The sequence below is a fragment of the Phytopseudomonas daroniae genome (assembly GCF_004327285.1).
In the GTDB taxonomy this organism is placed as follows: Bacteria; Pseudomonadota; Gammaproteobacteria; order Pseudomonadales; family Pseudomonadaceae; genus Aquipseudomonas; species Aquipseudomonas daroniae.
Genome location: NZ_QJUI01000003.1, coordinates 1 through 227928, shown reverse-complemented (window position 1 = coordinate 227928; position 227928 = coordinate 1). Strand labels below are relative to the sequence as shown.

Sequence of the window (227928 nt, the reverse complement as noted above, 5' to 3'; positions counted from 1 at the left end):
GGAAGACGTGATGATGCAGCGTCAGTTCGTCTGTTCGGTGAACGATATCGACAACGCCCTCACCCTCGATCAGTTGGCGCTGCAACCGCAATCGCTGGCAGTGCCTGGCGAAAGCGAACACGGCAAGACCGACGAGCTGCTCGAGGAATCACTGGATCCCTGGGAACTGCTGCTCGGCCGCCTGACGCTGCAACAGCGCCTGGCAGGTTGATCGGTCAGCGACACATCCGGAACATGCCCATATCCAGATGAAAATGATCGCGGTGCGCCGCGTTGTAATCTGGCCCCAGCGTGGTGTTGAAGCTGTCACAGGCCGCCTGCTGCACCTGACGCAGGAACAGTGATTTTTCGTCGCTGCCCGGCCAGTCGCGCAGCACGCTGATACGGCGGCCATCGGCCAGACGAAAGCCGACGATATCCAGGGCATTGGCCGAAGCGTGCTGGCTGCGCCGCTGACTGCCGGCAATGCTGCGACAGGCGAAGCTGCCGACATGATCGATCTGCGTGACACGCTGCCCAAAGCGCTGCTGTGCGACCGGCTGCAGACCATGGTGCTCGAACAGCGCGAATGCCACTGCCACCGGGCAGGTGGCGATGAAGCTGCTGCTCAAGCGCACATCGCTGCCCTGCACCCGCACCGTGTTGGTCAGCGGGCAATCGGCCGAAGGCGTGCTGTCCGCCAGCGCCACGTAGCGCAGCGATGAGGTGTCCAGCACCCTGCGGCACAGTGCTGGATCGTTCTGCAGGCGGCCAAGCTTGTAGCTCGTCAGCCAGTTGGGCACATCGCGCAGATCCAGCGGCGCCCAGGGGTTCCAGCGCGGCGGTACGTAGATCCACTGCCGGTACAACGCCAGCGGGCCACCCACCACGACGAACAACAGCAGCGCGATCAGAAAACGGCGCATGCTCAGCCGCGAAACAGATCGTTGATGCGATCGAACGGCAGCGCCTCCTGCGCACCGCGCAGGTCACCGGAATCGGCGAGCACCGTGGCGGCTTGCAGAAAGGCGCCATAGGCCACCCGCGCCAGGTTGGAGCCCAGGCTGACGCGTTTGACGCCAAGCTCGGCCAACTCGTCCAGCGACAGCCTCAGACCTGGTGAGCCGACCAACACGTTGACCGGTCGTGGCGCCACCGCCTGCACCACCGCATGAATCTCGTCGCGCTGGGTCAGGCCCGGTGCATAGAGCACATCGGCTCCGGCCTCGGCGTAGGCCACCAGACGGCGGATGGTGTCGTCCAGATCCGCGCGGCCGTGCAGGTAGTTCTCTGCACGCGCGGTCAGGGTGAAGGGGAAATCCAGGCTACGCGCAGCGGCGACCGATGCCCGGATGCGCTCCACCGCCAACTCGAAATCATAGATGGGCGCGTCGATGCGACCCGTTGCATCCTCGATGGAGCCGCCGACCAGTCCGACCGCTGCGGCCAGCCGCAAGGTCTGAGCACATTCCTCGGGGCTGTCGCCGTAGCCGTTCTCCAGATCCGCGGCCACCGGCAGAACCGTAGCGGCGACGATGTCACGGGCATTGGCCAGCGCTTCATCACGCGATACCGCGCCCTCGGCATCACGCCGGCCCAGGGAGAACGCCAACCCTGCGCTGGTGGTCGCCAGCGCCTGGAAACCCAGATTGGCGAGCATCTTCGCCGAACCGGCGTCCCAGGGATTGGGCAGCACCAGCAGGCCATCCTGCCGATGCAACTGGCTGAAGCGTTCGCCGAGGCGCTGCTGTGTGGACATGCGGAGTCTCCCTGAAGTCTGGCCGATGTGCTCGGGTCAGCTCGCAGGGTATCGGAGTTTTCCAGCAGGGGAGAAATTCACTGTTTTGTCAGCGGGGTATGAGTGGGCGCTTTCAACCTTGCGGTCGCATGCCCTGAGACAGGCCCAACACCAACCAGAGTAGATTCTGACTGGCCTGCGCCTGAGCAGCCGAGATGCGCTTGAGATCAGGGTTGGCACAATAGCTGCGCCCATGGCTGCTCACCACGCCATGGCCAGGCTCGTACCAGGAAGCAGCCGCTGCCACCGATACACTGAGCGCCGCGACGAGGAACAAACCTCGCGCTATTTCTAATCTCATGATTGCAATCTCTTGATGGCGCTGCAAACGCCGTCTGCTAACACTAGATCACGATAAGCCGTTGCAACTTTTCTCAAGACGAACGGTATACCGCCACGGCAGTCGCCAGAAACTACAGATAAAAAAACCCCGCGACAAGCGCGGGGTTCCTTTTTGGAGCAGGTGCCGGGTGGCTTACATCATGCCGCCCATACCACCCATGCCGCCCATGTCCGGCATGGCCGGAGCGGCCTTGTCGTCAGCCACTTCGGCGATCATCGCTTCGGTGGTGATCATCAGGCTGGCGATGGAGGTGGCAGCTTGCAGTGCCGAACGGGTGACCTTGGCCGGATCGAGGATACCCATCTCGATCATGTCGCCGTAGACACCGGTGGCAGCGTTGTAGCCGTAGTTGCCGCTACCCTGCTTGACCTTGTCGACCACTACGCTCGGCTCGTCGCCAGCGTTGGCCACGATCTGACGCAGCGGCGCTTCGACAGCGCGGCGCAGCAGAGCGATACCGACGTTCTGGTCGTCGTTGTCGCCTTTCAGCTCGGAGATAGCCTGCAGAGCACGTACCAGGGCAACACCGCCGCCAGGTACCACGCCTTCTTCGACGGCTGCGCGGGTAGCGTGCAGGGCGTCTTCAACGCGGGCTTTCTTCTCTTTCATCTCGACTTCGGTACCGGCACCGACCTTGATCACGGCAACACCGCCAGCCAGTTTGGCCAGACGCTCTTGCAGCTTCTCTTTGTCGTAGTCGGAAGACGTGTCCTCGACCTGCTTGCGGATCTGCGCAACGCGGGCTTCGATGTCGACCTGCTGGCCAGCACCGTCGATGATGGTGGTGTTTTCCTTGTTCAGGACAACACGCTTGGCTTGACCCAGGTGCTCCAGGGTGGCGCTTTCCAGGCTCAGACCGACTTCTTCAGAGATGACGGTACCGCCAGTGAGGATGGCGATATCCTGCAGCATGGCCTTGCGACGATCACCGAAGCCCGGTGCCTTGACGGCAGCGACCTTGACGATACCGCGCATGTTGTTGACTACCAGGGTAGCCAGCGCTTCGCCTTCGACGTCTTCAGCCACGATCAGCAGCGGACGACCGGCCTTGGCGACAGCTTCCAGCACCGGCAGCATTTCGCGGATGTTGGAGATCTTCTTGTCGACCAGCAGGATCAGCGGGCTGTCCAGCTCGGCAACCATGGTGTCCGGCTTGTTGATGAAGTACGGGGACAGGTAGCCACGGTCGAACTGCATGCCTTCGACGACGGACAGTTCGTTTTCCAGGCCCGAGCCTTCTTCAACGGTGATAACGCCTTCTTTGCCGACTTTTTCCATGGCTTCGGCAATGATGTCGCCGATGGAGTTGTCGGAGTTGGCGGAAATGGTACCGACCTGAGCGATGGCCTTGGTGTCGGCGCACGGCTTGGACAGCTCTTTCAGCTCTTTGACGATGGCGATGGTGGCCTTGTCGATGCCGCGCTTCAGATCCATCGGGTTCATGCCGGCAGCGACGGCTTTCAGGCCTTCGTTGACGATGGCCTGAGCCAGAACGGTAGCGGTGGTGGTGCCGTCACCGGCAGCGTCGTTGGCCTTGGACGCAACGTCCTTGACCAGTTGTGCGCCCATGTTCTCGAAGCGATCTTTCAGCTCGATTTCTTTGGCGACGGAAACGCCGTCCTTGGTGATGGTCGGAGCGCCAAAGCTCTTTTCCAGCACCACGTTGCGGCCTTTCGGGCCCAGGGTCGCTTTAACGGCATCAGCCAGGACGTTCACACCGGCGAGCATTTTCTTACGGGCGGAGTCGCCGAATTTAACTTCTTTAGCAGCCATGGAAATTGATCCTCAATTCTTGACGGTTAAACGGAGATTCGCGGGAAATCAGGCTTCGACAACAGCGAGGATTTCGTTCTCGCTCATCACCAGCAGGTCTTCGCCGTCGACTTTGACGGTGTTGCTGCCCGAGTAAGGGCCGAAAACCACTTTGTCACCGACCTTGACGGCCAGCGCGCGGACTTCACCGCTATCCAGAACGCGGCCAGTGCCAACAGCAACGATTTCGCCCTGATTCGGCTTTTCAGCGGCCGAGCCCGGCAGCACGATACCGCCAGCGGTTTTGGTTTCTTCTTCGCTGCGACGGATCACGACGCGGTCATGCAAAGGACGAAGCTTCATTGTCGATCTCTCCCAATAGTTGTTGACTTCAACCGGTGCTCTCACCGGCAGGATCATGGCGTTGCGCATTACACGTAACGCCGAAATATGTTTCAGCGCAGATACGCTGAAAAACCTTGCGGTGACCGCTACATAAGGTCGAACAAGAGCAATTCAAGGGCACGAGGCGAATTTTTTTACCCCATGGTGCCTGCCGTTCGCCTGCGCAAAAACGCCGAGCCCCGGTCTGGCGTGGCCAGAACCGGGGCTCGCTTGTATCCGATGCACGCTATCAGTCGCGACGTTCGTACTCGCCCTCGAGCACGTTAGGCCGGCTCGACCCAGAGCCTGGCTGGCCGTTACGGGCAGCCAGGTCGTCAGCGAAGGCACGCTGGCGCGCCGCCTGCTCGGCAGCGCGGCGACGCACACGCTCGACCAACCTGCGGCGGGTAAACGGAAGCAGGCAGAGCACGCCGATAACATCACTGATGAAACCCGGAAGCAGCAGCAGGCCGCCACCTACGGCCATCATCAGCCCTTGCAGCACTTCCTGATCCGGCATTTCGCCACGGGCCAGCCTTTCGCGGGCACGCCAGGCGGTGGTGATACCGGCAATACGCAGCATCAGGCCACCAAAGATCGACGTGGCGATCACCAGCGCGATGGTCGGTAATACACCGATGGCGCTGCCCACCGAGATCAGCACAGCCAACTCGAGGATCGGGAACAGCAGGAACAACAACATGAAAATGCGCATCACGGTTTCCTTGACGGAAGAACGACTTCCAGTAGGAGAGAAATATGGGGTATTGCGCTTAATTCAAGCTGAAACCTCACCGCCGGTCGGCCAGGCATCAGCCCGTGCCAGGCGCACCAAGGCTTCGCGCACCTCCCCGGCAGTGTTACAGGATATTGGAAAAGCCAGCCAATACAGGCTTTGGCCGATACGCAGGTGAAAACCTTCGCTGTCGATGCCCACCATCTGCGCCGGCTCCGTGGCTGGCAACCCGCACAGCGCGACATAGTGCGCGATGGCGTCGGTGTGGTCGCTGTTCATGTGTTCGAGCATACGCCGCTCACTGTCACCCGCGAAGGTATTGCCCTGCGCCACCTGATCGAGCCAGTGAATCGCACCGAAGCCACCGATATACCGCCAGCGCACCGGCTCCAGGCGCCAGAAATCGAAGTCGTGGGCATTGTGATAACCGTGCGACTCGGGGAAGTAACGGTAATAACGCTCGGCGGCCGCTTCGATTTCAGACGCTTCAGTGAGCATCTTCGCCTCAGCCAGCAGAGTCAGGCGGCCAACCGCCTGCACGTCCTCGGCGCCGCGCTCACCAACCAGCAGCGAGCACTTGCCATCCGCCTTGAGGTTACGCGTGTGCTGGGCGATGCGGCTGATCAGGATCAGCGGCCAGCCCTGGGCATCCAGGCAATAAGGCACCACCGAGCCGAAGGGAAAGCCGGGCATCGCCCTGGAGTGGGTGGACAGCGCTGCGCGGTACTCCTTGAGCAACAACTCCCGGGCCTGTCGCTTGGCTTTTTCGCTCACGGGGTGACTTCCTCTGCATGGATGGGCCGAACATCGGATTAGAATAATCGCTAGCGACGGCATCCTGCTCGACTCAATTGAAGGGGATTGGCATGCAACTCGAAGACAAGGTCATCATCATCACCGGCGGCGGCCAGGGGCTCGGACGGGCCATGGCCGAATACCTCGCGGAAAAACGCGTACGCCTGGCACTGGTCGATCTCAATCAGGAAAAACTCGACGAAACCGCTGCCGCCTGCCGGGCGCTGGGCGTTCAGGCCCGCACCTATCTGTGCAACGTGGCCAGCGAGGAACAGGTGACTCAGACCATCGCCCAGATCGCCGAAGACTTCGGCTCGATCAATGGCCTGGTCAACAACGCCGGTATTCTGCGCGACGGCCTGACCATCAAGGTCAAGGATGGCGAAATGAGCAAGATGAGCCTGGCGCAGTGGCAGTCGGTGATCGATGTGAACCTGACCGGCGTATTCCTGTGTACCCGGGAAGTGGCGGCGAAGATGATCGAGCTGCAGAACGAAGGTGCGATCATCAATATTTCCTCGGTCTCACGGGCTGGCAATATCGGCCAGGCCAACTACTCGGCCGCCAAGGCCGGTGTCGCAGCCGACACCGTGGTGTGGGCCCGCGAACTGGCCCGCTATGGCATCCGCGTGGCCGGCGTGGCACCGGGCTTCATCGAAACCGACATGGTCGCCAGCATGAAACCCGAAGCCCTGGAACGCATGACCTCGGTGATTCCACTGAAGCGCCTGGGCAAACCTCGGGAAATCGCCCACTCGGTGGCGTACCTGCTGGAGAACGATTACTTCACCGGGCGTATTCTCGAACTCGACGGCGGCGTACGCCTGTAACGCCTGATCGCCCATAAGAGCCTGTTCACGATCTTTGTGCACTTGGCAAACAGGAACCCGTATCCCTATAGATCGGCGGCAATGTGGCGTAAGCCCGTAGGATGGGTGAAACCCATCGGAAATTGATGGGTTTCACCCATCCTACGGGCTGTAGAACGTAGCCTGGATTAGCCGCAGGCGTAATCCGGGGCCGAGGCCGTGATCCATGGTTCAACGCGGGTCACCGATCGGCTGCTCCCGCCTTTTTGCTGTCATTGCTCGAAAGATCGTGAACAGGTTCTAAGAAAGGCGGGGCTTTTTCGTAGAGCGTCTCGCAGGCTATGTTACCAGCCCACGCCGAAGCCGACGGTGTAACGGGTTTCGTCTTTGTCGCCGTCCGAACCGCTGACCTGATCCTTCGAGGCCTTCATGTTCAACGAGGCCCAGTCGGTGACCTTGTAACGCAGGCCCACTGCGGCATCCAAAGAGTAGTCCGCGGCGCCCGCCAACGGCTTGCCCACTTCACCGGTACTGAACAGCTCGAACGTCTTGCCGACCAGGTAACGGTTGTAATCCCATCTCATACTGATGGCGTAGAAGTTATCCTTCTCGCCATTGGCGTACTGATAGTCGGAGCGGTTGAACAGGCCGGCCACAGAGAAGGCACCCAGCTCGTTGTCCCAGAACTGGTAACCCGGACCGGTACCGACGGTACGCTGGCGGGACAAATCCTCGACCTTGTCGCGTTTGTACTCCAGGCGCCCCTGCCAGAACCACTGTTCGTCGAGGAAGCGGTCGAGAGCGTACTCGGTGCTCCAATTGTCGGTGCTGACCACATCGTTCCTGAGCTCGCGGTTGTAATCCACCGTGGCGTTGTGACGCCATTTGCCGTGACGCGCCTGGGTCTTGAAATCGATGTCGTAGTCATCGGTGTCGTTCTCGGCGCGCTTGTAGTCCATGGCCACGTCGACATTACCCTTCCACAGGAAGTCTTCGACGAAAGGCTTGGGCTTCATGATCTGCTTGATACTCGCCAATTCCACGGTCTTCGGCGCATCGCCGTTGGCCAGGGTAACCTTGCCGGCCTCAGAGGCCTGCAGGGATTTGGCACGCTCGCCAGTCACGTCGTTTTCCTTGACCAGCAACTCCTGCTCACTGTCGAGGGTCGCGATCTTGCTCCAGTCCAGAGGGATGGAACCGCCATAGTCGGTTTCCAACAGCAGCTTGCCGCCGTCGAGAAGCTTGATGGTTCCGGTCAGTCGATCGCCGTTCTTCATCCAGACGGTATCGGCCATCAGCGGCATCGCGGCAGCACTGAGGCTCAGGCACAACAGGGTTCGAGTAAACATAAGCGGATGCTACTGCTCCGGTTCGCGGTAAATCGGGCATTATCCGCATACCCGTTATATGAGCAAGAAATGACCGACGGAATTCGTGCGAGTTCAGGGTTGGCCGGCGAAAATACCGCTCCAGCCGACCTTTCATGCCGTCAGGAGCCTCTCATGACCACAAGACAAGCGGCTTACAGTGCCTCATTGGCCGATGCCGACCAGCAGGCCCGGCGTGATGCCTTGTACCTGGTACTCGCTCAGGTGCCGGCCGGCAAGGTCGTCACTTACGGCGAACTGGCCAGCATGGCAGGCCTCGGCCGCGCTGCACGCTGGGTAGGGCGCACCCTCGGCCAACTGCCTGATGGCACCGCCCTGCCCTGGCACCGAGTGGTCGCCGCTGGGGGCCGCTTGAGCCTGGGGGCCGATACGCCAAGCGGTGTTGAACAACGCGCCCGATTGCGCGTCGAAGGGGTGCTATCCCACAATGGCCGGGTGGATATCCGACGTCATGGCTGGCGCCCCCTGGAGCACGAGACCTGAAACTTCGGCGCGACCACGGCATAGCTGGCTTGCACTGACCCGACCCTAGCCCCTAGAGTGCCCATTTGTTCATGTTTCCTCCCTCCAGGCCGAACCCGTTCAATGCATCGTAAAAGCTGGCGCGACGCGATCGCCGCCTATTCCAGTCCTTCGACACTGGTTCTCCTGCTGCTCGGGTTCGCCGCTGGCCTGCCTTACATGTTGGTGTTCTCCACCCTTTCCGTGTGGCTGCGTGAAGCCGGCGTGGCGCGGGAAACCATTGGTTTTGCCAGCCTTATCGGCCTGGCCTATGCCTTCAAGTGGGTGTGGTCTCCACTACTCGACCAATGGCGCCTGCCGCTGCTCGGCAAGCTCGGCAGGCGGCGTTCCTGGCTGGTGCTGTCGCAGATACTGATCGCCATCGGTCTGGCCGGCATGGCGCTGTGCGATCCCCATACTCACCTGACCTGGCTGATCGCTCTTGCGGTGCTGGTGGCGTTCGCCTCGGCAACCCAGGACATCGCCGTCGATGCCTACCGCCTGGAGATCGTCGACGACACCCGCCAGGCCGCCCTGGCAGCCAGCTACATGGCCGGCTACCGGGTCGCCGCGCTGCTGGCCACCGCGGGCGCGCTGTATGTCGCCGAGGGGCTTGGCTCCACCACCCTGCTCTACCAGCACGCCGCCTGGGCCGGTACCTACTTGCTGTTCGCCCTGCTGATGCTGCCCGGCCTGCTGACCAGCCTGTGGATGAAAGAGCCCGACGTCTCCCTGAAAACCCAGCTGGCAGCCGCCAAGTACGGATTCAGCCACCAGATCGCCTCGGTGCTGGTGCTGATCGTGCTGCTGGTATCGGTACCGGCCATGTTCACCCAGCTGTACAACACCGATTTCCCCAGCCTGGTCACCGGCGAAGCCACCCTGCTGGATCTGCTGCTCGAAGATCGCGCCTTTCTGCGCGCCCTCCTCTACACCATCCTCACCTGCCTGTGCCTGTCCTCCTTTGGCCGTAGCGGTCTGGCACCGGTGCTGACACCGGTCAACGACTTCATCCTGCGCTACCGCTGGCAAGCCTTGCTGCTGCTCGGGCTGATCGCCACCTATCGTATGTCCGATACGGTCATGGGCGTAATGGCCAACGTGTTCTATATCGACCAGGGTTTCACCAAGGATCAGATCGCCAGCGTCAGCAAGCTCTTCGGGCTGATCATGACTCTGCTCGGCGCCGGTGCCGGCGGCCTGCTGATCGTGCGTTTCGGCATCATGCCGATCCTGTTCATCGGCGGTGTAGCGGCGGCGGCGACCAACCTGCTGTTCCTGATGCTGGCTGGCATGGGCGCGGATCTGCAGATGCTGATCTTCACCATTTCCGCCGACAACTTCAGCTCCGGAATGGCCACCGCGGCCTTTGTCGCGTACCTGTCGAGCCTCACCAACCTGAAGTTCTCGGCCACCCAGTACGCCCTGCTCAGCTCGATCATGTTGCTGCTGCCGCGACTGATCGGCGGTTATTCCGGGGTGCTGGTGGAAAAGTACGGCTATGCCGACTTCTTCCTGATCACCGCGCTGATGGGCATACCAACCCTGATCCTGATCGCCGTGCAGTGGCATCGCCAGGGCGACCAGCCGATGGCCCAGAGCAGCGAACCGGACAAGCCCAGGCCTGACCCCGGCGCATGAAAAAAGCCGACAGTCGTCGGCTTTTTTCATTTTTGGCAGGGCCGCTACGGTCAGTCAGCCTTACCCTGCTGCACCACCTGAACCATCCGCGGTGGCTGCGCCAGCTCGACGCCTTCGGCACGCAGCCGATCACGCACGCTTTCGTTGAGCATGAAGATCACCGGCCAGTAATCGCCCGCCGACGTCCACATGCGCAGCGACAGGTTGATCGATGTCTCGCCCAGATTGGAAACCACCACCACCGGTGCCGGATCCTGATGCACGCGGGCATCCTTGGACAACTCCAGCAGCACTTCACGGGCCTTCGACAGGTCAGCGCCGTAGTCGAGCTTCACGTCGTACAGCACCTGGCGGGTATTGTGCCGCGAGTGGTTGGTGATGATGCCGTTGGACAGAGTGCCGTTGGGCACGATCACCACCTTGTTGTCGCCAGTGCGCAGCACGGTGTGGAAGATCTGGATGTAGTCGACCGAACCGGAAACGCCTTGGGCCTCGATGAAGTCACCGGCCTTGAACGGGCGGAACAGCATGATCAGCACACCACCGGCGAAGTTCGCCAGGCTACCCTGCAGGGCCAGGCCGATGGCCAGGCCGGCCGCACCGATCATGGCGATGAAGGAAGTGGTTTCCACGCCGATCATCGAGGCCACGCTGATGATCAGCAATACCTTGAGCACGATGCTCGCCAGGCTGCCGATAAAGCTGCTCAGGGCACGGTCGACCTTGCGGCCATCCATCAGCGCGCTGATCTTGCTGGTCAATTTGCTGATCAGCCACCAGCCGATCAACAACGTGAAGATAGCCAGGGTCAGCTTGCCGCTGTACTGCAGCAAAAGCGGGATCCAGGCCTGCGACATGACGACCAACTGGTCGACGCTCATATCCATATGGCACTCCTTCTAAGGATTGAAACGAAAACGCCATGATCTGTCATGGCGTTTGCACGAGCGTTACAGAATGTGCGACGCCATTGCCGCGCCTGGGTTCCATAATCAGCGACGCGCCAACAGCTGTGTACGCTCTTAATCGCGGAAGTTGTTGTACTGCAGGGGCATCCCGAAATCCTTACCGCGCAGGGAGGCGATGCACTCCTGCAGGTCGTCACGCTTCTTGCCGGTGACCCGTACCTGCTCACCCTGAATGGCGGCTTGCACCTTGAGCTTGGCGTCCTTGATGTGCGCAACGATCTTCTTCGCCAGCTCCTTGTCGATGCCTTCGCGAAACTCGACCTCCTGCTTGACCACCTTGCCGGATGCATAGGCATCCTTGGTCTCCATGCACTGACTGTCGATCTTGCGCTTGATCAGGCAGGAGCGAATGATATCGAGCATCTGTTCAAGCATGAAATCGGCTTCGGCAGTCAGCGTGACGGCCTTGTCCTTGGCCTCGAAACTGCATTTGCCGCGCAGATCGAAACGCCGCTCCAGCTCCTTGGCCGCGTTGTCCAGGGCGTTGGTGAGTTCGTGTTTATCCAGCTCCGACACCACGTCGAACGAGGGCATGGAATTACTCCTGATAAAAGGCGCGATCCTGATGGATCTCTCATTCTCGATCTACTGCGCATAGGCTCGACGCTAACCTTACAGCCGTTATCCGGGCTGATAATTGCGTCTAGCTGGGCGCCAGTTCGCGAGATCGTGAATAAGTTCTCCGAAACCGCGCGGATGGCTTGACGATAAAATTGGCGCGATCATTATATCCGCTCTGATACAGACCGTTCGGCGTTGTATTGGTTACTCCCCTCCCTCGACCCGTTTTCTTGCCAGCGAGTACCATCATGCCCAACCCCCATCTCAGCATTCTGGTGGTGGACGATGCCAAGTTCTCCAGCGCCATGATCGGCCGTGCGCTGAGTCAGGCTGGTTATCAAGACATACGCTTCGCCAGCAGTGCAGCCGAAGCCATCAGCAACCTCGAACAACGCCCCGCCAGCGTGCTGCTGGCCGACTGGTTGATGCCGGAAATGGACGGTCTTGAGCTGACCGGACGAGTGCGTCAACTCGACGAATCGGCCGAGCACTACACCTACATCATCCTGCTCACCGGCAAGGAAGGCGAAAACGTGCTGAACGAAGCCTTCGACCGCGGCGTCGATGATTTCATCAGCAAATCGGCGATGAACGAACAACTGCTGCCGCGGGTGTTCGCCGCCGACCGTCTGTGCAACACCCTGCAGCGACTGCTTCAGGAAAACGCCCTGCTGGTGCAGAACATCACCAGCCTGGAAGAGCGCAATCTGGTCGACCCGCTGACCGGTCTGGGCAACAGCCGTTACCTCAAGCAGAAACTCGCTGACAGCCTGCGCCAGGTGGAGTCGCGTGGTGGTGCGCTGTGTTACCTGCTGATTGGTCTGCAGGGCGTCGACGAATTGCGCAGCCGTCATGGTGCGGCGTTCTACAACGAGCTGCTGCGCAGCGTCGCCCGGCGCCTGCAGCAGTTGGTGCGTCCGCTGGATGTACTGGTGAGCCTGGACGACCGTCACTTCGCACTGATCACCCTGCTCGAAGATCTCCACGAGTGCTCACCGAGCAGCTTCAAGCGTCTGCACGAAGGCCTCAACCTCAAGGCCTTCAAGACCAGCGAAGGCTTTATCTCCCTCAAGGCCGGTATCGCGGTGGTCGGGATGGACGCCAAGGCGCTGCCCCTGGAACCGCAACAGCTGCTCGACCTCGCTACCCGCCTGCTTCCCGAAGCCCACTCCAGCGGCCGGGTCACCGCCGTACGCCTGCCCCCCACATGAGCTGGCACGTGCTCGGTGCAGGCAGCCTGGGCAGCCTGTGGGCCGCGCGCCTGTTCCGGGCTGGCGTGCCGGTACAACTGATCCTGCGCGATGAAAAACGCCTGGCGTCCTATCGTCAGGCTGGCGCGCTGACCCTGGTCGAGCAGGGCCAAGCCAACCGCTACGTGCTCCCTGCACACAGCCTCGACGACGACACACCCATCCCGCGTCTGCTCCTTGCGTGTAAAGCCTATGACGCAGCGAGCGCGATCGAGCGCGTCGCTCATCGCCTCGCCCCTGCCGCCGACGTGATCCTGCTGCAGAACGGCCTGGGCAGTCAGGACGAGGTGGTCGACCTGCTACCAGGCCGTCGCTGCCTGTTCGCCTCCAGCACCGAAGGTGCCTTTCGTACCGATGACTGGCACGTGGTGTTCGCCGGCCAGGGCCATACCTGGATCGGCGATCCAGCGGACGCCACGCCGCCGGCCTGGTTGGCCGATTTGCAACACAGCCACATTCCTCATACCTGGAGCCCGGATATCCTCGCGCGGCTGTGGCGCAAACTGGCACTCAACTGCGCGATCAACCCGCTGACCGTACTGCACGGCTGCCGCAACGGCGAGCTCGCGGCGTACCGTGAAGACGTCGACAGCCTGTGTGCGGAACTGACAAGTCTGTTACGCGGCTGCGGCCAGGCCGCAGCGGCCGAAAACCTCCAGGACGATGTCTGGCGGGTGATCCACGCCACCGCCGCCAATTACTCATCCATGTACCAGGATGTCGCCCAGGGCCGTCGCACCGAGGTCAGTTACCTGCTCGGTTATGCCTGCGCGGCGGGCGCCCGAGCGGGGCTGCAACTGCCGCAATTAGAGGCCGTGCAGCAGCGCCTGCTCGCCCACCTGGACGCCCGCGGATTGCCGCGCCATTGAGTCACGCGCTAACCTGCCCCCTCACCTGCCACCACGACAAAGCCCCATGCGCCTGCGCCATCGCCTGAAGAATCTCCCCGTTGGCCGTAAACTGCTCGCCGCCCTGCTGGTGCTGCTGGCAGCGGTGCTGGTGGTGGCCAACCTGACCTTCATCAGTGCGGCCTACTGGATTTCCCAGGAAAGCGTCGCGCCCCAGGCCTTGCAGACCCTCAGTCGACTGATCGCCAGCCCGGCCCTGAGCCGCGAAGCCCTGAGCTCGCCCCAGGCCGCGGGCGACCTGCTCAAACGCCTGGATGGTTATGCGCCGCTACGTGCGGCGGTGATCTACGACGCCCACGGCGACAGCCTGGCGCAATTGCAGCGCGGCGAAAAGCTGCAGTTGCCATCACGGGTGGACGACCTGGAGAACTGGCGCCTCAGCGAATTTCGCGCCAATCAGCTGGTCGAGTTGCCACAGGTCGACGCACCGCCGGGCTACCTGCTGCTGGTCGCTTCCAGTGAGCTACCCGGCGCGTTCTACACCGGCACGGTCACCGCCAGTCTGGTGATCCTCGGTTTCAGCCTGGTGCTGTGGCTGCTGGTAGCGCGGCAGATCCGTCGCCTGATTACCAGCCCGATCAAGCGCCTGGAAGAACTGACCCGTCAGGTCACCCGCGAAGAGAACTACTCGCTACGCGCCCGGCGCGGCAACCAGGATGAAATCGGCAGCCTGGCCGAGGCCTTCAATACCATGCTGACGCGTATCGAAGCCCGCGAACAACAGCTCAAGCGGGCTCGTGACGACTCCGAAGAAGCCTACAACCAGGCCCAGGGCCTGGCCGAGGAAACCCGCCTGTCGAACCGCAAGCTGGAACTCGAAGTGCAGGTGCGCAGCAAGATCGAGAAGAAGCTCACCGGCTTCCAGAACTACCTCAACAGCATCATCGACTCCATGCCCTCGGCGCTGATCGCCCTTGACGAGCAGCTCTACGTGGCGCAGTGGAACCAGGAAGCCAGCGCCCTCTCCGGCACTTCCCTGGACGAAGCGGTTAACCAGCCGGTGTTTCTCGCCTTTCCGCTGCTCAAACCCTACCTGTCCAAACTCAAGCGCACGGCCGAGCAGCACCGGGTGGAGAAGATCGAACGGGTCACCTGGATTCGCGACGACGAGCCACACCACTATGCCCTGACCTTCTATCCGCTGATCGGCAGCATTGGCCGCGGCGTGGTGATCCGTATCGACGACATCACCCAGCGCCTGAACCTGGAAGAGGTGATGGTGCAGTCGGAGAAGATGCTCTCCGTGGGCGGCCTGGCTGCCGGCATGGCCCACGAGATCAACAACCCCCTCGGCGCCATTCTGCACAACGTGCAGAACATCCGCCGACGCCTGTCACCGGAGCTGCCGCGCAACCAGGAGCAAGCCGAACTGGCCGGCGTCAGTTTGCCTGCCATCGACGAATACCTGACGGCACGGGAAATCCCCATGCTGCTCGACGGCATTCAGCAAGCCGGCACCCGTGCTTCCAAGATCGTTACCCACATGCTCAGTTTCAGCCGTCTGAGCAACCGCCAACTGGCGCCCTGCCAGTTGCCCGCGTTGATCGACCAGGCCGTGGAGATCGCCAGCAACGACTTCGACCTGACCGAAAGTTTCGACTTCAAGAGCCTACTGATTCAGCGCGAGTTCAACCCGGCACTGGGGCCAATTCCCGGAATCGCCAACGAGCTGGAACAGGTGCTGCTCAACCTGCTGAAGAACGCCGCCCAGGCCATTCACCAGCGCGATGACGACAGCGTCCCGGGCAAGATCATCCTGCGTACGCGCCTGGCACCGCCATGGGCCGAAGTCCAGGTGGAAGACAACGGCGTGGGCATCCCGGAGGCCGTGCGCAAGCGCATCTTCGAGCCGTTCTTCACCACCAAGGAAGTCGGTCAGGGCACCGGCCTGGGCCTTTCCGTCTCGTACTTCATTGTCACCAACAACCACAAGGGACAGATGGAAGTGCAATCACGCACCGGCCAGGGCACCTGCTTCACCCTGCGCCTGCCCATCGGTGTCAGTAGCTGAACCACGGAGACCCTATGGGTTATCGACTCTCGAAAATCTACACACGCACCGGCGATACCGGTGAAACCGGGCTGGCCGACGGCCGCCGGGTCGGCAAGGATCACCCGCGCATCGAAGCCATAGGTGAGGTGGACACGCTGAACAGTCAGCTCGGCCTGTTGCTGGCCGAGCTGATAGAGCAGCAGAGCCACAGTCCGGCGCTTGCCGAACTGATCGATGTGCTGTCGCCCTGTCAGCACCGTCTGTTCGACCTGGGTGGCGAGTTGGCGATGCCGGACTACCAGGCGCTGCAAGCAGTCGAGATCGAGCGCCTGGAAGCGGCCATCGATCTCTGGAACGAGGAAGTCGGCCCGCTGACGAACTTCATCCTGCCCGGCGGCTCCCGTCTGATCGCCCAGGCCCACCTGTGCCGCAGTACTGCACGGGGTGCCGAACGGCGTTGCGGGCAGCTCAATGCGATCGAGCCCCTGCGCGGCGAGCTGCTGGCCTATATCAACCGATTGTCCGATCTGCTGTTCGTGGCGGCGCGGCTGATCGCCAGGCGCCAGGGGATCGACGAAGTGCTCTGGCAGGCGGCCGCTAAAGCCTGAGGCCGCTCTCGAAACGCCGAAGCTCGCCGCTCAACGGATCGGCAAACGACAAGCCGCGGGCCAATAGCTTCAGCGGCCGGCTGTAGTCGTCGGGATCGCCTTCGTTGCTGCTCACCTCGGGATAGAAGGGATCGTTGAGGATCGGCGCCCCCAGCGCCGCCATGTGTACCCGCAGTTGGTGCTTCTTGCCGGTAACCGGTTCGAGACCGTAAAGCCAGCAATCACCGCGTACCTCGATCACCTCGATTCGCGTCCGGGTATTGGCCGGGCCCGGCGCTTCGCGCATGCGAAAGAACGGCTCACCCGCCTCGAAACGGGTCTCGCGCAGCAACGGAAACTGCAGGTGTGGCAACGGTGCTGCCAGCGCCTCGTAACGCTTGTCGATGTTTCGCTCACGAAACAGCGCCTGGTAACGACCGCGGCTCTGCGGGTTGGTGGAGAACAGCACCAGCCCGGCAGTGTGTCGATCGATACGGTGCAGCGGCACCAGGTCGGCATTGCCGGTGCGCTTGACCAGTCGCGCCAGCAGGGTCTGCTCGACATAGGCGCCAGCCGGTATCACCGACAGGAAGTGCGGCTTGTCGGCGACCAGCAGGTGCTCGTCGACGTGCAGGATCGTCTCTTCGAAAGGAATCTGCGGCTCGGCCGGTACCTCGCGAAAGTAATGCACACGCAAGCCGACCCGGTAAGGGTGATCGATACCGATGGGCGCTCCATCCGCATCCAGCACCCGCCCCCGCATCACACGCTCCAGCCAGACTTCCCGTGAAATCGCCGGGAAGTGCGCGCACAGGCAGTCGAGCACAGTCGTCCACGGGCCTGCCGGCAGATGCAAGGTGCTGGGGCGCAGGGTGGTTGGCGGGTAATCGGATACGGACATGCGAGGGCTCCAGACGCGGTTTCAGGGCGCGATCAGGTACAGACAGATCGACAGCGTCACCAGCGACCCCAAGGTCGACAACAGGATGGTGCTCGACACCTGAGAGCCCTCACGACGGTAGAACTCGGCGAGCATGAATGGCCCGGTGCCGGTCGGCAACGCGCTGAGCAGCAGCGCGGCATGAGCCCATAAGGGCGGCAGGCGGAAAACGTAAACGGCCAGCACCCAGGTGATCATCGGGTGAGCGATCAGCTTGATCAGCACCAGGCTGGTACCGCGCTCTTTCGGCCCGTCATGCTTGTGCGCCAGGAACAGGCCCAGAGCGATCAACGCACAGGGGCCGGTAGCGGCGGCGAGCAGCTTGAGAAACTGATGCAACGGTTCTGGCAGCGGCTGCGCCGTCGCGGCCCACAATGCACCGAGCAGCGGGGCCATGACGATGGGGTTCTTCAGCAGGGCGATGAAAACCTTGCGCACGGCCAGCAGGACGCTCTTCTCATTCTGCAGGCCCACCTCGATGCACACCACCGAGAGGGCGAACAGCACGCAGATGACGATCAGACACGCGATCAGCGCCGGCTCCATACCGGCCTCGCCGAACACCAGCAGACATAGCGGGATGCCCATGTAACCGGTATTCGCGTAGGACGCACTGAGCCCCTGCACACTGGCATCTGCCAGGCTACCGGTACGGCGCAGACGCCATAGCAGCACCACGGCAAAGACCCCCAGGGTGGCGATGCCGTACGCGAGGATGAAGCCTGGTTGCCAGATCTCGTCCCAGACGACTGTCGCCATGGCCTCGAACAGCAGCGCCGGTAGACACAGCCAGACCACCATGCGGTTTATTTCGGATGCCGCACTGGAGCCAAGCAGACCCAGCCGTCGACAGGCGAAGCCCGCGAGGATCAGCGCAAAAATCGGCAGGATGACATTGAAAACCGAGGCCATGGGCCGGAGAACTCTTAGCGAAAACGGGACGACGCAGGGTAGGTGCTGCCGCCGTCCAGTACAAGCGGCGGCGCGGTCGTGCTGAAACGTCTAGCGCTCAGGCCAGAAAGCCCGAATCCCGGCTACACCCTGCGCGCCGGCCTGCCAGGCCTGCTCGCTGTGTTGCGGGCCGACTCCACCGAGCAGATAGCAGGGCTGGTTGAAGCGCTGCAGAAGCTCGCCGGCCTGCTCCCAACCCAAGGGTTGCGCATCGGGGTGGCTCTGGGTCGCCTGCAGTGGCGACAGGGTGACGAAATCAGCACCGATCTGCGTTGCCAGCTGCAATTCTTCAGCGCTATGGCAGGAAGCCGCCAGCCAACGGTCTGCCGCTAGCGGGCGGCCCCTGGCGGCATATTTGCGCAATTGTTCGGCCGTCAGGTGCCAACCCGCAGCGGGAAAATCCCCCAACCACTCCAACGGCCCCTTGAGCATCAATTGCGCCTTTCCGGCGCACAGGCCCTGGATATCGACGGCAAGATCCCGGTACTGGGCATCGAACATCGCCGGCGCACGCAACTGGATCAAACGCACGCCACGACCGATGGCTGCACGAATGCCAGCCAGCAGCTCGGGGCCGTCCAGGCCGTCCGGGGTAATCAGGTAGTGCTCGGGCAAACGCGCGGCTGCGACGATCGGCCGGTTGGCTGCCGGAAACACGTAGTCGCCCAGTTGCCGCGCACTCACCCAGGCCAGCGGCTGGCCTTCGGCGCCGTGTGGCTCGCCACTGAAACGGCTGACCTCCCAGACGTCGAGCAACACATGCTTGTCGGCATAGTCGTGGCGTACCTGGATCAGCGGCCGTGCGGTTTCCGGGCGGATACCCAATTCCTCTTCCAGCTCGCGGGACAAAGCCGCCAGCACGGCCTCGCCCTCCTCGACCTTGCCACCCGGGAACTCCCAGAGTCCGCCCTGATGCTTGTCATCGGGACGCTTGGCGATGAGGATGCGGCCATCATCACCGCGAATCACCGCTGCCGCTACATGCACGCGCTTCACATTCACTCCTTCAAGGCTGCCTGCAGCCAGCGCTGGAATGCCGGCCACTGAAAAATGGTGTCCACATAGGCCGCGGCGTCTTCCGGCAATTGCACGGCATAGCTGCGCAGCCGGCTGGCAACCGGAGCGAAGTAGGCATCGGCGATGCTGACCTGGCCGAACAGATACGGCCCGTTCTGGCCAAAACGCTGACGGCAATCTGCCCACAAGGCAACGATGCGCTGGATGTCGCTCTGCACGTCGTCAGCGATGCTGGCCAGCGGCGCATTACGCTGCATGTCCATCGGCATATGGCTGCGCAGCGCACCAAAACCGCTGTGCATTTCCGCACAGACGGAGCGTGCCATGGCACGAGCCGCTACGTCGCGCGGCCACAGGGCGGATTCGGGAAAACGCTCGGCAAGGTATTCGGCGATGGCCAGGGAATCCCAGATCACCCCAGCGTCGGTCTTGAGCACCGGCACCTTGGCCGTCGGCGACTGGCTCAGCAGACGGGCATGGCTATCGGCCGCATATAGCGGTACCAGGGTTTCCACATAAGCGGCGCCACTGAGTTCGATCGCCAGCCAGCCACGCAGCGACCAGGACGAGTAGTTCTTGTTGCCTATGACCAGTTCCAATGACATGAGCGCTCTCCATCTGCCATGAATACTCACGCAGCTTCCGCCGTGATCGGCCCGATAGCAAATTCCCCTCGTTCATGGGGCCATGCACGAGGGGAATACGGGCTCTGGATCAGGTGCGGTACTCGGCGTTGATCCTCACGTACTCGTGAGACAGATCGGTGGTCCAGATGGTTTCGCTACAGGTGCCGCGGCCCAGTTCGATGCGGATGGTGATCTCCTCTTCGGCCATCACCGCCGAGCCCTGCTCTTCGGTGTAGCTGGAAGCACGGCAGCCCTTGCTGGCGATGCATACGTCGCCAAGGAACACGTCGATCTTGCTGACGTCGAGCTGCGCCACACCGGCGCGGCCAACGGCGGCGAGAATACGCCCCCAGTTGGGGTCGGAAGCGAACAGTGCGGTCTTGATCAATGGCGAGTGAGCCACTGCGTAACCGACGTCCAGGCACTCCTGGTGGGTGGCCCCGCCATTGACCTGCACGGTGACGAACTTGGTCGCGCCTTCACCGTCACGCACGATGGCCTGGGCCACGTCCATGCACACCTCGAACACCGCCTGTTTGAGCGCCGCGAACAGCGCGCCGCTGGCCTGGGTGATTTCCGGCAGTGCCGCCTGACCGGTGGCGATCAGCATGCAGCAGTCGTTGGTCGAGGTGTCGCCGTCGATGGTGATGCGGTTGAACGACTTGTTCGCCGCGTCGCGCAGCAGATCCTGCAGCACGCCCTGGGCGACTTTGGCGTCGGTGGCGATATAGCCGAGCATGGTAGCCATGTTCGGTTTGATCATGCCCGCACCCTTGCTGATGCCGGTCACGGTGACCGTCACGCCTTCATGGTTGAACTGACGGCTGGCGCCTTTGGGCAGGGTATCGGTGGTCATGATGCCGGTAGCGGCATCGGCCCAGTTGTTCACGGAGAGGTTGTCCAGAGCCGCCTGCAGCGCGCCCTCGATCTTTTCCACCGGCAGCGGCTCACCGATCACGCCCGTGGAGAACGGCAGCACTTCGCTTTCATCCACGTCCGCCAGACTGGCCAGACTGGCGCAGGTACGAATGGCATTCTGCAACCCCGGCTCACCGGTGCCGGCATTGGCGTTGCCGGTGTTGGTGAGCAGGTAGCGCACACTGCCGGACACGCGCTTCTTGGCCAGAATCACCGGCGCCGCGCAGAACGCATTGAGGGTGAACACGCCCGCCACGCTGCTACCTTCGGCACAACGCATCACCACCACATCCTTGCGCCCCGGGCGCTTGATGCCGGCAGAGGCGATGCCCAGCTCGAAACCTGGAACCGGGTGCAGGGTAGACAGCGGGCCAAGACCAACAGCCATGGGAAAGCTCCTCGAATTAGGTGGAATTGCACAGCGTGTTCGATGCGAAAACGCCGCGAAGGGGTAGACCCTTCGCGGCGTTTGGACGTTACAGCCAGCTCAGGATCAGAACCAGTTCACGACCTTGCGAGCTAGAGCCATGCCAGGCGAAAACAGGCGAGGACGCGGAGTGTACTTTTGTACATGAGCAGTCCGAGCCTGTTTTCAACGCCGCAGGGCCGACGCGTAGCTAGTCGTGGGCAGGTTCTCAGTTGACCTGACCGTGGCAATGCTTGTACTTCTTGCCGGAACCGCACGGGCAGAGCTCGTTGCGACCGATCTTCTGCTCGGCACGCACCGGTGCAGTGGCAACGGCGACATCGCCACCATCCTGCGCTTCGGCTTCAGGCTCTTCGAGCGCAGAAACTTCGGCATGCTGGAACTGCATGCGCTGGGCCAACGCTTCGGCATCGCGACGCAGACGGGCTTCTTCCTCGGCCGGATCTTCGCGGCGAACCTGAACGTGCGAGAGCACGCGGATGGCATCGCGTTTGATCGAATCCAGCAATTCCTGGAACAGGGTGAAGGACTCGCGCTTGTATTCCTGCTTCGGGTTCTTCTGGGCGTAGCCACGCAGGTGGATACCGTGACGCAGGTGATCCATCGTCGACAGGTGATCCTTCCACAGGTCGTCGAGCACACGCAGCAGAATTTGCTTCTCGAAGGTACGCAGCGCCTCGGCGCTGGCCTGGGTTTCCTTCTCGTTGTAAGCCTCGACCAGCTCCTTGAGGATCCGCTCGCGCAGCGTGTCCTCGTACAGTTTGTCGTCTTCGTCGAGCCACTGCTGGATCGGCAGACGCAGGTTGAAGCCCGCGTACAGCGCCTCTTCCAGACCTGCGATGTCCCACTGCTCGGGCAGCGACTGCGGTGGCATGTGCGCGTTGATGGTGTTGTCCAGCACTTCCCTGCGAAAGTCCTCGATGGTCTCGCCAACATTGTCGGCGGTCAGCAAGGTGTTGCGCATGTGGTAGATCACCTTGCGCTGCTCGTTGGCCACGTCGTCGAACTCGAGCAGTTGCTTACGCATGTCGAAGTTACGGCCCTCGACCTTGCGCTGCGCCTTCTCGATGGCGTTGGTCACCATGCGGTGCTCGATGGCCTCGCCGGGCTGCATGCCCAATGCCTTCATGAAGTTCTTCACCCGATCGGAGGCGAAGATACGCATCAGGCTGTCTTCCAGCGACAGGTAGAAGCGGCTGGAACCGGCGTCACCCTGGCGACCGGCACGACCACGCAACTGGTTGTCGATACGGCGCGACTCGTGACGCTCGGACGCGATCACGTGCAGACCGCCGGATTCCAGAACCTGCTGGTGGCGTTTCTGCCAATCGGCCTTGATCTGCGCAACCTGCTCCTCGGTGGGCGGCTCCTGGCTGGAAAGCTCCAGCGCGGCGACTTCCACTTCCCAGTTGCCGCCCAACAGGATGTCGGTACCACGACCGGCCATGTTGGTAGCGATGGTCAGCGCGCCTGGGCGACCGGCCTGGGCAATGATCTCGGCTTCCTTTTCGTGGAACTTGGCGTTGAGCACCTTGTGCTCGATGCCTTCCTGTTCCAGCAACCGCGACATGTACTCGGACGTTTCGATGGTCGCGGTGCCGACCAGGATCGGCCGGCCCTGGGCCTGGCACTCCTTGATGTCGTTGATGATCGCCGCGTACTTCTCTTCCTGGGTCAGGTAGACCAGATCGTTGAAGTCCTTACGGGAAACCGGCTTGTTGGTCGGGATCACCATCACATCCAGACTGTAGATCTGGCGGAATTCGAAGGCTTCGGTGTCAGCGGTACCGGTCATCCCGGACAGTTTCTTGTACAGGCGGAAGTAGTTCTGGAAGGTGGTCGAAGCCAGGGTCTGGCTCTCGGCCTGGATATTCACGCCTTCCTTCGCCTCGATGGCCTGATGCAGACCTTCGGACAAACGACGGCCCTGCATGGTACGACCGGTGTGCTCGTCGATCAGGATGACCTGGCCGTTCTGCACGATATATTCGACGTTGCGCTGGAACAGGGTGTGAGCGCGCAGGCCTGCGTACACGTGGGTCAGCAAGCCCAGATTGTGCGCCGAATAAAGGCTCTCGCCCTCGGCCAGCAGACCGTTCTGGGCCAGCATGTCTTCGATGTACTGGTGGCCTTCCTCGTTGAGTTCGACCTGGCGGCTCTTCTCGTCGACCTTGTAGTGGCCCTGTTGAGTGACCACGCCTTCTTCTTCCTCGATGTGCAGCTTGAGGCAAGGAATCAGTTTGTTGATTTCGATGTACATCTTGGAGCTGTCTTCAGCCTGACCGGAGATGATCAGCGGCGTACGAGCTTCGTCGATGAGGATCGAATCGACTTCGTCGATCACGGCGAAATTCAGCTCGCGCTGGAATTTCTCTTCCACGCTGAACGCCATGTTGTCGCGCAGGTAGTCGAAACCGAATTCATTGTTGGTGCCGTAGGTGATGTCGGCGGCATAGGCAGCACGCTTTTCATCCGGCGGCATGAACGGGGTGACGATACCGACCGACAGGCCGAGGAACTCATACAGCGGACGCATCCAGTTGGCGTCGCGGCGGGCCAGGTAGTCGTTGACCGTGACCACGTGCACGCCTTTGCCTTCCAGTGCGTTGAGGTAAACGGCCAGAGTACCGACCAGGGTTTTACCTTCACCGGTACGCATCTCGGCGATCTTGCCTTCGTGCAGGGCCATACCACCGATCAACTGGACGTCGAAGTGACGCATGCCCATCACGCGTTTGCCGGCCTCGCGGGCGACGGCGAAGGCCTCGGGCAACAGTTGATCCAGGGTTTCGCCTTTGGCCAGGCGGGCCTTGAATTCTTCGGTCTTGGCGCGCAGTTGCTCATCGGAGAGCGCGAGCATCTGCTCCTCGAATGCATTGACGGTCTGAACCGCCTTGAGCAGGCGCTTGACCTCACGCTCGTTCTTGCTTCCAAAGAGTTTTTTCAACAAAGGCGCAAACATATCGACAGGATCTTCCACGCTATGGATGGAGGGCGGCCCCGTGAGGCGCCCATGCAGCCCTTATGGCTGCGTGCAAAGGGGCATTCTACCCGGAAAAGGACTTGAGGAAAGCTGCGTTATTGGCACAGGGCCATTGGTCGATGCATGAGGCCGACCGCTACGGTCTGCTCATTCCCCGTCGCTGACTCGCGCAATGTAACTGTGCGGATTGATCAGTTGCCCATTACGGCTGACTTCGAAATGAACATGATTGCCGGTCGAACGCCCGGTGCTGCCCACCGTCGCGATGGTCTGACCACGTTGCACCAGATCACCGACCTGCACGCGGTTGTCGCGATTGTGGGCGTACAAGGTCACATAACCATCGGCGTGACTGATTTCCACGGTGTTGCCATAACCGTTACGGCGGCCGGCGAAAGTCACCACGCCTGCGCCAACAGCGACCACGTCACTGCCCCCCTTGGCGGCAAAATCCACACCCTTGTGCACGCTGATACGACCGGTCAGCGGATCGACACGACGGCCGAACGGCGAAGATATATAACCCTGCAACACCGGATGCCCGGACAGCATCACGGCCTCGTCGATACGACGATCCGCCAGCAGTTGTTCCAGCACTTCAAGCTGCTGTTCTCGGCTGTCCATGCGCAGCGCCAGCTCATCCAGCGTGCTCATGAATGGCGGCGGTGCATAGGCGGCGCCACCGAGGAGTTCTTCGGGACCACCCTGGCCGACGCTTAGAGAGAAGTCGAATTCACTGGCATCCAGCTCCGCCAGTTCGGTAAGCCGCTCACCCAATGCATCGAGCCGGGTCAGTCGAGCCTGCAACTCGGCGACGTGTGCAGCGAAGGCATCCAGCTGACGCTGGGCATTGATACGTACCGCGCCGACTTCGTCACGCTGGGCATCCAGCGCCTGAGTGACCTCGATGCTTTCCGGTATGCCCGCTGCATTCGGTGCCAGCCAGGCGCCCACCGCAGCGCCACCGCCGACTGCGACAGCGATCAGCAGCGCCAGGGCAAGCACCAGCCAACGCAGATCGAGACTGAGCGAGCGCGCGGCGCCGTGGCGTCGACTGAGCAAAATGATGTGCATGACATCCCCATGTAAAAAAGAGGAACCAGAAGTGGTCAGCAAGGTTCTGCTAACATGACGGTTCCAAAAGTCGCAGGCTTCCCGCCATGAGTTTTCGTCCTTTGCCGGCCAAGGCTCCCGCCGCACTGCTGCGCGAGGCGAAGCCACTGAAAGCCCTGTTCAATCAGGCTCAGCGGATCGATCACCTGCAGCAGTTGCTGGAAAGCCAACTGCAACCAGCCGCACGGGAACATTGCCACGTGGCGTCCTGGCGAGAAGGCTGTCTACTTCTAATCGTCACCGACGGCCACTGGGCCACCCGGTTGCGCTATCAACAGCGACGCCTGCAGAGGCAGTTGCAAGCGCTCGAAACGTTCGCGACCTTAACGAAAATTCTCTTCAAGGTGCAACCTCCCAGTACCGAAAGGCGTGAACCCGGTCGCCCTTTCGAACTTTCCGACAGCGCCGCAGACAGCATTCAGGCAACCGCTGATGGCGTCAGCGATCCGCGCCTGCGTGAGGCCCTGGAGCGCCTGGCCAGCCATCGCCGACGTAGCGATTCGTAAAACGGGTCAAGCTGTTACCGGCCCAATCGGTGGCAGACGAAGAACGTCGACCCTCCTGCTCCAGTGCCTCTTGGCTGCGCTGAATGCTGCCCGGCAGCGCCCATGCGTGAGCAAAAACACGGGCACAAAAAATGGCCGGGAGCAATTTTTGACGTCGCTCCGCGACGGCCCGTAGGGTTGCTGCCAGGGATGGCAGGCAACAAAAAAAGGCCACCCGGAGGTGGCCTTGAAGATAAAGCAAGGAGAGTGTCTTACACCGCCGCAACCGGGCGCATGTAGGAAATCGGTGCAGCATCGGCGTCTTCGAAAGTGACCACTTCCCAAGCGTCCGGCTGTGCGATCAAGGCGCGCAGCAGGCGATTGTTCAGGCCGTGGCCGGATTTGTAGCCGCGGAATTCACCGATCAGGCTGTTGCCGAGCAGATAAAGGTCACCAATCGCATCGAGAATCTTGTGCCTGACGAATTCGTCCTCGTAACGCAGGCCGTCTTCGTTGAGTACACGGAATTCGTCCACCACGATGGCGTTGTCCACGCTGCCGCCAAGTGCCAGGTTCTGCGAACGCAGGAACTCGATGTCGCGCATGAAGCCGAAGGTGCGCGCACGGCTGACTTCCTTGACGAACGAAGTGCTGGAGAAATCCACACTCGCGGTCTTGGTACGGTCGTGAAACACCGGGTGGTCGAAGTCGATCTCGAAGCTCACCTTGAAGCCTTCGAACGGGACGAAGGTGGCGCGCTTGTCGCCGTCCGTCACGGTCACTTCACGGGTGATGCGGATGAACTTCTTGGGGGCGTCCTGCTCTTGCAGACCAGCCGACTGAATCAGGAAAACGAAGGGTCCAGCACTGCCATCCATGATCGGCACTTCACATGCAGAGAGCTCGACATAGGCGTTATCGATGCCCAGACCGGCCATGGCCGAAAGCAGGTGCTCTACCGTATCCACCTTGACATCACCATTGACCAACGTGGTCGACATGGTGGTTTCACCGACGTTCAGGGCGTAACCGACAACCTCTACTACGGGGTTGAGGTCGGTGCGACGGAACACGATGCCGGTATCCACCGGAGCCGGCTTCAGGGTCAGGTAAACCTTTTCCCCGGAGTGCAGGCCGATACCCGTGGCGCGGATGATGTTCTTCAGGGTGCGTTGTCTGATCATTGCTCTGGCCGCTATAGCGCTAGGTGCGAATTGTTTTCAACAAAGGCTGGCGATAATAGCAGAACCAACCTTTGCTGAACACCAATCGCCCTTATACTCCTGATAGATTTCATCAATCTGCCTGACGACGCAGAAACGCCGGAATGTCCAGATAATCCAGGTCATCCTGAGGATTCATCTTCGCCGCAGTGGCTGCGCCACCATGGCTCTGACGCTGTACGGTCGGGCGCTCGTAATCCTTGTAGTTGACGTTCTGCTCGCTGCGAACCGGGGCAGCTACGGGTGCGGTGGGCTGAGCGGCAGCGACCTGAACGGTGTTGTCGACGACCTTGACCGGCTTCTCGATGCGCGCCCCCAGACCGGTAGCGACAACGGTCACGTGCAGCTCGTCGCGCATGTCCGGATCGATGACGGTACCCACCTTGACGGTAGCGTGCTCGGAAGCGAACTGTTCGATGATGTTACCCACATCGGAGTATTCACCCAGGGACAGATCAGGGCCTGCGGTGATATTCACCAGGATGCCGCGAGCGCCTTGCAGGTTGACGTCTTCCAGCAACGGATTGCGGATGGCCGCCTCGGTGGCTTCGCGAGCACGGTTGGGACCGCTGGCGCAGCCGGTGCCCATCATTGCCATGCCCATTTCGCTCATCACGGTTTTCACGTCGGCGAAGTCGACGTTGATCATGCCAGGACGCTTGATGATGTCGGAGATGCCACGTACGGCGCCGGACAGCACGTCATCTGCCTTGGAAAAGGCGGACAGCAGGCTGGCGTCTTTGCCGAGGATGGTCAGCAGTTTTTCGTTGGGGATGGTGATCAGCGAATCGACGCTTTCCTGCAGCGCACGGATGCCTTCATCGGCGATCTGCATGCGCTTGCGGCCCTCGAACGGGAACGGACGGGTCACGACCGCAACGGTCAGGATGCCCATTTCCTTGGCCACTTCGGCGATCACCGGCGCAGCACCGGTACCGGTACCGCCACCCATGCCCGTGGTGATGAAGACCATGTCGCAGCCCTGCAGCACTTCGGCGATACGCTCACGATCTTCCAGAGCCGCCTGACGGCCGACTTCCGGGTTGGCGCCAGCGCCCAGCCCCTTGGTCACACCTGTGCCGAGTTGCAGCACGGTGCGTGCACCGATGTTCTTGAGTGCCTGGGCATCCGTGTTGGCGCAAATGAATTCGACGCCTTCGATGTTGCTCTTGGCCATGTGATTGACGGCGTTGCCACCACCACCACCGACACCGATTACCTTGATGACCGCGCTTTGCGGAAGGTTGTCTACGAGTTCAAACATGGTATCTCTCCTGTACTTTCTAGTTTTAACGCCTACTGCTGATGACGCCGCACACGCCCGTGCACGCGCCGCCCAACATTAGAAATTGCCCTGGATCCAGCGTTTGAGCCGCTCCAGCACCGGGGTTTTCGTTTCATCGCCGTAGCCACCGTTTCCGGGCATCGGGATGTCGTCGGACTGCTTGCGCAGCCCGTACATCAACAGGCCAACGCCCGTCGAATAAATGGGATTGCGCACCACATCACTGAGCCCCTTGACGCTATGGGGCACGCCGAGGCGCACCGGCATATGGAAGATTTCTTCGGCCAGTTCGATCGCGCCTTCCATCTTCGCCGTGCCACCGGTGAGCACGATGCCCGCCGGGATCAGGTCTTCGTAGCCGCTGCGACGCAGCTCGGCCTGGATCAGGGTGAACAGTTCGTCGTAACGCGGCTCGACCACTTCGGCCAGGGACTGGCGCGACAGGTCGCGCGGCGGACGGTCGCCCACGCTCGGTACCTTGATGGTTTCGCCAGCGCCAGCCAGCTTGGCCAGGGCGCAGGCGTAACGGATCTTGATCTCCTCGGCGTACTGGGTCGGGGTACGCAACGCCATGGCGATGTCGTTGGTGACCTGGTCGCCGGCGATCGGGATCACCGCGGTGTGGCGGATCGCACCTTCGGTAAAGATGCAGATGTCGGTGGTGCCACCACCGATGTCGACCAGGCACACACCCAGTTCCTTCTCGTCGTCGGTCAGCACCGCATACGCGGAAGCGAGCTGCTCGAGGATGATGTCGTCGACTTCCAGACCGCAGCGGCGTACGCACTTCTCGATGTTCTGCGCCGCGTTCACTGCACAGGTCACCACGTGCACCTTGGCTTCCAGGCGCACGCCGGACATGCCCAGGGGCTCACGGACACCTTCCTGGTTATCGATCACGTAATCCTGCGGCAAGGTATGCAGCACGCGCTGGTCGGCCGGAATGGCCACGGCCTGGGCGGCGTCGAGCACACGCTCCAGGTCGGCGCTGCTGACCTCACGGTCGCGGATGGCGACAATGCCGTGGCTGTTGAGGCTACGGATGTGATTGCCCGCCACGCCGACGAACGCCGAGTGGATACGGCAACCCGCCATCAGTTGGGCCTCTTCGACCGCACGCTGGATCGAGGCCACCGTGGACTCGATATTGACCACCACGCCCTTCTTCAGGCCGCGCGACGGATGGGTACCGATACCGACGATTTCCAGCTGACCATCAGCGGTCACTTCGCCCACCAGCGCCACCACCTTGGAGGTGCCAATGTCGAGACCAACGATCATCTTGCCGCTCTGCACGTTTGCCATGACTCTTGCCTTCTCTCCTGATTCATTGCGCCGCAGCGGTTTCGACCGCTACGGACGCTGGCGGCTCGTGCCACGCAACGGCAAGGCCATTGGCGTAGCGCAGATCGATCCGCGCGATATTGTCTTTCTGATCCTTCAGCGCCTTGCTGTAGATGGCGCCGAAACGACGTATTTTTTCCACCAGATGGTCGCGTCCCAGCAGCACTTCGATGCCCTGCCCGGTGGACAGGAACCAGCTGCCGCGCTCACGCAACTCCAGGCGTGCCACGGTGAATCCCATTGGTCGCAGCATCTGGCTCAACACCTGGTACTGCTGCATCACTTGCTGCTGCGCTCGCTTCGGCCCATACAGCTGCGGCAGATTCTCGTAGTGCGCCAACTCCTTCGGCGCGAATGCCTGGCCCTGGTTGTTGAGCAGCGCTTCGTCACCCCAGCGAGCGATCGGCAACTGCTCCTCCAGACGCACCATCACCTGATCCGGCCATACACGACGTACTTCGGCATGGGCGATCCAGGGCATCCGCTCCAGTTCGTGGCGCATTCCCACAAGGTCGACACTGAAGAAGCTCGCACTGACGAAAGGTTCAATGCGCCGTTGCACCGATTGCTGGCTGATGTAGCTCAGGTCGCCTTCGACGCTGATCTTGGCAATCGGCCGATCCGCGTAAGGCAGCAGGCGCAGCGACAACTCATAGGCAGCGAAACCCAGCACCAGCAACAAAACCGGCCAGGTGATGCGCTTGAGCAGGCTGAAATTGGGCCGCGGCAAGCGCAGGCTTATAGGATCCTTCGCCACCAGACGGCTGGCGCCGCGGGGCACAGCCTTGCTGCGCATGGGCGCGCGGGCTGAACCTGGCTGATGACGCAAGACGGTGCTCATGATTACCCCCGGGCCTCGACGCTATCGGCAAGAATCGCCAACACCAGTTGTTGGAAATCCAGGCCAGCGGCCTGCGCCGCCATCGGCACCAGACTGTGATCGGTCATGCCCGGCACGGTGTTCACTTCGAGCAGCCAGAACCGCCCTTCGGCATCCTGCATCACGTCGGCACGCGCCCAGCCCTGCGTGCCCACGGCCTCGCAGGCCTTGGCGGTCAGCGCCTTGAGTTCGGCTTCCTTGTCGACATCGAGGCCACAGGGAATGCGGTACTGGGTGTCATCGGCCAGGTACTTGGCGTCGTAGTCGTAGAAACTGTGCGGCGTGCCCAGAGCGATTGGCGGCAGTACTTCGCCGCGCAACATGGCGATGGTGAACTCGGGGCCGTGGATCCACTGTTCGACCAGTACCTGGCTGTCGTAGACGGCAGCATCCTGCCAGGCAGCGATCAGCGCCTCGACATCGGCGACCTTGGCCATGCCGATGCTGGAACCTTCATGGGCCGGCTTGACGATCAGCGGGAAGCCCAGTTCGGCAGCGGCACGACGGCAGTCGTCGGCGCTGGCCAGCATGGCATGACGCGGCGTGGACAGCCCCAGGCTCTGCCACACCTGTTTGGTGCGCAGTTTGTCCATGGCCAGGGCCGAGGCCAGAATGCCGCTACCGGTGTAGGGAACACCGGCGCATTCGAGCAGGCCCTGCATGCTGCCGTCTTCGCCACCACGACCATGCAATACGATGAAGGCACGATCGATCTTCTCGCTGAGCAGGCGCTCGAGGAAATCATCACCCACATCGATGCCGAAGGCATCCACGCCAGCGCTCTGCAGTGCAGACAGCACGGCATTGCCGGATTTCAGCGAGACCTCGCGCTCGGCACTCTTGCCACCGAACAGCACGGCGACGCGGCCGAACGCCGAGGCCGGCAGTTTGGATTTCAGGGTTTCGGCACTCATTTCCCTTGACCTTGCACGCTGAACAGCGGGCTTTGCAGCAGTTGTGGGGCAACCCCGCCGATGTCGCCGGCACCCTGGCAAAGCAGGATGTCGCCGGCACGCAGCAGCGGCTTGATCAGCGGCGCCAGTTCGGCACCACGTTCGACATAAATGGGATCCAGCTGACCGCGCTGGCGGATGCTGTGGCACAGCTGACGACTGTCGGCTCCGGGAATCGGCTCTTCGCCAGCCGGATAGACCTCCATCAGCAGCAGCACGTTTGCATCGGCCAGTACCTGGACGAAATCGTCGTACAAGTCACGGGTACGGCTGAAGCGGTGCGGCTGGTAGACCATCACCAGACGGCGCTCCGGCCAGCCGCCACGCACGGCCTTGATCACTGCCGCGACTTCACGCGGGTGGTGGCCGTAATCGTCGACCAGCATCACTTCGCCACCTTCGACCGGCAGCTCGCCGTAGACCTGGAAGCGGCGACCGACGCCCTGGAACTGCGACAGTCCCTGCACGATGGCCTCGTCGCTGATGCCTTCGTCGGTGGCGATGCAGATGGTCGCCAGGGCGTTGAGCACGTTGTGGTTGCCCGGCATGTTCACCGACACGTCGAGGGGCTCGCAGTCCGGGCGCAGAACCGTGAAGAACGTCTGCATGCCCTGCTGGCGAACGTTGATGGCACGCACGTCGGCGTCTTCGCTGAACCCGTAGGTCACCGTCGGGCGACCCACCTGAGAGAGGATCTCGCGCACCACCGGATCATCCACGCACACCACTGCCAGGCCATAGAACGGCAGGTTGTGGAGGAATTCGATGAAGGTCTTCTTCAGTTTGTTGAAGTCGCCCTCATAGGTGCTCATGTGATCCATGTCGATGTTGGTGACCACCGAAACCATGGGCTGCAGGTGCAGGAAGCTGGCGTCGCTCTCGTCAGCCTCGGCGATCAGGTAACGGCTGGTGCCGAGCTGTGCATTGGTGCCGGCAGCGTTCAGGCGGCCGCCGATCACGAAGGTCGGATCCAGGCCACCAGCGGCGAACACCGACGCCAGCAGGCTGGTGGTGGTGGTCTTGCCATGGGTACCGGCCACGGCGATGCCATGACGGTAGCGCATCAGCTCGGCGAGCATCTCGGCACGCGGCACCACCGGAATACGGCGCTCCAACGCTGTGGCAACTTCCGGGTTGGAGGTATTGATGGCGCTGGAAACCACCAGCACGTCGGCGTTTTCGGCGTTCTCGGCACGGTGGCCGATGAAGATGTGGGCACCGAAGTTTTCCAGACGCTCGGTGACGGGCGACGTCTTCAGGTCGGAACCGGAAACTTCGTAACCGAGGTTGAGCAGCACTTCAGCGATGCCGCACATTCCGGCGCCGCCGATGCCGACGAAATGAATACGGCGGATACGGCGCATGCGCCGCACTTCTGCCTTGACCGCTGCGGGAGACTTAGCCACGGGCCACCTCCAGACAAACATCGACAACGCTACGGGTGGCATCGGGCTTGGCCAGGCGACGTGCCGTGCTGGCCATTTCTTTGAGTCGTTCGGGGTGCATCAAGACCTCGGTCAGCTGCGCTGCCAGATCGGCAGCGTCAGTGGAGCGTTGTGGCAGAAGAACGGCAGCACCGTCCTTCGCGAGATAGCTGGCATTACGCGTCTGGTGGTCGTCGATCGCGTGGGGCAACGGCACCAGGAAAGCCGGCAGACCGGCGGCAGCCAGTTCGCTGACGGTCAGCGCGCCGGAGCGGCAGACCACCAGATCGGCCCAGGCATAGGCACGGGCCATATCGCTGATAAAAGGCGCGACTTGCGCTTCGACGCCCGCAGCGGTGTAACGTTCGCCGGTAACCGTGGCGTGTTGCTTGCCCGCCTGGTGGAAGACTTCCGGCCGCAGTTCGGCAGATACCTGCGCCAGCGCCTCGGGCAACAGTTTATTCAGCGGCTCGGCACCCAGGCTGCCGCCCAGAATCAGTAGACGCGGGCGACGACCGGTCAAGGAATCGCGGGGCGTTTCCAGGAACAGTTCCTCGCGCACCGGGTTGCCGGTGGTACGACGCTTGTCCGACGCGGCGAAGGTGTCCGGGAAAGCCTCGCAGACCCGGCTGGCGAATGCCACCAGGCTGCGATTGGCGGTACCGGCCACGGCATTCTGCTCATGAATGATCAGCGGCACGCCAGCCAGGCGGGCAGCCAGGCCGCCCGGGCCGGTCACGTAGCCACCCATACCGAGCACACAGACCGGCTGCAGCTCACGCACCACCTTGCGGGCCTGGAACAGCGCCTTGAGCAGTTGCAGCGGCGCCTTGAGCAGCGACAGCTTGCCTTTGCCGCGCAACCCACTGACGTTGATCAGATGCAGCGGCAGGCCGGCAGCCGGCACCAGCTCGTTCTCGATACCGCGCGGCGTGCCCAGCCAGTGCACGCGGTAGCCGCGGGCCTGGAATTCACGCGCGCAGGCCAGGGCCGGGAACACATGCCCCCCGGTGCCGCCCGCCATGATCAGCACGTTACCGGCCATGATGCGCCTCCCTGCCGATAGCGGGCTCGGGGAAGTCCGACTCGTCGAACTCGACGTCTTCGCTACCCAGTTGATTGCGCGACTCCCACTCGATGCGCAGCAGCAGTGCCAGGCTGACGCAGCAGATCACCAGGGAGCTGCCGCCGTAGCTGAGGAATGGCAGGGTCAGACCTTTGGTCGGCAACAGGCCGATGTTCACACCAATGTTGATCAGGAACTGACCAATCCACAGGAACGCCAGACCGAAGGCCACATAAGCGGAGAAGAACTGCTTGGCGCGCTCCGCCCACAGGCCGATGTACAAGGCTCGTACGCTGACGAAAACGAACAGCCCCACGGTCAGCAGCGCGCCGACCAGACCAAGCTCCTCGGCCAGCACGGAGAATACGAAGTCGGTATGCGCTTCCGGCAGGTAGAACTGCTTCTGGATACTGTTGCCCAGGCCCACGCCCAGCCACTCGCCGCGACCGAAGGCGATCAGCGCCTGGGTCAGCTGATAGCCGGAGCCATACTGGTCGGCCCACGGATCGGTGAAGGTGATCAGGCGCTGCAGGCGGTATTCCTGAGTCTGCACCAGCACGAATACCGCGCCCACGGCCAGAGCCACCATCAGGCCGAAGCGCAGCAGGCCGACGCCGCCGAGGAACAGCATGGCCATCGCCGCGCCCATCATCACGACCGTGGCACCGAAGTCCGGCTCCAGCAGCAGCAGGAAGGCCATCGGCAACAACACCACGAACGGTTTGAAAAAGCCGGCCCAGCTCTCGCGCACTTCTTCCTGGCGACGCACCAGATAGCCGGCGAGGTAGAGCACCACGAAGACCTTGGCGATCTCCGAGGGCTGAATGTTGAACGCGCCGAAACCGATCCAGCGCCGTGCGCCGTTCACTTCGCGGCCAATGCCCGGTACCAGCACCATCACCAGCAGCGCAATCGCGACCAGCAGCAGCAACCAGCTGTGGCGCTGCCAGGTGGCCAGCGGGATCATCAGCACCACGCCAGCGGCGCCCAGGCCGATCACCAGATACACCAAGTGGCGGATCATGTAGTACAGCGGGCTGCCGGTGTTGACCGCCGCCACTTCGGTGGATGCCGAGGAGATCATCACCAGCCCGAGGCCGAGCAGCGCCAGGCAGCCGGCGAGCATGGGGAAATCCATGTCCAGGCCACGACGGCTGAACAACGGAGACGGATACGGGCGCAGGAAGGACAGCATCAGACGAGCGCCTCCACGGCCTGGGCGAACAGGCGCCCGCGTTCTTCGAAGTTCTTGAACATATCGAGGCTGGCGCAGGCCGGCGACAACAGCACGGCGTCACCGTCTTGAGCGATGCGCGCGGCCTGCTCGACAGCGGCTTGCAGACTGTCGACACGAACGATCTCGACCGCGCCCTCCAGCACTGCCGTCAGCCTGTCGGCATCACGGCCAAGCAAAATCACGGCGCGGCAATGGGCGGCCACCGGTTTGCGCAGGCTGGAGAAATCGGCGCCTTTGCCATCGCCGCCAGCGATCAGCACCAGCTTGCCGGCGATGTCATCGCCCAGACCTTCGATGGCAGCCAGGGCTGCACCCACGTTGGTGGCTTTGGAGTCGTCGTAGTAGCTCACGCCCGCGCGCTCGCCGACCCACTGGCAACGGTGCGGCAGACCGGTGAAGCCCTTGAGGGTGTCGAGCATGGCCGCCATCGGCAGGCCCACGGCATGGCCGAGCGCCAGCGCCGCCAGCGCGTTGGACTGGTTGTGCGCGCCGCGGATTTTCAGCTCACGCACCGGCAGCAGTACCTCGAACTGGTAGGCCAGGTACTTCTCGCCGTTTTCCTCGAGCAAGCCGAAACGCTTGAAGTCCGGTTTACCGAGGCCGAAGCTCCAGCATGGAACCTGGTCGGCGATCATCGGCCGCGACAGCGGGTCGTCACGGTTCACTACTACCTGGCGGGCGCCGCGGAATACGCGATGCTTGGCCAAGTGATAGGCCGGCAGGTCGGCGTAGCGATCCATATGGTCTTCGCTGACGTTCAGGCAGGTCGCCACTTCAGCGTTGAGCAGCTCGGTGGTTTCCAGCTGGAAGCTGGACAGTTCGATCACGTACAGCTCGACGTCATCGGCGAGCAGATCCAGCGCCGGCGTGCCGAGGTTGCCGCCCACGGCAACCTTGCGACCAGCCGCTGCGGCCATCTCGCCGACCAGGGTGGTCACTGTGCTCTTGGCGTTGGAACCGGTGATGGCGATGATCGGCGCCTTCGCTGCGCGGGCGAACAGGTCGATGTCGCCGGACAGTTTGGCGCCACGTTTTGCTGCTTCCTGCAACGCCGGGGTCGCCACGGCCAGGCCGGGGCTGATCAGCAGCTCGCTGGCCCGCCCGAGGAATTCCACGTCCAGTTCGCCACAACGCACTTCGACCTGCGGGAACTGTTCACGCAAGGTGCTCAGCTCCGGCGGATTGGCACGGGTATCGACCACGGCAAAGCGCACACCCTGGCGCGCGAGGTAGCGCACCAGGGACATGCCGCTCTTGCCGAGGCCGACAACGATGCGGAATTGGTCGGAAGCGATCAGGCTCATTCGTTCCTCAACGCAGTTTCAAGGTGGCAAGACCGATCAACACCAGAATCACGGTGATGATCCAGAAGCGAACAATGACCCGTGGTTCGGGCCAGCCCTTCAATTCGAAATGGTGGTGAATCGGTGCCATGCGGAACACGCGCTTGCCGGTCAGCTTGAAGCTGGCGACCTGGATGATCACCGACAGGGTTTCCATGACGAACACGCCGCCCATGATGAACAGCACGATTTCCTGACGCACGATCACCGCGATGGTGCCCAGCGCAGCACCCAGTGCCAGTGCGCCGACATCACCCATGAAGACCTGAGCCGGATAGGTGTTGAACCACAGGAAGCCCAGGCCCGCACCGATCAGCGCACCGCAGAACACAATCAATTCACCGGCGCCCGGGACATAGGGAATCAGCAGGTATTCGGAAAAATTCACGTTGCCCGACAGGTAGCAGAAGATGCCCAGGGCACCGCCCACCATCACTGTTGGCAGAATGGCCAGGCCGTCGAGACCATCGGTCAGGTTCACCGCGTTGCTGGAGCCGACGATGACGAAATAGGTCAGTACCACGAAGCCGATACCCAACGGGATGCTGACATCCTTGAGCAACGGCACGATCAGGGTGGTTTCCACCGGCGTCTGCGCAGTCATATAAAGGAAGGCCGCTGCGCCCAGGCCGAACACCGACTGCCAGAAATATTTCCAGCGGCTCGGCAAACCGCGCGAGTTCTTTTCGATCACCTTGCGGTAATCGTCGACCCAGCCGATGGCGCCGAACAGCAGGGTGACGATCAGCACCACCCACACGTAGCGGTTGCTCAGGTCGGCCCACAGCAGGGTACTGACAGCGATCGCCGAGAGGATCAGCGCTCCGCCCATGGTCGGCGTGCCCTTTTTCGACAGGTGCGACTGCGGGCCGTCGTTGCGCACGGCCTGGCCGATCTGCCGAATCTGCAGAGTACGGATCATCCAGGGGCCGAGGAACAGCGCCAGCGCCAGCGCCGTCAGCACGCCGAGAATCCCGCGCAGCGTCAGGTACTGAAAGACCGCGAAGCCCTTGTGGAACTGTTGCAGATACTCTGCCAGCAGCAGCAGCATTTAGTGACTCTCCCCACTATTGCCACACAGCGCGGCGACGACGTTTTCCATCGTGGCGCTGCGTGAACCTTTAATTAGAATGGTGCTGTCGCCGGGCTCGGCGCGTACCGCATCGATCAGCGCAGCCTGGTCGGCGAAGTGCCGGCCTTCGGAACCGAAAGCCTGTACGGCATGTTTCATCTGTGGCCCGACCGCGTACAGAACGTCCGCCTTGCCGAGCGCGTACTCGCCGACTTCGCGGTGGCCCTGCTCCGACCACGCACCCAGCTCACCGATATCGCCCAACACCAGCACCTTGCGACCGGAGAAGCCGGCGAGAATGTCGATGGCAGCGCAGATCGAAGCCGGGTTGGCGTTGTAGGTATCGTCGATCACCCGTGCGCCGTTCTGCGCCAGTTGCGCAACGGCACGCCCCTTGACCGGCAGCAGGCTCTCGAGGCCCTCCTTGATGGCCACCAGCGGCACCGACAAGGCATGGGCGGCCGCGGCCGCGGCCAAGGCATTGGCGACGTTGTGCTCACCCAGCAGGTTCAGTTGCACGCGGGCCTGACCCTCGTGGCAATACAGGGTGAAGGCCGGGCAACCGCGCGGATCGCGGCTCAATTCGTTGGCATGGAAATCAGCGGACGTATCACGCAGGGCGAAACTCAGTACCCGTCGGCCAGCGGCACGCTTGACCCAGCGTTCGAAGGCCACATCATCGAGATTGAGCACGGCAACACCGCTTTCGCTCAGCCCTTCGAGAATTTCGCCTTTGGCCAACACGATATTCTCAGGGCCGCCGAACTCACCCACATGAGCGTTGCCGGCGTTGGTGATGATCGCCACCTGCGGCTGCGTCAGGCCGACCGTGTAAGCGATCTCACCAATGCCCGAAGCACCGAGTTCGATCACCGCGCCTTTGTGCTCGGGCGCCAGCTCCAGCAGGGTCAGTGGCACACCGAGCTGGTTATTAAGGTTGCCGCGGGTTGCCAGCACGGTACCGCCGAGCTCCATGAACGCGGCGCGCAAGATACTGGCGAGCATTTCCTTGACCGTGGTCTTGCCACTGGAACCGGTAACGGCCGCCAGAGGGCCACCGTAGGCCTGGCGATTCAGTGCTGCCAACTGCCCGAGGGCCAACGTCGTATCGGCGACCACCAGTTGCGGCAGGCCGGCATCCGCTACTTCACGCTCGACCAGTGCTGCCACCGCACCCTTGGCAGCGACCTGGGCCAGATAGTCATGACCGTCGAAGCGTGGGCCGCTCAGGGCGATGAACAGTTGCCCGGGCGTGATGCTGCGGCTATCGGTACTGACGGCATCGAAGGTACGATCCTCACCGACCAGGCGGCCATTCAGCGGCCCGGCCACTTCGCTCAAACGCAGTGCCTTAAGCATGTGCCGCCTCCCATGCCGCCAAGGCGCGAGCGGCTTCCTGCAGATCGGAGAACGGCTGGCGCACGCCGTCGATTTCCTGGTAGTCCTCGTGGCCCTTGCCAGCCAGCACCACCACGTCGCCAACCTCGGCTTCACCGATCAGTTGAGCGATCGCGCGGCCACGGCCATGAACGAAACGCACCTGATCCGCCGCACGGAAACCGCCGCGGATATCTTCGAAAATCTGCTCGGGTGACTCGCTACGTGGATTGTCGTCGGTAACCAGCGTGGCATCGGCCAGGCGCTCGACGACTTCGGCCATCAACGGACGCTTGCCACGATCACGATCACCACCGCAACCGAACAGGCACAGCAGGCGACCCGTAACATGCGGGCGCAGAGCGCCGAGCACTTTTTCCAGGGCATCCGGGGTGTGGGCGTAATCGACCACCACCAGCGGTGCCTGCCGGCCACCCAGACGCTGCATGCGCCCGACCGGGCCCTGCAAACGCGGCAAGGCCTTGAGAATTTCGTCGAGCGGGTAATCCATGGCCACCAGCGCGCCCACTACCGCGAGCAGGTTGCTGAGGTTGAAGCGCCCCAGCAGCGAGCTGCGCAGGCTGTCTTCGCCGCGCGGCGTGACCAACGTGGCGCGCACGCCTTGATCATCGAAGCGGATGTCACGGCAGAACAGGTAGGCGCTATCGTTTTCCAGGCTGTAACCGATCAGCCGCGACTCGCGCTCTTCCTCGGCCAGCTTGCGACCCACCGCGTCGTCCAGGTTGATCACCCGGCTGCGCAGGCTCGGCCAGGCGAACAGGGCCGCCTTGGCAGCCTTATAGGCCTCCATGGAGCCGTGATAGTCGAGGTGGTCGCGCGACAGGTTGGTGAACACCGCCACGTCGAAATCCAGTGCGGCCACGCGGCCCTGATGCAGGCCGTGGGACGACACTTCCATGGCGATCGCACGCGCGCCATTCTTCTTCAGCCCAGCCAGGGTCGCCTGCACGCCGATGGGATCGGGCGTGGTATGCAGGCCTTGAGCCAGGGAACCATAGAAACCATTGCCCAGGGTACCGACGATACCGCAAGGCTCGCCGAGCAGATCCAGCGCCTGAGCCAGCAACTGGCTGACACTGGTCTTGCCGTTGGTACCGGTGATACCAACCATGTGCAAGCCGCGGCTCGGCTCGCCGTAGAAACGCCCGGCAATCGCCGACAGTTGCCCTGCCAGCCCCTTGATGGCGACCAGCTCGGCACTTTCGGCGGTCATCGGCAGGGACCCGTCGATCTCGTAGGCAACAGCGGCAGCGCCGCGGGAAATCGCGTCAGCGATATGCACGCGGCCATCCTGACGAGTGCCCGGCACCGCCAGGAACAAATCGCCCGGACGCACCTGACGGCTATCCAGGGTCAGTTCGCGAATCAATACACCGCTCTGCGCTTGGGGCAGCAACTGGTTCAATGGCATGGGCATCAGCCGCGCCCTCCATTGTTGGCAGCCGTCGGAGCTTCGGCTTTCGCCGCTGCAGTCTCAGGCAGATTGTCCGGGGTGATGTTCATCAGGCGCAGGCCGCCGGCCATGACGCGACTGAACACCGGCGCCGAAACCAGGCCGCCGTAGTAGCCACTCTTGCTCGGCTCGTCGATGACCACGGCGATGGCGATGCGCGGGTTGCTTGCCGGGGCGAAACCGGCGAACAGCGAACGGTAGGCATTGGCCTGATAGCCCTTGGTGCCGGCAGCGGTCTTACGTGCCGTGCCGCTCTTGCCGGCTACGTGGTAGCCCGGCACCTGGGCGCGGAATACGCCGCCTGGCGCTTCGATCACTTGCTGCAGCATGCCTTGCACGGTGCGGGCAACGTCTTCCGGAATCACCTGAACGCTGTCGCGCACACGATCGGTGCGGGTCAAGGACATCGGTACACTGCGCCCGCCATTGCCGAGCACGGCATAGGCATGGGCCAGCTGAACAGCGGTTACCGACAGGCCGTAGCCATAGGAGAGCGTCGCGGTCTCGGCTTTGCGCCACTCGCGGTGGTTGGGCAGGTTGCCGACGCGCTCGCCCGGGAAACTCAGACCGGTATCCTGGCCGAGGCCGACCTGCTGCATGATGTCATAAATGGCTGCGCCGCCAATATCGAAGGCGACCTTGCTCATGCCGACGTTACTGGACTTGATCAGAATGCCGGTCAGGTCGAGTACACCGTCCGGCGCACGGGATACGTCCTTGATGGTGTAACGCCCGATCTGCAGCGTGCCACCCTGCACGTCGACCTTGTCGGTAGGCTTCCAGCGCCCGGTCTCCAACGCTGCGCTCATGGAGAATGGCTTCATGGTCGAACCCGGCTCGAACACGTCGATCATCGCCCGGTTACGCATCGCAGCCGGCTGCAGGTTGCGGCGGTTGTTCGGGTTGTAGGTCGGCTGGTTGACCATGGCGAGTATCTCGCCGGTTTTCACGTCGACCATCACCAGGCTGCCGGCCTTGGCACCGAATTCGGTCAGCGCGTTGCGCAGCTCGCGGTGAGCCAGGTATTGCAGACGCAGGTCGATGGACAGCGCCAGGGCTCTGCCGGCCTTGGCGTTCTGGGTAACCTGCACATCACGGATCAGACGACCACGGCGATCCTTGAGCACCTGGCGCTTGCCGGGAACCCCGGCCAGCCAATCCTCGAACGCCAGCTCGACACCTTCGCGACCGCGGTCGTCGATATCGGTGAAGCCGACCATGTGCGCAGTCACTTCACCGGCCGGGTAGAAGCGGCGGAATTCTTCGATCGGATAAACGCCCGGCACCTTGAGATCGAGCACACGCTGGCCCTGCTCCGGGGTCAGGCCGCGAACTAGGTACATGAACTCGCGCTCGGCATTGGCCTGCAGGCGAGTCGCGAAGGCGTTCGGCTCCTGGCCGAGCGCAGCAGCGAGAACCGGCCACTGAGCCTTGCCAGCCTGCAGTTCCTTGCCGTTGGCCCACAGCGTGGTAACCGGTGTACTGACGGCCAGCGGCTCGCCATTGCGGTCGGTGATCAGGCCACGGTGTGCGGGGATCGGAATGTGCCGAACGCTGCGCGCATCGCCATGGGCCTTGAGGAAGTCATGGTCGAACACGTGCAGCTCGACGATGCGCGCAGCAATCGCCGCGACCATCAACGCCAGCAGCAGCATGACCAGGCGGAAGCGCCATGGGTAGAGAGCCCCTTCCAGCCTCATCATGGCGCCACCATGCGCACTTCGGCGGCGTCGGGAATACGCATTTTCAGCTGTTCGCTGGCCAAGGCCTCGATACGGTTGTGAGCCGTCCAGGTACTTTGCTCGAGGATCAGTCGCCCCCACTCGGCCTGCGTTTTGTCGCGCACGCTGAGCTCGGCGTACAGACTGTTGAGCAATTGGCGATTCCAGTGCGCGCTGTAAGACACCGCCAGCGCCGAACCGAGCACAGCGATGAACAGCACCAGCATCAGCAGGCTGCCCTTGGGGAAACGCTTGGCGAGCACGCCGCTCATCGCAGCTTCTCCGCAATACGCATGACCGCACTGCGCGAACGTGGATTGGCCTTCAGCTCGGCTTCCGAAGCGAACTGCGGCTTGCCGATCAGTTTCAGGCGCGGCTCGAAAGCCTTGGGGATGATGGGCAGGTCGCGCGGCAGCTTGTCCATCTCGCCCTTGGCGTGCTTGCGCATGAACAGCTTGACGATGCGATCTTCCAGGGAGTGGAAGCTGATCACCACCAGGCGGCCACCGACCTCCAGGTTTTCCAGCGCGGCGTCGAGACCACGTTCCAGATCACCCAATTCATTGTTGACGTGGATGCGCAGCCCCTGAAAAGCACGGGTTGCCGGATTCTTGCCCTTCTCCCAGGCGGGGTTGGCGACGGTCAGCACTTGAGCCAGATCGGCGGTACGCTCGAACGGCTGCTCGGCGCGGCGGGCCACCACGGCGCGAGCCATGCGCTTGGCAAAGCGCTCTTCGCCGTATTCCTTGAATACCCGGGCGATTTCCTCTTCGGCGGCAGTGGCGATGAACTGCGCAGCACTGACGCCACGCGCCGGATCCATGCGCATGTCCAGCGGGCCGTCGTTGAGAAAACTGAAGCCGCGCTCGGCGTCGTCAAGCTGGGGAGACGACACCCCCAGATCCAGCAGCACGCCACCGACCTGGCCCGCGAGATCGCGGACAGCAAGCTCATCGGCAAGTTCCGCAAAACTACGCTGCACAACGACAAAGCGGCCGTCTTCGGCCGCCAGCGTATTTCCAGTCGCGATTGCGAGGGGATCCTTGTCGAATCCCAGCAAGCGACCGTCCGGCCCGATCCGCTCAAGGATCAGCCGGCTGTGCCCCCCCCGTCCGAAAGTACCATCCACATAACAGCCATCCGCGCGCAGCGAGAGGCCCTCGACAGCCTCCTCGAGCAGCACGGTAATATGGCGGAAGGTACTGGTCATATTCACAGAATCAGGTCACGCAGGTCATCGGAAAGAGCACCCGGTTGCTTGATGGCGGCCAGATCGGCGTCAGCCACGGCATTCCAGGAATCCTCATCCCACAGTTGAAATTTGTTTAGCTGCCCCACCAACATCGCGCGCTTATCCAGCTTGGCGTATTCGCGCAAACGCGGCGGAACCAGGAAACGACCACTGCCGTCCAGTTCGAGATCGACGGCATTACCAATCAGCAAACGCTGCAGGCGACGGTTTTCCTCACGGAAGGACGCCAGCTCACGCAGCTTGTTTTCGATGATTTCCCACTCCGGCAGCGGATAGACACAAAGGCAGGGATCGATGGCATCGATGGTGACGATGAGCTGGCCAGCCGAACGCGAAACGAGCTCGTCCCGATACCTGCTAGGCATCGCGAGCCGCCCCTTGGCGTCAAGACTTATGGCATTAGCCCCGCGAAACATCGCTGCGCTTCCCCTTAATTAACCATCTGCATCCAAAAAAACCCACTTCACGCCACTTTTCACCACCGAGAGACACTATAGGAACGCGCACACCCCACCGTCAAGGCGCGCCGCGAGGGAAAAGTCCTTATAGATCGGAGATTTAGCGAATAAAAGAGAGGGACGGAGAAGGGCTACAGAGCAACATGCGGGGTAAAAACAAGCACATACAAGCAACTGCCCCACAAACTTAAAGTAATTTGTGAAGAGTAAGATTTTTTCGGTCTTAGAAAGAAGAACGTAAAGCAGAAACGCGAAAGGAGGTGGAGAGTCGATCTATAAGCCGGGTTCTGTCGAGGACAGTCATTCCTCTACGACGGACATCACTGTACGTCTTTAGCAACCTACCCGGTTCCAGCGCGGGCCACGCCAATGGAACCCTATTTGGTCTTGCTCCGAGTGGGGTTTGCCTAGCCACGGACTGTTACCAGCCGTGCGGTGCGCTCTTACCGCACCTTTTCACCCTTACCGGCGCCGAAGCGCTTAGGCGGTTATTTTCTGTGGCACTTTCCGTAGGCTCACGCCCCCCAGGCATTACCTGGCACTCCGCCCTATGGAGCCCGGACTTTCCTCCCCCACACTTCGCGAACGAAGCACGGCAGCGACTGTCCGATCGACTCTCCGCCGACAAGGGTAACCGCTGGGGCACAGTGAGAACAAGTTCAAACGTCCTGCTGGCGCTCCAACGCAGCCTGATAGAGCAGGTTCTTGCGCACACCGGTAATCTGCGCAGCCAGGGCAGCCGCGCGCTTGAGTGGCAACTCGGCGAGCAGCAGATCGAGCACGCGCAGAGCATCGACGCTCACTGCCGCTTCGTTTTCAGGTGCCTGCCAGCCCGCTACCAGCACCACGCACTCGCCACGCTGCTGATTGGCATCCGCAGCCACCCACTCGCACAACTGATCGAGCGGCAACCCCTGCAGGGTCTCGAAGGTCTTGGTGAGTTCACGCGCCAACAAGGCCTGGCGATCGCCACCGAACACGTCGCGCATATCCTGCAGGCATTCGAGAATGCGATGCGGCGCCTCGTAAAAGATCAGCGTACGCGGCTCTTCACGCACCGACTCCAGGCGCGTACGCCGGCCAACGCTCTTGGCGGGCAGGAAACCCTCGAAGACGAAGCGATCGGACGGCAGCCCGGCCGCGGACAACGCCGCGATCAGCGCGCAGGCGCCCGGCACCGGAACCACCCGGACACCCGCAGCACGCGCCTGACGCACCAGGTGATAGCCAGGATCGGAGATCAGCGGCGTGCCAGCATCGGAAATCAGCGCGACATCCTCTCCTGCGCGCAAACGCTCGAGAAAGCGACTGCCCTCGTCACGCTCGTTGTGTTCATGGCAGGCCGCCAACTGCGTACCGATACCGAAATGCTGCATCAGCCGCGCCGAGTGCCGAGTATCTTCGGCGGCGATCAGCGCAACACTGCTCAGCACCTTCAGCGCACGCGCACTGAGGTCATCGAGATTGCCGATAGGCGTCGCCACCACGAACAAGGTGCCCGTGGCGGAACGGGGAGCTTCACTAGCAGTCACGGCGGCGCCTCATGTAATCGGAAAGCCGCCATTGTAACGCGTGCGGAACCCGAGAGGCTCCAGCACAGGCTCCCAGCAGACGATACCCACTGTCTGCGCACCGGTTAACACCTTCAACATCGCGCCGACGCCGTGCCTTGGGTACAATTGCGCGTTCATTTGCTCAAGAACCGGAATCGCTTACATGATCGCCTGCCTGCGTCCGCTCTCTGCACTCTGCCTAGCCGGCCTGCTCGTTGCCTGCAGCAGCTCGCCCACCTCCAACCTCGGCGAACTGCCCCGCACACCTCAAGCCAGCCTCGAGCAGATGCTCCAGCAGGCCGGCACCAGTCAGAGCGAGAACGCCCAGTTGCTGCGCCTTTCCGCTGCCGACCTGGCCTACAAGCAGGGCGATGTCGCACGTGCCGGCAGCATTCTCGAGCAAGTCGACCTGGCGACGCTCAAGCCGGCACAACAGATCTACGCCAGCACCCTCCAGGCCGAGCTCGCGCTGGCTCGCAATGATGCCAATGCAGCCCTGAGCGCCCTCGCCCACCCCAGCCTCGAGCGCCTTGGTGAACTGCCTATCGAACAGCAGACGCGCACGCAGCTCGCGCGCGCCAATGCCCTGGAGGAAGACGGCCAGACCCTGGCTGCAGCCCGCGAACGTGTATTCATCGCCCCCCTGCTGAGCGGCGACGAAGAGCAGCACAATCAGGACAAGATCTGGAGCCTGGTTTCCAGCCTGCCTGCCGAGCCGATCCCCAGCACCGACGATGCCGACCTGGCCGGCTGGCTGTCTCTGGCACAGGTCGCCAAAACCGTTGGCACCCTGCAACAACAGCAGGACGCCATCGATAACTGGCTGGCCCAACACCCGAACCACCCTGCCGCACAGCAACTGCCGAAAGCCCTGGCCGATCTGCAGGCTCTGTCGAGCCAGCCACTGGAAAAAATCGCCCTGCTGCTGCCCCAGGAAGGTCAGCTGGCTGCGGTGGCCCGTGCGCTGCGTGATGGCTTCCTCGCCGCTCATTACCAGGCGCAACAGGACGGCGAGAAGCCGCCGCAAATTCTGCTTTACGACAGCGCCCGCCTCACCTCCCTGAATGACTTCTACCGTCAGGCTCAGGCTGACGGCGTGCAACTGGTCGTCGGCCCGCTGGAGAAGAACCTGGCCACCCAACTGGGCAACCGCGAACAGCTGCCGATCACCACACTGGCCCTCAACTACAGTGAGTCCGCTGCGGAAACCCCGGATCAGCTGTTCCAGTTCGGCCTGGCCGCCGAAGACGAAGCCCGCGAAGTCGCCCGTCGCGCCTGGGCCGACGGCATGCGTAGCGCCGTCGCACTGGTGCCGAAAGGTGACTGGGGTGACCGTGTACTGGACGCTTTCCGCCAGAGCTGGCTGGCCGCTGGCGGTACCTTCCTGGGCGCCGAACATATCGACCAGCCAGTAGACATGGCTCGACAGATCGCCAACCTGTTCCAGCTCAGCGGCAATACCAGCTCGGCTTCCGGCGCTGCACCGACTCGCCGCCAGGATGTCGACTTCATCTTCCTCGCTGCCACGCCGCAGCAGGCCCAGCAGATCAAACCGACGCTGGCCTATCAGTACGCTGGCGAAGTACCGGTCTATGCCACATCGCACCTGTTCAGCGGCAGCATGAGTGCCGCCCAGTATCGTGATCTCGATGGCATTCGCTTCTGCGAAACGCCTTGGCTACTGGACGCCAACGACCCGCTGCGCCAGCAGGTCAACACGCAGTGGCCACAGGCTGGCGGCAGCCTGGGCCGCCTGTACGCCATGGGCGTCGATGCCTTCCGTCTGGCCCCGCGCCTGGGTCAACTCAAGGCGCTGCCGGATAGCCGCATCGACGGCCTTTCCGGCAGCCTCAGCCTGAACGCCGCACAGCGTGTCGAACGCCAGCTGCCCTGGGCAGAATTTCGTGGCGGGCAGATCCAGCGCCTGCCCGATACCCTGCGTTGAGCGACGACCCGCGACATGCCAGTGGGCGAGAGGCTGAGGCCCTTGCCCGCGAGCATCTCGAAACCCATGGTTTGCAGCCTATCGCCCAGAACTGGCGCGGCCAGCGCGGCGAACTCGATCTGGTCATGCTCGATGGCGATACAGTAGTATTCGCCGAAGTGCGCTACCGCAAGCACAGTGCCTGGGGCGGCGCGATCGAGAGCGTCGACAAGCGCAAGCGAGACAAGCTGATTGCCACCGCGATGCAGTTTCTGCAGCAAGAGAAGCGCTGGGCCAAACATCCCTGTCGTTTCGATGTCATAGCCATAGGCCATGGCAAATCCGCGTCACTGGAGTGGATCAGGAACGCCTTCGACAGCTGACCCTCGGCTTCCTGCAACATCCCTGCATCACCGCCATTTTCAACGACAGCGCTGCGCCCCATCCGGCTCGGCGTACCGTTACAGTCAAGGTCAAACATCCACATGGATATGCAAGCCCGTATTCGCCAGCTGTTTCAAGCCAGCATCGAAGCCAAGCACCACGCGATGGAAGTACTACCCCCGTTCATCGAGCATGCAAGCCAGGTGATGGTTCAGGCCCTGCTCAGCGAAGGCAAGATCCTCTCCTGCGGCAACGGCGGCTCCGCTGGCGACGCGCAGCACTTTTCCTCGGAACTGCTCAACCGTTTCGAGCGCGAGCGCCCGAGCCTTCCGGCCATCGCGCTGACCACCGACAGCTCGACGATCACCTCGATCGCCAACGATTACAGCTACAACGAAATATTCTCCAAACAGATTCGTGCCCTGGGCCAACCGGGCGACGTGTTGCTGGCCATTTCCACCAGCGGCAACTCGGCCAACGTGATCCAGGCCATTCAGGCCGCCCATGACCGGGAAATGACCGTAGTCGCCCTGACCGGCCGTGACGGCGGCGGCATGGCTTCGCTGCTGCTACCCGAAGATGTGGAAATCCGCGTGCCGTCGAAGGTCACGGCGCGCATTCAGGAAGTCCATTTGCTGGCCATCCACTGCTTGTGCGACCTTATCGACAGTCAACTGTTTGGGAGTGAAGAATGACCCGTTCACCACTGATCTTCGCCGTATTGGCAATGAGCCTGATCCTTGGCGGTTGCGGCAGCCGCAGCATCGGCAACAAGATCGACGACCAATTCGTCGGCCCTGATGTCGCCAACGCCATCAGCCGGGCTCATACAGACCTGGCCAGCCCCACCTCGCGTATCGTGGTAACCAGCTACAACGGCGTGATCCTGCTCGCCGGCCAGACCCCGCGCGAAGATCTCAAAGGTATCGCCGAACAGACGGCCCGCAAGGTGCAGGGCGTGCGCAAAGTGCACAACGAACTGCAGGTTCAGCAGCCCAACTCGCTGCTGGCCCGCAGCAACGATTCACTGCTGACCACCAAGATCAAGACCCAGATGCTCGCCGACAGCGGCGTGCCGGGTAGCCGCATCAAGGTAGTCACCGAAAACGGTATCGTCTACTTGCTCGGCGTGGTCAGCCGCCAGGAAGCCAATGCCGCCAGCAACGTGGTGCAGAGCGTCTCCGGCGTACAAAAGATCATCAAGCTGTTCCAGTACACCGACTGACAACAACGCCACGTCCATAAAAAAAGCCAGTCAGGTCACCCTGACTGGCTTTTTTGTAGCAGCGGCGTTAGCCCGGATCAGACACCCGAAGCCTTGGCAGCTGCAACGTCCTTGATCGACAGTTTGATGCGACCGCGGTTGTCGACGTCCAGTACCAGCACTTCGACTTCCTGACCTTCCTTGAGGATGTCGGTGACCTTCTCGACGCGCGCATCGCTGAGCATGGAGATGTGCACCAGACCGTCCTTGCCCGGCAGGATGTTGACGAAGGCACCGAAGTCTACGATGCGTTCGACCTTGCCGACGTAGATCTTGCCGATCTCGGCTTCCGCGGTGATGCTCAGCACGCGCTGACGCGCAGCTTCTGCAGCATCCTTGGTCTCGCCGAAGATCTTGATCGAGCCGTCGTCTTCGATATCGATCGAAGCCTTGGTCTCTTCGCAAATGGCACGGATGGTGGCGCCGCCTTTACCGATGACGTCACGAATCTTGTCCTGGTCGATCTTCATGGCGATCATGGTCGGTGCGTTGGCCGACAGCTCGCTACGGGATTGAGCAATGACCTGATTCATCTGGCCGAGGATATTCAGGCGCGCTTCCAGGGCCTGGCCCAGAGCGATTTCCATGATTTCTTCGGTGATGCCCTGGATCTTGATGTCCATCTGCAGCGCGGTGACGCCATTGGCGGTACCGGCTACTTTGAAGTCCATGTCGCCCAGGTGATCTTCGTCACCGAGGATATCGGTCAGAACGGCGAATTTCTCGCCTTCCTTGACCAGGCCCATGGCGATACCGGCTACCGGCGCCTTCATCGGTACACCAGCGTCCATCAGTGCCAGGGAAGCACCGCAAACGGAAGCCATGGAACTGGAACCGTTGGACTCGGTGATTTCCGAAACCACGCGGATGGTGTACGGGAACACGTCAGCGGCCGGCAGCATGGCCTGCACCGAACGACGAGCCAGACGACCGTGACCGATTTCGCGACGGCCAGTGGCGCCCATGCGACCACACTCGCCCACCGAGTACGGCGGGAAGTTGTAGTGCAGCATGAAGGGGTCTTTACGCTCGCCTTCGAGGGTGTCCAGCAGTTGCGCGTCACGGGCAGTACCGAGGGTGGCAACGACCAGCGCCTGGGTTTCGCCACGGGTGAACAGTGCCGAACCGTGAGTCTTGTCCAGTACACCGACTTCGATGTTCAGGCCACGCACGGTACGGGTGTCACGGCCATCGATACGCGGCTTGCCGTTGACGATGTTCTCGCGCACGGTGCGGTATTCGATTTCGCCGAAGGCGTCTTTGACTTCAGCAGCGGAAGGCTGACCTTCTTCGCCGGAAAACTTGGCGACGATCTGCTCACGCAGCTCACCCAGGCGCGCGTAGCGATCCTGCTTGATGATGATGGTGTAAGCCTGGGAAATAGCCTCACCGAATTCGCTGCGAATGGCAGACAGCAGTGCAGTGTTTTCCGCTTTCGGCTGCCAGTCCCAGGTCGGCTTGGCGGCTTCGGCAGCCAGCTCGGTAACGGCCTGGATAACAGCCTGGAATTCGTCATGGGCGAACAGCACGGCGCCCAGCATCTGGTCTTCGGTCAGCTCTTTGGCTTCCGATTCGACCATCAGCACGGCGTCCTTGGTACCGGCTACGACCATGTCCAGGCTGGAGGCCTTGAGTTGCTCGTAGTTCGGGTTCAGCAGATAGCCGGTTTCCGGGTGGAAGGCCACACGGGCGGCACCGATCGGGCCGTTGAACGGAATGCCGGAGATCGCCAGGGCAGCCGAGGTACCGATCATCGCAGCGATGTCCGGATCGGTTTTCTTGCTGGTGGAAACCACGGTGCAGATGACCTGCACTTCGTTCTGGAAGCCTTCCGGGAACAGCGGACGGATCGGACGATCGATCAAACGCGAAGTCAGGGTCTCTTTCTCGCTTGGGCGCGCTTCACGCTTGAAGAAACCGCCAGGGATCTTGCCCGCTGCGTAGGTCTTTTCCTGGTAGTGCACCGACAGGGGGAAGAAGCCCTTGCTCGGATCGGCGCTCTTGGCACCGGTGACAGCGACCAGCACGCTGACATCGTTGTCGACGGTGACCAGCACTGCGCCGGAGGCTTGACGGGCGATACGGCCAGTCTCGAGGGTGACGGTCGACTGACCGAACTGAAATTTCTTGATTACCGGGTTCACGGTGTTTTCCTTCTCTCTGTTGCCTTTGGGGGAAACGGTTTCTTGCGAATTCGTGGGCAGTGGCTTCGGGGATCGGCCCGGCGCTGTCCAAAATGGGTGAAGCATCCAACGGTTCAAGCATCAAAACGGGTGAAGCATAAACGCAAAAGCTGGAAGCGAGGCGAGCTCACTTCCAGCTTTTGCGGTCAACGGCGCATAAGCATTGCTTAGCGACGCAGACCCAGGCGACCGATCAGGGCGCTGTAACGGCTGGTGTCTTTACCCTTCAGGTAATCCAGCAGCTTACGACGCTGGTTGACCATGCGGATCAGGCCACGACGCGAGTGGTGGTCTTTGCCGTTGGCCTTGAAGTGGCCTTGCAGCTTGTTGATGTTGGCGGACAGCAGAGCAACCTGGACTTCCGGGCTACCGGTATCGCCTTCGGCTTGCTTGTAGTCGTTAACGATCTGAGCTTTTTCTTCAACGCTGAGTGCCATGTGGGCATCCTCTCATCTGGAGATCGTCGCGAACGACGGTCTCAATAGGCCGGGAATCGCTTCCCGTGTTTTAAAAGGAGGAATGACCGTGCCTATTGACAGCCACCCTCGATACGAGCCGCCGGAGCGGCTCGCCACGGTCATGCAGACCGAATCAGTCGACGCGGCGCAATGCGCCCGTCTTCGCTCACTTCACCGATACCGATGAAGCGACCATTGTGATCTTGCACCCGCACCATGCCGAACTTCGGCGCATCCGACGCACGGACGGGCTGCCCTTGCAGCCAATAGAACGAGCTGTGCTCCGAGAAGCTCAGCAGCGGCCAATGTTCCAGACCACTGTCCACGGGCTGCAGAAAACGATCTACCGCCTCGTTGCCGCCTTCGGCGTGCACGCGCTCGAGCTCTTCGAGGCTGACCGTCTGTACCAGCCCGAACGGCCCGGCCTTGACTCGACGCAGCTCGGCGACGTGAGCACCGCAACCCAGCAACTGGCCGATATCCTCGACCAGGGTACGAATATAGGTGCCTTTGCTGCAATCGACTGCCAGGCTCGCCTTGTCGGCGCTGCAGTCGAGCAACTCCAGACGCGCAATAGTAACAGAACGCGCCTCGCGCTCCACTACTTCTCCTGCCCGGGCCAGCTTGTACAGCGGCTGGCCGTCGCGCTTGAGTGCCGAGTACATCGGCGGGATCTGGCTGATGTCACCGCGAAAACGCGGTAACAGCGCTTCGATATCGGCAGCCGCAACCTTCACCTCACGACGCTCGAGCACCTCACCCTCGGCATCGGCCGTGGTGGTGGTGACACCAAGCTGCATGACCGTTTCGTAGCCCTTGTCGGCATCGAGCAGGTACTGGGAAAACTTGGTCGCCTCACCGAAGCACAACGGCAATACGCCAGTGGCCAACGGGTCGAGGCTGCCGGTGTGCCCGGCTTTCTCGGCATTGAGCAGCCAGCGCACCTTCTGCAGCGCAGCGTTGGAGCTGAAGCCCTTGGGCTTGTCGAGCAGGATGATGCCGTCGACCTTGCGACGAATACGCTTTACCTGAGCCACGTACTTACTCCTTGGCTTCGGTATCGGTGTCGCCGTGCTTGCTGTCCTCGCTCACCGCACGCTCGATGAGCGCCGACAGCTGAGCACCGCGAATCACGCTCTCATCATAGTGAAAACGCAGGTTCGGCACGCTGCGCAGCTTCATCGCCTTGCCCAACTGCATGCGCAGGAAGCCGCTGGCGTCATTGAGCACCCTGAGGCCTTGCACGACAGGGTCGACGCCCTCTTCCGGCTCGGCGCCCATGATGGTGACGAACACCTTGGCATGGCTGGCGTCGCGGCTGACATCGACCGCCGTGACGGTCACCAGGCCACCCAGGCGCGGGTCTTTGACTTCGGTGCGAATCAGCTGCGCCAATTCGCGTTGAATCTGGTCGCCGATACGCTGGGCACGGCTATAGTCTTTTGCCATCTCTGCTACCTTCCACTCGTCGCGATGCCTGAAAAAGCATCGGACTCAAAAGCGGCAAACGCCCGGCCGCGCGAATGCGGGGCCGGGCGCTGCGTGTTGCGACTCGCGATTACAGGCTGCGAGCCACCTGGACTTTCTCGAACACTTCGATCTTGTCGCCGACCTTGACGTCGTTGTAGCTCTTCACGCCGATACCGCACTCCATGCCGTTACGCACTTCGGCCATGTCGTCCTTGAAGCGACGCAGCGACTCCAGCTCGCCTTCGAAGATCACCACGTCGTCGCGCAGCACGCGGATCGGACGGTTACGGTGCACGGTACCTTCGACCACCATGCAACCGGCGACCGCGCCAAACTTCGGCGAACGGAACACGTCACGTACTTCGGCGATGCCGAGGATGTTCTCGCGAACGTCGCTGCCGAGCATACCGGTGAGCGCCTTCTTGACGTCCTCGATGATGTCGTAGATGACGTTGTAGTAACGCATGTCCAGACCTTCCTGCTCGACGATCTTGCGAGCGCCCGCATCGGCACGCACGTTGAAGCCGAACAGTACAGCGTTGGAAGCCAGTGCCAGGTTGGCATCGGATTCGGTGATACCACCCACCCCGCCACCGACGACGCGCACTTGCACTTCATCGTTACCCAGACTGCTGAGCGAGCCCTGCAGAGCCTCCAGAGAACCACGGACGTCGGATTTGAGGACGATGTTGAGCGTCTTCTTCTCTTCCTGCCCCATGTTCTCGAAGATGTTCTCCAGCTTACCTGCATGAGCACGCGCCAGTTTCACTTCGCGGAACTTGCCCTGACGGAACAGTGCAACTTCACGCGCCTTCTTCTCGTCGGCGACGACAGTCATGTCATCACCGGCTTCCGGCGTACCATCAAGACCGAGGATCTCGACCGGAATGGCCGGGCCTGCTTCCTTGATCGACTTGCCGTTCTCGTCGAGCATGGCGCGAATGCGGCCGTAGTTCGAACCGACCAGCACCATGTCGCCCTGACGCAACGTACCGTCCTGAACCAGTACGGTAGCAACCGGACCACGCCCCTTGTCCAGACGGGACTCGACCACCACACCACGGCCAGGGGCCGACGGGGTTGCCTTGAGTTCCAGAACTTCGGCTTGCAGCAGAACGGCTTCGAGCAGTTCGTCCACACCGGTACCGACCTTGGCCGAGACAGGCACGAACGGCGTGTCACCGCCCCACTCTTCCGACGTCACGCCGTGCACCGACAGTTCGCTACGGATGCGATCGAGGTCAGCACCTGGCTTGTCGATCTTGTTTACGGCAACCACCAGCGGCACGCCAGCAGCGACGGCATGCTGGACAGCTTCGATGGTCTGCGGCATCACGCCGTCGTCCGCCGCAACCACCAGAATCACGATGTCGGTAGCCTTGGCACCACGGGCGCGCATCGCGGTGAACGCGGCGTGACCCGGGGTATCGAGGAAGGTGACCATGCCGCGCTCGGTTTCCACGTGGTAGGCACCGATGTGCTGGGTGATACCACCCGCTTCACCGGAAGCCACCTTGGCACGACGGATATAGTCGAGCAGCGATGTCTTACCATGGTCGACGTGACCCATGACGGTCACCACTGGCGCACGGGAGAACGTCTCGCCTTCGAACTTCAGGGATTCGGCAAGAGAATCTTCCAGTGCCGTATCACTGACCAGGGTCACTTTGTGGCCCAGCTCTTCAGCAACCAGTTGGGCAGTTTCCTGATCCAATACCTGATTGATGGTCGCCGGCGTGCCCAGCTTGAACATGAACTTGATGATTTCAGCAGCCTTGACCGACATCTGCTGGGCGAGATCGCCCACGGTGATGGTCTCGCCGATCTTCACTTCGCGCACGATAGGGCCAGTCGGGCTCTGGAAACCGTGGACGTTGCGTTTCTTCAATTTGCCCTTGCCACGACCACCACGACGGAAGCTATCGCTTTCTTCGTCTGTGGTACGCGGGGCCACGCGCGGAGCAGGCGCCTTCTCTTTGACAGTCGGGCGGTGCTGAGTGGTCTTGCGATCACCACCACGGCGATCGGCGTCGTCGTTACGGGCCTTGTCCGGGCGACGCGGCTCGTCCTTCTTGCGCTCATCGACAGCAGGAGCTGCGACAGGGGCAATAGTCGGTGCCGGTGCAGCGGCTTCGACCACAGGAGCCTGCTCGGCGGCTGGCGAAGAAGTCTGACGCTTGGCCTCTTCTTCGGCCTTGCGCTTGGCTTCTTCCTCGGCCTTCAGGCGAACGGCTTCCGCGGCGGCGCGCTGCTCTTCGAGCGCACGCTGCTTCTCGGCTTCGATTTCTTCGTTGCTGCGCTCGACGAAGGTCTTCTTCTTGCGCACTTCAACGCTGATGGTCTTGCTGCCAGCGACCCGCAGGGTGCTGGTGGTCTTGCGCTGCAAGGTAATCTTGCGCGGCGCGTCGGCTTTCTTCTCGCCGTGGCTGCTCTTCAGATGAGCAAGCAGGGCCTGCTTCTCGTTATCGGTGACAACTTGCTCGGCACTGCTGTGCGGCAAACCCGCCTCTCGCATCTGCTGCAGCAGGCGCTCTACCGGTGTGTCGACCACTTGGGCCAGTTCTTTCACCGTGACTTGCGTCATGCACTTCTCTCCTCAGGCCGTAAAACTTACTCGAACCAGTGGGCTCGGGCGGCCATGATCAGCTTGCCGGCACGCTCTTCGTCGATGCCGTCGATGTCGAGCAGGTCGTCAATAGACTGCTCGGCCAGGTCTTCGCGGGTAACCACACCGCGCACTGCCAGTTCCTGCGCCAGGCCTTTGTCCATACCCTCGAGTTCGAGGAGGTCTTCGGCCGGCTGGGCGTCTGCCAGCTTTTCTTCTGTGGCGATGGCTTTGGTCAGCAAACGATCCTTCGCTCGCGAGCGCAGTTCGTTGACGATTTCTTCGTCGAAACCATCGATGCTGAGCATCTCTTCCATCGGCACGTAAGCGATTTCTTCCAGGCTGGTGAAGCCCTCTTCGACCAGCACCTGGGCCAGTTCTTCGTCGACTTCCAGCTCGTCGATGAAGCCCTGCAGGATGTCGCCGGTCTCTGCCTGCTGCTTGGCTTGGATGTCCGCTTCGGTCATCACGTTCAGCGTCCAGCCGGTCAGTTGGCTGGCCAGGCGAACGTTCTGGCCACCACGGCCAATCGCTTGAGCCAGGTTGTCCTCGCCAACGGCGATGTCCATGGCATGAGCGTCTTCGTCAACGATGATCGCCGCGACTTCAGCCGGCGACATGGCGTTGATGACGAACTGCGCCGGGTTGTCGTCCCACAGCACGATGTCCACACGCTCACCGACCAGCTCACCGGAAACCGCTTGCACGCGCGAACCGCGCATACCGATGCAGGCGCCCTGCGGGTCAATACGCTTGTCCTTGGAACGCACTGCAATCTTGGCCCGCGAGCCCGGATCACGAGAAGCGGCCTTGACCTCGATGAGGCCTTCGGCGATTTCCGGCACTTCGATGCGGAACAGCTCGATCAGCATTTCCGGCGCGGTACGCGACAGGATCAGCTGAGGGCCGCGGTTCTCGGTGCGGATTTCCTTGAGCAGCGCACGCAAGCGCACGCCAACCCGGAAGGTTTCACGCGGAATGATGTCTTCGCGAGCCAGCAACGCTTCAGCGTTGGCACCCAGATCGACGATGACATTGTCACGGGTCACCTTCTTCACGGTGCCGGCGATGATCTCGCCAAGGCGCTCGCGATAGGCTTCGACGACCTGAGCACGCTCGGCCTCGCGCACTTTCTGCACGATGACCTGCTTGGCGGTCTGGGCAGCAATGCGGCCAAACTCGATGGAATCGATTTTTTCTTCGAGTACATCACCGACCTTGGCATTCGCCTCGACAGCACGCGGCATGTCGGTGGTCACCTGATGTGCCGGATCTTCGAAGTGCTCTTCATCGACCACAGTCCAGCAACGGAAGGTCTCATAGCTACCGCTCTGGCGATTGATCGCCACGCGCAGCTCGACTTCGTCTTCAAAACGTTTCTTGGTCGCCGTGGCCAGGGCCAACTCGAGCGCCTCGAAAATCACAGCGGCCGGCACACCCTTTTCATTGGATACCGACTCAACAACCAGCAGTACTTCTTTGCTCATCGTACGCCTCGCCTTTCGCAATCCATTGGGATCCACGCATTCCGCGAATCCCGCGGGATCCGTGTCTCAATCAAACCGGGGGATAATGTTGGCCTTGTCGATCAGATCGATCGGCAAAAGGAACTCGTGGTCATCCACCTGCACCACCACGTCTTCCTCCTCCACACCGCGGAGCAGACCCTGAAAGTTGCGGCGCCCTTCGAACGGCGAGCGCAACTTGATTTTTACCTGCTCGCCGGCGTGACTGGCGAACTGCGCCAACGTGAACAGCGGTCGATCCATGCCCGGCGAGGACACCTCGAGGGTGTACTCCGCCGCAATTGGATCCTCGACATCGAGAACACCGCTGATCTGCCGACTGACCTTCTCGCAATCGTCGATGAGAACGCCATCGGCATGATCGATGTAGATACGTAGCAGCGAATGCCGCCCCTGAGACAGGAACTCGATACCCCAGCACTCGTAGCCAAGCGCCTCGACTACCGGGGCCACCAAGGCCTGCAACTGTTCTAGCTTGCTCGACACCCGAACCCCTCGCGCATGCTGTGCAAATGAAAAATGGGCGAAACGCCCATCCATAAAACCGTCCGTGCGACGGCAAATCTGTCCACCAGCTAGCAAAAAGCCCCTTGAAAGGGGCTCCGCTACTACTGGTTGCGGGGGCTGGATTTGAACCAACGACCTTCGGGTTATGAGCCCGACGAGCTACCGGACTGCTCCACCCCGCTTCAAAACTGGGAGCGGATTATACGACCGAACCACTCTGTGGGTCAACCAACCCCCAGAAACAGAAAAGCCCGCATGCAGCGGGCTCTCCTGTTCAATTGGTACCGAGAAGGGGACTCGAACCCCTACAGCCTATGGCCACTACCACCTCAAGGTAGCGTGTCTACCAATTCCACCACCTCGGCAAATTTAACGTTTACTGCTCTTCGGGAGTTTGAGGTACGTCTTGCTCACCCGAAGTTGGCGCCTGCTGCTGCTCAAGCACCGGTACATCTTCCGCTGCAGGTTTGCTTTCCCGCGGCACTTCCATCACTGCCGGATCAGGCAAACCAGCCTGGCCTAGCGTATCAGCCTTTTGATTAGCAAAGAACGCTAACCCCAAGCTGGTAATGAAAAAAGCGGTGGCGAGTATAGCAGTAACTCGGCTCAGAAAGGTAGTAGTTCCCTGACTACCGAAAACGGTATTCGAAGCACCAGCACCAAACGAAGCACCTGCATCGGCACCCTTACCCTGCTGCAGCAGAACCAGCACAACCACACCGATCGCGCCCAGCAGATGAAGAACCACAACGACTGTTTCCAGCATATTCTTAGCTTCCTGCAGCGCGACAGATCGCGCCGAACTCATCCGCATTCAGAGAGGCTCCACCCACAAGCCCCCCATCGATATCAGGCATGCCGAAAAGCTCGGCTGCATTGGCGGCCTTGACACTGCCGCCATAAAGAATTCTCAAAGCACCTGCTACATCTGCATCTTTGCGCGCGACACGAGCACGAATCGCCGCATGCACATCCTGAGCCTGCTCGGGTGATGCCGTCAGACCGGTACCAATGGCCCAGACTGGCTCGTACGCCACCACAGCGCGCGAAAGCGCCGCAACACCCAGCGCATCGATCACGCTATCAAGCTGACGCTCGACGACCGCAAGCGTCTCACCCGCCTCGCGCTGCTCGAGGGTCTCCCCCACACACAGCACCGGAACGAGCCCGCCGACCTGGGCCGCTGCGAACTTGCGCACGACCTGCTCCTCACTATCACCCAGAATCAGGCGACGCTCGGAATGACCAACCAACACGAGCCTGCAACCGGCATCGCGCAATTGCTCGCCCGACACCTCGCCAGTCAACGCCCCCTGCCCCGGCTCTACTGCACAGTTTTGCGCGCCTATCGACACAGCAATACCACTCAGCCCCTCGACAACCTGACCGAGATGAACACTGACAGGGAACACAGCGACCTCGACATCGACAGGCAACGCCTGTCGATTCAGACCTTCGATCAGCTCTGCGACACTGGCGCGGGTACCGTGCATTTTCCAGTTACCAGCAACCATTGGGCGGCGCATGCTTTACCTCGTTGGTCAAAGAGGGCGCAGATGTTACCCAACAGCTTGTGGACTGGCAAGCCGAATCAGACACAGACTCGAGAGACAACCTCAGCCAATTCATTGGCATAGGCCCGCACCTGGACTTCGTCCTCACCCTCGACCATGACTCGCACCAGCGGCTCGGTACCGGACTTGCGCAACAGCACTCGCCCACGCCCGGCCATACGTGCGGTCACGCTATCGCTGGCAGCCCGAACTTCTGGATGCTCGAGCGGATCGACACCACCGCCGAAACGCACATTGACCAGCACCTGCGGACACTTGTGCAAGCCCTGACGCGCTTCGGCCAGGCCCTGCTCGCGACGACGAATGGCGAGCAGAACCTGCAGCGCTGCGACAATGGCATCACCCGTGGTGACATGTTGAAAGCACACCAGATGCCCCGAATTCTCGCCACCCAACTGCCAACCGCGCCCCAGGAGCTCGGCAATCACATAACGATCACCAACGTTGGCGCGCACGAAGGGAATCTGCAGCTCGTCGAGGGCAAGCTCAAGACCAAGGTTGCTCATCAAGGTACCGACAACCCCGCCCTGCAGCTTGCCGCGGGCATGCAGATCACGGGCAATGATAAACAGCAGCTCGTCACCATCCACCACCGCACCAGTGTGATCGACCATCAACACCCGGTCGGCATCACCGTCGAAGGCGATCCCCAGATCCGCCTGGCGCGCCACCACTTCAGCCTGCAGGTTTTCGATGTGAGTCGAACCGCAACCCGCATTGATGTTCAGCCCGTCAGGCTGGGCCGAGAGCACCGAAACCTCGGCACCCAACTCCTGGAAAACAGCCGGAGCCACCTTGTAGGCCGCTCCATGGGCGCAATCGAGGACGATTTTCAGGCCGGCGAAATCGGTACTGCTCGGCACGCTGCTCTTGCAGAATTCGATGTAGCGACCCGCCGCATCGTTGATCCGCGAGACCTTGCCCAACTGCTCGGATTCGACCACGGTCATCGGCGTATCGAGCAACTCTTCGATCATCAACTCGACGTCGTCCGGCAGCTTGGTGCCCTGGCCGGAGAAGAACTTGATGCCATTGTCATGGTGAGGGTTGTGCGAAGCGCTGATGACGATGCCCGCCTCGGCATGAAAGGTACGCGTCAGATAGGCGATAGCCGGTGTCGGCATCGGCCCCAGCAGCATGACGTCCGCGCCCGCGGCCGACAGGCCCGCCTCCAGCGCCGATTCGAACATGTAGCCGGAAATACGCGTGTCCTTGCCGATCAGAATCCGGCACTTGCCCTGCTTGCGAAAGGCCATGCCGGCAGCCCAGCCGAGCTTGAGCATGAAATCCGGGGTAATGGGGTAGTGACCGACGCGCCCACGAATACCGTCGGTGCCAAAATACTTGCGACTCAAAACGACAACTCCCTTTTTCTGATTACTGCGCCGCTTCGACTGCGGCGACCATGCGCACCACGTCGACGGTTTCCGCCACATCGTGAACGCGCAGAATGCTTGCGCCCTTGGCAACGGCCAGGGCCGCCAGGGCCAGACTGCCATACAGACGCTGATCGACCTCACGCCCCAGCACCGCACCAATCATACTCTTGCGCGAAACACCGACCAGAAGCGGAAGACCGAAGGCATGCAGGGCCGGCATGCGCCGGAACAGGCTGAGATTATGTTCCAGGGTCTTGGCAAAGCCGAACCCCGGGTCGAGCACCACACGCTCCGCCGGGATACCTGCCTGCTCGCAGGCAGACAGACGTTCACGCAGGAAGTCCTCCACCGCGATCAATACATCATCGTATTGCGGGCTTTGCTGCATGGTTGTGGGCTCGCCGCGCATATGCATCAGGCAAATCGGCAAGCCTGCTTCGGCAGCCGCCTGTAGCGCGCCGTCGCGCTGCAACGAACGCACGTCGTTGATCAGCCCGGCGCCCAACCTTGCCGATTCACGCATGACTTCCGGGGTCGAGGTGTCCACGGAGATGATCACGTCCAGCTCTGCGGCTATGGCTTCCACCATGGGCGCTACGCGGGCAAGTTCATGTTCCACGGAAACCGCCTGGGCGCCAGGACGCGTGGACTCCCCGCCGATATCGATCAGGGTAGCCCCCGCCCGCACCATGCGTTCGGCATGGCGCAGCGCCGCATCACGCATGGCAAAGCGGCCCCCATCGGAAAAGGAGTCAGGCGTGACATTGAGAATCCCCATTACCTGGGGACGGGTCAAATCAAGAAACCGGCTGCCACAAGGCAGCCGGTTCCGGGGTATTGCAAGCGACATGAGTGACCTTACAACTCGGCGGCAGGCCCGCCGATAGGTTTCTCGGGACGATCGGCCTCGTCGGATTTGGCTGCCGGCTTGCCGGCATCGCTGCCGCCGCCAGTCCAATCACGCGGCTCACGCGGCGTGCGACCACTCATGATGTCGTCGATCTGATCGGCATCGATGGTCTCGTACTTCATCAGTGCTTCGGCCATGGCATCGAGCTTGTCGCGGTTCTCCTCGAGCAAACGCTTGGCTGTGTCGTAGCAGTGATCGATGATGCTACGCACTTCCAGGTCGATCAGTTTGGCAGTCTCGCCAGAGATATTGCTGCTCTGACCACCACCACCTCGACCCAGGAAGACCTCACCCTCTTCTTCTGCATACATCAGCGGGCCGAGCTTCTCGGAAAGGCCCCACTTGGTGACCATGTTCCGGGCGATCTGGCTGGCACGCATGATGTCGTTGGAAGCGCCCGTGGTGACACCGTCGAAGCCCAGGGTCATTTCCTCGGCGATACGGCCGCCGTACAGCGAGCAGATCTGGCTGATCAGCGCACGCTTGGACAGGCTGTAGCGATCTTCTTCCGGCAGGAACATGGTTACGCCCAGGGCACGGCCGCGGGGAATGATCGATACCTTGTAGACCGGGTCATGCTCAGGCACCAGGCGCCCGACGATGGCGTGGCCTGCCTCGTGGAATGCGGTATTGAGCTTTTCCTTGTCCGACATGACCATGGTCTTGCGCTCGGCGCCCATCATGATCTTGTCTTTGGCCAGTTCGAACTCCTTCATCTCCACCACACGCTTACCGGAGCGAGCGGCGAACAGCGACGCCTCGTTGACCAGGTTGGCCAGGTCGGCACCGGAGAAACCAGGCGTGCCGCGGGCGATGACCGCAGCCTTGACGTCTTCGCCCATCGGCACTTTGCGCATGTGCACGTTGAGGATCTGCTCACGACCACGAATATCCGGCAGACCGACCACGACCTGACGGTCGAAACGGCCCGGGCGCAGCAGCGCAGGATCGAGCACGTCCGGACGGTTGGTCGCCGCGATGACGATGATGCCATCGTTCACTTCGAAGCCGTCCATCTCGACCAGCAACTGGTTGAGGGTCTGCTCGCGCTCGTCGTGACCACCACCCATGCCGGCGCCACGGTGGCGACCGACGGCGTCGATCTCGTCGATGAAGATGATGCAAGGCGCATGTTTCTTGGCCTGCTCGAACATGTCACGCACGCGGGACGCGCCGACACCGACGAACATTTCCACGAAGTCGGAACCGGAAATGGTGAAGAAAGGTACTTTCGCCTCACCGGCAACGGCTTTGGCCAGCAGGGTCTTACCAGTACCCGGCGAGCCGACCATCAGCACACCGCGAGGGATACGGCCACCGAGGCGCTGGAACTTGCCCGGGTCGCGCAGGAATTCGACGAGCTCGCTGACTTCTTCCTTGGCCTCGTCACAACCGGCGACGTCAGCGAAAGTGGTCTTGACCTGGTCTTCCGAGAGCAGCCGCGCCTTGCTCTTGCCAAAGCTCATCGGCCCGCCCTTGCCGCCGGCACCGCCCTGCATCTGGCGCATGAAGAACATGAACACGGCGATGATCACCAGGATCGGGAAGCTGGCGACCAGCAGTTGAGTCCAGATGCTCTGCTGCTCAGGTTGCTTGCCGACGATCTCGACATTGTTGTCCATCAGATCCTTGATCAGGCCATTGTCCTGGATCGCCGGGCGCACGGTCTCGAACGACGAGCCGTCGGAACGCATGCCGCTGATGATGTAGCCATCGACGGTAACGCGCTTGACCCCACCATCCTGAACCTGCTGGATGAACTCCGAGTAGTTGAGCTTGTTGGTCTCGCTCGGACTGGAGAAATTGTTCATCACCGTAACCAGGACGGCGGCGATGATCAGCCACAGGATCAGATTCTTTGCCATGTCGTTCAATTAGCTACCCTCTGAAGCAGGCCTCTTGTCGAAGCGTGCTTCGCATGACGACCAGTTATATACCGATCTAACTTACTACAAACGCCCGCTCGTGGCTGACACCGTCTGTAACCCTTTATGAGACATCCGCCCGTAACGATGCGCGCATCGGCTTGGACTGACAACCAAGCCTTTGGTTTTACTCTTCGCGCTGGCCCTTGAATCCGCGCGCCAACATGTACTGCTCGCGGGAGCGACCGCGCGACGACAGCGGCTTGCGCATCTGCACCTTCTCGAACAGACCGCGCACCTGCTTGTGGTACTCATCGAAACCTTCGCCCTGGAAGATCTTGATCAAGAAATCACCACCAGGACGCAATACCCGAGTAGCCAGATCCAGCGCCAGCTCGCACAGATACATGGCACGAGGCTGATCCGACTCCCTTACTCCACTCATATTGGGGGCCATATCGGAAATCACAAGGTCTACCGGATGATTGTCGATGGCCTCGAGGATGCGCGCGAACACCGTATCTTCGGTGAAGTCACCCTGAATGAAGGTCACGTCGGGAATGCTGTCCATTTCCAGGATGTCCGAGGCGATCAATCGGCCCTTGTCACCGATGACCCGGCTGGTGACCTGAGACCAGCCACCTGGTGCGGCACCGAGATCGACCACGGTGATGCCGGGACGCAGGATGCGATCCTTCTCCTGAACCTCCAGCAGCTTGTAACTGGCACGTGAACGGTAGCCGTCCCTTTGCGCCATTTTGACGTACGGATCGTCGAAATGCTCTTTCAGCCAACGCAGGCTGGTCTTGGAACGGGCCACACAACACCTCGGAAGAACAAAATGAATAACTGGGCGGTCTTCAAGCGGCTCGGTTAAAATAGCCCGCTTTCCCCAGATTAAGACGCAGGGTTCAGATTATGCCGCTCACTCAAGAGCAGAAGAAACAGTTCAAATCTATCGGCCACCACCTGAAACCGGTATTGATCGTTGCCGATAACGGTGTTACCGAAGGCGTATTGGCAGAGCTGGAGCGCGCCCTGAACGATCACGAACTGATCAAGATTCAGTTGCGCATCACCGAACGTGAAGACCGCCTGGCGGTGATCGACGAGCTGTGCAAGGCCAGCAAGGCCGACCTGGCGCAGGTGATCGGTAAAATGGCGCTGCTGTATCGCAAGAACCCCAAGGCCAATCGCAACCTGTCCAACATCAGCCGCTTTCAGGGCTGAGCCGGTGGATCAGCCGACCGTCGGGTCGGCTGCCACGGATTTGCGAGGCACGGGCTGCAGCACCAACAGCAGACCGAAAAATGCCAGCAGCAGGTAACTGAAGAGTTGCCAGCGCACGGCATCTGGCCATAGCGCGAGCGAAACCAGCAAGCCAGAGGCAATCGCCAGCACCGCGAGCAGCAACTGCCCGCGGCGCTCGCCCCAGAGTGCCGACAAGCGGCGCTGCCTGACCAACAAGCCAGCCTGCATCAGCACGCAGACCAGGGTGATGAACACCATCTGCGGCATCAATACGCCAGCTATTTCTTCGATCAGCAGCGATGCCAGCCCTACGCTGTACAGTCCCGGCAGCACCATGAAGTGCAGTATCCAGATGCCGCCCACCCAGAGGGTTTGCAGCAGCATCCAGAAACCTGCGGCCATGTCGGGCGTTACCGCCGGATCAGATGTGGCGAACTTCGACAATCTCGTACTCGATCAGACCGCTTGGGGTGTTCACCGCGACCACGTCGCCCTCTTCCTTGCCGATCAGGGCACGGGCGATGGGCGAACCGACGGAAATCTTGCCCTGTTTGATATCGGCTTCGTCTTCGCCGACGATCCGATAGGACACGCTTTCATCGGTCTCGACGTTGGCGATTTCCACCGTGGTACCGAAGATCACCTTGCCGGTATGGGCGATGGTGGTGACATCGATCACCACCGCGTTCTGCAGGCGCCCTTCGATATCGCGCACACGCGCCTCGACCATGCCCTGCTGTTCACGGGCGGCGTGGTATTCGGCGTTCTCTTTCAGGTCACCCAGCTCGCGCGCTTCGCCGATATCCTGACTGAGCTTGGGCCGAACCACCTTGGTCAGGTGGGCCAGTTCTTCCTCGAGGGCGCGAGCGCCCTCGATGGTCATGGGGTATTTATTCATGCCTTGATTCCTGCGTGCAGATCCTGCAGACGGCGCACGGTCTTCTCTGGACCGAACTTCAGCGCCTCGCAGATCGCCTGACCAGCCGCGATGGTGGTGGTGCAGTAGATCTTGTGCTGCAGAGCGTTACGACGAATGGAGTAGGAGTCAGCGATGGACTGACGACCTTCGGTAGTGTTGATGATCAGGGTGACTTCGTCATTCTTGATCATGTCGACCACATGCGGACGCCCCTCGGTCACCTTGTTTACGCGACGCACCGGCAGACCGGCAGCCTCGATCACTTTGGCGGTTCCGGCGGTAGCAACCACATCGAAACCCAGGCTAACCAGATCACGCGCCACCTGAACGGCCTCTGGCTTGTCGTCCTCACGAACACTGATGAATGCGACACCAGCATTGGGCAGAATCTCGCTGGCACCCAACTGCGCCTTGGCGAACGCCTCACCGAAGCTGTCACCGACGCCCATCACTTCACCGGTGGACTTCATTTCCGGGCCAAGGATCGGGTCGACACCCGGGAACTTGTTGAACGGGAACACCGCTTCCTTGACGCTGAAGAACGGCGGGATGATTTCCTGGGTGAAGCCCACTTCGGCCAGGCTCTTGCCGGCCATCACGCGGGCCGCGATCTTGGCCAGCGACTCGCCGATGCACTTGGACACGAACGGTACGGTACGCGAGGCACGCGGGTTGACCTCGATCACGTAGATGTCCTCGCCCTGCACGGCCATCTGCACGTTCATCAGCCCGACCACACCGAGCTCCAGAGCCATTTTCTTGACCTGGTCGCGGATCTCGTCCTGGATGTGGGCCGGCAGCGAGTACGGCGGCAGCGAGCAGGCGGAGTCACCGGAGTGCACGCCAGCCTGTTCGATGTGCTGCATGATGGCGCCGATGACCACGGTCTCGCCGTCGCACACGGCATCCACGTCCACTTCGATGGCGCAGTTGAGGAAGCGATCGAGCAGCACCGGGCTGTCGTTGGACACCTTCACCGCTTCGCGCATGTAACGCTTGAGTTCTTCTTCCTGGTAGACGATTTCCATCGCCCGACCGCCCAGTACGTAGGACGGGCGCACCACCATCGGGTAACCAATGTTCTTGGACAGCGCCAGGGCTTCCTCTTCACTACGCGCGGTGGCGTTGGCCGGCTGACGCAGGCCGAGGCGCTGCACCATCTGCTGGAAGCGCTCGCGGTCTTCGGCACGGTCGATGGCGTCCGGGCTGGTGCCGATGATCGGTACACCGGCTTCTTCCAGAGCGCGGCACAGCTTCAGAGGGGTCTGCCCGCCGTACTGCACGATCACGCCCTTCGGCTGTTCTACGCGAACGATTTCCAGCACGTCTTCCAGGGTCACCGGTTCGAAATACAGGCGATCGGAGGTGTCGTAGTCGGTGGAAACGGTTTCCGGGTTGCAGTTGACCATGATGGTCTCGTAACCGTCTTCACGCATGGCCAGCGCCGCGTGCACGCAGCAGTAGTCGAACTCGATACCCTGGCCGATGCGGTTCGGGCCGCCCCCGAGGATCATGATCTTGTCGCGACCGCTCGGATTGGCCTCGCACTCTTCCTCGTAGGTCGAGTACATGTAGGCGGTATCGGTGGCGAACTCGGCGGCGCAGGTGTCCACGCGCTTGTACACCGGCAACACCTTGAGCTTGTGGCGATGGTTGCGCAGGTTCTTCTCGGTGACACCGAGCAGTTCGGCCAGGCGCGCATCGGAGAAACCCTTGCGCTTGAGTTTGTACATGACATCGCGGTCGATGCTGGACAGGCCGAGGGTCTTCACTCGCTCCTCGTCCTTGATCAGATCCTCGATCTGCACCAGGAACCACTCGTCGATGCGCGTCAGCTCGAACACTTCATCGACCGTCTTGCCGGCACGGAAGGCGTCGCCCACATACCAGATACGATCCGCGCCCGGCACGATCAGTTCGCGCTTGAGTGTGCTTTCAGCCTCGGGGTCAGTCGGATCCAGCTTCGGATCGAAGCCGGACACGCCAACTTCCAGACCACGCAGCGCTTTCTGCAGGGATTCCTGGAAAGTACGGCCGATGGCCATGACCTCACCGACGGACTTCATCTGGGTGGTCAGACGAGCGTCTGCCTTGGGGAATTTCTCGAAGGCGAAACGTGGGATCTTGGTGACCACGTAATCGATCGCCGGCTCGAACGATGCCGGAGTGCGGCCGCCGGTGATGTCGTTGGACAGCTCGTCGAGGGTGTAGCCGACAGCCAGCTTGGCGGCGATCTTGGCGATCGGGAAACCGGTAGCCTTGGAAGCCAGGGCCGAGGAACGCGACACGCGCGGGTTCATCTCGATGACCACCATACGGCCGGTGTTCGGACAGATGCCGAACTGCACGTTGGAGCCGCCGGTTTCCACGCCGATCTCACGCAGCACCGCCAGGGAGGCGTTACGCAGTATCTGGTATTCCTTGTCGGTCAGGGTCTGGGCCGGTGCGACGGTGATCGAGTCACCGGTGTGCACGCCCATCGGGTCGAAGTTCTCGATGGCGCAGACGATGATGCAGTTGTCCTTCTTGTCACGGACCACCTCCATCTCGTATTCCTTCCAGCCGATCAGCGATTCGTCGATCAGCAGTTCGTTGGTCGGCGACAGATCCAGACCACGGGTGCAGATTTCCTCGAACTCTTCGCGGTTGTAGGCGATGCCACCACCAGTGCCACCCATGGTGAAGGACGGACGGATGATGCACGGGAAACCGACCTTCTCCAGGACGCCGTAGGCTTCTTCCATGCTGTGGGCGATACCCGAAACCGGGCAGGCCAGGCCGATGTCCTTCATGGCCTTGTCGAAACGCGAACGGTCTTCGGCCTTGTCGATGGTGTCGGCGTTGGCGCCGATCATTTCGACGCCGAATTTTTCCAGCACGCCATGGCGCTCGAGATCCAGGGCACAGTTCAGTGCGGTCTGGCCACCCATGGTCGGCAGCAGGGCGTCAGGACGCTCCTTCTCGATGATCTTGGCCACGGTGGCCCATTTGATCGGTTCGATGTAGGTGGCGTCGGCCATGGCCGGGTCGGTCATGATGGTGGCCGGGTTGGAGTTCACCAGGATGACGCGGAAACCTTCCTCGCGTAGGGCCTTGCAGGCCTGGGCGCCGGAGTAGTCGAACTCGCAGGCCTGGCCGATGACGATGGGGCCGGCGCCGAGGATCAGGATACTTTTGATGTCTGTACGTTTTGGCATGTTGTTTACTCGAATCCTTGGGTCAGTCGGCGTGGCTTAGCGGCGTTTGGCCATGGCTTCGATGAAGCGGTCGAACAGCGGAGCGACATCGTTCGGGCCCGGGCTGGCCTCGGGGTGCCCCTGGAAGCTGAAGGCGTCCTTGTCGGTACGCTCGATGCCCTGCAGGGTGCCGTCGAACAGCGACTTGTGGATCGCGCGCAGATTGCTCGGCAGGGTCGCCTCGTCGACGGCGAATCCGTGGTTCTGGCTGGTAATCATCACCACGCCGGTATCCAGATCCTGAACCGGATGGTTGGCACCGTGGTGGCCAGTCCCCATCTTCACGGTCTTGGCGCCGGAGGCCAGAGCCAGCAACTGGTGGCCTAGGCAGATGCCGAATACCGGGATGTCGGTTTCCAGCACGTCCTTGATCGCCTGGATCGCGTAATCGCAAGGCTCGGGGTCGCCAGGGCCATTGGACAGGAATACGCCATCGGGGTTGAGCGCCAGCACATCCTTGGCCGGAGTCTGCGCCGGCACCACGGTCAGGCGGCAGCCACGCGCGACCAGCATGCGCAGGATGTTCAGCTTGACGCCATAATCGTAGGCGACCACGTGGTAAGGCAGCTCGCTGGCGGCGATCTCGGGATGGCTGTCATCCTTCAGATCCCACACGCTGGAACGCCACTCATAGCGCTCGGTGCAGCTGACTTCCTTGGCCAGATCCATGCCCTTGAGGCCCGGGAAGCCACGCGCCAGTTCGAGGGCTTTTTCCTCGGTGGCGTCAGCACCGACCAGGATGCAGCCGTTCTGCGAACCTTTCTCGCGCAGAATGCGAGTCAGGCGGCGGGTATCGATACCGGCGATGGCGACTGTGCCGTTTTCCTTGAGGTAATCCTGCAAGGACTGCTTGTTGCGCCAGTTGCTGGCGGTCAGCGGCAAGTCACGGATGATCAGGCCGGCAGCCCAGACGCGATTCGACTCGGCGTCCTCTGGGGTGGTGCCGGTATTACCGATATGCGGATACGTCAGGGTGACGATCTGCTGGGCATAGGAAGGATCGGTGAGAATTTCCTGATAGCCGGTCATGGCGGTGTTGAACACCACCTCTCCGATAGTCTGGCCATCGGCCCCGATGGCCTCGCCGCGAAAAATGCTGCCGTCAGCAAGGGCGAGTATGGCTGGCTTACTCAAGAAGACCTCCCGTAGATCGTGGAGCGAACGCAGATTGTAAAAAAGCGGGATGACGTGTGAAGGTCATCCCGCTTTTTTGATTGATTCATTCTGCGCAACTTTTAGTGGACACACTAAAGCGAAAAGCCTACAGGAAAACCCGGTTTTTCGAAAGCCATAACCAGGGAAAAACTTAACATCCGATCCAACGCGAATTGACACGCCATCCCCTGGCCGTAAAATTCGGTACTTCCTACAGGTTTCGGCAGGGAAACTCTAAATGAGTACCCACCTCGGTATTACAGCCACCGCGGCCGCACTGAAGATCAGCGTACAGCGCGTGAGAACCCTGTGCCGAAACGGCGAGCTGGCCGCCGAAAAGATCGGTAGCAGCTGGATCATCGACCCACTCAGCGTCACCCACTACGGTTTGAAAACGGCCCATATGCTTGCACACGATCACCCGGCGCGGCAGCGCCAGAGCGGCAACCCCATCGCCCTGAGCTTCTTTTCCGGCGCCATGGGCCTGGATCTGGGCCTGGAGAAAGCCGGCTTCGATATTCGCCTGGCCTGCGAGTCGGACAAGTACTGCCGCCAGACCATCGCCCTGAACCGTCCGGACACCGCACTGCTCGGCGATATCAACACCTGCTCAGCCGAGCAGGTACTGGAAGCCGCTGGCGCAGCGGCCAATGAGGTCGACGTGATAGTCGGAGGCCCGCCCTGCCAGGCCTTCAGCACCGCCGGCAAGCGCAAGGCCTTCAATGACCAGCGCGGCAACGCCTTTCTCAAGTACATCGACCTGGCGCTGGAGATTCGCCCGCCATTCATCGTTATCGAAAACGTCCGCGGCCTGCTCTCCTGCCCCATGGATCATCGCCCTCACGACCAACGCGGCGCGGATTTCCCAGATCTTTCGCTGGACGAGATGAAAGGCGGCGCACTGAACTTCGTGCTCAGCAAGCTGCGCAGTGCGGGCTACGCCTGCTCGTTCAACCTGTACAACTCGGCAAACTTCGGCACCCCGCAAGTGCGCGAGCGGGTCATCATCATCTGCTCGCGAGATGGACAAACCGCACCCTTCATGACGCCAACCCACAGCGAGAACGGCGCGCTGGGGTTACCCGCCTGGCGCACGGTACGGCAGGCGCTGGAGGGCCTGAGCAGCCACACCCACCTGAATTTCCCGGAAAAACGCCTGCGCTATTACCGCCAGCTCGAGGCTGGGCAGAACTGGCGCAACCTGCCAGAGGATCTGCAGCGCGAGGCGATGGGCAAGTCCTACTTCTCCGGCGGCGGCAAGACCGGCTTCCTGCGTCGATTGGCCTGGGACAAACCCTCGCCAACACTGGTCACTCACCCAGCGATGCCCGCCACGGATCTGGCACACCCACAGGAAGACCGTCCGCTGTCGATCCAGGAGTACAAGCGCATTCAGGAATTTCCGGACGATTGGCAACTGGCAGGGCCGCTGATCCAGCAGTACAAGCAGGTCGGCAACGCGGTACCGGTGAGCCTCGGCCACGCTGTCGGCGTCTTGTTGCGCGACTTGCTCGCTGGCAAGGCTCGCCCTGCGCCGAGTCCTTTCAAGTTCTCGCGCTACCAGGCGACCTGCCACGAGGAATGGCTGAAAGCCTTCGAACAGCAGCGGCGCAAGGCGCAATTGGAACTGGCAATCAGCTAGGAGACCCCAGGCGCTCAGGCTTCGGAGTTGAAACGCAGCAAGCGCGCCCAATCGATCGCACCTTGTTCGTCGCAGAACTCAAGGGTGAATTCCCGGGTGAACTTGTTGATCATCTGCCCGTAGCTCTCGGCGAACTCGTCGTTGCGCTCGCAGGCCTTGAAGCCCAGCGGCTCGATCAGCTCCAAATAAAGATTCTCATCACCCGAAATGAACGCCCAGAAGCGCTGACCGCAGTACTTGAAATAGCCGCCCTTGTCAGGATTGTTGTCGCGCCCGTAGCAACAACCATTGACCGCAACCACCTGCAGCCCCGAGTTGCCCGTACGCAGGGTGCGCTGGGCGGTGAGAAAATTGCTTTTCATCTGACCGATCTGCGAGCTATTGCCCCAGTTAGGCCCGGACTTGATCGCCACGATGTAACGCAAACCCTCGTTGTCGAACTCCAGGTCGACGCCGGTGATTCCGGACTTCCAGCCGCCATAGACCTGACCATTGATGAAGATCGCCAGCCCCTCGAGCCAGTCGCCGAACAGGGTCTCTTCATTGGAGGAAATATGCGCGTCGACGATCCCGCGAATGATCTGCTCTGCAGTGAGGACGTGCTTGGCGCGATACATGTAAGGGTTCTTGCGCTTGAGCACATCCTTGAGCCTGAGCCGCCCGAGGCTGGCGATACGCTTCTGGTGAAAGGCACCAATATTCAGCTCGACGTAACACGCCACATCATTGAGGTTCAATGGACTCATCGCCGACATCCTTGCTCACGAGACTTGCGCATGACAACGGATGGCGCCAGTGGCCCCATCCGCATCACGGTCATTTCAGGCCAAGCACATCCTGCATGTCGTACAGACCCGCGGAACGCTCGCGTAACCAGGAGGCCGCGCGTACGGCGCCCTTGGCGAAGGTCATGCGACTGGATGCCTTGTGGGTAATTTCCACGCGCTCGCCGTCGGCAGCGAACAGCACGGTGTGCTCACCGACCACATCGCCGGCACGCACGGTGGCGAAGCCGATGGTTTCTCGAGCGCGGACGCCAGTCTGCCCTTCACGACCATAGACCGCGACCTTCTCGAGATCACGCCCCAGGGCATTGGCGACGACTTCGCCCATGCGCAGTGCCGTACCGGACGGCGCATCGACCTTGTGGCGGTGATGGGCTTCGAGCACCTCGATATCCACGTCGTCCCCCAACACCCGGGCCGCGGTATCCAGCAGCTTCAGGCAAAGGTTGACGCCAACACTGAAGTTGGCGGCGAAGACGATTGGAATCTCCTTGCCCGCATCGACCAGCAGTTGCTTTTCGGCGGCACTGAAACCCGTGGTACCTATCACCATCGCCTTGCCTGCCTGACGGCAGATTTCAAGATTCTTCAGGGTTACCGAGGGATGGGTGAAGTCGATCAGTACGTCGAACTGATCGAGCACGCTTTCCAGGTTTCCGGACAGCGCCACACCCAGCTTGCCGACAGCCGCCAGCTCGCCAGCATCAGCCCCCAGCAGCGTGCTTTCAGGGCGCGCCAGCGCAGCACCAAGGCTGGCGCCTTCGGCTTGCTGCACGGCTTCGATCAGGTATTTGCCCATGCGCCCGGCGGCGCCTGTCACTGCAATACGCATAAAAACAGCTCCAAGCTGCAAGCCTCAAGCTACAAGCCAAGCGCACCACTTCTGGTTGCCCGGGTCTTGCAGCTTGCGGCTGGTTTCAGAGATCGCCGAAGAAGCGCTTGACGCCTTCGAACCAGCCGTTGGCCTTGGGCGAGTGAGAACTGTTGCCCGCCAGGGACTGACGGAACTCATCGAGCAGCTCGCGCTGACGACGATCCAGGTTGATCGGCGTTTCTACCGCCACCTTGCACATCAGGTCGCCTGCACCACCGCCACGCACCGGGGCCACGCCCTTGCCGCGCAGACGGAACAGCTTGCCGGTCTGAGTACCTTCCGGGATCTTCAGCTTGACCCGACCGTCAAGGGTCGGCACTTCCAGTTCGCCGCCCAGCGCCGCATCGGCAAAGCTGATCGGTACTTCGCAGTACAGGTGCTTGCCGTCACGCTGGAAGATCGCGTGCTCACGCACGTTGACCACCACGTACAGATCGCCCGCAGGACCACCCATGGTGCCCGCCTCGCCCTCGCCGGACAGACGAATACGGTCGCCGGTATCGACGCCAGCCGGCACCTTGACCGACAGTGTCTTGTGCTCTTCGACACGGCCATGACCGTGGCACGAGCCACAAGGGTCGGTGATCATCTTGCCGCTGCCGTGGCAGCGCGGGCAGGTCTGCTGCACCGAGAAGAAGCCCTGCTGCATGCGCACCTGGCCGATGCCGCCGCACGTGGTACAGGTAACCGGGCTAGTGCCCTTCTTCGCGCCAGAGCCTTCGCAGACCTTGCAGTTGACCAGGGTCGGCACGCGAATGGTCACCGTGGTACCACGCACCGCCTCCTCGAGATCCAGCTCCAGGGTGTAACGCAGGTCACTGCCGCGCTGCGCACCGCCGCGCTGCCCGCCACGCTGGCCACCGAAGAAATCGCTGAACACGTCGCCGAAGATATCGGAGAAGTTGGCACTTGCGCCGCCAAAGCCGCCACCGCCACCCATTTGCGGGTCGACACCGGCATGACCGTACTGATCGTAAGCGCTGCGCTTGCCCGCATCGGACAGCACTTCGTAGGCCTCGTTGGCCTCCTTGAAGGCGTCTTCGGCAGCCTTGTCGCCGGGGTTGCGATCGGGGTGATGCTTCATCGCCAGGCGACGGTAAGCCTTCTTCAGCTCCGCCTCGCTGGCACCGCGCTCGACCCCGAGCACTTCGTAGTAGTCACGTTTAGACATTGGTTTCTAACACTCTCAAAATTCGTACCGTCCAGACACGCCAACGCGGGAGCAAGCCCCCGCGCGGCGGATCGCCCTGTCGCACAGCAGTGCGGCAGGGCGCAAACACAGGCAAGCCGGGGCTTACTTGTTGTCCTTGACTTCCTCGAACTCGGCGTCGACCACGTCGTCCGCAGAGCCTTTGGTTTCGCCGGCATCCGTCGCGTCGGCAGCACCTGGCTGCGGCTGTTCGGCATACATTTTCTGCGCCAGCGGCGTGGTCGCCTCGGACAGAGCATTCATCTTCGCTTCGATGGCAGCCTTGTCGTCGCCTCTGACGGCAACTTCCAGCTCGCCCAACGCCGTTTCGATGGCCGCTTTCTCGTCCGCAGTGGCCTTGTCGCCCGCTTCGGTGAGCATCTTGCGCGTGGCGTGAACCAACTGATCACCCTGGTTACGGGCAGTGGCCAGTTCTTCGAACTTGCGGTCTTCCTCGGCATTGGCCTCGGCGTCGCGCACCATGCGCTCGATCTCGTCATCGGACAGACCGGAGTTGGCCTTGATCACGATCGACTGAGTCTTGCCAGTCGCCTTGTCCTTCGCACCGACGTGCAGGATGCCGTTGGCATCGATATCGAAGGTCACTTCGATCTGCGGTACGCCGCGTGGAGCCGGCGGAATCTCGGCCAGGTCGAACTTGCCCAGGGACTTGTTCTGACCCGCCTGCTTACGCTCACCCTGCAGCACGTGAATAGTCACGGCGCTCTGGTTGTCGTCGGCGGTGGAGAACACCTGCGACTTCTTGGTCGGGATGGTGGTGTTCTTCTCGATCAGCGCGGTCATCACCCCGCCCATGGTTTCGATACCCAGGGTCAGCGGGGAAACGTCGAGCAGCAGTACGTCCTTGACGTCGCCAGCCAGAACCGCGCCCTGAATGGCAGCGCCCATGGCCACGGCTTCGTCCGGGTTGACGTCCTTGCGTGCTTCCTTACCGAAGAACTCGGTGACCAGCTTCTGTACCAGCGGCATGCGGGTCTGACCGCCGACCAGGATCACGTCGTTGATCGAGGCAACGTCGATACCGGCATCTTTCAGCGCGATGCGGCAAGGCTCGATGGTGCGCTGCACCAGATCCTCGACCAGCGATTCCAGCTTGGCGCGGGAGATCTTCACGTTCAGGTGCTTGGGACCGGTGGCATCTGCAGTGATGTACGGCAGGTTGACGTCGGTCTGCTGGCTCGAGGACAGCTCGATCTTGGCCTTCTCGGCAGCTTCCTTGAGGCGCTGCATGGCCAGCGGGTCGCCCTTGAGGTTCATGCCGGTTTCTTTCTTGAACTCGTCGACCAGGTAGTCGATCAGACGGATGTCGAAGTCCTCGCCACCGAGGAAGGTGTCACCGTTGGTGGCCAGCACTTCGAACTGGTGCTCGCCATCGACTTCAGCGATCTCGATCACCGACACGTCGAAGGTACCGCCGCCCAGGTCATAGACGATCACGGTGTGGTCGCCCTTGGCTTTGTCCATGCCATAGGCCAGCGCAGCCGCAGTCGGCTCGTTGATGATGCGCTTGACGTCCAGACCGGCGATGCGACCGGCATCCTTGGTAGCCTGACGCTGGCTGTCGTTGAAGTAGGCCGGAACGGTGATCACCGCTTCGGTGACCGCTTCGCCGAGGTAGTCTTCGGCGGTCTTCTTCATCTTCTTGAGGATTTCAGCCGAGATTTGCGGCGGCGCCATCTTCTGGCCGTTGACTTCGACCCAGGCGTCGCCGTTGTCCGCCTTGGCGATCTTGTACGGAACCATCTGGATGTCTTTCTGTACGACTTCTTCGTCGAAGCGACGGCCGATCAGACGCTTCACCGCATACAGGGTGTTGTGCGGGTTGGTCACGGCCTGACGCTTGGCGGACTGGCCGACCAGAATCTCGCCATCGTTGGCGTAAGCGATGATCGACGGCGTGGTGCGCGCGCCTTCGGCGTTTTCGATGACTTTGACGTTACCGTTTTCAAGAATGGAGACGCAGGAGTTGGTGGTTCCCAGGTCGATACCGATGATTTTGCCCATTTCACTCTCCCGAAACTTTGATATATCCGCAGCGGTGTCGTGACTGCTGCGGTAGCACTAATACGCTTGACTTACTAAATGGGGGCTCGCTGGCCGATTTCAAGCCTGCTCGTCGATGGACGGCGGCGTTTCGGCCGGTGCCTTGCTGACCACGACCATGGCCGGGCGCAGCAGGCGACCGTTGAGCATATAGCCCTTCTGGAACACCTTGAGCACGCTGTTGGGCTCGACATTGGTGCTTTCCTGTAGGGCCATGGCCTGATGGTGCTCCGGATTGAACGGCGCACCATGCGGGTCGATGGCTTCCAGTTGGTGACGCTTGAGGGTGTCGAGCAGCAACTTGAGCGTCAGCTCCATACCTTCGCGTACCGCCTTGATCGACTCGTCGTCGGCACTGGACAGCTCGAGCCCGCGCTCCAGGCTATCCACCACGGGCAACAGGTCATTGGCGAATTTCTCGAGGGCGAACTTGTGCGCCTTCTCGACATCCTGCTCAGCGCGGCGGCGCACGTTCTGCAGATCGGCAGCCATGCGCAGCGACTGATCCTGCGCAGCCGCCAGTTGCTCTTCCAGCGCTTGCACGCGAGCAGCCAGGTCGTCACTCAGCGCAGCGTCATTCGCTTCAGCCTCGGGAGTCTGCGGATCCAGGTTCTGTTCGTCAGCCATGCATTTCTCCTCTAAATGATTCGACGAGCCTCAACTCGCGCGTCTGCCGCCTATATAAGGACGATTTGTAGGGTTTCAAGGGGCGCGACCACATCACAGCGCTACAGAAGACACAGGATTGCCACCCACGAACAAAACACTGTATAAATAACCAGACAAAATTCTGGGAGGCCCCGCCATGCTGGTGCACCTGTCCGTACACAATTACGCCATCGTCGAACACCTCGATCTGGAACTGGATCGCGGCATGAGCGTCATCAGCGGCGAAACCGGCGCCGGCAAATCGATCATGCTCGATGCCCTCGGCCTGACCCTGGGCGATCGCGCGGACAACGGCGTGGTACGCCCCGGCGCCGACAAGGCCGACATTCTCGCCAGCTTCGACCTGGGCGACATTCCCGAAGCCCACACCTGGCTTGCCGAACGCGACCTAGACAACGACGGCCCGTGCATTCTGCGCCGTGTGATCACCGCCGAAGGCCGCTCGCGTGGCTACATCAATGGCACGCCCTGCCCGCTCGGCGACCTCAAGGCGCTGGGCGAGCTGCTGATCGACATCCACAGCCAGCATGAACATCAGTCCCTGCTCAAGGCCGATACCCATCGCCGCCTGCTCGACGAGTATGCCAATGCCCAGGAGCTGGCCCGCCAGGTGCACCTGGCCGCGCAGCGCTGGAAGCAGACCCGCAGCGAACTCGAACGCCTCGCCTCCCAGGGCGATGAACAGCGCGCGCGCCATCAACTGCTCAGCTATCAGTTGGAAGAGCTGGAGAACCTGGGGCTCGGCGACAATGAACTGGAGCAGCTCGAACAGGATCACAAGGCCCTGACCAATGCCGAAGGCCTCCTCGCCGCCTGCCGTCAGGTTATCGAGCAATGCAGCGAGAGCGATGCCGGCAACGTACTGTCCGCCCTGACCAGCAGCCTGAGCCGACTCAGCGGCGTCCAGGGTCAGCCGGGTGCGCTCAACGAAGCCGCCAACCTGCTGGCCAGCGCGCAGATCCAGGTCGAAGAAGCGGTGGGTGAGCTGAACCGCTTTCTCGACCATTTCGAGGCCGACCCCGAGCGCCAGCAACAACTGGAAGAGCGCCTGGACACCATCTACACCCTGGCCCGCAAGCATCGCATTCACCCCAGTGAACTGCCCGCCATGCAGCAACAGTTGTTCGACGAACTGGAAGACTTGAATGCCGATGACCAGGCCACGGAACGCCTGAGCGAAGAGCTGGCGGCTTATGGCCGGCATTACCAGGAAAAAGCCGCAGAACTGAGCGCCCGCCGACAAAAGGCGGCAGGCAAACTGGGCAAGGCAGTGGAAAAGGAAATGCAGGCGCTGGGCATGCCCGGCGGACGTTTCAGCATCCAGCTACAGGAAAATGCCAGCGGCGAACCAAACGCCAACGGCCTGGAGCAGGTGGAGTTCCTGGTCAGCGCCAACCCGGGGCAACCGATCAAGGCACTGGCCAAGGTCGCGTCCGGTGGCGAGCTGTCGCGTATCAGCCTGGCGATCCAGGTGATCACGGCACAGACGTCGCGCGTACCGACACTGGTATTCGACGAAGTGGACGTGGGCATCGGCGGCCCCACCGCCGAAGTCGTCGGCCAGCTACTGCGTCGCCTGGGCGAGCGCGGCCAGGTACTCACCGTCACTCACCTACCCCAGGTCGCGGCCCAGGGTCACCAGCACCTGTTCGTGCACAAGGTGCGCGCCAACAATGCCACCCGCACCGCGGTCAGCAAACTGAGCGATGCCCAGCGGGTGGAAGAAATTGCCCGCATGCTCGGCGGCATCGACCTCACCGAAGAGTCACTGGCTCACGCCCGCAAGCTGGTCAGTAACGCGCAAGGTTAGGCAATTCAGCCACCATTTTATGGCAGGCATGAAAAAGGCGACCCAGGGTCGCCTTTTTCACTACTGGCCGTACTTACTTTTGAGCACCGGTGGTGCGCACGTACAGAACCAGGTTGTGATCCACCAGCTCGAAACCGTGCTCACGAACGATTTCCTTCTGACGTCTTTCGATTTCGGCATCGAAAAACTCGATCACGTCGCCGGTATCCACGCACACCATATGATCGTGGTGACCACCATCGGCCAACTCGAAGACAGCATGGCCGCCATCGAAGTTGTGGCGTACCACCAGACCGGCCGCTTCGAACTGGGTCAGAACCCGGTACACAGTAGCCAGACCGACATCTTCACCGGCGTCCATCAGGGACTTGTAGACATCTTCTGCACTCATGTGACGCTGCTCAGCAGAGTCGAGCATCTGCAGGATTTTGACCCGTGGCAGGGTCACTTTCAGGCCAGCTTTGCGGAGTTCGCTATTTTCAACCATGGTCTGCTTTCTCGCGGAAGCGCTTCGCAGCTTCCCTTATTGCGGGTATGATCGGGGTTTACGTTGCCCAGCCAAGATAGTGGAAGACGCGCACCGATGCAAAAAACCAAACTCCTGCTGACCAGCCTCATGTTCATGGGGCTCATCGCACTCGCCGGTTGCTCATTCCCCGGGGTTTATAAAATCGACATCCAACAGGGCAATGTCGTCACGCAGGACATGATAGACCAGTTGAGGCCGGGAATGACCCGACGTCAAGTGCGGTTTATCATGGGCAATCCTCTGCTGACCGACACCTTCCGCGCCAATCGCTGGGATTACCTGTACAGCATGCAGGCCGGCGGCAGTCAGCGTCAGCAGGAGCGCGTAAGCGTGATATTCAACGGCGAGGATCAGCTGGTCGGTCTGTCCGGCGACTTCGTGCCCGGTGTCAGCCGTGACGATGCGATCCTGGGCCGCGATGGCGCTCCACAGGCCGCACCGACTCAGCAGCAGGAAGAGCCCGCCGCTCCCGGCTCGCTGCTCGAGCAGATCCAGCGCGATGTGGATGACGTCGAAACCGTACCGGTACCGACACCAGAGCCACTGGAAACCTCTCCCCAGTAAGGCACGCCTCCATAAAAAAGCCCTGGCCAATGCCGGGGCTTTTTGTTGATGCCTGCGTAGAGCCGCACGGCTCTACCCTCATGCCTCTCGCTCAGCGCTTGCCGGCGTCGCCTGCCAGCTTTGCCCGCTCGACGGCCTGAGCAGCACGACGCTTGCGGACATCCTTGGGGTCTGCGAGCAGCGGGCGATAAATTTCCACGCGATCACCCTCTTCGAGCACGCGGGCTTCAGGCGAGACCACGGCCTTGCCGAATATCCCCAGTGGCGCGCCAGCCAGATCGATATCAGGGAAATGATCCTGCAGACCAGACTGCAGCGCAGCCTGGCGTACAGTGCTGCCGGACGGCAATTGCAGCTTAATCAGCAACTGCCTGTCAGGAGCGGCGAAGACCACTTCGACCGACACCCACTCACTGGCCATGGAGTTCCTTGGCCCGCAGACAGAACGCATCGACCATGGTATTGGCCGCCTGATTGAACAGCGGGCCAAGGGTCGCGCGCATGATCGGGCCGGCGTAATCGAAAGTCAGATCCAGGCTGATCTTGCAGGCCTTGTCGCCCAGCGCCTTGAATGTCCACTGCCCATGCAGATGCTCGAATGGGCCGCTCTCCAGATTCAACTCGATCAACTGACCAGGCACCAGCACATTGCTGGTGGTAAAGCGCTGGCTCAATCCGGCCTTGGCCACTTCCAGGCTGGCGCGCATATGCGTGTCGCTGACCTCGATGACCTCGCTCGAGGCGCACCAGGGCAGAAACTCCGGATAGCGCGCAACATCGTTGACCAGGTCATACAGCGCTTGTGCCGGGTAAGGCAGCAAGGCCGAGCGTTGAATGTGAGTGCTCATAACAATTGGATTTCCACGGTTGGCGACATCGCATTACCGCGACGGCGCAGGGCGATACGGCATGCAAACAGGCATCGACCACAAGGCGAGAAGCGCCCACATTGTCGAGGATTCACCCGGAGGGCTCAAGCGTACCGCTGCCGCAGCGGTTTTAGCGTGAGGATGCATGGCGCACCGCCGCCATACTCCATATAATGCGCCGCCTATGGCTAAACAAACGAAACATCCGCAAGGCAGCATCGCGCAGAACAAGAAAGCGATGCACGACTACTTCGTCGAGCAACGCTTCGAAGCCGGCCTGGCTCTGTCCGGCTGGGAAGTGAAAAGTCTGCGCGCCGGCAAGGCCCAACTGGTCGACAGCTACGTGCTGCTCAAAGACGACGAAGCCTGGCTGATGGGTTGCCACATCACGCCGCTGAAAACCGCCAGCACCCACGTCATCGCCGACCCGACGCGCACGCGCAAGCTGCTGCTGAACAAGCGCGAGCTGGAAAAGCTGTTCGGTTCCGTGCAGCAGAAGGGTTACACCTGCGTCGCCCTGTCCCTGTACTGGAAGCAGCATCTGGTGAAATGCGAAATCGCTCTGGCCAAGGGCAAGAAGGATTTCGACAAGCGCCACACCGAGAAAGAACGCGACGCCGACCGCGAAGTACAACGCGCCATGCGCAGCAAGGGCAAGGACGAATAGAAGCAGCGGCAAGCTGCAAGCCCGTCGGCGGCATACACTCTTAACCTACCCGAACAATCCGCAGGGTGGGTTAGCCGCCTAACGCAACCTTTTATGAACGCTCCGATCCGCGTGGCGCCGTAACCCACCATTGACGCAACGCCGGATATCGCCTGGTGGGTTACGCGGCGCTCCACGATTGCGCTGCCTGATCGTTCGACGCCCGGCGGCGCCAACCCACCCTACGGGCACCCTGTTTCTACTTGCCGCTTGTGGCTGCCCTAAAGCCCCTGCCGCCGCTGCGCGCGCAGTTCACGAACCTCCTGCTGCAGCACATCCGCAAGCACCTCCTGCACGTAATCGATATGCTGGTTGGAGAGTGCCCGCGCATCCTCGGCACGCCCCTGCATGATCGCGTCATAGAGCGCCCGGTGCTGCGCCATCAGCATGCCGCGCGTATCGCCGCGCAAGGCGTACATACCGCCGATGTTGGTTACCACGTTGCGCTTGAGCAGGTCGAACAGGCCACGGATGGTATGCAGCAACACCGCATTGTGGCTGGCCTCGGCAATTGCCAGGTGGAAATTCGCATCGGCGGCCCCCTCCTCGGCACGGGTCACTTCGCCGGCACGTCCGTAGCAGTCCTGCAACCTGTCGAACGCCTCGGCCAGGCGCCCACGATCAATATCCGTCGCGCGCAATGCGGCGTAGTAAGCGCAAGAGCCTTCCAGCGTATGGCGGAACTCGAGAAGATCACGCTGGGCATCGGTATTGCTTTCCAGCAACTGCATCAACGGGTCGCTGAAGGTCGAGCCGAGCGACTCAACGACATAGTTGCCGCCTCCCTGGCGGCTGACCAGCAACCCCTTGGCTACCAGCTTCTGGATCGCCTCGCGCAGCGATGGCCGAGAGACACCGAATTGCTCGGCCAAGGCACGTTCGGCGGGCAGCCTCTCGCCGGCACGCAGGGTGCCCTCGAGAATCATGGTTTCCAGTTGCGCGACGATGTCGTCCGATAGACGACGTTGCCGCACCAGCCCTACCTCCATCCCATACTCTCCATTGCTTCGACCAGGCCGCAAGCCCCGTGGCGCAAGCCTATAGCGCTCATCATCGGGGAACAAGCGACCATTCTACGACCAAAGTCCAAGCATCGCGATTTGACAGAGCATCCAAGCGCCTCTTAATCTGAGCCCGCATCTCTGTAAATTGGTATTACCAATTATCCGAACCAATAAAAATAACGAGTCGTCGAGGTCACGCCATGAAACCCTATAGCGCCGCACACCTATCCGATACCGCATCACCTCTACTGCGCCGCGTGCGCCTAGCCGCGGAGTAACCCCATGTCCAATGGAATCCTCGCCCTGCTGGCGTTCTCGCCCATCCTGCTGGCTGCCATTCTGCTGATCGGTCTGCGCTGGCCGGCCAAGCACGCCATGCCGCTGGTATACCTGGTGACTGCTGCGGTCGGCCTGTTCGCCTGGGATATGACTTTCAATCGCGTACTGGCTTCCACCCTGCAGGGCCTGCTGATCACCATCGGCCTGTTGTGGATCATCTTCGGCGCCATCTTGCTGCTGAACACCCTCAAGCATTCCGGCGGCATCACTGCCATTCGCGCCGGCTTCGCCACCATCAGTCCTGACCGGCGCATCCAGGCCATCATTATCGCCTGGCTGTTCGGTTGCTTCATCGAGGGCGCCTCGGGCTTCGGCACTCCAGCCGCCATCGCCGCGCCGTTGCTGGTCGCCATCGGCTTTCCAGCCATGGCAGCAGTGCTGTTGGGCATGCTGGTGCAGAGTACGCCGGTATCCTTCGGCGCCGTGGGTACACCGATCATCGTAGGGGTCAATACTGGCCTGGACACCGCCACCATCGGCGCCCAACTACTGGAGCAGGGCTCGTCCTGGGCGCAGTTCCTGCAGTTGATCACCAGCCAGGTGGCAATCATCCACGCCATCGTCGGCACCGTGATGCCGCTGATCATGGTGATGATGCTGACGCGCTTCTTCGGCCAGGAGAAAAGCTGGAAAGCCGGCTTCGAAGTGCTGCCCTTCGCGATCTTCGCCGGCCTGGCCTTCACCCTGCCCTACGTCGCCACCGGGGTGTTCCTCGGCCCCGAGTTCCCCTCGCTGGCCGGTGGCCTGATCGGCCTGGCAGTCGTCACCAGCGCCGCTCGCGCCGGCTTCCTGATGCCCAAGACCACCTGGGATTTCGCCCCGGCTGACAAATGGCCGAGCGAGTGGCTGGGTAGTGTGGAGATGAAGCTGGAAGAGCTGACCGCCAAGCCGATGAGCGCCCTGAAAGCCTGGTTGCCCTATGTCATGGTCGGTGCGCTGCTGGTAATCAGCCGCGTCTTCCCGGAAGTCGGTAACGCGCTCAAGGCAGTGGTGGTCAATTTCCCCGACCTGATGGGCGAGGCCGGCGTCAGCGCCAACTTCCAGCCGCTCTACCTGCCTGGCGGTATCCTGGTCACCGTGGTCATCGCCACCTTCTTCCTGCACGGCATGAAGGTTCGCGAACTGACCGTCGCGGTGAAGGAATCCTCCAGCGTGCTGCTCAGCGCCGGCTTCGTGCTGCTGTTCACCGTGCCCATGGTGCGCATCCTGATCAACTCCGGGGTCAATGGCGCCGAGCTGGCCAGCATGCCCATTCTCATGGCCGGCTGGGTGGCCGAGAGCGTTGGCGGCATCTACCCGCTGCTGGCACCAAGCATCGGCGCACTGGGTGCCTTCATCGCCGGCTCCAACACGGTCAGCAACATGATGTTCAGCCAGTTCCAGTTCGGCGTGGCCAGCAGCCTGGGGATATCCAGCGCGCTGATCGTCTCCGTGCAGGCCATTGGTGCAGCCGCCGGCAACATGGTGGCGATCCACAACGTGGTCGCCGCCTCGGCCACCGTCGGCCTGCTCGGCCGCGAAGGCAGCACGCTGCGCAAGACCATCTGGCCAACGCTGTATTACCTGCTGTTCACCGGCATCATCGCGATGCTGGCGATCTATGTACTGGGTGTCAGCGATCCTCTGGTCGCCAACTGATAGCAGCCCCTTCACGCGCCCCGGCCATGCCGGGGCGTCTGCCGTCAGGCTACGCTTACCCGTCTTGGCCCCTTTCAGCAACAGGATGAGTTCATGATCATTTCTGCCTCCACCGATTACCGCGCCGCCGCGCAACGCCGCCTTCCGCCGTTCCTGTTCCACTACATCGACGGCGGCGCCTATGCCGAGTACACGCTCAAGCGCAACGTCGAGGATCTCGCCAGCATCGCCCTGCGCCAGCGCGTACTGAAGAACATGTCCGAGCTGAGCCTGGAGACCACGCTGTTCAATGAGACACTGGCGATGCCGGTGGCCCTGGCCCCCGTAGGGCTGACCGGCATGTATGCACGCCGCGGTGAAGTACAGGCGGCCAAGGCGGCAGCGGAAAAGGGCATTCCCTTTACCCTGTCCACCGTTTCGGTCTGCCCGATCGAGGAGGTGGCACCGGCGATCAGCCGTCCCATGTGGTTCCAGCTGTATGTGCTGAAAGACCGCGGTTTCATGAAAAATGCCCTGGAGCGCGCCAAGGCAGCCGGTGTGACCACGCTGGTGTTCACCGTCGACATGCCGACGCCGGGCGCCCGCTACCGCGATGCCCACTCCGGCATGAGCGGTGCCAATGCCGCCATGCGCCGCATGCTGCAAGCGTTCACTCACCCGGCCTGGGCCCTGGACGTGGGCCTGCTGGGCAAGCCCCATGATCTGGGCAATATTTCCACCTATCGCGGCCATCCCACTGGCCTGGCCGACTATATCGGCTGGCTGGGCGCCAACTTCGACCCGTCGATTTCCTGGAAGGATCTGGAGTGGATTCGCGAATTCTGGGATGGCCCGATGGTGATCAAGGGCATCCTCGATCCCGAAGATGCCCGCGACGCGGTCAGGTTTGGCGCCGACGGCATCGTCGTTTCCAACCACGGGGGCCGTCAGCTCGATGGCGTACTGTCCAGTGCCCGTGCCCTGCCGGCCATCGCCGATGCGGTGAAAGGCGACCTGAAGATTCTCGCCGACTCGGGCATCCGCAGCGGCCTGGACGTGGTGCGCATGATCGCTCTGGGCGCCGACACCGTGATGCTCGGCCGCGCCTTCGTCTACGCCCTGGCTGCTGCTGGCGGCGCCGGCGTGAGCAATCTGTTGAGCCTGATCGAGAAGGAAATGCGTGTGGCCATGGTGCTGACCGGTGCCAAATCCATTGCAGAGATCAGCGCCGAGTCGCTGGTTCGGGAGCTCTGAACCATGACCTCGATCAGCCGTGACGTCCTGCTGACGACCCTGCGCGAAGCCGTGGGCAGCGACCATGTGCTCACCGACGAACAGAGCACCCGGCGCTTCCGCAAGGGTCATCGTACCGGCGACGGCGGCGTACTGGCCGTAGTGCGTCCCGGCACACTGCTGGAGCAGTGGCGGGTACTGCAAGCAGCGGTCGCCGCCGACCGCATTGTCATCATGCAGGCGGCCAATACCGGCCTGACCGGCGGCTCGACCCCGGATGGCAACGACTACGACCGCGAAATCGTGCTGATCAGCACCCTGCGTATCACCGGCGTGCAACTGATCAACGATGGCGAACAGGTGGTGTGCCTGCCCGGCGCCACGCTCGATCGCCTGGAACAGGCATTGGCGCCGCTCGGTCGCGAGCCCCATTCGGTGATCGGTTCCTCGTGCATCGGTGCCTCGGTGCTCGGCGGCGTGTGCAACAACTCAGGCGGTTCGCTGGTACGCCGAGGCCCGGCCTACACCGAACTGGCGCTGTATGCGCAAGTGAAGGAAGACGGCACCCTGGAACTGGTCAACCACCTGGGAATCGACCTGGGCAACAGCCCCGAGGAAATCCTCACCCGCCTGCAGCGCGGCGACTACAGTCCCCTTCAGGTCAATAACGGCGGCACCGGCAAGGCTTCGGACGGGAGCTATGGCGAGCACGTGCGGGATGTGGATGCCGATACTCCAGCGCGCTTCAATGCCGACCCGTCGCGGCTGTTCGAAGCCTCCGGCTCGGCCGGCAAGTTGTGCCTGTTCGCCGTACGCCTGGATACCTTCCCCAAGGAACCGAGCACCGTCTTCTATATCGGCAGTAACGATCCGCACGATCTCACCGAAGTGCGCCGCCACCTGCTCAGCCAACTGCCGAGCCTGCCCATTGCCGGTGAATACATTCACCGCACCGCCTTCGATATCGGCGAGAAATACGGCAAGGACACCTTTCTGCTGATCGACAAGTTCGGCACCGCCAAAGTACCTGCCGCCTTCGCGCTGAAGAGCCGCGTCGATGGCTTCTTCGAGCGCTTCGGCCTGCGCGGGGTCAGTGATCGGGCGATTCAGTTGCTGATGAATCTGCTGCCCAGCCACCTGCCGCCACGCATGCGCAAATACCGCAACCGCTACGAACATCACCTGCTGGTGCGAGTGGCCAACGACAGCCTGGAACAGACCCGCACCTTTCTGAATGATTACTTCGGCAAGCGCACCAGCGGCGCGTTTTTCGAGTGCGATGCCGACGAGGGGCGCAAGGCCTTCCTGCACCGCTTCGCCATCGCCGGTGCGGCGATCCGCTACCGTGAGGCGCACCGCAGCAGCGTCGAGGACATCCTCGCCCTGGACATCGCTCTCCGTCGTAACGACCGAGACTGGGTCGAGACGCTGCCGGCGGAGATGCAAGAACAGATCATCCACAAGCTCTACTACGGACACTTCTTCTGCCACGTGTTCCATCAGGATTACATCGTCAAAAAGGGCGTCGACCCGATAGCCATGGAGCATGCCATGTGGACGCTGCTCGACGAGCGCCGCGCCGAATACCCGGCCGAGCACAACGTCGGTCACCTGTATATCGCCAAACCGGCGCTGGCCGGTTTCTACCGCGAGCTGGATCCGACCAACGCCTTCAATCCGGGCATCGGCCACACCTCGAAGAAGAAGCACTGGGAGAAGTGCTGCGGCGGTCATTGAGATGCGCAAAGAAGAAAGGGGAGACCTCTCGGCCTCCCCTTTCGTAGATGTCCTGTGCTGGCAATTCTGTCGCCGCTTTCCTCGCCCGCCTGGTTGGGCAGTGCGAACCCGGGTGCCGTGACGACCCGGTTGGGTCGGCGGCGCCAGCTCACCTGATTGGGCGAGCCGGGTGGACGTGTCGTCCGGGCCGTGAAACTGAGATAAAGCTTACGCCCGACGACGCGACCAGAAATTGCAAAAATTGCTCATCAATACGCCACTTGCGCAATTTTAATTTAATCCGGCACTATTCAGCGCAAGCGAACAACAAATAAGCCTGGCCATGAACAAACTCGACCGCTACGACCTGAACATTCTCGCCGAATTGCAGCGCGACGCGACCCTGTCCAACCAGGATCTGGCCGAGCGCATCGGCCTCTCCCCCTCGCCCTGCTCGCGGCGGGTCAAACAGCTGGAGGATGACGGCTACATCGTGCAGCAGGTCGCCCTGCTGGATCGCAAGAAACTCGGCCTGAGTCTGACCGCCTATGTGCTGATCGGCATGGATCGCCACACGCCGGAGCGCTTCGAGCACTTTCAGGAAGAGATCCGCAAATGCCCCGAAGTATTGGAGTGCTGCCTGGTCACCGGGATGGACGCCGACTACCAGCTCAAAGTGGTGGTACCGGACATGGATCACTACCAGAAACTGCTGCTCGGCACCCTGACCCGCATCGACGGCGTTTCCAGCGTGCGTTCGAGCTTCGTGCTGCAGCAGATTCTCTCCAGCACGCAGCTACCCCTCCAACACTTGCGCAGTTAAAGACCATACGACCAATAGGGAGCTACGCACTCAGGCCTGCCAGCGTGTAATATCCACACGTTTGCTGTGCCTTGTGCGGTTCCTCCAATAACAACAGCGATGCGCGTTTCTCACGACTCGTCGCGTACCCGCCCCCTTCGTCATTACCCCAGGGCGACACAGCTTCATTGATCGCCAATGAGGTCGCGATGGAACCGGAAGTTTTCGAAGAGCTGATGATGACCCTGCTGGTCGGCGGACTGGTGCTGTTCATGGCGTTCATCGTCTGGGATCTGGCGAAGAACTCCAAAGCCGGTCGCTTCGGTACCTTCATTCTGTTCTTCGCCCTTGGCCTTGGCGTACTCGGCTTTCTGATCAAGACGCTGGTCATCGCGGGCCTGGAAGGCGTCTAAACCCCATAACGACAATGGCGGCGAATAGCGCCGTCACCCTGTCTGCTGCTTACCCTATGGAGAAATACATGAACGCCACTGATCGCGTCATGCAGAGTTACGGACGCTGCTGTGCCAGCCCCGCCTTTTTCGACGATTTCTATCGGTATTTTCTCGACAGCTCGCCAGCGATCCGCGAGAAGTTCGTCAATACCGACATGCCCGCGCAAAAGCTGCTGCTGCGCCAGGGCATCCTCAATCTCGTCATGCACGCCCGTGGCATGCCGGACACCAAACTTCGCGCCCTGGGCTGCACCCATGCACGTACGGCCATGGACATCCGTCCGGAGCTTTACGATCTGTGGCTGGAGTCACTGCTGGCAACCATCGCCCACCACGATCCTCAATACGATCCGCAAACGCGGCACGCCTGGCTAGATGTGCTGCGCCAGGGCATCGCGGTGATCAAGGCGCAGTACTGATCGTTTGCTTACCGTCGCTTCGTTGTCCTAGCCATTCGACCAGCCTGGCAAGCGGCATAGGTCGCGCAAACCAGAATCCCTGGCCATGGCTACAGCCCAGCGCACGCAGACAGTTGAGCTGGCTTTCGTTTTCCACACCTTCGGCAATGGCCTGCATGCCCAGGTCGTCAGCAAGGGTCAGAACGGCACGAACGATCGCTTCATCGCGTCGGCTGCCCGGCAGCCTGAGCACGAACGAACGGTCGATTTTCAATTTGCTGAAGTACAGGCTTTTCAGACGAGCCAGAGACGAATGGCCCACACCGAAATCATCCATGGCCAGGCGAACCCCGGCTTCGTTCAGGCGGCGGGCATTGGCCTGGACGCACAACAGGTTCTTCATCTCCTCATCTTCGGTGATCTCGAGCTCGAGCCGGTCTGCCGACTGCCCGGTCTGCGTAAGCGTGCCATACACGAAATCGAAGAAATCAGCTTCGCCGAACAACGAGGCGCAGACATTCACCGCCACTCCGACATCCAGAATTCCACGTTCAGCCAGATGCCTGGCATCCTCGCAGGCCTGGCGAATGACCCAACGACCGATGTCCGACATCAGGCCATGCTCGATGGCCAGGGCAATGAATTGTCCTGGCGCAACCAACCCGCGCTCTCCATCACGCCAGCGCAGCAACGCCTCCATACCCGACACACCCAGGGTATGCATATCGAACTGCGGCTGGTAGTGCAATTCCAGCTCGCGGCGGGAGACAGCCTGCCCCAACCTGATGACCATCCGCCGGGCGCGTTCAGCCTGCTCATTCGCGGCACTGGCGTATAGGCAGACGGCACCGCTGGCGAGTTGCCTGCCAGCCCGCCGGTAGTTCTTGGATTCATCGTCGAGAAGACGGATGACATATTGCGGCTCGGGATAACCGGTCGGCCTGTCATGCGTCACCGGCAAACGGCTCTGCTCCGTGAGGCGATGGCACTCGCTGGGCTCAACACAGACGAGCAGGCAGCGCCACTGCTCGCCCACGACCATCACCCTGGTACGCAGGCGCAACGGCACGCGACTACCGTCGCGGCGTATGCCCACGCAGTGCCATTCAGAACCGCCCGTGCTCACGCAGATATCGGCCCAGGGAACGCTCGGCAGCTCGCTCAGCAACCGCAGGACAGGTTCACCGAGCATTTCCCCGCGCCCATAGCCAAACGTCTCTCGCGCCCCTTGGCTCAAGGCTTTGAGCGTGCCTTGCGCATCGCTGACCAGAACCCAGCCGGCCATCAGGTCGAAGATCGCCGCCAGCAGGGCATCTATATCAAGGTGGGAGCCTGCGACCTGTCCTCTGGCGGCCTTGCCCTGGGAATCATCTCCTACGCTCACACCGCCTCCTTCCATTGTCTGGCTTCTGCACCTCATGGGGCGCGCCCAAGCATGCCAGCGCCTGGCCGCCCCCCGGATATCCATGCAGTCGCCGAAGCGTAAGCCAGGCTTGGTATTCAAACCTCGTTTGCATGTCCAAAAAGTCGCGACGCTTTGCCTCGCTACCAGTCAGATAAGCATCTGAGCAGCAATAACGATAAATGAACGGAAACAGACCATGGCGCTCGACGCAGCGCCCTGTTTCCACGCCGCCGCGCCCCTATGGCGCCATCTCCCGATGGCAACGACAGGAGCACGACTTTCGCCTCCTGTAATGGCACCATGAAAGCACGCAGCGTAACCAAAAGTCACGTAACAAAGTTAACTGAAGCTTCAGGACTTGTTACGCCACGCCCACCCTATCCTCCGTAGTGTCTCGGGCATGGAAAAGACTCGCCAAAAATTCGCCGCTCGCCTGCGCACCGCGCTGAGCAACGCGGGCTATGCGCCGAAACCTGCGGTACTGGAACGTGAGTTCAATTTGCGCTATTGGGGCCGACCAGTGACCTTGCACGGCGTGCGCCGCTGGCTGAAGGGCGAAACCCTGCCTACGCAAGACAAGCTGCTGGTACTGGCAGAATGGTTGAACATAGACCCCCGCACCCTGCGTTTCGGCGAAGAGGTTTCCGAGCGGATCGACAACCAGAAACAGCGTCACGAACTCCTGCTCAATCAGGAGCGGGAGATCATCAATGCGTTTCTGGGGCTCTCGGAAACTCGTCGCAAGCTCATCCGGGATCTGATCACCACCTGCGTTCAGGCCGAACGCAGCCAGGCTCACCTGCTCAACGAACGACTTGCGCACAATACCCAGGAGAGAGGGGAAGGCGACGACTGAGCAGCGATCAGTCGAGCATCGCCTCCCGCCACTCGCCCGGCTGCAGGCCCTCCAGCGCCCAGGGGCCGATACGCACGCGCACCAGGCGCAGGGTCGGCAAGCCTACAGCGGCGGTCATGCGCCGCACCTGGCGGTTGCGGCCTTCACGAATCACCAGCTCCAACCAGCCTGTTGGCACACTTTTACGAAAGCGTACTGGCGGGTTGCGTGGCCACAACTCGGGCTCATCGAGCAGACGCGCTTCGGCAGGCAAGGTCGGGCCATCGTTGAGCTGCACGCCGTCGCGTAGTTGCTGCAGTTGCTCGGCGCTTGGCTCGCCCTCGACCTGCACCCAATAAGTCTTGGCCAGCTTGTGCCTGGGATCGGCGATACGCGCCTGCAACTGGCCGTCATTGGTGAGCAGCAGCAGACCTTCGCTGTCACGATCCAGCCGCCCGGCCGGATACACACCCGGTATCGCGACGAAATCCTTGAGCGTGGCGCGGCCCAGGTCGTCATTGAACTGGGTCAGCACGTCGAAAGGCTTGTTCAGCACGATCAGGCGCGTTTCGGCAGGTGGCGCCTTGGCCACACGATAGGGCCGTGACGCGGGGCGAGAGGGTCGAGACATGCGGCGGAGCCATAGGGAAAGCGAGGCGCGCAGTTTACCGTAAAGGATTAGCGCCCACTTCGATCGATGACCGGTGCGTGCAGCGCCATCAGCTCGACGACCCAGTCGATGAATACGCGCAACTTGGCGCTGACGTGACGGTTCGGCGGATAGGCGATGTACATCGGCATCGGCTCGAATTGCCAGTCCTCGAAAACGGCGACCAGTTCGCCACGCAGCAGATGCTCTCGAGACATGTAATTCGGCAGCCAGAGCACACCCAGCCCCGCCAACCCGGCCGCCAGGTAGGCGTTGCCATCGTCCACCGCCAGCACATAGCGCCCTTCCACGTCGACGCGCTCGCCATCGCGGTGCATGACATACGAAAACAGCTTGCCGGCCCGCGCTCGCTGAAAGCCGACGATACGGTGATGGCTATCGGCGAGCTCCCGCGGGTGCTCAGGGGTACCGGAACGCTGCAGGTAACTGGGCGCCGCATACACACCCGACTGCAGATCGCCGACGCGGCGCGCCATCAGTGACTGATCGGTGATCTCGCCGCCGCGAATCACGCAGTCGACGTTCTCGCCAACCAGATCGACGAGGCGGTCGCTCACCCCCAGATCGAGCTGAATGTCCGGATAACGCGCATGGAAGGCTGGCAGCGACGGCACCAGAATCATCCGCGCGAATGGGCTGGGTACATCCACTCGCAACCGTCCGCGCAACATGGCCGAGGCATCCGACAGGCTGGTTTCGGCATCCTCCATGTCGGCCAGCAGACGCACCACCCGCTCGTAATAGGCCGCACCGTCGGCAGTGACGTTGACCTTGCGCGTCGTGCGGTTCAGCAACCGGACACGCAACCGCGCCTCCAGTTGCTGCACCAACTGCGTCACGCTGGTCTTGCTCATGTGCAGCGTGTCGGCCGCCCTGGTGAAGCTGCCAGCCTCGACTACCCGGGTGAATGCCCTCATCGCGTCGAATCGATCCATGTTGCCCAACCAGTGATTATTTGGATTTCACAAACAGTGTTGATCGAACTGGCCGGTTTATCCAGCGCGCCGGCACTCCTAGAGTGAGTCCATCACTAGACGGGTCGCCATGGCCCAAAGGAGGCAACATGAATACTCGCGATGTCGTTTTTCCACCAGGCCGCCAGGCGCTCTATGAGCGCAACCGTTACTCGCCTGCCGTGCGCTCCGACGGCTTGCTGTTCGTGTCGGGACAAGTCGGCAGCCGCCCCGATGGCTCCCCCGAACCGGATCTGCAGGCACAGGTTCGGCTTGCCTTCGACAACCTCAATGCCATCCTCAACGCGGCCGGCTGCACCTTCGATGACGTGCTCGATGTGACGGTTTTCATCGTCGACCCCGAAGCGCATTTCGAAACCATCTGGCAGATCGTGCCGGAGTACTGGGGCGATGCTCCGCACCCGACGCTCACCGGCGTCGGCGTGACCTGGCTGTATGGCTTCCAGTTCGAGATCAAGGTGATCGCCAAACTGCCACAAACCCCGACGCACTGATCGGCAGGAAACGCCGAGCGGAGCAGCGCGGCGGTCAGGGTAAAGGCGGCGCAGGAACAGACGGTCAGCCTCGTGCAAATACCTTCTGTGATACACTTCGCGGCGGCCACAAGCTCCCCATCCGCCACCCGCAGCCCCTACCGGAGCCGAGATTTTCGATGTCCGATACTGCCTCGCCCAAACCCGTTGCCAGCGGCGACAAATTCCGCACCGTTCAGGGCATTACCGCGATCAAGGACGGCCAGAAGCGCCGCACCTCGAGCGAGCCCCAGGTTTACGAACCCAAGCCGAGCTGGTTGCGAGTCAAGGCACCGGGCGGCAGCCGCTTCGAAGCGGTCAAGCGCAATGTCGGCGAGCACCGTCTGAGCACCGTATGCCAGGAATCCCACTGCCCGAACATGGGCGAGTGCTGGTCCAACGGCACGGCCACGATCATGCTGATGGGTTCGGTCTGCACCCGTGCCTGCCGCTTCTGCGCGGTGGATACGGGCAACCCGAACGGCTGGCTGGACAAGGAAGAGCCGCAGAACACCGCCAAGTCGGTGGAGCTGATGGCGCTGCGTTATATCGTGCTGACCTCGGTGGATCGCGATGACCTGCCAGACGGCGGCGCCGCACACTACGCCGCCTGCGTACGGGCGATCAAGGCCAACACACCGCAGGTGGTAGTGGAAGCGTTGACGCCCGACTTCGACGGCGACCTGCCATCCATCGAGCGCGTGGTGGATTCCGGTCTCGAAGTGTTCGCCCAGAACGTCGAGACAGTCAATCGCCTGACCCGCGAAGTACGCGACCCTCGCGCCGGTTACCGGAAGACCCTCGATGTGCTGGCCCACGCCAAGCGCCATCGTCCGGACGTGCTCACCAAAACCAGCCTGATGCTCGGCCTGGGCGAGACCGACGACGAAGTTCTCGAGGCAATGGAAGATATGCGCGCCGTGGGCGTGGATATCCTCACCCTTGGCCAGTACCTGCAGCCGACCCGCAATCACCTGCCGGTAAAGCGCTGGGTGAGCCCGGACGAATTCAACCGGTTCCGCGAGATCGGCCTGCAGATGGGCTTCATGGAAGTGGCGGCCGGCCCTCTGGTGCGCTCCAGCTATCGGGCGGACAAGGTGTTCGAGAAGAACAACCTGGGTCTGGCAGCGCCAGTACCGGTACCCGGTCAGCAGACCGACAACAATCTGATTCCTGCCCTCAACGTCAATTGACGTTGCGGGTCGTGCCTTGGGCTGACCCTGAGCAGGCAGTGGGCTGAAGCGGATCGCCGCCCTGCCCACCCTACCGGCTGATCACCTGGGTATCGCTGCACTAGAGGTGCGAAGTTTACTGCCCATATCCCAAACGCTGACGAAGAGCCTGCTCAAGACGCTGGGCGACCTCATCGAACAACGGCGGCGTGCCCAGCTGATCCTTGAGCTGCGTCATCTTCAAGCCGGCATAACCGCACGGGTTGATACGCTGGAAGGGCGCCATGTCCATATCCACGTTGAGTGCCAGGCCATGGAACGAGCAGCCTCGGCGTACCCGCAAGCCTAGCGAAGCGATCTTGTCACCACTGACATACACCCCTGGCGCATCCGCCTTCGGCGCGGCTTCGACACCGTAGCTGGCCAACACCTCGACCAGGGCCTGCTCCATGGTCGTGACCAGCTCACGCACCCCCAGATCCAGACGGCGCAGATCCAGCATCAGGTACGCAACCAACTGGCCGGGGCCGTGGTAAGTCACCTGGCCACCGCGCTCTACCTGGATTACCGGGATGTCGCCGGGCGCCAGCAAATGCTCGGGCTTGCCGGCCTGCCCCTGGGTGAACACCCGCGGGTGCTGCAGCAACCAGATCTCGTCAGGCGTGGCGTCGTCGCGCTCGGCCGTCAGCTTGCGCATCGCCTCGAGGGTCGGCAGGTAATCCACCACCCCGAGGTGACGCACGATAAGGTCGGCTGTCGCCACTACAGCACCATGTGCACGCGGCCGGTGGCACGCAGGTCGACATGGATCGCCTGCAACTGCTCGACACCGGTGGCGGTGATCAGCACCTGTACGGACAGGAAACGACCGTTGCGACTGTCGCGGGTCACCAGGGTATCGGCGTCGAGATCCGGCGCATGGCGCTGGATGACCTCGATCACCAGATCACTGAAGCCGTCACCGGCTTCGCCGATCACCTTGATCGGGTAGTTCGGGCAGGGGAATTCGATTTTCGGAGCTTGAACGTCGGTGTCGGTCATGGCAATTACTGCAGGCGTCTCGCCTGTCCAATGCAAGACGCCCCTATGCGGGGCGTCCTTGTGTAAGGGTTGGGTTCAATTGAACAACCCGTAGAAGAACAGTCGAATGCTATCCCACAGGCTGCGGAAGAAGCCACCTTCCTCGACAGCTTCCAGCGCCACCAGATCGGCACTGTGCACCACCTGATCACCCATCTTCACCTCGACCTTGCCGATCACGTCACCTTGAGCGATCGGGGCAATGATCTGCGGGTTGAAGGTCATGCTGGCCTGCAGCTTCTCCAGCTGGCCTTTCGGCAGGGTCAGGGTCAGATCCTGAGCCAAACCAGCCTTGACCTGAGAGGCCTGGCCTTTCCAGACCGGCGCCTGAGCCAGCTCGGTGCCCTTCTGATAGAAGGTGCGGGTTTCGAAGAAACGGAAACCATAGGTCAGCAGCTTCTGGGTTTCAGCGGCCCGGGAGCTCTCGCTGTCGGTACCGAATACCGAGGTGATCATCCGCGCGCCATCGCGTACGGCCGAGGCTACCAAACAGAAGCCGGCTTCATTGGTGTGGCCGGTCTTCAGACCGTCGACAGTACGGTCGCGCCACAGCAGCAGGTTGCGGTTGGGCTGCTTGATGTTGTTCCAGAGGAATTCTTTCTGCGAGTAGATGGCGTAGTGGTCGGCATCCTCATTGATGATCGCGCGAGCCAGAATCGCCATGTCGTGGGCGCTGGAGTAGTGCTCAGGATGCGGCAGGCCGGTGGAGTTCATGAAATGACTGTTTTTCATGCCCAGACGCTCGGCGGTAGCGTTCATCATGTCGGCGAAGGCGTCTTCACTGCCGGCGATGTGCTCGGCAATGGCGATGCTGGCATCGTTGCCGGACTGAATGATGATGCCGTGCAACAGGTCATCGACCGTGGCCTGGCTGTTCACCGGCAGGAACATGGTGGAGCCACCCGAAGCGGCACCGCCCGTGCGCCAGGCATGCTCACTGATGGTGACCATGTCCTGTTCGCCGATCTTGCCGTTGCGAATTTCCAGGGTGGCGATGTAGGCGGTCATCAGCTTGGTCAGGCTGGCAGGCGGCAGGCGCTCGTCGCCATTGTTCTCGACCAGGACGTTGCCACTGGCACCATCCATCAGCACATAGGACTTGGCTGCCAGTTGTGGCGGAGCCGGCAACGGCGCCTGGTTGGCCCAGGCGCTGGAGGCGCCGAGCAGCATAAGTGACAGGAAGATGCGTTGCGCGAAGCTGGTGATTTTCATCCGTCTCTCTAGATCGCTGATGGTCGAACAGGCCCTTGCGGGCAAATATGAAATGTCATCGCCGCACGCTGGCGGCGATTCACTGCTTAGTCAGGCGGCGGGCCGATAAGTTGCCAACGCCGAAGGGCTGTGCCCCTCAGTCCGCCTTGACCAGAGTCGCTTGCCCGAGATTGGCCACGCGAATGCTGTCACGCACTCGCTCAGCCTCGCCCTGGCTGTTGATCGGGCCCAGTCGCACGCGGTGCAATATCTGCTGGTTGCGCACCACTGAGTTGATGAACACCGGGGCAGTCACCGATTCGCTCAACTTGGCCTTGAGGAGCTCCGCAGCGTCGGGATTGGCGAAGGCTCCCACTTGGAGATACAGGCCAGACGCTGCGGCTGAAGCGTTTTTTTTTGAGTCGATCTGTACCGGCACGGTGGCGGCGGCATGCTGTTGCGGCGGCGGCGAGTACTGCTCTACCGGGGCACTGGCCAGCTGCAACTGGGCCGCCTGGGCGGGCTGAACCTTGGCCATCTGCGGCTGCGCCATCATCATCGGCACCGGACGCCCCTGCTGAGCCCACCACTCGGTCGGGTCGATACCTTCCACGCGAACCTGAGCGGTGCCCTTCTCGGCGTAACCGAGCTTCTTGGCGGCAGCGAAGGACAGATCGATGATGCGATCGGAATAGAACGGCCCACGGTCGTTGACCCGCAGGATCACGGTCTTGCCGTTCTCCAGGTTGGTCACTCGCACGTAGCTGGGCAGCGGCAAGGTCTTGTGCGCGGCGGTCATGCCGTACAGGTCGTAGGATTCGCCGTTGGCGGTAGCCTGGCCGTGGAACTTGGTGCCGTACCAGGAGGCTGGGCCGGTCGCGGTATAGCGGCGGGCATCGGCGATCGGGTAGTACTGCTTGCCGAATACCACATAAGGGCTGGCCTTCACCGGGCCGTAATGCGGCATGGGGATGGCGTCCTGGATCTTCGAGACGTCGACATCCCACCAGGGCGCACCGTCCTTGTGCGGGCGGTTGAAATCGGATGGCCCGGAAATCGAACCACCGGAAGATGGCACCGGCGCGGTGCCTGTCGGCGCACGGCTGGAGGAACAGCTCGCCAGCAGCAGCGCAACGATGCCGCACACGGCCAGTTTGAATGGCAACCCCGTCATTGATTGGCACCTCGGGCCTGAACCAGCAACTCGGACAACTGATTGACCGCCATGGCATACATCACGCTGCGGTTGTAGCGGGTAATAACATAGAAGTTGGGTTGGCCAATCCAGTACTCGGCGCCTTCTGCGCCTTCGAGGCGGAACGCGGTTACCGGCAGATCATCGGCCAGCTCGTCGTTGCTCGACCAACCCAAAGTGCGCAGTTCGGCCACGTTCTTTTCCGGATCGAGGCCGGTACTCAGGCCCTGATCGACCTGCTCCCCCTCGACCGTGGCAAGGCTCGCCACCGGCTGCCCCGGCTGCCAGTTGTGACGCTTGAAATAGCTGGCAACGCTGCCGATGGCATCCACCGGGTTGCTCCAGATGTTGATGTGGCCATCGCCGTCGAAGTCCACCGCATAGGCGCGGAAACTGCTCGGCATGAACTGCGGCAGGCCCATGGCGCCAGCGTAGGAACCTTTCAGGCTGGCCGGATCGACCTGCTCTTCACGGGTCAGCATGAGGAACTCGCGCAGCTCCTTGCGAAAGAATGGCGCACGCGGCGGGTAATCGAAGGCCAGGGTGGACAGCGCATCGATGACCCGGTAGCTGCCGGTGTTGCCGCCGTAAGACGTCTCTACGCCGATGATGGCGACGATGATCTCGGCAGGTACGCCGTATTCTTTTTCGGCGCGCGCCAGGGCTTCGGCGTGTTCGTTCCAGAACGCCACGCCCTTATTGATACGAGCGTCGGTAATGAAGATCGGCCGATATTCCTTCCACGGCTTGACCCGCTCTGCCGGACGCGAAATGGCGTCGAGAATCGCCTGTTTGCGCTCCACACCGGAGAACAGCGTACTCAGTTGCTCGCTGGCAAACCCGTAATCACGAGTCATCTCGGTGATGAACTCGCCGACCTGCGGCGAATTCGCATATTCGTTGGCAGCCATCACCTGTGGAGCCCCAAGCAGGCCGGCGACCGCCAGCCAATGTGCATGTCGTGCGGCCCAGCCACGCAAAATCTGCATTGAATTCATAACCCCAATCAAGCCTGAGCAATCCACTTACGGTGCGTGTGGATGGACATCAGAATTCCGAAACCCGACAACAACGTAATCAAAGACGTGCCGCCATAACTGATAAACGGCAGCGGCACACCCACTACCGGCAACAAACCACTGACCATGCCGATATTGATGAAGACATAGACAAAGAAGGTCATGGTCAGACCGCCGGCGAGCAGCTTACCGAACAGCGTCTGCGCTTGCACGGTAATCACCAGACCGCGCGCAATCAACAGAATGTACAAAAGCAGCAACAGACAGACACCAATCAGGCCAAATTCTTCGGCCAAAACGGCAATGATAAAGTCCGTGTGGCTCTCCGGCAAAAAGTCCAGGTGCGACTGGGTACCAAGCAGCCAGCCCTTACCGAACACGCCGCCCGAGCCGATCGCCGCCTTGGACTGGATGATGTTCCAGCCCGCGCCCAACGGATCGCTCTCCGGATTGATGAAGGTCAGCACCCGGCGCTTCTGGTAGTCGTGCATGACGAAAAACCACATCGCCACGGCAATCGGCGCAATGGCGGCGACGGCGCCGGCAATCCAGCGCCATTGCAGCCCGGCCATGAACAGCACAAAGGCGCCGGAGGCGAGAATCAACATCGAAGTGCCCAGATCCGGCTGCAGCAGGATCAGCACGAACGGTGTGACGATCAGCCCGAGACTGACGCAAACGTGCTTGAAGCTCGGCGGCAGGCTGCGCTTGGCCAGGTACCATGCCATGGTCGCCGGCATCAGGATCTTCATGAACTCCGACGGCTGGAAGCGGATCACCCCGGGGATGTTGATCCAGCGCGTGGCGCCCATGGCGTTGTGGCCCATGACGTCCACCACCACCAGCAGGCCGACGCCGCACAGGTAGCCCAGCGGCACCCAGCGGGCCATGAAGCGTGGTTCGAACTGGGCGATCACCACCATCGCCACCAGACCGATGCCAAAGGAGGAGGCCTGCTTCATCAGCAGATCGACGTTCTTGCCGCTGGCCGAATAAAGGATGAACAGGCTGCCGGTGGCGAGCAGCAACAGCAGCAGCAACAGAATGCCGTCGATGTGCAGGCGCTGCAGCAGGCTGGAGCGACGACGCAGAACGTCGTCGGTGGAAAGCGTGCGGTCGAAGCTACCGGTCAGGCTCATCGATGCTTCACCTCTGCGTTGAGCGGTGCCGAGGCACCTGGCGTAGCGTATTCGGCCTTGAGTTGACCGTTCTCGTCGAGCAGCCAGGCATCCATCACCTGCTTGACCACCGGCGCGCCCACAGCGCCGCCCGACTCACCGTTCTCGACCATCACCGCCACCACGATCTGCGGGTTCTCGGCCGGGGCGAAGGCGACGAACAAGGCATGGTCACGATGACGCTCCTGCACCTTGTTGCGGTCGTACTTCTCGCCCTGCTTGATCGCCACCACCTGGGCGGTACCGCTCTTGCCGGCGATGCGATAGGCGGCACTGTCGCCCACCTTGCGCGCCGTACCCCGAGCGCCGTGCATCACCTGCTCCATGCCCAGTCGCGCGTAATCCCAGGTCTTGGGATCGCGCAGCAGGATATCGGGAATCGGATTGTCGTCGAGAGGCATCTTGCCATCGACGCTCTTGGCCAGGTGCGGGCGAATCCACTTGCCGCGACTGGCCACCAGCGCCGTGGCCTGGGCCAGTTGCAGCGGCGTGGTCTGCATGTAGCCCTGACCGATCCCCAGAATCAGCGTTTCGCCGGGGTACCAGGGCTGGCGGTAACGGGCGCGCTTCCAGTCGCGCGACGGCATCAGGCCGGCGGTTTCCTCGAACATGTCCAGCGATACCCGCTGACCGAGGCCGAAACGGCTCATGTAGTCGTGCAGCCGGTCGATACCGAGCTTGTGCGCCAGATCGTAAAAGTAGGTGTCGTTCGAGCGGGCAATGGCCAGGCTCAAATCTACCCAGCCATCGCCAGTGCGGTTCCAGTTGCGGTACTTGTGGCTATGGTTGGCCAGTTGGTAGAAGCCGGGGTCGAACACGCGCGAAGTCGGCGTGATCACGCCAGCATCCAGACCCGCCACGGCCACCATTGGCTTGATCGTCGAGCCCGGCGGGTAGAGGCCGCGCAACACGCGGTTGTACAACGGCCGATCGATGGAATCGCGCAGGTCGGCGTAGGCCTTGAAGCTGATGCCGGTGACGAACGGATTGGGGTCGAAGCTGGGCTGGCTGACCATGGCCAGCACCTCGCCGGTCGACGGCTGGATTGCCACCACCGAGCCACGCCGACCACCCAGTGCATTCTCGGCAACCTCCTGCAGGTGCACGTCCAGGGTCAGCACGATGTCCTTGCCGGGCAGCGGGTCGGTGCGATTGAGCACGCGTAACACGCGGCCGCGGGCGTTGGTCTCGACCTCTTCGTAACCGACCTTGCCGTGCAACTGATCTTCGTAGAAACGCTCGATGCCGGTCTTGCCGATATGGTGAGTACCGCTGTACTCCACCGGGTCGAGCTCCTTGAGCTCGCGCTCGTTGATGCGTCCCACGTAACCGACCGAGTGGGCGAAATGCTCGCGCTGCGGATAGTGGCGCACCAACTGGGCCACCACCTCGACGCCAGGCAGGCGGAACTGGTTCACCGCCAGCCGGGCGATCTGCTCTTCACTGAGCTCGAACAGCACCGGCACCGGCTCGAACGGCCGCCGCCCCTGGCGTACACGCCTCTCGAACAATTCGCGATCATCGGGGGTGAGCTGCAGCACCTCGACGATCACGTCCAGCACCTGCTCCCAGTCACCGGCACGCTCGCGGGTAAGGGTCAGACTGAAGCTGGGCCGGTTGTCGGCAATGATCACCCCGTTGCGGTCGTAGATGAGCCCGCGGTTCGGCGGGATCGGCTGCACGTGGATGCGATTGTTCTCCGCCAGCGTGGAGTGGTACTCGTACTGGATCACCTGCAGGTAATACATGCGGGCGATCAGCGCCAGGGTCAGCACCAGAAAAAGCACGCCACCGACCAGCGTGCGTCTGCGGATGAGGCGCGCGTCCTTTTCGTGGTCTTTGAGGCGAATCGGCTGGGGCATCGGGATCGCTGACTACTTGTGATAAGGGTGACCGGACAACACCGTCCAGGCACGATAAATCTGTTCGCCGACCAGTATCCGTACCAGCGGGTGAGGCAAGGTCAATGGCGACAGCGACCAGCGCTGTTCGCTACGCGCCTGGACTTCCGGCGCCAGCCCTTCCGGGCCGCCGACCATGAGATTGACGGTGCGCGAATCCAGGCGCCACTTGTCGAGTTCGACCGCCAATTGCTCGGTACTCCAGGGCCGCCCTTCGACTTCCAGGGTGACGATGCGTTCCCCGGGCTGCACCTTGGCCAGCATGGCTTCGCCTTCCTGGCGGATCATCCGCACCACGTCGGCGTTCTTGCCGCGCGTGGTCAGGGGAATTTCCAGCAGTTCCAGGGACAGCTCGGACGGCATGCGTTTGGCATACTCCTGCCAGCCGTCTTCGACCCAACGCGGCATGCGCGAGCCGACCGCAATCAGTTTGATGCGCACGACAGCCGGCCCTTACTCGCGCTCGATGCCTTGCTGCGCACGGCTCTGCTCGGCGCCCTGCCACAGACGTTCCAGGTCATAGAACTGGCGAGCGGTAGGCAGCATCACGTGAACGACGATATCGCCCAGGTCGAGCAGTGCCCATTCGCCGCTGTCCAGGCCTTCGCTGCCGATCGGCCGCACGCCCTGCTCCTTGGTCTTTTCCAGCACGTTGTCGACCAGCGACTTGACGTGACGGCTGGAGGTGCCGCTGGCGATCACCATGTAATCGGTGATGCTGGTCTTCTCGCGCACATCGATGGTGGTGATGTCCTGCGCCTTGATCTCTTCCAGTGCTGCGATGGCCACTTTGACCAGGTCTTCACTGTGCATGGTTTGCTTCGTCATAACTAACTCGTTTGCCTCGTGTTCGATTTACCCACGGTACAGTCCATGGGCATTGATATAAGCCAGTACCGCATCGGGCACCAGAAAGCGCACCGATCGGCCGCTCACCAGCAGCGAACGGATCTGGGTGGCAGACACCGCCAGCGGTGTCTGCCAGATGAAAGAAATCTGCCCCGCCGGCCCGTCGAGCGCCAGTGGGTCGGCAATATTGCGTGCCGCCAGCAGGTCACGCAGCGGCTCGCTCGCCTCGCTGTCGGCATCCGGGCGCTGCAGCACCAGAATATGACAGTGGCGCAGCAGCTCGTCCCAACGGTGCCAGGCTGGCAAACCGCAAAAGGCATCCCAGCCCAGAATCAGAAACAACTGATCATCCGCTGCCAGTTCGCCCCGCAGCGACTCCAGGGTGTCGATACTGTAGGACGGTTTGTCGCGCAGCAGCTCGCGGTCATCCACCTGCAACTGCGGCAATCCCGCCACTGCCTGCTCGACCATCGCCAGGCGATCCTGCGCCCCAACCTGAGGGGTTTCCCGGTGCGGTGGACGTGCACTGGGGATCAGCCGCAGCTCGTCCAGCCCCATGAACTCGACCACCTCCAGCGCTGCGCGCAGATGGCCGATGTGCACCGGATCGAAGGTACCGCCCAACAGTCCGATGCGTTTGCGGCTCGCCATCAGGTGCGCACGTGACCGTCGCCGAATACTACGTACTTCTCGCTGGTCAGCCCCAACAGGCCAACCGGCCCGCGGGCGTGCAGTTTGTCGGTGGAAATACCGATCTCCGCGCCCAGGCCATACTCGAAACCATCGGCGAAACGCGTCGAGGCGTTGACCATCACCGAGCTGGAATCCACCTCGGTGAGGAAGCGCCGCGCATCACTGAAGTTCTCGGTAATGATCGCGTCGGTGTGCTGCGAACCATAGGTGTTGATGTGCTCGATGGCAGACTCCAGCGAGTCGACCACACGGATCGCCAGGATCGGCGCGTTGTACTCGGCATGCCAGTCGTCTTCGCTGGCTTCCAGCACGTCGCTGCCCAGCAGCGCGCGGGTCTGCGCATCGCCGCGCAGTTCGACGCCCTTGTCACGGTAGATGGCGGCCAGCGGCGGCAACACGCGCGCGGCGATATCGACATGCACCAGCAGGGTTTCCATGGTGTTGCACGGCGAGTAACGCTGGGTCTTGGAGTTGTCGCAAACGCGGATGGCCTTGTCGAGGTCAGCGGCGATGTCGACATAAACGTGACAAACCCCGTCCAGGTGTTTGATCACCGGCACCTTGGCTTCACGGCTGATGCGCTCGATCAGGCCCTTGCCGCCACGCGGCACGATCACGTCGACGAACTCGGGCATGGTGATCAGCGCTCCGACGGCGGCACGATCCGTGGTCTCCACGACCTGCACCGCACTGGCCGACAAACCGGCTTCGGCCAGGCCTGCCTGGATGCAGCGGGCGATGGCCTGATTGGAATGAATCGCCTCGGAGCCGCCACGCAGAATGGTGGCGTTGCCCGATTTCAGGCACAGGCTGGCCGCATCGATGGTCACGTTGGGCCGCGACTCGTAGATGATGCCGATCACGCCCAGCGGTACACGCATCTTGCCGACCTGGATGCCGGAAGGCAGGTAACGCATGCCCTGGATCTCGCCGATGGGATCCGGCAGCGTGGCGACCTGACGCAGGCCTTCGATCATGCTGTCGATCACCTTGGGCGTCAGCGCCAGGCGGTCGAGCATGGCCGGTTCCAGGCCGTTGGCGCGGCCGGCGGCCAGATCCAGTTCGTTGGCGGCACTCAGCTCGGCGCGCGCGGCGTCGAGCGCAGCGGCGGCGGCCTGCAGGGCCTGGTTCTTCTGCGCGGTGCTGGCCCGCGCGAGCACGCGCGAAGCCTGGCGGGCGGCGCGGCCCAGGCGGGTCATGTAGTCAAGCACGGACTCGGTCATGGCAACTCAGGTCTGGCAGTTGGAAAAAGTTGCTGATTATAGCGGTCATGCCGCCCCGCGCACAGCGGCGCCTGGCAGAAGGTTGTTTCGAGCTGCAAGCTGCAAGCTGCAAGCCACAAGCTTCAAGTTAAAGGTGAATCGGCGCTCTTCCAGCTTCTGGCTTGAAGCTAATTGCTATGATCTGCCGCGCTTCGCAACATGACAGGAAACCCATTCCCACACGGATGGGTCGAAGCCTGCGTTCTCTCGTCTGAAGGATGCCCACCGATGAGCCAATGGCTCGATAGTCTGACGACCTGGCTCGCGGCCAACCCTCAGTGGCTGGGCCTGGCGATCTTTCTGATCGCCTGCATCGAATGCCTGGCCATCGCCGGCATCATCGTTCCCGGCACGGTGCTGTTGTTCGCCGTTGGCGTGATGGCCGGCAACGGTGCCCTGGGCCTGTGGGAAACCCTGGCGCTGGCGTATTTCGGCGGCCTGCTCGGCGACGCCATTTCCTACGCCCTGGGCCGCTACTTCCATCAGGACATCCGCCGCTTGCCTGGCTTGCGCAGCCACCCCCAGTGGCTCAACGGCGCGCAAACCTACTTCGAACGTTATGGCGTCGCCAGTCTGCTGCTCGGCCGCTACATCGGCCCACTGCGGCCGATGCTGCCAATGGTCGCGGGCATGCTGAGCATGCCGATTGGCCGCTTCATCGCCGTCAGCATGCTGGCCGCCGCTGGCTGGGCAATCGCCTATCTGCTGCCTGGTTGGGCGGCCGGTGCCGCCTTGCGCCTGCCTCTGCCAGCGGGCTTCTGGCCCCAGGCCGCCGTCGTCGCGGCCGGTCTGGCACTGCTCCTGATACTCACCATCCAGAGCAGCCTGCGCGAACAGCACCAGGCCAGCCTGATCGCTGCCGGCCTGGGCGCGATTCTGCTGCTCGCCCTGTTCATCGGCTGGCCGCACCTGATCCAGCTGGATCAGGGCCTGATGACCCTGATCCAGGAGGAGCGCAATCCGCGCTTCGATCATGTGGCGGTACTGATCACCCACTTCGGTGACTTCGACGTGCAACTGGCGGTCGCCATCCTGCTCTGTGTTCTGCTGCTGCTCGCCCGCAAATGGCAGGCCCTGCTGTTCGCCAGTGGCGCCATGCTCAGCACCGCTCTGGCCAATGGCGCCCTCAAGGGACTGTTCGAGCGGGCGCGCCCCGATGTGTTGCTCGAGCCCCTGAGCACCTACAGTTTTCCCAGCGGGCACAGCTCGGCGGCCTTCGCGTTCTTCCTGGTCACGGCCGTGCTTGCCGGCCGCGGGCAACCTGCCCGCCTGCGGCTGACCTGGATACTGCTCGCCTGTCTACCGGCACTCAGCATCGCCCTGTCGCGTGTCTACCTGGGTGTGCATTGGCCGAGCGATATCATCGCCGGCGCCTTGCTGGCCAGCAGCCTGTGCGCACTGAGCCTGGCGCTGATGCAACGCTATGCATCACTGCCTCCGCTGCCGACGAAGGTCTGGGGGGTGGTCGTGCCGAGCTGCGTAGTGCTGCTGACCAGCCTGGCACTGTGGCGGATGTCGGCAGGGGTGGAGATCTACCGCTATTGAGCAGGGCCGTCGCCCTGTAACTGCTCGACCAGATCCTGCAGCATGGCCAGGCGCTGCGCGGCGTCCGGCTCGGCCAGCAAGGCGATCTTCTGCTCGGCGTTGAACGGCAGCAGGTAGCCGAGCTTGTTGGCCAGTTCGGACTGGCTTTCGGCACTGCCGCCCATGTCCAGGCTGGCGACCATCGGGTGTTCGGCCAGCGCGCCAAGCAGCGCCAGCAGATCGGCATGCTCCTCGTCCAGCGGCTGTTGAGGCTCTTCTTCGAGCCATTCGACCTGGGCCAGGGTCAGCTTGTCCGGCAGCACCTGCGCCTGCTTGACGCGAAAACGTCGGCCACCTTGCACCCGGATACCCAGCAGGCCGTTGGGGCGCTGCTGGAAATCGCTGATGATCGCCTCGCAGCCCATCTGGGCGATGCGTTCGGCGGCCTCGCCCACCTCTGCGCCCTCGACGATGCACACCACGCCAAAGCCTTCGCCCTGCTTCATGCAGCGGCTGATCATGTCCAGGTAGCGCGCTTCGAATATCTGCAGATCCAGCACGCAGCCGGGAAACAGGACGGTGTGCAGCGGGAATAAAGGTAGGGTCATTGGGGTTCTCAGTTCAGAAAGACGATAGCCAATGGCAACAGGATGGCAGTGAGCACACCCATCAGGCTCATGGCCAGGGCCGCGAAGGCACCGCACTCCTCGCTCTCCTGCATGGCCCGCGAGGTGCCGACCGCATGGGCGGTCATACCCAGGGCCATGCCCAGGGCAGCGTGATGGCGCACACCGCACCAGCGCAACAGTGACGGCCCGATGATCGCCCCCAGCACACCAGTGATCATCACGAACACCGCAGCCAGCGCGGCCAGGCCGCCGATCTGGCTGGCGACCAGCATGGCAATCGGCGAAGTCACCGACTTGGGCGCCATGCTCATCAGCATATTGTGCTCGGCGCCCAATACCCAGGCCAGGGCGACGCCGAGCGCGGTCGCGACCGCCCCGGCGATCAGCAACGTGAGCACGGTGGGCCAGAATACCTGGCGGATACGCCTGAGGTTGAGGTACAGCGGCACCGCCAGGGCGACGGTAGCCGGGCCGAGAAAAACGGTCAGCGCCTCGGCGCCGGTTTTGTATTCCGTGAAGGTCAACCCGCAGAGCAACAGAATGGCGATGACCAGCATCGTCGACACCAGCACCGGCTGCAGGAATACCCAGCGGGTCTTCTCATAGGCGGCAATCGCCAACTGATAGGCGCCCAGGGTGATGCCCGCGCCAAACAGCGGATGATGGGTCACGGCCATCCAGGCAGCATGCCAGTCGAGCATCATCCTTCCCCCCGACGGCGCGCCTGGCGCTCGATCAGTTTCTGCATCATCCAGCCGGCGAACACCAGGGACAGGATCAACGACAGCACCAACGCACCGATCACCGCCCAGAAATCGGCGACGATCGCCTCGGCGTAGGCCATCACCCCCACAGCCGGCGGCACCAGCAGCAGCGGCAGGTACTTGAGCAGGCTGCTGGCGGCCTGCTGGATCGGCTCGTCGACCTCACCGCGGCAGAGCAGAAACACCACCAACAGCAGCATGCCGAGAATCGGCCCTGGCAGCATCGGTAGAAACAGTGCATTGATTGCCGTGCCAAGCAGTTGGCACAGCACCAGCCAGAACAGGCCACGAAGCAACATGGAAACTCCCCTCAGACGCTGGGCAGGCACCCCAAGCGGGACGCACCACCTTACTAAGGCGGCCATTATAGGCAGGTAACGCAGGTGGCTTAACAGTGTGCGAACGCATGCCACGACGCAGTAGCACGCGCATTTTACCTGCCTGGGCGTCGCCAGACGCTTTACGGCATACTGCCGATATCGCTCACCCGACCTGGACGCCCCGCATGTTCCGCCTCGCGCCTTTGGCCCTGATTCTTTTCCTCACAGCCTGCGGCCAGAGCACACCCTTGCTGCCTCCCGACGCCATCCTGCCCGACGGTTCGCGCTACCACGGCAACGTGGTCGATGGCCTGTTGCAGGGCAAAGGGCGCCTGGATTACGCCGACGGCAGTTGGTTCATCGGCCACTTCCTCGATGGCCAGCGCCATGGTGCCGGTGAGTGGCATGGCGCCAACGGCGAACATTATGTTGGCGAATTCAGCGCGGGCAGTTTCGACGGCCAGGGCACGCTGAAGAATGCCGACGGCAGCCAATACAGCGGCGGTTTCGCCAACGGTCGTTTCAGTGGCGAAGGGACTCTGGAGGAAGCCGGGCAGATCTACCGTGGACAATTCCGTGATGGCCGCTTCCACGGTCTGGGCACTCTGGAGCAGGCAGACGGCAGTCGTTTCCAGGGCCGCTTCGTAAAAGGCCTGCCGGATGGCCAGGGCGTGCGCGAGGACGAACTCGGTAACCAACTCTCCGGCCATTTCGCGGGCGGCCAGCTCAAAGGCGCCGGCAACTACCGCAGCAGCGAAGGCGATAGCTACGACGGCGAATTGCAGGACAGCCTGTTCCACGGCAAGGGCCGCTATCAGAGCGTGACGGGCGATATCTGGAGCGGTACTTTCGTAGAAGGCTCCCTCAGCGGCCAGGGCGAATACACCGGCAGCGACGGCAGCCGCTATCAGGGACAATTCAGGGATTGGCGCTACCAGGGTGAAGGCCGCCTGCAACAGGCGGATGGCAGTCGCTTCGATGGCCGCTTCACCAATGGTCGCTTCCACGGCGAAGGCACTTTGACCCTGGCCGACGGCACACGCCAACAGGGCACCTGGCAACGCGGCCTGCGGGTACGTGACGAAAACGGCCAGGCCCTACCGGATCCGCTCGAAATCGGCCTGTTGAAACAGGGCGAGCTGCTCGACCAGGCCATCACTGCGCTGCCACAGTCCACCCCACGCAGCGAACTCTATGCCCTGACGCTGGCCGGCGACGGCAAGCAGAGCGTGTTCCTGCGCGAAGCCGACTATGTCGCAAACCTGCTCTCCGAGCGTTTCTCCGCCTATGGTCGCATCACCCTGGCCAACCATCGCGACCACTTGGCCGACCGCCCGCTGGCGACCCGGGAAAACCTGCGCCGCGCCGTGCAGGCCATCGCCGAGCGCAGCGGCCCGGAAGACTTGGTGTTCATCTACCTGACCAGCCACGGTTCGCGCGGCCATGAACTGAACCTGGATCAGCCACGCCTGCAGCTGGCCGATCTGCCCGCCGACGAGTTGGCCACGCTGTTGCAACCGCTGGCCGACCGGCACAAGGTGGTGGTGATTTCCGCCTGCTACTCCGGAGGCTTCATCCCGGCCCTGAAGGACGACAAGACCCTGCTGATGACCGCCGCACGCGCTGACCGGGTGTCGTTCGGCTGCTCCGAAGAAGCCGACTTCACCTATTTCGGTCGGGCGCTGTTCGCCGAGGCGCTGCAGCAGACGGACGACCTGCAACGCGCGTTCGATCTGGCCAGCGCTGCCGTCGCAGAACGCGAACAGACCGATGGTTTCGAGCCGTCCGAGCCGCAGATATGGGCTCCGCCTGCCGTACTGAAGCACTGGAATGCACTGCGTCAGCAACCAAGCGAAGCGGCCGTGAACGATAAATCGGCCGCAGCTCCCTAAATCAGGGTCTGTTGGCGTTTCAGCGCAAGCCGCGTTGAAACGTCAACGGATCCTATGTCTGTAGGAAAAATCACCGAGTGCAGGTACTTTTCGTACAGAGCCAAGAATCGAAACAGCAGTCGAGGATCGACCATGTACCTGACACCCCAGCACATTCTTCTGGCAGGCGCCTCCGGCATGACCGGCGAGCACCTGCTGGATCGCTTGCTCAACGAACCCACCGTCGAGCGTGTGCTGGCTCCGAGTCGCAGGCCGCTGGCCGAACATCCCCATCTGGAAAACCCGGTCGGGGAACTGCTCGACCTGTTGCCCACGCTCAATGGCCCGGTGAATACCGCCTTCTGCTGCCTGGGCAGCACCATCAAACAGTCGGGATCGCAAGATGCCTTCCGCGCGGTCGATCACGATCTGGTGGTGGCGTTCGCCAAGCGCGCCCTGGAGCTGGGCGCGCGGCATCTGCTGGTGGTCAGCGCTATCGGTGCCGACCCGCGTTCCTCGGTGTTCTACAACCGCATCAAGGGCGAAACCGAGGAAGCCCTCAAAGCGCAGGGCTGGCCGCAACTGACCCTGGCTCGCCCTTCCCTGCTGCTTGGCCCGCGCAACGAGTTCCGCCTCGGCGAGCGCCTGGCAGCACCGTTCATGCGCTGGCTGCCAGGCAAGCACCGCGCCATCGACGTGACCGCCCTGGCCCGTGCACTGTGGCGCCTGGCCCTCGAAGAAGACCAGGGCCTGCGCGTGGTCGAGTCGGACGAACTGCGCCGCCTGGGCCGCTGAGGGCGACCTTCATAGCCGGGCGCGCGGGTCGAGCGGATCGATCATCCCGGCGACGATGGCCATGCCCACCAGATCGGCGAGGCGTTCGGCCTGCATGCGCTTCATCACCCGCGCCCGATACAGGTCGACGGTCTTCACGCTGATCGCCAGTTGCTCGGCGATTTCGCGGTTGGTGTAGCCCTGCACCAGCGGCAGCAACACGTCACGCTCGCGCGGGGTGAGGCTGGCCAGGCGTTCCTGCAACTGGCTGTAGCCGCTGCTGCCGGAGCGCCTGGCGTCGATGCTGCTGAGCGCCTGCTGCACGCTGTCGAGCAGCAGTTGCTCGTTGTAGGGCTTTTCGATGAAGTCGCGGGCGCCGGCCTTGAACGCCCGCACCACGATCGGCACGTCGGCATGACCGCTGACGAAGATCACCGGCAGGTCGAGGCCGCGGGCGCGCATTTCCTCCTGCACGTTCAGCCCGCCCATGCCGGGCATGCGCACGTCGAGCAGCACGCAGGCGTTGAGGCTGGCGTCGCAGGCCTCGAGAAAGGCACGGCCGCTGGTGAAGGGCACAGCCTTGAGACCGACCGATTCGAACAGCCAGACGGTCGAGTCGAGCATGCCCTGGTCGTCGTCGACCACATAGACCAGTTGTTGCTGTTGCAGGGTCATCCGTTATTCCTCTTATTGTTTTCCGCGATCCCTGGCAGGCGGCCGCCGCCGCTGCCAGGGGCCTGTCTCATGCATCCACGTCGTCGCTGCGTGCTGGCGGCAGGCGACAGGTCAGGCACAGGCCGCCGCCCGGATACGGCCGGGCCTCCAGCGCGCCGCCGAAGCCCTCGACGATGCTGCGGCTCATCGACAGCCCGAGCCCCAGGCCATCCGGCTTGCTGGTGTAGAACGGGGTGAAGATCCGCTGCAGTTCGTCCTCGCCAAGCCCCGGCCCCTGGTCGCAGACCCTGACGTGCAGGGCGCCGTCGGCCGCTGCCGTGGCCTCCAGCAGGATATCCGAGGCCTGACCCGGGTGCGCCTCGCGGTTGGCGTCGATGGCGTTGCGCAGCAGGTTGAGCAGCACCTGCTCCAGCAGCACCCGGTCGGCGTACACCGTTGGCAGGCCGGCCGGCAAGCGCTCCTGGATCAGCACCTGGCTGGCGCCGGCCTCCCAGGCGCACAGGCGCACCGCCTCGCGCGCCACTTCGGCCACGTCGAGCGCCTGCATGCGCCGCTGGCCCTTGCGCAGGAAGGCGCGCAGCCGCTTGATCACCGCGGAGGCGTGGTTGGCGTGTTCGGTGATGCGCAGCAGGCCCTGGGCCACGCGCTCGACGGCCTGCGGGTTGCGGCCCAGGGACTGCAGGTAGCGCTGGCTGGCGCTGGCGTAATTGACCACGGCGGCCAGCGGCTGGTTGATTTCATGGGCGATGCCCGAGGCCAGCTCGCCCAGGGTCACCAGGCGCGCGGTATGCGCCAGCTCGTCCTGGTGCCGGCGCTGCTGCGCCTCGCGCAGTTCGCGCTCGGTCATGTCGCGCGCCACCAGCGAGTAGTAGCGTTCGCCTCCCGCCGCCCGGTGCGCCAGCAGCACCAGCGAGACCGGCACCGAGACGCCGCCGTGCAGCGGCTGCAGGCGGCAGTCGTCGCTCCACACCCCGGTTCGCTCGGCGGCGCTCCAGCCGGCGTGCCGCAGGCGCTGCAGGTCGTCGCTGGCGAATAGCTCGGCGAGCGTCGGCATCGCCTGTCCGTCGCCAAGTTCGAGCATGCGCCGGGCGGCCGGATTGAGGTAGGTGACCCGGCCCTCGGGGTCGAGGAACAGCACCGGGTCGGTGTTGGCTTCCACCACTTCGGCCAGGCGCCGCTTGTTCTCTTCGGCCTGCACCCGCGCGGTGATGTCCCGCGATACGCTGACCACCTCGACCACCGCGCCGGTATAGGTTTCGCGGATGGCCCGGCTGGCGGTCTCGAACCAGAGATAGTGGCCGTCGCGGTGGCGGATGCGGAAGGTCATGGTGTGGTAGCCGTCCTGCTCCAGCGCATCGCGGGCGCGCTGCACCAGTTGCGCCAGATCCTGGGCATGGAACAGGCCCTGGGCCGGCCGCCCGCGCAGCGACTCCGGCCAGTAGCCGAGCAGCGTCCAGGACGCTGGCGACGCATCGAGGAAACGCCCGTCCGGGGTGTGCCGGGAAATCAGGTCGGTGGTGTTCTCGGTGATCAGCCGGTACAGGCGCCGCGCCTTGGCCGCCTCGCGCTCAGCGCCAATCTCCCGGGTGGCGTCGCGGCAGCGGGCCAGCACCCGGTTCTCCTGCGGGTCGGGAATGAAGACCCAGATCAGGATGCGTTCCCCACACTCGGCCTCCACCTCCTCGATGGCCCGCCGCTGCGCCAGGCAGGCGCGCACCAGCGAGCGGTGGTTCACCGGCAGGAAGCCCGCCACCTCGTTCAACGGCCGCTCGGCGAGCAGCGCCAGCAGCGCGGCATTCAGCTCCAGCGGGCGCGCCCGGGCGTCCAGCAGCAGGCTCGGCTGCGGATCGTGGCCCAGCAACGGCGAACCGCGCAGCAGGCCGTTGGCCATGGCCAGCAGGGTGCCCAGCAGTTCCGCCACCCAGCCCAGCCAGTCGAGGCTCACGCCTTCGTGCACCTCGACCAGCAGCAGCCCGGCCTGGCCCGGCTGCAGCGCCAGGTCGAACACCTGGCCATGGCTGATGGCCGCGCGGCGCAGGCGGCCGGACAGCCAGCAGTCGAGCAGGCGCAGCCGATCCAGGGCGATCCGCCCCTCGTCGGCCAGCCGCTCGAACAGCGCCTGGTCGCTGGCCTGCATGGGATCGCCCTGGCCCGGCGGCAGGTGCTGGGCGCTGCCCTCGTGGCTGTAGATACGCGCGCCTTCCTGCCAGCTCAGGTAGAACGCCTGGCGCACCTCGGGGCAGCCGCGCAGCGCCTGGCACAGGGCGTCGGCGCGGGCCGCCAGCGGCACGCCTTCACGCTGCAGGCGCAACCAGGTATGCAAGCGAACCGGGGTATGAGTCATCGGGGCTCCTGTCTCGAAGGGAGCCCAGCATATCGCCACGCCGCGCGGATGGCTGTATACATTCAGCACGACGCCATCAAATATAGTAGATATACTATAATACTCAGGTACTACTTCCATACACGGCCGAGATTGATATATAAAGCACCCTGAATACCTAACCGAGCTCCCGGAACAGCCGAGGAGCATCGGACATAAAGAGCTAACAATCAGCCACCGGGTGCCCAGCATGTCGATCTTTGAACAGGGTCTCGCCCCTGCCGCCGTGAACCATATCGCCCTGTCTCCGCTCAGCTTCATCGAGCGTACCGCCAGCGTCTATCCGAACTACCCCGCCGTGATCCACGGCTCGATCCGCCGCAACTGGGCCGAGACCTACGTCCGTTGCCGGCGCCTGGCGTCGGCCCTGGCCGGACGCGGCATCGGCAAGGGCGATACGGTGGCGGTGATGCTGCCGAACATCCCCGCCATGCTCGAGGCACATTTCGGCGTGCCGATGATCGGCGCGGTGCTCAACACCCTCAACGTGCGCCTGGATGCCGAGGCCATCGCCTTCATGCTGCAGCACGGCGAGGCCAAGGTGCTGATCGCCGACCGCGAGTTCTTCGACGTGATCCACGCCGCCATCGGCATGCTCGACCACCCGCCGCTGGTGATCGACGTGGACGATCCCGAGTACGGCGAAGGCCAGGCGGTCAGCGACCTCGACTACGAAGCGCTGCTGGCCGAAGGCGACCCGCAGTTCGCCTGGTCGTGGCCGGGCGACGAATGGGACGCCATCTCGCTCAATTACACCTCCGGCACCACCGGCAACCCCAAGGGCGTGGTCTACCACCACCGCGGCGCCTTCCTCAACGCCATGGGCAACCAGATGACCTGGGCCATGGGCAACCACCCGGTGTACCTGTGGACCCTGCCGATGTTCCACTGCAACGGCTGGTGCTACCCCTGGACCATCACCGCGCTGGCCGGCGTGCACGTGTTCCTGCGCCGGGTCGACCCGCAGAAGATCCTCACCCTGATCCGCGACGAGCAGGTCACCCACCTGTGCGGCGCGCCCATCGTGCTCAATGCCCTGGTGAACATGCCGGCCGAGGCCAAGGCGGCCATCGACCATCCGGTTCAGGCCATGGTCGCCGGTGCCGCGCCGCCGGCCAAGGTGATCGGCGCCGTGGAGGAAATGGGCATCAAGGTCACCCACGTCTATGGCCTCACCGAGGTCTACGGCCCGGTCACCCTGTGCGCCTGGCACGCCGAGTGGGACGAGCTGCCGCTGGAGCAGCGCGCCGAGATCAAGGCCCGCCAGGGGGTGCGCTACCCGACCCTGGAGGGGGTGATGGTCGCCGACCCCAAGACCCTCGAACCGACTCCGCGCGACGGCCAGACCATCGGCGAGATCTTCATGCGCGGCAACACCGTGATGAAGGGCTACCTGAAGAATCCCAGCGCCACCGCCGAAGCCTTCGAGGGTGGCTGGTTCCACACCGGCGACCTGGCCGTGTGCCACCCGGACGGCTACGTGGAAATCAAGGATCGGCTCAAGGACATCATCATCTCCGGCGGCGAGAATATCTCCACCATCGAGGTCGAGGGCGTGCTCTACCGCCACCCGGCGGTGCTGGAAGCGGCCGTGGTCGCCCGCCCCGACGAGAAGTGGGGCGAGACGCCATGCGCCTTCATCACCGCCAAGGCCGACCAGCAGGGCGTGCGCGAAGCCGACATCATCGCTTTCTGTCGCGAGCACCTGGCCAGCTTCAAGGTGCCACGCACGGTGGTCTTCACCCAATTGCCGAAGACCAGCACCGGCAAGATCCAGAAGTTCGTCCTGCGCGACATGGCCAGGGCCCTCTGAGGCGCAGCGCAAACAACCGAAAACAGCGCTGAAAGGCTGGAAGCGGCACGACAAGCGGCACGAAGCCGCTGGAAAGCCGGTTTTTTCCGTCCAAGCGCCTTTTATCGAATGACCACAGCGTGTCGGCCCGCCACCCGCGGCGGGCCTGGCTACAACAAAAACAAAGGAGCCGCACAATGAACCGACCCGAACTGTCCCACGCGCAGAGTTGCGAGCGCATCCGCGCCAACCCCAAGTTCCAGGCACTGGCGCGCAGCCGCGCGCGGCTGGCCTGGTCGCTGACCGCCCTGGTGCTGGGCGGCTACTACCTGTTCATGCTGGTGGTGGCGTTCGCCCCGCAGTGGCTGCATGCGCCGCTGGGCAGCGGCAGCCAGCTGACCGTCGGCATCCCCGCCGCCGCCGCGGTCATCGTGCTGTCCTGGCTGCTCACCGGCTGGTACGTGCGCGTCGCCAACACCCGTTTCGACGCGCTCGGCGCCGAACTGCTGGAGGATCTGCAATGAACCGCCGCCTCCTCATCGGCAGCGCCGCCCTGCTCGGCCTGCTGCCACTGGCCGCCAGCGCCGCGCCGGCGCTGGCCGACAAGCAGCCGCTGAACCTGCACGCCATCGCCATGTTCTTCGTGTTCGTCATGGGCACCCTGGCGATCACCTGGTGGGCCGCGCGGCAGACCAAGTCCACCTCCGACTTCTACACCGCCGGCGGCGGCATCAGCGGCTTCCAGAACGGCCTGGCGATCGCCGGCGACTACATGTCCGCCGCCACCCTGCTGGGCCTGTCCAGCCTGGTGTTCGCCAGGGGCTACGACGGCTTCATCTACACCGTGGCGTTCTTCGTCGGCTGGCCGATCATCACCTTTCTGATGGCCGAACGCCTGCGCAACCTGGGCCGCTACACCTTCGCCGACATCGTCTCCTACCGCCTCGACCAGACCCGCATCCGCACCTTCGCCGCGTTCGGCTCGCTGACCGTGGTGTGCTGCTACCTGGTGGTGCAGATGGTCGGCGCCGGCCAGTTGATCAAGCTGCTGTTCGGCCTCGACTACAGCACCGCGGTGATGGTGGTCGGCGTGCTGATGCTGGTCTACGTGATCTTCGGCGGCATGATCGCCACCACCTGGGTGCAGATCATCAAGGCCGTGCTGCTGTTAGTCGGCGGCACCACCCTGGCCGGCCTGGCCCTGGCCGAGTTCGGTTTCAGCCTGGAGACCCTGGCCGCCCGCGCGGTCGAGGCGCACGCCATCGGCTGGGACATCATGGGCCCGGGCAGCATGCTCGCCGACCCGATCAACGCCGCCTCGCTGTCCCTCGGCCTGGTGTTCGGCATCGCCGGCCTGCCGCACATCCTGATGCGCTTCTTCACCGTGCCCAACGCCAAGGAAGCGCGCAAATCGGTGTTCTACGCCACCGGCTTCATCGGCTTCTTCTTCCTGGTGGTGATGGTGCTGGGCTACGCCGCCATCGTCATCGTCGGCAGCGACCCGCAGTTCTTCGTCGGCGGCGATACCGCCGGCGCGCTGATCGGCGGCGGCAACATGGTGGCCATGCACCTGGCCAAGGCGGTGGGCGGCAACCTGTTCCTCGGCTTCCTCTCCGCCGTGGCCTTCGCCACCATCCTCGCGGTGGTCGCCGGCCTGGCCCTGGCCGGCGCCTCGGCGATCTCCCACGACCTCTACGCCACCGTCTGGAAGAAGGGTACGGCCAGCGAGAAGGACGAGATGCGCGTGACCCGCATCGCCACCGTCGGCCTGGGCATCGTCGCCATCGGCCTGGGCATCCTGTTCGAGCAGCAGAACGTCGCCTTCCTGGTCGGCCTGACCTTCGGCATCGCCGCCTCCACCAACTTCCCGGTGCTGATCATGGCCATGTACTGGAAGGATCTGACCACCCAGGGCGCCCTGGCCGGCGGCTTCGCCGGACTGGTCACCGCCCTGGTGCTGGTGATCCTGTCGCCGGCGGTGTGGGTGGCGGTACTGGGCAACGCCGAGGCGATCTACCCCTACGACCACCCGGCGCTGTTCTCCATGCCGCTGGCGTTCCTGGTGATCGTGGTGGTCTCCAGGCTCGATCGCAGCGCCCGCGCCGCCCGCGAGCGCGCCGCCTTCGACGACCAGTTCGTGCGCGCCCAGACCGGTCTGGGCGCGGCCGCCGCCTCCAGCCACTGAATGCCGGGCGGGCCTGCCCCGCCCTCGTACAACCCTCGCCAGGCAGCCCGCCTGGCTCGTTCATGAGGTACAGCAATGCCCGACTACAACGCCCCCCTGCGCGACATGCGTTTCGTCCTGCATGAGGTGTTCGACGCCCCGAGCCTGTGGGCGCGCCTGCCGGCCCTGGCCGAGACGGTGGATGCCGCCACTGCCGACGCCATCCTCGAAGAAGCGGCCAAGGTCACCGGCACGCTGATCGCCCCGCTCAACCGCAGCGGCGACGAGGAAGGCGCGCACTGGCAAGACGGTATCGTCACCACGCCCCAGGGCTTCAAGGAGGCCTACGCCACCTATATCGGCGGCGGCTGGGTCGGGCTGTCCGGCAACCCCGCCTACGGCGGCATGGGCATGCCCAAGATGCTCGCCGTGCAGTTCGAGGAAATGCTCTACGCCGCCGGCTCCAGCTTCGCCCTGTATTCGGCGCTGAGTTCCGGCGCCTGCCTGGCGATCGACGCCCACGCCAGCGAAGCGCTGAAGAGCACCTACCTGCCGCCGATGTACGAGGGCCGCTGGGCCGGCTCCATGTGCCTGACCGAAGCCCATGCCGGCACCGACCTGGGCATCATCAGAACCCGCGCCGAGGCTCAGGCCGACGGCAGCTATGCGATCAGCGGCAGCAAGATCTTCATCACCGGCGGCGAGCACGACCTGACCGAGAACATCGTCCACCTGGTGCTGGCCAAGCTGCCGGGCGCGCCGGCCGGGCCGAAAGGCATCTCGCTGTTCCTGGTGCCCAAGCTCCTGGTCAACGCCGACGGCAGCCTCGGTGCGCGCAACGCGGTGAGCTGTGGTTCCATCGAGCACAAGATGGGCATCAAGGCCTCGAGCACCTGCGTGATGAACTTCGATGGCGCCACCGGCTACCTGATCGGCGAGGAAAACCGCGGCCTGGCGGCGATGTTCACGATGATGAACTACGAGCGCCTGTCCATCGGCATCCAGGGCATCGGTTGCGCCGAGGCGTCCTACCAGAACGCCGCGGCCTACGCCCGCGAGCGCCTGCAGAGCCGCGCGCCGAGCGGCGCGCAGGCCCAGGACAAGGTCGCCGACCCGATCATCGTGCACCCGGACGTGCGCCGCATGCTGCTGACCATGCGCGCCATGAGCGAAGGCGGGCGCGCCTTCGCCAGCTACGTCGGCCAGCAGCTCGACCTGAGCAAGTTCTCCGCCGATGCCGACGAGCGACAGGCCGCCGACGCCCTGGTCGCCCTGCTCACCCCGGTGGCCAAGGCGTTCTTCACCGACAGCGGCCTGGAAAGCTGCATCCATGGCCAGCAGGTATTCGGCGGCCACGGCTATATCCGCGAATGGGGCCAGGAACAGCTGGTGCGCGACGTGCGCATCGCGCAGATCTACGAAGGCACCAACGGCATCCAGGCCCTCGACCTGCTCGGGCGCAAGGTGATCGCCAACGGCGGCGCCGCGTTGCGCCTGTTCGCCAGAGAAATCCGCCACTTCGCCCAGCACCCCGGCACAGCCTATGGCAGCGAGCTGAGCCAGGCCCTGGAACGCCTGGAAACGCTCAGCGGCTGGCTGCTGGAACAGGCCAAGGCCGACCCCAACGCGGTCGGCGCCGCCTCGGTGGACTACCTGCACCTGTTCGGCTACGTGGCCTACGCCTACATGTGGGCGCGCATGGCCGCGGTGGCCGAGGCCCGGCGCGATGACGACCCGGCCTTCTATGGCGCCAAGCTGGCCACCGCCGCGTTCTACTTCGCCCGCCTGCTGCCACGCACCCTGAGCCTGGAAGCGAGCATCCGCGCCGGCAGCGCGCCGCTCTATGGGATGAGCGCCGAACAGTTCTGAGCGTTTGCGCGGCATCACTGCCCGAGAGATGCCGCGCCTTTTTATTCGAACCGCCCGGTGCGCACGCCGCACCCCACGAGGAAACCCCATGCGTGACGTCGTCATAGTTGCCGCCACCCGTACCGCCATCGGCACCTTCCAGGGCTCCCTGAGCCGCATTCCCGCGCCGGAGCTCGGCGCCGCGGTGATCCGCCGGCTGCTGGCCGACAGCGGCCTGCCCGGCGAGCAGGTGGACGAAGTGATCCTCGGCCAGGTGCTCACCGCCGGCAGCGGGCAGAACCCCGCACGCCAGGCCGCGCTCAAGGCCGGCCTGCCGCACACCGTGCCGGCGCTGACCCTGAACAAGGTCTGCGGCTCCGGCCTCAAGGCCGTGCACCTGGGCGCCCAGGCCATCGCCTGCGGCGACGCCGAGGTGGTGATCGCCGGTGGCCAGGAGAACATGAGCCTGTCGCCCTACCTCATGCCCGGCGCCCGCACGGGGCTGCGCATGGGCCACGCCAAGGCGATCGACAGCATGCTGCAGGACGGCCTGTGGGACGCCTTCAACGACTACCACATGGGCATCACCGCGGAGAACCTGGCCGAACAATATGGCATCGGCCGCGACGAGCAGGATGCCTTCGCCGCCCGCTCCCAGCAGCGCGCCTGCGCGGCGATCGAGGCCGGACGCTTCACGGATGAGATCACCCCGGTCGAGATTCCCCAGCGCTACGGCGAGACGGTGATCTTCCAGCAGGACGAGCAACCGCGCCCCGACACCAGCGCCGCGTCCCTGGCCACGCTGCGCCCCGCGTTCAAGCGCGATGGCAGCGTCACCGCCGGCAACGCCTCGACCCTCAACGACGGCGCCGCCGCCGTGCTGCTGATGAGTGCCGGAAAGGCCGCCAGCCTCGGCCTGCCGGTACTGGCGCGCATCAAGGCCCAGGCCAGCGCCGGGGTCGATCCGGCGATCATGGGCATCGGCCCGGTGTTCGCCACCTGCAAGGCCCTGGACAAGGCCGGCTGGAGCCTGGAACAACTCGACCTGGTGGAGGCCAACGAAGCCTTCGCCGCCCAGGCCATCGCGGTCGGCCGCGAGCTGGGCTGGGACAGCGGCAAGGTCAACGTCAACGGCGGCGCCATCGCCCTCGGCCATCCCATCGGCGCGTCCGGCTGCCGTATCCTGGTCAGCCTGCTCCACGAGATGCGCCGGCGCGATGCGAAGAAGGGCCTGGCCACCCTGTGCATCGGCGGCGGCCAGGGCGTGGCGCTGGCGGTGGAGCGCGATTGAGCGGCCCAGCCGGGGCTTGACTGCGACGTCATGGCCAGAGTGATGCGTTCGGGGCCAGCCATGCTCAAGCCTCCAGATCCAGAGCGGCAGCCGGCTTGCCATGCAGGCCACCGAAACCGCCGTTGCTCATGATCACCACCTGGACACCGGCTCGGGCTTCGGCCTTGCCCCCAGCGATGATCGCCTCCAGCGAGTCGCAGACCCGGATCGGCACGACACCGACATGGCGCGCCTGCCACTGTCCGCCATCGCCGGTGGTCTGTACCGGCGTCCAGCAGGTCGGTAGCGACTACTTCCAGCAACGCCAGCTCAAACGCGGTGCCGCTGGCTGGGTGCTGCCGGTCGGCCTCCCGCGCAACCTAGGCAGCCCCACCCGAAGGGCTGGGCTCCCCTGCGTTTCTCGCCGGCTCATTTGGCCAGCCAGACTTCGCGGCTCGTGCCTTGCCTCGCGGCAAAACGGGCTCCGGCGCGGTCGTGCTGAAACGTCAACAGATCCCAGGCCCTGACCTGCTCAGCATCGACAACGCACAGCCGGTGTCGCGTGCACTCAGAACAGGCCAAGCGTCCAGGCAACGCCGAACAGCACCAGCGAGAAGCCCCACATCCACCAGAACGAATAGCGGATGTGCTTGCCCATCTCCAGCCTGGCCAGACCGAGCGCCAGCCACAGCGCGGGTGAGAACGGGCTGATGAAAGTACCGATGATATTGCCGATCATCAGCGCATAGACCACGCTCGGTGCCGCGACGCCATGGTTCTCGACCACTTCCATGACCACCGGCAGCAAGCCGAAGTAATAGGCGTCGGTATTGAGCAGGAACTCCATCGGGAAACCGAAGATCCCCAGGATGATATGCAACTGGCCAACCATGCTGGCGGGCAACACCCTGACCAGATCCTGAGCGATGGACGTGAGCATGCCGGTGCCGGCAAGAATCCCGAGCATCGAACCCGCGGCGAGAATGATCATGCCCATTCCCAACGCCGCTGCCGAGTGGGCCGCGATGCGCTGCATCTGCAACTTGCCATTGGGGTAGTTGATCAGCAGCGCCAGGCTCAAGCCGATCATGAACACATAGCCAGCCGGCAACACGCCCGTGAACAGCGCCACGAGTACCAGCAGGAACAGACCGGCGTTGATCCACATCCGCCCGGGCCGTTCGAGCGCGAGCTCTTCATCACTGATCTCGCCAGGATTGCCCACGTGATCCACTTCACCGTCGTCCACCACGGTGCCGCCGGTTGCTGCGATACGGCGCTGCTCGCGCCAGCCAAGCAAAGCGGACAGCGCCACCAGCAACACCACACCGACGCCCTGAATGGCCAGCAATGGCCGCCACAGCTCCGTCACGTCCAGCCCAGTGACCGCCGCCGAGCGGCCCAGGGGCCCTGCCCAAGGCACCATGTTGAGAATGCCGGCGCCGGTGGCCAGCAGCATCAACATCAGGTACGGGCTCATGCGCAACTGCTTGTAAAGCGGTAGCAAGGCAGGAATGGTCAGCAGGAAGGTGGTAGCGCCAGCACCGTCGAGATGGGCCAGCATACCGATGATCGCCGTGGCGACCGCCACGGCGATTACGTTGCCGCGGGTCAGCTTGACCATGAACCCGATGATCGGGCGAAACAGGCCGGTGTCCTGCAGCACGCCGAAGAAGGTGATGGCGAAGATGAACATGGTGGCGATGGCTATCACCCGGCTGACGCCATCGGTGAAGAATCCGGAAATTTCTTCCGGGCCAAAACCCGCACAGAGCGCGCCCAGCAATGGCACCACGATCAACGGCAGTACGGGCGACATACGCCCGCTAAGCAACAGTGCAACCAGGCAGACGATGGTCAACAGGCCAATCAGGGTCAACAAACCGATTTCTCCTCTTTTTCTTGTGTTAGTCGGTGCAGGCACGACAAGAGGCGCGGATTCTAGAAGCCGAACCTTTCAGCAACCTTTACCCAACGCATCGTCAAACCATGTTTTGTCAGTGAATATGTAAGATTCGCCTACGAAATAACGGCCATGGATTGCTAAGCTGTCGGCCCACTCAGCACTGGAGCCTTGCCATGCCATCAAACAGAACGGCACTGATCATCGGTGCCTCACGCGGCATCGGCCTGGGCCTGGTGCGCCAGCTACACGCCGATGGCTGGCAGGTCACCGCCACCGTGCGCGACCCGACCCGTGCGACGGATCTGCAGGCACTGGAGGGCGTGCGCATCGAGTCACTGGATATCGACGACAACACGGCACTACAGAATCTGGTGAAACGCCTGGGCGGTCAGGCATTCGATCTGCTGTTCGTCAACGCCGGTATTCTCGGCCCGGCCCACCAATCCGCTGCGGCCGCCACTGCCGAGGAGCTGGGCCAGCTGTTCCTGACCAACGTGGTGGCGCCGATTCGCCTGGCCGAACGCCTGGTCGGACAATTGCGGCCGCATACCGGGGTGCTGGCGTTCATGAGTTCAGGGCTGGGCAGCGTGGCGAATCCGGAAGGCAACAACCTGGCGCTGTACAAGGCCAGCAAGGCAGCGCTCAACTCGCTGACCAACAGCTTCGTCTGCGAATTGCCGGAGCCGCGCCCGACGGTGCTGTCGCTGCACCCGGGCTGGGTAAAGACCGATATGGGAGGCGATGGCGCCACGGTCGAAGTGATCGACAGCTGCCGCGGCCTGATCGAGCAGGTTGAGCGCCATGCCGGGCGCGGGGGTCACCATTTTGTTGACTACCAGGGCAACCCTATCGCCTGGTAACCGAGGTCAGTCCACAAACAGCGCAGCCACCCAGGTTGCTATCGCCGGCAAGCCGACTCCTACCAGAATGGTCGTGGTTACAGCCCGAGCATCGCCAGCATGATGAACGTGGCGAACAGCACGAAATGGGTCATGCCCTCGATGGCATTGGTTTCGCCATCATTGAGATTGATCGCGCAGACGATCAGGGTGATGAACACCATCACCGTCTGTACCGGGGTCATGGCCATCTGGAACGGCTGACCGCTGTACAGCGCCATGGCTTCCATCACCGGCACGGTGAGGATCACCGTCGACAGCGACGCGCCGAGGGCGATGTTGACCACCGACTGCATACGGTTGGCCAGGGCCGCACGCAACGCAGTGAGAATTTCCGGTGCGGCGGAAATCCCCGCCACCACGATGGCCGTGAGCACTGGCGGGGCACCGCTACCTTCGAGGCCGACATCCAGAGCCTGCGACATTACTTCGGCAAGCACGCCGATGACCACGACGCCAAAGACCAGCACGCCCACTGACCACGCCACGTTGACCTGTGGCGCACTGGCCGCCTGCACAGCGCCGCCCCGGCTCTTTTTCTCCGGATAGCTGTAGCTGAAGAAGTAACTGTGCGGACCAACCTGCATGCGCAGGAACACGGCGTACAACACCAGCATGGCGACAATGGTGAAGGCCGAATACACCTTCCAGTCCGACTCGGGAATGAACTCGGGCACCACCATCGAAATCCCCATGGCAGTGAGGATCATCACGCTGTAGCTGCGCGCGGAGTCGTCGTTATAGGACTGCTCGCCATGTTTGAGCCCACCCATCAGCGCGGCCAGACCGAGAATACCGTTGATATCGAGCATCACCGCCGAGTAGATGGTGTCGCGCACCAGGGTCGGCGACGCCTGGTTGCTCATCATGATCGCCAGGATCACCACCTCCACCAGCACCGCCGAAAGCGTGAGGATCATGGTGCCGTATGGGTCGCCGACCCGCTCCGCCAACTGCTCGGCGTGGTGGGCCACACGCAGCGAAGCGCAGACGATGGCGGCGATCAGCGCCACCGCGCCGGCCAGCGCAATACCCTGGCCATGACCGAGCAACGCATGTTCCATCGGCAAGGCGATGACAGCGGCGAGCACGGCCAGTAGCAGCCAGTATTCCTGCTTGATGGCGTTCAACATGGACGATTCCTTTCATGGAGGAGCGCATCGATCCTGCTCCGACTGCAACATGCTGTAAATAATTCCCACGCGATACCGCCCAGGCTCTCGATGCCGCATGCCTGGTTGCATGCGGTTAAACTTCCCGGCCAAGCCCGATGAACGAGATTGCCCCCATGTACGACTGGCTCAACGCCCTGCCCAAGGCCGAACTGCACCTGCACCTCGAAGGCTCCCTGGAGCCCGAGCTGCTGTTCGCCCTGGCCGAACGCAATGGCATCGCCCTGCCCTGGAACGATGTCGAGGCGCTGCGCGCAGCCTATGCCTTCAACAACCTGCAGGAATTCCTCGACCTCTACTACCAGGGCGCCGACGTGCTGCGCACCGAGCAGGACTTCTACGACCTGACCTGGGCCTACCTGCTCAAGTGCAAGGCGCAGAACGTCATCCATACCGAACCCTTCTTCGACCCACAGACCCACACCGACCGCGGCATTCCCTTCGAGGTGGTGCTGCGTGGCATCAAACAGGCGTTGGACGATGGCGAGAAACAGCTGGGCATCAGCCACGGCCTGATCCTCAGCTTCCTCCGCCACCTGCCCGAAGAACAGGCATTCAAGACCCTGGAACAGGCCATGCCGTTTCGCGACGCCTTTATCGCCGTGGGCCTGGACAGTTCCGAGCAAGGCTTTCCGCCGCGGCTGTTCCAGCGTGTGTTCGACAAGGCCCGCAGCGAGGGCCTGTTGACCGTCGCCCACGCCGGCGAGGAAGGCCCACCGGAATACATCTGGGAAGCCCTGGATCTGCTCAAGATCGAACGCATCGACCACGGCGTGCGCGCCAGCGAAGACGAACGCCTGATGCAGCGCATCATCGACGAACAGATCCCGCTGACCGTGTGCCCGCTGTCCAACACCAAGCTCTGCGTGTTCGAGCACATGGGCCAGCACAATATCCTCGCCATGCTCGAGCGCGGCGTGAAGGTCACGGTCAACTCCGACGACCCGGCCTACTTCGGCGGCTACGTCAGCGAAAACTTCGCCGCCCTGCACCAGGGCCTGGGCATGAGCGAAGATCAGGCCCGGCGCCTGGCGCAGAACAGCCTGGAGGCACGGCTGGCGTAGGCCCTGCCGACGCTTCGGCGCGTCGATACACGAATCGTGTTGCCAGGCTTCACGCTTGGCTCATTGATGGCTGACGGGGGCGCCCTATCCTGGGTTCGGGCGCCCGCTGCGCGCCGCCCGCGTATGGCAGGCGGTCGTAGCAGGCGTTGCAGGAGCCGCCCGGTGGGTGGCTCCGCCCCGAATAACGTCAAGCGAGCCCTAGACCATGAGTCGCGCCAAGACCCTCTACGACAAACACATAGATTCCCATACCGTGTGCACGCTGGACGATGCCGGCCACGTGCTGCTGTACATCGACCGCCAGGTACTCAACGAATACACCAGCCCCCAGGCCTTCAGCGGCCTGCGCGAGGCCACCCGGCCGGTGTGGCGCCCGGCGACGGCCCTGGCAGTGGTCGACCACGTCAACCCCACCGCCCCTAACCGGGTGGCCGCCATGCCGGATGCCGGTGGCGCACGCCAGGTCGCCTACCTGGCCGAGAACTGTCGCGATTTCGCCATCGAGCTGTTCGATGTGCTGGACAAGCGCCAAGGCATCGAACACGTGGTCGCGCCCGAACAGGGCTTCATCCTGCCCGGTATGGTGGTCGCCGCTGGCGATAGCCACACCACCACCTACGGCGCCCTGGGCGCCTTCGGCTTCGGTATCGGCACCTCGGAAATCGAGCATCTGCTGGCCTCCCAGACCCTGGTCTACAAACGCCTGAAAAGCATGCGCGTGACCGTCACCGGCGAGCTGGGCCCAGGGGTGGCGTCCAAGGACATCATCATGGCCCTGATCGAACGGATCGGCGCGGCCGGCGCGACCGGCTACGCCATCGAATTCTGCGGCCCGGGCATCGATGCGCTCAGCGTCGAAGCCCGCATGACCATCTGCAACATGGCGGTCGAAGCCGGCGCCCGGGGCGCCTTCATGGCGCCGGACGACAAGGTGTTCGCCTACCTTCGGGACAAGCCACGGGCGCCCAGGGGCGCGTTGTGGGAACAGGCCGTAGCGCGCTGGCGGCACTTGCGCAGCGACCCCGAGGCGCAGTTCGACCGTGAAGTGCGGATCGATGCCAGCCAGTTGCAGCCCATGGTCACCTGGGGCACCAGCCCGGATCAGGCCGCGCCCATCGACGGTTGCGTACCGGATCCGCTACAGCAGCCTGACCTGATCCTGCGCCGTGACCTGCAGCGCGCACTCGCCTACATGGGCCTGGAGCCGGGTCAGCCACTCAAGGGCGTCCCCATCGACCATGCCTTTATCGGCTCCTGCACCAATGCCCGTATCGAAGACCTGCGCCAGGTCGCCGAGGTTGTCAGGCAGCGCAAGGTCGCCAGCCATGTACGCGCCATGATCGTGCCCGGCTCCACCGCCGTGCGCGACCAGGCCGAAGCCGAGGGCCTGGCGCAGATTTTCCGCGACGCCGGTTTCGAGTGGCGTCAGTCAGGCTGCTCGATGTGCCTGGCGATGAACGATGACGTGCTGCAGACCGGCAACCGTTGCGCGTCGAGCACCAACCGCAATTTCGAAGGCCGTCAGGGCGCCGGTGCGCGCACCCACCTGATGAGCCCGGCGATGGTCGCCGCGGCAGCCATCGCCGGGCACCTGACCGACCTTCGTTCCCTCTGATTCGCGAGGCCAGCATGCAGCCCTTCACCACTGTCAGCGGCACAGCCGCCCCTTTTCTCGCCGCCAACGTCGACACCGATGTGATCATGCCCAAGCAGTTTCTCAAGGGCATCGACCGCCAGGGTCTGGATCGCGGCCTGTTCTTCGACCTGCGCTTTCTCGCCGACGGCCAGCTCAACCCTGAATTCATCCTCAACCAGCCCGCCTGGCGCGACGCACGCTTCCTGGTGGTGGGGCCCAACTTCGGTTGCGGCTCCAGCCGTGAACACGCGGTCTGGGGCTTGAAGCAGTTGGGTATTCGGGCACTGATCGGCAGCAGTTTCGCCGGAATCTTCTTCGACAACTGCCAGCGCAACGGCGTGCTCACCATCAGCCTGAGCGACGCCGAAGCGGGCCGGCTCGGCCAGTGGGTCGGTCAGGCCGAGCACAACCGCCTCGAGGTCGATCTGGCGGCGCAAAGAATCGGCCTCAGCGACGGCCGCAGCCTGGCGTTCAGCATCGACCCGCTGCGCAAGGAGGCGCTGCTGCACGGCCTGGACGCCATCGGCAGCACCCTGCGACGCGCCGAACAGATTCGCCAGTTCGAGCGCCGCCATCTGCAGGAAAACCCCTGGCTGGCCTGACGCCAGCGCTTGCCAGGGAGCTGCAGACGGAACATTCCCGGTCACGCAGCGACGACCCTAAGAGTGGCCGCCAGGGATGGCGGGCCACACACGATACCCCGTTGGCTTATCCGGCCATGGTGGGGCCGAGAAACGCCAGTACCTCGTCGAGCAACAGCTGCGGGACTTCTTCAGCGATGTAATGGCCGCTCGGCAGGGCCTTGCCACGCACGTCATCGGCCACCTGGCGCCACTCGCGCAGCGGATCGAAGCAATGCCCCACGGTGCCATCGGCACCCCACAGGGCCAACAGCGGCATGCTCAGCCTGCGCCCGGCCTGCAGATCGGCGCGATCATGCTCCAGGTCGATGCCGGCGCTGGCGCGGTAGTCCTCGCAGACGCCATGGGCGGCTCCGGGCAACTGCATGCAGCGCAGGTACTCGGCGAAGGCCTGCTCGGTAAAAGGCCGCATGCCCGCGCTACGCGCGCCCATAACGCTGCGTAGATACAGCTGTGGGTCGGCTTCGATCAGGGTTTCCGGCAATGGCGCCGGACGAATCAGGAAGAACCAATGCCAGTAGGCCTTGGCGAACGCCTCGCTGGTTTGCGCGTACATCGCCAGGGTCGGCGCGATATCCAGGGTTATCAGATGCTTCACCGCCTGGGGATGATCCAGCGCCAGGCGGTGGGCGACCCGCGCGCCTCGGTCGTGGGCCAGCACGTCGAACCGGGCGAAACCCAGCGCACGCATCAGCTCGAGGCCGTCCAGGGCCATCTGCCGCTTGGAATAGGCGAGATGCTGCGCGTCACCCTCCGGCTTGTCGCTATCGCCATAACCACGCAGGTCGGCGGCCACCACGGTGAAGTGCTCAGCCAGCCGGTCGGCCACCTTGTGCCACATCACGTGGGTTTGCGGGTGCCCGTGCAGCAGTAGCAAGCCATGGCCACTGCCGCCCTTGCGGTAATGGATGGTGATGCCGTTGACCTGGCAGCGGCCCTGTTCGAACGAGGCAAACATCGTTGAGTCTCCTTATGAGATGGTCTGCCGCCATTCTCGGCTGCCCGGGACGCGGGACTAAGGCACAAAACGTGGTGTGGCCATTCATGAAGCGTGGCCAAAGGCCGGCAGCGTCGACAGGTAATGCTCGAGAAACTCCACGCAGACGCGCAACTTGGCTGAATGGGCCAGGCGCGTGGGATACACCGCCCAGACATTGGCGCTCTGGCTGCACTCGGGTAACAGCTGCACCAGTTCCCCGCTCTGCAGCAGCGGTTGCACCTCCCACTGCGAGCGCAACATGATGCCGCGCCCGGCCAATGCCCAGGCCAGGACGATTTCCCCGCTGTTGGAGGACAGCGGGCCATTGACGCGCAGGCTGTGCGTCTCGCCATCACGCTGCAGATTCCAGATACCGAAGGGATAGTCGCGCTCCTTGATCACCAGGCAATCATGCTCCTGCAACGCCTCCAGGCTGGCAGGCACGCCGCGTCGCTGCAGATACCCGGGCGAGGCGCACAACACCCGGCTGTTGCTGGCCAGGCGTCGGCCGATGCATTGCCCCGGCAGGTCGTCGCCCACGCGAATCTCCAGGTCGAAGCCTTCACCGACGATATCCACCACACGGTCGAATACCTCCAGGCGCACGTCGAGATCCGGGTACTGCTCCACCAGTCGGGCGATGGCCGGAGCCAGGTGCGTCCGGCCAAAGCCAAGGCTACTGCTGATGCGCAGCAACCCTCGGGGCGTCTGCCGAGCGACGGACAACTCGTCGAACAAGGCGTCCATATCATCGAGAATGCGCAGTGCCCAGCGCAGGGTACGCTCACCATCCTCGGTCAGTGCGACACGCCGTGTGGTGCGGTGCAACAGGCGGGTTTTCAGGGTCGCTTCCAGTATCTGGATGCGCTTGCTGACATAGGCGGGAGACACGCCGAGCTCCTCCGCCGCGGCGGCGAAGCCCTGCTTGCGCATGACGGTGAGAAAGACCCGCAAATCCTCGGGCAGAGGGAAGGGATCACGTGAGCTGTTCATGACCCGACTCCGCGGCTGGGTAAACGCCGAGGATACCGGCTGGCAGGCGCCAGGGCGACCCTGGCGCTCGCCCGGCGATCAGTGCTGGTGATGCTCGGCCGCGGCCGGTTCATCCTTCTGCACCGCCACCTCGACCTGCACCTGCCCGGCCTTTTCGAAGGTCAGGGTCAGCGGGAAACGATCCCCATCCCTGGCCTGTTGCTTCAGGTCGAACAGCATCACGTGGTAGCCCATGGGGGCGAATTTCACTTCGCCGCCAGCGGGAATCACCACATTCGGTACCTGCTGCATCTTCATCATGCCGCCGACATGGGCATGCTCGTGAATCTCCGCCTTGCCAGCCACCGGTGTCTCAATGGCCAACAGGCGATCATCCTGGTCACCCTTGTTGTGCACCACGAAATAGGCCGCGGCGGTTGGCGCCACCGGCGGCATTTCCCGCGACCAGGGATGGTCGATATGCAGCTCGCCAGCGTCGTACTCGTGAGCAGTGGCCAGCAGGCTGGCGGCGAGCAGCGCGGTGGTCAGCGCGATTTTCTTCAATGACATGGTGATTCTCCGTGGATCGAATGGAATACAAGGCCGTACCCGCGGGCATGGCAACGAAAGGTCAAGCCAGCCGGCGTGTCGCAAGACGCGACAGCAGCAGAAAATCCAGGGCCCAGATCAGCAGCAAGGAAGCACCCACGAGTGGGAACAGCACGCCGAGGCCGATCATGATCGCCACGCCGACCTTCCAGCGCGGCAGGTCATGGCGCAGCGGCGGCACGCCGAGGCTGCCGCTGGGCCGTCGGCGCCACCACATGATCAGGCCGCTGATCGAGCTGAGCAGAATCAGCAGGCACACGACGAAGATGAACAACTGATGCGGCAGACCGTAGAGCTTGCCCATGTGCAGCATCACGCCACTTTCCACGGTGCGGGCCGCCAGGCCGTAATCGCGCCAGCGTACATCGGCCAGTACGGCGGCGCTGTACTGGTCGATGTGCAGCGTGGCGTCGTTACGTGGATCATCGGCGAACACCGCGATGGTGTAGACGCCCTCCGGGGTGGTCGGGAAGGTGATGCTGTAGCCCGGATGCACGCCTCGCTCGCTGGCGATATCCACCACCGCCTGCAAGCTTACCGTCGGTGTCGCCGTGGAGACCGGCCTGGCACCGCCGTTGTGCGCGGCGTGGGGATCGGACACCGGCATCGGTGTGTTTTCCAGCGCCCAGGGCACGATCTGCCTGTGGCTCTGGTTGAGTACACCGACCTGGCGATCCGAGGTCGGCACCTCGTCCCACATGGCCGCGGGAAAGTGATTCCAGGCTCCGGCGAACTGCTTGCCCCAGAACCCCGTCCAGGTCATGCCGGTGAGCAGCATGAACAGCAGCAACAAGGCCCCCCAGAAACCGGTGACGGCATGCAGGTCGCGCCAGAACAGCCGGCCACGGGCTGACAGCCGCGGCCACAGCACGCCAGCCTTGTTGTTGCCCCGAGGCCACCAGAGATACAGGCCGGAGACCACCAGCACCACACCCCAGCCGGCAGCCAGTTCGATCAGACGATCACCCGGCGTGCCGATCAGCAGGTCGGCGTGCAGCGCACGGGCCAGCGCCTGCAGATTGTCGTGGGCATCCTGGGTACCGAGGATGGCGCCGCTGTAGGGGTCGACGAATACATTGCGGGTGCGCTCGCCAACAGCGGCGATGAACTGCGCGCTATGGTCGGCATCCACCGGCGGCAGGTATTGGCTGACGCTGCCCTGGGGGTAGACCGCCTGTACCCGGCCAAGCATTTCATCGGCTGTCAGTGATTGGCCGCTGGCCTCCACTTGCAGCAGATCGGCGTACATCAGTTGATCGAGCTGTGGCTTGAACAGGTAGATGATGCCGGTCAACGACAACATGATCATGAAGGGAATGACGAACAGGCCGGCATAGAAATGCCAGCGCCAGGCCAGGTTATAGAACGAGGGTGTCGCGTTTCTCATGTGGAACCCGATCTTGTGCGTAAGCGAATTGCCCACAACGCCAAAACACGCAGCAGGCAACGACAACCAAACGAGGTCAGGCGATCAGCGGAGAAGCGCGAGGGTTGGCCGAGGGCCAGAGATAGCGCACGGCCCCGCCGGGTTCGGCGTTGGGGCGCGGGTTTGCCGGGCGCAGGCGTGGCAACAGGCCAAGCAGGCCGAAAAAGGCAGCGAGCGCCAGGGCAACGAAGGTGGAACACAACGGGCAACCGGATCCCGTCGAGGGCATCGGCATGCCGGAATCGACGCCGCCCATGTCCATGGCACCGCTGCCACTTGCATCGAGGGCGCAGTAGCCGCCGTCCATCCCGCTGAGTTGCAGGCCGGTCATCTGTCCGTGACCGATGGCACAGGCGAACGCGCTGAACAGGACGCTGAAATACAGCACCCAGGCGAGCAACGAGCGATCAGAGCGGGACAGGTTCATGGGCGGCGATTTTAGGGCTTGTGGCGTATCAGGTGCTGCGGTGGATTGCCGCAGAGCTTAGCGACCCCACGGAGCCTGCGCCAGCAACTCGGCGCAGCGCGCCTGGACGAACTCGCGCAATAGATTCACCGGTTTGCTCAGTTGCTCACGATGGGTGCAGATCAGATTGAGCGGTGTCGGCTCGCCCAGCACCTGCGGCAAGAGGATCTTCAAGCGCCCGGCGTGCACATCACCCGCCACGTCGAGCCAGGACTTGTACACCACACCCGCCCCTGCGACCGCCCAGCGGCGCACCACGTCGGCATCGTCACTGAGCCGGTCGCCAGCGACCTGCAGGCTGTGCTCGCCGTCGGCATCGTGAAAGCGCCAACGCTCGTAGGCACGGCCACCGAGCATGTAGATGAGGCAGTTGTGCTCGCGCAGATCACTGATCTGCTGCGGCTCGCCATGCCGCTGCAGATAAGCCGGCGCCGCGCACAGCACCCGGCGATTGCCGGGTGCCACAGGCAGCGCCACCAGGCTCGAGTCTTCCGGCGCGCCGTAGCGCAGGGCGATATCCACGGGCTCGCGAAACAGATCGGTGACCCGGTCGCCAAGCAGCAACCGCAGTTGTACCTGCGGATGCGCCTGCATGAACGTATCGAGCCATGGCAGCAAGGTATTGCGACCGAAATCGGACGGCACCGAGAGCTGCAGCGGCCCGCTGATGGCGGATTTGCTCCCGGCCAACTGCTGGCGCCCGGCCTCCAGGCTCTGCAATGCCTGCCGGGCATGCACCAGAAAGGCTTCGCCCTCGCCGGTCAGGCGCAGGCTGCGAGTCGAGCGGGCGAATAGCCGCGCCTGCAACTGCTGCTCCAGCCGTTTGAGCCCGGCGCTGGCCACCGCTGGCGAGATATCGAGCAGGCGCGCTGCGGCAGACAGGCTGCCTTCCTGGGCGATACGCACGAACAGTTGCAGGTCGTCAAAACGCAGCATGGCGTCGATCTTCAAAAAAATATTGAAAGAGACTCTACCTTCATCCGGTTTTTCCTGGCAATGGATTGGCGCAAGCTGCGTTCATCTCAGTCACCAGACAGGACACTCACATGAAAGCCGTCGCCTATCACCAGTCGCTACCCATCGATGACCCGCAAGCCTTGCAGGACGTGCAACTGGATGTACCAACGCCAGGGCCACGGGATCTCCTCGTCGAGGTCAGGGCCATCTCCGTGAACCCGGTGGACACCAAGATCCGCCGCAACGTGGCACCGGAAGGAGGTCAGCCCAAGGTGTTGGGCTGGGACGCCGCCGGCGTGGTCAAGGCAGTCGGCAGCGACGTAACCCTGTTCAAGGTCGGCGACGAGGTTTCCTATGCCGGCGCCATCAATCGCGCGGGTGCCAACAGCGAGCTGCATCTGGTCGATGAACGCATCGTCGGCCGTAAACCGCGCAGCCTGCCCTTCGCCGAAGCCGCGGCCATGCCGCTCACTGCGATCACCGCCTGGGAGCTGCTGTTCGATCGTCTGCAGGTCGCCGACGGCACCGCCGACCAGGGCCAGAGCCTGCTGATCGTCGGCGCGGCGGGTGGCGTCGGCTCGATGCTGGTGCAACTGGCCCGCCAACTCACCGGGCTGACCGTGATCGGCACTGCTTCACGGCCAGAAACCCAGGCCTGGGTACGCGAGCTGGGCGCTCATCACGTGATCGACCACAGCAAGCCACTGAACGAGGAACTGGTTCGTATCGGCATCCCCCAGGTCAGCCATGTGGCCAGCCTGACCCAGACCGACCTGCACTACGACGCCCTGGTCGAAGCACTGGCCCCGCAAGGCCGCCTGGCGCTGATCGATGATCCGCTGCAACCGCTGGATGTGATGAAACTCAAGCGCAAGAGCATCTCCCTGCACTGGGAACTGATGTTCACCCGCTCGCTGTTCGAAACCGCCGACATGATCGAACAGCATCGCCTGCTCGACCGCGTAGCCGATCTGGTCGACGCCGGCACCCTGAAAACCACCCTGGGCGAACACTTCGGCACCATCAACGCCGACAACCTGCGCCGCGCCCACGCCCTGCTGGAAAGCGGCAAGGCAAAAGGCAAGATCGTGTTGGAAGGGTTCTGAAATCCGGGTTAGCCAACGAACGTTAGGGGGGTTAGCGACGCCAAGCATCGTGGCGCGTCGCGTAATCCACCAGGCGATATCCGCTGTGACGCCGATGGTGGGTTACGGCGCGGCGACAATCGCGCGATCTTTATGTCCACCCTACGAAGAGCTCGCGGCTACTGAAATCGCGCGCAGTGATCCTCGGCCGGCAGGGCGGCGGTGTACCACACATAGTCCGCCTGCTCTGCCGTCACCGGCTTGCCCACCTCGGCGAGGATCAGTACCTGGGCGGTAGCGGATGCGCCCAAATCGCTGAGGTGCAGCGGCACACCCAGGTCACGCCGCACGTGGAAGGCGCCGGCGAACAGCATCGCTGGCTGCGGCGCGGCCAGCAGGCGTTCGGCCATGCGCCGGTCACGTTGCTGCTGCACCGCCAGCATCGCGGGTAACTGGCTGACCGGCAGCTTGTCGCAGTGAGACTCGCGAATCTGCGCCAGCAGCGGCTCACGCACCGTTGCGGCGGTCGACGCACGGCCCTGCAGAACAGGCTGCTCACGGTAGATGGCCATGATCTCGGCGCGGTCGAGATTCGCCGCTCTCAGCCCATGATCCTGAGCCAGCCCGTGGCGCACGATCGGCCCATACAACGTCCAGGGCCAGCCATTGCTCCACTCCAGCGCCTTGGGCAGATCATCGATCTGTCGGCCTTCTCTCATCTGCTGCGCCACGTTATCGGCTAACGGCTGTTGGCCGGACGCGAGCATCTCCAGCAGCAAGCCCCCCTGCTTACGACGTTGCTCAAGAGCGCGCAACAACCACAGCTGCAGCGCGTGATGATCCGGGTTGTCGTGCTGCTCACCGACCAGAACATGGGGCATCACAGCCAGGCGTGCCACCAATTGCTCGGGTGTCAGCCGCTCGCCACTATGCAAATCCCGGATCTGCCCCAACTCGGCATGCTCGCGCCCCTGCGGGCTTTGCCACTCTGGCAGCGGTGCCAGCACAGGCTGACCTTGACAGGCGGAAAGCACCAGCACGGCAAACAACAGAAGGGTACGCATGCTGGCTCCTTAACGGGCGACGATAAGCGGATGCCCGCGTTCTGGATGCCGTTGCACCAGCACCTCGAGGCCGAACACGGCCTGTAGCGGCTCGGCACGCAGCACTTCGGCGGGCAGGCCGATGGCATGGGTTCGCCCGTCGTTGAGTAACAGCAGGCGGTCGCAATAACGCGCGGCCAGGTTCAGGTCATGGAGGATCACCATCACCGCCGCGCCTTGTTCGGCAAAGCGGCGCACGGCCTGCAGCGTGGTGTGTTGATGCAGGGGGTCGAGCATGGAGGTCGGTTCGTCGAGCAGCAGCGTCTGCTCGGCGCCGCCCGGCCACAACTGCGCCAGCACCCGCGCCAGATGCACGCGCTGGCGCTCGCCGCCGGACAACTCCAGGTAGCTGCGTTCGGCCAGGTGCTCGGCGTCGGCGGCTTGCAGCGCCTCGCGGACGATCTGCGCATCACGATCCCGACCGGTGTCGTGTGGCATGCGCCCCATGACCACCACATCGCGAACCGCAAAGCCGAAGCTCAGCGACGAACTCTGTGGCAGCACCGCCAGGCGCCGGGCGCGTTCCACGCCATGCCAATCACTCAGTGGACGATTGCCAAGCGATACCTCGCCCGTTGCTGCCGCCAACTCGCCGCACAGGGCACCGAGCAGGGTACTCTTGCCGGCACCGTTCGGGCCGAGCACACCCAGCACCTCGCCGGGCTGCAACTGCAGATCGATATCGGCCAGCACCTGCTTGTCGCCGCGCAGGATCGACAGCTCGTGTGCACTGAGCATCAGGTGCGCCCCCGCAGCAGCAGATAAAGAAAGAACGGTGCGCCGATCAATGCGGTGACGATGCCGATGGGCAGCTCGGCCGGCGACAGAATCAGCCGGGCGAACAAATCCGCCAGGAGCAACAGGCTGGCCCCGGCCAACGCCGAGGCCGGTAGCAGCACGCGGTGATCAGGGCCGACCAGCAGACGTACCAGATGCGGCACCACCAGACCGATGAAACCGATCATCCCGGCCGCCGCCACGGCCGCGCCGACGCCCAGCGCCGTGCAGAACACCAGTTCGCGCTTCAGCCGCTCGACCGCGAAGCCCAGATGGCGCGCCTCGGACTCACCCAGCAGCAAGGCATTCAGCGCCTGGGCTCGGCGCGGCAACCACAGCGCCACGGCGAGGGTCACCAGCAGCAGGGGCCACAGCCGCGCGTAGCTGGCGCCGTTGAGGCTGCCGAGGTTCCAGAAGGTCAGGGTGCGCAAGGTGGCATCGTCGGCCAGGTAGGTGAACAGGCCGATGCAGGCGAACGCCAGGGCATTGAGGGCGATCCCGGCGAGCAACATGGTGGTCACGCTGGTCTGGCCATTGCGCCGACCCAGGCGGTAGACCAGCGCGGTGACCACCAGCCCGCCAAGAAAGGCGCACAGCGACAGCAGATAGGGCGCGAACAGCTCGGGAATACCGCCCAACGCCGCGCCACCGACGATGGCGATAGCCGCGCCGAGCGCCGCACCGCTGGACACCCCGACCAGGCCGGGATCAGCCAACGGGTTGCGAAACAGCCCCTGCATCGCCACGCCACACAGCGCCAGCACCGCCCCGACGGCAAGGCCCAGCAACGTGCGCGGCATGCGGATCTGGCCGAGAATCAGCTCGGCCTGCTGCAGACCTTCACTGTCCAGTGGCAAACCCGCCAGGCGTAACGCGGCCCGCAGCGTGTCGCCCAACGCCAGGCTGACGGGCCCCAGCGCCAGGGATAGCCACAACGCAAGCGCGAGCAGCAGGCCCAGTGCGATAAACAGTGAGCGCGGGCTGATCACCGGCCTCATGGGGTCGCGGGGGTGAGCGGTGTACGGCCCGGATAGAAGGCCGCTGAAAGCTCGGCGAGGCCAGCGGGAATGCGCGGGCCGAGACCGCCGACCAGCAAGGTCGGGTCGATTGCCACCAGGCGCCCTGCCCGACCGGCCTTGGTCGAGGCCAGCGCCGGGTTCTGCTTGAGCAGCGCCTGCCTGGCCTCGTCGCCACTCAGGCGGCGGTCGGCGAAAATCACCACCTCGGGATCCAGCGCCAGCAAGGCCTCGGTGGACAGCGCCTTGTAGCCATTGTGGGTCGTCAGGTTCTTGCCGCCAGCGTGCTCGATGACCCAGGCTGCGGCAGTGTCCTGCCCGCCCGCCATGGGACTGCTGCCGGCGTGACCGAGCAGCAGCAACACGGTCGGCGCCTGGGTATCGGCCTGCGCCTTGGCGACCCAGTCGGCCTGCTCGCTCAGCCGTGCCTGGTATGCGGCGAATACGCTTTCGGCACGCGCCTCGTCGCCCAGCAGTGCACCGATACGCTGCAGATTGCCGTGCAATACCTGCAGATCGGCATCAGCCGACAGGGCTTCGACCTTCACGCCTGCCGCCGCCAGTTGCGCCAGTACGGGCGGTGGGCCCATCTCCTCGGTGCCGAGCAGCACCTCGGGACGCAGGGCAAGGATGCCCTCGGCGGCCAACTGGCGCTGGTAGCCCACGCTCGGCAATTTCTGCAGGGATGCCGGGTGCAGGCTGGTGGTGTCGACGCCGACCAGCCTGCCTTCACCACCCAGTTCCACGACCCACTCGCTGAGCGAGCCGCCGGCGCTGACCCAGCGCTGGGGAAGGTTTTCGGCACTCGCCACCAGCGGCGACAACAGGCTGGCGAACAGGGCGAATACGGCGATGGGGCGGGTCATGGATCAGGCTCCAGAAAAACGGGATTCGTATCAGGGCCACCACAAGGCATCAGTGGCCAAGGCTGGCAGTGTAGCCGCAGACAAGGCGGTTGCACGTGCTTTCAGGCTTGCAGGGCCGGCGTTTCCTCTGCCAGGCGACGCCAGTCCTCGCGTTCAGGCACGCCAGGCTTGCGCGCACCGAACAGCTGCAGGATCAGCTCGCCCTGGGCATCGAAGGCTTCCCAACTGGTGATCACACCGTCGCTGCTCGGCTTGCGCACCCGCCACAGCTCATGGATGTCGTTGGCCTTGAGGTGCAGGTTGAACTGCGGATCCAGTACGTTGAACCAGGTATCCATCCAGCGCAGGTTGCTCACCGGGCCGGTGTGGATCTGGATGCAGTGCCGGTTGCCAACGAACACCATGATCGGCACCTCGGCAGTTGCAGCGCGCTCGAACAGCCCAGGCAAGGCGCCGGGCGCCAGCGCCTCGGCCCACTCGCTGCCTGCCAGGCGCAGCGCCTGGGTGCGGGTTGCACCGTGGGTCTTCAGCAAGGCGAAGAAATGGTGGGTATCCTTGAGCGTCGACCAACCAACGCGCAGGGCGCTGGCATCGATCTGTTCGTCCGCACGCTGCACCGTCGGCTGCGGCTGGGGTTTCAGCTCCAGCTCAGCGCTCTGCTGCGCGTCACGGAAGCGTGCAACCAAGGGTTCCCAGGCCGCCAGCTCGCTCTGCTCGGTGAGGTACACCTTGTGCACCGCCACACCCTGAAAGTCGAAAACCTGGAAGCTACGCATCACCCCACGCGGGCTCTGCTCCTCGACAGCGAACACGCTGGCCCAGCCACCGAGAAACAGACGCAGGTCGATATCCGCCGAGACCACCAGGCCCATCTGGCCATTGGCGGTCACCGTCACATCGCGGTAAACGCCCTTGCGCTCGTGCACGCAGGACTCGTTGCGGGTCAGGGCCATGACATGCCCGAGCTCGCCGAGCGCCGGTAATAGCGCCGCCCACTCCGGACGCAGGCGCACAGTGTCCACGCCCAGACGGCTGGCGGTCAGCTCGGCCTCACTGACGCCCAACTGCGCTGCGGCATCGCGGGCACGCAGGTGCGGCTGCTCGCCGCGCAGCACTTGCCAGCTCAAGTACAAGGGGCTCGGAGCACGAGCGGAAAGAGGATCGGACATCATGCTATTCCTTCAGGATCACGGCCTGGCGTAGCGAGTGGCAGGGACAAACGTCAGCCCTCAGAGGGGTTGAGAACGCAACGCACCAAGACTGACGAGATTAAACCAATGAGAATAAAAACCCAATATCAGTGATAATGATTTGCATTAACCAAATAAAGTAATTTAACGTCCGCTCCGCCAATCAGGCCATCAAGAGCCACTGCGCGGAGAGCATACCTCCCTTTCCCCTGCGACCATGGATGGCGCTGCTGCTTCTGAGCCCCTCTCTGGCCATGGCCCAGAGCATCGGCAACACGACTACCGAACTCGACAGCACGAACGTCGTCGATACAGCGATCGAACAACCCCTCCCCACCACGACGTCGACGGATGCCGTAGTTGAACGATGCGGTACGGGGCGTATCGGGCGGGCTCGACTCGATCGACTTCAACAGCCTTTCGGCTATCGACGTATCGCGCGGCGCGAACTCCAGCCAGATAGGCTCCGGAGCTCTTGGCGGCGCCCTGCAACTGCGGACGCTGATGACCTGCTAGCCGACGGCAAGGCATTTGGCACAAGGTAGAGTCCGACACCGACTTCAAGGCACCCGGCTACGGTGTGCTCGACCTCACCGGCTACTGGCAACCCGTAGCGCTCGATGGTGTGAAGTTGCAGGCCGGCCCGTTCAACCTGCTCGACAAGAAGTACTGGAACGCAGTGTCCATCGACACCTTGAGCCAACCAGAGGATTACTACAGCGAAGCCGGACGCAATTTCCGCGTGTCCGCTTCCTGGCAGTTCTAGATTTCGCGCAAGGACGCGCCCCCTCTTCCATCGCCAGGCCGATACGGGATAATCCCCCGCTCAGGCCTGGAGACTTCGATGATTCGTCTATGCGCCCCGGATGAGCTTCCAGAAGCTCAAAGCCGGGGCTTTTCCGTTGGAGGTACGCAATTGTTCGCCGTTCGCAAGGATGGTGAGGTGTTCGTGTACCGCAATCGCTGCCCACATCGTGGCGTGCCACTGGAATGGCAGGCTGACCAGTTTCTCGACCCCAGCGCCAGCCTGATTCAATGTGCCCGGCATGGCGCGCTGTTTCTGATCGAGTCCGGCGAGTGCGTGGCCGGCCCTTGCGAAGGCGATGCCCTGCAGGTCATCGACAGCCGAGAGGCGAGTGACGGAATCTGGGTCGATCTGTAGTCAAAACCCGGCAGCAGTCTTACGTCAGCAGCACATCCAGACGTCGCATGACCTCGATCCCCTGCGGGGAGATATCCACGCCGTAAGCCAGTACCTCCACACCAGCGCTCACCGCCTCGACCAAGGCCGCCGCGTAGGCGGGGTCGATTTCCCGGGCAGGCCGCACCGCCTCGATGCCCGACAGGTTCACGCAATACAGCTGCACGGCACGCACGCCGCTGCGCGACAGGGCCGCAAGCTCGCGCAAATGCTTGGCACCGCGCTCGGTGCGCGCATCCGGAAATGCCGCCACGGCGCTATCGGCGAAGCCCAGGGTCACGCTCTTCACTTCGACGAAGGCCACGCCGCTCGGGTATTCCAGGCAGAAATCCACCCGGCTGCGCTCCACGCCGTAGGGCACTTCGCGGCGCAAGGCGCTGAAGCCGGCGAGCTCGGGGATCAGGCCGGCGCGCAGTGCTTCCTCGACCAGGCTATTGGCTCGCCCGGTGTTGATGCAGGCCAGACGACCATGGGGCGTTTCGCCGATCTCCCAGGTGCCCGGCAGCTTGCGCTTGGGGTCATTGGAGCGGCTGAACCAGACTCTGCAGCCCTCGCTCATGCAGTTGAGCATCGAGCCGGTGTTCGGGCAGTGGATGGTCAGCAGCTCGCCAGTTACGGTTTCGATATCGGCGAGAAAGCGCTTGTAACGGCGCAGCAGGCGGCCTTCTTCGAGCGGCGGATCAAATCGCATCGGCGCTCCAGCTCTTCAGGCCACGGGCAATGCGCTCCACTGCTTGTTCCAGGCGCGGCAAGCTCTGCGTGTAGGCGAAGCGCACGTGGTGCCCCGCCTGATGGCGCCCGAAGTCCAGACCCGGGGTGAAGGCCACATGTTCGGTTTCCAGGAAGTGCTGGCAGAAGCCATAGGCATCGCCGCCGAAGGCACGGATATCCGCATACAGATAGAAGGCGCCCTGGGGTTCCACGGCAATGCCGAAACCCAGTTCGCGCAATGCGGGCAGCAGGAAGTCCCGACGCTCGGCGAAAGCGCCGCGGCGTTCTTCGAGAATGGCCAGGGTCTGTGGCTCGAAACAGGCCAGCGCCGCATGCTGGGCCATGCTCGGCGCGCTGATGTAGAGGTTCTGCGCCAGCTTTTCAAGATCGCTCACCGCCCCTTCGGGCGCCACCAGCCAGCCTAGGCGCCAGCCAGTCATGCCGAAATACTTGGAGAAGCTGTTGAGTACGAAGGCGTCATCATCTACTTCCAACACGCTGCTGGCATCCACGCCATAGGTCAGGCCGTGATAGATCTCATCGACCACCATATGCCCGCCGCGGGCTTTCAGGGCCTGGGATAACGCCGCCAGCTCTTGCGCACTCAGCATCGTGCCGGTGGGGTTGGCGGGTGAGGCGAGCAAGGCACCGACGCTATCGGCGTTCCAGCACTCGGCCACCGCCTGAGCGGTCAGTTGATAACGTTCCTCGGGGCCGACCGGCACCAGTTGTGCGGCGCCCTCTACCAAACGCAGGAAGTGTCGATTACAGGGATAGCCAGGGTCTGCCAGCAACCAGTGCTTGCCAGGATCGACCAGCAAGCTGGCAGCCAGCAATAGCGCACCGGAGCCGCCGGGCGTGATGAGGATGCGCTGTGGGTCTATGCTTAGCCGGTAGCGTTGCGCATAGAAAGCGGCGATCGCCTCACGCAGAGCCGGTAGCCCGCGAGCCGCGGTATAGCGGGTGTGCCCCGCGGCCAGCGCAGCCTGGCCGGCTGCGACGATGGGTGCTGCGGTGGTGAAGTCCGGCTCGCCGATCTCCAGGTGGATGACGTCATGGCCCTCGGCCTGCAACTGGTTGGCGCGAGCCAGCAGTGCCATCACGTGGAAGGGTTCGATCGCGCGGCTGCGGGCGCTGTAGAGCTGGGCCATGGGAAATGCCTTGGGAAACCTATTAAAGGTGGAATTCTATCAGGCCGGCTCTGTCATACCCTGCCGACAGGATACTGAAACAGGTGTTTACACTGCGATTGCAAAGGCCCGTTCGGCAGATAGTACGGCGTCCGTGGCGTGGCCATGAGGCCCTCTGCAAAGCCGCTGGGGACGCTCTATCGAACCAAGACGCACAACCGCGACATCCGGGAGTGGCGCGGCTTGAGTCGATCTGGTAAGTTCGCCCGCTTGCAGTCGCAGGGCCGTTATTGTAAACGGCAACGGACACATTCCCTGCGCAGTGGATTAGAGAGAGTGAGAGGCGGTCATCCATGCCCATCAAAGCAAAAGCAACAAACGGCCAATTGATTCGTGGCTTCGAACCCTATAAGGAAACCAAGGGCGAGGAATACATGAGCGAGGCGATGCGCGCCCACTTCACCGGCATCCTGAACAAATGGAAGCTGGAGCTGATGCAGGAAGTCGATCGTACCGTGCACCACATGCAGGACGAGGCGGCCAACTTCCCTGATCCGGCAGATCGTGCCAGCCAGGAAGAAGAGTTCAGCCTGGAGCTGCGTGCCCGTGATCGCGAGCGCAAGCTGATCAAGAAAATCGACGAAACCCTGCAACTGATCGAAGACGAAGAATACGGCTGGTGCGACTCCTGTGGCGTCGAGATCGGCATCCGCCGTCTGGAAGCCCGCCCCACTGCCACGCTTTGCATCGACTGCAAGACCCTGGCGGAAATCAAGGAAAAACAGGTCGGCTCCTGAGCGGACGGGGCGCTCAGGCGCCCCGTTTCGTTTCCCCTTCATATACACCCGCCCGCATGCACAGCTCCGCTTACATCGGTCGCTTCGCCCCTACGCCCAGTGGCTATCTGCACTTTGGCTCGCTGGTCGCCGCCCTCGCCTCCTACCTTGATGCCCGTTCCGTTGGCGGTCTCTGGCTACTGCGCATGGAAGATCTCGACCCGCCCCGGGAAGTCCCCGGAGCGCAGAGCGCGATTCTGCAGACCTTGGAAAACTATGGCCTGCACTGGGACGGCGAACTGGTACGCCAGAGTGAACGCCACGCCGACTACGAAGCATTGGTGCAGCGCCTGTTCGATCAGGGCCTGGCCTACGCCTGTACCTGCTCGCGCAAAAAGCTGGAAGGCAGCGGCGGTATCTATCCGGGTTACTGCGGCAATGCCGGACACGGTCGCCATGATGCTGCTATCCGCCTGCGCGTACCACAGCTGACCTACCGCTTCACCGATCGGGTACAGGGCGAGTACAGCCAGCATCTGGGCCGGGAAGTCGGCGATTTCGTCATCTGCCGTCGTGATGGCTTGTATGCCTACCAGCTCGCCGTCGTTCTGGACGATGCCTGGCAAGGCATCAACAACGTGGTGCGCGGCGCCGACCTGCTCGATTCGACCCCACGGCAGCTCTATCTGCAGGAACTGCTCGGGCTGCCCCAGCCACGCTATCTGCACGTCCCGCTGATTATCCAGCCTGATGGCCACAAGCTAGGCAAGTCTTACCGCTCGCCACCGCTGCCAGGCGATCAGGCCACGCAGCTGCTGCTTCGCGCCCTGCGCGCACTCGGCCAGGAGGCACCGAGCGAGCTTGCGGACGCCAGCGCCGAGGAGCTGCTGCTCTGGAGCGCAGGTCGCTGGGATGCCAGTCGCATTCCGCGTACACGCAGCCTGGCGGAAAGTCAGTTGCGCTGACCGCCGGTAACGGGCAGCCTTGCCAGGCCGTGTGAAAACGTAGCGAGCGAAGGTCAGGCAAGGGCTAGGCGCCCCCGCAAACCGGCGAAAAAGCGCAGTTTACGAGTTGTAAATGAGCATTTTGACTGGGCTGGCATTCCAGCCGGTTTTTAACGCCGCATGACCGAGCGCAGTAGTTTTCACACAGCCTGTTGCCCCCAATTCATGATCAGGAATCCACCATGCACGCCCAGCTCGAAGAACTCATCGGCAAAATCAGCTCGGGCTGCCTGCCGCAGGACGAGATCACCCGTATCGCCGACGAAGCCGCCCAGGCCTATGCCGACCCGATTGCCTTTCTGGCGGCCAACCCGGATATCAACTACGACGACAGCTTCCCCATCCCGCTGGGCGAATGGATGGTGGTCGGCAACCTGCCGGATACCGTGCTGTTCCAGGCCGACAGCTATGACGAGCTGTTCAGCCAGATCACTGCGTCCTTCGGCGCCGAGGTGAGCTTCGTGCTCACCGCCAAGCAGTTGCACAAGGTCGAACCGCTCAAGGCCCTGAACCGCATCCAGGTGCAGCTGAGCAGCCTGTCCAAGGAAACCCAGGGCTATGTGCTGGTCGACTTCAGCGAACCGCTGGACGACGAACTGCAGGCGGTCTTGGTGTACACAACCGACCTGCCACGGGTGCTTGAGCTGGCCGTGGAAGTGGGCATCTACGCGGCTCCGGCCTATGAGACCCTGAAAGCGGCGCAAGCCGAGCAGTAAGCTCATCACGTGCGTAGGTGGAACGGCATGATCGCTCCACCGCTGACGCTCCGACATGGCTTTCCCGGGTATCGCTTCGCTCACCCCAGGCGACGGTTCCGCGCGAATCAATTGCAGAAGCCGGGGCGCCTGGCAATTGTCGCTCACGAACTACCGTCTCGTAGGAGCCGGCTTGCCGGCGATCAATTCGCCGGAACGGATAGACCTACAGTCCCTCTTCGTGCAACCGGCGCAGGTGCTCGATATACAGGCTGACCGGATTGACGCCCTCGCCTGCACGGCCGAAGTGCTGGTTGACGATATCCAGGTGATCCAGCGGGTAATCGTCGCGAATCACCTTACCCAGATGGGAGCTGACACGGCCGACCATGCCATCGCACTGCCCGGCCTCACGCACGAAGGTGCGGGCGAAGCGCCGGCAGAACCAATGCGACGGATCGCGTCGATTGCCGCCCTGGTCGGTGATACCGGGCTGCAGGATCCCGGACCAGGAGTAATAGCGCACGCCATTGACCTTTTCAGGCCCCTCCTCGCCCCATACCGACGGTAGTCCCTGGGGGTACTGGTGATTGAAGATGCCTACGCCTTCGGTGGTCAGCGAACGATGGGCGGCTGTGGCATTGATCGGCATGCTCGCGCCACGAGCACCACTGTCCAGCAGCGTTACCACGCGCGCCAGCATATGCACCCCGAGCAGCAGCAACTTGCCGCGCAGGCTGCCTGGCGCGGCTTTGCGCTCTATATGATCGGCGAGCTCCGAACCCTGGTGGGGGCCGGCCAGGGAAGTCACCGACGCGACCCATTCCGGCCTGTGTGCAGCGGCGTAGCGGCACACCAGAGCACCCTGGCTATGGCCGATCAGATGCACCTTTTGCGCTCCGCTACGCCGACGGGCGTCGGCGATCTGCAGCAGCAATTGTTCGCCGCGAAGCTCAGTGGCATGCACCGACGACAGACGCGCCGGGTAAACATCGACGCCCTGATTGCGCAGGGCCGTGACGATGCCATACCAATATTCGAAACCGAGCAGGCTGACAAAGCCCAGAAAACCAGGAACTAGCACCAGTGGATACCGGGGAACTGCACGATGACCCATTTCAGACTCCATGGAGGGTGCCGCCTGGCCAATGGCAGGCATCAGGCAAGCACCAGGGAAAGCACATCATGATCGTCGATGGCCACTATCGAGACAGTCGACTTCATCCCTGACTACCTCGCCCTTAGCATGGTTCCGTGAAACACCGTATGCAGAGAGAACGAGGTGCAACCATGAAAGCCCTGACCATCGCCCTGGCCCTGAGTCTTTTGAGCGCCAATGCGCTCGCATTGCCCAGCCGCAGCCCAGCGCCCATTCTGGGCGAGGCCGTAGATAGCAGCCAGCAACAACCGCAAATCGACCGCTAGCCTCAGGATGAAAGCCCGCGACAGCATGTGAGTGCGACTGCGGGCACGACCAGACCGAGCCATGGGTGATTTAGGACGAACTTATCCACACTCGCCGGGTTCGAAAAATGGTCTGGTTCATCACAAGGGAAATTCATCATGTTCAAACAAAGTCTGGGTGCCGCATGCGTTCTGGCCGTCCTTACCGGTTGTGCCGGCACGCCTGAGAATCCGGTCGACCACATCACTTACCGTAACGAGCCGCTGGTCAAGCAGGTCGAGAAAGACATGAGCAAGTCGACCGTTCTGGAACTGGGCGGCCCACCTTCCTCGGAAATCACCCGCACGGTTCAGCCTGGTAGCTGCAATAACTACGTCCTCAACAGGGATGGCAAGGAGCAGCCCTACTACGTTGCCTTCAACTCTGCCGATCGCGTCGACGGCAAAGGCTTCCTGACCTGCGAGCAGATGGAAATCAACGAACGCGAACGCGCCCGCGGTCACGGCATCTGATTCGGTCGCTCGCAATGAAAAATGCCCGCCTCCAAGGAGAGCGGGCATTTTTTAGCTTCAAGCCAAGCCAATCCCAATTGAGCGGCGCTTTATAGTCTTGTGGCTTGAAGCTTGTCGCTTGCAGCTGCCTTTATCAGATCGCGCCGCGGCTGCGCAGGATCGCCAGCACCTGTTTGACGCACTCGTCCACCGACAGGCTCTGGGTATCCAGCACCAGATCAGCGTTCAACGGTACATCGTAGGGGAAGGAATCGCCCGGGATGTTATCGCCGCCTGCCGTATATAGCCCCTGCGGGTCACGCTCTGCGCATACCTGCGGCGAAGCCTGCACGTAGACGGTGATCAGGCGCTCGGCACCGATCAGCGCCTTGGCCTGCTCGCGGCCCTCGGCATCCGGCGCCACGAAAGCCGCCAGGGTCAGCAGACCGGCTTCGTTGAACTGACGCGCCACGTGAGCGGCACGGCGCCAGTTCTCGGTACGCCCGGCGCGATCCTGTGGCAGGCCCTTGTTCAGATCATGACGCAGGTTCTGCCCATCGAGCACGTACACCGCCCGGCCCATGTCGAACAGCTTGCGCTCCACGGCGTAGGCCAGGGTGCTCTTGCCCGCGCCAGACAGGCCGCTGAACAGCACGGTGGCCGGCTGCTGGCCGAAGCGCGAGGCACGCTCTTCGGTGGAGACATGACCGGACTCGCTATGGTGGCCCGAACCCGAGACACGAGCGTCGCTGATGATCATGCCGGCGCCGACGGTGCCATTGGTCAGGCGGTCGATGACGATGAACGCGCCGGTGGTGCGGTTATGCGCATAACCGTCCAGAGCGATCGGCGCGTCGAGGGCGATCTTGACCTTGCCGATCTCGTTGAGCTGCAGACTGCTCGCAGTACCCTCTTCCAGGGTGTTCACATCCACCCGGTGGGCGATGCTGGCGATGGAGCCCGGCACATAGCTGGTGGCGCGCTTGATGTCGTACTTCTTGCCCGGCAGCATCGGCTCTTCGGCCATCCACACCAGCATGGCGTCGAAGCTGTCGACTACCTGAGGACGGTTGTCGGCATGCACCAGCATGTCGCCGCGCGAGACGTCGATCTCGTCTTCCAGGGTCAGGGTGATCGCCTGGCCTGGACCGGCCTGCTCCAGCTCACCTTCGTAGGTGACGATGGACTTGACCTTGCTGCCCTTGCCCGACGGCAAGGCAATGACTTCGTCGCCCTTGCGCACGATGCCGCTGGCCAGGGTGCCGGCGAAGCCGCGGAAGTTCAGGTTCGGGCGGTTGACGTACTGCACCGGGAAGCGCAGGTCGGTGAAATTGCGGTCACCCGCCACTTCCACGGTCTCGAGAATTTCCATCAGCGACTGGCCGCTGTACCACGGCGAGCGCTCGGACTTGTTGACCACATTGTCGCCCTTCAGCGCCGACATCGGCACGAAGAACAGCGAAGTGGGCTTGAGGTTGATCTTGTCGGCGAAGGCCTGGTAATCGGCCTTGATCTGCTCGAACACGCCCTCATCGAAGTCCTTGAGATCCATCTTGTTGATGGCGACGACGATGTGCTTGATGCCCAGCAGGGAAGCGATGAAGCTGTGGCGCTTGGTCTGGGTCTGCACGCCGTAACGGGCGTCGATCAGGATGATCGCCAGGTCGCAGGTCGAGGCGCCGGTGGCCATGTTGCGCGTGTACTGCTCATGGCCGGGAGTATCGGCGATGATGAACTTGCGCTTGGCGGTGGAGAAATAGCGGTAGGCGACATCGATGGTGATGCCCTGCTCACGCTCGGCCTGCAGGCCGTCGACCAGCAGCGCCAGATCGACTTCCTCGCCGGTGGTGCCACTCTTCTTCGAATCGCGGGTGATGGCTTCAAGATGGTCTTCGTAGATCATCTTGGAGTCGTGCAGCAGACGCCCGATCAGGGTGCTCTTGCCATCATCGACGTTGCCGCAGGTGAGGAAACGCAGCAGCTCCTTGCGCTCGTGTTGCGCCAGGTACGCGTGGATGTCTTCGCTGATCAGTTCGGATTGGTGACTCATTCTTCGTAGCTCCAAGCGGCAAGCTTCAAGCGGCAAGTAAAAGCACTCAGCTAGCCTGAAATTCTGTTGATCAACCCGCTGAGCATTCTGGAAAGCTCACGGGTTTCCTGTATCCACTGACTTGCAAGCGCCTCAGGGATGTAGCCGATATCGCTACCGATCAGCAATTGGGTTCGCAACTCTGCACAGGATCCTTTGGCAATGCGCAAATAGTGGCATTTTTCTTTACCACTACCACGCTCCATGCCTTCAGCGATGTTACTGGGCACGGACAGCGCAGAACGCCCGACCTGGTCTCGAAAACCATAATCGCCACATTCTCGCAGCGCCAAGAACACCTGTACCGTCAGTTGCCTGGAACGTTGCCAGACCTCAAGCCTCTCAAAATCCATTTTGTCCCAGCTCCAGTCCACTTGAAGCTTGTCGCTTGCAGCTTGCGGCTTAAAAGTACCCCTGACGTTTTTTCTCTTCCATGGAACCGGCACCGTCGTGATCGATCACGCGGCCCTGGCGCTCGGAAGTTCGGGTCAGGAGCATTTCCTGGATGATGTCGGTCAGGCTGGTCGCATCGGACTCCACCGCACCGGTCAGCGGGTAGCAGCCGAGGGTACGGAAACGTACTTTCCTCTTCTCGATACGCGCCTTCTCGTCGTCGGAGAGGTGCTCGAGGATGCGCTCGTCGTCGATCATGATCAGCGTGCCGTTCTTCTCGATGACATCGCGTTCGGCAGCGAAGTACAGCGGCACGATCGGAATCTGCTCGAGGTAGATGTACTGCCAGATATCCAGCTCGGTCCAGTTGGAGAGCGGGAACACGCGGATCGACTCGCCCTTCTTGACCTTGCCGTTGTAGACGTTCCACAGCTCGGGGCGCTGGTTCTTCGGATCCCAGCGGTGCTTACTGTCGCGGAACGAATAGACGCGCTCCTTGGCCCGGGATTTTTCCTCGTCACGTCGGGCGCCGCCGAAAGCTGCATCGAAACCATACTTGTCCAGCGCCTGCTTGAGGCCCTCGGTCTTCATGATGTCGGTGTGCTTGGCACTGCCATGGGTGAAGGGGTTGATATTCTGAGCGACGCCATCCGGGTTGACGTGGGTGATCAGATCCAGGCCCATTTCCTCGACCATCTGGTCGCGGAAGCGATACATCTCCTGGAATTTCCAGCGGGTGTCCACGTGCATCACCGGGAACGGCAGCTTCCCGGGAAAGAAGGCCTTGCGCGCGAGATGCAGCATCACGGCGGAATCCTTGCCGATGGAATAGAGCATCACCGGGTTATCGAATTCGGCGGCCACTTCACGAATGATGTGGATGCTTTCCGCCTCGAGCTGTTTCAAGTGCGTCAGTTTGTCGAGCATGGCTACTCACGGGATAACGATATTTATTCAGGCCGACGGGCCTTGGACGAGCGCGCACTCTAGCACAGCGTCTCATTCTAATCAGGAAGGCACTTAGATCGAAACGATCTAGCGTTATACCGCTCCGCAACGGAGCACCAGCTACTCGCCGGGACACATGATTTCGAGAAAGGCCTCCTGGCGTCGGCCACTCATGCCGCGGAAACGCTGGAGCAGGGCGAACTCGCGCTCGCTCCAGGTGCGCCGCGGATCGCTGAGATAGGCAGAAGGTCGCTCCTGCACGAGCGTCTCGTCCGGCCAACCGTCCACCAGGGTGTCGAGCGAGATCTTCAACGCCGCGCGCAGGCTCAGCAGCGCATTAAAGCTCGGCATTTCCCGACCGTTCTCCCAGGCAGACACCGACGCCTTGGTCACCCCGACCTCGAACCCCAGATGCTCCTGGGTCAGGCCAGCCGCCAACCGGGCTTTGCGCAGGGTTTTGCCGAAAATGCTCATGGCCCACTCTTCTTACGATTGGGCAGAGTGTAAGGAGCGATCGCTTCGGTGTCGTATCGCACTGCTTGACTTTAAAAATATGGCTGAACGATACTTTTCAATCCCTATGGGCACCCGGACGAGCATGACACCGATCACCCTGCACCCATTGGATCTCCCCCCGAGCACCATGGCCCGGAGCCTGGGGAGAAACCTCGCCGTGGGAGCGGTCGCCATCCTGGCCTTCAGCTCCGGCATCGGCTGGCTGATGCTCTGCGCCATCGCGCCATTGCTCTACGCCATGGCCGGCCTGTTCTGGTACCCCATCATGGAGTGGCGTCTGCAACGCACGACGGTGGTCATCGGCCACGATGCTATTGCCTGCAACGGACACCCTTTCGCCTATCGTGACGTCCTCGCCCTCAGCTACCGTCGCCAGGGCACGTACGGTCGTCAGCTCAGATTGAAGGGGCGTCAGCGCGCCCATGCCATCGCCCTGCATCATTACGACCTGCCCGCGCCGCTGAACGACGAGCTCCTGCTCACCCTACTCGCCAGGCGCGTCCTGGAGGCCAATCCCAAGGCCCTGATCGACATCCGCTACTGAGAGGCACGCCAGCGGCTACCGCTGCGTCGGAAACGGCACCCATGCGCACAGCCGGCTCGCTCTTCGTGCGAGCCTCGTAGTCAAGCCGATGCTAGATCGGATTAGGGCAGTCGATGAACAGATGCTCGATGGCGAAGCGGCGGCTCAGGTATTCGCCCAATGCCTGAACGCCGTAACGCTCGGTCGCATGGTGGCCAGCAGCGATGAAGCTGATGCCGTTTTCCCGGGCACTGTGGTAAGTCTGCTCGGACGCCTCCCCCGTCAGATAGAGGTCGACGCCCGCCGCGACGGCCTGATCGATATAGCCCTGCCCACCGCCGGTACACCAGCCGATGCGACTGATCATGCGATCGCCTTCCACCAACAAGGGTTCACGGCCCAGCACTTCGTGAACACGGCGGGCAAAATCCCGCGCGCTCATGGGCTGCGCCAGCGAGCCGACCAGGCCGACGGTGCGTGGGTTGTCCGGCTCCAACGGCCCTTCGACGGTGATCTCCAACTGCTGGGCAAGCTGCACGTTGTTGCCCACCTCGGCGTGCAGATCCAACGGCAGGTGATAAGCCAGCAGACTGATCTCGTTGGCCAGCAGGGTTTTCAGGCGACGCTGCTTCATGCCGGTGATGCAGGGATTCTCGCCCTTCCAGAAATAGCCATGGTGCACCAGCAGTACATCCGCCCGTGCCTCCACGGCGGCCTCGATCAGCGCCAGGCTGGCGGTCACGCCACTGACGATGCGCTGCACGTACGGCCGGCCTTCGACCTGCAGGCCATTGGGGCAATAATCGCTGATCCGCGAAGCACCGAGATAGCGTTCGGCGTCCTCTACCAGGGTCGTCAGAGCAATGGCCATACAGTTTCCTCACGAGCTGTTGCGAACCGCTGCTTTCTTGGCGCGGTTCTCTATAATGGCGCACCTTAAGGGCCTGTTCAGGGCCTCGCAACCCTCAGGATTGGATCGATGCTCAAGGCCCTGCGTTTCTTCGGCTGGCCACTACTGGTCGGCGTTCTGGTATCGCTGCTGATCATGCAACAGTACCCGCAACTGGTGGGCCTGCCGATGCACGACGTGCAGTTGCGCCAGGCGCCTGCCTATACGCATACCCGAGAGGGCCCTGCCTCCTACGCCAGTGCGGTGAGCACCGCCTCGCCGGCAGTGGCCAACCTGTACACCACCAAGTATGTGAGCAAACCGAACCATCCGCTGTTCGAAGACCCTCAATTCCGCAAGTTCTACGGCGATAACCTGCCGGGTCAGCGACGCATGGAGTCCAGCCTCGGCTCGGCGGTAATCATGAGCCCGGAAGGCTACCTGTTGACCAACAACCACGTGACCGCCAATGCGGATCAGATCGTGGTAGCCCTCAAGGATGGGCGTGAGACGCTCGCACGGGTGATAGGCAGCGACCCGGAAACCGACCTGGCGGTCTTGAAGATCGACCTCAAGGATCTGCCCTCGATGACCCTTGGGCGTTCCGACAACATCAGGATCGGTGACGTCTCCCTGGCCATCGGCAACCCCTTCGGCGTCGGCCAGACCGTGACCATGGGCATCATCAGCGCCACCGGGCGTAACCAGTTGGGCCTCAACACCTACGAAGATTTCATCCAGACCGATGCGGCGATCAACCCGGGCAACTCCGGCGGCGCACTGGTCGATGCCTACGGCAATCTGGTCGGCATCAACACGGCGATCTTCTCCAAATCCGGCGGTTCTCAGGGCATCGGTTTCGCCATCCCGGTGAAACTGGCGATTGAAGTGATGCAGTCGATCATCGAACACGGCCAGGTGATCCGTGGCTGGTTGGGCCTCGAAGTGCAGCCACTGACTCCGGAACTGGCCGAGTCATTCGGGCTGGAAGGGCGTCAGGGCATCATCGTCGCCGGTATCTACCGCAATGGGCCGGCGCAAAAGGCTGGGCTGCAGCCCAATGACCTGATCCTCAAGATCGACGGCGAACCTGCCGGCGATGCTCGCCGTTCGATGAACCAGGTCGCTCGCGCCAAACCGGGCGAGAAGATTCGCATCGAGGTCATGCGCAACGGCAAGATGATGGAGCTCAGCGCCGAAATCGGCGTACGCCCACCAGTCGCCAACAGCAACTAGCGCACAACACTCGCAGCACGCCCACCGTTGTTTCGCACCGAGGGCGACGCTCCTACGCAGCTGGTAGCCGTCTCGCGCCACCTTGTAGGAGCTGCGCCCCGCAGCGAATGGCGATGGCAACACCGATATTACGAACGGTCGCCTGAGCTGAGCCACGCTTCATCGGCAATGAAAAAGCCAGGGCAGTGCCCTGGCTTTTTCATTGCTGCGCGAAATTATCAGAGCGTTGCCAGGCCATCCAGCAATGCCTGGTTCTGCTCCGGCGAACCGATGCTGATGCGCAGGAACTGGGCGATGCGCTCCTGCTTGAAGTGGCGCACGATCACGCCCTGCTCACGCAGCGCCGCAGCGATGCCGGCAGCATCGCGCTGCGGATGACGGGCAAAGATGAAGTTGGCGGCCGATGGCAGTACCTCGAAGCCCAGCGCCTGCAAACCGGCCGTGACTTGCTCGCGACTGTCGATCACCGCCGCGCAAGTCTGCTCGAAATAGGTTTGATCCTCGAACGCCGCCGCAGCACCCGCGATGGCGATGCGATCCAGCGGGTAGGAGTTGAAACTGTTCTTGATCCGCTCCAGGGCCTCGATCAGATCCACGTGCCCGACTGCCAGGCCAACACGCAGGCCAGCCAGCGAGCGGGATTTGGATAGCGTCTGCGTGACCAACAGGTTCGGGTACTTATCCACCAGAGCGATGGCCGACATGCCGCCAAAGTCGATATAGGCCTCGTCCACCAGCACCACGCTATCCGGGTTGGCCTGCAGCAAACGCTCGATGGCCTCCAGCGCCAGCAGGCAACCGGTGGGTGCATTGGGGTTGGGGAAGACGATGCCACCATTTGGCCGCGCATAATCCTCGACGCGAATCTGGAACTGCTCGTCCAGCGCCAGAGGCTCGGCCTGGATGCCATACAGCCCGCAATACACCGGATAGAAGCTGTAGCTGATATCCGGGAACAGCAGCGGCTTGCCGTGCTGGAACAGGCCGTGGAAGGCGTGGGCCAGCACCTCGTCGGAGCCGTTGCCGACGAACACCTGAGCAGGCTGCACGCCGTAATAGCCGGCAACCGCCTGCTTCAGGCGCTCGCCATTGGGATCGGGATACAGGCGCAGATCGTCGTTCAGCTCCTCGCGCATCGCGGCGAGGGCTTTGGGCGACGGGCCGTAGGGGTTTTCGTTGGTGTTGAGTTTGACCAGCTTGCTCAGCTTGGGCTGCTCACCCGGCACATAGGGCACCAGGTCTTTGACGAAGGGGCTCCAGAATTTGCTCATCTGCCCTTCTCTCCTCGAAATTGTTCAGTATGCGTAGAGTAAAAAACCGCGCAGCATTTTCCGGCGGACGAAACGGTGGACGAGAAAAGCGTCGTCCACCCTACAACCAGCTATCACTTTTTAATGCGGTACTCGGCGCTACGGGCATGGGCGGTCAGCGACTCGCCGCGGGCCAGCACCGAGGCCACCTTGCCGAGCTCGGAAGCACCTTCGGCCGAACAATGGATGATCGACGAACGCTTCTGGAAGTCGTAGACCCCCAATGGCGAGGAGAAACGCGCAGTGCCCGATGTCGGCAATACGTGGTTCGGCCCAGCGCAGTAATCACCCAGCGCTTCGGCGGTATAACGCCCCATGAAGATGGCGCCCGCGTGGCGGATCTGCGGCAGGTACTGTTCGGGGTTCTCGACCGAAAGTTCCAGGTGCTCGGGCGCGATACGGTTGGCCACCTCGATGGCCTGGGCCATATCGGCAACCTGAATCAGCGCGCCACGGCCCTCGATGGAGGTACGGGCAATCGCTTCACGCTCCAGGCTCGGCAGCAGACGAGTGATGCTCTCGGCGACCTTGTCGAGGAACGCCGCATCCGGGCTGACCAGGATCGACTGGGCGTCTTCGTCATGTTCGGCCTGGGAGAACAGATCCATGGCGATCCAGTCCGGGTCGGTCTGGCCGTCGCAGACCACGAGGATTTCCGAAGGCCCGGCGATCATGTCGATACCGACCTTGCCGAACACATGGCGCTTGGCGGTGGCCACATAGATGTTGCCCGGGCCGACGATCTTGTCCACCGGCGGCACGCTTTCGGTGCCATAGGCCAGTGCGGCGACGGCCTGGGCGCCGCCGATGGTGAACACCCGGTCGACGCCGGCAATCGCCGCCGCGGCAAGGACGATCTCATTGATCTCGCCACGCGGCGTCGGCACCACCATGACTACTTCCGGCACCCCGGCGACCTTGGCCGGAATGGCATTCATCAACACCGAGGACGGGTAGGACGCTTTGCCGCCGGGCACGTACAGGCCTGCACGATCCAGCGGTGTGACCTTCTGCCCGAGCACCGTGCCGTCGGCCTCGGTGTACGTCCAGGAGTCCTGCTTCTGTTTCTCGTGGTAGCTGCGCACCCGCTCGGCGGCGATTTCCAGCGCCTGGCGCTGCTCGGCGGTAATACGGGTCAGCGCCAGCTCGAGGCGCTCGCGCGGCAGGATCAGGTCGGCCATGGACGCCACTTCCAGCGCATCGAAACGCTGGGTGAACTCGACCAGCGCCGCATCGCCGCGCTCACGCACGGTCTTGATGATGTCCAGTACGCGCTGATTGACGCCGTCGTCCGAGACGCTTTCCCAGCTCAGCAGATGATCCAGATGGCGCGCGAAATCCTGATCAGCGGCATTGAGTCGGCGGATGGCAACGGGAGCGGTCATAGCTAGAGCCTCATCTGGATGGCGTGTTCTCAGAGCCTGTTCAAGGTCTCGCGAGCTAGAGCAATGCAAGGCAAAAACAGGCGAGGAAGCGGAGTTTACTGCAGTAAATGAGCATTCCGAGCCTGTTTTTAACGCCGCAGGGCCGAAGCGCAGCAGACATTGGACAGGCTCTCAGGCGCCGCTAGCGTAGCAAGCCCACCGTGCGGGCACCTGAGAACTTGACACGGATAGGCGTTGCGCGACCGCGAAGCCGCGCGGGGAGAGGGTCAATGCGGATGGTGCGTCTCGACCGCTTCACGCAGTGTGTCGATCAGTGCCTGGATGCGGCCATGCTGCATCTTCATCGAGGCCTTGTTGACCACCAGGCGCGAGCTGATATGAGCGATCAGTTCCTGGGCTTCCAGACCATTGGCGCGCAGGGTGTTACCGGTGTCGACCACGTCGATGATCTTGTCGGCCAGGCCCACCAGCGGCGCCAACTCCATCGAGCCGTACAGCTTGATGATATCGACCTGACGGCCCTGCTCGGCGTAGTAGCGCTTGGCGACGTTGACGAACTTGGTGGCCACGCGCAGGCGGCCTTTGGGTTCGGCCGCGCCAACCGCACCAGCGGTCATCAGCTTGCAGCGGGCAATACGCAGATCCAGTGGCTCGTAGAGCCCCTGGCCACCGTATTCGAGCAGCACGTCCTTGCCGGCGACGCCAAGATCGGCAGCGCCGTGCTCGACATAGGTCGGCACGTCGGTGGCCCGCACGATCAGCAGACGCACGTCATCCTGGGTGGTCGGGATGATCAGCTTGCGACTCTTGTCCGGATTCTCGGTCGGCACGATGCCTGCCGCCGCGAGCAGCGGCAGGGTGTCATCGAGAATACGGCCTTTGGACAGGGCGATGGTCAGCATGTGGTCAGCCCGGCACGCGGCGAATCTTCGCCCCCAGCAGTTGCAATTTTTCTTCGATGCATTCGTAGCCACGGTCGATGTGGTAGATGCGATCGATCACCGTGTCGCCCTGGGCAACCAGCGCGGCAATGACCAGGCTGGCCGAAGCGCGCAGGTCGGTGGCCATTACCGGAGCACCCTTGAGCTGAGCGGTACCGGTGACGATGGCGGTGTTGCCTTCGACCTGGATCTGCGCGCCCATGCGGCTCATTTCGTAGACGTGCATGAAGCGGTTTTCGAAGATCGTCTCGATGACCGTGCCAGTGCCTTCGGCAATCGCATTGAGGGCGATGAACTGCGCCTGCATGTCGGTGGGAAACGCCGGATAGGGTGCGGTACGCAGGTTCACGGCCTTGGGACGTTTGCCTTTCATGTCCAGCTCGATCCAGTCGGGGCCGGTAGTGATTTCGGCACCCGCTTCCTGCAGTTTGGCCAGCACAGCTTCCAGGGTACTCGGATCGGCATCCTTGACCTTGACGCGGCCGCCGGTCGCAGCGGCGGCCACCAGGTAGGTACCGGTCTCGATGCGGTCGGGCATCACGCTGAAGCGTGCGCCGGTGAGGCGCTCGACGCCGTCGATGGTGATGGTGTCGGTACCGGCACCCTCGATCTTCGCACCCATGGCGATCAGGCAGTTGGCCAGGTCGACCACTTCAGGCTCGCGGGCGGCGTTTTCCAGCACGCTACGGCCCTTGGCCAGCGTTGCGGCCATCATGATGTTCTCGGTACCGGTCACACTGACCATATCGAAGAAGAAGTGCGCACCGCGAAGGCCGCCTTCCGGCGCCTTGGCCTTGATGTAACCACCCTCGACATCGATCACCGCCCCCATGGCCTCCAGGCCGCGGATGTGCAGGTCGACCGGACGCGAGCCGATGGCGCAGCCACCAGGCAGCGCCACTTCAGCCTCACCGAAGCGCGCGACCATGGGGCCGAGCACCAGGATCGAAGCGCGCATGGTTTTCACCAGCTCGTACGGCGCGACCAGAGTCTTCATGGTGCGCGCATCAACCTCGACGCTGAGTTTCTCGTCGATGATCGGCTCGATGCCCATGCGGCCGAACAGCTCGATCATCGTGGTGATGTCGTGCAGGTGTGGCAGATTGCAGATGGTCACCGGCGCATCGCCGAGCAAGGTGGCTGCCAGAATCGGCAGTGCGGAGTTCTTTGCACCGGAAATGCGGATCTCGCCATCGAGGCGTACACCACCGGTAATGCTTAATTTATCCATAGCTGGTTCGTAGCCTCAGGAACGAGCGGCCCAATCGGCACGGCTGAAAAATTTCATGCTCACGGCGTGGATGCTGCCATCGGCGATCCAGGGATTCAGGTGAGCGTAGATTTGCTGCTGGCGTTTGACCGGGCTGAGCGCGGCCAGCTCGTCGCTGATCAGATTGAGCTGGAAGTTGCAGCCTTCGCCGTCGACCTCTACCTGAGTATCCGGCAGTTTGGTCTCCAAGAAACTTTTTACCTCAAGGGCCTGCATGCTCAACCTCGACAACGTATTCAGTAAGCGTGAACGTCGCACGGCGACGTCTGTATACAGTGTTCGGCCAACGGTTGCGGGGAAGGTCAGGCAGCGATGACGCTGGTTGCACGATCCGCCTGCGGCACGCGACACGAGCCTGTAGACATGGGGCGGGCATCATACCAAAAAATCGCCGGGAGCGATTTCTGACGTCGCTCGCGATGATCCGAAGGATGGCCACCAGGGACGACAGACCACAAATGCTTTTCGGGAGAAATTCTCGGTAACGAGCCGCAGCGCCCGAAGGTGATCGCCGGGCTCGGAGAACGTTCTCAGGCCTCCAGAGGCAGCACATGATGCAACTCACACACCTTGGCGATCCCACTCATGTCCTGGGGCAGACTGCGAATGCTCAACGCTTTACCGGCGGCCTGGGCGTCGCGGGTATAAGAAAGCAGCAGAGACAGGCCGACGCTGCTGGACTTTTCCACTGCAGAGCAATCGACCACACAGGTAGACGCCTGGGTGGCGCGGATCAGGCGACCGCCCTGCTCACGCAGGGCAGGACCACTCCGATAGTCGAGCACGCCGGAAAGCGCCAGTAATCCCGGTGCCTGTTCGACGATAGCCGCTGAACTCACGACGCCCCCCGAGCCTGACGTGCCCTGGCGACGGTGTCGGCCCAAGAGTCGATGACCTTGTCCAGATCGTTGCGGTTGTTCTGCATCGACTGGGCGAACTGGTCACGGAACAGCTTGCCGACGTTGATGCCATTGATCACCACGTTACGCAGCTTCCAGGTTCCGTCCATGGCAACCATGGTGTAGGACAACGGATAGACCGTACCTTTGCCATCGCGGATCTCCATGTTGACCGAGGTACGCTGCGGATCCGGTTTGCCGGAAACCGGAAGCACACGGATGTCCTGGTTGTTGTACTCGAGCAGCGCGTTGCCATAGAACTGCATCAGGCTGCGCTTGAAGTTCTCCTGGAAACGAGTCATCTGTTCAGGCGTGGCATTACGCGAGTAGCGCACCGTCATCACGCTGCGGGACACGCCATCGACATCCACCACCGGACCAAGAATCTCGTTGAGCGAGTTGTAGAAGGCATCCGGGTTGCTGCGGTACTCCTCCTTGTTGGCCTTGAGGTCGGCCAGGAGGGTCTCGGTGGTTTCCTGCACCACTTCATGGGCGGCAGGCGCGGCCACAGCCAGCAATGGTAGCGCGGCCAGCAGGGCGACAAGGCTGTTACGCACGGTCTTGATCATCATCGGGTACCTCATTGGCTGTCCTGATCCCTGTTGACCGAATTGAGCAGAAATTTGCCAATCAGGTCTTCGAGTACCAGAGAAGACTGGGTGTCATGAATGGTTCCGCCATCGGCCAGCAACTCTTCGTCGCCACCGACGCTGATCCCCACATACTTTTCACCGAGCAGGCCAGCGGTCAGGATCGACGCGGTGGAATCCACCGGAAGATTGTCGACGCTGCCGTCGAGTTCCATCGTTACGCGCCCGGTGTAGCTGTCACGATCCAGATCGATCGCCGTTACGCGGCCAATGCTCACGCCCGCCATGGTCACTTTGGCGCGCATGGTGAGGCCGGCGATATTGTCAAAGTGCGCATAGACCTTGTAGGTGTCGACGGTGTTGCCGGGCGCCAGACCGCTGACCCGCAGGGCCAGCAACAGCAGGGCCAGCAAGCCAGCCAGGAGGAACAGGCCGACACCGATTTCCATCGTGCGGTTTTGCATCAGAAATCTCCAAACATCAAAGCGGTCAGAATGAAATCCAGCCCCAATACGGCCAGCGAGGCATACACCACCGTTCGGGTGGTCGCGCGGCTGATGCCTTCCGAGGTCGGCTCGCAGTCGTAACCCTGGAACACGGCGATCCAGGTGACGACGAAGGCGAAGACCAGGCTTTTGATTATCCCGTTGAGCACGTCTTCGCGGAACGAAACGCTGTTTTGCATGTTGGCCCAGAACGAGCCTTCGTAAACGCCCAGCCAGTCGATGGCGACCATCGCGCCGCCCCAGATACCGACCACGCTGAAGATCATCGTCAGCAGTGGCATGGAAATGAAACCGGCCCACAGACGCGGCGCGACGATGTGCTTGAGCGGGTCGACACCGATCATCGCCAGGCTCGACAACTGCTCGGTTGATTTCATGTTGCCGATCTCGGCAGTCAACGCCGAGCCGGCACGGCCGGCGAACAGTAGCGCGGTGACCACCGGCCCCAGTTCACGCAACAAGGTCAGGGCGACCATCTGCCCCACCGCCTGCTCGGAGCCGTATTTGGCGAGAATGCTGAAACCCTGCAGCGATAGCACCATGCCGATGAACAGACCGGAAACCACGATGATCGCCAGGGACAGCACACCCACCGAATACAGCTGCTTGATCAAAAGCTGCAGCGAATGGCCCGATGTGCCACGCCCGAACAGTGCGCGCAGCAGAAAGACCGTCGAACGCCCCAGCGTGGCGACCACGTCGATACCCGCACGCCCGAACAGGCGCACGCGTTCGAGTGAAGATGTCCTGCGCATCAGCGCCCCCCCAGTAGATCGTCGCGGTAGCTCGGCGCTTGAAAATGAAAAGGAACCGGCCCGTCCGGCGTGCCCTGCATGAACTGACGCACCTGTGGATTTTCGGAGTCACGCAGCTCGGCCGGCGTTCCCTGGCCCAGAACCTGACTGTCACCGACGACATAGATGTAATCGGCGATGCTCGCCGTCTCCGCCAGATCGTGAGACACCACGATACTGGTAATGCCCAGGGCATCGTTGAGCAAACGAATCAAGCGCACCAGCACGCCCATGGCGATGGGATCCTGCCCGACGAACGGCTCGTCATACATGAGTATCTGCGGATCCAGGGCGATTGCCCGGGCCAGCGCCACACGCCGCTTCATACCACCGGAGAGTTCATCGGGCATCAACTCGATGGCGCCACGCAAGCCAACCGCTTGCAGCTTCATCAGAACAATGTCACGAATCATTTCCTCGGGCAGTTGCGTATGCACGCGCAGCGGAAATGCCACGTTTTCGAACACGTCGAGGTCGGTGAACAGCGCACCGCTCTGGAACAGCACGCCCATCTGCTTGCGCATGTCGAACAGCTCGCTGCGCGACAGATCGGGGAGGTTCAGGCCGTTGACGTGGATTTCGCCCGCGCTTGGCCGCAACTCGGCGGCGATCAGCCGTAACAGTGTGGTCTTGCCACAGCCGGAGGGGCCCATGATCCCGGTGACCTTGCCCCTCGGGATGCGTATATCGACGTTCTTGAAGATGTGCCGCTCGCCGCGCTGAAAACTTACGTTCTTAAGCTCGACCGCGTACTGATTTTCGGCGCTCATCGGAACTCCATTACGTACTGCCTTGCCTAATCAGATGCCCTGCATCGGGATAAGGGCACGGCGATCGGCCATACGAGCCAAAAATGGCTGCGGACTATAGCATTTGCCTCATTACCCGCCAAAGCCGAGCACCCTGACCGTTCAGGCTTGTGACAGCTTTGCCGTTTCACCTCGGCGCCATGGATGATGAGTCCTGTAGTCTTTCCCGTTATAATCCCCGTCTTTTTTGTCCAGCAGCCCAAGCCAAGCATGAACCAGACCCGCGACCTGATTGATTCCGCCCAACGCACCATCCGCCTCGAAATCGAGGCGGTACAAGAGCTGTTGCCCCGTATCGACGCCAATTTCGTCAAGGCTTGCGAGTTGATCCTGGCCAGCAAGGGCCGCGTGGTCGTGGTCGGCATGGGCAAATCCGGGCATATCGGCAACAAGATCGCCGCCACCCTGGCCAGCACCGGCACCACTGCTTTTTTCGTGCACCCTGCAGAAGCCAGCCACGGCGACATGGGCATGATCACCCGTGACGACGTGGTACTCGCCCTGTCCAACTCGGGTTCCACGGCAGAGATCGTTACCCTGCTGCCGTTGATCAAACGCCTCGGCATCACCCTGATCAGCATGACCGGCAACCCGGAGTCGCCGCTGTCCAAGGCTGCCGAAGTGAACCTCGACACCCGCGTAGCCAAGGAAGCCTGCCCGCTCAATCTGGCGCCGACCTCCTCCACTACCGCTTCACTGGTACTGGGCGACGCCCTGGCCATCGCGCTGCTGGAAGCTCGTGGCTTCACCGCCGAAGATTTCGCCTTCTCCCATCCAGGTGGCGCTCTGGGTCGGCGCCTGCTGCTCAAGGTCGAGAATGTCATGCACACGGGCGACAGCCTGCCTCAGGTCAGGCGCGGCACCAGCCTGCGCGATGCACTGCTGGAAATGACCCAGAAAGGCCTGGGCATGACCGCCGTACTGGAAGCCGATGGCCGGCTCGCCGGGATCTTCACCGACGGCGATCTGCGCCGCGCTCTGGATAAAGGCGTCGACGTGCGTGATGCACGCATCGACGACGTCATGACCCCGCACGGCAAAACCGCCCGTGCCGACATGCTCGCCGCCGAGGCCCTGAAGATAATGGAAGACAACAAGATCAGTGCACTGGTCGTGGTGGATACCAGCGGGCGCCCGGTTGGTGCCTTCAACCTTGGCGACCTGCTGCGCGCGGGGGTGATGTGATGAGCGACCTGCTGCAGCGCGCGCGCGCAATCAAACTGGCCATCTTCGATGTCGACGGCGTACTCACCGACGGCAAGCTGTACTTTCTCGTCGACGGCAGCGAGTTCAAGACCTTCAATACCCTGGACGGTCAGGGCATCAAGATGCTGATCAACTCGGGAGTACGCACCGCCATCATCAGCGGCCGCAAGACGCCCGTGGTCGAGCGCCGTGCACAGAACCTGGGTATCCAGCACCTGTACCAGGGCCGCGAAGACAAACTCGACGTGCTCGACGAGTTGCTCGCCGAACTTGGCCTGAGCTACGAACAAGTGGCTTACCTGGGCGATGACCTGCCGGATCTGCCGGTGATTCGCCGAGTCGGCCTGGGCATGGCGGTAGCCAGTGGCAACGGTTTCGTACGCGAGCATGCCCATGGCGTCACTCAGGCGCGCGGCGGTGAAGGTGCGGCCCGCGAATTCTGCGAACTGATCATGCGCGGCCAGGGCACTCTCGAAGCCGCCCAATCCGCCTACCTCTAGGGCCTGCCGATGCTGCGCAAATTCATCACACCCGCCCTGCTGACCCTTGGTGCCCTGCTGCTGGCCGCCGCCGGCTACTGGAACATCAACCCGGACAGTTTCTCCAGCAGCCCGCAGCATAGCGGCCCGGACAACCCCATCGACTTCTACGCGATCAACGCCCACAGCGTACAGTACCTGCCCGATGGCAAAGTGCAGAGCGACATGACCAGCGACCTGCTCGAACACGTGCAGAGTACTGACGTCACCCTGCTGACCGAGCCCCGCATGAGCCTGTTCCGCGGCACCGACTTTCCCTGGAATGTACGTAGCGCTCGTGGTGAAGTCGGCCCCGATGGTGACGAGGTCGAACTGATCGACCAGGTGCGTGTGGAACGCACGGATGACAAAGGTCGCACCACTATACTCACCACCAGCCGCCTGACCGTATTCCCACAGAAGGAATATGCGCAGACCCAGCAAGCCGTTAGAATCGACGCGGCCAACGGGGTGACCACGGCACAAGGAATGAAAGCGTACTTGAATGACGGCAGGATGCTCCTGCAGTCCAACGTAAGAGGCCAGCATGAGGTTCGTTAAAACCCTCCCCCTACTTCTCAGCCTCGGCGCAACGCTAGGAAGCGCAAGCGCCTGGGCTCTGCCGAGCGACCGCGATCAACCGATCCGCGTGCAGGCCGACAGTGCTGAGCTGGACGACAGACAAGGCGTAGCGGTGTACCGCGGCGACGTCGTCATCACTCAGGGCACCATGAAAATCACTGGCGATACCGTCACCATCACCCAGAACGCGCAGGGTGATGTCGACGTGTTCACGTCGGTGGGCAAGCCCGCCTACTACGAACAGAAACCCTCGGTCGACAAGCAGATCGTCAAGGCTTATGGGCTGACCATCCAGTACTTTGCGGCCAATGAGCGCATCATACTGATCGATCAGGCCAAGGTCGTTCAGGAAGGCAACACCTTCGAAGGCGAGAAGATCGTCTATGACACCCAGCGCCAGATCGTCAACGCGGGCCGTGCCACGGGCACCAATGTGTCGACCCCGCGTCCGCGCATCGACATGGTGATCCAGCCGAAGAACAAACCCGCCGATGGGCAGGGCCAATAACGATGGCCACCCTGAAAGCCCAGCACCTGGCCAAAAGCTATAAAGATCGTCAGGTCGTTCGCGACGTCAGCCTGAGTATCGAAAGCGGGCAGATCGTCGGCCTGCTCGGCCCTAACGGCGCCGGCAAGACCACCTGCTTCTACATGATCGTCGGCCTCGTTCGGGCCGACCAGGGGCGCGTGCTGATCGACGACCTCGACGTCAGCCACCAGCCCATGCATGGCCGCGCTCGCGCCGGTATCGGCTACCTGCCCCAGGAAGCGTCGATCTTCCGCAAGCTCAGCGTGTCCGACAACATCATGGCGATCCTGGAAACGCGCAAGGATCTGAACCGCGCGCAGCGCCTGCAGGAGCTGGACAGCCTGCTGCAGGAATTCCACATCACCCATATCCGCGACAACCTGGGCATGAGCCTGTCGGGCGGTGAGCGCCGCCGCGTGGAAATCGCCCGCGCCCTGGCCACCTCGCCGAAATTCATCCTTCTCGACGAGCCTTTCGCCGGTGTCGACCCGATCTCGGTCGGCGACATCAAACAGATCATTCATCACCTCAAGGCCAAAGGCATTGGCGTGCTGATCACCGACCACAACGTACGCGAAACCCTGGATATCTGCGAAACCGCCTATATCGTCAGCGACGGTCAACTGATCGCCGAAGGTGACTCCGCTGCCATTCTGGCCAACCAGGTGGTCAAGGAAGTCTATCTGGGCCACGAATTCCGCCTGTGATGGATTCCCCCATCGATGAGCGCACCCATGAGCCTGTTACCCTCACGGCATTGCTGCAATGAAATGGTAACAGACCCTAGGCAAAGCACTCTGATTCAGGCATATAATTTGCTTCCTAGTGGCGCTTTGGCGCCCTGTCGTGGATCGCGCACAGACGCCGGATAAGGTCTGCAATGAAACCATCGCTAGTCCTGAAAATGGGCCAGCAGCTGACGATGACACCGCAGCTGCAACAAGCCATTCGCCTGCTCCAACTGTCGACCCTGGATCTGCAACAGGAGATCCAGGAGGCGCTGGAGTCCAACCCGATGCTCGAGCGTCAGGAAGAAGGCGACGACTTCGACTCGGATCCCATGGCCGACGGCGCGGAAAGTGCCACTGCGAGCGCCACCCAGGAAGAAAAATTTCAGGAACCGACCTTCCAGGAAAACACACAGACCGTCGACAACCTGGAAGAAGGCGAATGGGGCGAGCGCATTCCCAACGAACTACCTGTCGATACCGCCTGGGAAGATGTCTACCAGACCAGCGCCAGCAGCCTGCCGAGCAATGATGATGACGAGTGGGACTTCACCACTCGCACCTCTGCCGGGGAAAGCCTGCAGAGCCACATGCTCTGGCAACTCAACCTGGCACCGATGTCCGACAAGGATCGCCTGATCGCCGTCACGCTGATCGACTGCATCAACGGCCAGGGCTACCTCGAAGAAACCCTCGAGGAAATCACCGACGCCTTCGACCCCGAACTCGATGTCGAGCTCGACGAAGTCGAAGCCGTGCTGCATCGCATCCAGCAATTCGAGCCGTCCGGCATCGCGGCCCGCGACCTGCGCGAATGCCTGCTTCTGCAACTGCGCCAACTGCCGAGCAACACGCCCTGGCTGAGCGAAGCCCAACGCCTGACGAGCGATTATCTCGATCTGCTCGGCAGCCGCGACTACAGCCAACTGATGCGCCGCATGAAGCTCAAGGAAGATGAGCTGCGTCCGATCATCGAACTGATCCAGAGCCTCAACCCACGCCCCGGTTCGCAGATCGAATCCAGCGAGCCCGAGTACGTGGTACCTGACGTGATCGTGCGCAAGCACAACGACCGCTGGCTGGTGGAGCTCAATCAGGAAGCCATGCCGCGCCTGCGCGTCAATGCGCAGTATGCAGGTTTCGTCAAACGTGCCGATTCCAGCGCCGACAACACCTTCATGCGTAACCAGCTGCAGGAAGCGCGCTGGTTCATCAAGAGCCTGCAGAGCCGCAACGAGACCCTGATGAAGGTTGCGACGCAGATCGTCGAGCATCAGCGTGGCTTCCTCGACTACGGCGATGAAGCCATGAAGCCGCTGGTGCTGCACGACATCGCTGAAGCGGTAGGCATGCACGAATCGACCATTTCACGCGTCACCACACAGAAATACATGCACACGCCGCGTGGCATTTACGAGCTGAAATACTTCTTCTCCAGCCACGTCAGCACCTCCGAAGGCGGCGAATGTTCGTCCACCGCGATCCGCGCGATCATCAAGAAACTGGTCGCTGCGGAAAATGCGAAAAAGCCATTGAGCGATAGCAAGATCGCTGGTCTACTGGAAGCACAGGGCATTCAAGTGGCGCGCCGCACAGTCGCCAAGTACCGTGAATCGCTCGGTATAGCGCCTTCGAGCGAACGCAAGCGACTGATGTAAGTGCCCTTGTAGGGGTTCTCTAAAAACGTTGGCGAGGCAGTTAACGCAGCGATAACAACGTAGGCAGTTTTTAGAGTTGCCCCGTAGCAAGCCCCAGTGTTCCTGCGGCAGGTTTATAACCTGCCACTCACACACGGCAACAAGGAGAAGCGGTATGCAAGTCAACATCAGTGGACACCAGCTGGATGTGACAGACGCACTACGCAGCTACATCGAAGAAAAGCTCGGGCGTCTCGAGCGACACTTCGACAAGATCACCAATGTGCAGGTCATCCTGGAGGTCGAAAAGCTCAAGCAGAAAGTCGAAGCTACCTTGCATATCGCCGGAGGCGAAGTGGTGGCCAATGCCGAACATGACGACATGTACGCAGCCATCGATCTACTGACCGACAAACTCGACCGCCAACTCATCAAGCACAAGGAAAAACAGCTCGACCGCCAGCAGGGCGCAATGGCCCGCTGACCTCGTCCTTCTCCTATGATCCGACTTGAAAATATCCTGACCCCCGGCCGTTCCCTCGTGAACGTGCCGGGCGGCAGTAAAAAACGCGTACTCGAACAGATAGCCGCCGTGATCGCGCGCGACCTGCCCGATCTCGATGGCCAGACCATCTATGAAAGCCTGATCGCCCGGGAAAAGCTCGGCTCGACCGGCTTCGGCAATGGCATCGCCATTCCCCACTGCCGCCTGCCTGGCTGCAGCACGCCGATCAGTGCCCTGCTGAAGCTGAATATCGCGGTCGATTTCGATGCAATCGATGGTGCGCCTGTCGACTTGCTGTTCGTGCTGCTGGTTCCCGAAGCGGCGACCGATGAGCACCTGGAACTGCTGCGTCAGATCGCCAGCATGTTCGACCGAGAGGATGTCCGCGAGCGGCTTCGCCAGGCTCAAGACAGCGAATCTTTGTACCAGACCGTAGTGAACGTGCAGAACGGTCAATAGCCCTACAGGATGAGCCCATGCGCCTGATCATCGTCAGCGGCCGTTCCGGCTCGGGCAAGAGCACCGCTCTCGACGTGCTCGAGGACAACGGTTTCTATTGCATCGACAACCTGCCTGCCGGCCTGCTTCCCGAGCTGGCCGAACGGGCGTTGCTGCACACCGAGCTGTTGCACCCGCAAGTGGCGGTGTCGATAGACGCACGCAACCTGCCTAGCCAGCTCAAGCGTTTTTCCGAACTGCTCGATGAGGTGCGCGGCCGCAACATCCGTTGCGATGTCCTGTACCTGGATGCCAGCGAAGAAACGCTGCTCAAGCGCTTTTCGGAAACCCGTCGACGTCACCCGCTGACCAACGACCAGCGTTCGCTGGCCGAAGCCATGGCCGACGAAACCAAGCTGCTGAGCCCGATCATCGACCGTGCCGATCTGAAGATCGACACCACCCACCTGAACCTCTATCAACTGCGCGACACGCTCAAGCTGCGTCTGCTCAACCAGCCGGAGCCGGGCACCGCCTACCTGATCGAATCCTTCGGTTTCAAGCGTGGGATGCCGGTGGATGCCGACCTGGTGTTCGATGTGCGCTGCCTGCCAAACCCCTACTGGAAGCCTGAGCTGCGCGACTTCACCGGCCTCGAACAACCGGTAGAGGAGTACCTGGCAGCCCAGGAGGATGTTCAGGACATGTACCAGGACATCTTCGCCTACCTGCACAAATGGCTGCCGCGCTTCGCTGCCAGCAACCGCTCCTATGTCACCGTTGCGATCGGCTGCACGGGCGGCCATCATCGCTCGGTGTACCTCGCCAATCGCCTGGGGCACGCCCTCAAGCCGCTGCTGAAGAACGTTCAGATCCGCCACCGCGACCTCAGTTAAGGAATTGCCGCGATGCCCGCCTGCGAAATCACCATCATCAACAAGCTCGGCCTGCACGCGCGCGCGGCCGCCAAGTTCGTCGGGGTTGCAGGGCGTTTTCCCTGCCAGGTGAAGATCGGGCGCAGTACTGAAAGCCTTGTCGATGGCAAAAGCATCATGGCGGTGATGATGCTCGCTGCCGGTAAAGGCACCACGGTGCATCTGTCTACCGAAGGCGAACGGGATGAAGAGGCGCTGCAGGCGCTGATCGACCTGATCAACGATTACTTCGACGAAGGCGAGTAACAGGGTCGATCACTGTTGCCCAAGCGTGCCTGGCGGGTGCTGCGGATACACGAAGACACCTAGACGCCTCGATGGCACCCAGCCTGGAAAAGCGCTTAAAACCAGTTTTGCATACCTTCGCAAACTTTGAGGGCGAGGATTAACCCGCCCCCAAAAAGCAGCATCAAGCCCAATGCATAACGCAACGAGCGGCGGTTGGCCACGATCAGCTCATGCAATGGGCTCATGCGCATCTCGATGTCGCCTCAAAGACAAACCATCAAGCCAGAGCAGCCTGATAGCGGCGAGCGACTTCGGCCCAATCGATGACATTGTAGAAGGCACCGATGTATTCGGGACGACGGTTCTGGTAGCGCAGATAGTAGGCATGCTCCCACACGTCCAGGCCGAGGATCGGCGTATTGCCATTCATCAGCGGGCTATCCTGGTTACCGGTGCTTTCTACCACCAGTTGCTTCTGCGGCGTCACGCTGAGCCAGGCCCAGCCGCTGCCGAAACGGGTCAGTGCAGCTTTTGTGAAGGCTTCCTTGAAGGCTTCCAAACCACCCAGTTGGCTGTCGATAGCGGCTTTCAGTTCGCCTTGCGGTTCACCACCGCCGCCGGTGCTCATCACCGTCCAGAACAGCGAGTGGTTGGCGTGCCCGCCACCGTTGTTGATCACCGCGCCGCGTTTGTCTTCCGGCACCTCCTTGAGGCGAGTGAGCAGTTCTTCGACCGGCAACTCGGCCAGCGGATTGCCTTCCAGGGCAGCGTTGAGGTTGTTGACGTAGGTCTGGTGGTGCTTGCTATGGTGGATTTCCATGGTTTGCGCATCGATATGCGGTTCCAGGGCATCGTAGGCGTAAGGCAGAGCAGGCAGGCTATACGGCATGGTTTCACTCCTCTAATGGTACTGACGGACGACAGACGCTGAGCGTTCTGCCGGTGACGCATCGCCAGGCGTGTTAGCGCCCAGCAATCGATCTGTACGGGGGTAGGCCCCGTGCTCGGCGACAAAGTTCAACAGACTGGTATAGGTGCGACTGCTGTGATTCAGCGCAGCCTGGCGCAGGGACGGCGCCAGGTGCTCGCTGCCCATGCAGCGCAACAGGTGCTCGTGGCAGGCGCACAGGTGCTCTGCGGACTCCTCCGGATGGCCGATCATCAATTGTAGATCGGCCAGGTTGTGCTGGGAGACGACGAAAGCCGCCACTGCGGCGTCGGCGTCACGCCAGCGCTCGAAGAGCACCTGAGCCAGAGCCAGCGCCTGCAGATACTGTTCACGGGCCTCGACCCAGGAACCGTCGGCGAAGTAGCGGTTACCGGCTTCGATGAGTCGCTTCCACTGCTCCATGGGATTGCCTCCTCGCCCCAGGGCGAAAACGCGCAGAACACAAGACCTGCGCACGACCGTTTCTGCTGTTACAGACCACCTTCGGTAAGGCGCTCCGGGTTGAGCAACTGCTCCAGCTCGGCACGTCCCAGGTCGGTCATTTCCTCAGCCACGTCGATGATCGGCCGACCTTCCCGGTACGCCTTCTTGGCGATTTCCGCGGCCTTCTGGTAGCCGATCAGCGGGTTCAGCGCGGTCACCAATATCGGATTGCGGCCCAGCGCTTCCTTGAGCTTGGGTTCGTTGACCTTGAAGCTGGCGATGGCGCGATCCGCCAGCAGGTGGCTGACGTTGGCCAGCAGTTCGATGCTGCCGAGCAGGTTATGGGCGATCACTGGCAGCATCACGTTCAGCTCGAAGTTGCCGGACTGCCCCGCCACCGCAATGGTGGCGTCGTTGCCGATGACCTGGGCGGCGACCATGGCCGTCGCTTCCGGAATCACCGGGTTGACCTTGCCAGGCATGATCGAGGAGCCGGGCTGCAGCGCCTCGAGTTCGATTTCGCTAAGGCCGGCCAAGGGGCCCGAGTTCATCCAGCGCAGGTCGTTGGCGATCTTCATCAGCGACACTGCCGTGGTTTTCAGTTGCCCGGACAGCGCCACCGCGGTGTCCTGGGAGCCGATCAGGGCGAAGAAATTGGCACCTGGGGTGAACTGTCGGCCAGTCAGGGCATTCAGCTCCTGACAGAATAGCTCGGCAAATCGCGGATGCGCGTTGATACCGGTGCCGACTGCAGTCCCCCCCTGGGCCAGGGCCTGCAGAGCCGGCAGCAGGCTGGTAAGCAACTGGATGTTGCCCTGGATCTGCTGAGCCCAGCCATCGAGCACCTGGCTCATACGCACGGGCATGGCATCCATCAGGTGCGTGCGGCCGGTCTTCACGAAGGGCTGTACTTCGAGGGACTTCTCGCAGAGCACCTTGAGCAGGTGGCCAAGCGCAGGCAGCAGATGTTCACTGACCTCGATGGCGGCACTGACGTGGATGGTGGTGGGAATGATGTCGTTGCTGCTCTGGCCGCAGTTGACGTGATCATTGGGATTGACCGGTTCGCCAAGAATGCCCGTGGCCAGGGTGGCGATCACTTCGTTGGCGTTCATGTTGGAGCTGGTGCCGGAACCGGTCTGGAACACATCCACCGGGAAGTGCCGCATGAAATCTTCAGCCAGCAGCTGCTGGCACGCCGAGACGATGGCATCGCCCTGGGCCGGCAGGATCTGCTCCAGATCGACGTTGGCACGGGCGGCTGCCGCCTTGGCCAGTACCAGCGCACGAATGAATGCCTTGGGCATGGCCAGACCCGATACCGGGAAGTTGTTGACCGCGCGTTGGGTCTGGGCACCGTAAAGGGCTTCGGCAGGGACTGCCAGTTCGCCCATGCTGTCGCGTTCTATCCGGGTGTTACTCATAGGGATTTCCTTCTGCCAATTCGGACATCGAAAGAGAGGGCTGCATACGCAAGGTGGCCAGCCGATTGCGGACGCGATTCAGGCTGTGTTGCTGATCGCGGTTGGCCGCCAGATGCTGCAGCGCGTAGAGGGAGCGATAGGCGTGATCCAGACAGACACTGCGCCAGTGCCAGGGCAGCGCCGTATCGCAGGCGGTATCCATGAGCAGGTTCAGGGTGGTCAGCGACATCCGCCAGGGGCACAGGCGGCCATGCTCGACCAGTTGCCGACCCTGCGCCCAGTGCAGTTCAAGCAGCCGTGGTTCATCTGGAAGCAGGGCACAGCGGATCCTGAACCCTTGCCAATACCAACAATCCAGACATGGCGTATTGCTTGAGCGAAATCTCATGGCGCACCCTCAAAAGATAATAATATTAATTCCTATATAGAAAGAATAATCAATACCGAATTAGACCGAAGCGCTATTGGCCTGTTTGGGCAGGTTCACAACCAGCACCTGGGAAGAAAGGCTTGAAGTGGGCGAAAGCTACCGAACGGCTGCTAATACGCCGCCATCGACCGCTAGCGGTTTCGAACCGGCGAAGGAAAGCAGGCGTGAGATCGCCACATTGCGTGGCATGCCCGAAAAGAACCGGGCGCCGATTGGCGCCCGAGTGAATCAACTGCCAGCGACGGTCATTTTCTCGATCAGCACCGAGCCCGTGCGGATATTGCTGCGCAGCTCCAGGTCGCTGCCGACGGCGACGATCTGCTTGAGCATGTCGCGCAGGTTTCCGGCGATGGTGACCTCCTGCACGGCGAACTGAATCTCGCCATTCTCCACCCAGTAGCCACCCGCGCCGCGGGAGTAATCGCCGGTGACCATGTTCAGGCCTTGGCCCATCAACTCGGTGACCAGCAGGCCGCGGCCCATACGCTTGATCAACGCTTGCTGATCTTCATCGCCATGGCTGACGAACAGGTTGTGTACGCCCCCGGCATTGGCCGTGCTGGGCATACCCAGCTTGCGCCCGGCGTAGGTGCCCAGAATGTAGGAGACCAGCCTGCCGCCCTCCACGAAGGGTTTCGCGTAGGTAGCCAGACCATCACCATCGAACGCGGCGCTGCCCATGGCACGAGGAATGTGCGGACGCTCATCGAGGTTCAGCCAGGAGGGAAACAGTTGCTCGCCCAGAGAACCTTCGAGGAACGACGACTTGCGGTACAGCGCGCCACCGGAAATGGCGCCGAGGAAGCTGCCGAACAACCCGGTGGCCAGCTCTGCGGAGAACAGTACCGGAACCTCGCAGGTCGGCACCGGACGAGCGCCGAGGCGGCTGACTGCACGTTGCGCGGCGCGACGCCCGATGCTCGCGGCATCGGCGAGCAACTCGCCCTGCCGGTTCACGTCGTACCAGTAATCGCGCTGCATCTGCCCGTCGCTTTCGGCGATCATCACGCAGCTGAGGCTGTGCCGGGTGCTGGCGTAGCCGCCGATGAAGCCATGGCTGTTGCCATAGACACGGCAGCCCTGATGGGTACCCAGGCTGGTGCCATCGGCGTTGCGAATGCGCGAATCGGCATCGAACGCCGCTGCTTCGCAGACCAGCGCGCGCTCGATCGCCTGTTCCGGGGTGATGTCCCAGGCGTGGTAGAGATCCAGCTGCGGCAGATCACGAGCCATCAACGCAGCGTCGGCGAGGCCGGCGCTTTCATCCTCGGAAGCATGCTTGGCGATGGCCAGGGCGGCTGCCACGGTTTCGCGGATCGCCGCCTCGCCGGTTGCCGAGGTGCTGGCCGAGCCCTTGCGCTGGCCAACGTAAAGGGTGATGCCGAAGCCCTGGTCGCGGTTGAACTCGACGGTTTCCACCTCACGCTGACGCACTGTGGTGGACAGCCCCTGCTCCACCGAAACCGCCACTTCACAGGCGCTCGCGCCCTGCTTCTTCGCCTCGGCGAGGATCTGTTCGACCTGCGCCTGCAGACCCGGTAGCGCACCTGGCCCGACTACTTCCACTTCACTCATAACGACTCCACATTTTTGAAAGCAGCTGCAAGCGGCCAGCTACCAGCCGCGAGTAAATCTTTTGCCATTCGCTCTTCGCCATTCGCTCTTCGCTCTTCGCTCTTCGCTTGAAGCTTGAAGCTTGAAGCTTGAAGCTGCTGTTATCATGGTGGCGTTTCCCATTGGATCACCGCAAATGTCTGATTACCTCGACGACTTCTCCGGCGAGAAGAGCAAAACCCAGGTCAAGCGTGAGTTCCACGCCCTGCAGGAGCTAGGCCAGCGTCTGGCCGGCCTCAAGCCCGAGCTGCAGAACAAGCTACCGCTGACCGATGGTCTGCGCCGTGCTCTGGAAGAATCCCCGAAGCACACCGCCAATTCGGCGAAAAAGCGCCATATGCAGTTCATCGGCAAGCTGATGCGCGATCAGGACATCGAAGCGATCCTGACGCTGCTCGACCAGCTCGACGCCTCCACGCGCCAGTACAATGAACGCTTCCACAACCTCGAACGCTGGCGCGATCGCCTGATCACCGGTAACGACGAAGTGCTGGAGAAGTTCGTCGCCGAGTACCCCGACGCCGACCGTCAGCACCTGCGCGGGCTGATCCGCCATGCCCAGCATGAAGCGGCACAGGAAAAAGCTCCGGCCTCGTCACGCAAAATCTTCAAGTACATCCGCGATCTCGACGAAACCCAGCGCGGCCTGCGCTAGGCTTTGGGCCGAGGCACTCCCGGCCCAAATCCTCAGGCTCCGGTACCGCCGACCGTGATCGCATCGATCTTCAGGGTCGGCTGGCCAACGCCGACCGGCACCGACTGACCATCCTTGCCACAGGTGCCGACGCCGCTGTCCAGCGCCAGGTCGTTACCGACCATCGACACCTTGCTCATGGCCTCGGGGCCATTGCCGATCAGCGTCGCGCCCTTGACCGGCGCGGTGATCTTGCCATCCTCGATCAGGTACGCCTCGCTGGTGGAGAACACGAACTTGCCGCTGGTGATGTCGACCTGACCACCGCCCAGATTGGCGCAGTAGATGCCCTTCTTCACCGAACGGATGATTTCCTCGGGGTCGCTCTCCCCGGCCAGCATGTAGGTGTTGGTCATGCGTGGCATCGGCAGGTGCGCGTAAGACTCGCGGCGACCATTGCCGGTACGTGCCACGCCCATCAGACGGGCGTTGAGTTTGTCCTGCATGTACCCCTTGAGCACGCCATTCTCGATCAGCGTGGTGCACTGGGTAGGTGTGCCTTCGTCGTCCATGCTCAGTGAGCCGCGGCGCTCCGCCAGGGTACCGTCATCGACGATGGTGCACAGCTTGGACGCCACCTGCTGGCCGATCTTGCCGCTGTAGTTGGAGCTGCCCTTGCGATTGAAGTCGCCTTCCAGGCCATGGCCGACCGCCTCGTGCAGCAGCACGCCCGACCAGCCAGCGCCCATGACCACCGGCAAGGTGCCCGCCGGCGCGGCAATCGCTTCAAGGTTGACCAGAGCCTGACGCAGGGCTTCACGGGCATAGCCCATGGCGCGATCCTCATTGAGGAAATAGCTGTAATTCGTACGCCCGCCACCGCCATGGCCCCCGCGTTCACGGCGACCGTTGTGCTCGACGATCACGCTGACGTTGAAGCGCACCAGCGGACGGATATCGGCGCCCAGGCTGCCGTCAGTGGCGGCGACCAATATGCGATCCCAGACACCGGCGAGACTCACCGTCACCTGCTTGATCCGCGAATCCAGAGCACGGGTGGCCTGGTCGACACGCTTGAGCAGCTCGACCTTCTGGGCGCGATCAATCACGTCCAGCGGATTCTCCGGCGCATACAGTGGCGTCACCTGGGTCGCGGCAAACGCCTGCACGCGCCCCTGCTGCCCGGCGCGGGCAATCGAGCGCGCGGCACGGGCGGCCTGGCTCAGCGCCTCGGGGGTAATCGCATTGCTGTAGGCGAAGCCGGTCTTCTCTCCGGACTGGGCGCGCACGCCGACGCCCTGGTCGAGGTTGAAACTGCCTTCCTTGACGATGCCATCTTCCAGCACCCAGGTTTCGGACACCTGGGTCTGGAAGTACAGATCGGCGGCATCGATGCCGGGGCCGGCCAATTCGCCGAGTACGCCCGGCAGATGCTCCAGGGTCAGACCGCCGGGGCTCAGCATCTGCTCGCTGACGGTCAACAACATGTCGCTCATAACGTCTCCACATCAGGCTGCCGCGGTTCGGCCGCAGCGAAAAATCGTTTGTGTCGCACTACCGGCATGCGCTCGCGGATCGAGGCTTGCTCGACGCCATCACGCTCGGCCAGCAAGGCCGCTTCGCCATCCGCACGTTCTACCAGCTTACGCCCCCAGGGATCGATGATGGCCGTGTGGCCATAGGTTTCTCGACCACCCGGATGAACGCCGCCCTGAGCCGCCGCCAACAGGTAACACTGGGTTTCGATGGCGCGGGCACGGATCAGCACGTCCCAGTGGGCCGCACCGGTGACCCGGGTGAACGCCGACGGCGCACTGATCAGCTCGGCACCCGCTTCACGCAACGCGCCATAGAGCTCAGGAAAGCGCAGGTCGTAGCATACGGTCAAACCCAGACGCCCAACGGGTGTATCGGCGACCACCAGCTGTTCGCCGTGGGCGTAGTCGTCCGACTCGCGATAACGGCCGCGGCTGTCGCTGACATCCACATCGAACAGGTGCAGCTTGTCGTAGCGGGCGACGGTTTCACCCTGTTCGTCGATCAGCAGCGAGCAGGCCCTCGGCTTGCCACGGGGTTGGTCGTCCGGCGGCAGCGGCAAGGTACCGGCCACTATCCATAACCTGAGGTCACGTGCGGTGCGTTTCAACCAGGGCAGCACCGGGCCCTCGCCACTGGCTTCCAGGCGCCCCAAGTCGGCGGCGTCGCGCCGACCGAGTGCAGAAAAGTTCTCCGGCAGTACCGCCAGCCGGGCACCGGCTGCGGCGGCCTGCTCCAGCAAGCGCCGGGCCTGCAGCAGATTGGCGGCGATATCGTCCTGGCTGACCATCTGGATCACGGCGAAAGACATCACGGCTCCTCTGTCAGGAATGACGACACGTCAGTTGGGTTTCTCGAAAGGTTTGTCGAACGTCAGTTGCGGGTCGTGCAAAGTGCCCTTCACGTCGTATTGCACGCTGGCGAAGCGCGCCACACGGTCACCCAGCAGTTTGTCGGCGAGGAACAGCGCACCGCCAATGGCCGGCGCACCGACGATCAACGCCGCGAGAGGCAGGTTGTTGGTGACCGGCAGGGTCACCAGCAGCTTGGCATCGATGCCCTGGTCGATCATGTTCAGGGTACCGTTCAACTCCAGATTGCTCGACGGACCGGTCATGGTGATCGGTTCCTTCGTCACGAACACGCCATCGGTTGCACTCAGATTGCCTTTCACACGGTCATAGCTCAGGCCCTTGCCGAGCAGATCGGAGAAGTCCAGACGCAAACGGCGGCCGATGGAGTTGAAGTTGAGCAGGCCAAAGACCCGCAGCGCCGAGGCCGAGCCCTGCACCTCAACGAACTGCCCCTTGCGCAGTGACGCATCCAGGCTGCCCGAGTAGCGTTTGAGGCTGAACCAGACCGGCGAGCCGGGCCAATGCCCATCGGCATCCAGGCGGAAGCTCTCGCTGGTAGCCGACGGCGCGTAGCCCCAGGCTTTCAAAACCTCGGAGAGTTTTTCGCCCTGCATACGGCCCTTGTACCAGCTGCGCGTCTGCCCCGGGACACCCTGCCAACCAATGGCGCCGCCGAGATGCAACCCCTTGAGGTTGATATCCAGATCGCTGAACTGCACGCCCTGAGCATCCGGCCGCGCCTTGAGCGACCAGGCCCCCATATCGTCGTCGCCCTGGAATACGTGGGCGATGTGCAGATCAAGCGCCGGAATCTGCCGTGGATCGAAATCGGCCAGCGGATCCGGAGTCTCAGGCTCCGGCGCATCCTCGGTTTTCGGCTTGGTCGCCGGCAGGCGCACATATTCCAGGTTGGCGATGATCGGTCGACCAGCCGCTTCGAACAGATCGACACGGCCCTTGGCCAGGGCGCTGTCCATGCTCAGCGACCAGCCGCCGTCAATGGGCCGGAAGCCCACATCGAGATCCTCGAGCGTTTGCCCCAGCCCCTCGAAACGACCAATACGCAGCTCGGCATCGGTGAACAGCTGTTGGGCACCTTCACGAGGCGTTTGCTCGTAAGTCTTGGCAACGCTCTGCCAGGCCGCCAGATTCACTTGCGCGACCCGACCGCGAATCCGTATGCCACGAGCGGCCGGCAGGATCGCTGGCCCATCGCCCAGACGCAGCTCACCACGGCTCTGATTGAACTGCCCAGGCGGCGCGGCCAGAGTGAAGCTGGCCACGTCGGCGTAATCCAGCCAGTAACGCTGTTCGCGCCCGCCGAAACTCATGCGCCAATCGGCGTAGCGCTCCTCGCTGGCCGTTTTGCCGAACGGCGCTGGCAGCCCGATGCTCAGGCCCTTGAGGTTGGAATCGACACGTAGCTGGCTCTGCGAACCCTCGAGACTCAGACGCAGGCGATACGGCAGGCTGCCCTGGGCCGGCAGCGGCTGCTTCACGCCCAGCCAGCCGGTCAGGTTGCCCAGGGGAATGATCCCGTTGGCCTCGATGCGGCTGCGGGCCTGGCCGGGCCGGCCGTCGGCGACGGCTTTGCCGCGTACCGCATGGCCCAGCGCACGGGCGGTGATCGACGGCGCGCTAAGGCCCTTGCTGGTGTCGTAGCGAAAATCACCCGTCACGTCACTCAGTTCCAGCGCCGGTTCGCGGATGCTCAGCGAGGCCTTGTCGGCACTGAAGTCGACGATCACCTTCGCCTGCTCGCCCTTGTGCAGCGGGATGTCCAGATCCAGAGCGCCATTCAGTGCCCCCGCGCCCTTCCAGCCGGCGAAGATGTCGGCGACCCCGAGCGGCGTTTCCTGAAGGATCTTCAAACCGTCGCCGACACTGCTCTGCAGCTTGCCCTTGAGCTTGAGGTGCGGCGTTTCACCGGTATCGACATGGGCGATATCGGCATAGGCCTCACGCACCTGGCTGTCGAGAATGCGTCCTTCCGAAACGCGCACACGAACCCCGCTGTCCTCGATCAGCACCTGGCCACGGGCATCGTGCAACGCTGGCCAGCCGGGCTGGAAGGCCAGCTCGGCATCCTGCACGGCGAAGAACAGGCTGATACTGCGCACAGCGGGATCCGGGTCGCGATTGATCGAGCCCTGATACTGGAAATAACCTTCATCGACCTTGCCACCGCGAATCGCGGTTTTCAGCCACTCGTCGAGCGCCGGGCTGAGCACCGGTGTCGGCAGGTATTTCTCGGTGAAGCGCGCATCGCCGTCACGCATCCCGACACGCAGATCCATATAGTCCTCACGCTCCGGATCCTTGAGCATGCGGATCAGGAAGTCGCCGGCGATCTTGCCCTCTTCGCCCACGACCTGCAGGTAAGGCGCACGCAGGGTGAAGCCTTCATCGTTGAGCGTCCAGGTCAGTCGGCCCTTGGCCTGCTGATATTCCCAGGCTTTGGGAAACAGCGTGGTGAGGTGCAGGGAGAAGTCTTCGCTGTCGACCTTCAACTCGCCCTGGCCGAGATCACCGGTGATGCTGCCGCTGCCGTTCTCCACGGCCGGCGAGGCGTGCCAGGCGGAAAAACCGACGCGCTCCAGGTTCGCCGAGAACTGCAGGCGCTCCGGCCCTTCGAATTCTGGGCGAAAACTGACATTCAGGTTGCGCAAGGCGCCATGGGGCTTGAGCGTCTGCAGCAATTCCAGGGCACTTTCCGGCATCGGCGCCAGACCTTCCACCAGCGGCACCAGGGGGGCGACATCCAGGCGATCGGCGCTCAGGCTCCAGCGCTGGGACTCGTCACCGCTGGCCGCCTGATGGCCGAGGGCGATACGCGCTCCGCCCCAACGGTTGTCACCACGGCTGAAGGCGAAGTCATCGAGCAACAGGTCGAAATCGTCATCCTTGCGCTCGAAATAGGCATTCAGGGACAGATCCTCGAGCGCCACGGCCTCGCGTTCGCCATAACGCCCTGCCAGCTGTGGAGCATGCAGACGGGTAACGGCCCGCTGCAGGTTGCGCTTGTCCCAGAGCCCCCACACCTCACCACCCAGCTGCAGGTGCTCAAGGTGCCACTCGCGGGTCAACGCCGGTGGCAGCCAGGACGCCCAATCGCTTTGCGGTGCGCTGAGATAGAACTCGGCGCGCGCATCCTGCCAATGTTCGGCTTGAATACGGGTACGCAGTTGCAGGGCCAGTGGCTTGCCGTCCGGCAACTGCACGCGGGCATCCAGACGCTGGCGGGTGCTGCCATTGCTCAGGCTCAGGTTGATGGCGGTGAGCTCAAGCGGTTTCCGATCGTGCACCTGAATGCTCATCTGGCTATCGAACAGCGAGATACGGCTGACCATCTGCGACTGGCGCAGCACCTTGGCGATATCCAGCGGCGGCTGATCCTGCCGCTGCGGCAGGCCTTCCACGCTCCAGGCGCCCTGCTCGTCCTCACGCAGCGTCAGGCTCACGCCGTCGAGCTGCAACTCGGCAATGCGGGGTTGCCAGGCCATCAGACTACCAAGCAGATCGGGAACCACACGCACCTGTTGAAGGACCAGCCCCTGCTCACCTTCGCCAAGGTGCAGGTCGCGCACCGTCAACAACGGCGAGAAGCCGCTCCAGTGCCCTTCCAGCGCGCCGATGCCGACCGGCATGCCCAGCGCTTCGGTGGCGCGAGCTTCAGCTTCTTCCCGGTACTCGGCGAGCAAAGGCACCAACTGACGGCCAAGGCTCACGTAAAAGGCGGCCAACACCAAGCCCAGCGCACACAGCCCCAGACTCCAGCGCAACAGTGCGACGAACGCCAGCCCCAGTCGCTCCATTCAGTTCACATCCCGGCCCGGCCGGGTCTCGTTATAGCAGCACCACATCGTATTGTTCCTGGGAGTACATGGTTTCGACCTGGAACTTGATGGTTCGCCCAATGAATGCTTCGAGATCGGCGACATTGCCCGACTCTTCGTCGAGCAGGCGGTCGACCACCTTCTGGTTGGCCAACACGCGGTAGCCTTCGGGCTGATAGGCGCGGGCCTCGCGGAGTATCTCGCGGAAGATCTCGTAGCAGGTGGTTTCCGCAGTCTTCAGCTTGCCACGGCCCTGGCAGTGGCTGCACGGCTCGCACAGCACTTGTTCGAGGCTTTCGCGGGTGCGTTTGCGGGTCATCTGCACCAGGCCGAGCTCGGTGATGCCGATGATGTTGGTCTTGGCGTGATCGCGCTCCAGCTGCTTTTCCAGGGTACGCAGCACCTGGCGCTGATGCTCTTCGTCTTCCATGTCGATGAAATCGATGATGATGATCCCGCCGAGGTTACGCAGGCGCAGTTGCCGGGCGATGGCGGTGGCCGCCTCGAGGTTGGTCTTGAAGATGGTTTCTTCGAGCGTGCGATGACCGACGAAGGCGCCGGTATTGACGTCGATGGTGCTCATCGCCTCGGCCGGGTCGATGATCAGGTAACCACCGGACTTGAGCGGCACCTTGCGCTCCAGGGCCTTCTGGATTTCATCCTCGATGCCGTGCAGATCGAAGATCGGCCGCTCGCCGGGGTAATGTTCGAGGCGGTCGGCGATTTCCGGCATCAGTTCGGCGACGAACTGGGTGATCTTCTGGAAGGTCTCCCGCGAGTCGACGCGGATCTTCTCGCTGCGCGGGCCAACCAGATCGCGCAGGGTGCGCAGGGCCAGGCTGAGGTCTTCGTAGATCACCGACGGCGTGGGCGCGGTCTTCATCTGTTCGCCGATCTGATCCCACAAGCGGCGCAGGTAACGGATATCGACCAGAATCTCGTCGGCCCGCGCGCCCTCGGCGGCGGTACGCAGGATGAAGCCACCGGCTTCCTCGATGCCTTCGGCGGCGACGCAATCGGCCACCACCTGCTTGAGGCGCTCGCGCTCGCCTTCGTCTTCGATCTTCAGGGAAATGCCGACATGGCTGGTGCGCGGCATGTACACCAGGTAGCGCGAGGGGATCGACAGCTGAGTGGTCAGGCGCGCGCCCTTGCTGCCGATGGGATCCTTGGTGACCTGCACCGTCAGGCTCTGGCCTTCATGCACCAGCGCGCTGATGGTTTCCACCGCGCTGCCTTCACGACTGGAGATTTCCGACGCATGAATGAACGCCGCCCGCTCCAGGCCGATATCGACGAAAGCCGCCTGCATGCCAGGCAGCACGCGCACCACTTTGCCTTTGTAGATGTTGCCGACGATGCCGCGGCGCTGGGTGCGCTCGACGTGTACCTCCTGCAAAACACCGTTTTCCACCACCGCCACGCGCGATTCCATCGGCGTGATGTTGATCAGAATCTCTTCACTCATGCGCCCATCTCTGCTTGAGATGAAGCTGAAAGCAGCGGCAGGCTCAGTCGAGCCCGGCCCATCGCGGCCTGCAACCTCTGGGTTATGCGCTGGCAGTCATTGCCAGCACGGAATCGCGAATTCCGCGAGCAGCTCGGCAGTCTCGCACAACGGCAGGCCGACTACCGCTGAATAACTGCCCTGCATCTGGCTGACGAAGACCGCCGCCAAACCCTGAATACCATAACTGCCTGCCTTGTCGCGCGCCTCGCCGGTATCCCAATACGCTTCGATCTGTGTCTGGCTGAGCGTCTTGAAGCGCACCGTACTGGTCACCACCCGCGTGGCGATCCGCTCTTCGCTGGCCAGAGCGACGGCGGTCAGCACCTGATGCTCGCGCCCGGACAGCGCGCCGAGCGTGGCCAAGGCGTCGGCACGGTCGACGGGTTTGCCGAGGATGCGGCCATCGAGCACCACGGCGGTGTCGGAGCCGAGCACCACCACACCATCGCGCTCAGGCTGGGTGTTCAGCACAGCCTCGGCCTTGGCCCGCGCCAAACGCTCGACGTAGGCAGCCGGAGCTTCGCCGGCCTGCGGCGTTTCGTCGATGGGCACGATCCGGGTGATGAAGGGAACGCCTATCTGCGTCAGCAGTTCACTGCGGCGCGGCGAAGCGGAGGCCAGGTAAAGCGTTGGCATGCAGACGTCTCGCAATCAGGCGCCGCAGCGCGGTTTCAGTTGACACCCAGGCGACGATGCACAGCACGCAGCAACGTACAGATCCACGGCCAGAGCAAGGCACTGACCAGCGCAGGAAGCACGAACGCCATGGTTGGCGGACGGCTGCCGGTCAGCGCGTTGAGCCACAATTGCACCAGTTGCGCGACGCCGAACACCACCAGCAACACCATGCTCTGCTGCCACATGGGGAACATGCGCAGGCGCTGATGCAGGCTCAGCACCAGAAAGGTGATCAGCGTGAGGATCAGCGCGTTCTGCCCCAGCAAGGTGCCGTTGAGCACATCCGCCAGGAGGCCGACGCACCAGGCAGTGGTCATCCCGACGCGATGCGGCACTGCCAGCACCCAGTAGGTGAGAAACAGCGCCAGCCACAGCGGGCGACCGATTTCCATGAAGCGCGGCAGGGTGGAAACACTGAGCAGCAGCGCCAGTGCCATGCTGACCCATATGACCCAGACATTGTTCGAACGAACGGCGATCATTGGCTGGCCTCCTCACCACCGGCGGGAGCCGTGGCCGGATTATCCGTTACAGGCGCGTCAGCAGGTGGTGTATCGGCATCAGGTGTTTCGCCACCGGGCTGCTCGAGAGCCTGGCGATCGACTTCTTCCTGCGCCTCGGCCGACTCGGTGGCGCGCTGCTCCGGCGTTCGCGGGTCGGTGAACACCAGCAGCATGTAACGGGTGCGATTGAGATTGGCGGTCGGTACGGCGCGCACGATGGCGAAGGGCTGACCGGAGTCATGCACCACTTCAGTCACCGTGGCCACTGGATAACCCGCCGGGAAGCGCTGCCCCAGTCCGGAGCTGACCAGCAGATCGCCTTCCTTGATGTCGGCGGTGTCGGCAACATGGCGCAGCTCCAGGCGTTCCGGATTACCCGTGCCGCTGGCGATGGCGCGCAGGCCATTGCGGTTGACCTGTACCGGAATGCTGTGGGTGGTATCGGTGAGCAGCAGTACACGCGAAGTGTAAGGCATCACCTCGACCACCTGACCCATCAGACCGCGAGCATCGAGCACCGGCTGACCGAGCACCACACCGTCCTTCTCGCCCTTGTCGATGAGAATGCGGTGAGTGAAGGGGTTGGGGTCTATGCCGATCAGTTCGGTGGCCAGCACCTCATCGTCGACCAATGCAGAAGAGTTGAGCAGCTCGCGCAGACGCACGTTCTGCTCGGTCAGCGCAGCCAGCTTCTGCAGGCGGCGCTGCATCATCAACTGCTCGGCCTTGAGCTTCTCGTTCTCGGCCGCCAGCTCACTGCGTGAGCTGAATTCCTGGGTCGCGCTTTCCCACAGGGTTACCGGGAAGCGGCCAAGCCAGTACACCGGCTCGACGATCAGGCCGAGCTGGCTGCGCACCGACTGCAAGGCGGTCATGCGCGCGTCGACGACCATCAGCACAGCCGACAGCACGGCGAACACCAACAGGCGTACACCGAGCGAAGGACCTTTGGCGAATAGCGGCTTTATGGCATTTACCTCGCGGCAGCCTGCCCGGAGCTGCATGCGGCATCCAGGCTGCTGCAGCGGAAGGCGTGCGGCTTATTCGGTGGACAACAGATCCATGGTGTGGCGATCCATCATTTCCAGCGCCTTGCCGCCGCCACGGGCGACGCAGGTCAGCGGGTCTTCGGCAACGATCACCGGCAGGCCGGTTTCCTGGGACAACAGCTTGTCCAGGTCACGCAGCAGCGCGCCGCCACCGGTCAGCACAAGGCCGCGCTCGGCGATATCCGAAGCCAGCTCCGGAGGCGATTGCTCCAGGGCGCTCTTGACCGCCTGAACGATGGTCGCCAGGGATTCCTGCAGAGCCTCGAGCACCTCATTGGAGTTGAGGGTGAAGCTGCGCGGCACGCCTTCGGCCAGGTTACGGCCACGGACGTCGACTTCACGCAGCTCGCCACCCGGGTAGGCGGTACCGATTTCCTGCTTGATGCGCTCGGCCGTGGACTCGCCGATCAGGCTGCCGTAGTTGCGGCGCACGTAGGTGATGATGGCTTCGTCGAAACGATCGCCACCAACCCGTACGGATTCGGCGTAAACCACACCGTTCAGGGAGATCAGTGCGATTTCAGTGGTACCGCCACCGATATCGACGACCATCGAACCGCGGGCTTCCTCGACCGGCAGGCCGGCACCGATGGCGGCGGCCATCGGCTCTTCGATCAGGAACACCTCACGGGCACCAGCGCCCAGTGCGGATTCACGAATCGCGCGACGCTCGACCTGGGTCGATTTGCACGGTACGCAGATCAGCACACGCGGCGACGGCTGCAGGAAGCTGTTTTCGTGAACCTTGTTGATGAAGTACTGCAGCATCTTTTCACAGACGCTGAAGTCGGCGATCACGCCATCCTTCATCGGGCGGATGGCGGCGATATTGCCTGGCGTCCGACCGAGCATGCGCTTGGCGTCGGTGCCGACGGCTACAACACTTTTCTGATTGCCATGGGTACGGATGGCGACGACCGACGGCTCGTTCAGGACGATGCCGCGCTCGCGAACATAAATAAGGGTATTGGCAGTGCCCAGGTCAATCGAGAGATCGCTGGAAAACATGCCACGCAGTTTTTTGAACATGGGATAGGGACCCTAGGCAACGCGTGGGTAAAGATACAGCGCAAGAAAACACGCAGGTAAAAAAGTGCGGCAAACTCTAACAACGGCAGGGATTTTGAGCAAGGCACCAATATGTTAGATTGCCTGTTTTTCCGCGGCTTTGAGGCATATTCGTACAATGGTGGTGACAGTGACAGAAACTGTCATGCGCGACCAGCATATGCCCCGAGCCATACAGCGCCGCCTTTGACCGCGGGCCAGACACATCCGTTCCCTGCCCTCCGTGCACGGCACCTGCTCATATTTTCACTGGCGGCCCGATAGCGGCCAGCCTTTCTAGGGAGAACCCGATGGCGCTTGAACGCTCCGAGGTGGAAAAGATCGCACACTTGGCCCGACTGGGCTTGAGTGAAGGCGAACTGCCACATACTACCGCAACCCTCAACAGCATCCTCGGCCTGATCGACCGCATGCAAGCGGTCGACACCGACGGCATCGAGCCACTGGCGCATCCGCTGGAAACCACCCAGCGCCTGCGTGCAGACGTGGTCACCGAAGTGAACCAGCGCGAAGCCTACCAGGCTATCGCTCCGGCGGTGGAAAGCGGTCTGTACCTGGTTCCCAAAGTCATCGAGTAAGGAAAGCGCCACGCCATGCATCAATTGACCCTGGCCGAGATCGCCCGCGCACTCGCCGACAAGCAATTCTCCTCCGCCGAGCTGACCCAGACCCTGCTGACTCGCATCGAGCAGCTCGATCCACAGCTCAACAGCTTCATCACCGTCACCGCCGACCTCGCCCTCGAACAGGCCAAGGCTGCCGATGCCCGCCGCTCTGCTGGCGAAAACAATGCCTTGCTCGGCGCGCCGATCGCCCACAAGGATCTGTTCTGCACCCAGGGAGTGCTGACCAGTTGCGGCTCGAAGATCCTCACCGGCTTCAAGGCGCCCTATGACGCCACCGTGGTCGAGAAGCTGGCCAGCGCCGGCACCGTCAGCCTGGGCAAGCTGAATATGGACGAGTTCGCCATGGGCTCGGCCAACGAATCCAGCCACTACGGCCCGGTCAAGAACCCCTGGGATCTGACCCGCGTGCCTGGTGGCTCCTCGGGCGGCTCGGCCGCAGCCGTTGCCGCACGCCTGCTACCGGCTGCCACCGGCACCGACACCGGCGGCTCGATCCGCCAGCCGGCGGCACTGACCAATCTCACCGGCATCAAGCCGACCTACGGCCGTGTCTCGCGCTGGGGCATGATCGCCTATGCTTCCAGCCTCGATCAGGGCGGCCCGCTGGCGCGCACCGCCGAAGACTGCGCCCTGCTGCTCGGCGCCATTGCCGGTTTCGATTCCAAGGATTCGACCAGCGTCGATCAGCCGGTGGACAACTACCTCGCAGCCCTCGCCCAACCCCTGGCCGGCCTGCGTATCGGTCTGCCGAAGGAATACTTCGGCGCGGGTCTCGACGCCCGCATCGGCGAGAAAATCATCGCCGTGGTCGAGGAACTTAAGAAGCTCGGCGCCACCGTCAAGGACATCAGCCTGCCAAACCTGCAGCACGCGATTCCGGCCTATTACGTGATCGCACCGGCCGAAGCCAGCTCCAACCTGTCGCGCTTCGACGGCGTGCGCTTCGGTTATCGCTGCGAGAATCCCAAGGATCTGCAGGATCTGTACAAGCGCTCCCGTGAGGAAGGCTTCGGCGCCGAGGTCAAACGCCGCATCATGGTCGGCACCTACGCGCTGTCCGCCGGCTACTACGACGCCTACTACCTCAAGGCGCAGAAGATCCGCCGCCTGATCAAGAACGACTTCGTCGCGGCCTTCAAGGATGTAGACGTGATTCTCGGCCCAACCACGCCGAACCTGGCCTGGAAGCTTGGCGAGAAGAACGCGGATCCGGTCTCGGCCTACCTGGAAGACATCTACACCATCACCGCCAACCTCGCCGGTATCCCGGGTCTGTCGATGCCTGCGGGCTTCGTCGACGGCCTGCCGGTCGGCGTGCAGTTGCTCGGCAATTACTTCCAGGAAGGCCGCCTGCTGAACGTCGCACACCAGTACCAGCAGGTCAGCGATTGGCATAAACAAGCACCCAAAAGCTTCTAAGTCATGGCGTAGCCATGCAGCCCATCCCCCTCTCCCTTCGGGAGAGGGTGGCGCGAAGCGCCGAGTGAGGGCAAAGGCAGCACGCCATACAGGATCGAGGAACACTACAGATGCAATGGGAAACGGTAATCGGGCTCGAGATCCACGCTCAGCTCAGCACCCAATCGAAGATTTTCTCGGCCAGCGCCACCACCTTCGGCGCCGAGCCCAACACTCAGGCCAGCCTGGTCGACCTCGGCATGCCCGGCACCCTGCCGGTGCTCAATGAACAAGCGGTGCGCATGGCCTGCCAGTTCGGCCTGGCCATCGATGCCGAGATCGCCGAGCGCAACGTCTTCGCCCGCAAGAACTACTTCTACCCGGACTTGCCGAAGGGCTACCAGACCAGCCAGATGGATCACCCCATCGTTGGCAAGGGCTTCCTCGACATCACCCTGGAAGACGGCACCGTCAAGCGTATCGGCATCACCCGCGCGCACCTGGAAGAAGACGCCGGCAAGAGCCTGCACGAAGACTTCCAGGGCATGAGCGGCATCGACCTGAACCGTGCGGGCACACCGCTGCTGGAAATCGTCTCCGAGCCGGATATCCGCTCCGCCAAGGAGGCGGTGGCCTACGTCAAGGCGATCCACGCACTGGTGCGTTATCTCGGCATCTGCGACGGCAACATGGCCGAAGGCTCGCTGCGCTGCGACTGCAACGTCTCGGTGCGTCCCAAGGGCCAGGCCGAGTTCGGCACCCGTGCAGAGATCAAGAACGTCAACTCGTTCCGCTTCATCGAGAAAGCCATCAACCATGAAGTGCAGCGCCAGATCGAGCTGATCGAAGACGGCGGCAAGGTGGTGCAGGAAACCCGCCTGTACGACCCGAACAAGGATCAGACCCGTTCCATGCGCAGCAAGGAAGAAGCCAACGACTACCGCTACTTCCCCTGCCCCGATCTGCTGCCGGTAGTGATCGAGCAGAGCTTCCTCGACGAATTGCGCGGCCAGTTGCCTGAGCTGCCGCCGCAGAAGCGCGAACGCTTCGAGAGCCAGTTCGGCCTGTCCACCTACGACGCCAGCGTACTCTCGGCGAGCCGTGAACTGGCCGACTATTTCGAGGTGGTCGAGAAGACCTGCGGCGATGCCAAGCTGTCCGCCAACTGGGTGATGGGCGAACTATCCAGCCTGCTCAACGCCGGAAACCTTGCGATCGACCAGTCGCCGGTTTCCGCCGAGCAGTTGGGCGGTATGATCCTGCGCATCAAGGACAACACCATCAGCGGCAAGATCGCCAAGATGGTCTTCGAAGCCCTGGCTGCCGGCGAAGGCGCGACGGCTGACGAAGTCATCGACAAGAAAGGCCTCAAGCAGGTCACCGACTCCGGTGCCATCGAGAAAATGCTCGACGACGTGCTGGTGGCCAACGCCGAGCAGGTCGAACAGTACCGCGCCAGCGACGAAGCCAAGCGCGGCAAGATGTTCGGCTTCTTCGTCGGCCAGGCCATGAAAGCCTCCAAAGGCAAGGCCAATCCGGGGCAAGTGAACGAACTGCTGAAGAAAAAGCTCGAAGGCTGAGCGATTTGAAAACGCCGGGGATTCCCGGCGTTTTTGTGTCTGGCAGAAGGCCTGCTCATGAGCCCATGCCAGGAACCGGTCGGTGAGGCGCGACAAGGCGTAAGCGGACGGTCGTAGCATGGGTCGGGCGGCGCAGGTGCAACCCATCGACAATTGATGGGTTTCACCCATCCTACGGGCTTCGCGTAGGGTGGATGACGCTTTTTTCATCCACCATTGCGATTGCGGAGCGGTGGACGGGTCGGGCCGCGCAGGTGAAGCGTCGTCCACCCTACGAACGGCCGCTACCGCCTTTTCATGGCCGTAATGAAACATCTGCAGGCAGCGCGTAGCAGGTCGCGAACAGGTTCCAAGAGAGAGAAGTAATGCGTCGATTATCGGTTCTGCTGATCCTGTTCAGCCTGCTCGCTGGCTGTAATGGCCTGCCCTTTGGCGGCGTACCCGGCGATTATCGGGCCGAAGGCAAGGCTTCGTATTACGGCAAGGCACACCATGGCAACAAGACCGCCAGCGGCGAACGCTTCAACCAGAACGACCTGACCGCAGCGCACCGTACCCTGCCCTTCGGCACGCGGGTCAAGGTCACCAACCTGAACAACAACCGTAGCGTGGTGGTGCGCATCAACGACCGCGGCCCCTTCACTCGCGGGCGCATCATCGATGTTTCGCACAAGGCCGCCGAAGCGCTGGACATGATTCGCTCCGGCGTGGTGTCAGTCAGAATCGAAAACCTGAAGTGAGAACAGCCACTAGTGCGTAGGAGCGTCGCCCCGGCGCGAAATGATAGTGATCGTTCCGTGATATCAGCGCTGCCAGAGATATTCGCCGCGAGGTCGCGGCTCCCACAGATATCACAGAATCCGCTCAGATCGCCGGATCCCAGCGCTGCGACCAGTCGGCATCCTGAGCGGCGATCTCGCGCAGCAGCGCGAAGCTCTGCTGCAGGGCCGCCGAATCGCGCTCGCGGGAATAGACCAGATAGGTTGGATAGCTGAACTCAGGCGCCTTGGCCACGCGCTTGAGCACCTTGCTGTCCAGATAGCTCTGCACCACTCGCGTCCTGAAATACCCCGAACCGCCATGTTCGAGGATGTATTGCAGGGCCAGCGGCCCGAGATTGAAGGACACCGGCGCCCTGGCCTTGTCCGGCAAGGCGCGGTCGTGTTGTGCTCGGAAGCTGTCGCCCCAGTCGATGTAAACGTAGGGTTCCGGGTTCGCCGCCTTCACCAGGATCAGCTTCTCTTCGAGGATCTGCTCGACCTGCATGCCCGCCCAATAGGTGGGCTGGTAAACCAGCGCTGCATCCAGCACGCCGAGCTCCAGCTGGCGCAGCAGGCCGGCGCCATCACCGATCTGCGCGCGCACCGCGTAGCCGTCGATGGATTGGCGAATCGCACTCACCCAGTGCAGCATCAGCGGGTTGCACAGGCTGACTTCGCCGCCAATGTGGATGACGTTGTGATAACCATCCGGCAATGGCAGGTCGCGCTGCGCGGCCTCCCAGGTCTGCTGGATCTGGTTGGCATAAGTGACGAAGGCCTCGCCATCGGCCGTCAGTCGCGCGCCCGCACGGTTACGCACGAACAGCGTGCTGCCGAGGTGGCTTTCGAGCTTCTGGATACGTGCGGTAATGGCCGTCTGGGTGACGTGCATGCGTTCGGCGGCGGCGATGAAGCTGCCACTGCGGACGATTTCCAGAAAGGTGCGGGTAAGGTCGATATCCATCGTCACTGGGCCAGCGTCATGGGTGCTGGCAACTCCTCAAGACTGATCCGGCGCCCAGTGTAAGGGTGTCAGGCCGATCATTCGATGTTTCAGTTGAGACGTGTGAGCAGATCGCGATGCAGCGCCGCCACCAGATCGGTCTGGGTGATCACTCCGACCAGAGCACCGTTATCCAGAACCGGCAAGCAATGCAGGCCCTCGTCCGAGAGCAGCGCGATCAGGTCGACGACATGGGCATCGACCTCCACCGACTGCACGGGCGAACTCATCAACTCGCCAAGTATCTGCTTCTTTTCCAGACCGAGCATCGCGCGCAGGTTGAAGCTGTTGGAACGTACGGCGTTGACCAGATCCACCAGACTGACGATGCCGACCAGTTGCTTGTCCCTGTCGAGAATCGGCAACGCCTTGAGCTGATGATGAGTGAGCAGGTACAGGCCCTTGGCAACGGAAGTTTCGGGTGTGGCGTAGACCAGATCGCGGGACATCATCTGCCCAGCGCGAATATCACCCATGCTGCGGCGCAGGGCGTGCTTCTCGGTACTGTGCACGATCAGCTCAAGATCCTCACGAGTGATATCGACGAAGGAGCCCAGTTCGTCCAGCGCGTGATCGAGGTCATCGGTATTGATCCCGGTTCGTTCACTGGGCCGTGGATCATGAGTGTGGTGCAGGGTGATCGAGCCCGGATGCGGACGTGGATAAGGCACCCGCGTCAGGTTGTTGTAGAGCAGGGCGCAGGCCATCAGTGCAACACCGGCGGTCATGGCCGCCAGTGCCGGTTGCCAGAAGGGGTCACCCGGCAGCGGTGTGGCGAACACCATGCAGAAGGCGATGGCGCCACCCGGCGGATGCAGGCAGCGCAACGGGCACATCAGCAGCAGGCTCAGGCCAAGCGCCAAGGCGGCGCCCGCCAGGCTGTGGTCGATAAAATGACTGACCGTCAGCGCGACCGCGCAGGCACACAGATAACTGCCGAGAATCGACCATGGCTGCGCCAGCGCGCCCGAGGAGACGGCGAACAGCAACACGGCCGAAGCCGCCAGGGGGCCGGAAAAATGCACTGCCATGTGCAGGCCGAACAGTTGGCTGCACACCCAGGTACTGAACAGAAAGCCCATGGCCGCGCCGAGCGCGGCACGGCTCCATTCACGGGGACGGGTATGCAGGGCGTCAGGCAGGAAGGCAGACAGCCATTGGGAAAAATACGCTGGGGACTTCATCGATATCGTCAAAAAGAAGCGAGCCTTTCAAACGAAAGGCTCGCTGGGTACCGCCAATGGCGGCCGACAGGAGTATCCATCCGTGGATAATGTAATCGTCTGTTTGCGTCCGCCTCAGCAGAGAAACCGATTCGGACAAATGGAGTGTGACGAACGACGACAACTTCATCAAACGAATAATAATGAAGGATATATAAGGTTTTTTTGATATTAAAGGAGCAGTTTCAAGCCTCAGAGCCTGTTCATGATCTTTGTGTACCTGGGAACCCGTACCCCTATGGATCGACGGCAATAAGGCGGGAGCAGCCGGTCGGTGACCCGCGTTGAACCATGGATCACGGCCTTCGGCCCCGGATTACGCCTGCGGCTAATCCAGGCTACGTTCTACAGCCCGTAGGATGGGTGAAACCCATCAATTTCCGATGGGTTTCACCCATCCTACGACCGTCCGCTTACGCCACTTTGCTGTCATTGCATATGGGGGTTCGTCGAAAGATCATGAACAGGTTCTCAGGGGTAGCTGAAGCTTTTCACCAGCGTCAGCTCGCCCGGAGTGCGCATCGGTACAAGGAAGCTTTCCTGCTTTTCGTCGACCGTACCCTCCTCGCTGATCACCGTGATCTGCCCGGTGGTGAGAATCTGCTGAGCGGAGCTCTCGCCATCCTCGTTATAGCTGTAACCGCCGCCGTAGTAATTGACGTAAACCAGATACTGGCCCTTGAGCGGTGTCGGGGTGGCGATCATTTCCGGGCCGTAGCCGGTGGTCACGTCGACATCCAGGGCGGCGCCGTTGGCCAGGGAGCGGCCGCCGTACCAGACGTGGCCGCCATCGGGTGTCACCAGGTGCAGGTCGAGATCGGTATTGTCGCTGTCCCATGACAGCACCACACGCAGGCGCGCCGGGGTTTCGCCGCCGCCACTGTTGTAGAACTGCACGCGGCGGCGCTGCCCGCCATCCGGGCTGCGCACCTCGACGTTGTTGCTGCCCGCGGAGAACACGAAGGGCCGGTCGAAGCTGCCGTCCTCGGCGATCTTCAGCGGCATGCTGACACCGTTGACCACCAGCCGACCCGGCGCCTTGCCGCCCTTCTCCAGCGTGCTGATCGCGCCCTTGATCCGTGCGGTCTCGGCCTGATTGGCGGCGCTGTTGACCGACGAGGCCGGGTAATTGACCTGCTGCATGAAGCGCGCGCCGTCGGCGCCACCCTCACGCCAGCCGCTGCGTGGTGTGTCGAGTTGCACATCGGCCAGCGCCGACAACGGCAGCAGGGCCAGAGAGGCAAGCAGGGGGATCATCGGAGTCATGCTGTCATTCCAGTAACAGGGTGCGGGCGAGACCTTCGACATAGGTCTCGTCCTGTCCATTGGGGTGGGCGGCAAACGCCAGGTGCAGGTATTCGTGGGTCAGGTCGAGGCGATCCTGCAGGGAAAAGAAGCCGCGCACGTAAATGCGCTGGCGCTCGCGATCCACATAGGGCCGGCCGGACGCCAACTGGCACACGGCGAACTGCTGGATTTCCTCGTAGCCGGGCTCGGCATCCAGGCGCTGGCGCCAGTCGCGGCGTTGCTTGCGCAGCCACTGCTCGGCCGCAGGCAGCGGCTGACAGGCAGCCACGGGTTTGTCCCAGCGGCTCAGCGTGGCGCGCGGGAAGGCACGCGCCAGGATGGCGTCGTAACGCAGACCGGTACCCGCCTGCTCGACCGCTTGCGACCAGGCCAGACGATCGGAGCCGGGCTGGTTGCTGTGATAAGTGACAGCTGTACCGGCCAGTACCAGATCGGCCGTCCACGCGGCGATATCCCGTGCCCCCTGGCTGGCCGGACGCGGTGCCACCCGCTGGTTGACGCTGCTGTCGTCGATGGTCAGGCATTCGCCCCGACGCCCGGCGTTCTGCAGCAGGTAGGTGCGGATGCTCACCGCCAGCGCCTTGGCTGCTTCAGCCGGTTGCGCCGAGGCTTCGCGATCCAGCACGCGGGCGACATAGTCCTCACGCGGCAGATGTGCCGTGAGCTGCAGCCCCTCGCCCACTCGCTCCAGAAAGAGCTCGCCGCTACTTTCGATAGGCAGACGATTGCCATTGCTGAACTCGACCTCGTACTGGCCGTTCAGAGCCCCCGGCTCCACCGGTTTCTCACTGCCTGCACGGCGCAACTGGCGTACCGGGTAGCGAGCGAACAAACGCACTTCCACGCAACGACCGGCATCGCTCGGCCAAGGCGTCGGCAACACCTCACCGAGCATCTCGGCATGCTGTTTGAGCACCATCATGCTGGTGCCCGAACCACCAGCCCACAGCGGCGTGCCATCGACCAGCCAGCCAGCGAAACCACCCTGGCGCGCCTGGGGATCGCCATCAGCCAGCCAGCTCCAGGTCTTCACCCGCAGGCGGCCACCGAGGGCACTCGCCGCCATGCCCTCGGCGCTGTTCAGGGTCACGTCCAGCAAGACCTTGCGCGCTTCCTGCTGCGCAGGCAGGTGAGCGAGCTGGTCGAGCAGTTGATGAACCGGCACAGGGGTCTGCGGCGCCAGTTGCTGACGGTCGGCGATCCATAGCGGTGCCTGACGAGCCTGCCAGTAATGCGACCAATCGCTGTTATCCAACTGCAGATTGCTCTGCTCGAAGTACAGACCGCAGGACTGCACCAGGGCGCGATCACGTTCGATACGCTCGCCCGGATCGCAGCAGTACACCTCATCCTTGTTCTGGCCGCGACACTGATAGCCGGCGTCCGGCTGTTTGTTGTCCACCAGATAGGCATAGACGAACAGCTTCCACAGACTGCCCAGTGGGGCCTGCAGTGTGTCGGGCAATAGCTCGCGGCCAATCACCCGCTGCCGATCCAGGCGCAGCAGTTCGCTACCGTCGGCAGTCTTCCAGGCCAGCGACAGCGGCGCCTCGGCTGCCGTTGCCAGCCCCGAGAAAGCGGACAGCAGCGCCAGCGAAGCGAAGATGAAGCGCTTAGCAGGCCGTTGAAAAACGTGAGCGAGGCAGCCAGCGCAATACCGATGGCGGCCCCGCAAAAACAGGCGAAAAAGCGACCGGGGTCGCGCTCGACTGTACGAGTAGTACATGAGCATTTTGAGCCTATTTTTAACGCCGCGATGGCAACGCAGATAGTTTTTCAACAGCCTGTTAGTCAACGGTCACCTTCCGCAGGGCCGGCTCGGCTTCCAGCGCCTGCTCGCCAGGCGCGTACAGGCGCAGATAGCGAGCGGGCGGCATTACGAACTCGCCCTTCTGCGAGAAGCGCACCAGGTGTCGCAACACCAGCTCGCCCTGCAGGCTGTCCACCGGTACCGCGTAGCTCAGCTCGCCCGGCTCGTTGCGCGCCTTCTCCAGTGCCGAGGCCTCTTCCCCAGCCAGACCGCTGACCTGAATGCCCCAGGTGGTACGTTCCACATCGGCACCCGGCGGTAGCGGTACTTCCAGCATGCCGTAGCGCAGGGCCTGCTCCGAATCGCTGGTCAGGGTGATTTCGTCCAGATACAGACTGGCGCTGGAAATATCGTCCCTGCCCACTTCATGGGCACTGAATACGAAGGCTTCATCGCTCTCGACCAGTTCCAGCAAGCGCCGCTTGATGGTCACCGGTACCGCACTGGGCGCAGCCTGGGCGCTCTGGTAGTCGATGCGCACTTCGCTCGGCTGATCCAGGTCGCCAGCCAGCACCAGGGCCTGGGGCGGCTGTGCGCCGCTCCACTGCCAGTAGGTCTCACCGCTCGGGCCTTCGATGGCCTGCCAGTCGCCTTGCGGCGCCAGCGCAGGTTGCGTATCACGCAGATCCAGCGACGGCTGCAGCCAGGTCAGTGCCAGGGCACGCTCCAGACCGGGCTGGGCTGGCGCCATGGCGGCGAGCAGACGCTGGGCCTCCTGTCGATCCGGGCCATTCAGGTACAGGGCCACGGCGTCGACGAATGGCGAGTCGCTGACCTCGAGGCGTTCACGGGCAACCTCAAGCTGGGCCAGCAGCTCGTCCGCCACTGGTACGCCAGCCTGCTGCGCCAGCTGGACGCCCAGCTCACGGGCGATTGCCAGGCCGAGCGCGGAATCCGGCGCCGCCATCACCAGGCTGGCACCTTCTCCGAGTGTCTCTTCCTGGCCTTCCCCTGCAGCGGCCAGGTCATACACCAGGCCTTCGAGCAGGGTTTTCACCGGCAGGCCCATGTCACGGGAGAACGCGATGATCAGCGCGCGTTGCAACAATGGCGTGTCCTGGGCGCGCTTGGCATAGAGTTCCAGCAGACGCTGCCAGTGCTCTGGCGGCAACTGGATCGCCAACGCACGGCTGGCGTGCCAGTCGGCGTAATAGGCGTAGGCGGTGAGGAAGGCATCGCCATCGGCATCGCCGCCCCACCAGGTGAAGGTCGCTTCCGGCCCCGCCATCTGCACCAGACGCAGACGACTGTTCTGCATGACCAGACGCAGGCGATCCCTGATCCGCGGCTCACCCGCCGCCAGGGTCGGGTAGGCCAGGCTCAGTGGCAGCAGGCGGCTGGCGGTCTGCTCGACACCGCCATAGGGATAGGCGAGCAGATCATCCAGCGCTGCGCCGAACAGGCCAGCGCCACTGTCATCCAGACGCACGCGCACCTGGCTGGCATCGGCAGGCAACTGCAGCGGCGTGCTGCCCGGGAAAGCCGAGAGGCGCGTGCTATGTACCTGCTGCCAGCCCGGTGCGACCAGCCGCAGGTTCACGGCCAGGGCATCGGCCAGCTTGTCGCCCTGGTGCAGCTCGGCGCTGAAATCGCCGGCAGCGATCGCGGCTTCTTCAACGGGCAGGTAGTTGATGCCCTTGGCCAGTACCACCTCGCGGCGCTGCTCCTGCTCGCCATGGCGGATCAGCAGTTCGGCCTTGGCGCCCTCCTCACCCTGGTTGAAGGCGAACAGGCCGAGTGCCGGCTTGTCGCCGACCCGGAAGCGACTCGGGCCGCTCCACTTCAGGTACAGCGGCTTCTCCGAGCGCACGAACTGACGCTTCTGACCCACCTGACCATCGGCGCTCACCGCACGGGCGGTGATGCGCCAGCGGGTCAGCGAGTCGGGCATGCGGAAGCTGAAACGCGCCTTGCCGTCGGCATCGGTGACCAGATCCGGCTGCCAGGAAGCGGTGTCGACCTCTTCGCGGCGCGGCCGCTCCAGCACCTTGACGCCACGCTCGCTGCGGTTGGCACGGCCCGGCGCGTTCGGCGTACCCGGCAAGGCCAGGTCGTAACTGATGAACGACAGGCTGGCACTGGTGCGCACGTTGTTGCGCCGTGGGTGGTAGAAGAACTGATCGATACCCGGTGCGATTTCCGGCTGCAGAGCGTAGATCATCTCATCCACCACGCTGACCGTCAGGCGCGTGGGTACCGGCTTGCCGGCGAACTGGGTGCTCAGCTCGACGGTGACCATGTCACCGGGCTGCACCACCTCCTTGTCGGTCTTGATGGCGATATCGATCTGCGGTGTGGCGACCTTGATGCCTGCGTTCTGGAAGCTGTAATCGCCACCACGGGTATAGAGCGCAGAGAAGGTGATGTTCGGCGAGAAATCATTGCCTACCGCAATCCTTGCGCGGTACTGGGTATCGGACAGACGCTCGAGCTTGAGCCAGTCGCCGCCCCTGGAGAGCAGCGCGGTGGCCTCGACCTTGTCGCGTTCCAGGGTCAGCAGCGCATCGCTGACCGGCTCCGGGAAGGTGATCAGTGCCAGGGCTTCGTCGCCGGCCAGGTACTCGGCCTTGTCGAGCACGATCTCGATGGTGCCGGCGACCGATTTGACACCCTCGCCGCTGACCGAATGACCGGTGGCGCCGAGGATCAGGCCGCTGCTGTCCTTGAGGGTGATGCTGTAGGTGCCGGGGCGCTCGAAACTCAGCTCGAAGCCCGTGGCATCCGCCGCCAGCTCGCCGTTGCCGGTGCTCTGGTCTTCCAGACGCACCCAGTCGTAGCGGGCCGGGCGCCGCTCGCTGTCACCCTCGCCGCGGTAGCTGAAACTCACCGCCTGACCGGCCGAACTGAAGCGCTGCGGCGCGCTCAGGCGATAGCGGGCAGCGCCGCGCTCGATAAGGATTTCCTTGCTGGTCTTGACCCGGTAGGCGGCACCGTCGCTGGCGAACACGCTGAGCAGATAGCGGCTGGGTTTGTCGGCAGCCGGCAGGTCGAGTTCCGCGCGGCCCTTGTCATCGGTGATCACCTCGGTGCTGCTCAGCTCCACCGGGAACTGGCCGAGGTACTGCAGTTCGTTGTCGATCATCGACAACTGCTGGGCGCGCAGGCTCAGTTGCACCTGGGCGTGCACCACGGGCTTGCCGTCCGGGTAGAGCAGCACCAGGGCGCCCTTGACCGGCTCACCGGTGCGGAAGTCCGGCTTGTCCAGATCCATCGAGACCTCGAAATGCGGCTTGATGTACTCGGCGACGCGGAAGGCGCTGCTGTACAGCTGGTCGCGATAGGCGAAACGCAGTTCGTAGCCACCGGCCACGGCGTTCTCCGGCAGCTGGAAGCGCCCCTGACCGCCACTGGCGCTGTCGAAATCGAGTTTCTGGGTCTGCAGCACGGTGCCGTTGGCATCCAGCACGCTGAGGCTGATCGGCGCAGTGCCGGCGGCCACCGAGTCGCGGGCGTTCTTGAACTCGCGGCCGACGATCTTCACCTCGACCCAGTCGCCGGGGCGGTACAGCGGTCGGTCGGTGAAGGCGTACAGCTTGGTGTCGTAGATTTCGCTGTCGTAGTAGAAATTCTCGGAGACGAACACGCCGCCCTGGGCATCCTCGCCAATCACGTAGGAGCGCTCGGGGCTGGTGTGGCCGAGGCGCAGCAGGCCTTGCGCATCGGTCTTGCCGCTGCTCATCACGCCCAGGCCATCGCTCCACAGCAAGCGCGCGTCGGCCACCGGCGTGCCCTGATGCTTGTCGGCCGTCCATACGAGGAGTTCGCCACCGGCGATCTTGCTCACCGCCACGGTGTTGGAAACGAATACCACGGTGGTGGCGCGGTACTTGCCGATGATCGCCTCGGCCAGGTACAGGCCTGGCTCCAGCTTGCCCAGCGGGATGTAGACGTTACCCGAGGCGACGCTGATGAAGTTGCTCGACGAGCCGGACAGATCGACACCTTGCGGCGGCTCGATAGGTTTGGCTTCCCACAGCGGATAGCGGAACTCGGCCACCAGCGGCAGGCCCTTCATCGGCGCGAACTGCACCTGCGGCGTGAATTCGGTCGGCTCGGCGATGGCGCTGCCCATCTTCAGTTCCGGCGCTTCCTCGGTGACCTGCTTGCGCGACTCGTAGGAGAAGGCGCGCTGCATCACCCGCCGCGATTTGCGGTACCAGTTGTCCCACAGGTACGACAGGGTGTTGGACAGCCCTTCGCCCTTGAACTGGCCCTCGGCGACCACGCGGTGCAGGTTCTTCTGGCGCTTGAGGAACTCAAGGGGCTGCTCGATGCGGTACAGGCGCATGTCCACCCCGCCGTAGCCTTCCATGCGGTAGCGCCGGTAATCACGGCCTGGCGCCTCGAGGCGCACTGTGGCCACTTCGTCGGCCGCGAAGCTGCTGTCGGCGAGCAGGAAGAACGACTCGCCAGACAGCGGCGTGTAGTTGCTTGCCGGTACCTCGTCCTCCGCCTGGCCAGCCAGGGGCAACAGAGCCAGCAACGCGACAGCGAAGAGGCGGCTCATCGCGCGAGGAAATTCAGCCGATAGATGCCGATAAAGTTGGGGTTGGCGTCGTCGGGTATCCATCGGGTGTCCTTCCATGTCATGAGTTGTTGCAGGCTGACGGCACGCATGCCGTTATCCGTGGGAGTGGTGGTACCGGTGTGGTAAACGATGTCGCGGCCCATCCAGATCATCAGGTGCTGATCGTCGCCCTGATCGAAGAACATCAGGTCGCCGGGGCGTGCCTGGTTCAGATCGCGACCGAGCAACTGGCTGTTGAACTGGATCAGCTTGATCGCATTGACGTAAGGGCCGACCTGGCCGCCGCCCTGCTGCCAGTTCTGCGCCAGGCGACGCTGGGCGTCGTCCAGCTCCAGCTCTGGCGGCAGGTAGCGATTGGACAGGCCATTGGCGTGCAGCCACTTGGCGTCATGCACCTTGAGCGCCTCGTTGGCGGCGAAGCGCACCAGGCCGACACAATCCTGCTGGTGCCAGCGCGGGCTCGGGCCCTGGCGAAGCTGCTCCTGGGCGATACGCACGAACCAGGCACGGAATATCTGCGACTGCTCGGGGTTCAGCGCGGGCGCCGACTCGGCGCGCACGCCAAGGCTGAGCGCCATCAGTGAAGCGGCGAGCAGGAGACGCAGGCCGGGAGCGAAAATGATCAAAGCGCGCGCCATTCGAGTGGAACCCACTGCCAATCGTCTGTGGCTTCGGTGTTGGCCGGCAGCGTCAGCGCGAACTGGCCATAACCGCCCATGGCTCGCAGCTTGGGCAGCAAATGAATGTCGGCGGCGTTGCGAAATACCGGCTCGTAGTTGGCCGGCAGGCTGTCCAGGGTTTCCTGTTCGAGCAGGCGCGACAGGCCTTCGGGTGCCAGATAGCCGGGCACCAGACCATCGGCCGGCAGCACTTCGGCGAGTGGCGGGAAGCGCTTGCCGAGGGTATCGAGGGCCTTGTCCACCAGCCTGTCATCCAGGGAGAACAGCAGCGTCTGCCCCTGGCGCGCCAGGCTCACGCGGAAGAAGCTGCGGGAAGCGAAAGCATCGGGCTCAGCGCTCTGCGCGGCCGGGTACTGACCAAAGTTGGAACCCACCTCGCGGCGCCAGGTATGGCCATCGGCGCTGCTCTGGCTTTCGACCGGGAAGCGGCCGTTTTCCGCATTGGCTTCGAACGCGCCGATCATGCCGTCGAACAGCCCGCCGATGGCCTGATCGAGTTCCGGGGTGACGGCTTCGTCGAGGTGGGTGACCAGCAACGGCGAATGCAGGCGCGAGTCGGCGTACCAGCAAAGCCCGGCCGTGCTACCCAGGCGTTTCTCCAGGTCTTCGCTGACCGCCTCGCTGGCGCCGACACGCGCCAGCAGGCGCTCGGCACTGCCCGGCGCCACAGGAACCGCCACACAGGCGCTGGCACCCATCGGCATGGCTTTCCAGATTGGCGTGAAATCCAGACGCGGTTGGTCGTCGACCTCGTTCAGGGCCAGGAAACTGCTCCAGCCACCCTCGCCCTTCTCGAAACGCAGCCCGGCGAAGGCCGGGAAGAAGCGCTGGTAACCGAGCGCGACATACTCGCCGCTGAGGGAAATACGCTGCTGCTCCTGCCCGCGGGCCTTGAGGCCGAAGCGTTTGGGAAACGGGTTGTCGCCGTCGAGCAACGACTCCACCGATTCCACGGCTTCGCGGCCAAGCCTGTCGTCCTCGCCGAGCAACATGCCGGGCGAAGACAGCACCAGCAGCTTGTCGCCATGGCTGGCCAGCAGCAACGCACGGTCGCCCAGATAGTTGAGGCGATACAGCGGCACGCTGCCGCCATCGACCCGCAGCTCACCTGCCTGGCGCAGCTGGCTGTCGTCCAGGGCGATATGGGCCAGCGGCTCCAGTACCTTGGCCAGGCCGCCACGCTGCATGACCATCAGGAAATGCTTGAGCTTGCCATCGGCGCCCTTCCACAGGGCGACGTCGGCGGGCTGGTCGAGCAACTCGTCGAGCAGGTTGTCACGCAGTTTCAGGTCGCGCTCGTAGATGATCCGCCGCAGGCTGCCGACCAGCCCGAGGCGGTCGGCGTTGTGTTCGTAGTAGAAGACGAAGTCTTCGGTGAGGGTATCGCGCAGCAGCGGCACCGCCAGCAGATCCTTGGGCAGGCGGCTGAGCGACGCGCTCTCGATCAACGCGTCGGGGCGCTGCAGATCCAGGCCCAGGGCGCTGCGCTCACCCAGCTCGCGCGAGTCCTGGCCGCAGGCGGCAAGCAGCACGGTCAACGCCAGTGTGGAGAAGCGCTGCAAGTGGGCGACAATAATCCGGTTCATAAAAAAGTCCCTATTCATCCGAGCATCGGGATATCAGGCTGTTGAAAAACTATCTGCGTTGCCATCGCGGCGTTAAAAACAGCCTCAAAATGCTCATGTACTACTCGTACACTCCGCTTTTTCGGCTGTTTCTGCCTTGCGCTGGCTGCCTCGATCACGTTTTTTTCAACGGCCTGCAAAATTGAAAGATTTGACGAAAAGCAGCTCGCCGATGGCGCGTAGCGGCACCAGGAACGTCTCGCGCTTCTCGTTGACGGTGTTCTCGTTGAAGATCAGGTTGATCTGCGCGGTGATGATTTCGTTCTGGTTGCTGCCAGCCTCGAAGTTGTAACCACCGCTGCCCAGGTTGCCCCAGTAATTCACGTAGATCAGATAGGTGCCCTGCAGCGGCGCGGTCATGGTGAACATTTCCGGGCCTGGGCCGTCGACGCTGTCGACATCCAGACCGCCGCCGTTGGTGAGCACCGGCCGACTCCAGAAGGCGTGCTGACCATCCGGGGTGACCACGTGCAGGTCGAGTTCGGCCTTGGGGTCATCCCAGCCCAGCACGATGCGCATGCGCGCCGGGGTGCGCAGGTCGTTGGCTTCATAGAATTGAATGCGTTTGAGCGACTGCCCCTCGCCAGCGACCAGCTCGACGCTGTTGGAGCCGGCGCCAAAGGCATAGGGCCGGGCGAAGCGGCCCTGCTCGTCGGTGTACAGCGGCAGTGGATTGCCATTGACCACCAGCCGATGAGGCGGGCGCAGTTGGCCAATGTTCTGCAGGGTGCCCTCGATCATGCTGCGCCCACGCTGGGCGCCACGATCGATAGGCGGAGTCGGGTAAGCGACGCGGGGCTGATCGGCGCCATCATTGAGGCCGTGATAACGCCAGCCGCCGCTAGGGCCCTGCAGGGAAACCGAAGGTTCGGCCCAGGTCATGGCAGGCATCAGGAAAACGCACAGAAGCAGCACGCGACGCGCCAGACAGGCGCGGGCCTGGGCGAGCCGAAACGTTCCGCGGCGCGGAAAGGGACGAACCACTGCTCTGCACTCCTTGTGCTGGCTCAGGCCTGACAGCCTGGCATCCGCACTTCACATCGTAGGCTCATCGCAGGCGACGAGGCGCCTTCATGGACGATCACATGCCGACGAGGCTACCTCGGCAGCGTCATATGAAGTTACACGCTAGCCGAGGATGCTAGCGAGTTACCCCGGAACTGACAATCGTGGCAGTTACGAATCAGTACTGGGTCACAGTGGCGAGCGACCAATGGAAGGCGTTAGCGGACGGTCGAAATTTGTATCGGATGTGCCGGCCAAATGTCGGATTACGCTTCGCTAATCCAACCTACAGGGAACCATGGCACGAATGTAGCCTGGATTAGCCGCAGGCGTAATCCGGGGCCGAAGGCCGTGATCCATGGTTCAACGCGGGTCACCGACAGTCTGCTTCCGCCACAAAGCGGCCCTCTTCGACTATCTGAGCCCCTGCGATTACTAGATCCACTGCGCCCATTGCAGCAGCAACAGCCCGACGTTGGTGGTAACCACCGCTGCCAGGGTGGTGATGACGATGATCGCGGCCGCCAGTTGATAGTTGCCATTCACCGCCCGGGCCATGACGAAACTGGCGGCGGCCGTGGGGCTGGCGAAGTACAGGAAGAGGATCGCCAGATCCGCGCCGCGGAAGCCGAACGCCCAGGCACCCAAGGTCGAGAACAGCGGCAGCCAGACCATTTTCATCATGCTCGAACCAATCGCCGTTCCGCTGCTTTCACGCAACGAGGTCAGCGACAGGGTGCCGCCGATGCAGATCAGCGCCAGCGGCAGGGTCATCTGCGCGAAGTATTCGCCGGAAACCATCATCCAGTGTGGTAGCGGAATCTGCCAATAGGCGAACGGAATGGCGGAGAGCACGCCGATGATCAGCGGGTTGGTGAAGATACTTTTGCACAGTGTCCAGGGATCGGACTTCATGTTCGGGCTGTAGATCGCCAGAACGATGGCCGACAGCACGTTGTAGCAGAGGATCACCACGCCACCGAGCACCGCGCCCACCGACAGCCCGTATTCACCATACATGCTGGTGGCCAGCGCCAGGCCGACGATACCGTTGTTACCGCGGAAGGCGCCCTGAGTGTAGATACCGCGATCGGCCATCGGACAGCGCCAGATGGCCCAGCCCCAGGCGGCGACGAAGCTGACCAGGGTGGCGAACACGAAGTAGCCGATCAACGTGGGCTGCAGCGCCGCATTGAGATCCGCGCCGATGATGCTGAGAAACAGCAAGGTCGGCATGGTGCCGCGAAATACCAGAGACGAGGCGGTATCGATGAACGCATTGTCGATCCAGCGCAGCCGTTTGAGCAGCACGCCGAGAAACAGCATGGAAAAGACCGGAGCAGTGATGCCGAGGGTTTGCTGAAGCACAGCGAGCATGGAAGTCCCGGGAGCGAGAGACATAACCGAATGGGAATCGAACGTAGTCGAGTGCCCGGCCAGAAAAGTGCAGAAACAGTATGAAGTTGCCAGGAATGATAGCAAAGCACGGGCCATGCAGGCCGCCACCGACTGCATCGCGATTCATCACCTGCTTCCGGGCAAATGCACCGCTGGCTCAGCCCAGCACCTGCATCAATCTCGCGCGATCCTGAGCGCCCTGCCAGCGGGCGAGCACCAGGCAAGCGACGCAGTTGCCCAACACATTGGTCAGCGAGCGACACTTCATCAGCCGCTCTACCCCGACGAGAATACCGATTGCCTCCAGTGGCACTATCTGCACCACGCTCAGCGTGGCGGTCAGCGTGATGAATGCCGAACCGGCCACGCTGGTCGAGCCCATGGAGGTGAACATACTGACCAGCAGCAACGTGAGCAATTGCGGGGCGCTCAGGTCAATGTGCACCAATTGTGCGAGGAACAGAACGGCGACGCCCAGATACAGGTTGGAACCATTGAGGTTGAAGTTGTAGCCCGCGGTGAGGATCAGGCGCACCAGTTGACTGTCGCAACCGGCCGCTTCCAGCTTGTCGATCAAGCGGGGCAGTGCCGCCACGGATGACCCCGTTGACGCCACCAGTAGCAACTCCTCCCTGATATGGACGATCAGGCGCAGAAGGCTTACACCTGCAAGCCTGACCATCAGTGTCATGACCAGCACGATGAACAGCAGACAGGCGACATAGGCCACTGCGACAAACTTGAGCAGCGGAATGGCCGCACCTGCACCATGCTTGCCGATGGCGAAGGCAATGGCGCCGAACGCCGCCAGAGGAGCGAAGAAGACAATAACGTGCATGATCCGGAAAACCATGCCGACCGCGGCATCGAGTGTCTGCCGCAACGCCATCCCGCGCTCACCGGCCCGCCCCAACAACAAGCCCGCCAGGAACGCGGCGAGCAGAACCTTGAGAATGATGCTCTGGGCAAATGCGGCCAGCAGCAATGCCGGAATCTGCGCAAAGAAATGAATGTCGATCGGCGCCATCCCTGCCGGGGAGAACTCGGCGGTGACCATGGTGCTCACACCCGGCTGCAACAGAGACGCCACGGACAACCCACAGGCCAACGACAGCAATGACATCAGTTGCCAATAGGCGAGCGCCTTGAAACCAAGGCGCAGGGTGGTGCCATCAGCACGCATGCGCGCGACGCTCGAACAGATCAGCACGAATATGACCACAGGCGTGACCAGGCCCACGCTGGCAATGAACAGGTCGCTGAGTGGCTTCATCTGGGTAGCCAGCGATGGCCGCCAGACGCCCAGGAAGCCGCCAAATAAAACGGCCATCACGAGTTGGGCTAAGCGGGAACGGGCAAGACGGAGAATCATCGGAGCTTGGTTTCTTATTATTCGCGTACGGTTCGAGCACCGTGCATGTTGCCCTATCCTATCCCAGCGCGAATTGATTCGATATGGTGTGTCGCCATCGCACACTGGCCCGATCAACTGCCCGAGGTGAACTCTGAATGGAACTCCGTCACCTTCGCTACTTCGTCATGGTATCGGAGGAAAAGCACTTCACACGTGCCGCCGCCAGACTGAATATGCAACAGCCTCCGCTGAGCCAGCAGATTCGGGCGCTTGAACAGGAACTGGGCTTCGAGCTGTTCGTGCGTCATCCCAAAGGGGTCGATCTCACGACGGGGGGTCAGGTCTTCCTGAGCGAAGCGAAGGAGATTCTGCAACGCGTGGAACTGGCGGCCGCCAAGGCGGCCCGTACGGCTCAGGGCATCGTGGGCACCTTGAGCATCGGTTTCACAAGCTCAGCTGCATCGCACCCTCTGATTCCACGGATAATTCGTGAATACCGGAAAAATTATCCAAACGTGGACATCACGCTACATGAAGGCAATGCCGGCGAGCTGACCGAACAGGTCACCAGCGAACGGGTCGATGTCGGCATCCTCCGCGCGCCCGTGGCTCGTCCACAGGGCGTACAGTTCCACCGGCTGCTCAATGAGGAAATGTTATTGGTCTTGCCGACCGGCCACCCTCAACTGAAGGGGGGCAGTGAAACGCCAGTCTCGTTGAAAGATCTGTCCGACGAACCCTTCATCCTGGTTCGTCGGCCTGGTGCGCCGGGTATGTACGCCAACCTGATGCAGGCCTGCCGCAATGCCGGCTTCGAGCCGAGGATCGCTTTCGAAATCGAACGCATGCTGACCAATGTCAGCCTGGTTGCCGCCGGTGCCGGTATCTCGGTGGTGCCGGCATCCATGAAGGGCTTGCACACGGACAGCGTCGTCTACCGCCGCATACGTGATGCCAAACCCCGCCTCGTCGCACCAATCACCTTGGCGAGTCGGGGCTTCAATCAGTCACCGGCCACAGACAACTTCATCCAGCTGGCCCGCCAGCTCAGCAGCCAGTACCGCAAGGAACTGGTCGCACGAGCGAGCTGAGTGCACGGCAAACTTCCAGGACTCTCAGCGACGAACCGGGCGCTTCTGCAATTTGCGCTGCAGGGTACGGCGATGCATGCCGAGGGCACGGGCGGTCGCCGAGATGTTGCCTTCGTGCTCGGCCAGCACGCGCTGGATGTGTTCCCACTGCAGACGGTCCACCGACATGGGGTTTTCCGGCACCAGGGTGTCGAGGTCGGCATGCTGGGTGAGCAGCGCGGCGAGCACGTCGTCGGCGTCCGCCGGTTTGCACAGGTAGTTGCAGGCGCCGCGCTTGATGGCTTCCACCGCGGTGGCGATGCTCGAATAGCCGGTAAGGATCACCACGCGCATTTCGGCATCCAGCTCCAGCAGCTTGGGCAGCAGTACCAGACCGGAGTCGCCTTCCATCTTCAGGTCGAGCACGGCGTAATCCGGCAGATCCTGGGTGGCGACGGCCAGGCCTTCCTCGGCAGAAGCGGCGGTCGACACACGCAGGCCGCGGCTGCTCATGGCCCGCGCCATCACGCGGGTAAAGGTGGGATCGTCATCGACCAGCAGCAGATGGGGTTGTTCTTCACTTTCCAGCAGCACTTCGTCACTCATACATCACTCCTTATGCCCTGGCATAGGCTCGCGGCAACTTGAGCTCGGTGAGCGTGCCGCCTTCTTCATGGTTATACAGCTTCACCGTACCACCGGCGCGGGTCACGCTGGCCTGGCTGAGGAACAATCCGAGGCCGAACCCCTTGCCCTTGCCTTTGGTGGTGAAGAACGGCCGGCCCAGTTGCTCGGCAATGGCCAAGGGTACACCCGCACCGTAGTCACGTATGCTCAGCCGCACCCACTGATGATCCCAATCCAGGCAAATCTCCAGGTTCTCCGGACAGGCATCGGCGGCGTTGTTGAGCAGGTTGAGCAGCGCCTGGGTCAGATCCGCCGGCGGCATCAATTGCGGCGGTTTGCCGACACCCAGACATTCATAACGATAGCTGGCCTCGGGGCGCATCAGGTGCCAGCGATTCAGGGTGGTTTCCAGCCAGACCACCGAGGACATTTCCACCACGGCCTGACGACGATCCGCTTCGGCAGCGCGCACCAGTTGCTGGAGGGTTTCCTTGCACAGTTTGACCTGCTCCTGAAGCAGCGCCAGGTCTTCTTGCAGCAGCGGGTTCTGATGCTCGCGCCGCAGTTCCTTGATCAGCACGCTCATGGTCGCCAGGGGCGTTCCGAGTTCATGGGCAGCGCCGGCAGCCTGGGTGGCGACGGCCAGCAGTTGCTGATCGCGCATGCCCTCCTCGCGGCGTTCGGCGCGCAGTTTTTCCTGCTGACGCAGTTCCTCGGCCATCTTGGCGACGAAGAAGGTGATCAGCCCCGCCGCCAGGGCGAAGCTCAGCCACATACCGTAAACCAGGAGGCTTTCCCGCGGCCCGACCGGCAGCTGCAGCGGGTGCGACCACACCAGCAGCAGCGTGTAGGACGCCAGCGCCATCCCCGCGAGGATCATGGTGAACAGCCACGGCAGCGTCGCCGCGGCGATGGTCAGCGGCACCAGGTAATAGGAGACGAAGGGGTTGGTCGAGCCGCCCGAGTAATACAGCAGCAGGCTGTGAATGATCAGGTCGCAACCGAGATGGATTGCGTACTCGGCTTCGGTCACCGGCCAGGGGCCACGCAGACGCAACGCCGTGAGCAGACACAGCACCAGGGAGGCGCCAAGGGTGATGCTCAGTTGCAGCCAGGGCAGCGGCAACAGCTCGGACTTGTAAGCGAGGCCAACCGAACCGGCCTGCGCCGCCAGCACGAGGAAGCGAATCAGGGTCAAACGCCAGAGATTCTGGCGACTGGCGGATAACAACTGAACAGGGGCCAGCATCAACATTCCTCGGGGGCTCATCGCAAGCCTGGCGAGTATAACCAAGCGTGTCCGCGCACTGCTGCGGCAACGCGCCGCAGCAGCCGTTCGCAAGCGGCGATAGAGGGATCGCAGCCGACGAGCGGCGGTCAGATGCCTGCATATTTTTTTCAATGCGGATTAACCCGAATCGGTAAACCGCCTCGTCTACCCTTATGAACACGGCTGATCAGCCGTACACATCATCGATAAGGAACCGCCATGCAGCCACTGTCCCGCCTCGCCACCGTTCTGGCTTTCACCACTGCCGGCCTGTTCAGCATCACCGCCCAGGCCGATGAGCCACGCTATAACCAGATATCCCTGAGCACCCAGGTCAGCCATGAAGTGGCTCATGACCTGATGCAGGTCACTCTGTACACCGAGGCCCAGCACAAGGATCCCGCCGCTCTCGCCGCGGAAATTACCCGCACCCTCAACGCCGGGCTGACCCAGGCCCGTGGTGTGAAAGGCGTGAGTGTGTCCCAGGGCAGCCGCAACAGCTATCCGGTCTACAGCGAGAAAGGTGAGGAAATCAGCGCCTGGCGCGAGCGCGCCGAGATCCGCCTGGAAAGCGCGGATTTCGCCGCCCTCTCGAAACTGACAGGCGACATGCTCAAGACCCTGAAGATGGGCGGCATGAGCTTCAGCATCGCTGACGCCACGCGCAAGAAAGAGGAAGACGCGCTGATCAAGGACGCCGTCGCGGCCTTCAAGGAACGCGCGCAGCTGACCACCGAAGCCCTGGGCGGCAAGAGCTACAAGCTGGTCAGCCTGGGCCTCAACAGTGGCGGCTTCGTACGCCCGCCGATGCGCATGGAAGCCATGAAGGCCTCCGCGTTCTCCAGCGACAGCATTACTCCGGAAGTCGAAGCGGGCACCAGCCAGGTGACCCTCAGTGCCGACGGTGTGATCGAAGTGCAGATGTAAGCGAAAACATTCCTGGCACCAGCCTCCCTGGTGCGCTCTATCATGGGGTTGCGACAACCGTCGCAACCCCATGCGCAATATCCCCCGCGCCCTTCTGCCATTTTCGGCACATCCCGTGCATAGCGTAAAACAAGGTCTAGGGTTAACACAGGCTCGTCACCATCTGACACGCCCGGTTTCCCAACAGCAGACCCCTCACGAAAAAACACAATAGACATGAGGTAACCATGCACAAGAACGCCTTCATCCAGGCTTTTGTTGTCGCCGGCCTGATCGCCAGCGCCCCCTTCGCGCAGGCCGCCGGTAACCTGGTGTACTGCTCCGAAGGCAGCCCAGCGGGCTTCGACCCGGGGCTTTACACCACGGGCACCGACTTCGACGCCGGTGCGGAAACCGTATTCAACCGCCTGTCGCAGTTCGAACGCGGCGGCACCGCCGTGACACCGGGCCTGGCAGAAAAGTGGGACATCAGCGATGACGGCCTCACCTATACCTTCCACCTGCGCGAAGGGGTGAAATTCCACACCACCGAGTACTTCACGCCGAGCCGCGAATTCAACGCCGATGACGTGCTGTTCACCTTCAACCGCATGCTCAGCAGGGAGCATCCGTTCCGCAAGGCTTACCCCACCGAGTTCCCGTATTTCACCGATATGGGAATGGACAAGAACATCACCAAGATCGAGAAGCTCGACGAACACACGGTGCGCTTCACCCTGAGTACCGTCGATGCAGCCTTCATCCAGAACATGGCCATGAGCTTCGCGTCGATCCACTCGGCCGAATACGCGGATCAGCTACTCAAGGCCGGCAAAGCCTCGGACATCAACCAGAAGCCTATCGGCACTGGCCCGTTCGTGTTCAGCCGCTACCAGAAAGACGCGCAGATCCGCTACAAGGGCAACAAGGAATACTGGCTGCCCGAAGACGTGAAGATCGACAATCTGATCTTCGCCATCAACACCGATCCATCGGTGCGCATGCAGAAGCTGCGCGCCGGCGAATGCCACGTCAGCGTTTTCCCGCGCCCTGCCGACCTGGAAAACCTGAAGAAAGACCCCAAGCTGCAGATGCCCGAACAGGCCGGTTTCAACGTCGGCTACCTGGCCTACAACACCGAGCACAAGCCGTTCGACCAGCTCGAAGTACGCCAGGCCATGGACATGGCGGTGAACAAACAGGCGATCATCAATGCCGTGTACCAGGGCGCCGGGCAGGTTGCGGTGAATGGCATGCCGCCGACCCAGTGGTCCTATGACGACACCATCAAGGACACCCCTTACAACCCGGAAAAGGCCAAGGAACTGCTACAGGCCGCCGGCGTGAAAGAAGGTACCGAGATCACCCTGTGGGCCATGCCCGTGCAGCGCCCGTACAACCCCAACGCCAAGCTGATGGCCGAAATGCTCCAGTCCGACTGGGCCAAGATCGGCATCAAGGCACGCATCGTCAGCTACGAGTGGGGCGAGTACAACAAACGCGCCAAGGCCGGCGAACATGACGCGCTGCTGATCGGCTGGACGGGCGACAACGGTGACCCCGATAACTGGCTGAGCGTGCTGTACGGCTGCGATGCCATCGGTGGCAACAACTACAGCCGCCTGTGCAACAAGGAGTTCGACGGGTTGCTCAAGCAGGCCAAGGCGATCAACGATCAGGCGGAGCGTACCGCGCTGTACAAGAAGGCCCAGCACCTGCTCAAGGCCGACGTGCAGAACACGCCGATCGCCCACTCCACCGTGTACCAGCCGATGAGCACCAGGGTTAAGGACTTCAAGATCAGCCCCTTCGGAATCAACTCCTTTTACGGTGTGAGTATCGAGTAAAGCAGCAGGCAGAACGAAAGAGCCCGGCCAATTGGCCGGGCTTTTTCGTCTCGACAGGCTGGTTACGCGCTCAGCCCGAAGGGGTCGTCCACCGAATGGCTTGGCTGGGTAAACCAGCGCGGGCCGTTGGCGGTCATGTAGAAGTGATCCTCCAGGCGGATGCCGAACTCGCCCGGCACGCAGATCATCGGCTCGTTGCTGAAGCACATGCCTTCTGCCAGAGGCGTGTCATCACCACCGACCAGATAAGGCCCTTCGTGGATGTCCAGGCCGATGCCGTGACCGGTGCGGTGCGACAGCCCTGGAAGCTTGTAGCCAGGGCCAAGTCCGGCAGCCTCCAGGCTACGGCGCGCCGCAGCGTCCACCGACGAACAGGGCGCACCCAGAGTGGCGGCCTCGAACGCCGCCTGCTGGGCAGCCTTTTCCTTGTTCCAGAACTCGCGCTGGCGGTCGCTGGGCGTACCGAAAACGTAGCTGCGGGTGATGTCCGACAGGTAGCTGTGTACCTGGCAGCCGGTGTCGATCAGCACCATGTCGCCGTCCTTGAGTCGCTGCGCATGTTTGACCCCGTGAGGAAAGGCGCTGGCAGCGCCGAACAGCACGATGCAGAAGATCGAGCCTGGCGCGCCGACACGGCGATGAGCCTGGCGAATGAACTCGGCCACCTCGATGGTGCTGATGCCTTCGTGGAGGATGCTCGCAACCGCCTTGTGCACTTCCAGGGTCATGTCCTTGGCGCGTTGCATCAGGGCGATTTCCGCTGCTGATTTACGCTGACGGCAAACGGCGGTGACCTGGCCGGCATCGACGAAACGGTAACCGTCGGTCAGTTGGCGGATGCCTTCATACATGAAAAAAGGCATGGAAGAACAAAGACCTACCTGGGGCGGCGCACCATCATTGGGCAAAACGCCAAGGCGCTGCAAACAGGCCAGCAACAACGCGTAAGGGCTTTCGTGCTCCTCCCAGGTATTGATCGCGCCCGGCACGATCTGGAAGTCACGCACGGTGCCCTCTTCGAACGTCGGAGCCAGGTATTCCAGTGCGCCATCACTCGGCAGAATCGCCCCCACCATCCGCTCGCTGGGATGCCACTGCACGCCGGTGAAATACTGCAGGTTGCTGCCAGCTGCCAGAAACAGCGCGGCGATACCCTGCTCGCGCATCAGCGCCTGAGCCCGCTCGATACGAGCCAGGTATTCCTCTTCGCTGATCGGCACGCTGCCGGCCGTCATGTCCTGCAGGCGCGCCAAAGCCTGCTCCGGCGTGCTGCCGCCCACTCCCAGTGTCATCTGCGCATCCTCGTCTGGCGCCCGCAACGGGCATCGTTGCCGGGCAGTTCGCTGGGGCAAAATTTAAGTCCAACTTAAATTCTGGTCAAAGCATTTTTCAGTCAGACTTAAAAAATGCTCTACCTTCAGGCTGGAGTCCCGACGTCTCATGGGTATACTGCGGAGATTCGAACAGCGAGCCCCTTTCATGACCGCAGACCGCATTGGCGAACGCTTGCGCCGCTACCGGCGGGCCGCCGGCAAGACCCTCAATCAGGTGGCGGCCGACGCCGGCCTGACCGCCAGTTTCCTGTCCCAGGCCGAGCGCAATCTGACAGGCGTGTCGCTGTCGTCCCTGGCGAGCATCGCCAAATCCCTCGATGTGCCGCTCAACGTTTTGTTCGACCAACCTGCCCAGGCTCAGCCGGATTCCCACGTCAATGAACGGGTGCGCTACACCGTGGGCGGCCAGCTGCTGGCCTACGAGCGCCTGTCCAGCTCGTTTCCCGGCAACTCGATCAACGCAGTGAAGATGAACATCCCCGTGGGTTACCAGTCGGAACTGATCGCCCACGAGGGCGTGGAATTCTCCTACGTGCTCAGCGGGCAGATCGTCTACACCATCGAAGGACGTGACTATCCCCTCGGGCCGGGCGATTCGGTGCACTTCGATGCGGGCAAGCTGCATCGCCTGGCCAATGCCACGGATGTCCCGGCCGAAGTGCTGACCATGACCACCATGGCACTATTCGGCGACCATCCCGCCAACGAGTGAATTTCGCCCCAGATGAGGGCATTTATGCGCAATGTTAGTGCTGCTTAATTTTTGTTGACCGAAATTTCAGCATGACTTAATTTCGAGCTCGACCCGGTGGGCTATCCGCCTTCACCGCATTCCGAGCTCGCGCTGAACCAGGCGCGGACAAAAAGAAAAAAGAGGTTCGCATGCGCATGTCTCCCCTGTGTAAGGCTCTGCTCACCGCAGGACTGCTCACCAGTGCTTCGTTCGCACACGCCAGTAACCTGGTGTATTGCTCCGAAGGCAGCCCGGGCGGTTTCGACCCTGGCCAGTACACCACCGGCACCGACTTCGACGCGGCATCGGAAACCATCTTCAACCGTCTGGCTGAATTCGAACGCGGCGGTACCAAGGCGCAACCGTCTCTGGCCAGCTCGTGGGATATCAGCGAAGACGGCCTGACCTACACTTTCCACCTGCGCGAAGGGGTCAAGTTCCACACTACCGATTACTTCAAGCCGACCCGCGACTTCAACGCCGACGACGTGCTGTTCACCTTCCAGCGCATGCTCGATCGCAACCATCCGTTCCGCAAGGCGTACCCCAGCGAGTTCCCGTACTTCACGGATATGGGCCTGGACAAGAATATCGCCAAGGTCGAGAAAACCGACGACAAGACCGTGGTGTTCACCCTCAACGCCGTGGACGCCGCCTTCGTGCAGAACCTGGCGATGAGCTTCGCCGCCGTGCATTCGGCCGAATATGCCGACCAGTTGCTCAAGGCCGGCAAGGCTGCGCAGATCAACCAGCAGCCGATCGGTACCGGCCCGTTCGTGTTCAGCCGCTACCAGAAGGACGCGGTGATTCGCTTCAAGGGCAACAAGGAATACTGGGCACCCGAGCTGGTGAAGATCGACAACCTGATCTTCTCCATCAACACCGATGCCTCGGTGCGCGCGCAGAAGCTGCGTGCCGGTGAATGCCACGTCACCCTCAACCCGCGTCCGGCCGATCTCAAGGGCCTGCAGGCGGACAACAACCTCAACGTGCCGACCGAACCTGGCTATAACGTCGGTTATATCGCCTACAACGTCACCCGCGCACCGTTCGACAAGCTCGAGGTACGTCAGGCGCTGGACATGGCGGTGAACAAATCGGCGATCATCGCTGCGGTATACCAGGGCGCCGGCCAACTGGCCGTGAACGGCATGCCGCCGACCCAGTGGTCGTATGACGAATCGATCAAGGACGCCGCCTACGATCCGGAAAAAGCCAAGGAGCTGCTCAAGGCCGCCGGCGTGAAGGAAGGCACCGAGATCACCCTGTGGGCCATGCCCGTGCAGCGCCCGTACAACCCCAATGCGCGCCTGATGGCCGAGATGCTGCAGAACGACTGGGCCAAGGTCGGTATCAAGGCACGCATCGTCAGCTACGAGTGGGGCGAGTACATCAAGCGTGCCCACGCAGGCGAACACGACGCCATGCTGATTGGCTGGACCGGCGACAACGGTGACCCCGACAACTGGCTCGGCACGTTGTACGGCTGCGCCTCGGTGGATGGCAACAACTTCTCCAAGTGGTGCGATGCCGAATACGACAAACTGGTGGTAGCCGCCAAGCGCGTCACCGATCAGGAGCAGCGCAGCGAGCTGTACAGGCAGGCTCAGGTGGTACTCAAGCGCGAAGTGCCGATCACTCCGATCGCCCACTCCACCGTCTACCAACCGATGCGCACCAGCGTCAAAGGCTTCCAGATCAGCCCATTCGGTCGCAACAGCTTCAGCGGTGTGAGCAACGACTGATAGCCTGTCGCGCAACCGCCCCATAACGACGTGCCCCGGGCAAAACGCCCGGGGCACGTCGTGGTCGAACAGCTAACCTGCAAGTAAGCGAAGGAATCGCCAGAATTCCCGGCTGCTCGATGCCGTCCTGATTAGGAGTTACCTACCCCAATGCTGAGTTTCATTGCGCGCCGTCTGGGCTTGCTGATCCCCACCTTCTTCGGCGTCACTCTGCTGACCTTCGCACTGATTCGCATGATTCCCGGCGACCCCGTGGAAGTGATGATGGGCGAGCGCCGCGTCGACCCGCAGATGCACGCCGAGGCCATGGAGCGCCTGGGCCTGAACAAGCCGCTGTACGCTCAGTACGTCGACTACATCAGCCAACTGGCGCGGGGTGATCTGGGCGAATCGCTGCGTACCCGCACACCGGTATGGGACGAATTCACCACCCTGTTTCCCGCCACCCTGGAACTGACGCTGGCCGCCTTGCTGTTCGCCGGCACGCTGGGACTGATCGCCGGGGTAGTCGCCGCGCTCAAGCGCGGTTCGCTGTTCGATCACGGCGTGATGGGCATCTCCCTGACCGGCTATTCGATGCCGATCTTCTGGTGGGGCCTGCTGCTGATCATGTTCTTTTCGGTATGGCTCGGCTGGACACCGGTGTCCGGGCGCATCGACCTGCTCTACGACATTCCACCGGTGACCGGCTTCATGCTGATCGACAGCCTGCTCTCCGATGAAGAAGGCGCGTTCGGCAATGCCCTGCGCCACCTGATTCTGCCCGCCATCGTGCTGGGCACCATCCCATTGGCGGTGATCGCGCGCATGACCCGTTCGGCGATGCTCGAAGTGCTGCGTGAAGATTACGTACGCACCGCCCGCGCCAAGGGCCTGTCGCCCGCCCGCGTGGTGTTCGTGCACGGTCTGCGCAACGCGCTGATTCCGGTGCTGACGGTATTCGGCCTGCAGGTCGGCACGCTGCTGGCCGGCGCCGTACTGACCGAAACCATCTTCTCCTGGCCCGGTATCGGCAAATGGCTGATCGAATCGATCGGCGCCCGTGATTATCCGGTAGTGCAGAACGGCATCCTGCTGATCGCCTGCCTGGTCATCCTGGTCAACTTCGTGGTGGACATCCTGTATGGACTGGTCAACCCACGCATTCGCCATCAGCGCTGAAGGAGTACCCCATGTCCCTGAATCAGCACTGCTGGATCAAGCCCGTAGGGTGGATGACGCTTCTTTCATCCACCATGAACAAACCGCAGTTCGTAGGGGGGATGAGGCTCTTTTCATCCACCAGCCGCAATCCGCAATGGTGGATGGGTGAAGCGTCATCCACCCTACCCCGTGACTACCATCGCGAAGGGCAAGAAATCGGAGCGCGTCCATGACCTCGACCACCACGCCCCTCGACCAGAGTCTGGTCTACCCTTCGCCGCTGAAGGAATTCTGGAGCGCCTTCAGCCACAACAAGGGCGCTGTCGCCGGCCTCGGCTTCATGATCCTGATCGTGTTCTGCGCCCTGTTCGCGCCCTGGATCGCGCCCTACTCGCCCAGCGAGCAGTTTCGCGATGCCCTGCTGACGCCGCCGGTATGGCTCGAAGGCGGACAATGGCAGTTCCTGCTGGGTACCGACGAGGTCGGTCGTGACCTGCTTTCGCGACTGATCCACGGTGCACGCCTGTCGCTGCTGATCGGCCTGGCCTCGGTGGTCATCTCGCTGATTCCCGGTTTGCTGCTGGGCCTGGTGGCCGGTTTCTTCCCGCGCCTGATGGGCCCTTCGATCATGCGCCTGATGGACATCATGCTGGCGCTGCCTTCGCTGCTGCTGGCCGTGGCCATCGTCGCCATCCTCGGCCCAGGCCTGATCAATACCGTGATCGCCATCGCCATCGTCTCGCTGCCTTCCTACGTACGCCTGACCCGCGCTGCCGTGATGGGCGAGCTGAATCGCGACTACGTCACCGCCGCACGCCTGGCCGGTGCCAGCCTGCCGCGGCTGATGTTCATCACCGTGCTGCCCAACTGCATGGCGCCGCTGATCGTGCAGGCGACCCTGAGCTTTTCCTCGGCGATCCTCGACGCTGCCGCCCTGGGCTTCCTCGGCCTTGGTGTGCAACCGCCGACCCCCGAATGGGGCACCATGCTGGCCTCGGCGCGCGACTACATCGAGCGCGCCTGGTGGGTGGTGACCCTGCCGGGGCTGGCGATCCTGCTCAGCGTACTGGCGATCAACCTGATGGGCGACGGCCTGCGCGATGCGCTGGATCCGAAGCTCAAGAACGCGATCTGAGGAGGCCGATCATGAATAACCTCCCAACCGTAGGGTGGATGACGCTCTTTTCATCCACCATGGCCACACCTCGCTATAAGACGGAGGCCACCCGATGAGCCTGCTGGAAATCAGTAACCTCAGCGTACGCTTCGGCGACGCCAACGCCGTGCCGGTGGTCGATGGCCTCGACCTGAGCGTCGACAAGGGTGAAGTGCTGGCCATCGTCGGCGAATCCGGCTCCGGCAAATCGGTAACCATGATGGCGCTGATGGGCCTGATCGACGCCCCTGGCATCGTCCGCGCCGACCGCCTGATCTTCGATGGCACCGACATGCTCAAACTCAAGGGTCGGCAACGTCGGCATATCGTCGGCAAGGATCTGTCGATGATCTTCCAGGATCCGATGACAGCCCTGAACCCCAGCTTTACCGTCGGTTTCCAGATCGAGGAAGTGCTGCGCCAGCACCTTGGCCTCAAGGGCAAGGCGGCACGGCAGCGCGCCCTGCAACTGCTCGAGCGGGTGGAGATCCCCGGCGCGGCCAGCCGCCTCGAGGCCTACCCGCACCAGCTGTCCGGTGGCATGAGCCAGCGGGTGGCGATCGCCATGGCGATTGCTGCCGAGCCCAAACTGCTGATCGCCGACGAACCGACCACCGCCCTGGACGTGACCATCCAGGCGCAGATCATGGAGCTGCTGCTCGACCTGCAACGCGAGCAGAACATGGGCCTGGTGCTGATCACCCACGACCTGGCCGTGGTCGCCGAAACCGCCAACCGCGTCTGCGTGATGTACGCCGGCCAGGCCGTGGAACTGGGCCAGGTGCCGGCACTGTTCGATGCGCCAACTCACCCGTACACCGAAGCGCTGATCAAGGCGATCCCCGAACACAGCCTGGGCGCCACCCGCCTGTCGACCCTGCCCGGCATCGTACCAGGGCGCTACGACCGTCCCATCGGTTGCCTGCTGTCGCCGCGCTGCCCGTACGTGCAGCCGAGCTGCCGTGAACGCCGCCCGGCTCTGGAACCCCACGAGCGCGGTGCCGTGCGCTGCTATTTTCCGCTCAATCTGAATGCCGAGGTGGCGTGATGACGACCGTCCTGACCGCACGCCAACTGACGCGCCACTACTCCGTGTCCCAGGGGCTTTTCAAACCCAGCGCCACGGTGCAGGCGCTCAATGGCGTGTCCTTCGAACTGGAAGCCGGCAAGACCCTGGCCGTGGTCGGTGAATCCGGCTGCGGCAAATCCACCCTGGCCCGCGCCCTGACACTGATCGAAGAGCCCTCCTCGGGCTCGCTGCAGATCGCCGGCCAGGAAGTCGCCGGCGCCAGCCGGCAGACCCGCAAGCAACTGCGCCGAGACGTGCAGATGGTGTTCCAGAACCCCTACGCCTCGCTCAACCCACGGCAGAAGATCGGCGACCAACTGGCCGAACCGCTGCAGATCAACACCCGTCTTTCCCGCGCCGAACGCCGCGAGAAGGTGCAGGCGATGATGAGCCAGGTCGGCCTGCGCCCCGAGCATTACCAACGCTACCCGCACATGTTCTCCGGTGGCCAGCGCCAGCGCATCGCCCTGGCGCGCGCCATGATGCTCACGCCCAAGGTGCTGGTGGCCGATGAGCCAACCTCGGCGCTGGACGTGTCGATCCAGGCCCAGGTGCTCAACCTGTTCATGGATCTGCAGGAAGAGTTCAAGACCGGCTACGTGTTCATCTCCCACAACCTCTCGGTGGTTCGCCATGTAGCGGACGACGTGCTGGTGATGTACCTCGGCCGCCCGGCGGAAATCGGCCCCAGCGAGCGTATCTACGAACGCCCGCTGCACCCGTACACCAAGGCGCTGCTGTCGGCCACGCCGACCATCCACCCCGATCCGGCCAAACCCAAGATCAAGATCGTCGGCGAACTGCCCAACCCGCTGAATCCGCCCTCAGGCTGCGCCTTCCACAAACGATGCCCTTACGCCACCGAACGCTGCCAGGAAGAGCTTCCCCTGCTACGTCCGCTCGATGGCCGTCAGGTTGCCTGCCATCATGCGGAACAGATCAACTAGAAACGGGGAGCAAGTTACAAATGCCAGGCGCTGTAAAGACGCCATTGGCAGAGCAATGAGACAAGCATTACGGCCCACTGCGCTTCGTCGCCTGCAGCGGCTCGCGTGACGGATCTGGTCTATGACTTCATAGCCACCCTACACACGGAACAGCGACGATGCGCATCAATAGCTACCTGATCTTCGACGGCGACTGCGAAGCTGCCTTCAGCCGTTATGCCGAGGTGCTCGGCGCCCAGCTCAGCCTGTTTCGCTTCGGCGAGAGCCCGGCGCGCGACGAGGTGCCGGCCGAGTTCCACCAGCGGATCATGCACGTCTGCCTGCAGGTGGGTGAGCAACAACTGATGGGCTCCGACTCGCTACCGACGCATCCTGGCGATGGCTTCCAAGGCTTTTCCATCAGCCTCAACATCGACAGCATCGACGAAGCGGAACGCCTGTTTGGCGCGCTGGCGGAAGGCGGTAGCATCCAGATGCCACTGGCGGAAACCTTCTGGGCCAAACGTTTCGGCATGCTCACCGACCGCTTCGGTGTTTCCTGGATGATCAACCATAGCCTGCCGGAAAATTGAACGACTGACTCCCACAACTGGGTGAATGACGCCTTGTCACTCACCCAGCGGTCAGTAAACATCCCGTCGATAACGCCCCTGCTCGAGCAACTCGTCGACAGCGGCGTCGCCCAGCACCTCACGCAGAGCGCGATCCACGCCGCCCGCCATGCCTTGCAAACTGCCGCACACATAGATGGCTGCGCCGTCCTGCATCCAGGCACGTAGTTCGTCGGCGGCTTCACGCAGGCGATCCTGCACGTAGATGCGCTGCGCCTGATCCCGCGAGAAGGCCAGATCCAGGCGCTGCAGTTGGCCGCCGCTCGACCAGCCTTGCAGCTCCTCGCGGCAGTAGAAATCGTGCTCGGCGCTGCGCTCGCCGAACAGCAGCCAGTTGCGTGAATGACCGGCCGCGATGCGCGCCTTGAGCAGGCTGCGCAGGCCGGCCAACCCCGTGCCATTGCCGATCAGGATCATTGGTCGATCATCCGTCGGCGCATGAAAACCGCTGTTGCGCCGTACCCGCGCCAGCAGTTGCCCGCCAACGGGCAGGTGCTCGGTCAACCAACCGGAACCCGTGCCCAGCTCACCGTTGGCCAGGTGTTGCTGGCGCACGATCAGTTCCAGCCTGCCATCGGCGGGCAGCGAGGCGATGGAGTACTCGCGGCTCGGCAGCGGCACCAATGCATCCAGCAGCGCCTGGGCATGCAGGCCGACCAGATGGCTGGCGCTGTACGGCAACTGGCGTGCGGTCAGGGCCTCGCATAGCGCATGACCCAAAGGGTCGACGGCGGCAGACGCCAGCGCCTGCATCCCATGGTCGTGCAACCAGCGATGAACCTGCGCCTCGCTGTTGCGCGGCAGAATTTCCAGGATATCGCCCGCTTCCCATGAAGCATCGGCGGGCGGCAGCAAGCCGATCAGCCAGGTGCTCTGCCCCTGCCCGTGAGGATTCAGGCACTGACGCTCACGCAACACCCAGCCACCGAACGGCACCTGCTGCACGGGAAGCGGCTGCACGCCGGTCAGTTCCGCCAGTTGCCGCTGCCAATCGAGCAGCGCCTCTTCATCATCGCCGTCGACCTCGATACGCTCGCCAAGACGCGAGGCACCACGACTGGTCAGCCAGTCATCGAGGCGCCGGGCGAAACCGCAGAATTGGCTGTACTGACGATCGCCAAGGGCCAGAACCGCATAGCGCAGGCCTGGCAGTTTCAGTGTTGCAGCGAGCCACTGGCGCTCGACACCGCGGGCGCTGTCCGGCGCCTCGCCATCACCGAAGGTACTGAGAACCAGCAACGCGCGGGGCGTGACGCTCAGCTTGGCGGTATCGATCCGCGCCAGCGGCTGCACCTCTACCGTCATACCCGCGGCCTGCAATTGGCCCGCAGTCTGCCAGGCCAGTTGCTCGGCGAAGCCGCTCTGGCTGGCGAACCCGACCAACCAGGACTCACCGCCCTCGCTACCACCGAGCGCCTGCCGCGCCGCCAGCGCCGCACGCTTCTTGCGGCGGCGATCCAGATACAGCAGCCAGCCGGTGATGAAGAACAATGGCATCAGCAGGCTGGCAGCCATTACCAACACCCGCCCGGTCATGCCGAAATACTCGCCGGTATGCAGGGCGTAAACGCTGGCCAGCAGCTGCGCCTTGAACGACTTGTCGGCGTAACGCTCCACCTGTCTGGTTTCACCAGTCAGCGGGTCGAGCTGCATCTGATTGAAGGCGCGAGTGTGCTCGGCATCGCGCAGCCTGAAGGACACCCGCGCCGGCTGGCCGACTGCATTGGGCAGTTGCAGGCTGTAGACACCCAGATTGTCGCCAGCGGTTTGGCGGATGCCCTGCCAGAGATTGGCATAATCCACCTCGGGCATCGGCTGGCCAGTCGCAGGCGGCCCACGTCGCCCGCGCTCCTCGCCTGCTACCCGCGGCGTATCGCTGAGCAGGGTTTCCAGGCCGCTGCGGTACCAGTCGTAAGACCAATACAAGCCCGTCAGCGCCGCACACAGGTACACCGGCAGGCACCAGGTGCCGACCACGGCATGCAGATCCCAATTGAAAGCGCGGCCCTTCTTGGCCCAGTCGAACGTCAGCCAGGCACGCCAGCTCAACGCCCGCCTCGGCCAGCGCAGGTAAAGCCCGGACAGGCAGAAGAACACCAGGGCAATGGTGCAGGCGCCGGTGATCTGCCGGCCGGTCTGGCCCATGGCGAGGAAACGATGCAGTTGCAGCATCAGGCCGAAGAACGCCACGCCGCGCGGCTCGCCCAGCGATTCGGCGGTATAAGGATCGACGAAGCGCACGCCGCCGCGTCGCTCTCCCGGCGGTGGCGTCAGGAAAACCCGCGCTGGCTGACCGCCTTCGGTATCCACGTAGAGGCCGGAGACACTGACGCCCTGGGCCTGCAAACGCTCGATCATCTCCCCCGGTTCGAGCACCGACCCCGGCTGCGCCGTCACCGCCATCTGCGGGTTTATCGCCAGCAGGATTTCCTCCTGAAAGCTGTACAGCGCGCCGGTCACGCCCATCAGGGCAAGCACCAGGCCGGCACTGATGCCGAGCAACCAATGCAACTGGAAGAGGATTTTCTTGAACACCGGAATCGACTCTGAAAACACGCGCCGCGATCGAGGGAATCAGTTGGTGTTCAGGTGGCGAAACTCACTCTCTGGACACACAAAACCCCGCCAGCGCGGGGCATGGGCGGGGCTGAGCCATCAGCTGATAGGCCTCGGATCACGCTGGGCCATAAAAAAGGCGAGTCTATTCAATAACAATTATCATGCAACATATATTCGCATCTTTACCTATGTAAAGGCTTGATGCGACGTTGATGGCGAAGCGGCTGCATTACTCAGCGGAGGCGACGTGGCTCACAAGGCTTGGCCAGGATGAAGAGATCCCGGGCGATGGTTTCCGGGTACTGATCGACCGGCAACGCCTTGGGCAGGTACAGGGCGGCAGCATCCAGCGTCGCCAGGTCGAACTCCGGCTCGATAGCGCAGGCCTGGAACAGATGACCGATCGCCTCGACCTCGGCACTGCTGGTGCAATTGACACGACGGCCACCGAGAAAGGCATTGAGCTGATCACAGACCTTTTCCGGTACCAGACCGGTGGCTTCAGCTTCGAGCAGCGAGAGCCCGAGATCTTCTTCACTCATGGGGTCGAGCACCGCCACACCGGCAGTCGGCTTGATGATGGCGGACATGCTGGAGCCAGGCACTGCGGCGCCGACTTCGATGGGAAACGGGCCACTCACACTCTGATAGAAGCGGACGGCCATTGCGCCTTCGAGCATTCCAGGGATCGATTTCATTACACGACTCTCGTTAAACCGGCTTTGTTCTGACCCGCGACGACATCCTGTTGCCGCAACGGGGAGGCATTTTCATCCTCTTGTGTGTAAGAGTCGTGACAGCGGCAGATGGTTGAGTGTTTGTTGCCAACCAGAGCGCACAGCGAGCGGCCGTTCCGTTCGATGCAAAGGGATGTGTTTGGCTGCTAGGGTGGTCGATGTGACCCGTAACGTGGGATGGCAGCTATGTGGCGGTAGCGGCCTGTCGTAGGGTGGACGACGCTTCACCTACGCGGCCCGACCCGTCCACCGCTCTGTGATCGCAATGGTGGATGAAAAGAGCGTCATCCACCCTACGTCCGCTATCGCCTTTGAGTGACCACTCAGCCCAATCGATCGGATACGACATTTGATGTGTGACGCTACACTAGTTCAATCAGGGCGATGGCCGCCCGGCCTGGCCAGAAAATCAGGTAGCGCAGCAGGATTGCCCTGCTGCGCGTGATGCCCTAAACCACGCCCTGGGCCAGCATCGCATCGGCCACTTTGACGAAGCCGGCGATGTTGGCGCCCTTGACGTAATTGACCTGTCCTTCGCTCTGGCCATGACGCACGCAGGCATTGTGGATGGACTGCATGATGCCGTGCAGCTTCTCGTCCACCTCGCCTTCGCTCCAGTGCAAGCGCATGGCATTCTGCGACATTTCCAGACCGCTGACCGCAACGCCACCAGCGTTGGAAGCCTTACCCGGAGCGAACAGGGCACCGTTCTCGATGAACAGATCCACCGCGTCCAGTGTGGTCGGCATATTGGCGCCTTCGGCCACGCATACGCAGCCATTGCCAAGCAGCGTGCGCGCGTCCTCCAGGTTCAGCTCGTTCTGCGTCGCACATGGCAGGGCGATATCGCACGCCAGGCTCCACGGCCGCTGGCCGGCCTGGAAGCGCAATCCGCTACCTTCCAGTTCACGGATACGCCCGCGCTTCTGGTTTTTCAGCGCCATCAGATCCTGCCACTGCTGTTCGCTGAAACCCGCTTCGGCGTAAAGCGTGCCCTCGGAATCGGACAACGAAATCACCTGCCCGCCCAATTCAATCACCTTGCGCGCCGCATACTGCGCCACGTTGCCAGAACCGGAGATAGCCACACGCTGGCCGTCGAAGCTGCGACCGCGGGTCTTGAGCATTTCCTCGGCGAAATACACACAGCCGTAGCCGGTCGCCTCCGGGCGGATCAGGCTGCCGCCATAGCTCAGCCCCTTGCCGGTAAGCACCGAGGAGAACTCGTTGGACAGGCGCTTGTACTGGCCGAACAGGAAACCGATCTCCCGCGCGCCAACGCCGATATCACCGGCCGGCACGTCGAGATCCGCACCGATATGGCGGTACAGTTCACTCATGAACGACTGACAGAAACGCATCACCTCGGCGTCGCTCTTGCCCTTCGGGTCGAAGTCCGAGCCACCCTTGCCGCCGCCCATGGGCAGCGAGGTCAGGGAGTTCTTCAGCGTCTGTTCGAAGGCCAGGAACTTGAGCACGCTCAGGTTCACCGACGGATGAAACCGCAGGCCGCCCTTGTAGGGGCCGATGGCGCTGTTCATCTGCACGCGGAAACCGCGGTTGACCTGTACCCTGCCCGCATCGTCGACCCATGGCACCCGGAACAGCACAGCCCGCTCGGGCTCGACGATACGCTCGACGATCCCGGCTTCCAGATAGACAGGATTGGCCTCGAGGAACGGCCAAAGGCTACGCAGCACCTCTTCCACCGCCTGATGGAATTCGGGCTGATCGGGGTCGCGCTGTTTCAGGCGGTCGAGAAAACGGTCTACGGAAAGGGTCATGGCGGAGTCCTGGCGTCTTGCTGCGCCGCAGGTTGAATTGGCCGCGACTCTAGCAAGAACAACTCGCACTTAAAAAGAGCAAAATGACGCTTAGATGAAACTTTTTGGTGCCTAACTATAAATTAATCGCCAAGAATCCCATAAATACCTGATCAATAATGCACGAATAAAGAACACAAGAACCCCAAAAAGGCGCACTCGTTACCCCGCACCTGCCCAACCCGACCACGCCAGAATCATATGCCCGGCGCCCCAGGCTCCTGATTTGGCAAGCGCTGCTCGATCACGCCATACCAGCCCAGACCGGCGTAGGTTTCGAAGCCGGGCGTCAAGGAATAGGCCTGAATGGTGTGATCGTTCAGCGAGCAGTAGCCAGTCTTCTGATCCTGGCGCAGTTGCAAGGCGATCGACGTGCCCAGCTGCGCTTTCGGATCCGAGCTGGCGATGAGGCGGTGCTGGGCATCCACCAGCATCAGTTGGCTGCGGGCGCGCTCTTCGTCGCTCAAGCGGACACCGTCGATGACGGAACGCGCCTGGTTCTGCCAGTCGAACAGAATACCTATAGTGCCGATGCGCTCGCCCCCCTGCGCGCCCCCGAACACGGCAGCGCTGAATATGCAGCTACGGGCGTTCTCCAGCAGCGGTTCCTGCTGTACGGCACCGGCATGGTACTGATCTCCGTCGCGATGGCGCATGGCCGCCTGGAACCAGTCGGCCTGCGAGACATCCGCGCCCGGTACCCGGCGGTAGGTGTCCGGGCGACCCGAGGCGATGATCGTCCCTTCGGTGTCGGTGAGCCAGATGTCGAGATAGACCGTATAGGCGCTCAGGATAACGCCAAGGCGCTGGCTCGCATGGGCGCATGCTTCGGCTGTGCGCAGGCACAGCGCTTCGACCAGGGAAGCGTCCGTCGCCCACCAGCGTACGTCGCAGGAGCGTTCGTAGAGGTTGCGGTCGATGATCTCGATCATGTTCAGCGAAAGGTCGGCCAGGCGCTGGCCACGAACATCGAAGCACATGCCCCGGCCGAGCTCGGACAGCTCGCTGACGGCACTCTGCAGATCGCGGGTGAGGCTCGCAGCGATCCCGGTGATACGCTCGGAGATGGCCTTCACTTCCTCGGCCACGACCGCGAAGCCGCGCCCCGCCTCGCCCGCATGCGCCGCCTCGATCAAGGCGTTGATCGCCAGCAGGCGGGTCTGCTGGGTGATTTTCTGGATGTCGTTGATACCGCGCCCCGCCAGTACTTCAACGTCGTGTGACAACGCCACTATCCGTTCCGGTTCTATCATTGGAAGTCATGCCTACGCAGATGGATGGGGCAGACAAAACAGGACAGCACGATACGGGCGGGAGCTGTTTTCGCTCTTGCCGGGAATATGCCAGCTTGGTGGCACCGGTTCGCCTGATGCAGATTTTTATCCGAAAGTGCAGCGGTTGAACAGCTAGGGTCACTGCCGAGCCACACCGGCCAATGATGCTGCCGCCTAAAGAGCGCTCGCCCACTCTGCGGGCATAAAAAAACGGAGCCAGTGCAGACTGTGTGAAAACCTAGCAGTCTGAAGGCGAGTTGAAGACAATGCCTCTATCGGTTGATAGGGGCATTGTCGTTTATGGGCTATATCCAGGGCGAAGGTCGCGAGCAAAGCAGCCTGTTTCCGG

Annotated in this window: 217 protein-coding genes, 2 tRNA genes, 1 other RNA gene and 2 pseudogenes (1 of these 222 only partly in view); 77 read left to right on the top strand and 145 right to left on the bottom strand. The window is 62.6% G+C overall.

What is annotated here, in order from left to right; translation table 11 throughout:
• Positions 1-211, top strand: partial view of a hypothetical protein gene (locus tag DNK06_RS04650; protein WP_131178865.1) — the 3' portion only. It extends 197 nt beyond the left edge of the window; 211 of the gene's 408 nt are visible here — the last part of the coding sequence; its start codon lies off the left edge, out of view; its stop codon occupies positions 209-211.
• A gap of 4 nt (positions 212-215) precedes the next feature.
• Here DNK06_RS04650 and DNK06_RS04645 read toward each other — a convergent pair whose 3' ends face one another.
• The 7 genes from DNK06_RS04645 to DNK06_RS04615 all read right to left on the bottom strand — a co-directional run bounded on the left by DNK06_RS04645 (position 216) and on the right by DNK06_RS04615 (position 5766).
• Positions 216-905, bottom strand: a complete 690-nt coding sequence (locus tag DNK06_RS04645; protein ID WP_131178864.1) for an extensin-like domain-containing protein — start codon at positions 903-905, stop codon at positions 216-218.
• A gap of 2 nt (positions 906-907) precedes the next feature.
• A complete protein-coding gene (locus tag DNK06_RS04640; RefSeq protein WP_131178863.1) occupies positions 908-1738 on the bottom strand; it encodes an isocitrate lyase/PEP mutase family protein in 831 nt (276 codons plus the stop codon).
• Between the two features lie 112 nt (positions 1739-1850).
• Positions 1851-2078: a hypothetical protein gene (locus DNK06_RS04635; protein WP_131178862.1), complete on the bottom strand. Its 228-nt coding sequence runs from the start codon at positions 2076-2078 to the stop codon at positions 1851-1853.
• 174 nt (positions 2079-2252) lie between these two features.
• Positions 2253-3893, bottom strand: a complete 1641-nt coding sequence (groL, locus tag DNK06_RS04630; RefSeq protein ID WP_131178861.1) for a chaperonin GroEL — start codon at positions 3891-3893, stop codon at positions 2253-2255.
• A 48-nt stretch (positions 3894-3941) separates the two neighbouring features.
• A complete protein-coding gene (locus DNK06_RS04625) occupies positions 3942-4235 on the bottom strand; it encodes a co-chaperone GroES (protein WP_042554944.1) in 294 nt (97 codons plus the stop codon).
• 271 nt (positions 4236-4506) lie between these two features.
• Complete coding sequence (locus DNK06_RS04620) at positions 4507-4971, bottom strand: FxsA family protein (protein WP_131178860.1); 465 nt, start codon at positions 4969-4971, stop codon at positions 4507-4509.
• 63 nt (positions 4972-5034) lie between these two features.
• Complete coding sequence (locus DNK06_RS04615; RefSeq protein ID WP_131178859.1) at positions 5035-5766, bottom strand: HugZ family pyridoxamine 5'-phosphate oxidase; 732 nt, start codon at positions 5764-5766, stop codon at positions 5035-5037.
• A 92-nt stretch (positions 5767-5858) separates the two neighbouring features.
• Here DNK06_RS04615 and DNK06_RS04610 point away from each other — a divergent pair, with 92 nt between their 5' ends.
• The gene (locus tag DNK06_RS04610; protein WP_131178858.1) at positions 5859-6617 is read left to right on the top strand and encodes an SDR family oxidoreductase; all 759 of its coding nucleotides are present in this window, start codon (positions 5859-5861) and stop codon (positions 6615-6617) included.
• 323 nt (positions 6618-6940) lie between these two features.
• Here DNK06_RS04610 and DNK06_RS04605 read toward each other — a convergent pair whose 3' ends face one another.
• The gene (locus DNK06_RS04605) at positions 6941-7945 is read right to left on the bottom strand and encodes a DUF481 domain-containing protein (RefSeq protein ID WP_131178857.1); all 1005 of its coding nucleotides are present in this window, start codon (positions 7943-7945) and stop codon (positions 6941-6943) included.
• Between the two features lie 153 nt (positions 7946-8098).
• Here DNK06_RS04605 and DNK06_RS04600 point away from each other — a divergent pair, with 153 nt between their 5' ends.
• Positions 8099-8467: an MGMT family protein gene (locus tag DNK06_RS04600; RefSeq protein WP_131178856.1), complete on the top strand. Its 369-nt coding sequence runs from the start codon at positions 8099-8101 to the stop codon at positions 8465-8467.
• A 102-nt stretch (positions 8468-8569) separates the two neighbouring features.
• Entirely contained in the window at positions 8570-10126 is a 1557-nt protein-coding gene (locus tag DNK06_RS04595; protein ID WP_131178855.1) for an AmpG family muropeptide MFS transporter, read from the top strand.
• 50 nt (positions 10127-10176) lie between these two features.
• Here DNK06_RS04595 and DNK06_RS04590 read toward each other — a convergent pair whose 3' ends face one another.
• Together DNK06_RS04590 and DNK06_RS04585 are read right to left on the bottom strand one after the other, a co-directional pair.
• A complete protein-coding gene (locus DNK06_RS04590) occupies positions 10177-11013 on the bottom strand; it encodes a mechanosensitive ion channel family protein (protein ID WP_131178854.1) in 837 nt (278 codons plus the stop codon).
• A gap of 135 nt (positions 11014-11148) precedes the next feature.
• On the bottom strand, positions 11149-11628 hold the full coding sequence (locus DNK06_RS04585; RefSeq protein WP_131178853.1) for a YajQ family cyclic di-GMP-binding protein: 480 nt from the start codon (positions 11626-11628) through the stop codon (positions 11149-11151).
• A 266-nt stretch (positions 11629-11894) separates the two neighbouring features.
• Here DNK06_RS04585 and DNK06_RS04580 point away from each other — a divergent pair.
• The 4 genes and pseudogenes from DNK06_RS04580 to DNK06_RS04565 form a co-directional block, all read left to right on the top strand.
• Positions 11895-12866, top strand: a pseudogene (locus DNK06_RS04580) (GGDEF domain-containing response regulator); the annotation flags it as partial.
• Positions 12863-13774, top strand: coding sequence for a putative 2-dehydropantoate 2-reductase (locus DNK06_RS04575; protein WP_131178851.1), 912 nt, complete (start codon positions 12863-12865; stop codon positions 13772-13774). The pseudogene DNK06_RS04580 and the gene DNK06_RS04575, both read left to right, overlap by 4 nt.
• A gap of 46 nt (positions 13775-13820) precedes the next feature.
• The gene (locus DNK06_RS04570) at positions 13821-15824 is read left to right on the top strand and encodes a sensor histidine kinase (RefSeq protein WP_131178850.1); all 2004 of its coding nucleotides are present in this window, start codon (positions 13821-13823) and stop codon (positions 15822-15824) included.
• A 14-nt stretch (positions 15825-15838) separates the two neighbouring features.
• Positions 15839-16414 carry a cob(I)yrinic acid a,c-diamide adenosyltransferase gene (locus DNK06_RS04565; protein ID WP_131178849.1) on the top strand — a complete coding sequence of 192 codons (576 nt, stop codon included), beginning with the start codon at positions 15839-15841 and terminating at the stop codon, positions 16412-16414.
• On the opposite strand, the gene DNK06_RS04560 is transcribed toward DNK06_RS04565, so the two are convergent.
• From DNK06_RS04560 to DNK06_RS04530, 7 genes are all read right to left on the bottom strand, one after another.
• Positions 16404-17294: an RluA family pseudouridine synthase gene (locus DNK06_RS04560; RefSeq protein WP_131178848.1), complete on the bottom strand. Its 891-nt coding sequence runs from the start codon at positions 17292-17294 to the stop codon at positions 16404-16406. The genes DNK06_RS04565 and DNK06_RS04560 overlap by 11 nt on opposite strands.
• A gap of 21 nt (positions 17295-17315) precedes the next feature.
• Positions 17316-18245, bottom strand: a complete 930-nt coding sequence (locus tag DNK06_RS04555; RefSeq protein WP_131178847.1) for an AEC family transporter — start codon at positions 18243-18245, stop codon at positions 17316-17318.
• A gap of 90 nt (positions 18246-18335) precedes the next feature.
• Complete coding sequence (locus DNK06_RS04550) at positions 18336-19280, bottom strand: Nudix family hydrolase (RefSeq protein WP_131178846.1); 945 nt, start codon at positions 19278-19280, stop codon at positions 18336-18338.
• Between the two features lie 2 nt (positions 19281-19282).
• Entirely contained in the window at positions 19283-19906 is a 624-nt protein-coding gene (locus DNK06_RS04545; protein WP_131178845.1) for a glutathione S-transferase family protein, read from the bottom strand.
• 109 nt (positions 19907-20015) lie between these two features.
• Positions 20016-21233, bottom strand: a complete 1218-nt coding sequence (argJ, locus tag DNK06_RS04540) for a bifunctional glutamate N-acetyltransferase/amino-acid acetyltransferase ArgJ (RefSeq protein ID WP_131178844.1) — start codon at positions 21231-21233, stop codon at positions 20016-20018.
• A gap of 247 nt (positions 21234-21480) precedes the next feature.
• Complete coding sequence (gene secA / locus DNK06_RS04535; protein WP_131178843.1) at positions 21481-24234, bottom strand: preprotein translocase subunit SecA; 2754 nt, start codon at positions 24232-24234, stop codon at positions 21481-21483.
• 168 nt (positions 24235-24402) lie between these two features.
• Positions 24403-25329, bottom strand: a complete 927-nt coding sequence (locus DNK06_RS04530) for a M23 family metallopeptidase (protein WP_131178842.1) — start codon at positions 25327-25329, stop codon at positions 24403-24405.
• Between the two features lie 86 nt (positions 25330-25415).
• Here DNK06_RS04530 and DNK06_RS04525 point away from each other — a divergent pair, with 86 nt between their 5' ends.
• Positions 25416-25874, top strand: a complete 459-nt coding sequence (locus DNK06_RS04525) for a DciA family protein (RefSeq protein WP_131178841.1) — start codon at positions 25416-25418, stop codon at positions 25872-25874.
• A gap of 251 nt (positions 25875-26125) precedes the next feature.
• On the opposite strand, the gene lpxC is transcribed toward DNK06_RS04525, so the two are convergent.
• The 18 genes from lpxC to rsmI all read right to left on the bottom strand — a co-directional run bounded on the left by lpxC (position 26126) and on the right by rsmI (position 45494).
• The gene (gene lpxC, locus DNK06_RS04520) at positions 26126-27037 is read right to left on the bottom strand and encodes a UDP-3-O-acyl-N-acetylglucosamine deacetylase (RefSeq protein ID WP_131178840.1); all 912 of its coding nucleotides are present in this window, start codon (positions 27035-27037) and stop codon (positions 26126-26128) included.
• A gap of 112 nt (positions 27038-27149) precedes the next feature.
• Entirely contained in the window at positions 27150-28340 is a 1191-nt protein-coding gene (gene ftsZ / locus DNK06_RS04515) for a cell division protein FtsZ (protein WP_131178839.1), read from the bottom strand.
• 78 nt (positions 28341-28418) lie between these two features.
• A complete protein-coding gene (gene ftsA, locus DNK06_RS04510) occupies positions 28419-29666 on the bottom strand; it encodes a cell division protein FtsA (RefSeq protein ID WP_131178838.1) in 1248 nt (415 codons plus the stop codon).
• 22 nt (positions 29667-29688) lie between these two features.
• A complete protein-coding gene (locus DNK06_RS04505; RefSeq protein WP_131178837.1) occupies positions 29689-30546 on the bottom strand; it encodes a cell division protein FtsQ/DivIB in 858 nt (285 codons plus the stop codon).
• A gap of 2 nt (positions 30547-30548) precedes the next feature.
• Positions 30549-31499, bottom strand: a complete 951-nt coding sequence (locus DNK06_RS04500) for a D-alanine--D-alanine ligase (protein ID WP_131178836.1) — start codon at positions 31497-31499, stop codon at positions 30549-30551.
• Complete coding sequence (gene murC, locus DNK06_RS04495) at positions 31496-32902, bottom strand: UDP-N-acetylmuramate--L-alanine ligase (protein ID WP_242674621.1); 1407 nt, start codon at positions 32900-32902, stop codon at positions 31496-31498. Before murC ends, DNK06_RS04500 begins: the two co-directional genes overlap by 4 nt.
• A 34-nt stretch (positions 32903-32936) precedes the next feature.
• Positions 32937-34007 (bottom strand): undecaprenyldiphospho-muramoylpentapeptide beta-N-acetylglucosaminyltransferase, encoded by a 1071-nt coding sequence (gene murG / locus DNK06_RS04490; protein WP_131178834.1) that lies wholly within the window; start codon positions 34005-34007, stop codon positions 32937-32939.
• Positions 33997-35226 carry a putative lipid II flippase FtsW gene (ftsW, locus tag DNK06_RS04485; RefSeq protein ID WP_423228045.1) on the bottom strand — a complete coding sequence of 410 codons (1230 nt, stop codon included), beginning with the start codon at positions 35224-35226 and terminating at the stop codon, positions 33997-33999. The genes murG and ftsW overlap by 11 nt, the downstream gene beginning before the upstream one ends.
• The gene (gene murD / locus DNK06_RS04480; RefSeq protein ID WP_131178832.1) at positions 35223-36569 is read right to left on the bottom strand and encodes a UDP-N-acetylmuramoyl-L-alanine--D-glutamate ligase; all 1347 of its coding nucleotides are present in this window, start codon (positions 36567-36569) and stop codon (positions 35223-35225) included. The genes ftsW and murD overlap by 4 nt, the downstream gene beginning before the upstream one ends.
• A 7-nt stretch (positions 36570-36576) precedes the next feature.
• Positions 36577-37659 (bottom strand): phospho-N-acetylmuramoyl-pentapeptide-transferase, encoded by a 1083-nt coding sequence (gene mraY, locus DNK06_RS04475; RefSeq protein ID WP_131178831.1) that lies wholly within the window; start codon positions 37657-37659, stop codon positions 36577-36579.
• Positions 37660-39039: a UDP-N-acetylmuramoyl-tripeptide--D-alanyl-D-alanine ligase gene (locus tag DNK06_RS04470; protein WP_131178830.1), complete on the bottom strand. Its 1380-nt coding sequence runs from the start codon at positions 39037-39039 to the stop codon at positions 37660-37662.
• On the bottom strand, positions 39032-40495 hold the full coding sequence (locus tag DNK06_RS04465) for a UDP-N-acetylmuramoyl-L-alanyl-D-glutamate--2,6-diaminopimelate ligase (protein WP_131178829.1): 1464 nt from the start codon (positions 40493-40495) through the stop codon (positions 39032-39034). The genes DNK06_RS04470 and DNK06_RS04465 overlap by 8 nt, the downstream gene beginning before the upstream one ends.
• Positions 40495-42234: a peptidoglycan D,D-transpeptidase FtsI family protein gene (locus tag DNK06_RS04460; protein ID WP_131178828.1), complete on the bottom strand. Its 1740-nt coding sequence runs from the start codon at positions 42232-42234 to the stop codon at positions 40495-40497. Before DNK06_RS04460 ends, DNK06_RS04465 begins: the two co-directional genes overlap by 1 nt.
• Positions 42231-42524 carry a cell division protein FtsL gene (ftsL, locus tag DNK06_RS04455; protein ID WP_131178827.1) on the bottom strand — a complete coding sequence of 98 codons (294 nt, stop codon included), beginning with the start codon at positions 42522-42524 and terminating at the stop codon, positions 42231-42233. The genes DNK06_RS04460 and ftsL overlap by 4 nt, the downstream gene beginning before the upstream one ends.
• Positions 42521-43462, bottom strand: a complete 942-nt coding sequence (gene rsmH, locus DNK06_RS04450; RefSeq protein ID WP_131178826.1) for a 16S rRNA (cytosine(1402)-N(4))-methyltransferase RsmH — start codon at positions 43460-43462, stop codon at positions 42521-42523. Before rsmH ends, ftsL begins: the two co-directional genes overlap by 4 nt.
• Before the next feature lie 2 nt (positions 43463-43464).
• The gene (gene mraZ / locus DNK06_RS04445) at positions 43465-43920 is read right to left on the bottom strand and encodes a division/cell wall cluster transcriptional repressor MraZ (protein ID WP_013792660.1); all 456 of its coding nucleotides are present in this window, start codon (positions 43918-43920) and stop codon (positions 43465-43467) included.
• Between the two features lie 302 nt (positions 43921-44222).
• Positions 44223-44580, bottom strand: an RNA gene (gene rnpB, locus DNK06_RS04440) — RNase P RNA component class A.
• Between the two features lie 41 nt (positions 44581-44621).
• Positions 44622-45494, bottom strand: a complete 873-nt coding sequence (gene rsmI, locus DNK06_RS04435) for a 16S rRNA (cytidine(1402)-2'-O)-methyltransferase (RefSeq protein WP_131178825.1) — start codon at positions 45492-45494, stop codon at positions 44622-44624.
• Positions 45495-45678: 184 nt separating this feature from the next.
• Between rsmI and DNK06_RS04430 the strand changes: the two genes are divergently transcribed.
• The 4 genes from DNK06_RS04430 (at position 45679) to DNK06_RS04415 (ending at position 49048) form a co-directional block, all read left to right on the top strand.
• Positions 45679-47460: a penicillin-binding protein activator gene (locus tag DNK06_RS04430; protein ID WP_131178824.1), complete on the top strand. Its 1782-nt coding sequence runs from the start codon at positions 45679-45681 to the stop codon at positions 47458-47460.
• Positions 47457-47822 (top strand): YraN family protein, encoded by a 366-nt coding sequence (locus tag DNK06_RS04425; protein WP_131178823.1) that lies wholly within the window; start codon positions 47457-47459, stop codon positions 47820-47822. Before DNK06_RS04430 ends, DNK06_RS04425 begins: the two co-directional genes overlap by 4 nt.
• Positions 47823-47924: 102 nt before the next feature.
• Entirely contained in the window at positions 47925-48518 is a 594-nt protein-coding gene (locus DNK06_RS04420) for a phosphoheptose isomerase (protein ID WP_042554905.1), read from the top strand.
• The gene (locus DNK06_RS04415; RefSeq protein ID WP_131178822.1) at positions 48515-49048 is read left to right on the top strand and encodes a BON domain-containing protein; all 534 of its coding nucleotides are present in this window, start codon (positions 48515-48517) and stop codon (positions 49046-49048) included. Before DNK06_RS04420 ends, DNK06_RS04415 begins: the two co-directional genes overlap by 4 nt.
• 77 nt (positions 49049-49125) lie before the next feature.
• On the opposite strand, the gene pnp is transcribed toward DNK06_RS04415, so the two are convergent.
• From pnp to rlmE, 15 genes are all read right to left on the bottom strand, one after another.
• Entirely contained in the window at positions 49126-51231 is a 2106-nt protein-coding gene (gene pnp, locus DNK06_RS04410) for a polyribonucleotide nucleotidyltransferase (RefSeq protein WP_131178821.1), read from the bottom strand.
• Positions 51232-51437: 206 nt separating this feature from the next.
• The gene (gene rpsO / locus DNK06_RS04405; protein ID WP_042554902.1) at positions 51438-51707 is read right to left on the bottom strand and encodes a 30S ribosomal protein S15; all 270 of its coding nucleotides are present in this window, start codon (positions 51705-51707) and stop codon (positions 51438-51440) included.
• A 140-nt stretch (positions 51708-51847) separates the two neighbouring features.
• Entirely contained in the window at positions 51848-52765 is a 918-nt protein-coding gene (gene truB / locus DNK06_RS04400) for a tRNA pseudouridine(55) synthase TruB (RefSeq protein WP_131178820.1), read from the bottom strand.
• A 4-nt stretch (positions 52766-52769) separates the two neighbouring features.
• On the bottom strand, positions 52770-53177 hold the full coding sequence (gene rbfA / locus DNK06_RS04395) for a 30S ribosome-binding factor RbfA (protein WP_131178819.1): 408 nt from the start codon (positions 53175-53177) through the stop codon (positions 52770-52772).
• Positions 53178-53286: 109 nt separating this feature from the next.
• Entirely contained in the window at positions 53287-55782 is a 2496-nt protein-coding gene (gene infB / locus DNK06_RS04390) for a translation initiation factor IF-2 (RefSeq protein ID WP_131178818.1), read from the bottom strand.
• Positions 55783-55808: 26 nt separating this feature from the next.
• A complete protein-coding gene (gene nusA / locus DNK06_RS04385) occupies positions 55809-57290 on the bottom strand; it encodes a transcription termination factor NusA (RefSeq protein ID WP_131178817.1) in 1482 nt (493 codons plus the stop codon).
• A 66-nt stretch (positions 57291-57356) separates the two neighbouring features.
• Positions 57357-57815 (bottom strand): ribosome maturation factor RimP, encoded by a 459-nt coding sequence (rimP, locus tag DNK06_RS04380; protein ID WP_131178963.1) that lies wholly within the window; start codon positions 57813-57815, stop codon positions 57357-57359.
• Between the two features lie 126 nt (positions 57816-57941).
• Positions 57942-58018, bottom strand: a tRNA-Met gene (locus DNK06_RS04375).
• 97 nt (positions 58019-58115) lie between these two features.
• Positions 58116-58201: transfer RNA gene (locus DNK06_RS04370), tRNA-Leu, on the bottom strand.
• Between the two features lie 11 nt (positions 58202-58212).
• Entirely contained in the window at positions 58213-58602 is a 390-nt protein-coding gene (secG, locus tag DNK06_RS04365) for a preprotein translocase subunit SecG (RefSeq protein WP_131178816.1), read from the bottom strand.
• Between the two features lie 4 nt (positions 58603-58606).
• Positions 58607-59362, bottom strand: a complete 756-nt coding sequence (gene tpiA / locus DNK06_RS04360) for a triose-phosphate isomerase (RefSeq protein WP_131178815.1) — start codon at positions 59360-59362, stop codon at positions 58607-58609.
• Positions 59363-59427: 65 nt separating this feature from the next.
• Complete coding sequence (gene glmM / locus DNK06_RS04355; RefSeq protein WP_131178814.1) at positions 59428-60765, bottom strand: phosphoglucosamine mutase; 1338 nt, start codon at positions 60763-60765, stop codon at positions 59428-59430.
• Between the two features lie 22 nt (positions 60766-60787).
• Positions 60788-61639, bottom strand: a complete 852-nt coding sequence (gene folP / locus DNK06_RS04350; RefSeq protein WP_131178813.1) for a dihydropteroate synthase — start codon at positions 61637-61639, stop codon at positions 60788-60790.
• 8 nt (positions 61640-61647) lie between these two features.
• Positions 61648-63564, bottom strand: coding sequence for an ATP-dependent zinc metalloprotease FtsH (gene ftsH / locus DNK06_RS04345; protein ID WP_131178812.1), 1917 nt, complete (start codon positions 63562-63564; stop codon positions 61648-61650).
• A gap of 187 nt (positions 63565-63751) precedes the next feature.
• Positions 63752-64384: a 23S rRNA (uridine(2552)-2'-O)-methyltransferase RlmE gene (rlmE, locus tag DNK06_RS04340; protein ID WP_131178811.1), complete on the bottom strand. Its 633-nt coding sequence runs from the start codon at positions 64382-64384 to the stop codon at positions 63752-63754.
• A 98-nt stretch (positions 64385-64482) separates the two neighbouring features.
• Here rlmE and yhbY point away from each other — a divergent pair, with 98 nt between their 5' ends.
• On the top strand, positions 64483-64794 hold the full coding sequence (gene yhbY, locus DNK06_RS04335; protein WP_131178810.1) for a ribosome assembly RNA-binding protein YhbY: 312 nt from the start codon (positions 64483-64485) through the stop codon (positions 64792-64794).
• A 9-nt stretch (positions 64795-64803) separates the two neighbouring features.
• Here yhbY and DNK06_RS04330 read toward each other — a convergent pair whose 3' ends face one another.
• Genes DNK06_RS04330 through carA form a run of 4 tightly spaced genes read right to left on the bottom strand, consistent with a single transcriptional unit; the run spans position 64804 to position 70104 of the window.
• Positions 64804-65259, bottom strand: coding sequence for a DUF4149 domain-containing protein (locus DNK06_RS04330; protein WP_317621890.1), 456 nt, complete (start codon positions 65257-65259; stop codon positions 64804-64806).
• Positions 65237-65713 carry a transcription elongation factor GreA gene (gene greA / locus DNK06_RS04325; RefSeq protein ID WP_131178809.1) on the bottom strand — a complete coding sequence of 159 codons (477 nt, stop codon included), beginning with the start codon at positions 65711-65713 and terminating at the stop codon, positions 65237-65239. Before greA ends, DNK06_RS04330 begins: the two co-directional genes overlap by 23 nt.
• A complete protein-coding gene (carB, locus tag DNK06_RS04320; protein WP_131178808.1) occupies positions 65710-68931 on the bottom strand; it encodes a carbamoyl-phosphate synthase large subunit in 3222 nt (1073 codons plus the stop codon). Before carB ends, greA begins: the two co-directional genes overlap by 4 nt.
• A gap of 36 nt (positions 68932-68967) precedes the next feature.
• Positions 68968-70104, bottom strand: coding sequence for a glutamine-hydrolyzing carbamoyl-phosphate synthase small subunit (gene carA, locus DNK06_RS04315; RefSeq protein WP_131178807.1), 1137 nt, complete (start codon positions 70102-70104; stop codon positions 68968-68970).
• A gap of 259 nt (positions 70105-70363) precedes the next feature.
• Here carA and DNK06_RS04310 point away from each other — a divergent pair, with 259 nt between their 5' ends.
• A complete protein-coding gene (locus DNK06_RS04310; RefSeq protein WP_131178806.1) occupies positions 70364-71767 on the top strand; it encodes a DNA cytosine methyltransferase in 1404 nt (467 codons plus the stop codon).
• A gap of 14 nt (positions 71768-71781) precedes the next feature.
• Here the strand turns inward: DNK06_RS04310 and DNK06_RS04305 are convergent, their stop codons facing one another.
• The 5 genes from DNK06_RS04305 to grpE all read right to left on the bottom strand — a co-directional run bounded on the left by DNK06_RS04305 (position 71782) and on the right by grpE (position 77306).
• Complete coding sequence (locus DNK06_RS04305) at positions 71782-72513, bottom strand: PmeII family type II restriction endonuclease (protein WP_131178805.1); 732 nt, start codon at positions 72511-72513, stop codon at positions 71782-71784.
• 70 nt (positions 72514-72583) lie between these two features.
• Positions 72584-73384, bottom strand: a complete 801-nt coding sequence (dapB, locus tag DNK06_RS04300; protein ID WP_131178804.1) for a 4-hydroxy-tetrahydrodipicolinate reductase — start codon at positions 73382-73384, stop codon at positions 72584-72586.
• Between the two features lie 85 nt (positions 73385-73469).
• A complete protein-coding gene (gene dnaJ, locus DNK06_RS04295; protein ID WP_131178803.1) occupies positions 73470-74597 on the bottom strand; it encodes a molecular chaperone DnaJ in 1128 nt (375 codons plus the stop codon).
• Positions 74598-74720: 123 nt separating this feature from the next.
• On the bottom strand, positions 74721-76640 hold the full coding sequence (gene dnaK / locus DNK06_RS04290; protein WP_131178802.1) for a molecular chaperone DnaK: 1920 nt from the start codon (positions 76638-76640) through the stop codon (positions 74721-74723).
• Positions 76641-76739: 99 nt separating this feature from the next.
• A complete protein-coding gene (gene grpE, locus DNK06_RS04285) occupies positions 76740-77306 on the bottom strand; it encodes a nucleotide exchange factor GrpE (protein WP_131178801.1) in 567 nt (188 codons plus the stop codon).
• A 178-nt stretch (positions 77307-77484) separates the two neighbouring features.
• On the opposite strand from grpE, the gene recN reads away from it, so the two are divergent.
• Complete coding sequence (gene recN / locus DNK06_RS04280; protein WP_131178800.1) at positions 77485-79158, top strand: DNA repair protein RecN; 1674 nt, start codon at positions 77485-77487, stop codon at positions 79156-79158.
• Between the two features lie 73 nt (positions 79159-79231).
• Here recN and fur read toward each other — a convergent pair whose 3' ends face one another.
• The gene (fur, locus tag DNK06_RS04275; RefSeq protein ID WP_131178799.1) at positions 79232-79645 is read right to left on the bottom strand and encodes a ferric iron uptake transcriptional regulator; all 414 of its coding nucleotides are present in this window, start codon (positions 79643-79645) and stop codon (positions 79232-79234) included.
• 96 nt (positions 79646-79741) lie between these two features.
• On the opposite strand from fur, the gene DNK06_RS04270 reads away from it, so the two are divergent.
• Positions 79742-80251, top strand: a complete 510-nt coding sequence (locus tag DNK06_RS04270) for an outer membrane protein assembly factor BamE (RefSeq protein WP_131178798.1) — start codon at positions 79742-79744, stop codon at positions 80249-80251.
• Positions 80252-80342: 91 nt separating this feature from the next.
• On the opposite strand, the gene DNK06_RS04265 is transcribed toward DNK06_RS04270, so the two are convergent.
• Both DNK06_RS04265 and DNK06_RS04260 read right to left on the bottom strand, forming a co-directional pair.
• Positions 80343-80672, bottom strand: coding sequence for an RnfH family protein (locus tag DNK06_RS04265; protein WP_131178797.1), 330 nt, complete (start codon positions 80670-80672; stop codon positions 80343-80345).
• Positions 80662-81099 carry a type II toxin-antitoxin system RatA family toxin gene (locus DNK06_RS04260; protein ID WP_131178796.1) on the bottom strand — a complete coding sequence of 146 codons (438 nt, stop codon included), beginning with the start codon at positions 81097-81099 and terminating at the stop codon, positions 80662-80664. The genes DNK06_RS04265 and DNK06_RS04260 overlap by 11 nt, the downstream gene beginning before the upstream one ends.
• A gap of 205 nt (positions 81100-81304) precedes the next feature.
• Here DNK06_RS04260 and smpB point away from each other — a divergent pair, with 205 nt between their 5' ends.
• A complete protein-coding gene (gene smpB / locus DNK06_RS04255; RefSeq protein WP_131178795.1) occupies positions 81305-81787 on the top strand; it encodes an SsrA-binding protein SmpB in 483 nt (160 codons plus the stop codon).
• Positions 81788-82047: 260 nt separating this feature from the next.
• On the opposite strand, the gene DNK06_RS04250 is transcribed toward smpB, so the two are convergent.
• Positions 82048-82815 carry a GntR family transcriptional regulator gene (locus tag DNK06_RS04250; protein WP_131178794.1) on the bottom strand — a complete coding sequence of 256 codons (768 nt, stop codon included), beginning with the start codon at positions 82813-82815 and terminating at the stop codon, positions 82048-82050.
• A gap of 297 nt (positions 82816-83112) precedes the next feature.
• Between DNK06_RS04250 and DNK06_RS04245 the strand changes: the two genes are divergently transcribed.
• From DNK06_RS04245 to DNK06_RS04220, 6 genes are all read left to right on the top strand, one after another.
• Entirely contained in the window at positions 83113-84807 is a 1695-nt protein-coding gene (locus DNK06_RS04245) for an L-lactate permease (protein WP_131178793.1), read from the top strand.
• A 93-nt stretch (positions 84808-84900) separates the two neighbouring features.
• Positions 84901-86040 (top strand): FMN-dependent L-lactate dehydrogenase LldD, encoded by a 1140-nt coding sequence (lldD, locus tag DNK06_RS04240; protein ID WP_131178792.1) that lies wholly within the window; start codon positions 84901-84903, stop codon positions 86038-86040.
• A gap of 3 nt (positions 86041-86043) precedes the next feature.
• Positions 86044-87756 carry a D-lactate dehydrogenase gene (dld, locus tag DNK06_RS04235; RefSeq protein WP_131178791.1) on the top strand — a complete coding sequence of 571 codons (1713 nt, stop codon included), beginning with the start codon at positions 86044-86046 and terminating at the stop codon, positions 87754-87756.
• 322 nt (positions 87757-88078) lie between these two features.
• Positions 88079-88558: an Lrp/AsnC family transcriptional regulator gene (locus DNK06_RS04230; RefSeq protein WP_042554872.1), complete on the top strand. Its 480-nt coding sequence runs from the start codon at positions 88079-88081 to the stop codon at positions 88556-88558.
• Positions 88559-88746: 188 nt separating this feature from the next.
• Complete coding sequence (locus tag DNK06_RS04225) at positions 88747-88950, top strand: DUF2788 domain-containing protein (protein WP_131178790.1); 204 nt, start codon at positions 88747-88749, stop codon at positions 88948-88950.
• A gap of 68 nt (positions 88951-89018) precedes the next feature.
• Positions 89019-89411, top strand: coding sequence for a globin (locus DNK06_RS04220; RefSeq protein ID WP_131178789.1), 393 nt, complete (start codon positions 89019-89021; stop codon positions 89409-89411).
• On the opposite strand, the gene DNK06_RS04215 is transcribed toward DNK06_RS04220, so the two are convergent.
• Positions 89395-90426, bottom strand: a complete 1032-nt coding sequence (locus DNK06_RS04215; RefSeq protein WP_165496316.1) for a putative bifunctional diguanylate cyclase/phosphodiesterase — start codon at positions 90424-90426, stop codon at positions 89395-89397. The two genes, DNK06_RS04220 and DNK06_RS04215, sit on opposite strands and share 17 nt — an antisense overlap.
• Before the next feature lie 769 nt (positions 90427-91195).
• Between DNK06_RS04215 and DNK06_RS04210 the strand changes: the two genes are divergently transcribed.
• Entirely contained in the window at positions 91196-91651 is a 456-nt protein-coding gene (locus tag DNK06_RS04210) for an XRE family transcriptional regulator (RefSeq protein ID WP_131178787.1), read from the top strand.
• 7 nt (positions 91652-91658) lie between these two features.
• Here DNK06_RS04210 and DNK06_RS04205 read toward each other — a convergent pair whose 3' ends face one another.
• A complete protein-coding gene (locus DNK06_RS04205) occupies positions 91659-92261 on the bottom strand; it encodes a pseudouridine synthase (protein WP_131178786.1) in 603 nt (200 codons plus the stop codon).
• 47 nt (positions 92262-92308) lie between these two features.
• Positions 92309-93235: a LysR family transcriptional regulator gene (locus DNK06_RS04200; protein ID WP_131178785.1), complete on the bottom strand. Its 927-nt coding sequence runs from the start codon at positions 93233-93235 to the stop codon at positions 92309-92311.
• Positions 93236-93363: 128 nt separating this feature from the next.
• Here DNK06_RS04200 and DNK06_RS04195 point away from each other — a divergent pair, with 128 nt between their 5' ends.
• Both DNK06_RS04195 and lipA read left to right on the top strand, forming a co-directional pair.
• Positions 93364-93768 carry a RidA family protein gene (locus tag DNK06_RS04195; protein WP_131178784.1) on the top strand — a complete coding sequence of 135 codons (405 nt, stop codon included), beginning with the start codon at positions 93364-93366 and terminating at the stop codon, positions 93766-93768.
• Positions 93769-93926: 158 nt separating this feature from the next.
• Complete coding sequence (lipA, locus tag DNK06_RS04190) at positions 93927-94979, top strand: lipoyl synthase (RefSeq protein WP_131178783.1); 1053 nt, start codon at positions 93927-93929, stop codon at positions 94977-94979.
• A 115-nt stretch (positions 94980-95094) separates the two neighbouring features.
• Here lipA and lipB read toward each other — a convergent pair whose 3' ends face one another.
• From lipB to DNK06_RS04135, 11 genes are all read right to left on the bottom strand, one after another.
• Positions 95095-95721, bottom strand: a complete 627-nt coding sequence (gene lipB / locus DNK06_RS04185; RefSeq protein WP_131178782.1) for a lipoyl(octanoyl) transferase LipB — start codon at positions 95719-95721, stop codon at positions 95095-95097.
• Positions 95721-95999 carry a DUF493 domain-containing protein gene (locus tag DNK06_RS04180; RefSeq protein ID WP_131178781.1) on the bottom strand — a complete coding sequence of 93 codons (279 nt, stop codon included), beginning with the start codon at positions 95997-95999 and terminating at the stop codon, positions 95721-95723. The genes lipB and DNK06_RS04180 overlap by 1 nt, the downstream gene beginning before the upstream one ends.
• A 75-nt stretch (positions 96000-96074) precedes the next feature.
• Positions 96075-97250 carry a D-alanyl-D-alanine carboxypeptidase family protein gene (locus DNK06_RS04175; protein ID WP_131178780.1) on the bottom strand — a complete coding sequence of 392 codons (1176 nt, stop codon included), beginning with the start codon at positions 97248-97250 and terminating at the stop codon, positions 96075-96077.
• A gap of 136 nt (positions 97251-97386) precedes the next feature.
• Positions 97387-98403 carry a septal ring lytic transglycosylase RlpA family protein gene (locus tag DNK06_RS04170; RefSeq protein ID WP_131178779.1) on the bottom strand — a complete coding sequence of 339 codons (1017 nt, stop codon included), beginning with the start codon at positions 98401-98403 and terminating at the stop codon, positions 97387-97389.
• Positions 98400-99413: a lytic murein transglycosylase B gene (gene mltB / locus DNK06_RS04165; RefSeq protein WP_131178778.1), complete on the bottom strand. Its 1014-nt coding sequence runs from the start codon at positions 99411-99413 to the stop codon at positions 98400-98402. The genes DNK06_RS04170 and mltB overlap by 4 nt, the downstream gene beginning before the upstream one ends.
• A gap of 17 nt (positions 99414-99430) precedes the next feature.
• Entirely contained in the window at positions 99431-100576 is a 1146-nt protein-coding gene (gene rodA, locus DNK06_RS04160; protein WP_131178961.1) for a rod shape-determining protein RodA, read from the bottom strand.
• Between the two features lie 2 nt (positions 100577-100578).
• Positions 100579-102483: a penicillin-binding protein 2 gene (gene mrdA, locus DNK06_RS04155; protein WP_131178777.1), complete on the bottom strand. Its 1905-nt coding sequence runs from the start codon at positions 102481-102483 to the stop codon at positions 100579-100581.
• 12 nt (positions 102484-102495) lie between these two features.
• The gene (gene rlmH / locus DNK06_RS04150; protein WP_131178776.1) at positions 102496-102963 is read right to left on the bottom strand and encodes a 23S rRNA (pseudouridine(1915)-N(3))-methyltransferase RlmH; all 468 of its coding nucleotides are present in this window, start codon (positions 102961-102963) and stop codon (positions 102496-102498) included.
• Positions 102964-102975: 12 nt separating this feature from the next.
• A complete protein-coding gene (rsfS, locus tag DNK06_RS04145) occupies positions 102976-103335 on the bottom strand; it encodes a ribosome silencing factor (RefSeq protein ID WP_131178960.1) in 360 nt (119 codons plus the stop codon).
• A 42-nt stretch (positions 103336-103377) separates the two neighbouring features.
• The gene (nadD, locus tag DNK06_RS04140) at positions 103378-104022 is read right to left on the bottom strand and encodes a nicotinate-nucleotide adenylyltransferase (protein ID WP_131178775.1); all 645 of its coding nucleotides are present in this window, start codon (positions 104020-104022) and stop codon (positions 103378-103380) included.
• On the bottom strand, positions 104022-105287 hold the full coding sequence (locus tag DNK06_RS04135; RefSeq protein WP_131178774.1) for a glutamate-5-semialdehyde dehydrogenase: 1266 nt from the start codon (positions 105285-105287) through the stop codon (positions 104022-104024). The genes nadD and DNK06_RS04135 overlap by 1 nt, the downstream gene beginning before the upstream one ends.
• Here DNK06_RS04135 and DNK06_RS04130 point away from each other — a divergent pair.
• Together DNK06_RS04130 and DNK06_RS04125 are read left to right on the top strand one after the other, a co-directional pair.
• On the top strand, positions 105286-105489 hold the full coding sequence (locus DNK06_RS04130) for a hypothetical protein (protein WP_131178773.1): 204 nt from the start codon (positions 105286-105288) through the stop codon (positions 105487-105489). The genes DNK06_RS04135 and DNK06_RS04130 overlap by 2 nt on opposite strands.
• Before the next feature lie 65 nt (positions 105490-105554).
• Complete coding sequence (locus DNK06_RS04125) at positions 105555-106871, top strand: bifunctional DedA family/phosphatase PAP2 family protein (RefSeq protein ID WP_131178772.1); 1317 nt, start codon at positions 105555-105557, stop codon at positions 106869-106871.
• On the opposite strand, the gene DNK06_RS04120 is transcribed toward DNK06_RS04125, so the two are convergent.
• The 3 genes from DNK06_RS04120 to DNK06_RS04110 are packed head-to-tail and all read right to left on the bottom strand — an operon-like array spanning position 106865 to position 108542.
• Positions 106865-107458, bottom strand: a complete 594-nt coding sequence (locus DNK06_RS04120) for an LON peptidase substrate-binding domain-containing protein (RefSeq protein WP_131178771.1) — start codon at positions 107456-107458, stop codon at positions 106865-106867. The two genes, DNK06_RS04125 and DNK06_RS04120, sit on opposite strands and share 7 nt — an antisense overlap.
• A gap of 8 nt (positions 107459-107466) precedes the next feature.
• A complete protein-coding gene (locus DNK06_RS04115; RefSeq protein ID WP_131178770.1) occupies positions 107467-108183 on the bottom strand; it encodes an LrgB family protein in 717 nt (238 codons plus the stop codon).
• Complete coding sequence (locus tag DNK06_RS04110) at positions 108180-108542, bottom strand: CidA/LrgA family protein (protein ID WP_131178769.1); 363 nt, start codon at positions 108540-108542, stop codon at positions 108180-108182. The genes DNK06_RS04115 and DNK06_RS04110 overlap by 4 nt, the downstream gene beginning before the upstream one ends.
• Positions 108543-108748: 206 nt before the next feature.
• On the opposite strand from DNK06_RS04110, the gene DNK06_RS04105 reads away from it, so the two are divergent.
• Both DNK06_RS04105 and DNK06_RS04100 read left to right on the top strand, forming a co-directional pair.
• Complete coding sequence (locus DNK06_RS04105) at positions 108749-110455, top strand: C13 family peptidase (RefSeq protein ID WP_131178768.1); 1707 nt, start codon at positions 108749-108751, stop codon at positions 110453-110455.
• Positions 110456-110587: 132 nt separating this feature from the next.
• Positions 110588-111229: an oxidoreductase gene (locus DNK06_RS04100; protein ID WP_131178767.1), complete on the top strand. Its 642-nt coding sequence runs from the start codon at positions 110588-110590 to the stop codon at positions 111227-111229.
• Between the two features lie 9 nt (positions 111230-111238).
• Here the strand turns inward: DNK06_RS04100 and DNK06_RS04095 are convergent, their stop codons facing one another.
• A complete protein-coding gene (locus tag DNK06_RS04095) occupies positions 111239-111883 on the bottom strand; it encodes a response regulator transcription factor (RefSeq protein ID WP_131178766.1) in 645 nt (214 codons plus the stop codon).
• A 67-nt stretch (positions 111884-111950) separates the two neighbouring features.
• On the bottom strand, positions 111951-114227 hold the full coding sequence (locus DNK06_RS04090) for a PAS domain-containing sensor histidine kinase (RefSeq protein ID WP_131174935.1): 2277 nt from the start codon (positions 114225-114227) through the stop codon (positions 111951-111953).
• A 229-nt stretch (positions 114228-114456) separates the two neighbouring features.
• Between DNK06_RS04090 and DNK06_RS04085 the strand changes: the two genes are divergently transcribed.
• From DNK06_RS04085 to DNK06_RS04065, 5 genes are all read left to right on the top strand, one after another.
• On the top strand, positions 114457-116079 hold the full coding sequence (locus DNK06_RS04085; RefSeq protein WP_131178765.1) for an acyl-CoA synthetase: 1623 nt from the start codon (positions 114457-114459) through the stop codon (positions 116077-116079).
• 176 nt (positions 116080-116255) lie between these two features.
• Positions 116256-116582, top strand: coding sequence for a DUF485 domain-containing protein (locus DNK06_RS04080; RefSeq protein ID WP_131178764.1), 327 nt, complete (start codon positions 116256-116258; stop codon positions 116580-116582).
• The gene (locus DNK06_RS04075) at positions 116579-118243 is read left to right on the top strand and encodes a cation acetate symporter (RefSeq protein WP_131178763.1); all 1665 of its coding nucleotides are present in this window, start codon (positions 116579-116581) and stop codon (positions 118241-118243) included. The genes DNK06_RS04080 and DNK06_RS04075 overlap by 4 nt, the downstream gene beginning before the upstream one ends.
• Before the next feature lie 75 nt (positions 118244-118318).
• Positions 118319-120091 (top strand): acyl-CoA dehydrogenase C-terminal domain-containing protein, encoded by a 1773-nt coding sequence (locus DNK06_RS04070; protein WP_131178762.1) that lies wholly within the window; start codon positions 118319-118321, stop codon positions 120089-120091.
• Between the two features lie 88 nt (positions 120092-120179).
• Positions 120180-121361 carry an acetyl-CoA C-acetyltransferase gene (locus DNK06_RS04065; RefSeq protein ID WP_131174940.1) on the top strand — a complete coding sequence of 394 codons (1182 nt, stop codon included), beginning with the start codon at positions 120180-120182 and terminating at the stop codon, positions 121359-121361.
• A gap of 64 nt (positions 121362-121425) precedes the next feature.
• Here the strand turns inward: DNK06_RS04065 and DNK06_RS04060 are convergent.
• Together DNK06_RS04060 and DNK06_RS04050 are read right to left on the bottom strand one after the other, a co-directional pair.
• Positions 121426-121581, bottom strand: a pseudogene (locus tag DNK06_RS04060) (UDP-N-acetylmuramate:L-alanyl-gamma-D-glutamyl-meso-diaminopimelate ligase); the annotation flags it as partial.
• A 327-nt stretch (positions 121582-121908) separates the two neighbouring features.
• Positions 121909-123222 carry a CitMHS family transporter gene (locus DNK06_RS04050; RefSeq protein WP_131178760.1) on the bottom strand — a complete coding sequence of 438 codons (1314 nt, stop codon included), beginning with the start codon at positions 123220-123222 and terminating at the stop codon, positions 121909-121911.
• 197 nt (positions 123223-123419) lie between these two features.
• Here DNK06_RS04050 and DNK06_RS04045 point away from each other — a divergent pair, with 197 nt between their 5' ends.
• On the top strand, positions 123420-124106 hold the full coding sequence (locus tag DNK06_RS04045; protein WP_131178759.1) for an SDR family oxidoreductase: 687 nt from the start codon (positions 123420-123422) through the stop codon (positions 124104-124106).
• A 77-nt stretch (positions 124107-124183) separates the two neighbouring features.
• Here DNK06_RS04045 and DNK06_RS04040 read toward each other — a convergent pair whose 3' ends face one another.
• The gene (locus DNK06_RS04040) at positions 124184-125278 is read right to left on the bottom strand and encodes a calcium:cation antiporter (RefSeq protein WP_131178758.1); all 1095 of its coding nucleotides are present in this window, start codon (positions 125276-125278) and stop codon (positions 124184-124186) included.
• A gap of 155 nt (positions 125279-125433) precedes the next feature.
• Here DNK06_RS04040 and DNK06_RS04035 point away from each other — a divergent pair, with 155 nt between their 5' ends.
• The 3 genes from DNK06_RS04035 to leuD all read left to right on the top strand — a co-directional run bounded on the left by DNK06_RS04035 (position 125434) and on the right by leuD (position 128619).
• A complete protein-coding gene (locus DNK06_RS04035) occupies positions 125434-126381 on the top strand; it encodes an adenosine deaminase (RefSeq protein ID WP_131178757.1) in 948 nt (315 codons plus the stop codon).
• A 205-nt stretch (positions 126382-126586) separates the two neighbouring features.
• Entirely contained in the window at positions 126587-127996 is a 1410-nt protein-coding gene (gene leuC / locus DNK06_RS04030; protein WP_131178756.1) for a 3-isopropylmalate dehydratase large subunit, read from the top strand.
• A gap of 14 nt (positions 127997-128010) precedes the next feature.
• Positions 128011-128619 carry a 3-isopropylmalate dehydratase small subunit gene (leuD, locus tag DNK06_RS04025; RefSeq protein ID WP_131178755.1) on the top strand — a complete coding sequence of 203 codons (609 nt, stop codon included), beginning with the start codon at positions 128011-128013 and terminating at the stop codon, positions 128617-128619.
• Positions 128620-128725: 106 nt separating this feature from the next.
• Here the strand turns inward: leuD and DNK06_RS04020 are convergent, their stop codons facing one another.
• The 6 genes from DNK06_RS04020 to DNK06_RS03995 form a co-directional block, all read right to left on the bottom strand.
• The gene (locus DNK06_RS04020; RefSeq protein WP_131178754.1) at positions 128726-129616 is read right to left on the bottom strand and encodes an alpha/beta fold hydrolase; all 891 of its coding nucleotides are present in this window, start codon (positions 129614-129616) and stop codon (positions 128726-128728) included.
• A gap of 84 nt (positions 129617-129700) precedes the next feature.
• Positions 129701-130630, bottom strand: a complete 930-nt coding sequence (locus DNK06_RS04015) for a LysR substrate-binding domain-containing protein (RefSeq protein ID WP_131178753.1) — start codon at positions 130628-130630, stop codon at positions 129701-129703.
• Between the two features lie 78 nt (positions 130631-130708).
• The gene (locus DNK06_RS04010; RefSeq protein WP_131178752.1) at positions 130709-131179 is read right to left on the bottom strand and encodes a copper chaperone PCu(A)C; all 471 of its coding nucleotides are present in this window, start codon (positions 131177-131179) and stop codon (positions 130709-130711) included.
• Positions 131180-131240: 61 nt separating this feature from the next.
• Positions 131241-132605 carry a PepSY-associated TM helix domain-containing protein gene (locus tag DNK06_RS04005; protein ID WP_131178751.1) on the bottom strand — a complete coding sequence of 455 codons (1365 nt, stop codon included), beginning with the start codon at positions 132603-132605 and terminating at the stop codon, positions 131241-131243.
• Positions 132606-132681: 76 nt separating this feature from the next.
• Positions 132682-133071, bottom strand: coding sequence for a DUF2946 domain-containing protein (locus tag DNK06_RS04000; RefSeq protein ID WP_131178750.1), 390 nt, complete (start codon positions 133069-133071; stop codon positions 132682-132684).
• Between the two features lie 57 nt (positions 133072-133128).
• A complete protein-coding gene (locus DNK06_RS03995) occupies positions 133129-134046 on the bottom strand; it encodes a LysR family transcriptional regulator (protein ID WP_131178749.1) in 918 nt (305 codons plus the stop codon).
• Between the two features lie 110 nt (positions 134047-134156).
• On the opposite strand from DNK06_RS03995, the gene DNK06_RS03990 reads away from it, so the two are divergent.
• Complete coding sequence (locus DNK06_RS03990) at positions 134157-135173, top strand: zinc-binding alcohol dehydrogenase family protein (RefSeq protein WP_131178748.1); 1017 nt, start codon at positions 134157-134159, stop codon at positions 135171-135173.
• 158 nt (positions 135174-135331) lie between these two features.
• On the opposite strand, the gene DNK06_RS03985 is transcribed toward DNK06_RS03990, so the two are convergent.
• The 5 genes from DNK06_RS03985 to DNK06_RS03965 all read right to left on the bottom strand — a co-directional run bounded on the left by DNK06_RS03985 (position 135332) and on the right by DNK06_RS03965 (position 140086).
• Complete coding sequence (locus DNK06_RS03985; protein ID WP_131178747.1) at positions 135332-136216, bottom strand: ChaN family lipoprotein; 885 nt, start codon at positions 136214-136216, stop codon at positions 135332-135334.
• 9 nt (positions 136217-136225) lie between these two features.
• Positions 136226-136993, bottom strand: coding sequence for a heme ABC transporter ATP-binding protein (locus DNK06_RS03980; protein WP_131178746.1), 768 nt, complete (start codon positions 136991-136993; stop codon positions 136226-136228).
• Entirely contained in the window at positions 136993-138030 is a 1038-nt protein-coding gene (locus DNK06_RS03975) for a FecCD family ABC transporter permease (RefSeq protein WP_131178745.1), read from the bottom strand. Before DNK06_RS03975 ends, DNK06_RS03980 begins: the two co-directional genes overlap by 1 nt.
• The gene (locus DNK06_RS03970; protein ID WP_131178744.1) at positions 138027-138914 is read right to left on the bottom strand and encodes a heme/hemin ABC transporter substrate-binding protein; all 888 of its coding nucleotides are present in this window, start codon (positions 138912-138914) and stop codon (positions 138027-138029) included. The genes DNK06_RS03975 and DNK06_RS03970 overlap by 4 nt, the downstream gene beginning before the upstream one ends.
• 101 nt (positions 138915-139015) lie before the next feature.
• On the bottom strand, positions 139016-140086 hold the full coding sequence (locus DNK06_RS03965) for a hemin-degrading factor (RefSeq protein ID WP_131178743.1): 1071 nt from the start codon (positions 140084-140086) through the stop codon (positions 139016-139018).
• 378 nt (positions 140087-140464) lie between these two features.
• Here DNK06_RS03965 and DNK06_RS03960 point away from each other — a divergent pair, with 378 nt between their 5' ends.
• The 3 genes from DNK06_RS03960 to DNK06_RS03950 all read left to right on the top strand — a co-directional run bounded on the left by DNK06_RS03960 (position 140465) and on the right by DNK06_RS03950 (position 141266).
• On the top strand, positions 140465-140620 hold the full coding sequence (locus tag DNK06_RS03960) for a TonB-dependent receptor plug domain-containing protein (RefSeq protein WP_131178742.1): 156 nt from the start codon (positions 140465-140467) through the stop codon (positions 140618-140620).
• A 64-nt stretch (positions 140621-140684) separates the two neighbouring features.
• Positions 140685-140870: a TonB-dependent receptor gene (locus DNK06_RS03955; protein WP_242674615.1), complete on the top strand. Its 186-nt coding sequence runs from the start codon at positions 140685-140687 to the stop codon at positions 140868-140870.
• Positions 140871-140948: 78 nt separating this feature from the next.
• Positions 140949-141266, top strand: coding sequence for a Rieske (2Fe-2S) protein (locus tag DNK06_RS03950; protein ID WP_131178740.1), 318 nt, complete (start codon positions 140949-140951; stop codon positions 141264-141266).
• Positions 141267-141285: 19 nt separating this feature from the next.
• Here DNK06_RS03950 and sfsA read toward each other — a convergent pair whose 3' ends face one another.
• A complete protein-coding gene (gene sfsA, locus DNK06_RS03945) occupies positions 141286-141996 on the bottom strand; it encodes a DNA/RNA nuclease SfsA (protein WP_131178739.1) in 711 nt (236 codons plus the stop codon).
• Positions 141986-143167 (bottom strand): pyridoxal phosphate-dependent aminotransferase, encoded by a 1182-nt coding sequence (locus DNK06_RS03940; protein WP_131178738.1) that lies wholly within the window; start codon positions 143165-143167, stop codon positions 141986-141988. Before DNK06_RS03940 ends, sfsA begins: the two co-directional genes overlap by 11 nt.
• 332 nt (positions 143168-143499) lie before the next feature.
• Here DNK06_RS03940 and dksA point away from each other — a divergent pair, with 332 nt between their 5' ends.
• The 3 genes from dksA (at position 143500) to DNK06_RS03925 (ending at position 145642) form a co-directional block, all read left to right on the top strand.
• Entirely contained in the window at positions 143500-143943 is a 444-nt protein-coding gene (dksA, locus tag DNK06_RS03935) for an RNA polymerase-binding protein DksA (protein WP_131178737.1), read from the top strand.
• Positions 143944-143999: 56 nt separating this feature from the next.
• Positions 144000-144887 (top strand): tRNA glutamyl-Q(34) synthetase GluQRS, encoded by an 888-nt coding sequence (gene gluQRS, locus DNK06_RS03930; protein WP_131178736.1) that lies wholly within the window; start codon positions 144000-144002, stop codon positions 144885-144887.
• A gap of 221 nt (positions 144888-145108) precedes the next feature.
• Complete coding sequence (locus DNK06_RS03925; protein WP_131178735.1) at positions 145109-145642, top strand: hypothetical protein; 534 nt, start codon at positions 145109-145111, stop codon at positions 145640-145642.
• A 205-nt stretch (positions 145643-145847) separates the two neighbouring features.
• Here DNK06_RS03925 and DNK06_RS03920 read toward each other — a convergent pair whose 3' ends face one another.
• Entirely contained in the window at positions 145848-146738 is an 891-nt protein-coding gene (locus DNK06_RS03920) for a lipase family alpha/beta hydrolase (RefSeq protein ID WP_242674616.1), read from the bottom strand.
• 173 nt (positions 146739-146911) lie between these two features.
• Here DNK06_RS03920 and DNK06_RS25410 point away from each other — a divergent pair, with 173 nt between their 5' ends.
• Entirely contained in the window at positions 146912-147046 is a 135-nt protein-coding gene (locus tag DNK06_RS25410; protein WP_278248824.1) for a hypothetical protein, read from the top strand.
• A gap of 138 nt (positions 147047-147184) precedes the next feature.
• Positions 147185-147538, top strand: coding sequence for an osmotically-inducible lipoprotein OsmE (gene osmE, locus DNK06_RS03915; protein WP_131178733.1), 354 nt, complete (start codon positions 147185-147187; stop codon positions 147536-147538).
• 133 nt (positions 147539-147671) lie between these two features.
• Here the strand turns inward: osmE and cysN are convergent, their stop codons facing one another.
• From cysN to DNK06_RS03895, 4 genes are all read right to left on the bottom strand, one after another.
• Positions 147672-149567, bottom strand: coding sequence for a sulfate adenylyltransferase subunit CysN (cysN, locus tag DNK06_RS03910; protein WP_131178732.1), 1896 nt, complete (start codon positions 149565-149567; stop codon positions 147672-147674).
• A gap of 50 nt (positions 149568-149617) precedes the next feature.
• The gene (locus DNK06_RS03905; RefSeq protein ID WP_131178731.1) at positions 149618-149959 is read right to left on the bottom strand and encodes a four helix bundle protein; all 342 of its coding nucleotides are present in this window, start codon (positions 149957-149959) and stop codon (positions 149618-149620) included.
• A 49-nt stretch (positions 149960-150008) separates the two neighbouring features.
• Complete coding sequence (gene cysD / locus DNK06_RS03900) at positions 150009-150926, bottom strand: sulfate adenylyltransferase subunit CysD (RefSeq protein WP_131178730.1); 918 nt, start codon at positions 150924-150926, stop codon at positions 150009-150011.
• A 141-nt stretch (positions 150927-151067) separates the two neighbouring features.
• The gene (locus tag DNK06_RS03895) at positions 151068-151421 is read right to left on the bottom strand and encodes a helix-turn-helix domain-containing protein (RefSeq protein ID WP_131178729.1); all 354 of its coding nucleotides are present in this window, start codon (positions 151419-151421) and stop codon (positions 151068-151070) included.
• A 124-nt stretch (positions 151422-151545) separates the two neighbouring features.
• Between DNK06_RS03895 and DNK06_RS03890 the strand changes: the two genes are divergently transcribed.
• On the top strand, positions 151546-152007 hold the full coding sequence (locus DNK06_RS03890; RefSeq protein WP_131178728.1) for a hypothetical protein: 462 nt from the start codon (positions 151546-151548) through the stop codon (positions 152005-152007).
• A 91-nt stretch (positions 152008-152098) separates the two neighbouring features.
• Here DNK06_RS03890 and DNK06_RS03885 read toward each other — a convergent pair whose 3' ends face one another.
• A complete protein-coding gene (locus DNK06_RS03885; RefSeq protein ID WP_131178727.1) occupies positions 152099-152857 on the bottom strand; it encodes a Nif3-like dinuclear metal center hexameric protein in 759 nt (252 codons plus the stop codon).
• Between the two features lie 108 nt (positions 152858-152965).
• Between DNK06_RS03885 and algW the strand changes: the two genes are divergently transcribed.
• Entirely contained in the window at positions 152966-154111 is a 1146-nt protein-coding gene (algW, locus tag DNK06_RS03880; RefSeq protein WP_131178726.1) for a Do family serine endopeptidase AlgW, read from the top strand.
• A 218-nt stretch (positions 154112-154329) separates the two neighbouring features.
• Here algW and hisC read toward each other — a convergent pair whose 3' ends face one another.
• From hisC to DNK06_RS03825, 10 genes are all read right to left on the bottom strand, one after another.
• A complete protein-coding gene (hisC, locus tag DNK06_RS03875; protein ID WP_131178725.1) occupies positions 154330-155382 on the bottom strand; it encodes a histidinol-phosphate transaminase in 1053 nt (350 codons plus the stop codon).
• Between the two features lie 113 nt (positions 155383-155495).
• Positions 155496-156806: a histidinol dehydrogenase gene (gene hisD, locus DNK06_RS03870; RefSeq protein ID WP_131178724.1), complete on the bottom strand. Its 1311-nt coding sequence runs from the start codon at positions 156804-156806 to the stop codon at positions 155496-155498.
• 266 nt (positions 156807-157072) lie between these two features.
• On the bottom strand, positions 157073-157708 hold the full coding sequence (gene hisG / locus DNK06_RS03860; RefSeq protein WP_131178722.1) for an ATP phosphoribosyltransferase: 636 nt from the start codon (positions 157706-157708) through the stop codon (positions 157073-157075).
• 4 nt (positions 157709-157712) lie between these two features.
• A complete protein-coding gene (murA, locus tag DNK06_RS03855) occupies positions 157713-158978 on the bottom strand; it encodes a UDP-N-acetylglucosamine 1-carboxyvinyltransferase (protein ID WP_131178721.1) in 1266 nt (421 codons plus the stop codon).
• Between the two features lie 15 nt (positions 158979-158993).
• Positions 158994-159233: a BolA family protein gene (locus tag DNK06_RS03850; protein ID WP_131178720.1), complete on the bottom strand. Its 240-nt coding sequence runs from the start codon at positions 159231-159233 to the stop codon at positions 158994-158996.
• 314 nt (positions 159234-159547) lie between these two features.
• On the bottom strand, positions 159548-159856 hold the full coding sequence (locus tag DNK06_RS03845) for an STAS domain-containing protein (RefSeq protein ID WP_131178719.1): 309 nt from the start codon (positions 159854-159856) through the stop codon (positions 159548-159550).
• The gene (locus DNK06_RS03840) at positions 159853-160485 is read right to left on the bottom strand and encodes an MlaC/ttg2D family ABC transporter substrate-binding protein (protein ID WP_131178959.1); all 633 of its coding nucleotides are present in this window, start codon (positions 160483-160485) and stop codon (positions 159853-159855) included. Before DNK06_RS03840 ends, DNK06_RS03845 begins: the two co-directional genes overlap by 4 nt.
• An 11-nt stretch (positions 160486-160496) precedes the next feature.
• Positions 160497-160970, bottom strand: a complete 474-nt coding sequence (mlaD, locus tag DNK06_RS03835; RefSeq protein WP_131178718.1) for an outer membrane lipid asymmetry maintenance protein MlaD — start codon at positions 160968-160970, stop codon at positions 160497-160499.
• The gene (mlaE, locus tag DNK06_RS03830; protein ID WP_131178717.1) at positions 160970-161767 is read right to left on the bottom strand and encodes a lipid asymmetry maintenance ABC transporter permease subunit MlaE; all 798 of its coding nucleotides are present in this window, start codon (positions 161765-161767) and stop codon (positions 160970-160972) included. The genes mlaD and mlaE overlap by 1 nt, the downstream gene beginning before the upstream one ends.
• On the bottom strand, positions 161767-162576 hold the full coding sequence (locus DNK06_RS03825; RefSeq protein ID WP_131178716.1) for an ATP-binding cassette domain-containing protein: 810 nt from the start codon (positions 162574-162576) through the stop codon (positions 161767-161769). The genes mlaE and DNK06_RS03825 overlap by 1 nt, the downstream gene beginning before the upstream one ends.
• A 249-nt stretch (positions 162577-162825) precedes the next feature.
• Here DNK06_RS03825 and DNK06_RS03820 point away from each other — a divergent pair, with 249 nt between their 5' ends.
• From DNK06_RS03820 to DNK06_RS03775, 10 genes are all read left to right on the top strand, one after another.
• A complete protein-coding gene (locus DNK06_RS03820) occupies positions 162826-163800 on the top strand; it encodes a KpsF/GutQ family sugar-phosphate isomerase (protein ID WP_131178715.1) in 975 nt (324 codons plus the stop codon).
• Positions 163800-164321, top strand: a complete 522-nt coding sequence (locus DNK06_RS03815; RefSeq protein ID WP_131178714.1) for a KdsC family phosphatase — start codon at positions 163800-163802, stop codon at positions 164319-164321. The genes DNK06_RS03820 and DNK06_RS03815 overlap by 1 nt, the downstream gene beginning before the upstream one ends.
• Before the next feature lie 9 nt (positions 164322-164330).
• Positions 164331-164900 carry an LPS export ABC transporter periplasmic protein LptC gene (gene lptC / locus DNK06_RS03810; protein WP_131178713.1) on the top strand — a complete coding sequence of 190 codons (570 nt, stop codon included), beginning with the start codon at positions 164331-164333 and terminating at the stop codon, positions 164898-164900.
• Positions 164887-165429 (top strand): lipopolysaccharide transport periplasmic protein LptA, encoded by a 543-nt coding sequence (lptA, locus tag DNK06_RS03805; RefSeq protein ID WP_131178712.1) that lies wholly within the window; start codon positions 164887-164889, stop codon positions 165427-165429. The genes lptC and lptA overlap by 14 nt, the downstream gene beginning before the upstream one ends.
• A gap of 2 nt (positions 165430-165431) precedes the next feature.
• Positions 165432-166157, top strand: coding sequence for an LPS export ABC transporter ATP-binding protein (lptB, locus tag DNK06_RS03800; protein ID WP_131178711.1), 726 nt, complete (start codon positions 165432-165434; stop codon positions 166155-166157).
• Between the two features lie 173 nt (positions 166158-166330).
• The gene (locus DNK06_RS03795) at positions 166331-167836 is read left to right on the top strand and encodes an RNA polymerase factor sigma-54 (RefSeq protein ID WP_131178710.1); all 1506 of its coding nucleotides are present in this window, start codon (positions 166331-166333) and stop codon (positions 167834-167836) included.
• A gap of 154 nt (positions 167837-167990) precedes the next feature.
• The gene (gene hpf, locus DNK06_RS03790) at positions 167991-168299 is read left to right on the top strand and encodes a ribosome hibernation-promoting factor, HPF/YfiA family (protein WP_074881400.1); all 309 of its coding nucleotides are present in this window, start codon (positions 167991-167993) and stop codon (positions 168297-168299) included.
• A gap of 15 nt (positions 168300-168314) precedes the next feature.
• Positions 168315-168779, top strand: a complete 465-nt coding sequence (gene ptsN, locus DNK06_RS03785) for a PTS IIA-like nitrogen regulatory protein PtsN (protein WP_131178709.1) — start codon at positions 168315-168317, stop codon at positions 168777-168779.
• Between the two features lie 17 nt (positions 168780-168796).
• Entirely contained in the window at positions 168797-169654 is an 858-nt protein-coding gene (gene rapZ, locus DNK06_RS03780) for an RNase adapter RapZ (protein ID WP_131178708.1), read from the top strand.
• Between the two features lie 12 nt (positions 169655-169666).
• A complete protein-coding gene (locus tag DNK06_RS03775) occupies positions 169667-169939 on the top strand; it encodes an HPr family phosphocarrier protein (protein WP_131178707.1) in 273 nt (90 codons plus the stop codon).
• 95 nt (positions 169940-170034) lie between these two features.
• Here DNK06_RS03775 and DNK06_RS25405 read toward each other — a convergent pair whose 3' ends face one another.
• The 6 genes from DNK06_RS25405 to pmbA all read right to left on the bottom strand — a co-directional run bounded on the left by DNK06_RS25405 (position 170035) and on the right by pmbA (position 174722).
• The gene (locus DNK06_RS25405) at positions 170035-170166 is read right to left on the bottom strand and encodes a hypothetical protein (RefSeq protein WP_278248825.1); all 132 of its coding nucleotides are present in this window, start codon (positions 170164-170166) and stop codon (positions 170035-170037) included.
• A gap of 32 nt (positions 170167-170198) precedes the next feature.
• Positions 170199-170810 (bottom strand): superoxide dismutase, encoded by a 612-nt coding sequence (locus DNK06_RS03770; RefSeq protein ID WP_131178706.1) that lies wholly within the window; start codon positions 170808-170810, stop codon positions 170199-170201.
• Positions 170811-170822: 12 nt separating this feature from the next.
• Positions 170823-171272: a hypothetical protein gene (locus tag DNK06_RS03765; protein ID WP_131178705.1), complete on the bottom strand. Its 450-nt coding sequence runs from the start codon at positions 171270-171272 to the stop codon at positions 170823-170825.
• Positions 171273-171340: 68 nt separating this feature from the next.
• A complete protein-coding gene (locus DNK06_RS03760) occupies positions 171341-172717 on the bottom strand; it encodes a class II fumarate hydratase (RefSeq protein ID WP_131178704.1) in 1377 nt (458 codons plus the stop codon).
• On the bottom strand, positions 172710-172946 hold the full coding sequence (locus tag DNK06_RS03755) for a hypothetical protein (protein WP_131178703.1): 237 nt from the start codon (positions 172944-172946) through the stop codon (positions 172710-172712). The genes DNK06_RS03760 and DNK06_RS03755 overlap by 8 nt, the downstream gene beginning before the upstream one ends.
• Before the next feature lie 429 nt (positions 172947-173375).
• Entirely contained in the window at positions 173376-174722 is a 1347-nt protein-coding gene (gene pmbA, locus DNK06_RS03750; protein WP_131178702.1) for a metalloprotease PmbA, read from the bottom strand.
• Positions 174723-174897: 175 nt separating this feature from the next.
• Between pmbA and yjgA the strand changes: the two genes are divergently transcribed.
• A complete protein-coding gene (yjgA, locus tag DNK06_RS03745; protein ID WP_131178701.1) occupies positions 174898-175416 on the top strand; it encodes a ribosome biogenesis factor YjgA in 519 nt (172 codons plus the stop codon).
• A gap of 32 nt (positions 175417-175448) precedes the next feature.
• Here the strand turns inward: yjgA and tldD are convergent, their stop codons facing one another.
• From tldD to mreB, 8 genes are all read right to left on the bottom strand, one after another.
• On the bottom strand, positions 175449-176891 hold the full coding sequence (gene tldD, locus DNK06_RS03740; RefSeq protein ID WP_131178700.1) for a metalloprotease TldD: 1443 nt from the start codon (positions 176889-176891) through the stop codon (positions 175449-175451).
• The gene (locus tag DNK06_RS03735; protein WP_131178699.1) at positions 176888-177742 is read right to left on the bottom strand and encodes a carbon-nitrogen hydrolase family protein; all 855 of its coding nucleotides are present in this window, start codon (positions 177740-177742) and stop codon (positions 176888-176890) included. Before DNK06_RS03735 ends, tldD begins: the two co-directional genes overlap by 4 nt.
• 30 nt (positions 177743-177772) lie before the next feature.
• Positions 177773-181600, bottom strand: a complete 3828-nt coding sequence (locus DNK06_RS03730) for a YhdP family protein (RefSeq protein WP_131178698.1) — start codon at positions 181598-181600, stop codon at positions 177773-177775.
• A gap of 31 nt (positions 181601-181631) precedes the next feature.
• Complete coding sequence (gene rng, locus DNK06_RS03725; protein WP_131178697.1) at positions 181632-183089, bottom strand: ribonuclease G; 1458 nt, start codon at positions 183087-183089, stop codon at positions 181632-181634.
• A 96-nt stretch (positions 183090-183185) separates the two neighbouring features.
• A complete protein-coding gene (locus DNK06_RS03720) occupies positions 183186-183767 on the bottom strand; it encodes a Maf family protein (RefSeq protein WP_131178696.1) in 582 nt (193 codons plus the stop codon).
• A 35-nt stretch (positions 183768-183802) separates the two neighbouring features.
• Positions 183803-184291 carry a rod shape-determining protein MreD gene (mreD, locus tag DNK06_RS03715; protein WP_131178695.1) on the bottom strand — a complete coding sequence of 163 codons (489 nt, stop codon included), beginning with the start codon at positions 184289-184291 and terminating at the stop codon, positions 183803-183805.
• On the bottom strand, positions 184288-185316 hold the full coding sequence (gene mreC / locus DNK06_RS03710) for a rod shape-determining protein MreC (RefSeq protein WP_242674618.1): 1029 nt from the start codon (positions 185314-185316) through the stop codon (positions 184288-184290). The genes mreD and mreC overlap by 4 nt, the downstream gene beginning before the upstream one ends.
• 36 nt (positions 185317-185352) lie before the next feature.
• On the bottom strand, positions 185353-186390 hold the full coding sequence (gene mreB / locus DNK06_RS03705; protein WP_042554791.1) for a rod shape-determining protein MreB: 1038 nt from the start codon (positions 186388-186390) through the stop codon (positions 185353-185355).
• 329 nt (positions 186391-186719) lie between these two features.
• On the opposite strand from mreB, the gene gatC reads away from it, so the two are divergent.
• The 4 genes from gatC (at position 186720) to DNK06_RS03685 (ending at position 190773) form a co-directional block, all read left to right on the top strand.
• A complete protein-coding gene (gene gatC / locus DNK06_RS03700) occupies positions 186720-187007 on the top strand; it encodes an Asp-tRNA(Asn)/Glu-tRNA(Gln) amidotransferase subunit GatC (protein WP_131178694.1) in 288 nt (95 codons plus the stop codon).
• Positions 187008-187022: 15 nt separating this feature from the next.
• Complete coding sequence (gene gatA / locus DNK06_RS03695) at positions 187023-188474, top strand: Asp-tRNA(Asn)/Glu-tRNA(Gln) amidotransferase subunit GatA (RefSeq protein WP_131178693.1); 1452 nt, start codon at positions 187023-187025, stop codon at positions 188472-188474.
• Positions 188475-188584: 110 nt separating this feature from the next.
• Positions 188585-190033, top strand: a complete 1449-nt coding sequence (gatB, locus tag DNK06_RS03690) for an Asp-tRNA(Asn)/Glu-tRNA(Gln) amidotransferase subunit GatB (protein ID WP_131178692.1) — start codon at positions 188585-188587, stop codon at positions 190031-190033.
• 365 nt (positions 190034-190398) lie between these two features.
• Positions 190399-190773 (top strand): septal ring lytic transglycosylase RlpA family protein, encoded by a 375-nt coding sequence (locus DNK06_RS03685; RefSeq protein WP_131178691.1) that lies wholly within the window; start codon positions 190399-190401, stop codon positions 190771-190773.
• 124 nt (positions 190774-190897) lie between these two features.
• Here DNK06_RS03685 and DNK06_RS03680 read toward each other — a convergent pair whose 3' ends face one another.
• The 10 genes from DNK06_RS03680 to DNK06_RS03635 form a co-directional block, all read right to left on the bottom strand.
• A complete protein-coding gene (locus tag DNK06_RS03680; protein WP_131178690.1) occupies positions 190898-191758 on the bottom strand; it encodes a LysR family transcriptional regulator in 861 nt (286 codons plus the stop codon).
• Positions 191759-191847: 89 nt separating this feature from the next.
• Positions 191848-192981, bottom strand: coding sequence for an HPP family protein (locus DNK06_RS03675; RefSeq protein WP_131178689.1), 1134 nt, complete (start codon positions 192979-192981; stop codon positions 191848-191850).
• A gap of 510 nt (positions 192982-193491) precedes the next feature.
• A complete protein-coding gene (locus tag DNK06_RS03670) occupies positions 193492-194286 on the bottom strand; it encodes a YfaP family protein (protein WP_423228043.1) in 795 nt (264 codons plus the stop codon).
• 4 nt (positions 194287-194290) lie between these two features.
• Entirely contained in the window at positions 194291-195934 is a 1644-nt protein-coding gene (locus DNK06_RS03665; RefSeq protein WP_423228044.1) for a DUF2300 domain-containing protein, read from the bottom strand.
• A gap of 181 nt (positions 195935-196115) precedes the next feature.
• Positions 196116-200645, bottom strand: coding sequence for an alpha-2-macroglobulin family protein (locus DNK06_RS03660; RefSeq protein ID WP_131178686.1), 4530 nt, complete (start codon positions 200643-200645; stop codon positions 196116-196118).
• Complete coding sequence (locus DNK06_RS03655; RefSeq protein ID WP_131178685.1) at positions 200642-201304, bottom strand: DUF1175 domain-containing protein; 663 nt, start codon at positions 201302-201304, stop codon at positions 200642-200644. Before DNK06_RS03655 ends, DNK06_RS03660 begins: the two co-directional genes overlap by 4 nt.
• Positions 201289-202932, bottom strand: coding sequence for a DUF2138 domain-containing protein (locus DNK06_RS03650; RefSeq protein ID WP_131178684.1), 1644 nt, complete (start codon positions 202930-202932; stop codon positions 201289-201291). Before DNK06_RS03650 ends, DNK06_RS03655 begins: the two co-directional genes overlap by 16 nt.
• Positions 202933-203097: 165 nt before the next feature.
• A complete protein-coding gene (locus tag DNK06_RS03645) occupies positions 203098-203862 on the bottom strand; it encodes a YfaP family protein (protein WP_131178957.1) in 765 nt (254 codons plus the stop codon).
• A 549-nt stretch (positions 203863-204411) separates the two neighbouring features.
• On the bottom strand, positions 204412-205353 hold the full coding sequence (locus DNK06_RS03640) for an AEC family transporter (protein ID WP_131178683.1): 942 nt from the start codon (positions 205351-205353) through the stop codon (positions 204412-204414).
• A 178-nt stretch (positions 205354-205531) separates the two neighbouring features.
• The gene (locus DNK06_RS03635) at positions 205532-206704 is read right to left on the bottom strand and encodes a cation:dicarboxylate symporter family transporter (protein WP_242674780.1); all 1173 of its coding nucleotides are present in this window, start codon (positions 206702-206704) and stop codon (positions 205532-205534) included.
• 179 nt (positions 206705-206883) lie between these two features.
• Here DNK06_RS03635 and DNK06_RS03630 point away from each other — a divergent pair, with 179 nt between their 5' ends.
• Complete coding sequence (locus DNK06_RS03630; RefSeq protein ID WP_131178682.1) at positions 206884-207819, top strand: LysR family transcriptional regulator; 936 nt, start codon at positions 206884-206886, stop codon at positions 207817-207819.
• 24 nt (positions 207820-207843) lie between these two features.
• Here the strand turns inward: DNK06_RS03630 and DNK06_RS03625 are convergent, their stop codons facing one another.
• Together DNK06_RS03625 and DNK06_RS03620 are read right to left on the bottom strand one after the other, a co-directional pair.
• Positions 207844-208404 (bottom strand): response regulator transcription factor, encoded by a 561-nt coding sequence (locus tag DNK06_RS03625; protein WP_131178681.1) that lies wholly within the window; start codon positions 208402-208404, stop codon positions 207844-207846.
• A 10-nt stretch (positions 208405-208414) separates the two neighbouring features.
• Positions 208415-209674 carry an ATP-binding protein gene (locus DNK06_RS03620; RefSeq protein ID WP_131178680.1) on the bottom strand — a complete coding sequence of 420 codons (1260 nt, stop codon included), beginning with the start codon at positions 209672-209674 and terminating at the stop codon, positions 208415-208417.
• 240 nt (positions 209675-209914) lie between these two features.
• On the opposite strand from DNK06_RS03620, the gene DNK06_RS03615 reads away from it, so the two are divergent.
• Together DNK06_RS03615 and DNK06_RS03610 are read left to right on the top strand one after the other, a co-directional pair.
• The gene (locus DNK06_RS03615) at positions 209915-210622 is read left to right on the top strand and encodes an SIMPL domain-containing protein (protein ID WP_131178679.1); all 708 of its coding nucleotides are present in this window, start codon (positions 209915-209917) and stop codon (positions 210620-210622) included.
• A gap of 227 nt (positions 210623-210849) precedes the next feature.
• Positions 210850-212448, top strand: a complete 1599-nt coding sequence (locus DNK06_RS03610; RefSeq protein ID WP_131178678.1) for an ABC transporter substrate-binding protein — start codon at positions 210850-210852, stop codon at positions 212446-212448.
• A 62-nt stretch (positions 212449-212510) separates the two neighbouring features.
• On the opposite strand, the gene DNK06_RS03605 is transcribed toward DNK06_RS03610, so the two are convergent.
• On the bottom strand, positions 212511-213740 hold the full coding sequence (locus tag DNK06_RS03605; protein WP_131178677.1) for a M24 family metallopeptidase: 1230 nt from the start codon (positions 213738-213740) through the stop codon (positions 212511-212513).
• 187 nt (positions 213741-213927) lie between these two features.
• On the opposite strand from DNK06_RS03605, the gene DNK06_RS03600 reads away from it, so the two are divergent.
• From DNK06_RS03600 to DNK06_RS03565, 8 genes are all read left to right on the top strand, one after another.
• A complete protein-coding gene (locus tag DNK06_RS03600) occupies positions 213928-214494 on the top strand; it encodes a cupin domain-containing protein (protein WP_131178676.1) in 567 nt (188 codons plus the stop codon).
• A gap of 170 nt (positions 214495-214664) precedes the next feature.
• A complete protein-coding gene (locus tag DNK06_RS03595) occupies positions 214665-216260 on the top strand; it encodes an ABC transporter substrate-binding protein (protein WP_131178675.1) in 1596 nt (531 codons plus the stop codon).
• Between the two features lie 150 nt (positions 216261-216410).
• The gene (locus tag DNK06_RS03590; protein ID WP_131178674.1) at positions 216411-217421 is read left to right on the top strand and encodes an ABC transporter permease subunit; all 1011 of its coding nucleotides are present in this window, start codon (positions 216411-216413) and stop codon (positions 217419-217421) included.
• Between the two features lie 11 nt (positions 217422-217432).
• A complete protein-coding gene (locus tag DNK06_RS03585) occupies positions 217433-217636 on the top strand; it encodes a hypothetical protein (RefSeq protein WP_131178673.1) in 204 nt (67 codons plus the stop codon).
• A complete protein-coding gene (locus DNK06_RS03580) occupies positions 217633-218538 on the top strand; it encodes an ABC transporter permease subunit (RefSeq protein ID WP_131178672.1) in 906 nt (301 codons plus the stop codon). Before DNK06_RS03585 ends, DNK06_RS03580 begins: the two co-directional genes overlap by 4 nt.
• Positions 218539-218632: 94 nt before the next feature.
• Positions 218633-219607, top strand: a complete 975-nt coding sequence (locus DNK06_RS03575; protein ID WP_131178671.1) for an ABC transporter ATP-binding protein — start codon at positions 218633-218635, stop codon at positions 219605-219607.
• Positions 219607-220575 carry a peptide ABC transporter ATP-binding protein gene (locus tag DNK06_RS03570; protein ID WP_131178670.1) on the top strand — a complete coding sequence of 323 codons (969 nt, stop codon included), beginning with the start codon at positions 219607-219609 and terminating at the stop codon, positions 220573-220575. Before DNK06_RS03575 ends, DNK06_RS03570 begins: the two co-directional genes overlap by 1 nt.
• Before the next feature lie 158 nt (positions 220576-220733).
• Positions 220734-221147 (top strand): VOC family protein, encoded by a 414-nt coding sequence (locus DNK06_RS03565; RefSeq protein WP_131178669.1) that lies wholly within the window; start codon positions 220734-220736, stop codon positions 221145-221147.
• 51 nt (positions 221148-221198) lie between these two features.
• Here DNK06_RS03565 and DNK06_RS03560 read toward each other — a convergent pair whose 3' ends face one another.
• The 4 genes from DNK06_RS03560 to DNK06_RS25400 form a co-directional block, all read right to left on the bottom strand.
• On the bottom strand, positions 221199-223721 hold the full coding sequence (locus DNK06_RS03560) for a sulfite reductase flavoprotein subunit alpha (RefSeq protein ID WP_131178668.1): 2523 nt from the start codon (positions 223719-223721) through the stop codon (positions 221199-221201).
• Between the two features lie 257 nt (positions 223722-223978).
• Positions 223979-224443: a hypothetical protein gene (locus DNK06_RS03555; protein WP_131178667.1), complete on the bottom strand. Its 465-nt coding sequence runs from the start codon at positions 224441-224443 to the stop codon at positions 223979-223981.
• Between the two features lie 488 nt (positions 224444-224931).
• Positions 224932-226266: an NADP-specific glutamate dehydrogenase gene (gene gdhA, locus DNK06_RS03550; RefSeq protein WP_131178666.1), complete on the bottom strand. Its 1335-nt coding sequence runs from the start codon at positions 226264-226266 to the stop codon at positions 224932-224934.
• A 236-nt stretch (positions 226267-226502) separates the two neighbouring features.
• Positions 226503-227537, bottom strand: coding sequence for a methyl-accepting chemotaxis protein (locus DNK06_RS25400; RefSeq protein WP_278248826.1), 1035 nt, complete (start codon positions 227535-227537; stop codon positions 226503-226505).
• Positions 227538-227928: the final 391 nt, after the last annotated feature.

Coding starts and splice junctions, on each gene's coding strand:
- DNK06_RS03720 (WP_131178696.1), bottom strand. CDS start 183,767: ATGCCAACGCTTTACCTGGCCTCCGCTTCGCCGCGCCGCAGTGAACTG.
- ftsL (WP_131178827.1), bottom strand. CDS start 42,524: ATGAGCGGCGTGCTCGCCAAGCGTTTCCCCAAGGGCAGCCTGCTGATG.
- DNK06_RS03820 (WP_131178715.1), top strand. CDS start 162,826: ATGAACCAGACCCGCGACCTGATTGATTCCGCCCAACGCACCATCCGC.
- DNK06_RS03605 (WP_131178677.1), bottom strand. CDS start 213,740: ATGACACTGGGAGTGGGCGGCAGCACGCCGGAGCAGGCTTTGGCGCGC.
- DNK06_RS04505 (WP_131178837.1), bottom strand. CDS start 30,546: ATGAGCACCGTCTTGCGTCATCAGCCAGGTTCAGCCCGCGCGCCCATG.
- rpsO (WP_042554902.1), bottom strand. CDS start 51,707: ATGGCACTCAGCGTTGAAGAAAAAGCTCAGATCGTTAACGACTACAAG.
- DNK06_RS04595 (WP_131178855.1), top strand. CDS start 8,570: ATGCATCGTAAAAGCTGGCGCGACGCGATCGCCGCCTATTCCAGTCCT.
- DNK06_RS03610 (WP_131178678.1), top strand. CDS start 210,850: ATGCACAAGAACGCCTTCATCCAGGCTTTTGTTGTCGCCGGCCTGATC.
- recN (WP_131178800.1), top strand. CDS start 77,485: ATGCTGGTGCACCTGTCCGTACACAATTACGCCATCGTCGAACACCTC.
- DNK06_RS03655 (WP_131178685.1), bottom strand. CDS start 201,304: ATGGCGCGCGCTTTGATCATTTTCGCTCCCGGCCTGCGTCTCCTGCTC.
- yhbY (WP_131178810.1), top strand. CDS start 64,483: ATGCCGCTCACTCAAGAGCAGAAGAAACAGTTCAAATCTATCGGCCAC.
- DNK06_RS04645 (WP_131178864.1), bottom strand. CDS start 905: ATGCGCCGTTTTCTGATCGCGCTGCTGTTGTTCGTCGTGGTGGGTGGC.
- lldD (WP_131178792.1), top strand. CDS start 84,901: ATGATCATTTCTGCCTCCACCGATTACCGCGCCGCCGCGCAACGCCGC.
- DNK06_RS03980 (WP_131178746.1), bottom strand. CDS start 136,993: ATGCTCAGTGCACACGAGCTGTCGATCCTGCGCGGCGACAAGCAGGTG.
- leuC (WP_131178756.1), top strand. CDS start 126,587: ATGAGTCGCGCCAAGACCCTCTACGACAAACACATAGATTCCCATACC.
- rapZ (WP_131178708.1), top strand. CDS start 168,797: ATGCGCCTGATCATCGTCAGCGGCCGTTCCGGCTCGGGCAAGAGCACC.
- DNK06_RS04545 (WP_131178845.1), bottom strand. CDS start 19,906: ATGTCATTGGAACTGGTCATAGGCAACAAGAACTACTCGTCCTGGTCG.
- DNK06_RS03760 (WP_131178704.1), bottom strand. CDS start 172,717: ATGAGTAACACCCGGATAGAACGCGACAGCATGGGCGAACTGGCAGTC.
- DNK06_RS04000 (WP_131178750.1), bottom strand. CDS start 133,071: ATGAACCTGTCCCGCTCTGATCGCTCGTTGCTCGCCTGGGTGCTGTAT.
- DNK06_RS03600 (WP_131178676.1), top strand. CDS start 213,928: ATGACCGCAGACCGCATTGGCGAACGCTTGCGCCGCTACCGGCGGGCC.
- DNK06_RS03680 (WP_131178690.1), bottom strand. CDS start 191,758: ATGGATATCGACCTTACCCGCACCTTTCTGGAAATCGTCCGCAGTGGC.
- DNK06_RS04105 (WP_131178768.1), top strand. CDS start 108,749: ATGTTCCGCCTCGCGCCTTTGGCCCTGATTCTTTTCCTCACAGCCTGC.
- hisC (WP_131178725.1), bottom strand. CDS start 155,382: ATGAGCAAATTCTGGAGCCCCTTCGTCAAAGACCTGGTGCCCTATGTG.
- leuD (WP_131178755.1), top strand. CDS start 128,011: ATGCAGCCCTTCACCACTGTCAGCGGCACAGCCGCCCCTTTTCTCGCC.
- DNK06_RS03920 (WP_242674616.1), bottom strand. CDS start 146,738: ATGGGTCATCGTGCAGTTCCCCGGTATCCACTGGTGCTAGTTCCTGGT.
- DNK06_RS03635 (WP_242674780.1), bottom strand. CDS start 206,704: ATGGCCGTTTTATTTGGCGGCTTCCTGGGCGTCTGGCGGCCATCGCTG.
- DNK06_RS04135 (WP_131178774.1), bottom strand. CDS start 105,287: ATGACCGAGTCCGTGCTTGACTACATGACCCGCCTGGGCCGCGCCGCC.
- DNK06_RS04590 (WP_131178854.1), bottom strand. CDS start 11,013: ATGGATATGAGCGTCGACCAGTTGGTCGTCATGTCGCAGGCCTGGATC.
- DNK06_RS04600 (WP_131178856.1), top strand. CDS start 8,099: ATGACCACAAGACAAGCGGCTTACAGTGCCTCATTGGCCGATGCCGAC.
- DNK06_RS04230 (WP_042554872.1), top strand. CDS start 88,079: ATGAACAAACTCGACCGCTACGACCTGAACATTCTCGCCGAATTGCAG.
- DNK06_RS04210 (WP_131178787.1), top strand. CDS start 91,196: ATGGAAAAGACTCGCCAAAAATTCGCCGCTCGCCTGCGCACCGCGCTG.
- DNK06_RS03685 (WP_131178691.1), top strand. CDS start 190,399: ATGCGTCGATTATCGGTTCTGCTGATCCTGTTCAGCCTGCTCGCTGGC.
- DNK06_RS04415 (WP_131178822.1), top strand. CDS start 48,515: ATGACCCGTTCACCACTGATCTTCGCCGTATTGGCAATGAGCCTGATC.
- greA (WP_131178809.1), bottom strand. CDS start 65,713: ATGAATAAATACCCCATGACCATCGAGGGCGCTCGCGCCCTCGAGGAA.
- fur (WP_131178799.1), bottom strand. CDS start 79,645: ATGGTTGAAAATAGCGAACTCCGCAAAGCTGGCCTGAAAGTGACCCTG.
- DNK06_RS04015 (WP_131178753.1), bottom strand. CDS start 130,630: ATGAACAGCTCACGTGATCCCTTCCCTCTGCCCGAGGATTTGCGGGTC.
- lptB (WP_131178711.1), top strand. CDS start 165,432: ATGGCCACCCTGAAAGCCCAGCACCTGGCCAAAAGCTATAAAGATCGT.
- mltB (WP_131178778.1), bottom strand. CDS start 99,413: ATGCAGATTTTGCGTGGCTGGGCCGCACGACATGCACATTGGCTGGCG.
- DNK06_RS03925 (WP_131178735.1), top strand. CDS start 145,109: ATGCACGCCCAGCTCGAAGAACTCATCGGCAAAATCAGCTCGGGCTGC.
- DNK06_RS04065 (WP_131174940.1), top strand. CDS start 120,180: ATGCGTGACGTCGTCATAGTTGCCGCCACCCGTACCGCCATCGGCACC.
- DNK06_RS03630 (WP_131178682.1), top strand. CDS start 206,884: ATGGAACTCCGTCACCTTCGCTACTTCGTCATGGTATCGGAGGAAAAG.
- DNK06_RS03815 (WP_131178714.1), top strand. CDS start 163,800: ATGAGCGACCTGCTGCAGCGCGCGCGCGCAATCAAACTGGCCATCTTC.
- groL (WP_131178861.1), bottom strand. CDS start 3,893: ATGGCTGCTAAAGAAGTTAAATTCGGCGACTCCGCCCGTAAGAAAATG.
- DNK06_RS04200 (WP_131178785.1), bottom strand. CDS start 93,235: ATGGATCGATTCGACGCGATGAGGGCATTCACCCGGGTAGTCGAGGCT.
- rng (WP_131178697.1), bottom strand. CDS start 183,089: ATGAGTGAAGAGATTCTGATCAACATCACGCCGATGGAATCGCGCGTG.
- DNK06_RS03970 (WP_131178744.1), bottom strand. CDS start 138,914: ATGACCCGCCCCATCGCCGTATTCGCCCTGTTCGCCAGCCTGTTGTCG.
- folP (WP_131178813.1), bottom strand. CDS start 61,639: ATGTCGCTTGCAATACCCCGGAACCGGCTGCCTTGTGGCAGCCGGTTT.
- infB (WP_131178818.1), bottom strand. CDS start 55,782: ATGACGCAAGTCACGGTGAAAGAACTGGCCCAAGTGGTCGACACACCG.
- DNK06_RS04020 (WP_131178754.1), bottom strand. CDS start 129,616: ATGTTTGCCTCGTTCGAACAGGGCCGCTGCCAGGTCAACGGCATCACC.
- DNK06_RS03575 (WP_131178671.1), top strand. CDS start 218,633: ATGAGCCTGCTGGAAATCAGTAACCTCAGCGTACGCTTCGGCGACGCC.
- pmbA (WP_131178702.1), bottom strand. CDS start 174,722: ATGAGTGAAGTGGAAGTAGTCGGGCCAGGTGCGCTACCGGGTCTGCAG.
- lptA (WP_131178712.1), top strand. CDS start 164,887: ATGAGGTTCGTTAAAACCCTCCCCCTACTTCTCAGCCTCGGCGCAACG.
- yjgA (WP_131178701.1), top strand. CDS start 174,898: ATGTCTGATTACCTCGACGACTTCTCCGGCGAGAAGAGCAAAACCCAG.
- DNK06_RS04130 (WP_131178773.1), top strand. CDS start 105,286: ATGGCAACTCAGGTCTGGCAGTTGGAAAAAGTTGCTGATTATAGCGGT.
- mreC (WP_242674618.1), bottom strand. CDS start 185,316: ATGCAGCTCCGGGCAGGCTGCCGCGAGGTAAATGCCATAAAGCCGCTA.
- smpB (WP_131178795.1), top strand. CDS start 81,305: ATGGCTAAACAAACGAAACATCCGCAAGGCAGCATCGCGCAGAACAAG.
- DNK06_RS04225 (WP_131178790.1), top strand. CDS start 88,747: ATGGAACCGGAAGTTTTCGAAGAGCTGATGATGACCCTGCTGGTCGGC.
- dnaK (WP_131178802.1), bottom strand. CDS start 76,640: ATGGGCAAAATCATCGGTATCGACCTGGGAACCACCAACTCCTGCGTC.
- DNK06_RS04245 (WP_131178793.1), top strand. CDS start 83,113: ATGTCCAATGGAATCCTCGCCCTGCTGGCGTTCTCGCCCATCCTGCTG.
- DNK06_RS04220 (WP_131178789.1), top strand. CDS start 89,019: ATGAACGCCACTGATCGCGTCATGCAGAGTTACGGACGCTGCTGTGCC.
- DNK06_RS04470 (WP_131178830.1), bottom strand. CDS start 39,039: ATGCTTAAGGCACTGCGTTTGAGCGAAGTGGCCGGGCCGCTGAATGGC.
- DNK06_RS03840 (WP_131178959.1), bottom strand. CDS start 160,485: ATGATCAAGACCGTGCGTAACAGCCTTGTCGCCCTGCTGGCCGCGCTA.
- hpf (WP_074881400.1), top strand. CDS start 167,991: ATGCAAGTCAACATCAGTGGACACCAGCTGGATGTGACAGACGCACTA.
- DNK06_RS04125 (WP_131178772.1), top strand. CDS start 105,555: ATGAGCCAATGGCTCGATAGTCTGACGACCTGGCTCGCGGCCAACCCT.
- lptC (WP_131178713.1), top strand. CDS start 164,331: ATGCTGCGCAAATTCATCACACCCGCCCTGCTGACCCTTGGTGCCCTG.
- DNK06_RS04205 (WP_131178786.1), bottom strand. CDS start 92,261: ATGTCTCGACCCTCTCGCCCCGCGTCACGGCCCTATCGTGTGGCCAAG.
- DNK06_RS03990 (WP_131178748.1), top strand. CDS start 134,157: ATGAAAGCCGTCGCCTATCACCAGTCGCTACCCATCGATGACCCGCAA.
- DNK06_RS04310 (WP_131178806.1), top strand. CDS start 70,364: ATGAGTACCCACCTCGGTATTACAGCCACCGCGGCCGCACTGAAGATC.
- ftsA (WP_131178838.1), bottom strand. CDS start 29,666: ATGGCAAACGTGCAGAGCGGCAAGATGATCGTTGGTCTCGACATTGGC.
- DNK06_RS03775 (WP_131178707.1), top strand. CDS start 169,667: ATGCCCGCCTGCGAAATCACCATCATCAACAAGCTCGGCCTGCACGCG.
- DNK06_RS04565 (WP_131178849.1), top strand. CDS start 15,839: ATGGGTTATCGACTCTCGAAAATCTACACACGCACCGGCGATACCGGT.
- DNK06_RS04250 (WP_131178794.1), bottom strand. CDS start 82,815: ATGGAGGTAGGGCTGGTGCGGCAACGTCGTCTATCGGACGACATCGTC.
- DNK06_RS04175 (WP_131178780.1), bottom strand. CDS start 97,250: ATGAAAATCACCAGCTTCGCGCAACGCATCTTCCTGTCACTTATGCTG.
- DNK06_RS03895 (WP_131178729.1), bottom strand. CDS start 151,421: ATGAGCATTTTCGGCAAAACCCTGCGCAAAGCCCGGTTGGCGGCTGGC.
- mlaE (WP_131178717.1), bottom strand. CDS start 161,767: ATGCGCAGGACATCTTCACTCGAACGCGTGCGCCTGTTCGGGCGTGCG.
- DNK06_RS03645 (WP_131178957.1), bottom strand. CDS start 203,862: ATGCCTGCCATGACCTGGGCCGAACCTTCGGTTTCCCTGCAGGGCCCT.
- dapB (WP_131178804.1), bottom strand. CDS start 73,384: ATGCGTATTGCAGTGACAGGCGCCGCCGGGCGCATGGGCAAATACCTG.
- DNK06_RS03765 (WP_131178705.1), bottom strand. CDS start 171,272: ATGGAGCAGTGGAAGCGACTCATCGAAGCCGGTAACCGCTACTTCGCC.
- gluQRS (WP_131178736.1), top strand. CDS start 144,000: ATGCACAGCTCCGCTTACATCGGTCGCTTCGCCCCTACGCCCAGTGGC.
- DNK06_RS03590 (WP_131178674.1), top strand. CDS start 216,411: ATGCTGAGTTTCATTGCGCGCCGTCTGGGCTTGCTGATCCCCACCTTC.
- DNK06_RS04460 (WP_131178828.1), bottom strand. CDS start 42,234: ATGATGAGGCTGGAAGGGGCTCTCTACCCATGGCGCTTCCGCCTGGTC.
- grpE (WP_131178801.1), bottom strand. CDS start 77,306: ATGGCTGACGAACAGAACCTGGATCCGCAGACTCCCGAGGCTGAAGCG.
- DNK06_RS04170 (WP_131178779.1), bottom strand. CDS start 98,403: ATGACGGGGTTGCCATTCAAACTGGCCGTGTGCGGCATCGTTGCGCTG.
- DNK06_RS03885 (WP_131178727.1), bottom strand. CDS start 152,857: ATGGCCATTGCTCTGACGACCCTGGTAGAGGACGCCGAACGCTATCTC.
- DNK06_RS04560 (WP_131178848.1), bottom strand. CDS start 17,294: ATGTCCGTATCCGATTACCCGCCAACCACCCTGCGCCCCAGCACCTTG.
- DNK06_RS04420 (WP_042554905.1), top strand. CDS start 47,925: ATGGATATGCAAGCCCGTATTCGCCAGCTGTTTCAAGCCAGCATCGAA.
- DNK06_RS04575 (WP_131178851.1), top strand. CDS start 12,863: ATGAGCTGGCACGTGCTCGGTGCAGGCAGCCTGGGCAGCCTGTGGGCC.
- murC (WP_242674621.1), bottom strand. CDS start 32,902: ATGCGCCGTATCCGCCGTATTCATTTCGTCGGCATCGGCGGCGCCGGA.
- DNK06_RS04635 (WP_131178862.1), bottom strand. CDS start 2,078: ATGAGATTAGAAATAGCGCGAGGTTTGTTCCTCGTCGCGGCGCTCAGT.
- DNK06_RS04430 (WP_131178824.1), top strand. CDS start 45,679: ATGATCGCCTGCCTGCGTCCGCTCTCTGCACTCTGCCTAGCCGGCCTG.
- hisG (WP_131178722.1), bottom strand. CDS start 157,708: ATGCTGACCATCGCCCTGTCCAAAGGCCGTATTCTCGATGACACCCTG.
- DNK06_RS03565 (WP_131178669.1), top strand. CDS start 220,734: ATGCGCATCAATAGCTACCTGATCTTCGACGGCGACTGCGAAGCTGCC.
- tpiA (WP_131178815.1), bottom strand. CDS start 59,362: ATGCGCCGCCCAATGGTTGCTGGTAACTGGAAAATGCACGGTACCCGC.
- mreB (WP_042554791.1), bottom strand. CDS start 186,390: ATGTTCAAAAAACTGCGTGGCATGTTTTCCAGCGATCTCTCGATTGAC.
- DNK06_RS04070 (WP_131178762.1), top strand. CDS start 118,319: ATGCCCGACTACAACGCCCCCCTGCGCGACATGCGTTTCGTCCTGCAT.
- lpxC (WP_131178840.1), bottom strand. CDS start 27,037: ATGATCAGACAACGCACCCTGAAGAACATCATCCGCGCCACGGGTATC.
- dksA (WP_131178737.1), top strand. CDS start 143,500: ATGCCCATCAAAGCAAAAGCAACAAACGGCCAATTGATTCGTGGCTTC.
- DNK06_RS04010 (WP_131178752.1), bottom strand. CDS start 131,179: ATGTCATTGAAGAAAATCGCGCTGACCACCGCGCTGCTCGCCGCCAGC.
- gdhA (WP_131178666.1), bottom strand. CDS start 226,266: ATGACCCTTTCCGTAGACCGTTTTCTCGACCGCCTGAAACAGCGCGAC.
- nusA (WP_131178817.1), bottom strand. CDS start 57,290: ATGAGCAAAGAAGTACTGCTGGTTGTTGAGTCGGTATCCAATGAAAAG.
- DNK06_RS03905 (WP_131178731.1), bottom strand. CDS start 149,959: ATGGATTTTGAGAGGCTTGAGGTCTGGCAACGTTCCAGGCAACTGACG.
- lipA (WP_131178783.1), top strand. CDS start 93,927: ATGTCCGATACTGCCTCGCCCAAACCCGTTGCCAGCGGCGACAAATTC.
- secG (WP_131178816.1), bottom strand. CDS start 58,602: ATGCTGGAAACAGTCGTTGTGGTTCTTCATCTGCTGGGCGCGATCGGT.
- DNK06_RS03585 (WP_131178673.1), top strand. CDS start 217,433: ATGTCCCTGAATCAGCACTGCTGGATCAAGCCCGTAGGGTGGATGACG.
- dnaJ (WP_131178803.1), bottom strand. CDS start 74,597: ATGTCTAAACGTGACTACTACGAAGTGCTCGGGGTCGAGCGCGGTGCC.
- DNK06_RS03670 (WP_423228043.1), bottom strand. CDS start 194,286: ATGACTCCGATGATCCCCCTGCTTGCCTCTCTGGCCCTGCTGCCGTTG.
- DNK06_RS04555 (WP_131178847.1), bottom strand. CDS start 18,245: ATGGCCTCGGTTTTCAATGTCATCCTGCCGATTTTTGCGCTGATCCTC.
- DNK06_RS03770 (WP_131178706.1), bottom strand. CDS start 170,810: ATGCCGTATAGCCTGCCTGCTCTGCCTTACGCCTACGATGCCCTGGAA.
- DNK06_RS03675 (WP_131178689.1), bottom strand. CDS start 192,981: ATGAAGTCCCCAGCGTATTTTTCCCAATGGCTGTCTGCCTTCCTGCCT.
- ftsH (WP_131178812.1), bottom strand. CDS start 63,564: ATGGCAAAGAATCTGATCCTGTGGCTGATCATCGCCGCCGTCCTGGTT.
- DNK06_RS25405 (WP_278248825.1), bottom strand. CDS start 170,166: ATGAGCCCATTGCATGAGCTGATCGTGGCCAACCGCCGCTCGTTGCGT.
- dld (WP_131178791.1), top strand. CDS start 86,044: ATGACCTCGATCAGCCGTGACGTCCTGCTGACGACCCTGCGCGAAGCC.
- DNK06_RS04080 (WP_131178764.1), top strand. CDS start 116,256: ATGAACCGACCCGAACTGTCCCACGCGCAGAGTTGCGAGCGCATCCGC.
- DNK06_RS04605 (WP_131178857.1), bottom strand. CDS start 7,945: ATGTTTACTCGAACCCTGTTGTGCCTGAGCCTCAGTGCTGCCGCGATG.
- gatA (WP_131178693.1), top strand. CDS start 187,023: ATGCATCAATTGACCCTGGCCGAGATCGCCCGCGCACTCGCCGACAAG.
- mrdA (WP_131178777.1), bottom strand. CDS start 102,483: ATGCCCCAGCCGATTCGCCTCAAAGACCACGAAAAGGACGCGCGCCTC.
- DNK06_RS03890 (WP_131178728.1), top strand. CDS start 151,546: ATGACACCGATCACCCTGCACCCATTGGATCTCCCCCCGAGCACCATG.
- cysD (WP_131178730.1), bottom strand. CDS start 150,926: ATGCTCGACAAACTGACGCACTTGAAACAGCTCGAGGCGGAAAGCATC.
- murA (WP_131178721.1), bottom strand. CDS start 158,978: ATGGATAAATTAAGCATTACCGGTGGTGTACGCCTCGATGGCGAGATC.
- DNK06_RS04120 (WP_131178771.1), bottom strand. CDS start 107,458: ATGACCCTACCTTTATTCCCGCTGCACACCGTCCTGTTTCCCGGCTGC.
- DNK06_RS04115 (WP_131178770.1), bottom strand. CDS start 108,183: ATGATGCTCGACTGGCATGCTGCCTGGATGGCCGTGACCCATCATCCG.
- tldD (WP_131178700.1), bottom strand. CDS start 176,891: ATGAGCGACATGTTGTTGACCGTCAGCGAGCAGATGCTGAGCCCCGGC.
- DNK06_RS04085 (WP_131178765.1), top strand. CDS start 114,457: ATGTCGATCTTTGAACAGGGTCTCGCCCCTGCCGCCGTGAACCATATC.
- DNK06_RS03580 (WP_131178672.1), top strand. CDS start 217,633: ATGACCTCGACCACCACGCCCCTCGACCAGAGTCTGGTCTACCCTTCG.
- DNK06_RS03570 (WP_131178670.1), top strand. CDS start 219,607: ATGACGACCGTCCTGACCGCACGCCAACTGACGCGCCACTACTCCGTG.
- DNK06_RS03625 (WP_131178681.1), bottom strand. CDS start 208,404: ATGAGTGACGAAGTGCTGCTGGAAAGTGAAGAACAACCCCATCTGCTG.
- DNK06_RS04110 (WP_131178769.1), bottom strand. CDS start 108,542: ATGTTGCTTCGTGGCCTGTTCTGGCTGGTGCTGTGCCAACTGCTTGGC.
- DNK06_RS25410 (WP_278248824.1), top strand. CDS start 146,912: ATGAAAGCCCTGACCATCGCCCTGGCCCTGAGTCTTTTGAGCGCCAAT.
- DNK06_RS04500 (WP_131178836.1), bottom strand. CDS start 31,499: ATGAGTGCCGAAACCCTGAAATCCAAACTGCCGGCCTCGGCGTTCGGC.
- DNK06_RS03555 (WP_131178667.1), bottom strand. CDS start 224,443: ATGAAATCGATCCCTGGAATGCTCGAAGGCGCAATGGCCGTCCGCTTC.
- DNK06_RS04100 (WP_131178767.1), top strand. CDS start 110,588: ATGTACCTGACACCCCAGCACATTCTTCTGGCAGGCGCCTCCGGCATG.
- nadD (WP_131178775.1), bottom strand. CDS start 104,022: ATGGCGAGCCGCAAACGCATCGGACTGTTGGGCGGTACCTTCGATCCG.
- mreD (WP_131178695.1), bottom strand. CDS start 184,291: ATGATCGCCGTTCGTTCGAACAATGTCTGGGTCATATGGGTCAGCATG.
- secA (WP_131178843.1), bottom strand. CDS start 24,234: ATGTTTGCGCCTTTGTTGAAAAAACTCTTTGGAAGCAAGAACGAGCGT.
- algW (WP_131178726.1), top strand. CDS start 152,966: ATGCTCAAGGCCCTGCGTTTCTTCGGCTGGCCACTACTGGTCGGCGTT.
- DNK06_RS04625 (WP_042554944.1), bottom strand. CDS start 4,235: ATGAAGCTTCGTCCTTTGCATGACCGCGTCGTGATCCGTCGCAGCGAA.
- DNK06_RS03965 (WP_131178743.1), bottom strand. CDS start 140,086: ATGATGTCCGATCCTCTTTCCGCTCGTGCTCCGAGCCCCTTGTACTTG.
- DNK06_RS04180 (WP_131178781.1), bottom strand. CDS start 95,999: ATGACCGACACCGACGTTCAAGCTCCGAAAATCGAATTCCCCTGCCCG.
- mraZ (WP_013792660.1), bottom strand. CDS start 43,920: ATGTTTCGCGGGGCTAATGCCATAAGTCTTGACGCCAAGGGGCGGCTC.
- DNK06_RS04095 (WP_131178766.1), bottom strand. CDS start 111,883: ATGACCCTGCAACAGCAACAACTGGTCTATGTGGTCGACGACGACCAG.
- DNK06_RS04585 (WP_131178853.1), bottom strand. CDS start 11,628: ATGCCCTCGTTCGACGTGGTGTCGGAGCTGGATAAACACGAACTCACC.
- DNK06_RS04465 (WP_131178829.1), bottom strand. CDS start 40,495: ATGCCCATGCCATTGAACCAGTTGCTGCCCCAAGCGCAGAGCGGTGTA.
- DNK06_RS03660 (WP_131178686.1), bottom strand. CDS start 200,645: ATGAGCCGCCTCTTCGCTGTCGCGTTGCTGGCTCTGTTGCCCCTGGCT.
- DNK06_RS04035 (WP_131178757.1), top strand. CDS start 125,434: ATGTACGACTGGCTCAACGCCCTGCCCAAGGCCGAACTGCACCTGCAC.
- DNK06_RS03850 (WP_131178720.1), bottom strand. CDS start 159,233: ATGCAGGCCCTTGAGGTAAAAAGTTTCTTGGAGACCAAACTGCCGGAT.
- DNK06_RS03735 (WP_131178699.1), bottom strand. CDS start 177,742: ATGTCTTTCGCCGTGATCCAGATGGTCAGCCAGGACGATATCGCCGCC.
- DNK06_RS03825 (WP_131178716.1), bottom strand. CDS start 162,576: ATGAGCGCCGAAAATCAGTACGCGGTCGAGCTTAAGAACGTAAGTTTT.
- gatB (WP_131178692.1), top strand. CDS start 188,585: ATGCAATGGGAAACGGTAATCGGGCTCGAGATCCACGCTCAGCTCAGC.
- DNK06_RS03985 (WP_131178747.1), bottom strand. CDS start 136,216: ATGCGTACCCTTCTGTTGTTTGCCGTGCTGGTGCTTTCCGCCTGTCAA.
- hisD (WP_131178724.1), bottom strand. CDS start 156,806: ATGACCGCTCCCGTTGCCATCCGCCGACTCAATGCCGCTGATCAGGAT.
- rsfS (WP_131178960.1), bottom strand. CDS start 103,335: ATGCACAGTGAAGACCTGGTCAAAGTGGCCATCGCAGCACTGGAAGAG.
- ptsN (WP_131178709.1), top strand. CDS start 168,315: ATGATCCGACTTGAAAATATCCTGACCCCCGGCCGTTCCCTCGTGAAC.
- DNK06_RS04620 (WP_131178860.1), bottom strand. CDS start 4,971: ATGCGCATTTTCATGTTGTTGTTCCTGCTGTTCCCGATCCTCGAGTTG.
- DNK06_RS03640 (WP_131178683.1), bottom strand. CDS start 205,353: ATGCTCGCTGTGCTTCAGCAAACCCTCGGCATCACTGCTCCGGTCTTT.
- argJ (WP_131178844.1), bottom strand. CDS start 21,233: ATGGCTGTTGGTCTTGGCCCGCTGTCTACCCTGCACCCGGTTCCAGGT.
- DNK06_RS04525 (WP_131178841.1), top strand. CDS start 25,416: ATGAGTTTTCGTCCTTTGCCGGCCAAGGCTCCCGCCGCACTGCTGCGC.
- DNK06_RS04075 (WP_131178763.1), top strand. CDS start 116,579: ATGAACCGCCGCCTCCTCATCGGCAGCGCCGCCCTGCTCGGCCTGCTG.
- cysN (WP_131178732.1), bottom strand. CDS start 149,567: ATGAGTCACCAATCCGAACTGATCAGCGAAGACATCCACGCGTACCTG.
- DNK06_RS04640 (WP_131178863.1), bottom strand. CDS start 1,738: ATGTCCACACAGCAGCGCCTCGGCGAACGCTTCAGCCAGTTGCATCGG.
- rsmH (WP_131178826.1), bottom strand. CDS start 43,462: ATGACCAGTACCTTCCGCCATATTACCGTGCTGCTCGAGGAGGCTGTC.
- DNK06_RS03755 (WP_131178703.1), bottom strand. CDS start 172,946: ATGTCGCTGACCACCCTGAACCTGCTCATGGATACCGCCTGCGATACG.
- rbfA (WP_131178819.1), bottom strand. CDS start 53,177: ATGGCAAAAGACTATAGCCGTGCCCAGCGTATCGGCGACCAGATTCAA.
- DNK06_RS03950 (WP_131178740.1), top strand. CDS start 140,949: ATGATTCGTCTATGCGCCCCGGATGAGCTTCCAGAAGCTCAAAGCCGG.
- sfsA (WP_131178739.1), bottom strand. CDS start 141,996: ATGCGATTTGATCCGCCGCTCGAAGAAGGCCGCCTGCTGCGCCGTTAC.
- carB (WP_131178808.1), bottom strand. CDS start 68,931: ATGCCAAAACGTACAGACATCAAAAGTATCCTGATCCTCGGCGCCGGC.
- DNK06_RS04610 (WP_131178858.1), top strand. CDS start 5,859: ATGCAACTCGAAGACAAGGTCATCATCATCACCGGCGGCGGCCAGGGG.
- DNK06_RS04265 (WP_131178797.1), bottom strand. CDS start 80,672: ATGGCCAGTGAGTGGGTGTCGGTCGAAGTGGTCTTCGCCGCTCCTGAC.
- mraY (WP_131178831.1), bottom strand. CDS start 37,659: ATGCTGCTGCTGCTGGCAGAGTATCTGCAACAGTTCCACAAGGGCTTC.
- murG (WP_131178834.1), bottom strand. CDS start 34,007: ATGGCCGGTAACGTGCTGATCATGGCGGGCGGCACCGGGGGGCATGTG.
- DNK06_RS03615 (WP_131178679.1), top strand. CDS start 209,915: ATGCAGCCACTGTCCCGCCTCGCCACCGTTCTGGCTTTCACCACTGCC.
- DNK06_RS04005 (WP_131178751.1), bottom strand. CDS start 132,605: ATGAGAAACGCGACACCCTCGTTCTATAACCTGGCCTGGCGCTGGCAT.
- DNK06_RS03730 (WP_131178698.1), bottom strand. CDS start 181,600: ATGGAGCGACTGGGGCTGGCGTTCGTCGCACTGTTGCGCTGGAGTCTG.
- DNK06_RS04045 (WP_131178759.1), top strand. CDS start 123,420: ATGCCATCAAACAGAACGGCACTGATCATCGGTGCCTCACGCGGCATC.
- DNK06_RS04195 (WP_131178784.1), top strand. CDS start 93,364: ATGAATACTCGCGATGTCGTTTTTCCACCAGGCCGCCAGGCGCTCTAT.
- osmE (WP_131178733.1), top strand. CDS start 147,185: ATGTTCAAACAAAGTCTGGGTGCCGCATGCGTTCTGGCCGTCCTTACC.
- DNK06_RS03975 (WP_131178745.1), bottom strand. CDS start 138,030: ATGAGGCCGGTGATCAGCCCGCGCTCACTGTTTATCGCACTGGGCCTG.
- DNK06_RS04040 (WP_131178758.1), bottom strand. CDS start 125,278: ATGTTGAACGCCATCAAGCAGGAATACTGGCTGCTACTGGCCGTGCTC.
- DNK06_RS04260 (WP_131178796.1), bottom strand. CDS start 81,099: ATGAGCACTCACATTCAACGCTCGGCCTTGCTGCCTTACCCGGCACAA.
- murD (WP_131178832.1), bottom strand. CDS start 36,569: ATGAGCCTGATCGCTTCCGACCAATTCCGCATCGTTGTCGGCCTCGGC.
- DNK06_RS03995 (WP_131178749.1), bottom strand. CDS start 134,046: ATGCTGCGTTTTGACGACCTGCAACTGTTCGTGCGTATCGCCCAGGAA.
- DNK06_RS03940 (WP_131178738.1), bottom strand. CDS start 143,167: ATGGCCCAGCTCTACAGCGCCCGCAGCCGCGCGATCGAACCCTTCCAC.
- DNK06_RS03595 (WP_131178675.1), top strand. CDS start 214,665: ATGCGCATGTCTCCCCTGTGTAAGGCTCTGCTCACCGCAGGACTGCTC.
- gatC (WP_131178694.1), top strand. CDS start 186,720: ATGGCGCTTGAACGCTCCGAGGTGGAAAAGATCGCACACTTGGCCCGA.
- DNK06_RS04305 (WP_131178805.1), bottom strand. CDS start 72,513: ATGAGTCCATTGAACCTCAATGATGTGGCGTGTTACGTCGAGCTGAAT.
- DNK06_RS04570 (WP_131178850.1), top strand. CDS start 13,821: ATGCGCCTGCGCCATCGCCTGAAGAATCTCCCCGTTGGCCGTAAACTG.
- DNK06_RS03650 (WP_131178684.1), bottom strand. CDS start 202,932: ATGAACCGGATTATTGTCGCCCACTTGCAGCGCTTCTCCACACTGGCG.
- DNK06_RS03795 (WP_131178710.1), top strand. CDS start 166,331: ATGAAACCATCGCTAGTCCTGAAAATGGGCCAGCAGCTGACGATGACA.
- DNK06_RS04270 (WP_131178798.1), top strand. CDS start 79,742: ATGCAAAAAACCAAACTCCTGCTGACCAGCCTCATGTTCATGGGGCTC.
- DNK06_RS04090 (WP_131174935.1), bottom strand. CDS start 114,227: ATGACTCATACCCCGGTTCGCTTGCATACCTGGTTGCGCCTGCAGCGT.
- DNK06_RS04530 (WP_131178842.1), bottom strand. CDS start 25,329: ATGCACATCATTTTGCTCAGTCGACGCCACGGCGCCGCGCGCTCGCTC.
- ftsZ (WP_131178839.1), bottom strand. CDS start 28,340: ATGTTTGAACTCGTAGACAACCTTCCGCAAAGCGCGGTCATCAAGGTA.
- DNK06_RS03620 (WP_131178680.1), bottom strand. CDS start 209,674: ATGCTGGCCCCTGTTCAGTTGTTATCCGCCAGTCGCCAGAATCTCTGG.
- mlaD (WP_131178718.1), bottom strand. CDS start 160,970: ATGCAAAACCGCACGATGGAAATCGGTGTCGGCCTGTTCCTCCTGGCT.